The 230,686-nt window shown below is 34.6% G+C and carries 206 protein-coding genes, 3 tRNA genes, 1 riboswitch and 1 other annotated feature (2 of these 211 only partly in view); of the genes, 121 read left to right on the plus strand and 88 right to left on the minus strand.

Features of this window, described 5'->3' with window-relative positions; all coding sequences use genetic code 11:
• On the minus strand, positions 1-34 hold the 5' end (the start) of the coding sequence (locus AC2A1D_RS07215) for a hypothetical protein (RefSeq protein WP_484042958.1). 566 nt of this gene lie to the left of the window's left edge; only the first 34 of its 600 coding nucleotides appear in the window; its start codon is at positions 32-34; its stop codon lies off the left edge, out of view.
• A gap of 97 nt (positions 35-131) precedes the next feature.
• Here AC2A1D_RS07215 and AC2A1D_RS07220 point away from each other — a divergent pair, with 97 nt between their 5' ends.
• Positions 132-818 carry a porin family protein gene (locus AC2A1D_RS07220; protein ID WP_484042959.1) on the plus strand — a complete coding sequence of 229 codons (687 nt, stop codon included), beginning with the start codon at positions 132-134 and terminating at the stop codon, positions 816-818.
• A 450-nt stretch (positions 819-1,268) separates the two neighbouring features.
• Here the strand turns inward: AC2A1D_RS07220 and arsB are convergent, their stop codons facing one another.
• From arsB to AC2A1D_RS07245, 5 genes are read right to left on the minus strand one after another with little or no spacing between them, the layout of a single operon-like run.
• Complete coding sequence (gene arsB, locus AC2A1D_RS07225) at positions 1,269-2,303, minus strand: ACR3 family arsenite efflux transporter (RefSeq protein ID WP_484042960.1); 1,035 nt, start codon at positions 2,301-2,303, stop codon at positions 1,269-1,271.
• A gap of 9 nt (positions 2,304-2,312) precedes the next feature.
• Positions 2,313-2,804: an N-acetyltransferase family protein gene (locus tag AC2A1D_RS07230; protein WP_484042961.1), complete on the minus strand. Its 492-nt coding sequence runs from the start codon at positions 2,802-2,804 to the stop codon at positions 2,313-2,315.
• A gap of 4 nt (positions 2,805-2,808) precedes the next feature.
• A complete protein-coding gene (locus tag AC2A1D_RS07235) occupies positions 2,809-3,417 on the minus strand; it encodes an arsenate-mycothiol transferase ArsC (RefSeq protein WP_484042962.1) in 609 nt (202 codons plus the stop codon).
• A gap of 17 nt (positions 3,418-3,434) precedes the next feature.
• Positions 3,435-3,908 carry a DUF6428 family protein gene (locus AC2A1D_RS07240; RefSeq protein WP_484042963.1) on the minus strand — a complete coding sequence of 158 codons (474 nt, stop codon included), beginning with the start codon at positions 3,906-3,908 and terminating at the stop codon, positions 3,435-3,437.
• Between the two features lie 50 nt (positions 3,909-3,958).
• The gene (locus AC2A1D_RS07245; RefSeq protein WP_484042964.1) at positions 3,959-4,285 is read right to left on the minus strand and encodes an ArsR/SmtB family transcription factor; all 327 of its coding nucleotides are present in this window, start codon (positions 4,283-4,285) and stop codon (positions 3,959-3,961) included.
• Positions 4,286-4,643: 358 nt separating this feature from the next.
• Here AC2A1D_RS07245 and AC2A1D_RS07250 point away from each other — a divergent pair, with 358 nt between their 5' ends.
• The 21 genes from AC2A1D_RS07250 to AC2A1D_RS07350 all read left to right on the plus strand — a co-directional run bounded on the left by AC2A1D_RS07250 (position 4,644) and on the right by AC2A1D_RS07350 (position 25,150).
• Positions 4,644-4,883 carry an acyl carrier protein gene (locus AC2A1D_RS07250; RefSeq protein WP_002976354.1) on the plus strand — a complete coding sequence of 80 codons (240 nt, stop codon included), beginning with the start codon at positions 4,644-4,646 and terminating at the stop codon, positions 4,881-4,883.
• Positions 4,884-4,918: 35 nt separating this feature from the next.
• Positions 4,919-6,163: a beta-ketoacyl-ACP synthase II gene (gene fabF, locus AC2A1D_RS07255; RefSeq protein ID WP_484042965.1), complete on the plus strand. Its 1,245-nt coding sequence runs from the start codon at positions 4,919-4,921 to the stop codon at positions 6,161-6,163.
• Between the two features lie 8 nt (positions 6,164-6,171).
• Positions 6,172-6,936 (plus strand): ribonuclease III, encoded by a 765-nt coding sequence (rnc, locus tag AC2A1D_RS07260; protein ID WP_484042966.1) that lies wholly within the window; start codon positions 6,172-6,174, stop codon positions 6,934-6,936.
• Positions 6,914-7,387 carry an IPExxxVDY family protein gene (locus AC2A1D_RS07265; protein WP_484042967.1) on the plus strand — a complete coding sequence of 158 codons (474 nt, stop codon included), beginning with the start codon at positions 6,914-6,916 and terminating at the stop codon, positions 7,385-7,387. The genes rnc and AC2A1D_RS07265 overlap by 23 nt, the downstream gene beginning before the upstream one ends.
• Positions 7,380-8,825, plus strand: coding sequence for a pyruvate kinase (gene pyk / locus AC2A1D_RS07270; protein ID WP_484042968.1), 1,446 nt, complete (start codon positions 7,380-7,382; stop codon positions 8,823-8,825). Before AC2A1D_RS07265 ends, pyk begins: the two co-directional genes overlap by 8 nt.
• A 386-nt stretch (positions 8,826-9,211) precedes the next feature.
• Positions 9,212-10,417 carry an elongation factor Tu gene (gene tuf, locus AC2A1D_RS07275; protein ID WP_484042969.1) on the plus strand — a complete coding sequence of 402 codons (1,206 nt, stop codon included), beginning with the start codon at positions 9,212-9,214 and terminating at the stop codon, positions 10,415-10,417.
• Between the two features lie 58 nt (positions 10,418-10,475).
• Positions 10,476-10,546 (plus strand) — tRNA-Trp (locus AC2A1D_RS07280).
• Positions 10,547-10,558: 12 nt separating this feature from the next.
• The gene (secE, locus tag AC2A1D_RS07285; RefSeq protein ID WP_484042970.1) at positions 10,559-10,765 is read left to right on the plus strand and encodes a preprotein translocase subunit SecE; all 207 of its coding nucleotides are present in this window, start codon (positions 10,559-10,561) and stop codon (positions 10,763-10,765) included.
• Positions 10,766-10,782: 17 nt separating this feature from the next.
• On the plus strand, positions 10,783-11,325 hold the full coding sequence (gene nusG / locus AC2A1D_RS07290; protein ID WP_484042971.1) for a transcription termination/antitermination protein NusG: 543 nt from the start codon (positions 10,783-10,785) through the stop codon (positions 11,323-11,325).
• 289 nt (positions 11,326-11,614) lie between these two features.
• Positions 11,615-12,328, plus strand: coding sequence for a hypothetical protein (locus AC2A1D_RS07295; protein ID WP_484042972.1), 714 nt, complete (start codon positions 11,615-11,617; stop codon positions 12,326-12,328).
• A gap of 10 nt (positions 12,329-12,338) precedes the next feature.
• Complete coding sequence (locus AC2A1D_RS07300) at positions 12,339-13,055, plus strand: hypothetical protein (protein ID WP_484042973.1); 717 nt, start codon at positions 12,339-12,341, stop codon at positions 13,053-13,055.
• A gap of 19 nt (positions 13,056-13,074) precedes the next feature.
• Positions 13,075-13,791 carry a hypothetical protein gene (locus AC2A1D_RS07305; protein ID WP_484042974.1) on the plus strand — a complete coding sequence of 239 codons (717 nt, stop codon included), beginning with the start codon at positions 13,075-13,077 and terminating at the stop codon, positions 13,789-13,791.
• Between the two features lie 137 nt (positions 13,792-13,928).
• Positions 13,929-14,795, plus strand: a complete 867-nt coding sequence (locus AC2A1D_RS07310) for a hypothetical protein (RefSeq protein WP_484042975.1) — start codon at positions 13,929-13,931, stop codon at positions 14,793-14,795.
• Positions 14,796-14,979: 184 nt separating this feature from the next.
• Entirely contained in the window at positions 14,980-15,426 is a 447-nt protein-coding gene (gene rplK / locus AC2A1D_RS07315) for a 50S ribosomal protein L11 (protein ID WP_484042976.1), read from the plus strand.
• An 11-nt stretch (positions 15,427-15,437) separates the two neighbouring features.
• The gene (rplA, locus tag AC2A1D_RS07320) at positions 15,438-16,130 is read left to right on the plus strand and encodes a 50S ribosomal protein L1 (RefSeq protein WP_312078928.1); all 693 of its coding nucleotides are present in this window, start codon (positions 15,438-15,440) and stop codon (positions 16,128-16,130) included.
• A 17-nt stretch (positions 16,131-16,147) separates the two neighbouring features.
• Positions 16,148-16,732, plus strand: a complete 585-nt coding sequence (gene rplJ, locus AC2A1D_RS07325; RefSeq protein WP_484042978.1) for a 50S ribosomal protein L10 — start codon at positions 16,148-16,150, stop codon at positions 16,730-16,732.
• A 44-nt stretch (positions 16,733-16,776) separates the two neighbouring features.
• Positions 16,777-17,145 (plus strand): 50S ribosomal protein L7/L12, encoded by a 369-nt coding sequence (gene rplL / locus AC2A1D_RS07330; RefSeq protein ID WP_076390710.1) that lies wholly within the window; start codon positions 16,777-16,779, stop codon positions 17,143-17,145.
• Positions 17,146-17,347: 202 nt separating this feature from the next.
• Positions 17,348-17,869 carry a hypothetical protein gene (locus tag AC2A1D_RS07335; RefSeq protein ID WP_484042979.1) on the plus strand — a complete coding sequence of 174 codons (522 nt, stop codon included), beginning with the start codon at positions 17,348-17,350 and terminating at the stop codon, positions 17,867-17,869.
• Positions 17,870-18,160: 291 nt separating this feature from the next.
• On the plus strand, positions 18,161-21,424 hold the full coding sequence (locus AC2A1D_RS07340; RefSeq protein ID WP_484042980.1) for a DUF6923 family protein: 3,264 nt from the start codon (positions 18,161-18,163) through the stop codon (positions 21,422-21,424).
• A complete protein-coding gene (locus AC2A1D_RS07345) occupies positions 21,342-24,452 on the plus strand; it encodes a DUF6923 family protein (protein WP_484042981.1) in 3,111 nt (1,036 codons plus the stop codon). Before AC2A1D_RS07340 ends, AC2A1D_RS07345 begins: the two co-directional genes overlap by 83 nt.
• 113 nt (positions 24,453-24,565) lie before the next feature.
• Entirely contained in the window at positions 24,566-25,150 is a 585-nt protein-coding gene (locus tag AC2A1D_RS07350) for a hypothetical protein (protein ID WP_484042982.1), read from the plus strand.
• 78 nt (positions 25,151-25,228) lie between these two features.
• Here the strand turns inward: AC2A1D_RS07350 and AC2A1D_RS07355 are convergent, their stop codons facing one another.
• Positions 25,229-25,585: a prevent-host-death protein gene (locus tag AC2A1D_RS07355; protein WP_484042983.1), complete on the minus strand. Its 357-nt coding sequence runs from the start codon at positions 25,583-25,585 to the stop codon at positions 25,229-25,231.
• A gap of 597 nt (positions 25,586-26,182) precedes the next feature.
• On the opposite strand from AC2A1D_RS07355, the gene rpoB reads away from it, so the two are divergent.
• The 14 genes from rpoB (at position 26,183) to AC2A1D_RS07425 (ending at position 46,434) form a co-directional block, all read left to right on the plus strand.
• The gene (gene rpoB / locus AC2A1D_RS07360) at positions 26,183-30,001 is read left to right on the plus strand and encodes a DNA-directed RNA polymerase subunit beta (protein ID WP_484042984.1); all 3,819 of its coding nucleotides are present in this window, start codon (positions 26,183-26,185) and stop codon (positions 29,999-30,001) included.
• An 84-nt stretch (positions 30,002-30,085) separates the two neighbouring features.
• A complete protein-coding gene (gene rpoC, locus AC2A1D_RS07365) occupies positions 30,086-34,351 on the plus strand; it encodes a DNA-directed RNA polymerase subunit beta' (protein WP_484042985.1) in 4,266 nt (1,421 codons plus the stop codon).
• Positions 34,352-34,437: 86 nt separating this feature from the next.
• Positions 34,438-34,743, plus strand: coding sequence for a DUF3467 domain-containing protein (locus AC2A1D_RS07370; protein WP_484042987.1), 306 nt, complete (start codon positions 34,438-34,440; stop codon positions 34,741-34,743).
• Positions 34,744-34,965: 222 nt separating this feature from the next.
• Positions 34,966-37,809 carry a T9SS type A sorting domain-containing protein gene (locus AC2A1D_RS07375; protein WP_484042988.1) on the plus strand — a complete coding sequence of 948 codons (2,844 nt, stop codon included), beginning with the start codon at positions 34,966-34,968 and terminating at the stop codon, positions 37,807-37,809.
• Between the two features lie 3 nt (positions 37,810-37,812).
• Entirely contained in the window at positions 37,813-38,283 is a 471-nt protein-coding gene (locus AC2A1D_RS07380) for a hypothetical protein (protein WP_484042989.1), read from the plus strand.
• Positions 38,284-38,293: 10 nt separating this feature from the next.
• The gene (locus AC2A1D_RS07385) at positions 38,294-38,842 is read left to right on the plus strand and encodes a hypothetical protein (RefSeq protein ID WP_484042990.1); all 549 of its coding nucleotides are present in this window, start codon (positions 38,294-38,296) and stop codon (positions 38,840-38,842) included.
• A gap of 41 nt (positions 38,843-38,883) precedes the next feature.
• The gene (locus tag AC2A1D_RS07390; protein WP_484042991.1) at positions 38,884-41,034 is read left to right on the plus strand and encodes a TonB-dependent receptor; all 2,151 of its coding nucleotides are present in this window, start codon (positions 38,884-38,886) and stop codon (positions 41,032-41,034) included.
• Positions 41,035-41,194: 160 nt separating this feature from the next.
• Positions 41,195-41,827, plus strand: coding sequence for a Crp/Fnr family transcriptional regulator (locus AC2A1D_RS07395; RefSeq protein WP_484042992.1), 633 nt, complete (start codon positions 41,195-41,197; stop codon positions 41,825-41,827).
• A gap of 142 nt (positions 41,828-41,969) precedes the next feature.
• Positions 41,970-42,812: a DUF5777 family beta-barrel protein gene (locus AC2A1D_RS07400; protein WP_484042993.1), complete on the plus strand. Its 843-nt coding sequence runs from the start codon at positions 41,970-41,972 to the stop codon at positions 42,810-42,812.
• Positions 42,812-43,162: a c-type cytochrome gene (locus AC2A1D_RS07405; protein ID WP_484042994.1), complete on the plus strand. Its 351-nt coding sequence runs from the start codon at positions 42,812-42,814 to the stop codon at positions 43,160-43,162. The genes AC2A1D_RS07400 and AC2A1D_RS07405 overlap by 1 nt, the downstream gene beginning before the upstream one ends.
• Before the next feature lie 18 nt (positions 43,163-43,180).
• Complete coding sequence (locus AC2A1D_RS07410) at positions 43,181-43,723, plus strand: YceI family protein (RefSeq protein WP_484042995.1); 543 nt, start codon at positions 43,181-43,183, stop codon at positions 43,721-43,723.
• Complete coding sequence (locus AC2A1D_RS07415; RefSeq protein WP_484042996.1) at positions 43,720-44,241, plus strand: ankyrin repeat domain-containing protein; 522 nt, start codon at positions 43,720-43,722, stop codon at positions 44,239-44,241. The genes AC2A1D_RS07410 and AC2A1D_RS07415 overlap by 4 nt, the downstream gene beginning before the upstream one ends.
• Position 44,242: 1 nt before the next feature.
• Positions 44,243-45,004 (plus strand): T9SS type A sorting domain-containing protein, encoded by a 762-nt coding sequence (locus tag AC2A1D_RS07420; protein WP_484042997.1) that lies wholly within the window; start codon positions 44,243-44,245, stop codon positions 45,002-45,004.
• 152 nt (positions 45,005-45,156) lie between these two features.
• Positions 45,157-46,434 (plus strand): alkaline phosphatase family protein, encoded by a 1,278-nt coding sequence (locus AC2A1D_RS07425; protein ID WP_484042998.1) that lies wholly within the window; start codon positions 45,157-45,159, stop codon positions 46,432-46,434.
• Positions 46,435-46,555: 121 nt separating this feature from the next.
• Here AC2A1D_RS07425 and AC2A1D_RS07430 read toward each other — a convergent pair whose 3' ends face one another.
• Together AC2A1D_RS07430 and AC2A1D_RS07435 are read right to left on the minus strand one after the other, a co-directional pair.
• Positions 46,556-48,937 carry a M1 family metallopeptidase gene (locus AC2A1D_RS07430; protein ID WP_484042999.1) on the minus strand — a complete coding sequence of 794 codons (2,382 nt, stop codon included), beginning with the start codon at positions 48,935-48,937 and terminating at the stop codon, positions 46,556-46,558.
• Positions 48,938-48,999: 62 nt separating this feature from the next.
• Positions 49,000-49,578 carry a HupE/UreJ family protein gene (locus tag AC2A1D_RS07435; protein WP_484043000.1) on the minus strand — a complete coding sequence of 193 codons (579 nt, stop codon included), beginning with the start codon at positions 49,576-49,578 and terminating at the stop codon, positions 49,000-49,002.
• A 69-nt stretch (positions 49,579-49,647) separates the two neighbouring features.
• On the opposite strand from AC2A1D_RS07435, the gene AC2A1D_RS07440 reads away from it, so the two are divergent.
• From AC2A1D_RS07440 to AC2A1D_RS07450, 3 genes are read left to right on the plus strand one after another with little or no spacing between them, the layout of a single operon-like run.
• Positions 49,648-49,896 carry a hypothetical protein gene (locus AC2A1D_RS07440; protein ID WP_484043001.1) on the plus strand — a complete coding sequence of 83 codons (249 nt, stop codon included), beginning with the start codon at positions 49,648-49,650 and terminating at the stop codon, positions 49,894-49,896.
• Complete coding sequence (locus AC2A1D_RS07445) at positions 49,872-50,174, plus strand: hypothetical protein (RefSeq protein WP_484043002.1); 303 nt, start codon at positions 49,872-49,874, stop codon at positions 50,172-50,174. The genes AC2A1D_RS07440 and AC2A1D_RS07445 overlap by 25 nt, the downstream gene beginning before the upstream one ends.
• On the plus strand, positions 50,171-50,677 hold the full coding sequence (locus AC2A1D_RS07450; RefSeq protein ID WP_484043003.1) for a DUF6702 family protein: 507 nt from the start codon (positions 50,171-50,173) through the stop codon (positions 50,675-50,677). Before AC2A1D_RS07445 ends, AC2A1D_RS07450 begins: the two co-directional genes overlap by 4 nt.
• 71 nt (positions 50,678-50,748) lie before the next feature.
• On the opposite strand, the gene AC2A1D_RS07455 is transcribed toward AC2A1D_RS07450, so the two are convergent.
• The 3 genes from AC2A1D_RS07455 to truA form a co-directional block, all read right to left on the minus strand.
• Positions 50,749-50,961 (minus strand): hypothetical protein, encoded by a 213-nt coding sequence (locus AC2A1D_RS07455; protein WP_484043004.1) that lies wholly within the window; start codon positions 50,959-50,961, stop codon positions 50,749-50,751.
• Positions 50,962-51,244: 283 nt separating this feature from the next.
• Positions 51,245-53,002: an ABC transporter ATP-binding protein gene (locus AC2A1D_RS07460; RefSeq protein ID WP_484043005.1), complete on the minus strand. Its 1,758-nt coding sequence runs from the start codon at positions 53,000-53,002 to the stop codon at positions 51,245-51,247.
• A 494-nt stretch (positions 53,003-53,496) separates the two neighbouring features.
• The gene (truA, locus tag AC2A1D_RS07465; protein ID WP_484043006.1) at positions 53,497-54,228 is read right to left on the minus strand and encodes a tRNA pseudouridine(38-40) synthase TruA; all 732 of its coding nucleotides are present in this window, start codon (positions 54,226-54,228) and stop codon (positions 53,497-53,499) included.
• A gap of 107 nt (positions 54,229-54,335) precedes the next feature.
• On the opposite strand from truA, the gene lpxK reads away from it, so the two are divergent.
• From lpxK to AC2A1D_RS07485, 4 genes are all read left to right on the plus strand, one after another.
• Complete coding sequence (gene lpxK, locus AC2A1D_RS07470) at positions 54,336-55,361, plus strand: tetraacyldisaccharide 4'-kinase (RefSeq protein ID WP_484043007.1); 1,026 nt, start codon at positions 54,336-54,338, stop codon at positions 55,359-55,361.
• Between the two features lie 32 nt (positions 55,362-55,393).
• Positions 55,394-55,906, plus strand: coding sequence for a TlpA family protein disulfide reductase (locus tag AC2A1D_RS07475; RefSeq protein WP_484043326.1), 513 nt, complete (start codon positions 55,394-55,396; stop codon positions 55,904-55,906).
• Positions 55,907-55,980: 74 nt separating this feature from the next.
• Positions 55,981-57,084, plus strand: coding sequence for a DNA polymerase IV (dinB, locus tag AC2A1D_RS07480; RefSeq protein ID WP_484043008.1), 1,104 nt, complete (start codon positions 55,981-55,983; stop codon positions 57,082-57,084).
• An 84-nt stretch (positions 57,085-57,168) separates the two neighbouring features.
• Positions 57,169-58,647 (plus strand): alpha-amylase, encoded by a 1,479-nt coding sequence (locus tag AC2A1D_RS07485; RefSeq protein ID WP_484043009.1) that lies wholly within the window; start codon positions 57,169-57,171, stop codon positions 58,645-58,647.
• A 39-nt stretch (positions 58,648-58,686) separates the two neighbouring features.
• Here AC2A1D_RS07485 and AC2A1D_RS07490 read toward each other — a convergent pair whose 3' ends face one another.
• On the minus strand, positions 58,687-60,012 hold the full coding sequence (locus AC2A1D_RS07490) for a carboxylesterase family protein (protein ID WP_484043010.1): 1,326 nt from the start codon (positions 60,010-60,012) through the stop codon (positions 58,687-58,689).
• Positions 60,013-60,152: 140 nt separating this feature from the next.
• On the opposite strand from AC2A1D_RS07490, the gene AC2A1D_RS07495 reads away from it, so the two are divergent.
• From AC2A1D_RS07495 to AC2A1D_RS07525, 7 genes are all read left to right on the plus strand, one after another.
• Positions 60,153-61,208, plus strand: coding sequence for an NAD(P)-dependent alcohol dehydrogenase (locus AC2A1D_RS07495; RefSeq protein ID WP_484043011.1), 1,056 nt, complete (start codon positions 60,153-60,155; stop codon positions 61,206-61,208).
• A 130-nt stretch (positions 61,209-61,338) separates the two neighbouring features.
• Positions 61,339-62,229: a hypothetical protein gene (locus tag AC2A1D_RS07500; protein WP_484043012.1), complete on the plus strand. Its 891-nt coding sequence runs from the start codon at positions 61,339-61,341 to the stop codon at positions 62,227-62,229.
• A gap of 150 nt (positions 62,230-62,379) precedes the next feature.
• Positions 62,380-62,658: a co-chaperone GroES gene (locus tag AC2A1D_RS07505; RefSeq protein WP_122637394.1), complete on the plus strand. Its 279-nt coding sequence runs from the start codon at positions 62,380-62,382 to the stop codon at positions 62,656-62,658.
• Positions 62,659-62,690: 32 nt separating this feature from the next.
• On the plus strand, positions 62,691-63,050 hold the full coding sequence (locus AC2A1D_RS07510) for a four helix bundle protein (RefSeq protein WP_484043013.1): 360 nt from the start codon (positions 62,691-62,693) through the stop codon (positions 63,048-63,050).
• A 56-nt stretch (positions 63,051-63,106) separates the two neighbouring features.
• Entirely contained in the window at positions 63,107-64,732 is a 1,626-nt protein-coding gene (groL, locus tag AC2A1D_RS07515) for a chaperonin GroEL (protein WP_484043014.1), read from the plus strand.
• A 118-nt stretch (positions 64,733-64,850) separates the two neighbouring features.
• Entirely contained in the window at positions 64,851-65,405 is a 555-nt protein-coding gene (locus AC2A1D_RS07520; RefSeq protein ID WP_484043015.1) for a hypothetical protein, read from the plus strand.
• A 646-nt stretch (positions 65,406-66,051) separates the two neighbouring features.
• Positions 66,052-66,978, plus strand: a complete 927-nt coding sequence (locus tag AC2A1D_RS07525; RefSeq protein ID WP_484043016.1) for a Kelch repeat-containing protein — start codon at positions 66,052-66,054, stop codon at positions 66,976-66,978.
• Positions 66,979-67,161: 183 nt separating this feature from the next.
• Here the strand turns inward: AC2A1D_RS07525 and AC2A1D_RS07530 are convergent, their stop codons facing one another.
• A complete protein-coding gene (locus AC2A1D_RS07530; protein WP_484043017.1) occupies positions 67,162-67,923 on the minus strand; it encodes a hypothetical protein in 762 nt (253 codons plus the stop codon).
• 184 nt (positions 67,924-68,107) lie between these two features.
• On the opposite strand from AC2A1D_RS07530, the gene AC2A1D_RS07535 reads away from it, so the two are divergent.
• Complete coding sequence (locus AC2A1D_RS07535; RefSeq protein WP_484043018.1) at positions 68,108-68,458, plus strand: DUF2200 domain-containing protein; 351 nt, start codon at positions 68,108-68,110, stop codon at positions 68,456-68,458.
• 7 nt (positions 68,459-68,465) lie between these two features.
• On the opposite strand, the gene AC2A1D_RS07540 is transcribed toward AC2A1D_RS07535, so the two are convergent.
• The 3 genes from AC2A1D_RS07540 to radA form a co-directional block, all read right to left on the minus strand.
• On the minus strand, positions 68,466-69,056 hold the full coding sequence (locus AC2A1D_RS07540; protein ID WP_484043019.1) for an acyl carrier protein phosphodiesterase: 591 nt from the start codon (positions 69,054-69,056) through the stop codon (positions 68,466-68,468).
• Between the two features lie 71 nt (positions 69,057-69,127).
• Positions 69,128-70,612, minus strand: a complete 1,485-nt coding sequence (locus AC2A1D_RS07545; RefSeq protein WP_484043020.1) for a zinc-dependent metalloprotease — start codon at positions 70,610-70,612, stop codon at positions 69,128-69,130.
• Between the two features lie 143 nt (positions 70,613-70,755).
• Positions 70,756-72,105 carry a DNA repair protein RadA gene (gene radA / locus AC2A1D_RS07550; protein ID WP_484043021.1) on the minus strand — a complete coding sequence of 450 codons (1,350 nt, stop codon included), beginning with the start codon at positions 72,103-72,105 and terminating at the stop codon, positions 70,756-70,758.
• 46 nt (positions 72,106-72,151) lie between these two features.
• Here radA and AC2A1D_RS07555 point away from each other — a divergent pair, with 46 nt between their 5' ends.
• The 4 genes from AC2A1D_RS07555 to yidC all read left to right on the plus strand — a co-directional run bounded on the left by AC2A1D_RS07555 (position 72,152) and on the right by yidC (position 76,976).
• Entirely contained in the window at positions 72,152-72,565 is a 414-nt protein-coding gene (locus AC2A1D_RS07555) for a hypothetical protein (protein WP_484043022.1), read from the plus strand.
• Positions 72,566-72,620: 55 nt separating this feature from the next.
• Positions 72,621-73,190, plus strand: a complete 570-nt coding sequence (locus AC2A1D_RS07560; protein ID WP_484043023.1) for a YceI family protein — start codon at positions 72,621-72,623, stop codon at positions 73,188-73,190.
• A 176-nt stretch (positions 73,191-73,366) separates the two neighbouring features.
• A complete protein-coding gene (locus AC2A1D_RS07565; protein ID WP_484043024.1) occupies positions 73,367-74,971 on the plus strand; it encodes a CTP synthase in 1,605 nt (534 codons plus the stop codon).
• A gap of 211 nt (positions 74,972-75,182) precedes the next feature.
• Positions 75,183-76,976, plus strand: a complete 1,794-nt coding sequence (yidC, locus tag AC2A1D_RS07570) for a membrane protein insertase YidC (protein ID WP_484043025.1) — start codon at positions 75,183-75,185, stop codon at positions 76,974-76,976.
• A 131-nt stretch (positions 76,977-77,107) separates the two neighbouring features.
• Here the strand turns inward: yidC and AC2A1D_RS07575 are convergent, their stop codons facing one another.
• Positions 77,108-77,692 (minus strand): ribonuclease HII, encoded by a 585-nt coding sequence (locus AC2A1D_RS07575; protein WP_484043026.1) that lies wholly within the window; start codon positions 77,690-77,692, stop codon positions 77,108-77,110.
• A gap of 238 nt (positions 77,693-77,930) precedes the next feature.
• Between AC2A1D_RS07575 and AC2A1D_RS07580 the strand changes: the two genes are divergently transcribed.
• The 3 genes from AC2A1D_RS07580 (at position 77,931) to argS (ending at position 84,441) form a co-directional block, all read left to right on the plus strand.
• Positions 77,931-80,912 (plus strand): SusC/RagA family TonB-linked outer membrane protein, encoded by a 2,982-nt coding sequence (locus AC2A1D_RS07580; RefSeq protein ID WP_484043327.1) that lies wholly within the window; start codon positions 77,931-77,933, stop codon positions 80,910-80,912.
• Positions 80,913-80,924: 12 nt separating this feature from the next.
• Positions 80,925-82,601 carry a SusD/RagB family nutrient-binding outer membrane lipoprotein gene (locus AC2A1D_RS07585; RefSeq protein WP_484043027.1) on the plus strand — a complete coding sequence of 559 codons (1,677 nt, stop codon included), beginning with the start codon at positions 80,925-80,927 and terminating at the stop codon, positions 82,599-82,601.
• A 79-nt stretch (positions 82,602-82,680) separates the two neighbouring features.
• Positions 82,681-84,441 carry an arginine--tRNA ligase gene (gene argS, locus AC2A1D_RS07590; RefSeq protein ID WP_484043028.1) on the plus strand — a complete coding sequence of 587 codons (1,761 nt, stop codon included), beginning with the start codon at positions 82,681-82,683 and terminating at the stop codon, positions 84,439-84,441.
• 36 nt (positions 84,442-84,477) lie between these two features.
• Here argS and AC2A1D_RS07595 read toward each other — a convergent pair whose 3' ends face one another.
• The 5 genes from AC2A1D_RS07595 to ccoN form a co-directional block, all read right to left on the minus strand.
• A complete protein-coding gene (locus tag AC2A1D_RS07595) occupies positions 84,478-85,404 on the minus strand; it encodes a YihY/virulence factor BrkB family protein (RefSeq protein ID WP_484043029.1) in 927 nt (308 codons plus the stop codon).
• A 61-nt stretch (positions 85,405-85,465) separates the two neighbouring features.
• Entirely contained in the window at positions 85,466-87,814 is a 2,349-nt protein-coding gene (gene tamL, locus AC2A1D_RS07600) for a translocation and assembly module lipoprotein TamL (protein WP_484043030.1), read from the minus strand.
• Between the two features lie 6 nt (positions 87,815-87,820).
• A complete protein-coding gene (locus AC2A1D_RS07605) occupies positions 87,821-92,851 on the minus strand; it encodes a translocation/assembly module TamB domain-containing protein (protein ID WP_484043031.1) in 5,031 nt (1,676 codons plus the stop codon).
• Between the two features lie 283 nt (positions 92,852-93,134).
• A complete protein-coding gene (locus AC2A1D_RS07610) occupies positions 93,135-94,022 on the minus strand; it encodes a cytochrome c (protein ID WP_484043032.1) in 888 nt (295 codons plus the stop codon).
• A gap of 18 nt (positions 94,023-94,040) precedes the next feature.
• On the minus strand, positions 94,041-96,320 hold the full coding sequence (gene ccoN, locus AC2A1D_RS07615; protein WP_484043033.1) for a cytochrome-c oxidase, cbb3-type subunit I: 2,280 nt from the start codon (positions 96,318-96,320) through the stop codon (positions 94,041-94,043).
• 178 nt (positions 96,321-96,498) lie between these two features.
• Between ccoN and AC2A1D_RS07620 the strand changes: the two genes are divergently transcribed.
• Entirely contained in the window at positions 96,499-96,792 is a 294-nt protein-coding gene (locus AC2A1D_RS07620) for a helix-turn-helix domain-containing protein (protein WP_484043034.1), read from the plus strand.
• A gap of 40 nt (positions 96,793-96,832) precedes the next feature.
• Here AC2A1D_RS07620 and AC2A1D_RS07625 read toward each other — a convergent pair whose 3' ends face one another.
• A complete protein-coding gene (locus tag AC2A1D_RS07625) occupies positions 96,833-97,771 on the minus strand; it encodes a hypothetical protein (RefSeq protein ID WP_484043035.1) in 939 nt (312 codons plus the stop codon).
• A gap of 389 nt (positions 97,772-98,160) precedes the next feature.
• Here AC2A1D_RS07625 and AC2A1D_RS07630 point away from each other — a divergent pair, with 389 nt between their 5' ends.
• The 8 genes from AC2A1D_RS07630 (at position 98,161) to AC2A1D_RS07665 (ending at position 104,240) form a co-directional block, all read left to right on the plus strand.
• A complete protein-coding gene (locus tag AC2A1D_RS07630) occupies positions 98,161-98,358 on the plus strand; it encodes a hypothetical protein (protein WP_484043036.1) in 198 nt (65 codons plus the stop codon).
• A 57-nt stretch (positions 98,359-98,415) separates the two neighbouring features.
• Positions 98,416-100,056 carry an ATP-binding protein gene (locus tag AC2A1D_RS07635; protein WP_484043037.1) on the plus strand — a complete coding sequence of 547 codons (1,641 nt, stop codon included), beginning with the start codon at positions 98,416-98,418 and terminating at the stop codon, positions 100,054-100,056.
• Positions 100,049-100,711 carry a DNA-binding response regulator gene (locus AC2A1D_RS07640; RefSeq protein ID WP_484043038.1) on the plus strand — a complete coding sequence of 221 codons (663 nt, stop codon included), beginning with the start codon at positions 100,049-100,051 and terminating at the stop codon, positions 100,709-100,711. The genes AC2A1D_RS07635 and AC2A1D_RS07640 overlap by 8 nt, the downstream gene beginning before the upstream one ends.
• Positions 100,712-100,853: 142 nt before the next feature.
• Positions 100,854-101,003, plus strand: coding sequence for a hypothetical protein (locus AC2A1D_RS07645; RefSeq protein ID WP_484043039.1), 150 nt, complete (start codon positions 100,854-100,856; stop codon positions 101,001-101,003).
• Between the two features lie 11 nt (positions 101,004-101,014).
• A complete protein-coding gene (locus AC2A1D_RS07650) occupies positions 101,015-101,347 on the plus strand; it encodes a YegP family protein (protein WP_484043040.1) in 333 nt (110 codons plus the stop codon).
• Positions 101,348-101,352: 5 nt separating this feature from the next.
• Complete coding sequence (locus AC2A1D_RS07655) at positions 101,353-102,423, plus strand: type I restriction endonuclease (protein ID WP_484043041.1); 1,071 nt, start codon at positions 101,353-101,355, stop codon at positions 102,421-102,423.
• Positions 102,424-102,966, plus strand: a complete 543-nt coding sequence (locus tag AC2A1D_RS07660) for an SH3 domain-containing protein (protein ID WP_484043042.1) — start codon at positions 102,424-102,426, stop codon at positions 102,964-102,966.
• A 29-nt stretch (positions 102,967-102,995) separates the two neighbouring features.
• Positions 102,996-104,240 carry a DUF6804 family protein gene (locus AC2A1D_RS07665; protein ID WP_484043043.1) on the plus strand — a complete coding sequence of 415 codons (1,245 nt, stop codon included), beginning with the start codon at positions 102,996-102,998 and terminating at the stop codon, positions 104,238-104,240.
• A 48-nt stretch (positions 104,241-104,288) separates the two neighbouring features.
• On the opposite strand, the gene AC2A1D_RS07670 is transcribed toward AC2A1D_RS07665, so the two are convergent.
• Positions 104,289-104,359 (minus strand) — tRNA-Gln (locus AC2A1D_RS07670).
• A gap of 97 nt (positions 104,360-104,456) precedes the next feature.
• On the opposite strand from AC2A1D_RS07670, the gene AC2A1D_RS07675 reads away from it, so the two are divergent.
• From AC2A1D_RS07675 to AC2A1D_RS07710, 8 genes are all read left to right on the plus strand, one after another.
• Positions 104,457-105,524 carry an AMP-binding protein gene (locus AC2A1D_RS07675; RefSeq protein ID WP_484043044.1) on the plus strand — a complete coding sequence of 356 codons (1,068 nt, stop codon included), beginning with the start codon at positions 104,457-104,459 and terminating at the stop codon, positions 105,522-105,524.
• 33 nt (positions 105,525-105,557) lie between these two features.
• Positions 105,558-106,013 (plus strand): hypothetical protein, encoded by a 456-nt coding sequence (locus AC2A1D_RS07680; protein ID WP_484043045.1) that lies wholly within the window; start codon positions 105,558-105,560, stop codon positions 106,011-106,013.
• A 4-nt stretch (positions 106,014-106,017) separates the two neighbouring features.
• Entirely contained in the window at positions 106,018-106,410 is a 393-nt protein-coding gene (gene arfB / locus AC2A1D_RS07685) for an alternative ribosome rescue aminoacyl-tRNA hydrolase ArfB (RefSeq protein ID WP_484043046.1), read from the plus strand.
• A 60-nt stretch (positions 106,411-106,470) separates the two neighbouring features.
• The gene (locus AC2A1D_RS07690; protein ID WP_484043047.1) at positions 106,471-107,115 is read left to right on the plus strand and encodes a hypothetical protein; all 645 of its coding nucleotides are present in this window, start codon (positions 106,471-106,473) and stop codon (positions 107,113-107,115) included.
• Between the two features lie 25 nt (positions 107,116-107,140).
• Positions 107,141-108,112, plus strand: a complete 972-nt coding sequence (locus AC2A1D_RS07695; protein ID WP_484043048.1) for a deoxyhypusine synthase family protein — start codon at positions 107,141-107,143, stop codon at positions 108,110-108,112.
• Positions 108,113-108,353: 241 nt separating this feature from the next.
• Positions 108,354-109,442 carry an acyltransferase family protein gene (locus AC2A1D_RS07700; RefSeq protein ID WP_484043049.1) on the plus strand — a complete coding sequence of 363 codons (1,089 nt, stop codon included), beginning with the start codon at positions 108,354-108,356 and terminating at the stop codon, positions 109,440-109,442.
• Positions 109,443-109,777: 335 nt separating this feature from the next.
• Positions 109,778-110,074, plus strand: coding sequence for an MGMT family protein (locus AC2A1D_RS07705; RefSeq protein ID WP_484043050.1), 297 nt, complete (start codon positions 109,778-109,780; stop codon positions 110,072-110,074).
• Positions 110,075-110,202: 128 nt separating this feature from the next.
• Positions 110,203-111,000: an alpha/beta hydrolase gene (locus AC2A1D_RS07710; protein ID WP_484043051.1), complete on the plus strand. Its 798-nt coding sequence runs from the start codon at positions 110,203-110,205 to the stop codon at positions 110,998-111,000.
• Between the two features lie 106 nt (positions 111,001-111,106).
• Here the strand turns inward: AC2A1D_RS07710 and htpG are convergent, their stop codons facing one another.
• The 4 genes from htpG to AC2A1D_RS07730 form a co-directional block, all read right to left on the minus strand.
• Positions 111,107-112,993, minus strand: coding sequence for a molecular chaperone HtpG (gene htpG, locus AC2A1D_RS07715; RefSeq protein ID WP_484043052.1), 1,887 nt, complete (start codon positions 112,991-112,993; stop codon positions 111,107-111,109).
• 351 nt (positions 112,994-113,344) lie between these two features.
• Positions 113,345-114,352, minus strand: coding sequence for a recombinase RecA (gene recA / locus AC2A1D_RS07720; RefSeq protein WP_484043053.1), 1,008 nt, complete (start codon positions 114,350-114,352; stop codon positions 113,345-113,347).
• 323 nt (positions 114,353-114,675) lie between these two features.
• Positions 114,676-115,872 (minus strand): oxygenase MpaB family protein, encoded by a 1,197-nt coding sequence (locus tag AC2A1D_RS07725; protein WP_484043054.1) that lies wholly within the window; start codon positions 115,870-115,872, stop codon positions 114,676-114,678.
• Between the two features lie 115 nt (positions 115,873-115,987).
• Positions 115,988-116,761 carry a response regulator transcription factor gene (locus tag AC2A1D_RS07730; RefSeq protein WP_484043055.1) on the minus strand — a complete coding sequence of 258 codons (774 nt, stop codon included), beginning with the start codon at positions 116,759-116,761 and terminating at the stop codon, positions 115,988-115,990.
• 797 nt (positions 116,762-117,558) lie between these two features.
• On the opposite strand from AC2A1D_RS07730, the gene AC2A1D_RS07735 reads away from it, so the two are divergent.
• The 3 genes from AC2A1D_RS07735 to AC2A1D_RS07745 are packed head-to-tail and all read left to right on the plus strand — an operon-like array spanning position 117,559 to position 120,352.
• Entirely contained in the window at positions 117,559-118,707 is a 1,149-nt protein-coding gene (locus AC2A1D_RS07735) for a hypothetical protein (RefSeq protein WP_484043056.1), read from the plus strand.
• Positions 118,708-118,715: 8 nt separating this feature from the next.
• A complete protein-coding gene (locus tag AC2A1D_RS07740; RefSeq protein ID WP_484043057.1) occupies positions 118,716-119,570 on the plus strand; it encodes a hypothetical protein in 855 nt (284 codons plus the stop codon).
• Positions 119,567-120,352 carry a hypothetical protein gene (locus AC2A1D_RS07745; protein ID WP_484043058.1) on the plus strand — a complete coding sequence of 262 codons (786 nt, stop codon included), beginning with the start codon at positions 119,567-119,569 and terminating at the stop codon, positions 120,350-120,352. Before AC2A1D_RS07740 ends, AC2A1D_RS07745 begins: the two co-directional genes overlap by 4 nt.
• A 62-nt stretch (positions 120,353-120,414) precedes the next feature.
• Here AC2A1D_RS07745 and gap read toward each other — a convergent pair whose 3' ends face one another.
• From gap to AC2A1D_RS07765, 4 genes are all read right to left on the minus strand, one after another.
• Positions 120,415-121,419, minus strand: coding sequence for a type I glyceraldehyde-3-phosphate dehydrogenase (gene gap / locus AC2A1D_RS07750; protein WP_484043059.1), 1,005 nt, complete (start codon positions 121,417-121,419; stop codon positions 120,415-120,417).
• Positions 121,420-121,456: 37 nt separating this feature from the next.
• Positions 121,457-122,443, minus strand: coding sequence for a 6-phosphofructokinase (gene pfkA / locus AC2A1D_RS07755; RefSeq protein ID WP_484043060.1), 987 nt, complete (start codon positions 122,441-122,443; stop codon positions 121,457-121,459).
• A 169-nt stretch (positions 122,444-122,612) separates the two neighbouring features.
• On the minus strand, positions 122,613-123,371 hold the full coding sequence (locus tag AC2A1D_RS07760) for a TIGR03915 family putative DNA repair protein (protein ID WP_484043061.1): 759 nt from the start codon (positions 123,369-123,371) through the stop codon (positions 122,613-122,615).
• A gap of 109 nt (positions 123,372-123,480) precedes the next feature.
• Positions 123,481-124,740, minus strand: coding sequence for a putative DNA modification/repair radical SAM protein (locus AC2A1D_RS07765; RefSeq protein WP_484043062.1), 1,260 nt, complete (start codon positions 124,738-124,740; stop codon positions 123,481-123,483).
• 265 nt (positions 124,741-125,005) lie between these two features.
• Between AC2A1D_RS07765 and AC2A1D_RS07770 the strand changes: the two genes are divergently transcribed.
• Both AC2A1D_RS07770 and AC2A1D_RS07775 read left to right on the plus strand, forming a co-directional pair.
• Positions 125,006-126,334, plus strand: a complete 1,329-nt coding sequence (locus tag AC2A1D_RS07770) for a hydroxymethylglutaryl-CoA reductase, degradative (RefSeq protein ID WP_484043063.1) — start codon at positions 125,006-125,008, stop codon at positions 126,332-126,334.
• Positions 126,335-126,348: 14 nt separating this feature from the next.
• Positions 126,349-126,735: a DUF423 domain-containing protein gene (locus AC2A1D_RS07775; RefSeq protein WP_484043064.1), complete on the plus strand. Its 387-nt coding sequence runs from the start codon at positions 126,349-126,351 to the stop codon at positions 126,733-126,735.
• A 47-nt stretch (positions 126,736-126,782) separates the two neighbouring features.
• On the opposite strand, the gene AC2A1D_RS07780 is transcribed toward AC2A1D_RS07775, so the two are convergent.
• The 4 genes from AC2A1D_RS07780 to AC2A1D_RS07795 are packed head-to-tail and all read right to left on the minus strand — an operon-like array spanning position 126,783 to position 131,840.
• A complete protein-coding gene (locus AC2A1D_RS07780) occupies positions 126,783-128,186 on the minus strand; it encodes a TolC family protein (protein ID WP_484043065.1) in 1,404 nt (467 codons plus the stop codon).
• Complete coding sequence (locus AC2A1D_RS07785) at positions 128,170-129,483, minus strand: HlyD family secretion protein (protein ID WP_484043066.1); 1,314 nt, start codon at positions 129,481-129,483, stop codon at positions 128,170-128,172. The genes AC2A1D_RS07780 and AC2A1D_RS07785 overlap by 17 nt, the downstream gene beginning before the upstream one ends.
• A gap of 13 nt (positions 129,484-129,496) precedes the next feature.
• Positions 129,497-131,164 carry a peptidase domain-containing ABC transporter gene (locus AC2A1D_RS07790; RefSeq protein ID WP_484043067.1) on the minus strand — a complete coding sequence of 556 codons (1,668 nt, stop codon included), beginning with the start codon at positions 131,162-131,164 and terminating at the stop codon, positions 129,497-129,499.
• A gap of 4 nt (positions 131,165-131,168) precedes the next feature.
• Complete coding sequence (locus AC2A1D_RS07795; RefSeq protein ID WP_484043068.1) at positions 131,169-131,840, minus strand: TetR/AcrR family transcriptional regulator; 672 nt, start codon at positions 131,838-131,840, stop codon at positions 131,169-131,171.
• Positions 131,841-132,128: 288 nt separating this feature from the next.
• Between AC2A1D_RS07795 and sucC the strand changes: the two genes are divergently transcribed.
• The gene (gene sucC, locus AC2A1D_RS07800; protein ID WP_484043069.1) at positions 132,129-133,319 is read left to right on the plus strand and encodes an ADP-forming succinate--CoA ligase subunit beta; all 1,191 of its coding nucleotides are present in this window, start codon (positions 132,129-132,131) and stop codon (positions 133,317-133,319) included.
• Positions 133,320-133,417: 98 nt separating this feature from the next.
• On the opposite strand, the gene AC2A1D_RS07805 is transcribed toward sucC, so the two are convergent.
• Positions 133,418-134,317: a mechanosensitive ion channel family protein gene (locus AC2A1D_RS07805; protein ID WP_484043070.1), complete on the minus strand. Its 900-nt coding sequence runs from the start codon at positions 134,315-134,317 to the stop codon at positions 133,418-133,420.
• A gap of 94 nt (positions 134,318-134,411) precedes the next feature.
• Between AC2A1D_RS07805 and AC2A1D_RS07810 the strand changes: the two genes are divergently transcribed.
• The gene (locus tag AC2A1D_RS07810) at positions 134,412-135,047 is read left to right on the plus strand and encodes a peroxiredoxin (RefSeq protein ID WP_484043071.1); all 636 of its coding nucleotides are present in this window, start codon (positions 134,412-134,414) and stop codon (positions 135,045-135,047) included.
• Between the two features lie 105 nt (positions 135,048-135,152).
• Here the strand turns inward: AC2A1D_RS07810 and AC2A1D_RS07815 are convergent, their stop codons facing one another.
• The 3 genes from AC2A1D_RS07815 to AC2A1D_RS07825 form a co-directional block, all read right to left on the minus strand.
• Positions 135,153-135,743: an outer membrane beta-barrel protein gene (locus AC2A1D_RS07815; RefSeq protein WP_484043072.1), complete on the minus strand. Its 591-nt coding sequence runs from the start codon at positions 135,741-135,743 to the stop codon at positions 135,153-135,155.
• Positions 135,744-135,824: 81 nt separating this feature from the next.
• On the minus strand, positions 135,825-136,340 hold the full coding sequence (locus tag AC2A1D_RS07820) for a hypothetical protein (protein WP_484043073.1): 516 nt from the start codon (positions 136,338-136,340) through the stop codon (positions 135,825-135,827).
• Positions 136,341-136,429: 89 nt separating this feature from the next.
• The gene (locus AC2A1D_RS07825; RefSeq protein WP_484043074.1) at positions 136,430-138,613 is read right to left on the minus strand and encodes a TonB-dependent siderophore receptor; all 2,184 of its coding nucleotides are present in this window, start codon (positions 138,611-138,613) and stop codon (positions 136,430-136,432) included.
• 164 nt (positions 138,614-138,777) lie between these two features.
• On the opposite strand from AC2A1D_RS07825, the gene AC2A1D_RS07830 reads away from it, so the two are divergent.
• On the plus strand, positions 138,778-139,833 hold the full coding sequence (locus AC2A1D_RS07830; RefSeq protein WP_484043075.1) for a Gfo/Idh/MocA family oxidoreductase: 1,056 nt from the start codon (positions 138,778-138,780) through the stop codon (positions 139,831-139,833).
• A gap of 79 nt (positions 139,834-139,912) precedes the next feature.
• On the opposite strand, the gene AC2A1D_RS07835 is transcribed toward AC2A1D_RS07830, so the two are convergent.
• Complete coding sequence (locus AC2A1D_RS07835; RefSeq protein ID WP_484043076.1) at positions 139,913-141,832, minus strand: ABC-F family ATP-binding cassette domain-containing protein; 1,920 nt, start codon at positions 141,830-141,832, stop codon at positions 139,913-139,915.
• Between the two features lie 130 nt (positions 141,833-141,962).
• On the opposite strand from AC2A1D_RS07835, the gene AC2A1D_RS07840 reads away from it, so the two are divergent.
• From AC2A1D_RS07840 to AC2A1D_RS07855, 4 genes are all read left to right on the plus strand, one after another.
• Positions 141,963-142,481, plus strand: coding sequence for a DUF1761 domain-containing protein (locus AC2A1D_RS07840; RefSeq protein WP_484043077.1), 519 nt, complete (start codon positions 141,963-141,965; stop codon positions 142,479-142,481).
• A gap of 41 nt (positions 142,482-142,522) precedes the next feature.
• On the plus strand, positions 142,523-143,653 hold the full coding sequence (locus AC2A1D_RS07845) for an 8-amino-7-oxononanoate synthase (protein WP_484043078.1): 1,131 nt from the start codon (positions 142,523-142,525) through the stop codon (positions 143,651-143,653).
• Positions 142,585-142,639 (plus strand) — a sequence feature (sodium ion sensor (DUF1646 type); this cis-regulatory element may regulate processes involved in with the transportation of sodium ions). (Overlaps the previous gene by 55 nt.)
• Before the next feature lie 54 nt (positions 143,654-143,707).
• Positions 143,708-145,195: a glycoside hydrolase family 32 protein gene (locus AC2A1D_RS07850; protein WP_484043079.1), complete on the plus strand. Its 1,488-nt coding sequence runs from the start codon at positions 143,708-143,710 to the stop codon at positions 145,193-145,195.
• Positions 145,196-145,237: 42 nt separating this feature from the next.
• Positions 145,238-146,125 (plus strand): carbohydrate kinase family protein, encoded by an 888-nt coding sequence (locus tag AC2A1D_RS07855; protein ID WP_484043080.1) that lies wholly within the window; start codon positions 145,238-145,240, stop codon positions 146,123-146,125.
• Between the two features lie 7 nt (positions 146,126-146,132).
• Here AC2A1D_RS07855 and AC2A1D_RS07860 read toward each other — a convergent pair whose 3' ends face one another.
• Positions 146,133-146,996: a glycoside hydrolase family 25 protein gene (locus AC2A1D_RS07860; protein WP_484043081.1), complete on the minus strand. Its 864-nt coding sequence runs from the start codon at positions 146,994-146,996 to the stop codon at positions 146,133-146,135.
• A gap of 156 nt (positions 146,997-147,152) precedes the next feature.
• On the opposite strand from AC2A1D_RS07860, the gene AC2A1D_RS07865 reads away from it, so the two are divergent.
• The 5 genes from AC2A1D_RS07865 (at position 147,153) to deoC (ending at position 151,481) form a co-directional block, all read left to right on the plus strand.
• Positions 147,153-148,415 carry an NAD(P)/FAD-dependent oxidoreductase gene (locus tag AC2A1D_RS07865; RefSeq protein ID WP_484043082.1) on the plus strand — a complete coding sequence of 421 codons (1,263 nt, stop codon included), beginning with the start codon at positions 147,153-147,155 and terminating at the stop codon, positions 148,413-148,415.
• Positions 148,412-149,083, plus strand: coding sequence for a tRNA (guanosine(37)-N1)-methyltransferase TrmD (gene trmD / locus AC2A1D_RS07870; RefSeq protein ID WP_484043083.1), 672 nt, complete (start codon positions 148,412-148,414; stop codon positions 149,081-149,083). Before AC2A1D_RS07865 ends, trmD begins: the two co-directional genes overlap by 4 nt.
• Before the next feature lie 206 nt (positions 149,084-149,289).
• Positions 149,290-150,231 (plus strand): endonuclease/exonuclease/phosphatase family protein, encoded by a 942-nt coding sequence (locus AC2A1D_RS07875; protein ID WP_484043084.1) that lies wholly within the window; start codon positions 149,290-149,292, stop codon positions 150,229-150,231.
• 34 nt (positions 150,232-150,265) lie between these two features.
• Positions 150,266-150,733, plus strand: coding sequence for an Lrp/AsnC family transcriptional regulator (locus tag AC2A1D_RS07880; RefSeq protein WP_484043085.1), 468 nt, complete (start codon positions 150,266-150,268; stop codon positions 150,731-150,733).
• Positions 150,734-150,737: 4 nt separating this feature from the next.
• On the plus strand, positions 150,738-151,481 hold the full coding sequence (gene deoC, locus AC2A1D_RS07885; RefSeq protein ID WP_484043086.1) for a deoxyribose-phosphate aldolase: 744 nt from the start codon (positions 150,738-150,740) through the stop codon (positions 151,479-151,481).
• A gap of 68 nt (positions 151,482-151,549) precedes the next feature.
• Here deoC and AC2A1D_RS07890 read toward each other — a convergent pair whose 3' ends face one another.
• The 7 genes from AC2A1D_RS07890 to AC2A1D_RS07920 form a co-directional block, all read right to left on the minus strand.
• Positions 151,550-152,110, minus strand: a complete 561-nt coding sequence (locus AC2A1D_RS07890; protein ID WP_484043087.1) for a magnetosome magnetite crystal formation protein family — start codon at positions 152,108-152,110, stop codon at positions 151,550-151,552.
• 116 nt (positions 152,111-152,226) lie between these two features.
• Positions 152,227-153,225 (minus strand): tRNA dihydrouridine synthase DusB, encoded by a 999-nt coding sequence (gene dusB, locus AC2A1D_RS07895; RefSeq protein WP_484043088.1) that lies wholly within the window; start codon positions 153,223-153,225, stop codon positions 152,227-152,229.
• A gap of 61 nt (positions 153,226-153,286) precedes the next feature.
• Positions 153,287-153,553: a Trm112 family protein gene (locus AC2A1D_RS07900; protein ID WP_484043089.1), complete on the minus strand. Its 267-nt coding sequence runs from the start codon at positions 153,551-153,553 to the stop codon at positions 153,287-153,289.
• Entirely contained in the window at positions 153,543-154,184 is a 642-nt protein-coding gene (locus tag AC2A1D_RS07905) for a thiamine phosphate synthase (protein WP_484043090.1), read from the minus strand. The genes AC2A1D_RS07900 and AC2A1D_RS07905 overlap by 11 nt, the downstream gene beginning before the upstream one ends.
• Positions 154,175-155,221, minus strand: a complete 1,047-nt coding sequence (locus tag AC2A1D_RS07910; protein WP_484043091.1) for an AIR synthase family protein — start codon at positions 155,219-155,221, stop codon at positions 154,175-154,177. Before AC2A1D_RS07910 ends, AC2A1D_RS07905 begins: the two co-directional genes overlap by 10 nt.
• The gene (locus AC2A1D_RS07915) at positions 155,221-155,943 is read right to left on the minus strand and encodes a class I SAM-dependent methyltransferase (protein WP_484043092.1); all 723 of its coding nucleotides are present in this window, start codon (positions 155,941-155,943) and stop codon (positions 155,221-155,223) included. Before AC2A1D_RS07915 ends, AC2A1D_RS07910 begins: the two co-directional genes overlap by 1 nt.
• Before the next feature lie 76 nt (positions 155,944-156,019).
• Positions 156,020-156,108: riboswitch (TPP riboswitch) on the minus strand.
• Positions 156,109-156,169: 61 nt separating this feature from the next.
• Positions 156,170-159,391: a hypothetical protein gene (locus AC2A1D_RS07920; RefSeq protein WP_484043093.1), complete on the minus strand. Its 3,222-nt coding sequence runs from the start codon at positions 159,389-159,391 to the stop codon at positions 156,170-156,172.
• Positions 159,392-159,578: 187 nt separating this feature from the next.
• Here AC2A1D_RS07920 and AC2A1D_RS07925 point away from each other — a divergent pair, with 187 nt between their 5' ends.
• Positions 159,579-161,270: a T9SS type A sorting domain-containing protein gene (locus AC2A1D_RS07925; protein ID WP_484043094.1), complete on the plus strand. Its 1,692-nt coding sequence runs from the start codon at positions 159,579-159,581 to the stop codon at positions 161,268-161,270.
• Positions 161,271-161,470: 200 nt separating this feature from the next.
• On the opposite strand, the gene AC2A1D_RS07930 is transcribed toward AC2A1D_RS07925, so the two are convergent.
• The 8 genes from AC2A1D_RS07930 to AC2A1D_RS07965 form a co-directional block, all read right to left on the minus strand.
• Positions 161,471-164,290 carry an aminopeptidase gene (locus tag AC2A1D_RS07930; RefSeq protein ID WP_484043095.1) on the minus strand — a complete coding sequence of 940 codons (2,820 nt, stop codon included), beginning with the start codon at positions 164,288-164,290 and terminating at the stop codon, positions 161,471-161,473.
• Positions 164,291-164,560: 270 nt separating this feature from the next.
• Entirely contained in the window at positions 164,561-165,925 is a 1,365-nt protein-coding gene (gene pyrF, locus AC2A1D_RS07935; RefSeq protein ID WP_484043096.1) for an orotidine-5'-phosphate decarboxylase, read from the minus strand.
• A 141-nt stretch (positions 165,926-166,066) separates the two neighbouring features.
• A complete protein-coding gene (locus tag AC2A1D_RS07940) occupies positions 166,067-166,411 on the minus strand; it encodes a YkvA family protein (protein WP_484043097.1) in 345 nt (114 codons plus the stop codon).
• 149 nt (positions 166,412-166,560) lie between these two features.
• Entirely contained in the window at positions 166,561-167,100 is a 540-nt protein-coding gene (locus AC2A1D_RS07945) for a TlpA family protein disulfide reductase (protein WP_484043098.1), read from the minus strand.
• Between the two features lie 9 nt (positions 167,101-167,109).
• Positions 167,110-167,673, minus strand: coding sequence for a thioredoxin family protein (locus AC2A1D_RS07950; RefSeq protein ID WP_484043099.1), 564 nt, complete (start codon positions 167,671-167,673; stop codon positions 167,110-167,112).
• Positions 167,674-167,684: 11 nt separating this feature from the next.
• Positions 167,685-168,755 (minus strand): chorismate synthase, encoded by a 1,071-nt coding sequence (aroC, locus tag AC2A1D_RS07955; RefSeq protein ID WP_484043100.1) that lies wholly within the window; start codon positions 168,753-168,755, stop codon positions 167,685-167,687.
• Positions 168,756-168,876: 121 nt separating this feature from the next.
• Positions 168,877-170,514: an LIC_10190 family membrane protein gene (locus tag AC2A1D_RS07960; RefSeq protein WP_484043101.1), complete on the minus strand. Its 1,638-nt coding sequence runs from the start codon at positions 170,512-170,514 to the stop codon at positions 168,877-168,879.
• A gap of 73 nt (positions 170,515-170,587) precedes the next feature.
• Positions 170,588-171,130 (minus strand): YMGG-like glycine zipper-containing protein, encoded by a 543-nt coding sequence (locus AC2A1D_RS07965; protein WP_484043102.1) that lies wholly within the window; start codon positions 171,128-171,130, stop codon positions 170,588-170,590.
• Between the two features lie 157 nt (positions 171,131-171,287).
• On the opposite strand from AC2A1D_RS07965, the gene AC2A1D_RS07970 reads away from it, so the two are divergent.
• The 3 genes from AC2A1D_RS07970 (at position 171,288) to ribB (ending at position 174,119) form a co-directional block, all read left to right on the plus strand.
• Positions 171,288-171,653 carry a hypothetical protein gene (locus tag AC2A1D_RS07970; protein ID WP_484043103.1) on the plus strand — a complete coding sequence of 122 codons (366 nt, stop codon included), beginning with the start codon at positions 171,288-171,290 and terminating at the stop codon, positions 171,651-171,653.
• Between the two features lie 143 nt (positions 171,654-171,796).
• Positions 171,797-172,795: an LLM class flavin-dependent oxidoreductase gene (locus AC2A1D_RS07975; RefSeq protein WP_484043104.1), complete on the plus strand. Its 999-nt coding sequence runs from the start codon at positions 171,797-171,799 to the stop codon at positions 172,793-172,795.
• 202 nt (positions 172,796-172,997) lie between these two features.
• On the plus strand, positions 172,998-174,119 hold the full coding sequence (gene ribB / locus AC2A1D_RS07980; RefSeq protein WP_484043105.1) for a 3,4-dihydroxy-2-butanone-4-phosphate synthase: 1,122 nt from the start codon (positions 172,998-173,000) through the stop codon (positions 174,117-174,119).
• Between the two features lie 82 nt (positions 174,120-174,201).
• On the opposite strand, the gene fmt is transcribed toward ribB, so the two are convergent.
• The 5 genes from fmt to folK form a co-directional block, all read right to left on the minus strand.
• On the minus strand, positions 174,202-175,149 hold the full coding sequence (gene fmt / locus AC2A1D_RS07985) for a methionyl-tRNA formyltransferase (protein ID WP_484043106.1): 948 nt from the start codon (positions 175,147-175,149) through the stop codon (positions 174,202-174,204).
• 77 nt (positions 175,150-175,226) lie between these two features.
• The gene (locus tag AC2A1D_RS07990; protein ID WP_484043107.1) at positions 175,227-177,128 is read right to left on the minus strand and encodes a RecQ family ATP-dependent DNA helicase; all 1,902 of its coding nucleotides are present in this window, start codon (positions 177,126-177,128) and stop codon (positions 175,227-175,229) included.
• An 81-nt stretch (positions 177,129-177,209) separates the two neighbouring features.
• Complete coding sequence (locus AC2A1D_RS07995) at positions 177,210-178,667, minus strand: OmpA family protein (RefSeq protein WP_484043108.1); 1,458 nt, start codon at positions 178,665-178,667, stop codon at positions 177,210-177,212.
• A gap of 80 nt (positions 178,668-178,747) precedes the next feature.
• The gene (locus AC2A1D_RS08000; protein WP_484043109.1) at positions 178,748-179,845 is read right to left on the minus strand and encodes an OmpA family protein; all 1,098 of its coding nucleotides are present in this window, start codon (positions 179,843-179,845) and stop codon (positions 178,748-178,750) included.
• Positions 179,846-179,865: 20 nt separating this feature from the next.
• Complete coding sequence (gene folK, locus AC2A1D_RS08005; RefSeq protein WP_484043110.1) at positions 179,866-180,282, minus strand: 2-amino-4-hydroxy-6-hydroxymethyldihydropteridine diphosphokinase; 417 nt, start codon at positions 180,280-180,282, stop codon at positions 179,866-179,868.
• A 20-nt stretch (positions 180,283-180,302) separates the two neighbouring features.
• Here folK and sppA point away from each other — a divergent pair, with 20 nt between their 5' ends.
• Positions 180,303-182,057: a signal peptide peptidase SppA gene (sppA, locus tag AC2A1D_RS08010; protein WP_484043111.1), complete on the plus strand. Its 1,755-nt coding sequence runs from the start codon at positions 180,303-180,305 to the stop codon at positions 182,055-182,057.
• Between the two features lie 72 nt (positions 182,058-182,129).
• Here the strand turns inward: sppA and AC2A1D_RS08015 are convergent, their stop codons facing one another.
• The 6 genes from AC2A1D_RS08015 to lnt form a co-directional block, all read right to left on the minus strand.
• The gene (locus AC2A1D_RS08015) at positions 182,130-182,393 is read right to left on the minus strand and encodes a GlsB/YeaQ/YmgE family stress response membrane protein (protein WP_484043112.1); all 264 of its coding nucleotides are present in this window, start codon (positions 182,391-182,393) and stop codon (positions 182,130-182,132) included.
• A 65-nt stretch (positions 182,394-182,458) separates the two neighbouring features.
• The gene (gene ftsY, locus AC2A1D_RS08020; RefSeq protein ID WP_484043113.1) at positions 182,459-183,412 is read right to left on the minus strand and encodes a signal recognition particle-docking protein FtsY; all 954 of its coding nucleotides are present in this window, start codon (positions 183,410-183,412) and stop codon (positions 182,459-182,461) included.
• Positions 183,413-183,546: 134 nt separating this feature from the next.
• Positions 183,547-183,696, minus strand: a complete 150-nt coding sequence (locus tag AC2A1D_RS08025) for a DUF4295 family protein (protein WP_073065401.1) — start codon at positions 183,694-183,696, stop codon at positions 183,547-183,549.
• Positions 183,697-183,716: 20 nt separating this feature from the next.
• The gene (rpmG, locus tag AC2A1D_RS08030; RefSeq protein ID WP_039368104.1) at positions 183,717-183,899 is read right to left on the minus strand and encodes a 50S ribosomal protein L33; all 183 of its coding nucleotides are present in this window, start codon (positions 183,897-183,899) and stop codon (positions 183,717-183,719) included.
• Positions 183,900-183,906: 7 nt separating this feature from the next.
• A complete protein-coding gene (rpmB, locus tag AC2A1D_RS08035; RefSeq protein ID WP_312075525.1) occupies positions 183,907-184,146 on the minus strand; it encodes a 50S ribosomal protein L28 in 240 nt (79 codons plus the stop codon).
• Between the two features lie 123 nt (positions 184,147-184,269).
• Positions 184,270-185,910 carry an apolipoprotein N-acyltransferase gene (lnt, locus tag AC2A1D_RS08040; RefSeq protein WP_484043114.1) on the minus strand — a complete coding sequence of 547 codons (1,641 nt, stop codon included), beginning with the start codon at positions 185,908-185,910 and terminating at the stop codon, positions 184,270-184,272.
• A gap of 55 nt (positions 185,911-185,965) precedes the next feature.
• Between lnt and AC2A1D_RS08045 the strand changes: the two genes are divergently transcribed.
• Positions 185,966-186,388 (plus strand): VanZ family protein, encoded by a 423-nt coding sequence (locus tag AC2A1D_RS08045; protein ID WP_484043115.1) that lies wholly within the window; start codon positions 185,966-185,968, stop codon positions 186,386-186,388.
• Here the strand turns inward: AC2A1D_RS08045 and proC are convergent.
• The 5 genes from proC to AC2A1D_RS08070 all read right to left on the minus strand — a co-directional run bounded on the left by proC (position 186,369) and on the right by AC2A1D_RS08070 (position 190,213).
• Complete coding sequence (gene proC, locus AC2A1D_RS08050; RefSeq protein WP_484043116.1) at positions 186,369-187,172, minus strand: pyrroline-5-carboxylate reductase; 804 nt, start codon at positions 187,170-187,172, stop codon at positions 186,369-186,371. The two genes, AC2A1D_RS08045 and proC, sit on opposite strands and share 20 nt — an antisense overlap.
• A 122-nt stretch (positions 187,173-187,294) precedes the next feature.
• A complete protein-coding gene (murA, locus tag AC2A1D_RS08055) occupies positions 187,295-188,602 on the minus strand; it encodes a UDP-N-acetylglucosamine 1-carboxyvinyltransferase (protein ID WP_484043117.1) in 1,308 nt (435 codons plus the stop codon).
• Positions 188,602-189,261 carry a DUF4290 domain-containing protein gene (locus tag AC2A1D_RS08060; protein WP_484043118.1) on the minus strand — a complete coding sequence of 220 codons (660 nt, stop codon included), beginning with the start codon at positions 189,259-189,261 and terminating at the stop codon, positions 188,602-188,604. The genes murA and AC2A1D_RS08060 overlap by 1 nt, the downstream gene beginning before the upstream one ends.
• A gap of 72 nt (positions 189,262-189,333) precedes the next feature.
• Complete coding sequence (locus AC2A1D_RS08065) at positions 189,334-189,747, minus strand: thiol-disulfide oxidoreductase DCC family protein (RefSeq protein ID WP_484043119.1); 414 nt, start codon at positions 189,745-189,747, stop codon at positions 189,334-189,336.
• 1 nt (position 189,748) lies between these two features.
• Positions 189,749-190,213, minus strand: a complete 465-nt coding sequence (locus AC2A1D_RS08070) for a heme-binding domain-containing protein (protein WP_484043120.1) — start codon at positions 190,211-190,213, stop codon at positions 189,749-189,751.
• Positions 190,214-190,487: 274 nt separating this feature from the next.
• On the opposite strand from AC2A1D_RS08070, the gene katG reads away from it, so the two are divergent.
• Both katG and AC2A1D_RS08080 read left to right on the plus strand, forming a co-directional pair.
• On the plus strand, positions 190,488-192,761 hold the full coding sequence (gene katG / locus AC2A1D_RS08075) for a catalase/peroxidase HPI (protein WP_484043121.1): 2,274 nt from the start codon (positions 190,488-190,490) through the stop codon (positions 192,759-192,761).
• A gap of 269 nt (positions 192,762-193,030) precedes the next feature.
• A complete protein-coding gene (locus AC2A1D_RS08080; RefSeq protein ID WP_484043122.1) occupies positions 193,031-193,501 on the plus strand; it encodes a hypothetical protein in 471 nt (156 codons plus the stop codon).
• 28 nt (positions 193,502-193,529) lie between these two features.
• Here AC2A1D_RS08080 and AC2A1D_RS08085 read toward each other — a convergent pair whose 3' ends face one another.
• Positions 193,530-195,650 carry a helix-turn-helix domain-containing protein gene (locus tag AC2A1D_RS08085; protein WP_484043123.1) on the minus strand — a complete coding sequence of 707 codons (2,121 nt, stop codon included), beginning with the start codon at positions 195,648-195,650 and terminating at the stop codon, positions 193,530-193,532.
• A gap of 66 nt (positions 195,651-195,716) precedes the next feature.
• Between AC2A1D_RS08085 and AC2A1D_RS08090 the strand changes: the two genes are divergently transcribed.
• On the plus strand, positions 195,717-196,157 hold the full coding sequence (locus AC2A1D_RS08090) for a hypothetical protein (RefSeq protein ID WP_484043124.1): 441 nt from the start codon (positions 195,717-195,719) through the stop codon (positions 196,155-196,157).
• A 124-nt stretch (positions 196,158-196,281) separates the two neighbouring features.
• On the opposite strand, the gene AC2A1D_RS08095 is transcribed toward AC2A1D_RS08090, so the two are convergent.
• On the minus strand, positions 196,282-196,800 hold the full coding sequence (locus AC2A1D_RS08095; RefSeq protein WP_484043125.1) for a gamma carbonic anhydrase family protein: 519 nt from the start codon (positions 196,798-196,800) through the stop codon (positions 196,282-196,284).
• A 190-nt stretch (positions 196,801-196,990) separates the two neighbouring features.
• Between AC2A1D_RS08095 and AC2A1D_RS08100 the strand changes: the two genes are divergently transcribed.
• The 4 genes from AC2A1D_RS08100 to AC2A1D_RS08115 all read left to right on the plus strand — a co-directional run bounded on the left by AC2A1D_RS08100 (position 196,991) and on the right by AC2A1D_RS08115 (position 199,648).
• A complete protein-coding gene (locus tag AC2A1D_RS08100; RefSeq protein WP_484043126.1) occupies positions 196,991-197,869 on the plus strand; it encodes a NifU family protein in 879 nt (292 codons plus the stop codon).
• 86 nt (positions 197,870-197,955) lie between these two features.
• Positions 197,956-198,978, plus strand: a complete 1,023-nt coding sequence (gene hemH / locus AC2A1D_RS08105; protein WP_484043127.1) for a ferrochelatase — start codon at positions 197,956-197,958, stop codon at positions 198,976-198,978.
• A 169-nt stretch (positions 198,979-199,147) separates the two neighbouring features.
• The gene (locus tag AC2A1D_RS08110; protein ID WP_484043128.1) at positions 199,148-199,378 is read left to right on the plus strand and encodes a hypothetical protein; all 231 of its coding nucleotides are present in this window, start codon (positions 199,148-199,150) and stop codon (positions 199,376-199,378) included.
• A gap of 3 nt (positions 199,379-199,381) precedes the next feature.
• A complete protein-coding gene (locus AC2A1D_RS08115; protein WP_484043129.1) occupies positions 199,382-199,648 on the plus strand; it encodes a hypothetical protein in 267 nt (88 codons plus the stop codon).
• A 117-nt stretch (positions 199,649-199,765) separates the two neighbouring features.
• Here AC2A1D_RS08115 and AC2A1D_RS08120 read toward each other — a convergent pair whose 3' ends face one another.
• Positions 199,766-200,977 carry a type IX secretion system plug protein gene (locus AC2A1D_RS08120; RefSeq protein ID WP_484043130.1) on the minus strand — a complete coding sequence of 404 codons (1,212 nt, stop codon included), beginning with the start codon at positions 200,975-200,977 and terminating at the stop codon, positions 199,766-199,768.
• Between the two features lie 73 nt (positions 200,978-201,050).
• On the opposite strand from AC2A1D_RS08120, the gene AC2A1D_RS08125 reads away from it, so the two are divergent.
• Positions 201,051-201,692 carry an MBL fold metallo-hydrolase gene (locus AC2A1D_RS08125; RefSeq protein WP_484043131.1) on the plus strand — a complete coding sequence of 214 codons (642 nt, stop codon included), beginning with the start codon at positions 201,051-201,053 and terminating at the stop codon, positions 201,690-201,692.
• A 97-nt stretch (positions 201,693-201,789) separates the two neighbouring features.
• Here the strand turns inward: AC2A1D_RS08125 and AC2A1D_RS08130 are convergent, their stop codons facing one another.
• From AC2A1D_RS08130 to AC2A1D_RS08140, 3 genes are read right to left on the minus strand one after another with little or no spacing between them, the layout of a single operon-like run.
• The gene (locus AC2A1D_RS08130) at positions 201,790-204,228 is read right to left on the minus strand and encodes a TonB-dependent receptor (RefSeq protein WP_484043132.1); all 2,439 of its coding nucleotides are present in this window, start codon (positions 204,226-204,228) and stop codon (positions 201,790-201,792) included.
• 21 nt (positions 204,229-204,249) lie between these two features.
• Positions 204,250-205,734 (minus strand): trehalase family glycosidase, encoded by a 1,485-nt coding sequence (locus tag AC2A1D_RS08135; RefSeq protein ID WP_484043133.1) that lies wholly within the window; start codon positions 205,732-205,734, stop codon positions 204,250-204,252.
• Entirely contained in the window at positions 205,735-206,964 is a 1,230-nt protein-coding gene (locus tag AC2A1D_RS08140; RefSeq protein WP_484043134.1) for an MFS transporter, read from the minus strand.
• 123 nt (positions 206,965-207,087) lie between these two features.
• Here AC2A1D_RS08140 and AC2A1D_RS08145 point away from each other — a divergent pair, with 123 nt between their 5' ends.
• Positions 207,088-207,993, plus strand: coding sequence for an AraC family transcriptional regulator (locus AC2A1D_RS08145; RefSeq protein WP_484043135.1), 906 nt, complete (start codon positions 207,088-207,090; stop codon positions 207,991-207,993).
• Between the two features lie 159 nt (positions 207,994-208,152).
• Here AC2A1D_RS08145 and AC2A1D_RS08150 read toward each other — a convergent pair whose 3' ends face one another.
• Both AC2A1D_RS08150 and AC2A1D_RS08155 read right to left on the minus strand, forming a co-directional pair.
• Positions 208,153-208,944 carry a DUF4197 domain-containing protein gene (locus tag AC2A1D_RS08150; RefSeq protein ID WP_484043136.1) on the minus strand — a complete coding sequence of 264 codons (792 nt, stop codon included), beginning with the start codon at positions 208,942-208,944 and terminating at the stop codon, positions 208,153-208,155.
• A 165-nt stretch (positions 208,945-209,109) separates the two neighbouring features.
• Positions 209,110-209,667, minus strand: coding sequence for a thioredoxin family protein (locus tag AC2A1D_RS08155; RefSeq protein ID WP_484043328.1), 558 nt, complete (start codon positions 209,665-209,667; stop codon positions 209,110-209,112).
• A gap of 148 nt (positions 209,668-209,815) precedes the next feature.
• Here AC2A1D_RS08155 and AC2A1D_RS08160 point away from each other — a divergent pair, with 148 nt between their 5' ends.
• The 4 genes from AC2A1D_RS08160 to AC2A1D_RS08175 all read left to right on the plus strand — a co-directional run bounded on the left by AC2A1D_RS08160 (position 209,816) and on the right by AC2A1D_RS08175 (position 216,876).
• Positions 209,816-210,412: a TetR/AcrR family transcriptional regulator gene (locus AC2A1D_RS08160; protein WP_484043137.1), complete on the plus strand. Its 597-nt coding sequence runs from the start codon at positions 209,816-209,818 to the stop codon at positions 210,410-210,412.
• Between the two features lie 327 nt (positions 210,413-210,739).
• A complete protein-coding gene (locus AC2A1D_RS08165; protein ID WP_484043138.1) occupies positions 210,740-211,900 on the plus strand; it encodes an efflux RND transporter periplasmic adaptor subunit in 1,161 nt (386 codons plus the stop codon).
• Between the two features lie 123 nt (positions 211,901-212,023).
• Positions 212,024-215,206 carry an efflux RND transporter permease subunit gene (locus AC2A1D_RS08170; protein ID WP_484043139.1) on the plus strand — a complete coding sequence of 1,061 codons (3,183 nt, stop codon included), beginning with the start codon at positions 212,024-212,026 and terminating at the stop codon, positions 215,204-215,206.
• A 257-nt stretch (positions 215,207-215,463) separates the two neighbouring features.
• Positions 215,464-216,876, plus strand: coding sequence for an efflux transporter outer membrane subunit (locus AC2A1D_RS08175; protein ID WP_484043140.1), 1,413 nt, complete (start codon positions 215,464-215,466; stop codon positions 216,874-216,876).
• Positions 216,877-217,056: 180 nt separating this feature from the next.
• On the opposite strand, the gene miaA is transcribed toward AC2A1D_RS08175, so the two are convergent.
• Positions 217,057-217,977 carry a tRNA (adenosine(37)-N6)-dimethylallyltransferase MiaA gene (gene miaA / locus AC2A1D_RS08180; protein WP_484043141.1) on the minus strand — a complete coding sequence of 307 codons (921 nt, stop codon included), beginning with the start codon at positions 217,975-217,977 and terminating at the stop codon, positions 217,057-217,059.
• A 221-nt stretch (positions 217,978-218,198) separates the two neighbouring features.
• Here miaA and AC2A1D_RS08185 point away from each other — a divergent pair, with 221 nt between their 5' ends.
• The 9 genes from AC2A1D_RS08185 to AC2A1D_RS08225 all read left to right on the plus strand — a co-directional run bounded on the left by AC2A1D_RS08185 (position 218,199) and on the right by AC2A1D_RS08225 (position 224,856).
• Complete coding sequence (locus AC2A1D_RS08185; RefSeq protein WP_484043142.1) at positions 218,199-219,056, plus strand: YicC/YloC family endoribonuclease; 858 nt, start codon at positions 218,199-218,201, stop codon at positions 219,054-219,056.
• Between the two features lie 86 nt (positions 219,057-219,142).
• On the plus strand, positions 219,143-219,709 hold the full coding sequence (gmk, locus tag AC2A1D_RS08190) for a guanylate kinase (protein WP_484043143.1): 567 nt from the start codon (positions 219,143-219,145) through the stop codon (positions 219,707-219,709).
• A gap of 79 nt (positions 219,710-219,788) precedes the next feature.
• Positions 219,789-220,808, plus strand: coding sequence for a quinolinate synthase NadA (gene nadA, locus AC2A1D_RS08195; protein ID WP_484043144.1), 1,020 nt, complete (start codon positions 219,789-219,791; stop codon positions 220,806-220,808).
• Positions 220,809-220,914: 106 nt separating this feature from the next.
• Positions 220,915-221,295 carry a dihydroneopterin aldolase gene (gene folB / locus AC2A1D_RS08200; RefSeq protein WP_484043329.1) on the plus strand — a complete coding sequence of 127 codons (381 nt, stop codon included), beginning with the start codon at positions 220,915-220,917 and terminating at the stop codon, positions 221,293-221,295.
• A gap of 16 nt (positions 221,296-221,311) precedes the next feature.
• Positions 221,312-222,670 (plus strand): DUF4403 family protein, encoded by a 1,359-nt coding sequence (locus tag AC2A1D_RS08205; protein ID WP_484043145.1) that lies wholly within the window; start codon positions 221,312-221,314, stop codon positions 222,668-222,670.
• A gap of 118 nt (positions 222,671-222,788) precedes the next feature.
• Positions 222,789-222,859 (plus strand) — tRNA-Cys (locus AC2A1D_RS08210).
• Between the two features lie 155 nt (positions 222,860-223,014).
• Entirely contained in the window at positions 223,015-223,524 is a 510-nt protein-coding gene (locus AC2A1D_RS08215; protein ID WP_484043146.1) for a CinA family protein, read from the plus strand.
• Between the two features lie 26 nt (positions 223,525-223,550).
• Positions 223,551-223,805, plus strand: coding sequence for a SemiSWEET transporter (locus tag AC2A1D_RS08220; RefSeq protein ID WP_484043147.1), 255 nt, complete (start codon positions 223,551-223,553; stop codon positions 223,803-223,805).
• Between the two features lie 67 nt (positions 223,806-223,872).
• A complete protein-coding gene (locus AC2A1D_RS08225) occupies positions 223,873-224,856 on the plus strand; it encodes an SDR family oxidoreductase (RefSeq protein WP_484043148.1) in 984 nt (327 codons plus the stop codon).
• A 43-nt stretch (positions 224,857-224,899) separates the two neighbouring features.
• On the opposite strand, the gene AC2A1D_RS08230 is transcribed toward AC2A1D_RS08225, so the two are convergent.
• From AC2A1D_RS08230 to AC2A1D_RS08240, 3 genes are all read right to left on the minus strand, one after another.
• The gene (locus tag AC2A1D_RS08230; protein ID WP_484043149.1) at positions 224,900-225,229 is read right to left on the minus strand and encodes a hypothetical protein; all 330 of its coding nucleotides are present in this window, start codon (positions 225,227-225,229) and stop codon (positions 224,900-224,902) included.
• 141 nt (positions 225,230-225,370) lie between these two features.
• Positions 225,371-227,893: a fibronectin type III domain-containing protein gene (locus AC2A1D_RS08235; RefSeq protein WP_484043150.1), complete on the minus strand. Its 2,523-nt coding sequence runs from the start codon at positions 227,891-227,893 to the stop codon at positions 225,371-225,373.
• A 155-nt stretch (positions 227,894-228,048) separates the two neighbouring features.
• Positions 228,049-228,534 (minus strand): hypothetical protein, encoded by a 486-nt coding sequence (locus AC2A1D_RS08240; protein ID WP_484043151.1) that lies wholly within the window; start codon positions 228,532-228,534, stop codon positions 228,049-228,051.
• Positions 228,535-228,876: 342 nt separating this feature from the next.
• On the opposite strand from AC2A1D_RS08240, the gene pelA reads away from it, so the two are divergent.
• Complete coding sequence (pelA, locus tag AC2A1D_RS08245) at positions 228,877-229,902, plus strand: pectate lyase (protein ID WP_484043152.1); 1,026 nt, start codon at positions 228,877-228,879, stop codon at positions 229,900-229,902.
• Positions 229,903-230,002: 100 nt separating this feature from the next.
• On the opposite strand, the gene AC2A1D_RS08250 is transcribed toward pelA, so the two are convergent.
• Together AC2A1D_RS08250 and AC2A1D_RS08255 are read right to left on the minus strand one after the other, a co-directional pair.
• Positions 230,003-230,251, minus strand: coding sequence for a hypothetical protein (locus AC2A1D_RS08250; protein WP_484043153.1), 249 nt, complete (start codon positions 230,249-230,251; stop codon positions 230,003-230,005).
• A 152-nt stretch (positions 230,252-230,403) separates the two neighbouring features.
• A protein-coding gene (locus AC2A1D_RS08255; RefSeq protein ID WP_484043154.1) for a hypothetical protein crosses the window boundary here: on the minus strand, positions 230,404-230,686 show its 3' portion. The gene runs 617 nt beyond the window's last position; only the last 283 of its 900 coding nucleotides appear in the window; its start codon lies off the right edge, out of view; it ends in the stop codon at positions 230,404-230,406.

The following is a 230,686-nucleotide window of genomic DNA, read 5'->3' on the forward strand; positions in this document are numbered from 1 at the left end:
TTACCGTAGTCGGATAAGTTGCATATCTCCCCATTATGATAATTTTTCTATCATATAAAATTACCTAAATTTTTAAGGAAAACCACAATTAACAGTATGCTGGTTTGATTATATTTGCTAAAAATTAAACCATGAAAAAAATTATTCTTGCTCTTGCAATTAATTGCTCTTTATTAATTTCTGCACAAAATAAAACCGATTCTAATATTGGCAAAATTTCCTACGGTGTGAAAGGAGGTCTAAACATTTCAAACGTAACAGACCAATCATTTACTAACAGCAATAATTATTTTAATCAAAAATCAAGGGTTGGTTTTAACGCGGGTGCATTTGTTAATATTCCAATTTCAAAATCTTTCAGTATTCAACCCGAATTATTATTTAGCCAATATGGTTACAAAACAAAATATTATTTTAATGTTGAGAATGATTTAATTTACGATGGCTCTAATACCCTTAATTTAGGCTATTTAACAATCCCTGTAATGGTGCAGTATAATATTACTCCAAATTTTTACGTGGAAACGGGAATAGAGTTAGGATATAATATTACGGCTAAGGAAAAAATTAATGAAAACTTTAGCTTTGGTGGAAATACTCAAATCATTGATGAAACGAGGGATTTTAACAGAGATTATCTCAATAGTTTTAATTTTGGTGCTGGTGTTGGTGCAGGATATTATTTCTCTCAAAAAATAGGCGTTACCGCAAGATATGTATGGGGTTTTACCAATACAGAAAAAAATCCAGACAACCTACCAAACGAAACAGCTGTAAGAAATAAAGTTTTTCAAGTTGGTTTAGCATATAAGTTTTAATTTCTAACTGTAAAAACACCAAAACATATCGTAACATATTTGAACATAATTATCTTCAAATACTAAGTTTTATAAAGTCCTAAAATTGAAACTGCAACTGATTCGGGTTGTAGTTTCTTTTTTCAAACCGTTTCTGATTGTGAAAAGAATTTGTTTTTGAGTTTCTAATATTATGAGCAATATAATACATCTGTTTTTCAATCTTCTGAACTTTCATTTTCTCGGACAAATATTTTTTCTCAAGGTCTTTATATAATTCAATTTTATTTTCTCGGTAATATTTCAGACCTGCAAAACATAAATATTTACTTCCCCCCGCTGCGCAAAGTCTCCTGACTTTGAGCAATGTCAATCCTACACAAATTTTCTTTCAGTATAAAAAGAAAACCGCTTCGGGAGCAATCGCGGATTATGTAGATATATTTCAGTATGAGAATAGTAATTCAAAAATTATCTCGACTCATACCTTTTTTGCAGCCACAAACTTGCTTTTACTAATAGAATTAATACGGGCACTTCAACTAAGGGGCCGATAACTCCTACAAAGGCTTGTTGAGAATTAATACCGAAAACGGCAATTGAAACTGCGATGGCAAGTTCAAAATTATTTCCAGTCGCGGTAAATGCGATGGAAGCGTTTTTATCGTAAGGAATTCCAAAAGATTTATTCATGTAAAAACTTACGAAAAACATGATGATAAAGTAAATCACCAACGGTATTGCAACTTGTAAAACATCCATCGGTAAAGCGATTATTTTTTCGCCTTTTAAGCTAAACATTAAAACAATCGTAAAGAGAAGAGCGTACAAAGTGAATGGCGAAATCGTAGGAATATACTTTCTGTTGAACCATTCTTTTCCTTTCCATTTAATAAGGAAATGTCTGCTTAAAAAGCCTGCTAAAAAAGGAATTCCTAAATACGTTAAAACACTCATCGTAACATCTTCCATCGATACATTCACCTGGAAATTGGCTAAACCTAACTTTTCCGGAAGTACATTGATGAAAAGCCAAACCATAAAACTGTAGCTCAGCATTTGAAAAATACTGTTGAGAGCGACTAATAAAGCGCCGTATTCGCGGTTTCCTTTTGCGAGGTCATTCCAAACCAGAACCATCGCGATGCATCTTGCCAATCCGATAAGAATTAAGCCAATCATATAATCTGGCTCGTTTCGAAGGAAAATAATGGCGAGTATAAACATTAAAATAGGACCAATAATCCAATTTAAAAGTAAAGAAACGCCGATTGCTTTTTTGTCTTTAAATGCTTTCGGTAAAAGTTGATAATCTACTTTCGCTAAAGGTGGGTACATCATAATGATAAGACCAATTGCTAAAGGAATATTGGTAGTTCCTACCGATAATGAATCTGTAAATTTTGAAATATTCGGGAAGAAATACCCCAATCCAACACCTAAAAACATAGCGAGGAAAATCCATAAAGTAAGATATCTGTCTGTAAATTTTAATTTTGGTTGCATGTTATTTTTTTAATCGATTCCTACAATTTTACTTCTTCTCTCCATAATAATGTTGTCTTTCCAAACGCCGTTTAGTTTTCCTATTCTTTCGCGGTAACCAATGATGCGAAATCCTAAAGATTGATGCAAAGCGATGGTTGCTTCATTTTCGGTAAACATTCCGGATTGTAAAGTCCAAATTCCGTGGTTTTCACTGTCTTTGATGAGGTTTTCTAAGAGGAATTTTCCAACACCCTTTTTTCTATGATTCTCAGAAACGTAAACACTTAGTTCGGCAACTCCTTGGTAAACACAACGACTGCTGACTTTAGAAAGTGCAATCCAACCGAGGGTAACATTATTTTCCATTGCTAAAAATCTGCTGTGCGGCAGTTTACTTTCGTTCCAAATTTCCCAAGACGGAACAGATGTTTCGAAAGTCGCAAATCCTGTATCGATGCCTTGTTGATAAATTTCAGCAATCGCAGGAAAGTGTTCTTCAGTAATAGGAATGAGTTTCATAGTACTATTTTATTTGTGAAAAAACATAAAACATTTCAGCGCCAATTTGTAAACTTCGGTTGTAATAAACTTCCGTTTGTTGTGGTGTGTTGTCGGAAATTTTAGGGTCTTCAAACGTTACCGGAATTCTTTTTTCTGCACCAGGAATGTAAGGGCAATCTCCATCAGCTTGAGAACAAGTCATAATCGCTGCAAAATCACTATCTGGATTGAATGGATGATTGTATTTCTTTGAAAAACCAATCATTGGATTTGAATTCCCACTGAATTTGATAGCATATACTGGATTTTTACCTTCCGAAATTATGTTGATGGAAAAACCTTGCTCAGAAAGAGTTTCTGCAACTTTTGGGAATAAAGCAGTTTCTTCCGTTCCGCCAGAGTAGCAGTTTACATCCTTTATATTATAGTATGAACTCGCAAATTGTGCCCAAACTTGTGAAAGATGGCTTCTTCTGGAGTTGTGTGTACAGATAAAATTAAGGTTAATGGTTTTTCCGTCGTTTACTTTTGCTTGAATAAAATCAATTATAGTTGATAGAATTGCTTTTCTGTCATCATTAATGATGGTGTTTTTTAAAATTTCTGCGGTTTCAGATAGTTTTGCATACATGTTTTAGTGGTGTAAAATTAGCAACATCCAGAATCTGGCGAACAACAAGAATTTGATTGTGATTGAAGTTCAGAAAGTTTTAATTTTGGTTTCTGTGCAGGAATTCCACAAGCGTCTTCTGCTAAACAAGCCGTTGTCTTATTTTTTAGGATGAAAACTTTACCGTTAAATTCCAAATCAAATTTTCCAATCGTTGAGTTTTGGTATTCAACTTCAATTTCGTTGTCGGTAATTCCGAGTTTTTCTTCTGAAAGTTGAATGATATTTAATAATTTGCCAGGCTTCAGGCGGTGTTCAAAATCGTTCGCGTTCCAAAGTTGGAAGTTTACTTTTTTCTCAGTACGAATGGTTCCGCCGCAATCAATAAAATTTTTGGTAACGGTTCCAACTTCTGTTACGTGAAAGTGTTCCGGAACGAAAGTGCCGTCTTCAAGTTGAAATTCTACATTTTCTAACTGTGGCAAGATGTTTTTGATTTCAGAAAGTTTCATTTTGATATATTTTTAGAGTTATTTATTCTATATATAATGTAAGCGTATAATTAACAACACTTTTGTTTGTTTACAGTCGTGATGATTTTTGAAAAATATTCTTTTAAAATGTCGAAAGTATTTTCATCGATGCAATAGCATATCGCAGTTCCTTCGATATTTCCTTTAATTAAACCTGCGTTTTTCAGTTCTTTTAAATGTTGTGAAACAGTGGCTTGTGCAAGAGGAAGCTCGTTTACGATGTCTCCGCAAATACAAGTGTTTACTTTTAAAAGATATTCTATAATCGCAATTCTAGCGGGATGTCCTAAAGCTTTTGCAATGACGGCGATTTTGTTTTGCTCTTCTGTAAAATGATCGGTTTTGGTTGCTCCCATGTTTCATTATTATATTGCAATATTACGATTAATATTTTTGAAAACCATATTTTTTTTACGAAACAGAAAAATAGAGGTTGATATTCTTGTAATATGCCGTTACAAGCTCGTAAAATTTGATTTTCACTTTGTTTCATGAAGAAGCAGGAGTGTTTTACCGGTTGAATTGTGGTAAAAGTTAAATATTTAAAAATTATGTTAATAAAAAAAGAATTCGTAATCATCTGATTACTAAAAAACTAAAACTCATTATGATAAAATAAGAGAAGTCTACAGACAAAAAAGACTAAAAAAATGTTTTATCGTAAAGAATTTTATATATTTGCACCATCTAACAATTTAAAAAAAATAATTTACTATGTCAGACATTGCATCAAGAGTAAAAGCTATCATCGCTGATAAGCTTGACGTTGAAGAAACAGAAGTAACTCCAGAGGCTAGCTTCACTAACGATTTAGGAGCTGACTCATTAGATACTGTCGAGTTAATCATGGAATTTGAGAAAGAATTTAACATTCAAATCCCTGATGATCAGGCTGAAAAAATTACTACTGTAGGACACGCTATCGCTTATATCGAAGAAGTAGTAAATAAATAATATTCTTCAACAACAAAGAAATTTAAACAAAGTTTATGGAATTAAAAAGAGTAGTTGTAACAGGTTTTGGAGCAATAACACCTATCGGTAATAATGCGAAAGAATACTGGGAAAATCTTCTTAAAGGTGAGAGCGGAGCCGCTCCGATTACTCTTTTTGATGCCACAAACTTTAAGACAAAGTTTGCCTGCGAGGTAAAAAACTTTGATCCTCTACAGCATTTCGATAAGAAAGAAGCTAAAAAGATGGATCGAAACACACAATTCGGTATGGTTGCAGCAAAAGAAGCTGTAGCTCATTCCCGAATTATTGAAGATAATGTAGATAAAAATAGAGTAGGAGTTATCTGGGGTTCTGGTATTGGTGGTCTTGAAACTTTCGAAACTGAAGTTTTAGGATGGGCAAACACAGAGATTCCAAGATTTAACCCTTTCTTTATTCCGAAAATGATTGCGGACATTACACCGGGACATATTTCTATTGAATATGGCTTTCACGGTCCCAATTATACAACGGTTTCTGCATGTGCTTCTTCAGCTAATGCTCTTATTGATTCTAAAATGCTTATCCAATTAGGAAAAGCGGATGTAATTGTATGCGGAGGTTCCGAAGCAGCAGTTACAGCTAGTGGAGTAGGAGGATTTAATGCTATGATGGCACTTTCTACAAGAAATGATGATCCAAAAACGGCTTCTAGACCATTCGACAAAGACAGAGATGGATTTGTTTTGGGAGAAGGAGCAGGATGTATTATTCTTGAAGAATATGAACATGCTGTAAAGCGTGGCGCGACAATTTATGCAGAATTATTGGGTGGCGGTATGAGTGCAGATGCACATCACATGACAGCTCCACATCCTGAAGGTCTTGGCGCTTATTTAGTAATGAAAAATTGTCTTGAAGATGCAGGTTTAACTGCTGATGAAGTAGATCATATCAATATGCATGGTACATCTACTCCATTAGGGGATATTGCTGAATCTAACGCAATTTCTAGATTATTAGGGGAGCATGCTTACAACATTCAGATCAATTCTACAAAATCTATGACAGGTCACCTTCTAGGTGCTGCAGGAGTTATTGAAGCTATTGCGGCTTTAGGAACTATTATTCATGGTGTCGTACCACCAACGATTAATCATTTTACAGATGATGAAAAGATCGACAGCAGACTAAACTTTACATTCAACGAAGCTGCTAAAAAAGACGTGAAAGTAGCAATGAGCAATACTTTCGGTTTTGGTGGGCACAACGCTTGCGTTCTTTTTAAGAAAATCTAAATTTACTGATGGAGTTACAGAAATATTTTTCTAAATTCCTTCTCAAGCAACGAAAAAGAAAACTCACAGAGAGAGACTTTTTCCTCAGTACAGAATTAAACAAAATTTTAGGTACTGAGGTTAATAATGTCGACCTTTATCGTGAAGCTTTTTCATTAAAAAGTTCTTCGAAAAATAGTGATAGAAACTATGAAAGGCTTGAGTTTTTAGGTGATTCGGTTTTGGGAACTATTATTTCCTGCCATCTTTTTCAGACCTATCCGCAGGCGAATGAAGGATATCTTACGCAAATGAAATCTAAAATCGTTAATCGTAAGAATCTTAATAAACTTGGTGATGATCTTAAACTAACGCGCCTTTTGCAAAAGCAAACGACGGCAATGGCGTTGGGTGAAAATATTTGTGGTAATCTTTTTGAAGCCTTAATTGGCGCGGTTTATCTGGACTTTCATTATGATACTTGTAAACGTATCGTACTCGAAAGGCTATTAACACCGTCTGAAATTATTAAGCTTGAAAACAAAATTGTGAGCTACAAAGGTCTCTTGCTAGAATGGAGCCAAAAAAAGAAAATTAATATTAAGTACGAAACTTGCGAAGAAATCCAGCCTAATAAAGCTGTGGTTTTTAGATGCCATGTTTGGCTTGGAGAAGAGAAAATTGCCAACGCAACAGAAACTTCCAAAAAGAAAGCTGAAGAAAAAGCAGCGCAAAGAGCGTTTTATATTTTAAACAAAAAAGAAAATATTCTTGGAAATACAAAAGCTTTATGATTTTGATGAAATAGAATTTGAAGATATTACCATTGGTTTGGTGAGATTAGCAAAATATTTACCAGATCATGAATTTTTTTTCAAAATCAATGCCCAAGAACAACTAAATTTTTCCAGAGTTAAAGATCTCGTTTTGCACGGATCTTATTACGATTATTACTTTCCCAGATTTGAAGCTTATCACAAGACTTCAAAGACTTGTTTTACTTTCATTTCGAATCGATCATCAGAGAGTAAACAAAAAAAAATTCAGACTGAACTCTTTTCAGGAGAAGAAAATATTAAATTTTTATTAAATAATCAACCTGATGTAGAATATATTTTGCACAGTTCTGAACAGTTTGATGATTTTTCCGTAATTTCGCTCCCTGAAAATCTTGTATTTCCCATACAAGATTATATTTTGAGTTCTGATGAAGAACTTTATCAAATAATACAGTATTATGAATAAGTATTTAAAGAAGACAAAAATTATTGCAACGCTTGGACCGGCTTCTTCGTCGAAAGAAGTGATGTTAGGATTAATGAAGGCAGGTGTTGATATTTTCAGAATCAATTTTTCCCACGCAGATTACGATTTAGTTAGAAGCAATATCTCTATTATCAGAGAGCTTAATAAAGAATATGGATTTTCGGTAGGGATCTTAGGAGATTTACAAGGTCCAAAACTTAGAGTTGGAGTTGTAAAAGAAGGATCTTACCTAAATCCTGGTGATGTACTTACGTTCACCAACGAAAAAATGGAAGGAGATTCTACAAAGGTTTACATGACTTACCAACAGTTTCCACAAGATGTAAAAGTTGGTGAAAGAATTCTTATCGACGATGGTAAACTTGTGTTGGAAGTTTTAGAAACTAATAATGTAGACACAGTAAAAGCAAAAACTATTCAAGGGGGACCATTAAGTTCTAAGAAAGGGGTAAACCTTCCTAATACGAATGTTTCTCTTCCTGCTTTAACGGAGAAAGATATTCAGGATGCGAACTTTATGCTAGACCAGGAAGTAGATTGGATTGCACTTTCTTTCGTACGCCACGCACAAGATATTATCGATTTGAAAGAATTGATTTCTAAACATCCAAACGGAAAATTCAAAACTCCAATCATTGCTAAGATTGAAAAACCGGAAGGTGTTAAAAATATTGAGGAAATTCTTTTGGAATGCGATGGTTTGATGGTTGCACGTGGTGATCTTGGTGTAGAAGTTCCGATGGAAGAAGTTCCGGCAATTCAGAAAAACCTTGTAGAGAAGGCAAGATTCTATTCAAAGCCTGTTATTATCGCTACTCAGATGATGGAAACGATGATTAATAGTCTTACACCAACGAGAGCAGAAGTAAATGACGTTGCCAATTCGGTACTTGATGGAGCGGATGCTGTAATGCTTTCTGGAGAAACTTCTGTAGGAAGATATCCTGTTCAGGTTGTAGAAAATATGGCAAAAATTGTGAAGAATATCGAGATGACACATTTTTACCAACATAAAAATGAGCCAATCGAAAAAGACTACAACTGTATTGATGATAGATTTATCACCAATAGAGTTTGTCTTGCAGCGGTAAGAATTGCAAAGACTACGAATGTTTCAGCAATTGTTACTTTAACTAATTCTGGGTATACTGCGTTCCAGCTTTCAGCACACAGACCTAATTCGCACATTATTGTGTACAGCGGAAATAGAAGAGTAATCAATATGCTCAATCTTCTTTGGGGAGTTCGTGCCTATTATTATGATATGAATAAACCAACAGACGAAACAATTATTCAGGTAAATATGCTTACGCATAATTATGGATATATTGAGACAGGAGATTTCGTTATCAATATTAATGCTACACCTTCTTATGAAGGAGGTAAAACAAATACGTTGAGATTAACAACGATCTAATCGTTATTTCTTACGACATAAAAACTCTTTGGTGCGACATCAAAGAGTTTTTTATTTTTGTTCCCCATAGAAAAAAGAATTTATCTTCATTACACGTATAATTGGTGCTTTGGAAAAATATTTTTAAGTAAAAAACAGTAAGGTCTATAGGTTTTGGGAAATAATCATACGGCTTAAAAAGAGAAAATTTCGCTTAGTATTGCAAAGAGATTTTTTTAATCCAGATTTTTGTTTAAATTTGCAATTCCATATTTGAAGAGTAGCAGGTTTGCGAGTATTTATGTTTCTTTTTGAAAGTTTTTTTAATAAAAAGTTTTTGATATGTAAAAAATCGTTATATTTGCACACCGAAAATTTGAATAAACAATAAATAAATAATTTAAATCATGGCAAAGGAAACGTTTAATCGTTCAAAACCACACTTGAACATTGGTACTATTGGTCACGTTGACCATGGTAAAACTACACTTACTGCAGCTATTTCTGCTGTATTAGCTAGTAAAGGTCTTGCTGAGAAAAAAGACTTCTCTGCGATTGACTCTGCTCCAGAAGAAAAAGAAAGAGGTATCACTATCAATACAGCTCACATCGAGTACGAAACTGAAAAAAGACACTATGCTCACGTTGACTGTCCAGGTCACGCCGACTATGTTAAGAACATGGTAACTGGTGCTGCTCAAATGGATGGAGCTATCGTAGTATGTGCTGCAACTGATGGACCAATGCCTCAAACTAGAGAGCACATCCTTCTTTGCCGTCAGGTAAATGTACCAAGAATCGTTGTTTTCATGAACAAGGTTGACATGGTAGATGATGCTGAATTATTAGAGCTTGTTGAAATGGAACTTAGAGATTTATTGTCTACTTATGATTTCGACGGTGATAACTCTCCAGTTATTCAAGGTTCTGCTTTAGGTGCTCTTACTGCTGCTACAGAAGGAAATTCTGATGATAAGTGGTTTAAGAGTGTAGAAGAATTGATGGATGCTGTTGATACTTGGATCGAAGAGCCAACTAGAGATACAGATAAGCCATTCTTGATGCCAATTGAAGACGTATTCTCTATTACAGGTAGAGGTACTGTAGCAACTGGTAGAATCGAAGCTGGTATTATCAATACTGGTGACCCAGTTGATATCGTAGGTATGGGTGATGAAAAATTAACTTCTACAATTACAGGAGTTGAGATGTTCAGAAAAATCCTAGACAGAGGTGAAGCTGGTGATAACGTAGGTCTATTGTTGAGAGGTATTGAAAAAACTGACATCAAGAGAGGTATGGTAATCGCTAAGAAAGATTCTGTGAAGCCACACAAAAAATTCAAAGCATCTGTATATATCCTTTCTAAAGAAGAAGGTGGACGTCACACTCCATTCCACAACAAATATCGTCCTCAGTTCTACGTAAGAACTACTGACGTTACAGGTGAGATCTTCTTACCAGAAGGTGTAGAGATGGTGATGCCTGGTGATAACTTAGAGATCACTGTGGAATTGTTACAACCAATCGCTCTTAACGAGGGTCTTAGATTCGCGATCAGAGAAGGTGGTAGAACAGTTGGTTCAGGTCAGGTAACTGAAATCTTAGACTAATCATTTGATTACAAATAAATAAAGCTTCCGCAAGGAAACTTGCGGAGCTTTTTAATCTACGGGCATCGTCCAATGGTAGGATACCGGTCTCCAACACCGTTGATCAGGGTTCGAATCCTTGTGCCCGTGCAAATATAAATTATGAGTTCATTTGTCGATTTTATAAAAGGTTCTTATAACGAATTCAGACATAAAGTTGAATGGCCAAAATGGTCAGATCTTCAATCTTCAACGATTGTAGTGACTATAGCTACTGTGATTCTTGCATTATTTACCTTTGGAGTTGATGAGCTTTTTTCTAAAGCAATAAGCAACATCATTGGAATGCTAATCGATATGTTCAACTAAAAAAGGATTTTCCCATAATGAGTGAATTGAAATGGTATGTGCTGAAAGCCATCAGCGGACAGGAAAATAAAGTGAAAAACTATATTGAGACAGAAATCAAACGTTTAGGGTTTGAGCAGTATGTTACTCAAGTGGTTATTCCTATGGAGAAAGTTATTCTTTTGAGAAACGGTAAGAAAGTTCCAAAAGAGAAGCCTTATTATCCTGGTTACCTTATGGTAGAAGCAGATTTAATGGGAGAGATTCCGCATATTATTAAAAACATTCCTGGGGTAATTTCTTTCTTAAGCTTAACTAAAGGAGGGGATCCTGTTCCGATGAGAAAATCTGAAGTGAACAGAATGCTTGGAAGAATGGATGAGCTTTCTGAATTTGCTACAGATCTTGAAATTCCTTACGTTGTTGGAGAAAACGTAAAAGTAATTGATGGTCCTTTCAATGGCTTTAACGGAACAGTAGAGAAAATTCTTGAAGATAAGAAGAAGATTGAAGTGTCAGTTCTTATTTTTGGTAGAAAAACTCCAATGGAACTTAGCTTCGTGCAAGTTGAAAAAGTTTAATATTATAACTTTAAAATATATAAACCACTCTTTTCAGAGTGGTTTTTTTGTGTCTTTATTACTAGCTGCGATTTTTTTTGATGTGTTATGGGATTGATTTTTATGATAAGGTAAATGATTTAAGTATTTGAAATACTGTGTTTAGAAGTTTTTGGTATACGAATTAATATGTTAAATAGTATGATTTGTATTTATTAAATATAGAAAAACATTAGATTTGCGTTTGTAAAATAGAAACTAAACTACTTGAATTAATATATTTTACGAATTCCTACAAAAACACAAATTGATGGTTATAAAAAGGATGCTTTCTTTTGGAGGTTTCTTGTGTATCGTTTCTTCGAATGCTCAGGTGGGCCTAAATCAAACAATTCTAAATTCAAATACTACGCTCCAGTCTGGCTCCACAGCCAAAGTTTGGAAACTTCCGATTATTTCTGGAACAAGTTCTACCGTTGTTACTAATCCTGTAAAGGGAATGTTGGCATATACCGATGATCGAGGTGGCCTGGTTGGATACCAAAAACTTTCAAATTCTGCTTATTATTGGTCTGAATTATATTTAACAGAGACTTCACTAATTCCAGCGACGGTTACTACAGGTCCTATTACATATGCACGCACGATGCCGGGTTTTAGTTATAGTACCAATTATGAAGTTTCAGGTCTTACCAGCACATTTAATGTTTCACAAGGTGGGCAAGAATTGGTAGCACAATTGGTGTTAGATAATGTCTTTTCCACATCATGTTTTCGTGGTTCTTTTACCATTCAATTAATTAAAAATTCTACTGGAACAGTTGTAGATAGTATCAATAGGCTTTTTAACTTCGGAGGTTCATCAGGGGTTAGTTCTAGTATGCCTTTTCAGCTTGTATTGAATACGGTTGCGTTGGATGCAGGAAGTTATACGGTAAAAGTTCTTCAAAATCCTGAAAGTGCGACTTTATGTACTGTTACTGGTACTTTTACAAATATGACGCTTTCTGTTACTCATTTTTAATAAAACATTGATGAAAAACCTTTTTGTAATTTCAGTGCTATTGTTGGGCTCTTCCGCTTACGCACAGATCGTTATTTCTGATCGATTAACTTCTACGTCAGACAAACTTGATTCGCAGATTGAACTATTTATTAATAGTGATTCACAAAATAAAGGAATTGTCTTGCCTTATGTTACCAACAGTACTTCTTTGTCTTCTACAAATATGAAAGATGGAATGATGGCTTATAGTGAGGAAAAAGAATGTTTTGTGTATTATAGAGATGGTTGGATTTCGGATTGTATTGTTGATAATAAGAGAGCATATTCTCAAAATGTAAGATATGATGAAACGGGAAGAACATCACTTGCTTCCGCAACGTACAGAAGTTTAACACCAATTTCAGGCAATAGTGTAGTGGTATTAACTAAAAAGTCTTTAGTAAGGATTGCAGTTTCTGCTTCACATCAATATATTCAAAGTGCAGGTACAGGTACACAATGTGCAAAGGCTACTCTTGGGCTGTTTCAAAACGGAGGAGCTACACCTGTAAAATCTACTTATCATCAGACGATTGCAACTGCGCAGGGAAACATATTTCCTGTTTCTTTTGTTTATGTAGCTGTATTAGATCCTGGTACTTACACTTTTACTTTACAAGAGGCTGCAGATGCCACTTGTAATTCCAATTTAACGAATTGGTTTTGGACTGCAGATATGAGTATTACGTACAAACAAGTTAACTAATCTTATGAGTTGTATTTTGATGAAAACTAATTATATAATTTTTGCAGTTTTATTCTTGGGTTTGGCTGCCAAATTACAGGCGCAAGTTGGAGTGAATACTACTTCACCTAATTCAAGTTCTGTGCTCCATATTGTAGGACAAGATAAACCTGTTATGCTTCCAAAAATAAGTGATCCTACATTACTGAACGGAAATACAAAGTTAAAAGCAGGACTTTTTTTTGATAACAGAACGGGACAAAAATGTTTGAAATATATTCAAGCAGATGGAACTAGTTCTGGTTGTATTTTAACAACGGCAGATGTTTCAACTTCAAATATTCAGACCCAGTCGTCTTCCACAGTTATAAATGTTTCGGCTACTACTTTTACCAATTTATTACCGGTCGTTACATTTACGGCAAGTACAGTTCCGAGAAGAATTTTTATTTCTGCAGATATAATGAGACAGGTTACTGTTGCTACAGTAGGGAATTGTGCTTCATTGTCGCTTCAGATTGTTTTAACCAATACTACAGACGGTACTTCAACGGTAGTTTCATCAGATACAGCGCAATTTGTTCCAAGAGTTGCGGGGATTACAGATATTTATCCTGTCAATTCAAAAATGGTATATACTACCTTACAAAAAAATAAAGTGTACACTATTTCTTACCAGTATAAAAAGAATTCTGGATGTGGAACGCCTACAACAGATCAAATTATTAGTTCAAATCTTACGGCGGCCGCTTATTAAAAAATCTCCAAAGACAATACTGCAAAGCATTCCGGTTATTCGGGATGCTTTATTGTTTTGAATATTTGTCTAATAATTAAATTATGATTCTATATTTCTCTTTTAGTTGTTTACTTTTGTAGTAAACTAACTAAACTATGAGGAAAGTATTCTTTTCTTTCGCTTTTTTGTGTACAAAATTCATCGTTGCGCAAAGTCTTATTCATCATACAACAAATTATTTTGGCCCAAACGCAAACCCTGTTCCAGATTTTACCGATGCAAGAATTGCAGAATCCACTCAATTGTCGATCTATGGCGATTATTATTTTGGGCATGGAGATAAAACGATTTCCAATCTTACAAAAATTGAAATTCCATTAATAAGTGAAAAAGTTTCTGTGAAAATTTGGAAAGTTCTTTTAGAAAACTATTCGGTAACTGATGAAGTGAAGAATAGAAGAGGAATGCAAAAAAATAAAGGTATAGCTACAGGAGACGTATACATACAAACGAGGATAAAATTGCTTTCCGAAAAAGAAAAATTGCCATGCATAATTCTTAATTCAACTTTAAAAACTGCATCAGGAAGTGATTTTAAAAATCGGCGTTTTTTTAATACAGCAGGATATTATTTCGATCTTGAAATGGGAAAATCTTTTATGTTTGAAAATTCATTCATTAAAGAACTTCGCGTGGTTTCAGATCTAGGTTTTTATTCTTGGGATATCCAAACCCCGAATCTTAATGTTCAGGATGATGCCGTAATGTATGGCTTTAAAGCTGTATTAAAACATAAAAATATAATTTGGGAAAATACATTTTCAGGATATACAGGTTGGATTAAACGTGCCGTAGATTATGGAGATAAACCAATGGTCTTTGCGAGTAAAATTGGTGTTGAAACCAAAAATAAAACGGTTTGGTTTCTACAATATCAGCATGGGATACGATATTTTCCGTTTGAACAGTTTAGAATTGGAGTTCAACTTCCTTTAAAAAAACTCACTCCGCATTTTATGTAAGCTTCTATTTACTATTATAAAAAGCCTTATTTTTATTTTTTTAACTGGTTAAGTATTTGCTAATTAAAAAATATTTTATACTTTTGCAGTCCGAAAAGTAGGTTTACTTAATGTGAGAATGGGTAACCTGCTGAATAATAATGCTTCCAAACTCATTAATTATTCAAAATTTAAAAAACAAAAAATGGCTAAAAAAGTCTTTAAAATGGTAAAACTTCAGGTGAAAGGTGGCGCTGCTAACCCTTCTCCACCAGTAGGTCCAGCTTTGGGTTCTGCAGGTGTGAACATCATGGAGTTTTGTAAGCAATTTAACGGAAGAACTCAGGACAAGCCAGGTCAAGTTTTACCTGTAGTAATTACAGTGTACGAAGACAAATCATTTGAATTCGTTATTAAAACTCCACCTGCAGCAATCCAATTAATGGATGCGGCTAAGATCAAAGGAGGTTCCGGAGAACCAAACAGAAACAAAGTAGGTTCTGTATCTTGGGATCAGGTGAAGAAAATCGCTGAGGATAAAATGGCTGACCTTAACTGCTTTACTATGGATTCTGCGGTTTCTATGGTAGCAGGTACTGCTAGATCTATGGGATTAAGAGTAACTGGAACTAAACCATCTTTTAACGCTTAAAACTACGAGAAATGGCAAAATTGACAAAAAAGCAAAAAGAAGTTGCAAGCAAAGTAGAAAAAGGAAGATTCTATAATCTTGAAGAAGGTTCTGCGCTTGTAAAAGAAGTAAACACTGCAAAGTTTGATGCTTCTGTAGATATCGCTGTAAGATTGGGTGTAGATCCAAGAAAAGCTAACCAAATGGTAAGAGGGGTTGTATCTCTTCCTCACGGTACTGGTAAAGATGTTAAAGTTTTGGCTTTAGTAACTCCAGATAAAGAAGCTGAAGCTAAAGCTGCAGGTGCAGACTATGTAGGTTTGGACGAATATTTACAGAAAATTAAAGAAGGTTGGACAGACGTAGACGTAATCGTTACGATGCCAGCTGTAATGGGTAAATTAGGACCATTAGGTAGAGTATTAGGACCAAGAGGTCTTATGCCAAACCCTAAATCAGGTACTGTAACTATGGAAATTGGTAAAGCAGTAGCTGAAGTGAAAGCTGGTAAAATTGACTTCAAAGTAGATAAATACGGTATTATCCACGCAGGTATTGGTAAAGTATCTTTCGATGCTGCTAAAATCAAGGAAAATGCTCAGGAATTGATCCAAACTTTGATCAAAATGAAACCAACTGCTGCTAAAGGTACTTATGTGAAGTCTATCTATTTGTCTTCTACAATGAGTCCTGGTATTGCAATCGATACAAAATCTGTTAACTAATAATATATCCTAAGACAATGACAAAAGACCAAAAAGTTGTAGCGATACAAGAGATCAAAGATTTGCTTCAGGATGCAAAAGTAGTTTACGTAGCAGATCTAGAAGGTTTGAACGCTGCAAAATCTTCTGATTTCAGAAGACAAGCTTTCAAGCAAAATATTAAAGTAAAAGTTGTAAAAAATACGCTTTTACAAAAAGCAATGGAACAAATTGAAGGAGTAGATTACTCTGAAATGTTCCAGTCTTTCAAAGGAAACTCTGCGATTATGGTTGCTGAAACAGCTAATGCTCCAGCAAAATTAATCCAAGGTTTTAGAAAGAAAGAAGAGAAGCCGGCTTTGAAGTCTGCTTATGTTCAAGAAACTTTCTATGTTGGTGACAACAACCTAGACATGTTGGCAAACATCAAGTCTAGAGAAGAAATGATCGGTGAAATCATCGGATTACTTCAGTCTCCAATCCAAAGAGTTGTTTCTGCTCTTCAAAACAAACCTGAAACAGTAGAGGCTAAAGCTGAAGAAGCTGCACCTGCTGTTGAAGAAGCTCCAGTTGCTGATGCTCCTGAAGCTGCTGCAGAAGGAGAAGCTCCAGCTGCTGAATAATTACACTCAAAAAATAATCAATAATCAACAAAAACATTACAACAATGTCAGATTTAAAAAATTTAGCTGAAACGCTAGTAAACTTAACAGTAAAAGACGTAAACGAATTAGCTGCTATCCTTAAGGATGAGTACGGAATTGAGCCAGCTGCTGCTGCAGTAGTAGTTGCTGCAGGTGGTGCAGGTGAAGCTGCTGAAGAAAAGACTGAATTCGATGTAATTCTTAAGTCTGCAGGTGCTTCTAAATTAGCTATCGTTAAATTGGTAAAAGATTTAACAGGTGCAGGTCTTAAAGAAGCTAAAGATATCGTAGACGGTGCTCCAGCTCCATTGAAGCAAGGTGTATCTAAAGACGAAGCTGAAGCTCTTAAGAAGCAACTTGAAGAAGCTGGTGCTGAAGTAGAATTGAAATAATTTTTCGAAATTCTAATATATAAACTCCCAAACTTAGTTTGGGAGTTTTTTTTGTTTTAAAACACAATCGCCATGCATTGCATAGCGATTTTTTCCTTGCCTCTTTGAACAGTTCATCGTTTTTCAGGATTTATGTTATTATGTTAAAATTTGGTTAATTTAATTGCATTGAAATTTATTTATCTTTGCAGCGAAAATACAAATGTTGAAAAAATTGGAAAGGAATCATTTATTTAAATGTTCTTTGCATTTCGATTATATACCGTTACCCTATACCATATTCTTTGGTAAGGTTTTCTTTGTTTTTTTATTATTTACTTTTCAGTTTTCTTATTCTCAGGTAGATACTACAGCAGTGGTAAGTGCTTCTACAGATTCTTCTATCAATAATGTAGTAATTACGAACGCATCGATGATGCATGTTACTGGCGATGCTTTTATTTTTGCGAATGGTAAAGTTATCTCTAAGCGTTCAAAAATAAAAGTTCCTAAAAACAAAAGCTCAGAAATTAAAAGCACAAAACTTATTACAAAACAGGAGAAAGCCAAAGAAGATTCACAAAAGAATTACGCTCAAAAATCAAAACCGATTCTTTGGAAATATCATTCTGGTGAAGATAGTTCTCGATTGTTTACTAGCAAATCTGTTATTGTAAAATGTGCACTGTATCCCAATCATGACTTGCTTTCAGCTGTTAAATTAACGGCTATTTCATTTCTGTAAGAAAAAACTTAGAACTTCTCTATCAACAAAGAAATTATTTCTATACAACCAATTTAGGGATCCTCAATTTCTCCGAGGTCTTTTCCGTGAGACCGCCCCCGTCTTTTTCTTAAAATATTTGAACTTTTTTATGAGGATTTGATTTCTTTTTTTGAAATCTTTTTTAGCTAATCAATTACTTCTGGTTTGTTTTCTAAATGTGTTACGGTTTGGTAAATTATATTTAGAAGAATAGTTATTGGCAAATTTTCCTCGTTTACTTGCTGTTAAGTAATAGTAAGTTTTCTACAAATGAAAAATAATACACAAAACATGAACGAAAAAATAAAAATAGTATTTCTTTTTTTATTTTTCTTAAGTGGTAAATTTTTATCACAAATTACAACCTTTTCGATGGCGGTTACTACGGTAACACAAAGTTGTGAGGCTAATGGAAAAATAAATTTTAATATCAGTGGAACTCAATCTGGAGCAAGTTTCGACTTTGCCATTTACAGATCTACTGATTTGGTAAATCCTATTAGAGTAACCACCGGGATTGCTGCTACCGGAGCAACCTTAGCGCATACAGAATCTACATTACAAGATGGAACTTACTTTGTAAAGGCTACGCAAAATTTTGGAGCTCAAAGTAATCAACAAACACAAAACAATGTTGTAATTACAGATACGACTACGCCTGTTGCTTTTACACTGTCACAGACAACACTTTGTACAAATTATAATTTAACTGCTACGGTTACTTCTGGTACTGCAGTAAGTTTTACCTTGTACGATACAGCCAATAATATCGTGCGACCAGCTCAAGCTTCTAACACTTTTACTAACGTTCCTGCGGGTAATTATGTAGTAGTGGCTAAAAATGCATGTGGCGACAGCTTTCCTTTAGGATATACAGTTGTGACAGACCCTTCTGTTTATTCTGTCATTCGAACTAATTATGGTACTCAAGGGTTTAATGAAATGTACAACTGTAATTTTATTGAACACTATGATAAAATAGAGTATAATGGATATATAAATATACCAGTGTCTAAATTTCCGATGACGGTTGTTATTACAATTCAAAACCCGATAACAGGAGTACCAACAGTAATTAACCAAACTTGGACTAGTGCAGCAGATAATGGAACACAGCAAGTATTAATTCCTTATTATGAAGGTTATACTTACAACTATAATGTAAAAATTTATGATGCTTGTTCATCAACCACTCCAGTAGTTAACAAAGATGATACAGTCAATGCAAGTTTTTACTACTACGTTGGAGTGGCGGATGCAACTTGTGGTAGCAAGTTTTTTAGTATTACTGATTTTTTAAGAGAGTATGGCAATGTTAATGTAACATTCACAAGTTATCCTGCTGGATTTGATCCTGCAACTTATAATAGTAATTTTACCGCAGGAACTTATACTCATACCTTTACAGGACCAATCGATACAGCAATTCCGTTTGGAGGTGTTACGCAAGCAGTACCTCCTGGTAACTATTCGGTGCTTATAGAATCTTGTGGACGTACTTTGTCCAGAAATTTCACTATAACGAATAATTTTTCAGATGTACTTTCAGAAGTCGGCGCTTTTTCTGCATGTGAAGATGGAATGGGAACCGCAGCATTTTATATCAGAACGGTATTAAATGGAAACCAAGTAGATAATTTAGCTTCAATGCAGATTATTTCGGCTCCTGCAGCGTTTGTATCACAATATGGCGCATTACCATACAATGTAAGTGCTAATATTGCTTCTGATGGACGCTTTTATATGAACTCCTTACCATTGGGAACTTACACATTTAGAGGAACAGGAGCAAACTGTGGAGTACCATTAGATAAAACAATAACACTACAAGAAAATCGTGTTTATACAAGTAACCTCTCATTAAACTGTGGAAGCTTTAATTTTTCAGTCTCTCTTTCTTCATATTTAGGAAATGAAAGCCTTTATCTACAGAAGTATTTTCCTGCATCTGGAAAATGGGGGAGACCGTCAGATGGTGCTTTACAAAATGCAGGAGATATTATAAACTACACGAATGCATTAGATCTTGGAGGTGAATGGGGTAATCCAGGGTATAGAACCATTTCAGCTGCATTATCTAATATTGTTAATTCTGGAAACTTTAGAGTAGTTGTAAGGTCTGGTCTTTATGGTAATGGGGTGCCTAATAATGGAAATCCAACAAATATAAATTCTGGCTTTACCTATTGTGAAAGAGTTTTAGAAACTTTTTATGTACCGTCTAATGGAATGATTTTAAAAGATTATTTCGTTATTCCTTGTGCTTCTGGGAAATTAGAACTCGTGATGAATGTGATTGGTGCTGCTACACTTACGTATAAAATTATTTCGTATAATGGTAGTGCATTATTAATAGATAACGGTACAAGTCATATATTTTCACAATTGTCACCAGGTTTGTACGAAGTACAGGTTACTGATGGGTGTAATGCAACAAGAGTGTTTAAGATTTTTGTTAATGCACCTAAACTACCAGTAATTCGTCCTGAAAATCTTTGTAATGGACAGGTTGGGAAATTGTCTATCGATGGATTGTCGAATGCGACAATTGAATGGAGAAAACAAGGAAATACAACAATTTTGGCTACGGGTAATACACTTACTTTTAATACATTTAATTCTGCTACCCATCCAGGAACATATACTGCAACTATAACTTATTCTACGATTCCGGGTGCATGTATTAATACTACATTATTAAATTATGTGATTCCTAATACGGCAAGTATACCGGAAGCGGGAACAGGTCAAACAGTTAATATTGCATCACAGAACAACACAACTATTCTCAATTTATTTAATTATATAACAGGACCATATGACAATTATGGAACATGGACCGATTTATCAAATACCGGTAAGCTTGTTGGAAGTTTATTAACTTCAAGTGAATTGGCGGCAGGTACTTATCAATTCCAGTATTCAGTGAATGGAACTTGTTCCGGTACAGATACAACAGTTGTAACGGTTAAGATTTTAGCAGCTACCCCGTTTACTTGTGATGGGAAACTTTATGCTGTAAGCGGATCACCTTCGGGATTGTATACTTTAGGAACCTCTTCTAACCCTCTAACATTATCTCCTATCATTGGAAATGCTGGACCAGCAGATATTAACGGTATTGGCTTTAATACAAATGACGGTTATATTTATGGTATTAATGGTGGAGCAGGTGGTGCGATAAAATACTTGTATAAAATAGATGCTAATGGTGTGTATTATAATCTTGGAGAGCTTCCAGCCTTACTGACAAGTGGAGTAATTGTAACAGGTGATTTTGCAAGTGATGGCTTCTTTTATGTAAAACAAGGGAACTCAAATAAGTTATTTAAGATTGATGTTAATACATTGGCTGTTACAGAGATAACAATGAGTGCCACTATTAATGTTCCGGATCATGCATTTTATGGAGGTAATTTTTACGCTTTTGATGTAACTTCCAAAAAAATTAGTGTCTTACACAACTGCAGGAGTTGTAACTTATATAGGTGCTGCACAGGCTACGGCACCAGTGTATGGATCAATGTATGCTGATAGCAATGGTAATATTTTTGGAAATGTAGCTATTCCGGCTAATGGAGATTTTGTACATTTCAACACCACGACAGGTGTCGCAACGGTAATTTCAGAAACAGTATCAACATTCGGGATTGATGGAGCGCATTGTTTAACTCAGCCTATTCCATTTACAACAGATTTAAGTATTACTAAAGATGATGGTAAAACCTTATATACAGCAGGAACAACTAATACTTATACCATAAAAGTGACCAATAATGGTATTTTTGGAACGCCACTTGTTAACTTTAAAGATACATTACCAGCAGGAATTACAGCTGCAAATATTGTATCAATTGTAACTGCAAATGGTGCGAAAACATCCTTAACAGCAGGAGCAGTAACGGGTGCCGAAATTAATGATGTTATTTCTTTCGGTCCATCAACAGATAGTAATAATGATGGGATTCTAGATGTTATTTCGTCAATTACTTATACTATTTCTATAGATGTACCAAGTAATTATACTGGCGATTTTACCAACACAGCTGCGGTTACAATTCCAACAGGATCTTTCAGCGATACAGATACATCCAATAATACAGCTGTTGATACAGATGTTCATCCTTGCGCGATAACAGCTTCAAATCCTGATTCTGATGGAGATGGTATTTCTAATGCATGTGATTTGGATGATGATAACGATGGTATTTTAGATTGTAACGAAAGTTATACTGGAGCGATCGATTTTACAAGCAATGTACTTCCAACAACAGCAACAACTTTATATCCTAACAGTTTTATAAAGTATACTGCATCTTTAGGAGGAGGAAGCAGCACTGTATCTACATTCCCAAAACAAGACGCAACAGCAGCTACAACAGGTCAACTTTTGATGCAGGTAACTGCTGGGCTTAACCATTATGTTAATTATAATATGGTTATGACGAGTCCAGTTTATTTGGAAATAACTTATCCAACTGCTTGGACGGGAGGTTTTTACTTTACAAGTAATGAAACAGAGACGTTTTCTGTGCCAACTGGAAATACAATTACCTTAAATGATCCCAACCAACAGCTTCAGATTTTTAACGGAGGTTGGCAGACCATTTCTGGACCTTATACAGCCAATTCTATTACTTTTAGAATGAATCCAGGATATCCATTTGCTACATCTACTAATATAGCTCCAGGAGAAGGAACATTTAAGTTTACAACGACTACAAATGGATTTACTTGGACGCAAACTAATCTAAATGGAAGTGACAATAACGGAAATAGATTTCAATTTACTACAACTTGTTCTGATATTGATACAGACGGAGACGGAACCCCAGATCGTTTAGATCTAGATAGCGATGGTGACGGATGTTATGATGCTATCGAAGGTGCCGACAATGTAACCACTGCAATGGTAGGTACAAATGGTAGAATTGTTACCGATGCAGCAGGAACAGTAAATGTTGGTGGTATTGCAACGGTTGACGCACAAGGGGTACCTGTAGTCGTTAACTCAGGAGGTGCTGCAGAAACTGGAACAGTAGAACAAGGCCAGCCAGTCGGTACTTCCGCCAACAGATTAGCGGTAGAATGTGCTACAGCTTTTGCATGTGGAAATACTTTTTACCTAAGCCAGAGTCCAGATGTTTCTACTGCTACGACTTTGTATACGATTAATACAGTAACCAATCCTTTAACGTTCTTGGCGGTTGGAGACAACAGTCATGGTTATGTTTATAACGCATTAGGTTTTAATCCATCGGATAGTTTTATATATGCTTTGCGTTATGATGCTGCATTTGGAAATACGAGAAATAATGAATTGTTAAAAATCAGTTCCGATGGAAAAGTTTATAATTTAGGTGCAATCCCAAGTTTATCGGGTTCAGTAACGTATGATGCTGGAGCTTTTGATAGTGCTGGAAATTATTACATAAGACCTACGAACTCATCGTTAATGTACAAAATAGATGTATCCACGCGAACTTTGGTAAGCACGATAAATTTGGTGAATGCTTCAAATGCAGCAGTTACTGTAAATACAGGTGATTTAGCTTATAATACCTCAGACAGTATGTTCTACGGAGTAGATTCGATTACAAGTAAATTAGTGAAAATCAACCCAAGTACAGGTTTGGTAACGTACGGAACAGGTACTGCCAATAGCAGTCAATATGGAGCGATGTGGGGATCTGGATCGGGACACATTTATGGTTCAGCGAATGATGGGTCAGAATTTGCACAATTTAATGTAACATCAGGTACTTCCACAAAAATTTCAAACGTTCCAGCCACGACTTTAAGTGATGGAGCAACTTGTGTTGGAGTTACTGCAGTTTTAGCATTAGCAACCGATTTAGAAATCAGTAAAACAGATGGTGTATCGAACTACGTTCCAGGCGCCAATACAACGTATACGATTGTGGTAACCAATAATGGACCTTTCGGAGTTGTAGATGCCAATGTAGTAGATGCTTTACCGTCTGGAATCACCACGATGAGCTATTATGCCGTTGCATCTTCAGGATCAACAACAAATGTAACGGGAACTTCCGCTTCACCACAGACAGGAGCGCTAAACGATTTAGTTTCGCTACCGGTTGGAGGAAGCGTAACGTATACCGTAACGGTAGCAGTTCCGTCTAACTATACAGGAAACTTGGTGAATATCGCAACGGTAACCGCACCAAGTACGGCAACTGAAAACTTAACATCCAACAACAGTGCGACGGATACCGATGCAGGAGTTTGTTACAATGATGCAAGTGTGGTTGCGGCAACAGGAGTTACGAACCATGGAATCACTTTATTGCAAAGAGCCGGAGCGAACAATGGCAACTGGCCAATGAACAGAAGCTCTGCGCACACTGTTTTGGAATCTAACACGAAAGGATTTGTGATTACGAGAATGACGAGCGATCCAGCGTTGACCGCCTCCGCGAATCATTTAAATAAAATTACCGATCCTGTTGATGGGATGATGGTGTACGATTTATACAGTAAATGTTTAAAAATCTATTCGGATGGAGTTTGGAGTTGCTTCTCAACCCCTGCTTGTCCGTAAATTTATGATTAAAGTAAAGGGAAGTGTTTCAAAGAAAAGTTTAGATTTAATAAGAACTTTACGCAGAAAATCGCTTCCCCTTGCTTTTAAATTAAATCAAAAAAAATAAAGAAATGAAGAAAATCATATTAATAGCTTTTGCGCTTGTATCGGGCAATTTTTTTTCTCAGGTTATCATTGGCGATGCAGTAGGAACTGCTTCCACTAAAACCTCCGTTTTGCTTGAATTTGCGGCACAGGCATCAGGTTCCAATACCGGTAAAGGACTTATTTTGCCATACGTACGAACGCTTCCCACGGCTGCACCGACGATGGTTGAAGGCACGATTGTTTTGGATGCAAGTACGCCAACAGCAGCGAGAATAAAATACTACAACGGAAACACAACATCCGGAACGAATGGTTGGGTGGATTTGAGTGGTCAAGATGCCGATGTTTCAGCTGTATTGGCAACACAGCCGACGATAGCACAGGCGCCGGAATCTTCCGGTTCCAAAGCGATTATCGGTTCGGATACCAGTGCAGCAGATGGTGTTTTGGTTTTAGAAAGTACAACGAAAGCCATGGTTTTACCAACCGTTTCTGATGTAAAAGAAATCCCGAGTCCAAGTCCGGGAATGATGGTTTACATCAACAAAACGGGCTCCAAACGCTTAGCGGTTTACAACGGAAGCAAATGGAGCTTCTGGAAGCCGTAGAGGCGTAAACTCCTATTTTAAAGCAAAAAAAAGACTGTCTCAAAATGAGGCAGTCTTTTTTTTATTTTCAATATTATTTTACAAATTGTAATTCGCAATAACGTGCTGTAATAAAAAGTACACAAATTTTTGTTGTACTTCGCTGCGGTTAATCAATTTGTTTTTGTATTCGTAAGACCTAAACTCTCTTACTAAACTTTGATAGGTTTCAAAATCATCATTTTTAAGTTTCACTCTACCATTTCCATCTTTCTTTTGGATAAGTTGGTCGTCTAAAGTTCGCACCTTAAATTTTACTTCAAGTAATTTAGAAGCGCCTTTAATTTTTTTTCCGTGCCTTTCAATAATGTTAATCTTGAAACTATCAAATAAGATGTTATGAAAAACAATATTTGGATCTGTGGATGGTGTGTTTAGTTCCAGTCTGTACTGCATTGATATAATTTTGTTGAAGTAAAAAATATTACAAATTTAAGGTAAAATAGCTTATTTGCTCAATTCTCTAGATCTAATTTTTGATTTTTAAAATTCCCTAATTTTCAATTGGCTAATATACTTCTAAATCTTTTGTTAAAGAAACTTTCTTGAATGCTTTTGTAAATAAAGTTTAAATAAATTTTAAAAACTTTGTAATTAACTGTTTTTTAATAGTTTATTTCGTTTTGTAAATAGGTTTTTTTTTGAGGTTACAATAAATTGTTGTATATTTGCAGTCTCTTTTGGCGCAAAAAATTGATTGTAATTCTATAAAATACTAAAAATCAGCTCTTTCAAGGATTTTGAAAGAGAGTTTTCTGTTTTATAAATAGGCAGCATTTCAGCTTCAAAAGTAATTAAAAATATTTTGCATTACGCTGTGAAAAGATATACCAGCGTTGCAGTTAGAATGATTAAGAATGAGTGTAAGAGATTGAGGTTCTTATGTTAGCGCCAAAAAAACACTTTTACCTTTTTTACTTTTCCTCTGTGTCTTTAATCTTCTGATATTTTTTATAAAACAAAATATTTTTTAACCCCCTTTCTTAAAGTTTTATGAGTAAAACAACAGCATCAACTCAGGAAAAGAGAATTAATTTCTCATCAGCGAAAGGAAAAATCGTAACTCCAGACTTTTTGGATATCCAAATTGAGTCGTTTACAGAGTTTTTCCAGCTTGATACTCTTCCTGAAGACAGAAAGAATGAAGGTCTTTACAAGACTTTTCAGGAAAATTTCCCAATCACAGATTCTAGAAATCAGTTTGTTCTTGAATTTTTAGATTATCTGGTAGATTCACCACGTTACTCAATCGATGAGTGTGTGGAAAGAGGTCTTACGTATTCGGTTCCGTTAAAAGCAAGACTTAAATTGTATTGTACAGATCCGGAGCACGAAGATTTCCAAACTGTAGTTCAGGATGTGTATTTAGGGCCAGTTCCTTACATGACTCCTTCTGGATCATTCATTATCAATGGAGCAGAGCGTGTTATCGTAACTCAGTTACACAGATCTCCGGGGGTATTCTTCGGGCAGACTTACCACGCAAACGGTACTAAGCTTTATTATTCAAGAATTATTCCTTTCAAAGGATCTTGGATGGAATTTACAACAGATATCAACAGCGTAATGTACGCGTATATCGACCGTAAGAAAAAATTACCTTTAACTACATTGTTAAGAGCGATTGGTTATGAATCTGATAAAGATATTCTTCAGATTTTCGACCTTGCTGAAGAAGTGAAAGTTTCTAAAGCTGCCCTTAAAAAAGTAGAAGGAAGAACATTGGCTGCGAGAGTATTGAACACTTGGTTCGAAGATTTCGTAGATGAAGATACTGGTGAAGTTGTTTCTATCGAAAGAAACGAAATCATCTTAGATAGAGAAACTATCCTAGAGAAAGAGCATTTAGATCTTATCTTGGAAGCTGGTGTGAAATCTATTTTGATTCACAAAGAAAATTCTAACGAATTCTCTATCATCCAAAATACATTACAAAAAGACCCTACAAACTCTGAAAAAGAGGCTGTAGAATATATCTATCGTCAGTTAAGAAACGCAGATCCGCCAGATGAGGAAACGGCAAGAGGAATTATCGAAAAACTATTCTTCTCTGAACAACGTTACTCTTTAGGAGAAGTAGGTCGTTATAGATTGAACAAAAAATTAGGTCTAAACATCCCTACTACAACTGAAGTTCTTACAAAAGAAGATATCATTGCGATCGTAAGACACTTGATCGAATTGGTAAACTCTAAAGCTGAGGTAGATGATATCGATCACTTATCAAACAGAAGAATTAAAACTGTTGGTGAGCAATTAGCAGGACAATTTGGTGTAGGTCTTTCAAGAATTGCAAGAACAATTAAAGAAAGAATGAACGTTAGAGATAACGAAATCTTTACACCGCTTGATTTGGTTAATGCTAAAACATTAACATCGGTAATCAACTCATTCTTCGGAACGAACCAGCTTTCTCAGTTCATGGACCAAACCAACCCATTGTCTGAGATTACGCACAAAAGAAGATTATCTGCACTAGGACCTGGTGGTTTATCTAGAGAAAGAGCAGGTTTCGAGGTTCGAGACGTTCACCATACTCACTACGGAAGAATTTGTCCGATTGAAACTCCGGAAGGACCAAACATCGGTTTGATTTCATCTTTAGGAATTTATGCAAAAATCAACAGACTTGGTTTCATCGAAACTCCGTACAGAAAAGTAGAAAATGGTAAAATTGAGCTTACTGCTGAACCTATCTACTTAAATGCAGAAGATGAAGAATCTAAAGTAATTGCTCAGGCAAACGTTGAATTGAGCGATAACGGTGAATTTGAAACTGATAGAATTATTGCAAGATTGGATGGAGATTACCCAGTGGTAGAACCATCTCAAGTAGACCTTATCGACGTTGCACCAAACCAGATTTCTGGTATTTCAGCTTCATTAATTCCTTTCTTGGAGCATGATGATGCGAACCGTGCATTGATGGGATCTAACATGATGCGTCAAGCAGTTCCTCTATTGAAGCCACAAGCTCCAATTGTAGGTACAGGGCTTGAGCAGCAAGTTGCAAGAGATTCAAGAATTTTGATCAACGCAGAAGGTACTGGTCTTGTAGAGTACGTAGATGCAGACAAAATTGTAATTAAATATGAAAGAAGCGAAGACGAAGATTTGGTACAATTCGAGTCTGCTACTAAAACATATAACCTTACTAAATTTAGAAAAACCAACCAAAGTACTACTATTACTTTGAGACCAAACGTAAGAGTTGGAGATACAGTACAAAAAGGTCAGGTTCTTTGCGACGGTTACGCAACCGAAGACGGAGAATTGGCTTTAGGTAGAAACTTGGTAGTTGCCTTCATGCCTTGGAAAGGGTACAACTTCGAGGATGCAATTGTAATCAACGAAAAAGTTGTGCGTGAAGACTGGTTTACTTCAATTCACGTAGATGAATATTCATTAGAAGTACGTGATACTAAATTAGGTATGGAAGAATTAACTTCTGATATTCCTAACGTTTCTGAAGAAGCTACTAAAGATTTGGATGAAAACGGTATGATTAGAATCGGTGCTGAAGTGAAGCCTGGTGATATCATGATTGGTAAAATCACTCCAAAAGGTGAATCTGACCCAACTCCGGAAGAAAAACTTCTTAGAGCAATCTTTGGAGATAAAGCAGGAGATGTAAAAGATGCATCATTGAAAGCTGACTCTTCTTTAAGAGGGGTAGTGATCAACAAAAAACTATTCTCAAGAAATATTAAAGATAAAAAGAAGAGAACTGAAGAAAAACTGAAGCTTGAAGAGATTGAAAATACCTACAGAGCGAAGTTTGATGATCTTAGAAATACTTTAATCGAGAAACTAAATACACTTGTAAGTGGTAAAACTTCTCAGGGAGTTCAAAACGACCTTGAAGAAGAAGTAATCAGCAAAGGAACTAAATTCACGTTGAAACTTCTTCAATCAGTAGAAGATTACGTAAACATTAGTGGTTCTGATTGGACTGTAGATCACGATAAAAATGAATTAATTAAACAATTGATTCACAATTATAAGATCAAGTTCAACGATATCCAAGGAGTTAAGAACCGTGAGAAATTCGCAATTTCAATCGGAGACGAATTACCAGCAGGTATTATGAAGTTGGCTAAAGTTTATATCGCTAAAAAACGTAAGTTGAACGTTGGGGATAAAATGGCAGGTCGTCACGGTAACAAAGGTATCGTTTCGAGAATCGTTCGTCAAGAAGATATGCCATTCCTAGAAGACGGAACACCAGTAGATATCGTATTGAATCCACTTGGGGTACCTTCTCGTATGAACATCGGTCAGATCTACGAAACCGTATTAGGTTGGGCAGGTCAGAAGTTGGGAATGAAGTTCGCAACACCAATCTTCGACGGTGCAAGCTTAGATCAGATTACTGAATACACAGAGAAAGCAGGTCTTCCTAAATTCGGTCACACATATCTATATGATGGTGGTACAGGAGAAAGATTTACGCAGGCTGCAACTGTAGGTATCATTTACATGTTGAAACTAGGTCACATGGTTGATGATAAGATGCACGCTCGTTCTATTGGTCCTTACTCATTGATTACTCAGCAGCCGTTAGGAGGTAAAGCTCAGTTTGGAGGTCAGAGATTCGGAGAGATGGAGGTTTGGGCTCTTGAAGCATTCGGAGCATCGAATATCCTTAGAGAAATCTTGACTGTGAAGTCGGATGACGTGATTGGTAGAGCAAAAACTTATGAAGCAATTGCTAAAGGTGAAGCAATGCCTGAACCAGGTATTCCGGAATCTTTCAACGTATTACTTCACGAGTTACAAGGTCTTGGATTAGACGTAAGACTAGAGGAATAATTTTAAATTTTAAATTATAAATGTTGAATGGCAACATTCAAAAATTAATCTAAAATCTAAAATCTAAAATTTAAAATCTAACAAATGTCAAATAAAAATAAATCAAGTAGATTTAATAAAATAACCATCGGTTTAGCTTCTCCAGAATCGATTCTTCAAGAATCGAGAGGTGAGGTTTTAAAGCCGGAAACTATTAACTACAGAACACACAAGCCAGAAAGAGATGGTTTGTTCTGTGAAAAAATCTTCGGCCCTGTAAAGGATTACGAATGTGCTTGTGGTAAATACAAGAGAATTCGTTACAAAGGGATCGTTTGTGACCGTTGTGGGGTAGAAGTTACGGAGAAAAAAGTGCGTAGAGAGAGAATTGGGCATATCAATTTGGTAGTTCCAATCGCTCACATCTGGTATTTCCGTTCTTTGCCAAACAAAATCGGTTACCTTTTAGGAATTCCTTCTAAGAAATTAGACATGATCATCTACTACGAAAGATATGTAGTGATTCAGCAAGGTATTGCTAAAAAATTAGACGGTTCTGATTTCGATCATATGGAGTTCTTAACAGAAGAAGAGTACCTAGATATTATGGAAACTCTTCCAATCGAGAACCAATATCTTGATGATTCTGATCCAAACAAATTCATCGCTAAAATGGGTGCTGAAGCTGTTGAAGAATTGTTAAAAAGAATCGATCTTGATGCATTGTCTTTCGACTTGAGACACAAAGCTCACAATGAAGGTTCTAAGCAAAGAAGAACTGAAGCTCTAAAAAGATTGAACGTTGTAGAAGCATTAAGAGGTGCGAATACAAGAATGATCAACAGACCAGAGTGGATGATTATGCGTGTACTTCCAGTTATCCCACCAGAATTAAGACCATTGGTTCCGTTGGATGGAGGGCGTTTCGCAACTTCAGATTTAAATGACCTTTATAGAAGAGTTATTATCAGAAACAACCGTTTGAAGAGACTATTGGAGATTAAAGCTCCTGAAGTAATCTTGAGAAACGAGAAGCGTATGCTTCAAGAATCTGTAGATTCATTATTCGATAATACAAGAAAATCTTCTGCAGTAAAATCTGAATCAAACAGACCATTGAAATCACTTTCAGATTCATTGAAAGGTAAGCAAGGTCGTTTCCGTCAGAACTTACTTGGGAAAAGGGTAGATTACTCTGCGCGTTCGGTAATTGTTGTAGGTCCAAACTTGCAACTTCACGAATGTGGTATTCCTAAAGATATGGCTGCGGAATTGTACAAACCATTCATCATTAGAAAACTAATTGAAAGAGGGATTGTAAAAACAGTAAAATCTGCAAAGAGAATTATTGATAGAAAAGAACCAGTAGTTTATGATATTCTAGAAAACGTGATGAAAGGTCACCCAGTACTATTGAACAGGGCACCTACACTTCACAGACTAGGTATTCAGGCATTCCAACCTAAGATGATCGAAGGTAAGGCAATCCAACTACACCCGTTAGTAACAACGGCATTCAACGCCGATTTCGACGGTGACCAGATGGCGGTACACTTGCCATTAGGTCCTGAAGCAATCCTTGAAGCTCAGTTATTAATGCTAGGTTCTCAAAACATCTTGAACCCTGCAAACGGTTCTCCGATTACGGTACCTTCTCAGGACATGGTTCTTGGTCTTTATTTCATGACTAAAGAATTGAGCTCTACAGAAGAAAGAAAAGTTCTAGGAGAAGGTCTTGCATTCTATTCTCCTGAAGAAGCAGAAATTGCTTATGCTGAAGGTAGAGTATCTTTAAATGCTAAAGTAAGATGTAGACTTCCTATTAAAGAAGACGGTGAAATCGTTACAAGATTAATCGAAACTTCTGTGGGTAGAATTTTATTCAACCAAATTGTACCTAAGCAGGTAGGATATATTAATGAACTTCTTACTAAGAAATCATTAAGAAACGTAATCGGTAAAATCCTTGCTGATACAGACTTCCCTACAACTGTGAAGTTCTTGGATGCAATGAAAGATTTAGGATACTCAAACGCATTCAAAGGTGGTCTTTCATTCTCATTAGGTGATATTGTAGTTCCTGCTGAGAAAAAGAAAATGATTGCAGATTCTATTGAGACTGTAGACGAAATTAGAGCCAACTATAACATGGGTCTAATTACAGATACAGAACGTTATAACCAGGTAATCGACGTTTGGACAACAACCAACGCAAACCTTACTGAAATGATCATGGGCAGAATGAAAACCGACCAAGGTGGTTTCAACTCTGTATATATGATGCTTGATTCTGGAGCGAGGGGTTCTAAAGAACAGATCCGTCAGTTATCAGGGATGAGAGGTTTGATGGCAAAACCGCAAAAAGCTGGTTCTACTGGTGCAGAGATCATCGAAAACCCGATCCTTGCAAACTTTAAAGAAGGTCTTTCGATTCTAGAATACTTTATCTCTACCCACGGTGCTCGTAAAGGTCTTGCGGATACCGCTCTTAAGACTGCCGATGCAGGTTACTTAACGAGAAGATTGGTAGACGTTGCACAAGACGTAATCGTTACAGAAGACGATTGTGGAACATTAAGAGGTACTGAAGTTACTGCACTTAAGAAAAACGACGAGATTGTTGAAAAAATCTCTGAAAGAATCTTAGGTAGAGTTTCTTTACATAATATCTACGACCCTGAAAGTGATGAATTAATCGCAGAAGCAGATCAGGTAATCAGTGAGCCGTTGGCTAAGAGAATCGAAGAAGCTGGACTAGAAGCGGTTGAAGTACGTTCGCCACTTACTTGTGAGGCTAAAAAAGGTATCTGTGCTAAATGTTACGGTAGAAACTTGGCAACAGGTAAGATGATCCACATGGGTGAAGCAGTAGGAGTAATTGCAGCACAATCAATTGGGGAACCAGGAACTCAGCTTACGTTGAGAACCTTCCACCAAGGGGGTACTGCAGGAAACGTTTCTGAAAACCCTTCAATCGTTGCAAGAAGAGACGGTATCGTTGAAATGGATGAGGTAAGAACTATTACTTCTGAAGATGAAAACGGTAATACAGCTGAAGTTGTAGTTTCTCGTTCAACAGAATTTAGATTAGTAGCAGATAACGAAGCTAGAACTCCGTTAATGGTTGCTAACGTTCCTTATGGTTCAATCTTATCAGTAAAACCTGGTGATAAAGTAAGCAAAGGAGATACAATCTGTAGATGGGATCCGTATAACGCGGTAATTATTGCAGAAACTGCAGGTAAGGTAGAATACGAGGATATTATCCAAGGTATTTCATTCCAACTTGAAATTGATGAACAAACAGGATTCGAAGAGAAAGTAATCTCTGAATCTAGAAATAAGAAAGCCGTACCTACCTTAAAAGTAGTAGATTCTAAAGGTGTTGAACAAAAAGGTTACAACTTACCGGTAGGAGCCCACTTAATGGTAAACGATGGTGAAAAAATTAAGGCTGGTAAAGTCCTAATCAAAATCCCAAGAAAATCTGCAAAAGCAGGGGATATCACCGGAGGTCTTCCGAGAGTTACCGAATTATTCGAAGCGAGAAACCCTTCAAACCCAGCTGTTGTTACAGAAATTGATGGTGTAGTTTCTTACGGAAAAATTAAGAGAGGTAACCGAGAATTGATCGTTGAAGCAAAAACTGGAGAAAGAAAAATTTACTTAGTTAAATTATCAAACCAGATCCTTGTTCAGGAGAATGACTTCGTAAGAGCAGGAGCACCGCTTTCAGACGGTTCAATTACGCCAGACGATATCTTAAGAATTAAAGGCCCAACTGCGGTTCAGGAATATCTAGTAAATGAAATTCAGGAAGTTTACCGTCTTCAGGGTGTAAAAATCGACGATAAGCACTTCGAAATCATCGTAAGACAGATGATGACGAAAGTATCTATCGTAGACGGAGGTGATACTCAGTTCCTTGAAGGAGCTTTGGAGCACAAATACGACTTCTTAGAAGAAAACAACAGAGTATTCGGTCTTAAAGTAGTAGTTGATGCAGGTGATTCTAAAGAATTCAAACCAGGTCAAATGATTACTGCAAGAGAATTAAGAGACGAAAACTCTAAATTGAAGCGTGAAGATCAAGCTTTAGTAGAAGTAAGAGAAGCTTTACCAGCAACGGCAACACCAGTATTGCAAGGTATTACAAGAGCGGCTCTTCAAACTAAATCGTTCATGTCTGCAGCATCGTTCCAGGAAACTACTAAAGTTCTTAACGAGGCAGCTGTAGCAGGTAAGATTGATGATCTGAACGGTCTGAAAGAAAATGTAATTGTAGGTCACAGAATTCCTGCAGGTACAGGTCTTAAAGAGTATCAAAACGTGATCGTAGGTTCTAGAAAAGAATTCGAAGATCTTAACTAAAATTAATAAATTGAAATTTGAGTTTTGAATTTATTTTTATATTTTCACAATCTCAAATTTCAATTTTAAAAAATATAATTTATAAAATGGACAACAATCAAAATCCACAAGACGGAAACATCAACATCCAATTAAACGAAATGGTAGCTTCAGGAGTTTACTGTAACTTAGCTTTAGTAAACCATTCTCCATCTGAGTTTGTTGTAGACTTCATCCAGCTTATGCCAGGAGTTCAGCAAGCTAACGTAAGATCTAGAGTGATCTTGGCTCCTCTTCACGCAAAGAGAGTTTTAGCTGCACTTCAACAAAATGTTAACAACTACGAACAACAATTTGGTGAGATCAAAGAAGTTGAGCCTTTCGTATTAGGTGGTAACAACGTAAACGCTTAAGATTTTTCTTAAACATACATAAGAATGCCTCAGTGAAAACTGGGGCATTTTTTTTACTATAAATTTTAAATAGGATTAAAAAATCTATTTTAATATCATAATTAAAGAGTACTAAATTTCTAAGTATCATTATATTAAATAAAAAAGCTTTCAATGTAATAGTTTATCTTCTTGTTTTGAGGTGGTTACAATTATTTAATTATATTTGCGCAAACTGTATAAATGAAAAGATATTCTATATTAGCTATGATCTTATGCGTTGCGGGTAACCTCTATGCACAGGAAAATACGAATCTTAAAAGTGATCAAAAACGTCTACTAGAACTATATTCTAAATATAATAAAAGACTCAAAAAGCAACATAAAGAAGCGAAATTAGCAGGAACGCCACCAGATCTTTACAATGAAGAAGATTTCAAAAGAACAATGGATCCTGTTACGGGTGAAAGCAATTTCTATAAATTAGCAAAGTTAAATACTGAGATTGCTCAAGGTAGATATGCTCCTACTAAACGTATGTCTTTTATTGGAGGTTCAGAATCTTCTACAACAGGTAAAATAGTTAATGAACCTTGGATTGAAAGAGGTCCTTACAGTGTGGGTGGTAGAACGAGGGCTATCATGTATGATCCAAACGATCCTACAGGAAAAAGAGTTTTTGCAGGAGGTGTTTCTGGAGGTCTGTGGGTAAATCAAGATCCGTCAGTAAGTACAAATCAATGGACTCCGTTAAGTACTTTTTGGGCAAATACTTCAATATCATGTATTGCGTACGATCCTAATAATCCACAAGTTATTTATGTAGGAACCGGAGAGTCTTCAACATCTGACGCTATTGGATCAGGAATTTGGAAATCTACCAATGGTGGAACTACTTGGACACAAATTTTTACAATAGCTCCTACATATAACGGCAATGTAAGAAGTGGAAACTTCTATATTAATGATATTAAAGTAAGAAATAATGGAGGTGTTTCAGAGGTTTATGCCGGAGTGAGCGGTGCTTATAACTTTGGAGCTTTTCATGGTATAAGCCAAGCAGGTTTGTATAAATCTACCGACGGCGGAGCTACATTTACAAAGAATACAAGTTTATTAGCACCGACAACATCGGGAGGAACAAGTTCGATAGGATATTCTATTCAACAAATAGAAATTGGCGCGGATAATTCTGTTTGGGTTTCAACAAGAACATCATTGTATTCAACTATCGCTTCAGGAGGTAGAATTTTAAAATCTGCTGATGGAACAACTTTTACAGAAGTTTATAATGTTGGAAATAATGGGTCTAGAGTTAATTTTACTCTTTCAAGAACCAATCCTAATAAAGTTTATGCGTTAATGCAGGGTGTAAGTAGCAGTACTGAACCTGTTCGTATGGCAAAATCAACAGATGGAGGTATAACATGGGATGTTACCGATGGTATAAATTTTGCGATTACACTTCCTACTGCAACTGACACAGGTATTCCTGCTAATGATTTTACCAGAGGTCAATCTTTCTACGATCTCGTTATTGCAGCAGACCCTCTAGACGATAATACAGTATATGTTGGAGGTATTGATTTATTCAAATCTACAAATGCAGGCTCAAGTTGGACTCAGATTTCTAAATGGTCTAACAATAATAATATGGCTGCTTTGGCGGTATCTACAGTACACGCAGATCAGCACGAGATCGTTTTCAATCCGTTTAATAATTATGCGACCAACCAAATGCTGTTTGGTAATGATGGAGGAATTTATTACGCAGCAAATAAAAATACAATAGGATCTACAGGAGGTTTTTCTGCAAGAAATACGAGATACAATGTTACTCAGTTCTATAGTGCGACGCTGAACCCAACAAAGACTCCAGCAAATGAAGAACTTTTGGCAGGAGCTCAAGATAATGGCTCTTGGTGGTTGTACGGAGTTCCACAAGCGAATAACTTTTTGACTAGCCAATCTGCTACAGGAGGTGATGGTATGCAGACAGAATATGATGATGCAGACAATTACCAAATTGCAAGTTACGTGTATAATAGTCACTATTTAATTAATAGTAATATTTATTACATAATCACTACGAGTGCAAACAGAAATACCGGGCATTTTGTGAACGAAATTGCTTTAGATAGAGTTAATAATACTTTCTTTTCTTATCGTTCGGGGCTATCAGTATTTATGACAAGTGGCTTATCTGCCACATCTACCACTGCATCATTTACCAATAATGTATTAACAGTAGGAACTGCTCTTTCTGGAGAGCAAATTACTTGGATGAAAGTTTCTCCTCACACAACAGCCTCTACAACATTATTTGTTGGGACAAATTTGGGAAGAATTTTTAAAGTAACTAATGCCAATTCGGCTACAGCTTACTCATCAACCGTTCTTACAGCGCCTGCAACAGGAACGATTTCTGATATAGAATTCGGAAAGAACGAAAATGAAATCATCGTTACTTTATCAAATTATAATCTTACCAGTGTTTTCTATTCTACAAATGGAGGAACTTCTTGGCAAAACAAAGAAGGTAACCTTCCAGACATGCCTGTAAGAACAGTACTACAAAATCCTGATGATGAAAATGAAGTAATTATCGGTACAGAAATGGGAGTGTGGGGTACAACGAATTTCCTTGCAACTACACCCACTTGGGCTTCTATTACAGGAGATATAGGAAATGTAAGAATTACAAATTTAGATTACAGACCAGCAACCAGAACAGTTTTGGTTTCTACCTATGGTAGAGGAGCGTGGACTAACCAAAATACCGTAGTTTCATTAGGAACAAACGAAGTTAAATCTAAAAAAGATGAGGTAAGAATCTATCCAAACCCATCAAAAGGGATTTCTCACCTAAGATTTGATTCTTCGAAATACGATGCAGTTGATATTAGTATTTTTGATGGGGCAGGAAGATTGGTGTACAGCAAAAAGAATGTAAAATCAGACGAAGAATTCGGCCAAAGATTAACACCTGGAAATTACATATTGAAAGCAGATGCTAAAGGTACAACTGTATTTAGCGGCAACTACTTAGTAATTGGTAAAGTAACTACCAATGGTGAAGATGATTAATAAATGAATAATCAACTATTCATAATGATATTTTGGATTCTGGCGCTTTCTTGTAAAGCGCCAGTTTCCTCTTTTTCTCAAACTAAAGTTTCGCTTATTTCTGCCGAAAAAAACAATTGGTATGGCGGAAGAGAAGGCATTAAAGGAATTACGTATTCTGTAAAGCTGAAGTTGAAAAACAAGAAAGACATCATTACTATAAAATCCTTTAAGGCGGAAGGAAATATCGTAAGTTTCAGACAAGCGATTTCCGGTGATGTTGTAACAGTAATCGGAACTTTACAAACTCATCATACATCTGAAATTTTTGCTGATAAACCTTCAGTAAATGTGGAGGAAAGCTCTCCAAAACTAAGTCCTAAAGACAATAGGATAGAATTTGTGACCAACAATTCTAAAAAAACATATTCTTTAAACATTCCGGAATTTACTTCCGTAGAACCTGTGGAAGAACTTATTCCGCAGAGACAATAATTTTTTCTTTTTGTACAAAAAACTATTCTGTTTATTTCTGATAATCCCTGTAGCCGTTATATTTTTTAATGTAGCGCATACCATTATTTCTTTTGTTCAGAAAGAATTGTATGAAACAACGCAAAATCATTTAGCTAAAAACAAATTTGAGAAATCAGATACCGTTTGTTTCTCAGAAAACGATTTAAAAAACGCTGTTTGGAAAGAAGAAAGAGAATTCATATTAAAAGGTTTCTCTTACGATGTCATCAAAATTTATTCTAAAAAAGGGACAAAATATTTCTACTGTTATTTAGACAAAAAAGATATTGTTCTCAATTCTTTACTAAAAATTTCAGAAGCTTTTACAAAGAAAAACACCAACAAATGGAAGTGTTTTGATTTGCCTAAACATGCAAAAAAAATTATTAAAACATCCTATTTTTTCGTTTTTTTTGAATCTGAAGATTTTATTTTTTTCAACAATACTTGTATCAAGTCCACATCAGAATATTTTTACAGGTTAAAAATAACGGCTTGTCAGTCGATTGTAATTCCGCCTCCGGAATGGTTTTCTTAAAACCTAATCAAACTATTTACAAGACAATTAATTTTTAATCAATGAAAAAATATATATGCATTGCGGCTGTATTGGGCTTTGCAATGGCAAACGCGCAACAATCACAGGAAAATAAAATTGATGAAGTTGCAATTCAAGGACGAAAAAAAATCAAACAAGAACGTGCAGAATTCAAAAGACACGCACAATCTGTAGAAACACTTTCTGAGGAAGAATTAAACAGAAATAATCCTGCAGCGATTGAGCAAACCTTGTCTACAATGCCCGGAGTTCAGGTAGATAAAAGAACAAATTTTGGCGGACAAAGATTGGTGGTTCGTGGGTACGGAAACGACCAAAAATTCAATAACTGGGGCGTAAAAGCGTATTGGAACAATATGCCTTTAACCAACGCAGAAGGAATTACAATTTTAGACGATATCGATTTTGCTCATGTGAATAATGTTGAGGTAATTAAAGGTCCTGCCGCAACTTTATATGGAGGTGGAGTTGGCGGTGCGGTACGTTTCTACACGCGTCCCGATTTTACGAAGGGAATAACCATTTCTGAAAATGCTCTATTGGGTGCTTTTAAAACATTTCAATCTCGTACGCAGGTGAATGTTGCTGATGAAAATTACTCAATTAACGCAGCTTACGGTCACCTTGAAACCGATGGTTACAGACCGAATGGAGGAGGTTTAAAGAACTTTTTCAACGTAAACGGAACCGTTAAATTAAGCAAAAACGACCAGTTGAGCTTCTTCGCAAGTCAGGCGTATTCTTATGAACATACTTCTGGGCAAATTTCTTACGACGATTATTATGCGGGAATCGATAATGGAAACCCAGCGTATATTCGAAAAAATGCAGGAACAAAAATTAAATCTACAAGAGTTGGGATCAGTAATTCATTAAACATTCTTCCGAATCTTAAAAATTATACCACTCTATTTTATTACAATGGAAATACAGAAAGTGTTTCAGCGGGAGCTTTTGGAGTAAATAATGCACCAAATGTTGGGTTGCGTTCTACTTTTACCCTCAAAAATGAATTTAATAATTTTGAAAACAGATTAGATTTTGGTACAGAAATTCAAAACTCAATGTCTACTGTTTCGAGTTATCGTTTTACGGGTTCTATTACAAATCCTTTAGAAACTACAGGGATTTCTGGAGCATCATATTTTAAGTATAACAATAATCAAGCGACATATTTTGCTATAGATTATTTAACGTACAAACCTTGGGGACTTACTTTGTTGGCGGGGATTAGCGCGAACAAAACCAATTACGACAGAAAAGATCTGTATGCGCTTCCGGGATTAATTTCTGGTAAAAAAGATCAATCTTTTCAAAAAGAGTACGAAACCGCTTATACACCGCACATTGCTTTACAAAAAGAATGGAAAAATCAAATTTTCAATTTGAGCTATAGTGAAGGTTACAATGCTCCAACGGCAAGTTCTTCGTTCATTACATATACCAATATGGCAAATAATAACCTTCAGCCTGAACGTGCAAAAATGTTTGATTTCAGCGTGCATGGTTTGTTGCTCGATACGAAATTAGATTATCAGGTTTCGGTTTTCAGAATAGATTATGCTAATAAATTAACACAGTTAGCGATTCCCGATTCTAATAACCAAACGTATTGGGCAAATACGGGAAGCCAGAAAAATAATGGTCTGGAGCTAAGTATTGGTTACCAATATAAAAGCGAAAGTTCTTTTATCGAAAGAGTAGTGCCTTTTGTAAATATGTCTTATTACGATGCGAAATACAAAGATTTTAAAACTAAATTGTTGGGGGCAGAACAAACATACGACCACAAAACTGTAGTGGGAGTTCCAAGAAATAAATATGCAATTGGAGTAGATATTTTTACAAAACCAGGTTTTTATTGGGTAAATACGTACAATTATTTAGGAGATGTATATACTGATTTTAATAATACCAACCTCGTGAAAGGTTTTGGATTGCTAAATTCTAAATTGGGTTACAAAAAATCTTTCGGAAGATTTGATGCTGATGCTTATGTAATGGGAAATAATCTCACCAATCAAATTAATTATACGTTCCTGTTTTTAGGAAATAATATCAACGATTCTGATCAAGGAAGTGGTTATGCAAAAGGATTGGCAACCGATTTAAGTCCCGGTCCAAGCAAAGCTTACTTCTTTTACGGTGTAAATTTGAAATTCAAGCTTTAATATTTTAGCGAAGACTGTCTTAAAAGGCAGTCTTCTTTTTTTATAAAATTTATTTTTTTTCATTAATAATAAAATTACAATAAGATATAAAAAATCATAAATAAATTATCATAAGAATTATTCAGTTTTATATCTTTGTTTTTAGATAGGTATTAATAAAATGGTAAATAATCAGTTTATTTCTGATAAATTTGGATTTTTAGGTGAAGATTTTTTTGCAGAATTTGAAAAGCATGCAATTTTTACTGAGATAAAAGCAAAAACAGAAATCGTAAGAGAAGGTCAAAAAAATAAGTTTGTTCCGTTCTTAATCAAAGGTTCTATAAGGGTTTTTTCTCTTAATGATGGGCGAGAACTTATTTACTATTACGTAAGACCAAACGAAAGTTGCTTAATGACTTTTTCTTCTATTTTTTCAGATTTAATTAGCCGAATTTATGCAGTTGCCGAAGAAGATTCGGAAGTTATACTAATTCCGGTTTCTGTGGTGCATGAGTGGCTAATCAGGTTTCCACAGATCAATAGAATCTTTTACAGCGAATACGAAAAAAGATTTGTAGATGTAATGCATATGGTGAATGATGCGGTATTTCATAAACTGGATAAACGTGTGGTAAACTACATTAAACAACAAATTTCAATCAACGGACAGAACCCAATTAAGCTTACACATAAAGAAATTGCCAATAATTTGGGCACTTCAAGGGAAGTTGTGAGCCGAGTTTTGAAAAAAATTGAAAACGAAGGCGAAATCAGTCAAACCAAAGAAGGAATCAAAATGCTTGTTTTATAGATTGTTAGATGAATCTAATAAATTATGTTAAATATTTTAATTGGTTTCGATTGATAAAAACAATATAGTCGGTGACTTTTATCACCATTTTTTGTAGTCATAAGTCGATAAGTTTGCTAGACAAAACTAAACTATTTTGCGTATGACAAAAACTCTCTTTTTTTTGTCGATGTTAGCTTCAAGTCTTGCCTTTGCACAGGAAGATTTGTTGAAGGATATTGACACAATCAAAACCGATCAAGGTGTTTCACAACCCGCTTTCAAAGCTCTTCAGATTGTAACGGGGCAATCTACAAAACTTACTGCCAAAAAAGAATGGTACATCGTTGTGGCGCACAGATTTGGCGATGTAAGCAAAGGTTTTAAAGACTTTTTTGGTCTAGACGATGCTTCTACCAAGTTGGGCGTTATTTATGGGATTACAGACAATGTTTCTGTAAGTCTTTCACGCGAAACCAATTTAAAAACTTTCGAAGGTGCGGTAAAATATCGATTGGCAAAGCAAAACGAAAATTTTCCTTTCGAAATTGTAGGCTATAATGTAATGGCAACCAATACAGATCTCAGTACAGATCTCTACCCAGGATTGCGTTTTAGCGATAGGCTTTCTTATCTCACACAGGCTTTAATTTCGAGAAGATTTAGCGATAAATTTTCATTGCAGCTTACGCCATCTTTTGTGCACAAAAATCTTTACGAACCAACCATTGAAAACGAAAATCAATTTCTTGGTGGCGTAGGTGGCCGTTTGAAAATTTCTAAAAGAATGTCTCTGAATGCAGAGTATTTCGTGAATTTTGATAATCATAATTTTTATAAAAATCCGCTTTCTTTAGGATTAGATATAGAAACTGGAGGTCACATCTTTCAGTTGTTGTTTACCAATTCTCAGCTGAATTCGGATATAGGTTATCTTACCAACGCAACCGGTAAATGGGGTAAAGGACAGATTTTTTTTGGGTTTAATCTATATAGAGTATTCTAATGAGGAAGATAATATTTCTATTAAGTGTTGCAGCCATCAGTTTGGCTTGCGAAAGCAGAACGTATGAAGAAATTTCGGATCAGACACCGGCGCCAACAATTGTAAAGTATACGGCAGATGTTAAACCTATTGTAGATGCCAATTGTATAAGTTGCCACAATTCCGGAGGAGCAGCTTCGTTTTTGCCTCTTACCAATTATACGCAGCTGAAAAATAATATTGATAATGTTATTGATCGCATTCAGCGTGCCAATGGTGATGCGATGAAGATGCCACAAGGCGGCTCATTGTCTCCGTCGCAGATTACTATTTTTACAAAATGGAAAGCCGATGGTCTTCTGGAAAACTAACCTAATACATTTTTAGACATGAAAAAAAATCTTTTTTTTATCGCAGTCGTATTTCTTGGTGGTTTTACGATTGCACAGAAATACTCCTCGAAAACAGGAAAAGTTTCATTTGAAGCTTCGGTTCCTATGTTTGAAGATGTATCTGCACAAGATAATTCTAATGTGGTGATTCTAAATTCTGATAACGGAGAAATAGCTTCTGTTTCTAGCGTAAAGAACTTCAAGTTTACCAATAGTTTAATGCAAGAGCATTTTAACGAAAGCTATGCTGAAACAAATAAATATCCTAAAGCTACTTTTAAAGGAAAGGTTACTAATTTCGATAAAACTAAACTTTCTAATGCTGCAAAATATACCATTCAAGGAACGCTTAATTTTCATGGGGTAGATCATGCTGTAACCTCTTCTGCAACCATATATTCGAAAGATGGCAAAATCTATATGAAAGGAACTTTTGTTGCAAAAACGGCAGATTACAAAGTAACCATCCCAAAAATGGTTACCAAAAAAGTTGCTGAAAACGTAAATGTTGAATACGATTATACCTTGGTAAAACAATGAAAAAACTACTATTATTATTCAGTATGATGCTTGTAACGCCTTTGTTTAAAAGTCAGAAAAGCGTTTATGATATTGCGAGAACAGGTACAGTTCAAGAACTGAAAGATCTGATGTCTCATGACAAAGAAGTAATTAATACACCGAATGAGCAAGGTTTTTCACCCCTTATTTTGGCGTGCTATCGAGGGAATACCGAAGTGGCAGAATTTCTTATTAACAACGTAAAAGATATTAATTATAAAAGCAATGAGGGAACAGCTTTGGCGGGTTTATCAATTCGTTATAACAAAGATTTGGTTCTTGCTTTACTAAAGAAAAAAGCAGATCCCAATATTGCAGATGCGAACGGTACAACTCCTTTAATCTGGGCTACAAAAACAGGAAACGAAGAGTTGGTAAAATTGCTCCTAGAGTACAAAGCAGATCCGGAAAAGGCAGATAATTTAGGTTTTAAACCTTTCGAATATGCCATGAAATCTGGAAAGACAAACATCATCAACCTTCTAAAAAAGAATTAATATGAAAAGGAAAATTTTATCTATAATTACACTATTGGCAACCAATATTTTTGCGTTTGCACAATACAGTTCCGGGGCTTTATTTGCTGTTGGAAGCACAGGAGTTTCTGTTAAATTAGAAACAACTCCAACTATGGTTCGTTTAACTTTGGCAGGGCCAAGTAATTCTTATTTAGCTTTGGGAGCAGGAAGTAGTGGTATGGCATCTGGAGCAGATGGCTTTATTTATAGTTCGGCGTCTACAACAGATTATTTTTTCAATGGAGTAGGAGTAACGCCTTCTGCAGACGCAGCGCAAGACTGGACAATCAGTTCAAATACTGTTTCTGGAAGCACAAGAACAATTGTAGCAACCAGAAGTTTAAGTGGTGGTGTGGGAGATACCCCAATTCCAAATGCAGCAGGAAATATTGATGTCTTTGTTGCAAGAGGAAATGGTTCGTTGTCACTTGGTTATCATAGTGGTTTTAGAGATTATGCTACGCTTCCTATGTCTTTCAGTGCGGCATTGGCTACGGATGAAGCCGCCGTTTTAACGAAAGCTCAGATTTATCCAAATCCTTCCACCGGAATTTTCAAATTTACCAATGCGAAAGATATTAAAGCAGTTCATATCTACGAAACAAACGGCAGAAAAGTGCAAACTGTTACATTGGGAAATGTTGATAGTATTGATTTAAAAGATCAACCTTCCGGAACGTATTACCTCGAAATTCAAATGAAGAATGGAGAAGTAAAATTCGATAAGGTGATTAAAGAATAACATAATAATTTTAGGATTGTAAACCGGCTCTTATTTTTAAGTAGCCGGTTTTTTTTTTGCAATCGTGGGAAAAATAGAATTTTAAGTTTATTTAAAACATAAATTTATCCTCAAAAGCATTTAGATATTACCTTTGCTAAAATTATTTTTTGATGAAACGAATTTTTTCAGTTTTAATATTGGCTTTTTCGGTTTTTTCTTTTGCGCAGAATGCGGTTTCAGATACGGCGCAAGTTGTGGTTTCTGGAAGAAAAAATAGTGTGGAAGCTCAAACAAAACCTTATGTAATTATGATTTCCGCGGATGGTTTCCGCTATGATTACATTAAAAAATATCAAGCAAAACATCTTTCTGACTTGGGAAATCTAGGGGTTCATGCTAAAGCGATGCTTCCGAGTTATCCGAGTATTACGTTTCCTAATCATTGGAGTTTAATTACTGGTTTGTATCCTTCTCACCACGGTTTGGTTGATAATTATTTTTATGATTATCAGAAAAAACAAAGCTATGCGATGAGCAAAAAAGAAAACGCCGAAGACGGAAATTGGTACGGCGGAACGCCACTTTGGGCTTTAGCAGAAAAACAGGGAATGCTTTCTGCATCTTTGCAATGGGTAGGTTCTGCAAGTGAAGCAGGCGGAGCAACACCTACTTATTATTATCATTATCACGAAAAATTTTCGCCCGCAGAAAAAGTAGAAAAAGTGATGAATTGGCTGAAGCTTCCCGAAGAAAAAAGACCTCATTTTATTTCTTTATATTTTCCTGAAGTAGATGCAGCAGGACATCATTTTGGTCCTGATTCGAAAGAGACTGAAACAGCCGTTCATCTTGTTGATGATGCGATTGGAGAATTGGTGCAGAAAGTCAATGGTTTAGGGTTGAAAAATGTAAATTTTGTCTTTGTTTCAGATCATGGGATGATTCAAGTTGATGGAGGAAATCCGCTTGAAGTTCCTGCGCTGCTTTTAGATAAATCGAGGTTCGATTTGTATAATTCTCAAACTTTGTTAAGGGTTTATGTGAAAAATTCTGATGAGGTAAAAACCGTTTTTAAACAATTAAAACAAGAAAAAAATAGCGATTATGATGTTTATTTAGATAAAAAGCTTCCGAAATACTTGCATTTTGCGACAAGAGACGACCGTTACCACAGGATTGGGCAGATTCTTTTAGTTCCAAAAGCTCCGAAAGTTTTCTTGTTTAAAGATCAAAAAACGTCAAAAGGAAAACACGGTTACGACCCGCGAATTGTCCCTGAAATGAAAGCTACTTTCTTTGCTTGGGGAGATTCTTTCAACCATAATCAAGAAATTGATGAGTTTGAAAATGTAAATGTCTATCCGCTCATTACGGAAATTTTAGGCTTAAAAATCGACCAAAAGATTGACGGTAAATTAAAGGTTTTAAAGACTGTTTTGAGAAAATAATTTGAAAAGTTTTAAAACAGAGTAGGGTAAAACCCTATCGATATTGATGATAAAAAGTTTCGGCGAGCCTTTGGCTCGCCGAAACTATATTGTAAATTGTATGTCGTAGAAACGCTAAAAATTAATTCTTTTTTCCTGCAGCTTGCATTGGGTTTACTCTTCCGTTGCTTGCGCCTCTTGCATTTCCTTTTTGGTTTTGCTTGAATAATTGGAATTTAGAAACTTCCGCTTTTCCATTGTCTGCGCTCCAGAAATTGTTGTCTGTATCAATATCTGCAGTTTCTCTCAATGGATCCAGCTGAATAGATTTTACTTTTTTATCGAAATAGAAAGTTTTAGAAGCTTTTTGCTCATTTTGTCTCCAAATTTGCGCCGATGTTTTGTCTTTTAATGTAGAACCATCTTCAAAAGTGAATTCTAAAATAATTGGCATTACCAAACCTCCTTTGTTGGCAAAATCAATTTGATAAGCGGTAATGTTTTTCAGTCTTTCTTTATCGTTTTTGTCTAAAGCAGCAGTACCTTCAGATTTAGACGTGTATTCTTTATCTGTATTTACTTTTTCTTGTCCACGATCGTATCTGTAGTAGAAATCTTGAAGTTCCTTGTCTTTTTCTACCTCAAAAGTGATGCTTTTATCTTCGCGGTTTCTCATTTTAGAGATGTCGTCGTATTTATTTTGAATTGGTGCATCTACTTTATATTTCGTTTCCGAAGTTTCTCTTGGTTTTGTTTCAAAATCTGGCGTTGCAATCGTTACTTTTTCAATAGCAATATCTACAGGGTCTGTTCCGTAGAACCAACCTCTCCAGAACCAATCTAAATCTTCACCACTTGCATCTTCCATTGTTCTAAAGAAATCTGCAGGTTCAGGATGTTTAAACGCCCATCTTTTCGCATAGGTTTTAAAAGCTTTGTCGAAAAGCTCTCTTCCCATAATCGTTTCACGAAGAATATTAAGACCTGTTGCAGGTTTTGCGTAAGCATTCGGTCCAAACTGAATAATGTTTTCAGAATTGCTCATAATAGGCTCTAATTGGTCTTTTGGAAGCTTCATGTAATCTACAATCGTCCAAGCTGGTCCTCTTCTTGAAGGGAATTTATTGTCCCATTTTTCTTCCGTTAAATATTCTGTGAACGTATTTAAACCTTCATCCATCCAGCTCCATTGTCTTTCGTCTGAATTAATAATCATTGGGAAGAAGTTATGACCAACTTCATGGATAATTACGCCAATCATTCCGTTTTTGATGGCTTCAGAATAGGTTCCGTCTTTTTCTGTTCTTCCATAGTTGAAGCAAATCATAGGATATTCCATTCCGTTAGAAGCTTCAATAGATTGTGCTACTGGATAAGGATAGGGAACGGTAAATTCTGAATAAGTTTTAATGGTATGTGCAACGGCTTTTGTAGAGAATTTTCTGTACAATCCGTAAGCTTCTTTTGGATAAAAGCTCATCGCCATTACTTTGTTGTTGTTTTCAGGAATTGTAACTCTCATCCCGTCCCAAACAAATTTTCTTGAAGACGTCCAAGCGAAATCTCTCACGTCTTTAGCTTCAAAAACCCAAGTTTTTCTTTGTTTTGAATGATTTTTCTCTGCTTTTTTAGCTTCATCTAAAGTTACAATTTCTACAGGCTCAGAAGCGTTTTCCGCTTTTTGATATCTAGAATATTGCTCTGCCGTTAAAACCTGACTGTAATTTTTACATTCACCCGTTCCTCCCACAACGTGGTCTGCAGGAACGTTCATCGATACTTTAAAATCACCAAAAACTAAAGCAAATTCTCCTCTTCCGGTAAATTGATGATTTTGCCATCCTTGGAAATCGCTGTAAACACACATTCTAGGATACCATTGTGTGATGGTGTAAAGGTCGTTTCCTTCTTCAGGGAAGTTTTCATAACCGCCTCTTCCGCCCATTTGCATACGATTGGCAATGTTGTAATTCCAGTCTATTTTGAATACAAATTTTTCACCTTTCTTTAAAACTTTAGGCAAATCTATTCGCATCATGGTTTTGTTTACCGTGTATTTTAAAGGATTTCCAGCGGCGTCGGTTACTTTATCTAAATTTACTCCGTAACCATTATCTTTTGCTGGGATTTCAGAAACTTTTAAATTTTGCTCATTCGTTGCTTTTGGAAGGGTAGAAGAGAATTCGTAATTCGCTTTTTTGATGCTAGATTGTTGGTTTTCATCAAGTTGTAACCAGATGTAATCTAAATCGTCTGGAGAATTATTGTAATAAGTTACAGTTTCTGAACCTTTTAAATTTCTTTTGTCTTCATCCAAATAAGCAGAAATGTCGTAATCTGCTCTGTTTTGCCAGTATCCTTGTCCTGGAGCTCCAGAAGCAGTTCTGTAAATGTTTGGAGTGGGTAAAATACCACCTAATTGTTCAAATTTATTTCCGTGATTGCTTCCCGGGTTATTTTGAATATTTTGTGCAAAGGTAACCGAGTACACTAAAGCGGCAACCGCAGTTATTTTAAATTTCATAGGGTATGAATTAAGAATCGGTAAATATAATGATAAGTAAGTGTGTAATCAATAAAAATTACTTAGAAAGGCAACCTTTCAAGTGTCATTTTTAATGAAAGCGCGAAAACTCCCGATGAAACAAAGAGAATCCAGTCTTTTTTGTTGACTTTAAATAGGTTAAGAAGTATAATCAATAGAAGCAAAATACCAAAAACGATCGCAATTTGACCTAATTCCAGACCGATATTGAAACCCAAAAGGGGCAAAGCAATGCTTTGGCTTTTCGCAATCATTACTCTGGCTGTATTTGCAAACCCCATTCCGTGGATTAAACCAAAAAATAAAGCGAGATAATAATTGGTTTTGTTTTGGGACGCTTTTTTATTTTTCGTTAAAATATTTCCTAGCGAAGTAATGACAATGGTAAGCGGAATTAAAAACTCTACCCAAGCCGAAGGAACTCTCACAATATCTAAAATACTTAGCGCCAAAGTTACAGAATGCCCAATCGTAAAAGCCGTTACTAAAACTAAAATTTTCTTCCAATCGCTATAAGAATATACGGCGATTAAAGCCAAAACAAAGAGTTGATGGTCTAAAGCGTCTAGAGAAATAATGTGTTCCCAACCCAAGTTGAGATAAAATAAGAAATCCTGCATTCTGTAGTTCAATTTTTATAGGCAGCGATTATACGGAATTTATTTTAACTTTGTGTAAATTTTAGGGTTATGATTGTCAATATTGAGTTAGAAAATAAAGAAGATTTTGCTTTTATAAAACAACTTTTAGAGAAGATAAAAGGTGTAAAATCTGTTTCTGTGGAGAATGATTATCAACAAAATGATACTGTACCACAACATGTTTTGGAGGCTATTGAAAAATATGGTGAATCTCTTAAACCTGATGACATGATTTCGAAAGAAGAGTTTTTTGCTAATGCAAGAAAAAAAGTATGCGAGTCTTATTCTCGAAAGTAGCCAACGAATCATATCTTGATATTATTGAATTTCTTTCTGTAATGTGGACGGAAAGGGAAATTGAAATTTTTATCAGAGATGTTGAGCAAATCGTTGATGAATTAGAAACGAATAAATTTAAAAAGTATCAAAAATTTTCAGATAATACATATTCAGCGCTCATCGGAAAAAAGCATGTAAGAATGTTTTTTAGAAAAGAAAACGATAATTTGATAAAAGTATTATTATTTTTTGATGTAAGACAAAACCCTGAAAAAATTCTAGAACTCCTCAAATGAAATCATTATCATCTCTTTTTTTTATTTTAATTTTTAGTTTTTTTGCCTTTTCATTTACTGAAAAACATCCTTATCATGTAGGTTCTGTAGAAATTAATCATAACGGAAGCTCGAAAACTTTCGAAGTTACCGGTCGTTTTTTTATGGATGATTTGGAAAAAGCTTTAGAAAAAAAATACGGAAAAGCATATCATTTTAACGATGCTAAATACAAAAACGAACTTAATGAAGTTCTAAAAAATTACAGCGCAGAATACTTTAAGCTAAAAGCTGACGGAAAGTTTTTGAAAGTAAATTTTGTAGGTTACGAAGAAGACCATGAATCTGTTAATATTTATTTGGAATCAGAAGCTGTTGCAAAACCTAAAAAAGTAGAAGCAGCGGTAAGTTTTTTATATAATTATTTTGATGACCAAATCAATATCGTCCATTTGATTGTTGGCGGAAATAGAAAAAGTGAAAAACTTAGTTATCCGAATCGCTACACTTTCGGGATTTTTTAAATTTCTATGACATAAATAAAATACGGCGCAACCTTTGGTCGCGCCGTATTCAGTTTGTAATTTTTCTATTTTTAAGGATAAACTTCTTTAAATTTTTCAATAAGATTATCTAGATTGTGTCTTTGCACAAAAACCGTTTTCACCTCTTCATATCTTGGAGATTTGTAAAAAACTTCGTGAAAATCCATACTTCCGTTTCCTACTTTAACAATTTTTGTCACGTCGATTTTAAGTTTTTTCAATTCATCTCTAAAGATTTGAAACTCGTCTTGTATATTTTTCATTTTATATAGTGAATTAGTTAAAAAATTATCTTTATTTATCAAACACCCTACCAAAATAGGAGGTGTGCTCTTTAAATCTCGAATAAAGTTAATAAAAAAAATAAATAAAATGATATTATTTGATAATAAATTCTATTTTTTTTTAAATAGGTTTTAACGTAATGGTGAATTTGGTGTGAATTTCTGTTGTTTCTTTTTTTTGGAATATTTTTTTTTCATTAAACAAATAAAAAATCTGCCCTAAGAATAGAGCAGATTTTCAATATTTAATAAGTTGGTTGACTTAAGATTTATTAAGTTCATCCACTTCAATTTCATGTTTCAATTGAGCTTTGTACAAAGTGGCGTAATATCCGTTTTTGTCTAGCAATTCTAGATGTTTTCCTTCTTCTACGATTTTTCCGTGCTCCATCACGATAATTTTATCGGCTTTTTCGATGGTAGAAAGTCGGTGAGCGATGATAATTGAAGTTCTGTTTTTAGTAATTTTTTCTGTCGCTCTTTGGATAAGTTTCTCGCTTTCATGGTCGATAGACGAGGTGGCTTCATCGAGAATTAAAATTTTAGGATCAGATAAATAAGCTCTCAAAAATGATAAAAGCTGTCTTTGTCCTAAAGAAATGGAAGAGCCTCTTTCACTCACTACATATTCGTATCCACCGGGAAGTTGCTCGATAAATTCGTCTACTTCAATGTCTTTTGCAACGCTTTTTATCTTTTCTAGAGTGATGCTTTCATCGCCAAACGCAAGGTTTTCGAAAATACTTCCGTGGAAAAGAAAAACATCCTGTAAAACCACACCAATATGGCTTCTCAGGTTGTAAAGTTCATAGTCTTTTAGATTGACATCATCGATGAAAATTTCTCCGGAATTAATGTCGTACAATCTCGTAATTAAGCTGATAATCGTAGATTTTCCGGCTCCGGTTGCGCCAACAATGGCAACGGTTTCTCCGGGATTTACTTTAAAATCGATTCCTTTTAAAACTTCCTGCTTTTCGTCGTAAGAAAAACGAACGTCTTTGAACTCAATTTTACCATCAAAATGGTCTTTTGAAATTTTTCCGGTATTGGTCATGGCAAAATCCTCATCCATTAAACCTAAAACACGTTCTGCGCCAACGATTCCGCGCTGAATATTGTTAAATCTATCCGCAATTTGTCGCAAAGGTCGAATCAACATTGAAATATACTGTATAAATGCAATTACAACTCCCGCACTGATGGTAATGTAACCTCCGTAAAAAAGTATAAAACCAATAAAAAGTGAAGAAATAAGCTCTACAACAGGGAAAAATAAAGAGAAAATGAAAACTGTTCTTAGTAAAGCCGCTTTTAAAGTGATGTTGATGTCGTCAAATTTTTTGAATTCAGATTGTTGTCTGTTAAAAACCTGAATAATAGACATTCCCGCCAATCTTTCTTGCACGAAAGAGTTTTGGTTTGAAGTCCAGTTTCTCTCGTCTCCAAAGGCTTTTTTCAATCTTTTTTGGAAGAATCTTGTAATTAAAACCATTAATGGAAGAATTGCCAAAGAAATGTAACTTAAATGTACATCTGTCTTGAACATCATCACCAAAACGAAAATAATTCTCAAAATATCGCCAAAAACCATCAAAAAACCGTCTGTATAAACTGTTGCAATGGTTTCTACATCTCCTACAGCTCTTGTAACTAGTTGCCCGATTGGTGTTTTATCAAAAAAAGAAGTTTTAAAATAAATCAGTTTATGATACAATCTTTCTCTGATGTCTCGTATTACGTTTTGCGAAATGAAATTCGAAAAGTACACCAAAAAGAAATTCAAAATGGTTTCTGCGAAAACAAGCCCAACAAGCATGTAAACATGCTTCATCATCATGGCTTTGTCGTGAAGTTTGGTAATATCATTATCTACCACCTGCATCGTAAGATACGGTCGGTACGTAGAGACAATAGATAAAAGAACAGAAATTATAAGGGTGAATATAAACCAGGAACGAAATTTCATCCCAATAAAGAAAAGCCTCTTTACAATTCCCCAAGTATCTTGGTTTTTCATTATAAGTTTTGAACTAAAAAGAATGATTTTAAAATTCTATGCAAAAATAAGGTTTTAAAATTTTACCAACTTTAATTTAAGTTCAAATCCTTAATAGATATTATCTAATCTTACTTTTTTGCTGCACCGAATTTTTACGTAAAGGTTGTGTTTTAAAAATGAAAAAACTGAATTGGTTTCGCAAGATTTGAAAATACTACTTCATAAAATTAAATTTTGATTAAAGTTGTAAATTTTTAATAAACAGTGATTTGATGAGATTTTTCTTGCGTTGTTGTAAACTAAATGCGAATTTGTTTTAGAATTGAGTAACATTTAGTTTAATTCTCAGGTATTTATTTTAATCAATAGAGTCGTGGTTTTATCCAGAATATATTTTTAAATTTTGGCTAAAGCCAAATCAATGCATTGTCCTTAAAAAATGGGCTAAAGCCCATTCCTATTGGTTTTTTTCACTTATTCTTATTTATCGAACTCAGGTTTGCGATGGAAATTTAAAACTCATAACCCACATCAACAAGGTACAAACCATGAGCAGGAGCAGAAGTTCCTGCGGAATTTCGGTGTTTGTCTTCGATAATTTTTCTTAAATCTTCAGGTTGAATTTTCCCGGAACCAATTTCTACCATTGTTCCCACAATGGCTCTTACCATATTTCTTAAAAAACGATTCGCTGAAACTGTAAATTTTAGTTCGCTTCCGTTTTGCTCCCAAAATGCTTTGTACATTTTGCAGATATTGGTTTTATTGTCGGTTTTTAACTTGGCAAAACTTGTAAAATCTTCGTATTCGAAAAGAATTTTGCAGGCTTCATTCATTTTTTCGATGTCTAAAGATTTTTTCCAATGTTGCCATGCAGATTCCTGTGTGAAAGGATTTTTGTCTAAAGAAATATAATATTCGTACGTTCTGTAGGTTGCATCAAATCTTGCGTGGAAATCTTCCTTCACAGGAAAAATTTGTTTGATAGAAATGTCTGGCGGAAGAAAACTGTTTAATCTTCTCGGAAGATTTTCATCGATCACTTTTTCGGTGTCGAAATGGGCGTAAATTTTCTTGGCGTGTACTCCGGTGTCTGTTCGGCCAGCTCCGGTGGTTTTAATTTCTTCTCTTAATAAAGTTGAAAGAGCTTTTTCCAACTCTTCTTGCACAGAAATGGCATCCGGCTGTATTTGATACCCGAAATAGTTTTTGCCATTGTATGAAAATTCTATAAAATACCTCACGCTAAAAAATAATTCCGCAAAATTAGATTAAATTAATTAAAAATTTGTTGAAAAGTCTTCTGTAAATTAGATAAAATACCTTACAAAATTTATATTTTTGCAGGTGTATGAAAAGATGGTATCTCTATCCTTTTTCTTTGGGTTATAAAGTAGTAACCGGTACAAGGAATACTCTTTACGATCTGGGGATTTTTAAATCTACGAAGTTCAGAACACCCGTCATTAATGTCGGTAATCTTTCTGTGGGCGGAAGCGGAAAATCTCCTATGGTGATGTATCTTGCCAAAAGTTTATCTAAACAATATCGTACCGGAGTACTTTCGCGAGGTTATGGAAGATTGACGAAAGGCTATGCTGTAACCAATTACGAAAGTAATTATAAAACGGTAGGAGACGAGGCGATGCAACTTTTTGAGAGGTTCAAAAACAGATTTGTAATTGCTGTTTCTGAAAAACGAGTTCCTGGAGCTCAAAAGGTAATCGAAGATATGGATTTGGATGTTCTTATTCTTGATGATGCTTTTCAGCACAGAGCAATTAAAGCAGGTTTCAATATTTTGATGACCGATTTTAATGATCCTTATTTTAAAGATTATTTGCTTCCTGCAGGAGATTTAAGAGAATCTCGAAATGGGGCAAAACGGGCAGATATTATTATGGTAAGCAAATGTCCGGATGAATTAACAGAAGAAACCAAGCAGTATTACATCTCCAGAATTAGACCAGAGAGAGGTCAAAAAGTATTTTTCTCATCAATTGGCTATGATGAAAATATTTATGGTAGAGAAAAAATGCTTCCAGATAATAATTTAAATTATTACGATATTCTGCTTATTACTGGTATTGCGAATCCTAAACCATTATTGCAGCATTTGGCGAAATTTTCGCAACGAGTAAAGCATTTGAAGTTTAGAGATCATCATAATTTTACAGATGACGACATCAAAAAAATTATTGCGGAATACAAAAAAATGGGCGAGTATAAACTTATTCTTACCACAGAAAAAGATTATGTACGTCTTAAAACCTTTGATTATTTAAGAGATGTTGCGTATTATTGGCCAATAAATGTGGTAATCGACAGAAAAGACGAGTTCAACGAGATTATTGCAGATTATATTAGAAGAAACTAGTATAAAAAAACAAAATTTATTTACACATGAGTATGAGACAGTTTTTTAGCATCATCACCATTTCATTATTTTCTTTGGCTTGTTCTCAGAAAATGCCCGAAGTTTCTAAGACTAAATTTTCTAAAGAAGCTTTAGCGCAAAAGTTGGAAGATGAAGTTGGTAAATCTGTTACGATTCAGCAAGTTTTAAGTCAGCATAAAGGTAAAATTTTGGTAATTGATTTTTGGGCTGGTTGGTGCAGAGATTGTTTAAATGCAATGCCAAAAGCAAAAGAGCTTGAAGAAAGAAATCCAGACATCGATTTCGTGTTTTTTTCGCTAGAAAGATCAAAAGAAAGTTTTGATAGAAGCTTAGAAAAGTACAATATGAAAGACAAAGAAAACTATTGGTTTTCTTCTGGTTGGAAAAACGATTTTAATAATTATATAGAACTTAACTGGATTCCGAGATATATGGTGATCGATCAAAAATCTCACATTGCAAAATATTACGCAATTTCTCCCGAAGATCCAGAAATTCAATCTACTATTGATAAGTTGAAATAAACAAAACCTTGAGTTGAGGTGGATTGAAAATTGCTCATCTCAAATCTCAAACATCAAATTTCAAATCCAGAAATATGGATTTTCCTTTTCCTTTACGCAAAATAATTCATGTAGATATGGATGCTTTTTATGCTTCTGTAGAGCAGCATGATAATCCTGCACTGCGAGGAAAACCTATTGCTGTAGGAGGAGGTCATCGAGGCGTAGTTTCTGCGGCAAGCTACGAAGCCCGGAAATTTGGTGTTCGTTCTGCAATGCCAAGTAAAACGGCAAAAGAAAAATGTCCGCATCTTATATTTGTTCCGCCACGTTTTGCTAGATATAAAGAGATTTCAAAGAAAATCAGAGAGATTTTTTATCAATATACCGATCTTGTAGAGCCACTTTCTTTAGACGAAGCTTATCTTGACGTTACCGAAAACAAAAAAAATATTGAATCTGCCAATCAAATAGCGAGAGAAATCCGTAAAAAGATTTTTGATGAAACGGGTTTAACGGCTTCGGCGGGAATTTCAATCAACAAGTTTTTAGCAAAAGTTGCTTCAGATATTAATAAACCCAACGGACAGAAAACCATTCATCCCGAAAAAGTTGAAGATTTTTTAATGGAACTTCCCGTTGAAAAATTTTATGGCGTAGGTAAAGTTACCGCCAATAAAATGTTCAGCCTCGGAATTTACAAAGGCAAAGACATCAAAAAAAGAAGCATTGAAGATTTAACGAGAATGTTCGGGAAATCTGGTTCATATTATTATAATGTAGTTCGTGGGATTCATCTTTCTGAAGTAAAACCACACAGAATTCAGAAAAGTGTGGCTGTAGAGCGTACTTTTTTTGAAGATCTTTTTGATCAACAACAGATTGATGAAAAACTAGAAAATTTAAGCGAAGAGCTTCATCAAAGACTGCAAAAGAATTCTATTTTAGGCCGTACTTTAACCTTAAAAATTAAGTATAAAGATTTTTCGTTATTCACAAGAAGTGTAACCCAAGAAGAGTATTTTTCTTCTGCGGAAGAATATTTTAATGTTGGGAAAAAACTCTGGGAACTTCGCCCATTCGATAAAGCGGTACGATTATTGGGTCTATCTGTTTCTCATCTCAATACTGAAGAAAAAAAACAAGTTTCAGTTCAGTTGAAAATTCCTTTTGAAGAATTTAAAGACGGGTTTCGTTAAAGTAAATTTTATCTCCGAAATCTAGTTTTGAATTTTTTTATGGGTAAGGTTACAATTATAAATAGCTTATCAAATCTTTAGCGTATGAAAAACTCTACTATGATTCAATATTTCCATTGGTATTCTGAAGGCGAAGGGAAATTATGGAAAGAAGCTCAAAAAAACGCAGATTATCTCGCCGAATTAGGGATTACTTCTGTTTGGTTTCCTCCTGCTTATAAAGGAACAAATGGCGGTTATTCTGTGGGATATGATGCTTATGATTTGTATGATCTGGGCGAATTTGATCAAAAAAATACTATTCCTACCAAATACGGAAGTAAAGAAGATTATCAAAACGCTATCAAAGCTTTAAAAGAAAAAAATATTGAAATTATTGTAGATATTGTTCTTGGCCACAAAGCTGGAGGAGACGAATTAGAAACTTTTAAAGCAGTAAAAGTAGATGAAAACAATAGAGATAAAAAGATTTCAGATGTTTTTGATATTCAGTCTTATACTAAATTTACTTTTCCGGGAAGAGGCAAAAAATATTCTGATTTTGAATGGAATTTCACCTGTTTCAGCGGGGTAGATTATGCGGAAGGTTTAGATTCTCACATTTTTAAAATTCAGTCTGAATACGGCGACGATTGGGAAGAAATGATTGATGATGAAAAAGGAAATTACGATTATCTAATGTACAACGACATGGAGCACCGAAATCCTCACGTGCGTGAAGAATTGAATACATGGGCGAAATGGTATTTTGATCAAACTGATTTTGATGGAGTTCGTTTGGATGCGTTGAAGCATATTTCATTTGATTTTTATAAAGAATGGCTACAATTGCTTCGTTCGAATACGGGCAAAAATATATTTGCTGTCGGAGAATATTGGGCTCCAGGTTATTTGAATCTCTTGCAAAAGTACATCGATGTTACCGAAGGAACTATGAGTTTATTCGACAGTTCTTTGCATCATAATTTTCATACCGCCTCCAATGAAGGAGATTCTTACGATTTACGAAGAATTTTTGATGAAACTCTTACACAGGCAGATCCGCTACATTCGGTGAGTTTGGTGGATAATCACGATACACAACCGCTTCAAGACTTGGAAGCGCCTGTTGAAGAGTGGTTTAAACCTTTAGCTTATGCATTAATTTTACTTCGAAAAGATGGGTATCCGTGCATTTTTTATCCAGATTTATTCGCAGCGAGCTATAAAGATCATGGAAAAGACGGTAATGAATACGAGATTTTCCTCAATAAGGTTGATGGAATTGAAGGTCTTTTAAAAGCCAGAAAAGATTTTGCCTACGGCGAACAAAAAGACTATTTTGAAGATGCCAATTGCTTAGGTTGGACTCGTCTTGGTGATGAAGAACATTCAGGTTGTGCGGTGGTTTTAAGCAATAAAGATCAATATGAAAAACCGATGGAAATGGGCGAAAAATATATCGGAAAAACCTTTTACGATGTTCTCGGAAGATTTGAAGATAAAGTAACGATTGACGAAAATGGTTGGGGAAATTTTCTTGTTCCTGCCGGAAATGTAAGTGTTTGGATTGCGGAAGAATAATTTTCAACTAAAAAAAATTGAAAATCCTTAAATGAATTACTATTTAATCTTTTCAATTTCCAAAATTTCTGATCTTTCTTCTGGCGGAAGAATTTTTCCTGTTCTCGCAAACTCTGCCCAAGTTGCACGGATTTTTTTTCCGTTTTCAAAAATATAATTCCAAGGGACGTTTTGTAAGAGTTCAGCTTCTTTCCATGCTTTTTCATTGGCGAAAATTAAAGGTAGATCAAAACAATGCGAAGCTCCAATAAAATGATTATCTAAAGTAGATTTAATGTTGTATAAATGAATTTTTCCGCCACCTTCAGTATAATTTCTTGCGAAAACTTTTGCAGGATTTCTGTAGATAGAATCGGTGGTAACTTTTACAATTTTATCAAGAATTTTCTCATGAAGATAGGTGTAAAAACCTTCTTGTGCTGTTTTTACATAGAAAGCGGTTTCATCGTGGTTAAACCCCATTAAAACATCAATTTTTGAAGCATTTTCTTTCCATTTTGCTAACGTTTTGTTTTCTGCTGGAAGCGGGTCGTGACCATATTTTAAACAAAAAGGCATGGCTGCTTTTAAACCATATCTAAAACTCGACGGAAGAAAACTTTGGTAAGAATCTACCATTTTCAAAACATCAGTTTCGTTTTTCAAAAAATCGGTTTTTCTGAAAAGTTCAGTATACATTTTTTCTCTGTTTAAACGAAAACCAAGCGGCGCGCTTTGAATGATAACTCTTTGGAAAAGATTTTCAATTTCATCAGAAAGAAGTAGATGTGTAATGGCATCGCCACCGGAAGATTGTCCGAAAAGTGTAATGTTTTCGGGGTTTCCTCCAAAATCGTGAATGTACTTTTTAATCCATTGTAGAGCAGTTATAATATCGAACAAGCCTAAATTGGCAGGTCTTTCATCATTTCCGCCTAAAAAACCAAACAAACCCAATCGATAGGAAACAGAAACCACAATAATATTTTGTTCCTTTACCCAAACCGAAGGATCTGAAGTGGGTAAGTCTCCGCAACCTAACTCGTAAGAACCGCCATGAATCCAAACGACAACGGGAAGATGAGTTTCAGCTAAATTTTCTGGTCGTGTAATTGTAAGAAATTGGGTAGATTCTTCCGCTTGAAATTGATCAACATCTGTTTTTCCTATCAATCTTTCCAAATGCGGACTTATTTTTTGGGGACAGACCGGTGTCTTTTCTGAGGGATATATTTCTGCATGTTCTAAAATTTCCGGCTTTTTGAATCGTTCAGATTTTGCATAGCGAATGCTTTTAATTTTGAAAACACCATTTTCATTGAAACCTAAGTATTTTCCTACAGAAGTGGTAAAAGTATAACTGTGAATAGGGTGATTGGAACTCATAGCTAGATTTTCAGCCGTAATTTAATAAATAAAATCGGTAAAATTGGTAGAAGAATCTGTAAAAATGGTATGCTTTTTTCAGAAAAAAGTTACGAAATTTGGTCTGGAAAAATTTGAACATAAAAATTTAAACTAAAAATATGAATACATTTTCTGTAAAGGCTTTTGGAGCTGAATCTAAAGAAGCTGATCTAAAAGAAATGAACATCGTAAGAAGAGAAGTTACTGCAAATGATGTAGAAATTGAAATTCTTTATTGCGGTGTTTGCCACTCTGATCTTCACACGGCAAGAAACGATTGGGGCGGAACAAAGTATCCTTCAGTTCCTGGTCATGAAATTATCGGGAAAATTACAAAAGTAGGTAGCGATGTTACTAAATTTCAAATTGGTGATCTTGCTGGAGTTGGATGTATTGTAGATTCTTGCGGACATTGTGATAGCTGCAAACACGATCTTGAGCAATATTGTGAAAACGGAATGGTAGGAACGTACAACGGAAAAGATGCACATTTGGGAGGTCATACTTTTGGGGGGTATTCTCAAAAAGTGGTTGTAGATGCGGGTTATGTTTTGAAAGTTCCGGCAAATTTAGATTTGGCTGCTGTTGCACCGCTTCTTTGCGCAGGGATTACAACTTGGTCGCCTTTAAAACATTGGAATGTTGGACCGGGTTCTAAAGTTGCTGTAATTGGTTTAGGTGGTTTAGGTCACATGGCAATTAAATTGGCAAAAGGTTTAGGTGCGGAAGTTACCTTGTTTTCAAGAACACCAAGTAAATCTGAAGATGCTAAAAACTTAGGAGCAGACCATGTTGTTATTTCTACAGATGATGCTCAAATGGCTTCAGTTCAAAGAAAATTTGATTTAATTATCGATACTGTTCCTTACGATCACGACGTAAATCCTTATGTAACGACACTTACCATCAACGGAACGTTGGTTTTAGTTGGATATATCGGTAAGATGGATGAAGCGTTGTTTACCCCACCAATGATTATGGGAAGAAGATCGGTTGCAGGTTCTGTAATTGGAGGTATTGCTGAAACTCAAGAAATGCTAGATTTCTGCGGTGAACACAACATTGTTTCAGAAATTGAATTAATTAAAATGCAAGACATCAACGAAGCTTACGAAAGAATGCTGAAAAGTGATGTAAGATATCGTTTCGTGATTGATATGAAATCTTTATCTTAATAAATCTTTAAAATATTTAGGAGATTTCGGGCGCGCCTTTGGCGCGCCCGAAATCGTTTTATTCCAATACCTGTAAAAAGATTTTTATTCGTGCATTTTTTTGTTATTTTAGCAATAAATATTAATAACTGTGAAAAAAATAACACTATTTCTTGCATTTTTTGCGATTACTAATTTCTTCAATGCGCAATCTCTTCAATTTTACACGGGGAAACGAGATTTTATTCCGATTGAAATTTTAATGGAAGATGGATCCACCAAAAAAGGTTTTGCACAAGATTTTATGCTTCCAGATGTGGCAACTTTTGGCTACATCGGAAAAAGCTCTGAAAAATCTGCAAATCTTAACAGAAAAGAGGTAAAGTTTAAATCTTCTAAAACAGATCCGAACGTTCAGACCATTTCTGTAAACGATATAAAAAGTTTAATTTATACCAACGAAGACACCAATGAAAAATTTCAATTGGATAAACGTTTGGTGAAAGAAATTAATAATAATATGGAACTGGAAGAAGAGGGGAGAGTTTTAATGCTTCCGCTGATGGAGAAAGGAAAAATAAATCTTTACGGGTATAGAAGCATGTATTGTAAAGCCGATTTTGGAGATAGTTTTGCATCGGGATCTAATGGAAACGACGACAATTGCCAGTTGCAGCATGTGATGGTGTATTTAAGCAAACCCAATGAGACTTTTGCAGTAGCCCCTGTAGATTACAATAAACTTTCGCCTTTGGATTTATTAAACATGAAACCTCTTTACCAAAAGTTTTATAAAGCATACGAAATTGTAGGTGCAGACTGCCCAGAATTTTTGAAAAAAGTAGACGAAGCCAGAGAAAACGATTACTTTTCTACGAAAACCTATAAAGAAAATAAAAAAGCGATGGAGCCCGAACGAAAAGAAATGATGAAAGGCAAAAAAGGAGCAGAAGCGGCAAAGATTAATATGCACTACAAAACTGAGCTCTATACCAATATGTATAAAAAGCTTTTGAAAGATTACGAGGTTTCTTGCCAATAAATAATAAAAGTTCACTTGAGTAAGGTGAACTTTTTTTTTCTGCCAAAATTTCACACTCACTCAAAAAAATCTGCCAAAATTTTATAATCATCTTCTTGGCATACAATTAGAGAACTTTGGTGTAGAAATAATTAAAAATTTAAATATATTATGTCAGTAAACTTTAAACCATTAGCAGACAGAGTTTTGGTAGAACCAATCGCTGCAGAAACTAAAACAGCTTCAGGTATTATTATTCCAGACACAGCTAAAGAAAAGCCACAAGAAGGAACAGTAGTGGCAGTTGGTCCAGGTAAAAAAGATGAGCCAACAACTGTGAAAGTAGGTGACAAAGTTCTTTACGGAAAATATTCAGGTTCTGAATTGAAATTGGAAGGGAAAGATTACTTAATCGTAAAAGAAGGAGATTTACTTGGTGTAATTGGGTAGTGGCAGTAGGCTTTAGGCTATAAGCAATAGGCATGAGAGATTATAAAAAATATGATACTTGGAAAATTTCCCACGAGTTGGTAAAAGAAATTTATATTGTTTCTGAAAAGTTTCCAAAATCTGAACTTTTTGGTTTAACCTCTCAAATAAGAAGAGCATCTGTTTCTATACCAACTAATATTGCTGAAGGTTGTGGAAGATCAACCGATAAAGAATTTGCAAGATTTTTAGAAATTAGTATTGGTTCAACAAACGAAACTGAATATTTACTTTTTCTCTCTTGCGATTTGGGTTTCACAACTGAAGATCATTTATCTAGCCTTAATCCTAAACTGAATTTAATCCGACAAAAACTTATACAACTTAGAAAAAAGTTATTAAATAATAATTAACAGCTTTAAGGCAAAAGCCTATTGCTTACAGCCTAAAGCTTAAAGCTTAAAATAAAATGGCAAAAGAAATAAAATTCGATATTGAATCAAGAGACGCTCTAAAAAGAGGGGTTGATGCATTGGCTAATGCAGTAAAAGTAACTTTAGGTCCTAAAGGAAGAAACGTAGTAATCGAAAAATCTTTCGGTGCACCTCACGTTACTAAAGACGGGGTTTCTGTTGCAAAAGAAATCGAACTTGAAGACAGAGTAGAAAACATGGGAGCTCAAATGGTAAAAGAAGTAGCTTCTAAAACTAATGATATCGCAGGAGACGGTACTACTACCGCTACTGTTTTGGCACAAGCTATCGTAAGAGAAGGTCTTAAAAACGTAGCTGCAGGTGCAAACCCAATGGATTTGAAAAGAGGTATCGACAAAGCAGTAACTGCTGTTGTTGAAAACTTGAAATCTCAGTCTCAGGAAGTGGGTGATTCTACAGATAAAGTGAAGCAAGTTGCTTCAGTTTCTGCTAACAACGACGAAACAATCGGTGCTTTAATCGCTGAAGCGTTCGGAAAAGTGGGTAAAGAAGGGGTTATCACAGTAGAAGAAGCTAAAGGTATCGATACAACTGTAGATGTTGTAGAAGGTATGCAGTTCGACAGAGGATATCAGTCGCCATATTTCGTGACAAACCCTGAGAAAATGTTAGCTGAACTTGAAAATCCTTACATCCTTTTAGTAGAGAAAAAAATCTCTTCAATGAAAGAATTGCTTCCAGTTCTTGAACCAATCGCTCAAGGTGGTAAGTCTTTATTAATCATCTCTGAAGAAGTTGAAGGTGAAGCTTTGGCAACTTTAGTGGTAAATAAATTAAGAGGTTCTCTTAAAATTGCTGCTGTAAAAGCTCCAGGTTTCGGAGACAGAAGAAAAGCAATGTTGGAAGATATCGCTATCTTAACTGGCGGACAAGTAATCTCTGAAGAGCAAGGTTTCACTATGGAAAACATCTCTTTGGATATGCTAGGAACTGCTGAGAAAGTTACTATCGATAAAGACAACACAACTGTGGTAAACGGTGGTGGTGAAGAGAGCAAAATTAAAGGTAGAGTAAACCAAATTAAAGCTCAGATGGAAACTACTACTTCAGACTACGACAGAGAAAAATTGCAAGAAAGACTAGCTAAATTAGCGGGTGGTGTCGCAGTTCTTTACGTAGGTGCAGCTTCTGAAGTTGAAATGAAAGAGAAAAAAGACAGAGTAGATGATGCACTTCACGCGACAAGAGCAGCAGTTGAAGAAGGTATCGTTGCAGGTGGTGGTGTTGCTTTGGTAAGAGCTATCGCTTCTCTAAACGACCTTTCAGGTTCTAATGCTGATGAAAATACAGGGATTAAAATCGTAAAAAGAGCTATCGAAGAGCCGTTGAGACAAATCGTAGCAAACGCAGGTGGTGAAGGTTCTGTAATCGTAGCGAAAGTAGCAGAAGGAACTGCAGATTTCGGTTACAACGCTAAAACTGACGAGTATGTAAACATGCTTGAAGCAGGAATCATCGATCCTACAAAAGTAACAAGAGTTGCCCTTGAAAACGCAGCTTCTGTTTCTGGAATGCTTCTTACAACTGAGTGCGTAATCACTGAAGTGAAAAAAGACGAACCAGCTATGCCAATGGGTGGTGGAATGCCAGGAATGATGTAACAGCGTCATTGCGAGGTACGAAGCAATCTCATCTTAAATATATAAACCGCTCCCATCCGAGCGGTTTTTCCATTTCAAAACAAATTCTTAAGTTTATAGGTTTTCAAATAAGATAATCATGATAGATGAAATTTTAGTACAAAAGATGATTGAAGATAAAATACATCCCGATTATAAAATCTTCAAGCTATATGATACGCAACCTTATATTTTTATTTTTTGGAAACACAAAAAGTATGATAAAGATGATGAGAGAGGAATGCTAATTGGAGTTGGACCAATCGTTTATGATAAAGAGAAAAAAGATTATACAATATTAGGTTCTGGATCCAATAACGAGCATTATTACAAACATTTACCTAAGAATCTTTTTGAAGAATATAGGGTGATCAACTCTTTTGAAAGTATAAAAGCTGGAATTTTAAGAAGAAAATATGTAAATACTGATGATATTGGTAGATTATGTCAAATTATAACTAACGGTTGGGGTTATACTGATTTTGACATATACTATTCTTCTGATTATGGTATTGAAACACATTCTGTTGTAGTCTTAAAAGATAAGAATCATCAGGGAATTCTAATTGATTTTTGGAATCAAATAAACTATCAATATGAAATCATAAATGATACAGAAATATTACTTTGGAAAATAAAAAATGAAAAAACATAAAAAAGTAACCCTAATAAACATTAAACCGCTCAAATCCAGAGCGGTTTTCCATTTCAAAACAAACTTAATATTGGAAATTCACAATCTGTCACTTTTTACCTCGAATTCCAGCCTATCTCCTTGATTATTGAACCTTTGAGGTTTGAAAATCCCACTTTTAGATCCCGCTGCGCAAAGTCTCCGCTGCGCAAAGTCTCCCTCCGCTGCGCAAAGTCTCCCGACTTTGAGCAATAAAGTGCGGCGAGACGCTTGCGCCAACGAAAGGTTTTTCTTTTCAACATAGTCTTCAATTTAAAAACCACGCTTTTTGCTTAGAATTCCAACCTATTTGCTTGATTATTGAACCTTTGAGGTTAAAAAACCACCCTTTTAGGTTCAAATTTCATCCTTTTTCCTCGGAACTTCATCCTAATTGCATGTTTGTTGAACCTAAAAGGCTGAAAAATCACCCTTTTAGGTTCAATTTTCACCCTATTTGCATGAAATTGTTTTCGTTAAACCAATTTGACTGGCTACCACTGCTGCCGCACGAATGTTTTCGTGTGGCTTTAGTATAAAAACAAACTCAACCCCCAATGTCGCGGATTTACAATCCGTGACTTTTTTCATCACTTTTCCCTATCTTTAAAACCAAATCCCACATCCATTGAAAACAAAATCATTCCTTCTTTTTATTTTCGGTTTATGTTTAGCTCATGCGCAAACCTTACATTTTAAGCAGCTTTCGGATATGTCTGTAAAAAGAGGGGCGACAAGCAGTACCATTGCAGACGGTAATATCTATGTGAGTAATGGCTACAAAGATTCGGATGGTAATGCCACTTTTATTGAAAAATACAGTATTAAAGACAACCGTTGGACTGTCATCAATTCTACTTTGGTTCCTAAAAGATTTGGCAATTCGGAGACTTACGGTAATAAAGTTTATATTTTTAACGGTTGGGGAAACAGCCATCTTGAAATTATAGACCTTGAAACGCATAAAAAAACAAAGGGAGCTGTTAACCATTCCTACACTGGAAATGCAGGTTCTGCCATCTATAATGGTAAAATTTATACATTCGGAGGAAGTGGGCTCAACAATGCCGCCACTACAGTGTTTTCTGATAGATTTCAATATTATGACATTGCGACCAATACATGGCATCCATTACCGAAAATGCCAAATGCCAGAGAAGCAAGAGGAAAAATTGTGAATGATAAGCTCTATGTAATCGGAGGTTTTAACGGGACATCATCCCGATTGGTAAATGTTTTCGATCTCAAAAAAAATCTTTGGACGGAGCAATATACGATGTCTACAGAGATTTCCGGTCATTCATTAGCGGTTTTCGGAACTAAGATTTTTATTGTTGGAGGTACAAATAATCAAAATTTTCTGGCGTATTTTGACACAGAAACCAATAAATTATACAAGTTATCATCCAACATGATTCCCAGACGACACGCTGCTGCGGAAATCTATAACAATAAATTATACATCATGGGTGGAAGTACCGCATCCTCCACCAAATCATCTATTAAAAGTGTTCAAGTTGCAGATATTAGCGAAGAAATACTTTCGGCTAAATAAACCGAAGAAGATATGGTGCTAAGAACGGATTGTCTAGTAAAAAATCACTTTTTATAGTCATCAATGAGTCATCAATACTCGTTTTTAAATATTTTATTAAGCCGATGAATCTTCGATAGTAGTCTTACGCAAAATAAAAAAACCGCTTTCAAAGAGCGGTTTTACTTATTTAAAAAGAATATTTTAACTGTTACTCATTTCTGTATATTGAGCCACCAGAAAACTGAAATACCCCCATTCCACAGATTTTAAAGGATATTTTTTCATAAACTCAGGGTTGTCGCCAAAAAGAAATTCGTAGTTGTCATCAAAATCATCTTTGTGAAGCCAGATTACTTTATCTCCTTTCTTGATGTAGTAAGATTTTATAACGCCACCTCCTAATTGTGGACCCCCAAAAGAAACACCTCCTGTTTCTTTCGCTCGTGGATCGTGGTAAACAGAGATAATATCGTCGAATCCTGGGTTAATTACCTGCATTAGAAACTCCATTTCATCTTTTTTATTTTTAAGAGAAACAGATTGGTTCACAAAATGAATTCTGTCATTCGTTACGCTATTGCTTATTTTGCGAGTGCTCATGCTTCTAATATTGCTGTAATGTTTCATTACTTTCAGACCTTTGTCTAAATTAGTAGGGAAAATGTACATTTCACTCACAATCTCTGCCTTGAATTTTTCTGGTTTTTTTGTGGCGCTGTCTTTAACTGAAATTTCGTAAATCTGTCCTTTCTTCATTTCTACATCGTCGCAATATCCTTTGTGGATGCTTCCGTCTTTAAGGATTAATGTAGAGATTTTTTTTGTAGATGGCCCTGCAAAACCTTCGTTGAAGAGATATTGTTCCATCTTTTTGATTTGGTCTTTGGTGTACTTCACTTTTTCCTGTGCAAAAGCAGAAATCGTACTTAGCGAAACACACAATAGTAAAATTTTAATTTTCATTGAAATTAGGTTTATTAAAGTCGTAAAAATAACAAATAAACCAATGCGTGAATAAAATATTTTAAAAGTCCCAAATTTTCAATAAAAATGAATTTCCCTGTTTGATAAAGGGAAATTTCTAAGAAATTTTTGTGCAATGGTTATTGTTGTTTAACGAAATAAAACTATTTTGTAGAGAAAAATTATGAAAAACAACGAAAGAGTCTATCAAATGTCTTTTGCTTCGGTATATCCGCATTATATTGCGAAAGCGGAAAAGAAGGGCAGAACCAAAGAAGAAGTTCACGAGATTATTTTTTGGCTTACAGGATACGATGAAGAAAAACTTCAACAAATTCTTGAACAGAAAACCAATTTTAGAACATTCTTCGAAGAAGCCAATATTCATCCAAATGCAAAGATGATTACGGGTGTCATTTGTGGATACAGAATTGAAGAAATTGAGGAAGATTTAATGAAAAATATTCGCTACCTCGATAAGTTGATTGACGAATTGGCGAAAGGCAAAAAGATGGAAAAAATTTTACGTTCTTAATTCAAAATCAATTTTTATGAAACGAAAGATTGGTTTGCTTCGCATGTTCATATAAATCTTGAAAAAAGTTGTCATAGCATTCCTGAAGGAAATTTTTATGAGCTAAAAATGCTTCAAAAACAGGTAAATCTTTATCTAAATACCTCGCTTTGTGCAAAACATTTCTCATACTGAATTTTATGCCCCAATCTTCTCTGTAGTTGTACAGCCAATCTTCTTCCTGCATTTTGCTGAGCATTAATTTAAAATTCTCCGGAAATAAACTAAGGTTTTCGTTTAAAACTTTGTACACGTGTTGTGAGTGGTTTTTCCAACCTTCCAAAGAATGTATAGAAAGGTCGTTGGCAAGAAAATAATCCATCGCAACATCTACAAAAGCACCAGAATATAATCTCACCAAAGGACTGAAAATTTTTTTCGCCTCGTGAATAGCTGGATGAGAATCTGTAAACGTATCAATCGCTCTGTGCATGGTAATTCCGTTTTGAATTTCTTGGGCAAAAGAAAAGCGGTCTTTGTTCCGGATGTGGTCTTCCAGAAATTGTCCCACGATTTGCTCATCAGAAAAGGAAAGGAAAGAATGTGCAAGGAAATTCATACTGCAATGTAAGGTTTTTATAAAAAAAATGCTTCAAAAAAATTGAAGCATTTTAATAACTGTTTCTTGTATTATTTTTTAATAAATTTTTTAGAACCGATAAAGTTGCCTCTTTCACTGTAAATATTTAAGAAATAAACACCTGCAGAAAGACCTTTTAAACTAATGGTTTTTGTATTGGTTGTGGTTACGATTTGTCCAGGAGTATTTACCACTTTAAAGGTGTATTTGTTGTCGTTTTTAATCCAGATATTAATTTCGTCTTGTGCTGGATTAGGGAAAATGGTGAAGTCTTTAATTTCATTTTGAGAAATTTCTACAGAAGAGAGAGTTACGGTAGGTGCAAATTGAGAAACCACACACGCAAATCTAGAAAATGCAAAGGCTTCGTCTGAAGGATTGGTATTTCCGATGGCGATGCCAGTTGGAGCAGAATTATAATTTACACTCGGATTTGCCCATCTGTTGATTCTTGAACAGTTAAAACCCGCGTCTGCACATTCGTCATTATATGCCATAATTGTTCTCCATCTTTGTGAGCTCGTACTTGCTGTACCCAATGCAATTGCGGCTTGGTTACTGTATCCATGATGATGGCTGCATGGCGTAGTACTTGTGCTTACGTACCAATCGTGGTTTAGTCCCATATTGTGTCCCATTTCGTGGGCTAAAGTATAATTGGAAACCACACAAGTATAAAGTGAAACCGTAAAAGCATTATTTGCAGAATAATTGGTAGGATTGGTGTTAAGGTAGCCTAAACCACAAGTATTTGTTGGAGTGCTTGTAACCAAACCACAAAGATCTGCTCCATAAGTTGTGCGTAAAGTGTGCACGTCATCCATATACGTGTCATTATTGGTTCTTAGCCTGGACAAGTCGGTACTAATGTTTCCGGATTCTGTGTACGCAATTTCACCGGTGTAAACTAAATTTATAGTTGTATTGGTTACCCCAGAATTGATAAGTGCAGTATTGAAATTGGTAATTGCTGTGGCAATAAAAGAATTACTCTGCGAAGCACCACCCCAACCGTTTTTTGCAGCTTCAGTGTAAACTACCATAACATCTATTGTAGTTGCCGAACAAATTTCTGTAGCTTCAAGGCATACATTACTATTAATTTTTTGCTGAACAGAAGTGTTGATAAAATCAAGCTGAGAATCTCTAGTGTTAAATTGGCTTTCGTGAACTTCAGAAACCGCAAAAATACTTGTACCTGTTTGATGGAAAACATATTTTTTTCCTTCATCAGAAGTGTACATCCCTGTGATGATTTGATGGTGTTTTGAAAAAACAAGTTCTGCATTGGGGTGTCCAACAATAGTATATATTGCTGAAGAACTTCCGTTGCTGTAAGTGAATGTTTTTACATACTTTGCGGTAATCTCTGCATTATCAAACAAAGTAAACTTTAAATCGGATGCTAAATCAAACGAAAGTTGCTGAAAATATTTTGTAGAGGAGTATGTTTTAGAAAGCTCTTTATTTACTTTTTGGTTTTCGGATACATTATTTTCGTTCACTTCAAGTCCGAAAATGGTTGTTTGTGCCATGAGTAAAACATTTGTAAGCAAGGCAAGGAAAGCAAATCGAGTTTTCATGATATTTAATAGTTGGTTTATACAAATATACCCAATTATTCAGAGAATTAATAGGGTTGAAGGCTGAATCGACTTTTGAAAAGTGAAAAACACAATTAAAAAAGTCTTTCGTGGAAGTCTTCAATTTTGCTTACTTCTTCAATTTTTATCCCGAATTTTTTCTTCGGAAGTTTATTCAAATTAGAGATGAAAATTTTCTCGTAACCCAATTTTTCTGCTTCTGTAATTCGTTGTTCAGCTTGTGCAATGGGACGAATTTCTCCACTTAAACCAATTTCTCCTGTAAAACAGAAATGTTCTGAAATCGCAATGTCTTCATTCGAAGAAAGAATAGATGCAACAACAGCTAAATCCAACGCTGGATCGTCGGTTTTTATTCCGCCCGTAATGTTTAAAAAGACGTCTTTCGCACCCAACTGAAAGCCTGCTCGTTTTTCTAAAACGGCTAAAAGCATATTCAATCTTTTAGAATCGAAACCGGTACAACTTCTTTGTGGTGTTCCATAAACTGCAGAACTTACCAATGCTTGAATTTCTAACAACATTGGTCTGTTTCCTTCTAAAGTTACCGCAACAGAATTCCCGGAAAGTTCTTCAAATTTTTTAGTAATTAAAATTTCAGAAGGATTTTTAATTTCCTTTAAACCTTGCGAAATCATTTCGTAAATCCCAATCTCAGATGTAGAACCGAAACGGTTTTTATTGGCTCTTAATAAACGGAAAAGGTGGTTTCTGTCTCCATCAAAATTCAGAACGACATCTACCATGTGTTCCAAAACTTTTGGTCCTGCAATTTGTCCGTCTTTGGTAATGTGACCGACTAAAAAAACTGGAACATTGTTTTCTTTGGCATATTTAATAATCTCGTTGGAGCATTCTCTGATTTGCGAAACCGTTCCCGGTGAACTTTCAATCAATTGAGACTGTAAGGTTTGAATTGAATCAATAATCACAAAATCGGGCTCTAATTTTTTAGCTTCGTGAAGTATCTTTTCAAGGTTGGTTTCTGTAAACAAAAAACAGTTCGGATTTTGAATATCCGTTAATCTATCGGCTCTCATTTTAATCTGTGAAGCACTTTCTTCTCCAGAAACATAGAAAATTTTCTTCTTCATTTTTAAAGCCAATTGAAGAAGTAGAGTAGATTTTCCAATTCCGGGTTCTCCACCAATTAAGGTTACGGAGCCTAAAACAATACCGCCTCCTAAAACTCTGTTGAGTTCTTCGGAAGGAGTTTTTATTCTTGGTTCTTCGTTGGTTTCAACTTCAACGATGTTAATAACGTGTTGCTTTTGTTTAGAGAAAGGGGGTGTTTTGTGCGAAGTTTTTTCTACGATTTCTTCCACAAGAGTGTTCCATTCTCCGCAGTTTTTGCATTGCCCAGTCCATTGAGGATATTGCGAACCACAGTTTTGACAGAAATATGCTGTTTTGAGTTTTGCCATACTGCGAATTTGAAGATTTTTTTTGAAATTTTCTTAATTTTCACAGATGAAAAATATTTTTTTAAGCGTAATTGTTTTTGTTGTAATGTCGCTTTTACATACACAGTTTACGGAATGGTCTGTCAGGTTTTTGCATTTACCCGGTGGAGATTTTGGAATGTGCTCTACTTTAATTCTGATTTTCTGTTCTATAATTACAGCAATTGGCTTGGTAACTGTGATTATTTTTAGAAAAAGTTATCATTCAATACTGAGAATGGCAACTTTATTTGAAGCCATTTATTTACTTTTCTTAATTATTTCAGGAAATAATCCGTTTTTATATTTTTCAGATTCTACCAATGAAAATCTTTTAATGATAATGATGTATATGAGTTCGTCGGTTATTCTTATTTTTATGTACTTAGTGGATATGATTTATTCAAAATTAATTTTACCTAAAAAAAAGAACTTATCATAGGTCAATGTTTCAGATTGAAGCTGTAAGCTACATTTGCAGTATAAATTTTTAAACAATGAAAAAATTAGTATTAAGTTTTGTATTTGCTTTCGTAAGCATGTTTTCTTTTGCACAATCTACATGGTCTGTAGATCCTATGCATTCATCAGTTAATTTCAATATCAAACACATGGGGATTAGCTTCGTACAAGGTAGATTCGATAAGTTTGAAGGAATTGTGGAAACTCCGGGAGCAGGTTTTGATAATGCTAAATTTAACTTTTCTGTGTATACAGGATCTATTAATACAGCAGTAGAACCAAGAGATAATCACTTAAAAAGTGCAGATTTTTTTGATGCGGAAAAATTCCCAGCAATGAAATTCGAAAGCGCTTCTTTGGTAAAAGGAAAAAATAATACGTACACTTTAAAAGGTAAATTAACGATTAAAGATGTTACGAAAGAAGTTTCAATTCCTGTAACGTTTGGAGGGGTTGCTAAAAACCAACAAGGAAAAGAAATTTTAGGTTTCCAGGCAAAATTTACTGTAAATCGTTTAGATTATAACATTAAATATGATCCAACTGGAGCAGGTGTTGCTAAAGATGTGGAGGTGAATCTTTACTTCGAATTGGTAAAAAAATAATAAATTTCATATAATATATAATTTGGTTTGGGGAAGGCTTTCAAGAGTATTGGAAGCCTTTTTTTATGGATTATAGAATCTTTTTTTTGAAAAAAAGTCTTTCTTTTTAATATTTTAAAGTACTACAAAATTGCTTTGTGTTTCTTTTTCCCATAACTTTGCACAAACCTAATCTAATGAGTAAAAAGAATACAAAGTACATCTTTGTGACAGGAGGTGTAACTTCATCTTTGGGAAAGGGAATCGTTTCTGCTTCTCTTGGTCTACTACTAAAATCACGTGGCTTCAACGTAACTATTCAAAAACTTGATCCTTATATCAATATCGATCCAGGTACTTTGAATCCTTATGAACACGGAGAGTGCTACGTAACCGAAGATGGCGCGGAGACGGATCTGGATTTAGGGCACTATGAGCGTTATCTTGATGCTCCGACTTCTCAAAACAACAACGTTACTACAGGGAAAATCTACCAAACTGTTATCGAAAAAGAAAGAAAAGGAGATTTCCTTGGTAAAACAGTTCAGGTAATTCCTCACATCACCAACGAAATTAAACGTAGAATTAAAATTCTTTCTAAGCAAAACTACGATATCATTATTACTGAAATCGGAGGAACTGTAGGAGATATTGAATCGCTTCCTTACATTGAAACTGTTCGCCAGTTGAAGTGGGAATTGGGCGAGAAAAACTCTATGGTAATTCATTTGACTTTGTTGCCGTATTTGGCTTCAAGTGGAGAATTGAAAACTAAACCTTCACAACATTCTGTTCGCCAGTTGATGGAAAGCGGAATTATGGCTGATGTTTTGGTTTGCCGTACAGAGCATAAAATCCCGAAAGATCAAAGAGCGAAATTGGCTCAGTTCTGCAACGTTCCTTTAGATAATGTAATTGAGTGTAAAGATTTGGAAACCATTTATGAAGTTCCAATGTATCTTCAAAAACAAAACTTTGATGATGTAGTTCTTAAAGAATTAGATTTGAAAAGCGATAAAGAAGCAGATCTTAAAGAATGGAAAACATTCTTGAAAAAATTCCAAAATCCTAAAAAATCGGTAGAAATTGCTTTGGTAGGGAAGTATGTTTCTCTTCAAGATTCTTATATTTCTATTGCAGAAGCTTTCAAACATGCAGGTGCAGATTTGGAAACTGAAGTAAAAGTAAGATGGGTTTACAGTGGCGATTTAACGCCGGAAAACATTAAAGAAACTTTAGCAGGTGTAGATGGGATTCTTGTGGCTCCAGGTTTTGGAGATCGAGGAATTGAAGGTAAAATTCTTACCGCACAATATGCAAGAGAAAATAAAGTTCCAATGTTGGGAATTTGTTTAGGAATGCAGATTATGACTGTGGAATTCGCAAGAAATGTTTTAGGATATGCTAAAGCAAACTCTATGGAATTTGATACTTCTACAGAACATCCTGTAATTTCTTTAATGGAAGAACAGAAAAATGTTGTAGATAAAGGGGGTACCATGCGTCTTGGAGCATGGAAATGTTCTTTGAAAAACGGTTCTAAATTAAACGAAATCTACGGAGCTAAAAACATTACCGAAAGACATCGTCACAGATATGAATTCAACAGTGAATATATTGGTGAGTTTGAAGCAAACGGTTTCTTGGCAACAGGTACAAACCCAGAAACTGGTTTGGTTGAAGCATTAGAAATGCCAGATCATCCTTTCTACGTTGGGGTACAATATCACCCAGAATATAAGAGTACGGTATATACACCGCATCCTTTGTTCAGGGCTTTTATTAAAGCAGCTTCGAAGTAATTATTAAAATGAAACCTTTAAGGTTTACATAAAGTATTATTGATACGATAAACGTTTTTATAAACTCAGGTTGAGACTTATCATCCTGAGTTTATTATATACAAACAATTTACATCATAGGGTTTTGATAAAAAATGAGTATTTTTGTCGACTCAAAATCATAAAGCTTTGCTTTGATGATAGAAAATATAAAAATTTTAATTAAAATAAAATGCAAGAAAACAAAGGACTCGATAAGCGTCAATTGATTAGTTTTTCTGTTTTATGTTTAATTCTTTTTGGGTTTATGTTTTACTTTCAAAACAAACAACAAAAGGAAGATGCAGAAAAAGCAGCGCAGCAAAAAACTGAACAAGTAAACAATACTGCAAAGCAATCGCAGACAAACACCATCAATCCTAGTGTAACTCCGGGAGCTATTCAGACCGTAAATTTGGCGAATGATGAGCTTAAAATTGAATTTGCAAGTCTAGGAGGGCAGGTTGCTAAAGTTGAATTGGCGAAGTACAAAGCATACAACCAAAAAACGGATGTAGCAGATCTTCCGCTGTATCTAATTTCAAAAAATAATTCAAACTACGGTTTCCAGTTTAAAGATAAATCTGGAAAAACCATCAATACAAAAGATCTTGTTTTTACTCCTGTTGTAAAAGGTAACGAGATTACAATGACGGCAAATGTAAACGGAGCGCTTATCCAGTTTGTGTATACTTTGATGCCGAAATATACCTTAGATTTTAAAGTAAGAACACAGGGTTTATCTAAAATTTCTTCAGACAACAAAGCAGATTTTATCTGGGATTATCAAGTAAGAAATGTTGAAAAGGGTAGATCTCAAGAGCAATCGCATTCAGAGTTTTCTTATGCATTTAATAATTATAAAGATTATGATTATGATGCAAGAACTGACATGAGTGAAGATGAAGAAACTTTGAACTGGATTGGGGTAAAACAACAGTTTTTCTCTTCAGTAATCGAGTCTAAAACAGGTTTCACGCACAGCAAAGGTGTTCAGGAAAACATAGAAGAAGGAGAGTATCTGAAAAAACTCAACTTTGAAGGTTTTGTAAATATGAATGGAGGTGAGTTTAATCAAGACTTTACTTGGTATTTTATGCCACTCGATTTGCCATTACTAAAATCTTACGATAAAAACTTTGACGAAATTCTTCCTTTAGGATGGTCTTTCATTGGAGCAATGAATCGTTATTTCTTCATGCCAATGTACAATTTTATTGCGTCTTGGGGATTAACAGCAGGTTGGGTAATTTTCTTAATGACGATTATTGTGAAATTGATCTTATCGCCAATTATGTACAAACAGCATAAGCTAAGTGCAATGATGAGAGTAATTCGTCCGGAAATTGATGAGGTAAATGCTAAATTCAAGGATGCAGATCCTATGAAAAAGCAACAAGCAACAATGGAAGTTTATAGAAAGGCGGGTGTAAACCAAATGGCGGGTTGTCTTCCGGCGTTGGTGCAGATTCCAATCTTCTATGCACTATTCAGATTCTTCCCGAACTTTATTGATTTGAGAGGTAAAGGTTTCTGGTTTGCAAAAGATTTAACAGCGTATGATGATTTAATAAAGCTACCATTTAACATACCTATGTTGGGAGATCATTTAAGTGTTTTTGCAATTGCATGTACAGTTGTTATTTTAATATATACTGTGATGACTTCTGGAAATATGCAACAGCCACAACAGGAAGGAATGCCGAATATGAAGGTGATGATGTATATCTTCCCTGTAACATTCTTGTTCTTCCTTAATACTTCAGCTTCTGGGTTGTCTTGGTATTATTTTGTGTCGAATGCGATTAACATTTTGATTATTTTGGTAATTAAATATGTGATTTTGGATGAAAAGAAAATCCATGCGCAAATTCAGGCGAATAAAGAAAAACCTAAAACAGAAAGCAAGTTCCAAAAACGAATGAGAGAAATGATGGAGAAAGCTCAGGAACAACAAAAAGCACAGCAAGGGCAAAGAAAAAAATAGATTTATATTGATATAAATTATAAAGAGAAGCATTCAGGTGCTTCTCTTTTTTTATGTGAAAATTTATTTAAATTAATTCTAAATAACATTTTTATCTTTAGTAAATCATTAACATAAATTTAATATAACACCTAATCGTATTTAAGCCTAAAAGATTTTCTGTGATGTATCGTAGGGCCGTGTTTTATTAAAGCTTGCTGATGTTGTTTGATGGCGTATCCAAAATTTTTGTTCCAACCGTATTCCGGAAATTTTTCGTGCAAATCAATCATTAAAAGATCTCTGTAATTTTTAGCTAAAATAGAGGCGGCTGCAATTGCTAAAATTTTAGAATCTCCTTTCACAATACATTGGTGAGGGATAAAGTTGTAAGGGTGGAACTTATTGCCATCTACCAAGATAAATTCAGGACGAATTATAAGCTGGTCTAAAGCGGCGTGCATCGCATGAATACTCGCGTTCAAGATGTTGTGCTCGTCAATATAAGAAGGAGGGAGTTCTGCAATGGCGTAGCTCTTTACATTGTCTTTAATATAGCCGTCTAAATCTAACCTCGTCTTAAAATTTAACTTTTTAGAATCATTAATCAAATTTTGCTCAAAAGTATCATCAATAATTACAGCAGCAGCTACAACGGGGCCGCACAGACAGCCACGTCCCACTTCGTCACAGCCTGCTTCAATATATTCTGAGTATTTTTTGATTAATTCTGGCATAAAATAATTTTAAACTATTGCAAATATAAACTCAATACTCTTATTATGGAAATCACAAAAATCTTTAGAATATAATTTAAGTTTAATAAAATTTATTTAATTATTACTAAATCTGTGAGTTGTGTTAAATATTTTTAACAAAACGCTTGTTTAATTTAAGAAAGTTTCACATATTTGCAATTAGTAAAAAATAATCAATTTAAATATGAAGAAATTAACTACGAGTGTTTTGGCTGTAGTGCTTACTTCCTCGTTTACGATGTTAAGTGCGCAGCAAACACCTGGTGACACTATTAAAACTCAGGATATTCGTGAGGTAGTTGTAACCGGAGCTTTAGGTTTGAAGAAAAGACAGGACGCTGTTACTACAACTAACCAAGTTGTAAATAATGCGGAAATTACTCAAGCAAATAACCCTAACGCGGTTCAAGCTTTAACAGGTAAGGTTTCTGGTTTACAAATTAACACAACTAATAATTCTGTTAATTCAACAACTAGAGTTGTATTAAGAGGTCCAAGATCTATTTCTGGTAATAATCAAGCGCTAGTTGTAATTGATGGAGTTATTTCAACTTTAAGCATCTTGCAAAATATACCACCAGAGGTTATTGATAATATGAACGTTATCAAAGGTATGCAGGGAGCAGCTCTGTATGGTGAGCAAGGTAGTAACGGGGTTATTATCGTTACAACAAAAAAAGGGTCTAAAAGCGAAAAATTACAGTTTAACTTAACGAGTTCATTAGACTTTTCTTCAGTATATAAATTACCAATTTATCAAAAAGTATATGGTCAAGGTTGGCCAGGTGATGCTTTTGATTTAACTGATTATGGTGGTACAAACTGGGTTCCTTATGAAAACTCAAACTGGGGTCCTGCTTATTCTTCTTCTTTAGGTGGGCAAGAGGTTTTTGCTGGTTTACCACAGGCAAATGATCAGTTTCTAACAGGTACATTCTCTCCAAGAAAAGATCATATTAAAGATTTCTTTAAAACGGGTATTCTTTGGCAAAATGGTTTGTCAGTAAATGCGGGAAATTCTGATGCTTATGTTTTTTTATCTGTAAACCGAGCTGAAAATGATTTCGTAGTTGAAAAAGATAATCTTAAAAGAAATAACTTTTTATTAAAAGCAGGAAGAAAGTTAGGTAACTTTAGAATTGATGGAAATGTTAATTATTTAGATTTACGTACATCTCAGACTTCATCTTCATTATATGGTCAGTTAATTCAGACTCCAACTAACATTGATGTCACAAGATATAGAAATTCATTACCTGATGCGGGTGCTTCAATTTATACTACAAACCCATATTGGTTAATTGATCATAATAGATTTGATGACAAAAGTAGAGTTTTTTCTGGTACTTTAAATCTAGAGTATAAGGTTAATGATAATATTTCATTTACCTATGCGGGTACCGGAGTTTCTGGATCTGCTATTTCAGAAAGTCATTTAGATGCTTTTGCATATGATAGAATTTATGCAAATACAGGTACTTACCTTGATGGTCATTCTGCAAGTGATGGTACTTTTGGTAGAGAGCCTATAGTTTCTAGTTACTATAAGACAGTAAGCTCATCGTTCAGATACTACGGAGATTTAATGGCTAACTTTGATTATGATTTAACGGATGATATTAACATGAAGTTAAATGTTGGTCATAATATCCAAGACAGTTCTAGCTCTCAAACTCAGGTTGGAGGTAAAAATCTTCAGATTGAAGGATGGTATAATATTAGAAACGTACTACAACCAGACCAATTTTCTGCTCTTGATAACGGTAAAACTCAAAGAAGATCATTTGCTTGGTTTGCAAACTTAGATTTAGGCTATAAAGATTATTTATTCTTGAATGGAACTTTTAGATATGAAAAAAGTTCTGCATTAAGCTTAAATGCTGTTGATATTTACGGAAATGTTTCTCCTTTATCAAATCAAGGTTATCCATATTATTCAGTTGGAGGTTCATTCATTCCTACAAAAGCATTTCCTAGTATTAAAGGTAAAGTCTTAAATTATGCCAAAGTTAGTGCATCATTTAGTAGAGTGGGTAACTCTGCTACTGTTTCAACTTATGGTTTAGACAGAATTGGTGCATTCCCGACTGGATATCCTTTTGGTTCACTATCTTCGTATTTACCAACTACTTCATTGTTTTCTCAAGATGTTGAGCCAGAATTCTTAAATTCAAAAGAAGCGAATGTTCAGTTAGGTTTCTTTAGAGATAGAATTACATTTGAAGGTTCTATATTCAGAAATGATACTGATAACTTGATTTCTTCAGTTACAACATCTTCAGCTTCTGGAATTACAAGTATTGTAGATAATATTGGTGATAGCAGAAACCAAGGTTTTGAATTAGATTTAGGCGTAACAGCAATTAAGACGAAAGATTTTGAATGGAAATTCAGAGGTTCATATTCTACATATGAAACAAAAATCTTAGCTTTGGCTGATGATTCTCCTGAAACACCACTTTCTGTATATAGTGGAAATGGAACTCCTTCAGTTGGAATCTATGCTATTAAAGGACAAGATTTCCCTGTTATTAAGGGTACAAAATATCAAAGAGACCCTAACGGTAACATTATTGTAGGTGCAAATGGTAATCCTTTAACTACTTCTACTTTAGAGGTTTTAGGAAAAGTTAATCCAGATTATATCTTAGCATTTAATACATCGTTTAAATTTAAAGGTATTACTTTAAGTGCAACAGCTGATTACAGAACAGGAAATAGCTTTGTAGCATTTTCTAAAGGAACCATGGGATTCACAGGATCATTGGAAAAAACGGCTGAATTTGACAGATCTCAAGGTTATGTAGTTCCTAATTCAGTTCAGTTGATTAATGGTCAATATGTAGCAAACACAACACCAGTTGGTAATGATAGATCTTATGGTGGTGTAACAAACTACTTTGCATTTGGTAATTTCCAAACAGTGGGAGAGGAGCATGTAATAGATGGTACAGCTCTTAAAGTAAGAGAGATTGCTCTAAGTTATGATATTCCTAAGTCACTTATAAGAAATACTTTTGTTAACTCATTAACAATTGGAGTATATGCAAGAAATCCGTTCTTTATCTATGCAAAAGATAACAGAAACTTTGCTGATCCTGAAACAGCTTCAACATCAGGAAATGCTGCAGGTATTGCATTAGTTGGACAATATCCAAGTATTAGAAACTATGGATTTAATCTTAATGTATCTTTTTAATTTTAAGTGAAAATGAAAAATAATAAATTTTTAACTGCCATTTTGGCGGGAGCACTAAGTCTTTCAGTTACTTCTTGTTCCAACGAATATTTGGATGTAAACGAAAATCCAAACTCTGTTCAAGCAGAAAAAATTACACCAGATTTAATAATTCCAGGAGCAATTACGCAAGCTTACAGAACTCAAGCTGGTACAATGATGCAGTTTGGAAACTTAATGATGAATAGCTGGGCTGGAAATTCATATAGTTTTGGTGGACCATTTGCAAGAGAATTTAATCTTGCAACAGTAGATAACACTTTTTATACAGGTATTTGGGGGCTTTATCCTAGAATTGCAAATTTTGCACAAGTTGAAGCATATCCAAATGCTAATCATAAGTATGATCAATATGTTGCTATAGCTAAAATTATGAAGGCTTATTATATGCAGTATATTGTAGACTTGTATGGTGATGCACCTTTTTCTGAAGCTTTCAAAGGCCAAGAAAATTTATCTCCTAAGTATGATAATGATTCAGATATTTATAAAAGTCTTATCACAAATCTTGAGGAAGCGAATGCATTAATTGCAGCTAATCAAGGGGACGAGCCAACAACAGATGTTGTATTTGGTGGAGATATGGATTTGTGGAGAAAGTTCTCAAATACGATTAAGTTGAGAATGTTATTAAGAATGTCTAAAGTTACAGGAGATTTAGCAACTTATAGAAATGCAAAATTGCAAACTTTAAGCACTGCTGATTTTATTACTGAAATTGATGGAGATGTTACTGTTAACCCTGGTTATTCAGGAAATAACGATGATCAGATGAATCCTCTTTTAGTAAACTGGTTGATGACTTCTGCCTTAACAACTGTACAGAATTATTCAATGGTTATTGTTTCTGAGCATTTTGCTAATGCAATGCAAGGGAACTTAATTCTTAATGATCCAAATATGACTAAGTTTAATAATTTAGGGGATCCACGTAGAACTAGATTATTTACTTCAGTAAGTGGTGGAACATATTATAATGGTGCTTCTTATACAGGTTTGAAAGGTATTAGACAAGGTGCTGTTCCAGGACAACCTGGTGCTCCTGCGAATACAAATACGTCTAAGGTTTCTTTCAATAACTGGGTTGGGGTAGCTAGTTATAGTATTGGAAGTAATGCGGGTATAGTAGAAGCTGCTAATCAAAGAGGAGGCGTTTTAATGTCTTTAGCTGAAAGTAATTTTTTACAAGCTGAAGCTGCTTTAAGATATCCTACTATCTTCACTTATTCTGCCCAAGCTAAATTCACAGCAGGTATTGTGGCAAGTGGTGTTTGGTTAGGGGTATCTAATCCAGGTACTAATCCAGATCCAAATGCTAATTCTACCGCTTTAATGACTTCTTACGCAAATGCGATTGTTACTAGACCTGGTTTAGGATGGACAGGAACAGATGCTCAAAAATTAGAAGCTATTATGACGCAGAAGTGGATCTCACTTACAAACGTGAACCCTACTGAAATGTTTATTGAGTATAACAGAACAGGTTATCCGTACACACCAATGGCAACTACGGCTCAACATCCAAATAAACCTTATAGATTGGTATATCCTTTCTCAGAATACGCAGCTAACGCAGCACATGTACCAAATATTACAAGTGCCGATGTTTTTGTAAAAAATCAGTATACTCCTTTCTGGAACCAAAACTAATTTTTACAATGCTTAATTATATAAAACCGCCTTCGGGCGGTTTTTTTATTTCCGTATATTTGCATTTCAAATTAGAATAATGAATATTAAAGATAGTATAGCAGAAAAACTTTCAGAGATTATTTTGAATGTATATCAACTGAAAGATATAAAACTGGAAGTACAAGAAAATAAAACTGAATTCGAAGGCGATTTCACTATTGTTACTTTTCCATTGGTAAAACAGTTAAAACGTAATCCAGAGAGTATTGCCGTAGAACTAGGTGAAGCTTTTACAGAACAAACCAATTTGGTAAAAAGTTTTAACGTTGTAAAAGGCTTTTTAAATATTAAAATCGAAAATCAGTTTTTTACCAATCAATTGAAAGCGATTTCAGATCACTTTGATGTTGTAGAAAGTAAAAATGAAACGGTAATGGTAGAATATTCTTCGCCAAATACCAACAAACCACTTCACTTAGGGCACATTAGAAACAATTTATTAGGTTTTTCTGTGGCTCAAATTTTAAAAGAAGCAGGATATGATGTCATCAAAACTCAAATCATCAACGATAGAGGAATTCATATTTGCAAATCCATGTTGGCTTGGGAAAAGTTTGGTAAAGGAGAAACACCGTCTACCAATAATACCAAAGGTGATAAATTTGTCGGAAATTACTATGTAGAATTCGACAAACATTATAAGCAAGAAATTGCTGATTTGGTGGCTCAGGGAATTTCAGAAGAGCAAGCTAAGAAAGATGCTCCTTTGATGAAAGAAGCTCAAAAAATGCTTTTAGATTGGGAAAATGGAGATGAAAAAGTAAGAAATCTTTGGGCTGAAATGAATTCTTGGGTGTACGATGGTTTCAACCAAACGTATAAGAGATTAGGAGTAGAATTTGATCAGGTTCAATACGAAAGTAACACCTATATTTTAGGAAAAGACCTTATTCAGGAAGGTTTGGATAAAGGGGTGTTGTATCAGAAAGAAGACGGTTCGGTTTGGTGTGATCTTACTGATGAAGGTTTAGACCAAAAATTATTGCTTCGTTCAGACGGAACTTCAGTGTACATGACGCAAGATTTAGGTACTGCTGTAGAGCGTTTCAAAGAAAATAATATTCAAAAACTGATTTATACGGTAGGAAATGAGCAAGATTATCACTTCCAGGTTTTGTTTAAAATCTTAGGAAAATTAGGGTATTCTTGGGCAGATCATTTATATCATTTGTCTTACGGAATGGTAGAACTTCCAAACGGAAAAATGAAATCTCGTGAAGGAACTGTAGTTGATGCTGATGATTTGATGCAGGAAATGTTCAATATCGCTAAAGAGAAGGCTGAAGAATTAGGCAAACTTGAAAACTTTACCGAAGAAGAGAAAAATGAAAACTACGAAAGTGTAGGAATTGGAGCCTTGAAATACTTCATGTTGAAGGTAGATCCTAAAAAGAAAATGCTTTTCAATCCAGAAGAAAGTATTGATTTTAACGGAAATACAGGGCCTTTCATTCAGTATACTTTTGCGCGTATTCAATCTTTATTGGCTAAAGCAGAATTTAATTACAAAGAAATTTCAGATGTTGAGCTTAATCAATCTGAGAAAGAATTGGTGATGCAATTGGCAAATTATAAAGTGGTTGTAGAAAAGGCTGCAGAAGTTTTAAGCCCTGCTTTAGTGGCAAATTATGTGTATGATTTGGTTAAAACGTACAATTCTTTCTATCAAAGTAATCCAATTTTGAATCAGGAAGATGAAAATTTAAAGCAAATTCGTTTGAATTTGTCAGATCTTACCGCAAAAACGATAAAAAAATCTTTGGCACTTTTAGGAATAGGAACTGTCAACAGAATGTAAAAATAAATCCTCTCGATTTTCGGGAGGATTTTTATTTTAAGCTTGGTCAGTTTTCGTTTGGCTGTCTCGATACAGTTTCGCACTGTTCCATTTTGCGTGTTTAGACGGAATAATTTTGTATCCTTTTTTGTAGGTATAGACTTTGGTAAATTCAGCGCCTAAGAAAATCAGCATGCAGGTGTAATTAATCCACATCATAATTAAAATTACAGTTCCTGCTGCACCAAATGCTGATGTTGGTTTGAATTGTCCAAAATATAAACTCAGTAAAAATTTACCTAAAGTAAACAGAATGGCTGTAAGCAAAGCGCCTTTCCAAACAGATTTCCAACTGATTTCCACATCGGGAAGAACTTTAAACATTAAAGCAAATAAAAGAACTGTAATTCCAAAACCGACAGAAAAGTTGATGATTTCTACTAAAACATAGGTTTCAATCCCGAAATAATTGGTGATAAAATTATTAAAAAGACTAATTAACGAAGACAAAACCATCGTAATCATCATTAAGAACCCTAAAATAAGAATCATTCCTAATGAATTTGCTCTGTCGAGAATAAATTTTACTAATGCTTTTTTCGGAGCCGCTTCTACATCCCAAAGATTATTGAGAGACTTTTGCAATTGAAAAAATAGAGTGGTTGAACCATAAACTAGAGAGCCAATTCCAACAATTTTCATAAAAATATTTTCCCGGTCAATTAAAGCTCCTGCAATCATATCTTGGATGCTTTTTGCAACATCTTGCCCCATCATTCCGCTTATTTGGTTGGTAATTTCTCCGCGAATTGCATCTTCACCAAAGAAATATCCTGCAATCCAAATGATGATAATCAAAAGTCCCGGAATTGAAAATATCGCATAATAAGCCAAACTCGCAGAATCATTAGACGCAGAAGAATTGTTCCACTCGTTGAAGGTTTCTTTGGCAGTTTCCCAGAAAAATTGAAGTTCTTTTAGCATAGAAAATATTTTTATGAGTTTTCACTCTGAAATTTCTTGTTGCGTATTAAACAGGAATTACTTAAAATGGATATCCGATTGCGATGTTTAAAATCAGGTTGTTTTTTCTCCAGTCAGAATTTCCAAAATTGATTTTGTCGAATGTCCAGCGATCTCCTTTCTCGTAATAAGGCACTTTTAAAGGCATTGCTAAGTCTAAACGCAGAATTAAAATTGAAAAATCAAGTCTTAGACCAACTCCGCCGCCAACAGCGATTTCGCTTAAAAAATCTTTAGAAAATTTTCCTCCAGGTCTAGTATTTATGCCATTTTCATCAATTTCATCATTGATGAGCCAAATGTTTCCGGCATCTAAAAAGGCAGCGACATTCAAAAATTTAAATAAATTGGCGCGATATTCTGCATTCATTTCTAATTTTACATCTCCTGCCTGATCGTAAAGCACTCTAGAAGAAGTATTCGTTCGAGGGTCGTAGCTTCCAGGTCCTAAAGTTCTTGCTCTGAAAGCTCGAATACTGTTACTTCCTCCTACAAAAAATTGTCTTGCGAAAGGAATGTGCTCAGAATTTCCGTACGGAACGGCAACTCCCGCAATTAATCGGGTAGCTAAAGATGTTTTATCACTAAACTTATGGTAAAATCTTAGATCATTTTCAATTTTTGCATACTGACTGAAAGGAACGCCGAAGATTTTTTTCTCGTCTCCGTTTTTTGCATTGGCTCCCGTTACTAAACCTGTTATGTTTCCTGCTAAATCAATCATTCCTTTATAATAGAACGTATTTTTTTTAGGGAGCATGGTGTTTGTGTACGTATAAGAATATGTCGGTCCAAAAATAAGTTGCTCCTGAACCACTCTTTCCAAATAAGGATTTTGGTCGTATTGCTTTATATATTTTTCTGTTACGTCTGCAGGGCGAATTAATGAAACATCAAAAATATTGAGTTCGTGTTCCTTTCTCACATTTTCTTTCCATTGATAACCAAAAGATGCGCTAAATGTGTTTAAAGTATATAAAGTTGTTCGGTTTTGAAATTCGTAACCCAATTTTATATTAGTTCTCGGAACAAAAGCACTTGAAGAATGAAAGCGAAACGGCGCCACAATTCTCGGAATAGAAAGTTGTGTGTTTGCTCCGGCTCTGAAGATATTTTCTGCATCTGCAGGACCGCCAATTTGCACATCAAAAGCACCATAAACAGACGCTTTGAACTGTTCTGCACCATGAAAAAAGTTTCTTTGTGTCCAGTTAAGGTTTACCTCACTTCCTGCGTAATTGGCCGAATTGGTTCTTCCCAAAGCTTCAAGACGTAAAGATTGGAGTTCTCTTGGTGTTAAAATATAATACGCATCAAATTTATGCTGTAAAGAATCTGAAACTACAAATTCGTTTTTCACAAACTTAAAAACGCCTAAACTAATCAATCTGTTAAGAGAAAGATTATGATCTTTTCGGTTGTATAAATCTCCTTTTTCAAAATATAAAGCACGGTCAAAAACTCTAGGATTGAATTTTTTCTGAGGATCAACGACATAAATATTGTTGTATTCGTATCCTTTAAGAGAATCTGCATTCATAGGAATGCTGTATTTTCCTTTTTTTACATCACGAAGATTGTAATTAGGAAAAACCACCACTTTATCGATGCTAAACTGTTGTTTTGCTAAGTTTGGAGTGTTGTTTTTTAGTTTTACAATCAGTTCTACATCATGTTTTTTGCTTACAGTACTGTCTGCTTGTACAATAATATTATCTGGATTGAAGTAATAAAAACCTCTGTTTTTCAACTCATCATCAATTCGCTGTCTTTCTGCTTTTATGACGTCTAAATCAAAGGGATTTCCAGCTTTTAGCAAAGTTTTATCTTTCAACGCTTGAATTTCATTGTTGATGAGAGAAGAATCTGAAGGGAAATTTACATTTCGAATTAAATATCGCGATCCCGGACTTAAAGTATAAATTACCTGCGCTTTTTTGTTTTTCGAAACCGTATCATATTTCGCTTTCGCATTGAAATAGCCTTTGTTTTCAGAATAATTTACAATAATATCTTTGTTGAATTCTCTATCTACATCGCCCAACAAAACAGGTTCTTCTCCAAATTTATATTTCAACCAATATCGTAAACCTTTTTCTTTTTTAGGCTCTTTGGTAATGTTGTAAGCATATAATTTAGGTCTTAAACCTAAAAAAGAAGAGTTTGGTTTTGGCGTAAGATTTTCTTTAATTGCAGTTTCGAGGTCTGATTTTTCTTTCTTGGTTAAAGAATCGCTTTCGATTTTTATTTCTGCGCCGGTGTATAAAAGTTGTCCTTCTTTTAGAAATTTGGTGTTGCTGCAAGAAAGAATGGTCGCAGAGAATCCTGAGATTAAAAAATATTTACAAAATATGTTTAGTTTTTTATTCATGAGAGATTATTTGAATTCTACGACGTCTTGATTTTTATTTCTTTTATTCTGAATGACTTCTCTATTCCTTTTATTTCTCGATTTTCTGAAAATATCTTTGAATTGATCATAGTCTAAAGTGATTACAAAACCGAGCCCCGTTTCTACAATCTGACCCTGCAATGCTACTTGATATTCGTTTTTACGATACGCTTTCAAAGTATATCTTCCGTCTTTCGAAAGTGCGTAATCTATGGTTACATCTCCCGCAATATTGGTGGTGTTTTCGTTTTGTCTGGCTTCACCTTCAAGCCCGAAATTGGAACCTACAGAAACTTTTAATCTGTCGTTTAACAGTTTTTTGCTGATGTCTACATTCAAATCTGTTCTAGTATTTTGAGTTCCGGTAGAGTAGTCTTCTGTAGATTCAAGGTCGAAATTTAGATCAACACCTTTAATAAGATCTGCTGCAAGATTATTTATTTGCTGCGAAAGAATTTTACTCACACTTTGTCTTGCCATAGTTTCCGCCGACAAACCAGAATTGCTTTGGAAAGGGTTTTCACCAATAAATCGGTTCAGTAAAAGAAGAGCAAAAACTTGTTTGTTCATTTCGTTTTCATCTTCTCGAAGTTGTGTTAATTTTGCATCCACCGAAGAAGTTACATCCGAAGAAACGGCATTGTTTTTTTCTTCTGTGGTAATGTCAAAAGAAATTTGAGGTTTCATTAATTCCCCTTTCAAAATAAGCAAAGTACTGAAAGGTATTCTTTGTTTATACTGGTTCAGCTCGTTTTGATCTACTTGTTGTTCTACCAAATCTATAGGTGCAGCTTCGGTTTTGTAAACGGCGGTAATGTCTAGATTTGCTGTCGTTGGTTCTCCAGTCCAAGTTATGGTGCTTCCTTTTTGGATTTCAAATTTTCTTTTAAGTACGCTTACAGACATTTCGTAGCTTCCTTTTTCAACCTGATAAACGCCTACCAAAGTTGTTTTTCCTGAAGGATCAATTCCTCCGGTAAGATCTGCTTCACCTTGAAGTTTTACAAAATCTCCATTGGCTTTGTCTATAATAATCGACATTTTTGCTTCTTTATCAACTTCAATATTTACATTTACGTCCATTCCTTTCAACGGACTTTGGGTGTCGATAGAATCTGCTTTTATGGTTTGGTTTAAAGCAACTTGGTCTTGATCGATAAATTCTACAATACCGTCTCTTTCCTGTAACGATGGGCTCGATTGCGGCAAAATAAAGGTAAAATCTGTTTTTTCTGAGACGGCCAATCTTCCATCAACTTTTGGTAAATTTAAGTCGCCTCTTATTTGTAAAGCCGCATCTATAGAAAGGATTCCGTACATCAAAGCGTCGTTTGATTTTTCTGAATTTACCACTTTAAAGTCTTTAGCGTTTACATCTAAATTAAAATCGAAATCTCTGTAGGTTTGCGTTAAAACCTGACCGTTAATGCGAAGAGAATTTCCATCTTTGTCTTTTATTTTAAAGTTGTTAAACTCAATTCCGCGATTGGTAAAATCTATTTTGTCGTTAATATTTCTGAAATCACTTCCTGTTTCGGCAATCATCAACCCAACATTATTCAATTTTACATCACCTAAAATATTGGGCGCATCGGTATTTCCTGTAATTTTTAGATTTCCCGAAAGATAGCCTTCTGTGTTGGTAATAGAATTCATCGTGAAGCCTTGCAAAGTTTTCATTTGAAGCTGATTCATGTCTAAATTCATATCGAAACTGCTCGACGAAGTGCTGTAATTTCCAAAGATTTTCACATCATTGTTGTTCCCAGACAAAGCAATATCTGCTTGAAGAAGACTCGATGATTGGTTATCTACTTTAATGTCGAGGTTTCCGACAGGGTTTCCGAAGACAAACAAATCGGAGACATCAATATCCGAAGTGAACGTCATATTTTTCGTTAAATCCTTTAGTTGAGCCGTTCCGTTGATGGTTCCTTTCGCTAAAAGAGAATCTTTTTTGATGATTTCTGTGATGGTTTCAATTTTAAAATTTGTCAAATAAACATTTAGCGGACTTGCGGGTGAGTTGTTTTCTGATTGCAAAGAAATTTCCGCCCCAGAATTGGATAATCTAAATTGATCGGCAATAATCCCTTGGTTGTAAATCTGAATTTTATTGTTTTCATCAACGTTCCAGTCCATGTAATTCAGTTTTAAACCGTTGGGTTTTAAAGAGATTTCTGTGATGTCGTTCATTGTTTTTGCATTTCCTGCAATCAAAAATTGTGTTTCGTCTTTATCATCTTTTATCGTAATGTTATAATTGATGATGTTTTGAGCAATATCACCATTAATATTCACTTTATTTAAAGCAAAACTTTCACTTTTTAGAGCGGAAACGTCCAAATTATATTGCAACGCTTGGTTTTGATTTGATATTTTTAAACTTGTATTTTCTAAGGTATTTGTTCCATACAAAACCTGAGGAACTGTAGCATCCAACTCAATAATTTGTGAGTCTGCATTGTAATTTCCGTCAATATGAATGGTTTCAAAGCTCTTTAAATCCGGAACAAATTTTCTGATTAAATCATCATTTTTTAGACTTGCGTTGATGGTAAAATATTGTCCGGAATCAATTTTTTGTTTTGCATCTGGTTTTTGAAATTGATAATACTGATTAAAAGTTTGGCTTAAAGCTCCAAAAATTTGTGTCAGTTTATATTTTCCGTTAATTTCTACATCGGCAATTTGAGAATTGAGTTGTATGAAAGTAGAATCTGAACTCGCTTTTGCATTCAGTACAACTTCTTGAACTGGGTAAATTTCTTTCGTGTCTGAAATGGCAAAATGCTCTAATTTTAAATATCCATTGAGAAAATCGGGATCAAGATTGGTAAAATCACCATCAATTCCACCGGCGATAATCATGGGTGAACTGTAGAATCCAAGTTTATGAATGTCTAATTTATTGATGTTCCCGTTCAGTTTTATGGTTGGATTTTTTTCGTTGTAAACGCCAGAAGCCGCAAGATGAAGATTTGCATTTGGATCTTTTGAGTCTAAAAGAATATCGTAAACTCCACGGTTTATTTTTCCATTCAGCTTCATGTTTTGGTAGGTGTAACCTTTGTAGGTTGCAGATTTTACGTCTCCGTTCAACTTTACATTCATTATTTTAGGATCAAAACTTTGCCCTTTTGCAGAAATTTGTGCCGTTACATTTCCCAATTCTTTGTTTTGAATGATTTTTCCGATTTGTAAATTTTGAAGATTGGCTTTTACATCAAACGTTTCTCTGTTTTTTCTTCGAAGATCTGCTTTTGCGATTATTGCAGCATTTCCCAAAGTAGAAGTTAGGCGCAAATTGGTATCTATAACTTGTGTTGTCCCTTTTGCTGAACCACGAACAGTGAAGAAAGACGGCAAGGTGATGTTGCTCGGAATTGTATTTTTCGGAACTAAATTATATATCGTTTTTGAAGATGTCGCAAATTCTGTAACGTTCAAATCGTAATACAGATTTTCAGGATTCATCGCATTTTTAATTTTTCCTGAAGCGTAAACTTTTAAATCATTCAATCCGGAAACTTTCAGATTTTGAATGGCCAAATCGTTTACAGAACCTCTAACAAAAGCGTTTACTTTTAATATTGCGTTGGGATATTTATTAAAAGGCGCTGTGTTTTTTAATGATGGAACGAGATTTAGAATATCAGAAAAACCAATTTTAGAATCACGAATGTCGGCTGAAATTTTAACGGCTCCTGGATTTGCGGTAAGTTGCTCGATGGAATTATAGTTTAAAACGATTTCGTCTCGCAAAATGGTTTTTGGAGTTTTTAAATAAAGGTTTTTCAGCGAAGCGTCTTTTTCAGCGTACACAAATTCTGTGGTGAATTCTTCAATATTTAAACCTCTTTTTTCTTGGATTTCAGCAGAAATTACCTTTCCGGAAAATTGATTGTTTTCCATTTTGAAGTTTCTCAAATCCAGTTTTAATTCAGGAAAATCAAGATGATTAAAATCTGTTCCGGATGGAGTAGGAGCGATAGCTGTGTTGTTGTAAACCGCTTGAATATCGGAGAGCGTTAGTTTTCCCAAAAGAACTTTCATCTGATTTTCTTTTGAGTTATTTGAAGAACTTTCTGTCTTGGCAGAAGGTGTTTTTTGTGTTGAGGGAAGGTTTAGATTCGCATTAATTTTTGCGCCGTGAAGCTTGATTCCTGCAATGTTGTAGAAATTATTTTGAAGATCAATATCATTAATATTCGTGCTGAGTTCTTTGAAGATAACTTTTGCGAAAGTTTTTGTGTTATCATCTCCGTAATCGATATTAAAATTGGTGAATTTTACCGAATTCAGATCAATATCCATCGGTTTTTGCTGATTTAGAGAATCTACTTTTTGGTCTACATTTTTGGCGACTTCTTCAATAAGGTCTTGCTTTAATTTTAGTTTTAAACCATCAAGATCAATATTATTTACTGCATATTTATTATTTTGAAGATCAAAAGTTTTTACCGTTGTATTAAAGGATTTGAAGTAAACGTTAATATCATTTTTCGCTTGTTGATCGTCGAAAGTAACTCCAATATCTTTCAGAATTATTTTGTCTAAAGAGATAATAAACGGTTTTGAAGTACTTTCTTCTTTTTCTGAAGTGGCAAAAGCATTGATGATATAATCGAAATTGAAATCTCCTTTTGGATTTCTCACGACATTCGCTCGAACTCCCTCTAAATCTATGGAAGTAAGGTCTGCCTTAGACTTTAAAAGCTGCCACATATCGAGACTTACATCGAATTTTCTTACCGCAAGAAGCGTATCGATGTTTTGCCCTTTCAGATATAAATTTTCGATTACTAGATTGTTTGGGAAGCCTACATAAACCTTTTCTAAACTTACTTTTGTTTTAATTTTTTTCTCTAAATAAACAATGAGTTTGTCTTTGATGAAGTTTTGAACAGCCGGAAGACGCAAACTGAAAAGGAGAATGGTAAGAAGCAAAATAATCGAAATAAAAAATATTCCGATTCGTTTTAAGAGTTTTCGATAGTTGATTGTTAGTTTCAATAGAGGCTTTTTTGCAGATTCAACATTTCGAGAAAGGTCGTATTATTTCCTACTGCAATGATTAAGCCATAAAAGTGAAAAAAATCCTGCTTTGGCCGTCTAAATGGAATTTATTAATTTAGGTCAAGTGAATAGTTAGCGTCAGACAGCCAAAGTTGAGGATTTTGTTTTGTAAAAAAGGCCTCCTTTCGTTCATTTTTTTAAGTGTTGAAAAGGTTTTGTAAAAATGAAAAATTCAAATGTTAGTTCCGAAAGGAGGCTCTATTATGGAGGTTAAAAGTTTTTAATCGTTAGAAGCTTTCCATTGTGCAACTTCACCTTGTGGTGCTGCACCGCCGTTTTTCTGCGTGATTGGCGCTTTCTCTTGGTTGATGTGATAAATGTAGGCTGCAATTTTCTCGGCATCTCTTCCTGTAATGGTTCCTTCTTTAATGAAAGGTCTCATCGTAGGGTTGTTTGGAGAGCCATTTTCAAGCATCCAGAAAACGTTTTTAAATAAACTTTCCTGTTTGATGTTAATCCAGTGCGTGTCGGTTAAGTTAGGACCAATTCCTCCTTTTCCGTTGTCGCCGTGGCAAGTAACGCAATTGGTTTTGAAAAGTTCTTCGCCTTCTGTAATGTTATCGGCGGTATATTTTGCTGATTCTAAATTGATTTGAGGAGCTGTTTTTTCAAACTCTTCGATAGAAGCTAGCATTTTTTTTGTCTCTGTATTCAGTTCTGCTTCCGGATGTGCGTAATCTGTAAAGCTGAATGCAACAAGATAAATAACACAGAACGCAATTGTGAAGTAAAATAAACCAAGCCACCATTTTGGAAGAGAGTTGTCTAGCTCTGTAATTCCGTCGAAACCATGGTCAATAAGAATGTCTTTTTCTTCGTTTGCAGATTGTTTATTGAAAGCCGAATTCCAAAGTTTTTGAAAATAAGGCGTGTTTTTTTCTTTTAAATATTCTGCTTTCTGCTCTTCTGTTAGTTTGGTGAAATTTTGGTCTTCTATTAAATCTCCAATAGAATTCATGATGAGAAGAAGAATCACTACAATAATCATCAATCCCCAAAAGAATGGTGAAGATAAATAGCCAGAATCCTGTGCAAACATTTCGAACGCCATTACTGTTAAACCGACAGTAATAAGTATGTGTATAAAAATCGGGGTTCTCGTTTTCATGTTAAGTACAATTTTGCGTTATTTTATACTTGCTGTTTTTACCTGAGTTGTTTTGATATCTGTACCCAATCTTTGTAGGTAAGCAATCATAGCAACGATTTCTCTGTCTTCTAGCGGAATAAACTCGCTACCTTTTTCTTTTTTGTTTTTCTCCATTTGTTCTTTTACATCGGTAGCTTCAGAGTAAATTCTTTTTACAATTCCTTTGGCTTGATTATTTGCCCAAGAATCTGCTGAATCGATTTCTGCTTTGCTATACGGAACATCGAAGTAGTTTTTCATCAACTTCATTTTATCCACCATTTTAGCTTTGTCTAGTCTGTTGGCGATTAACCAAGGGAAACGCGGCATAATAGAACCTGCAGAGGTAAGTCTTGGGTTGTACATGTGTTTGAAGTGCCAAGAATCTGGGTTTCTGCCTCCTTCTCTATGCAAATCTGGACCTGTTCTTTTTGATCCCCAAAGGAATGGTCTGTCGTAGATAAATTCTCCAGCTTTAGAATACTGTCCGTTTTTACCTTCAAAACGTACGATCTCGTCACGGAAAGGTCTAATCATTTGCGAGTGGCAAGAGTTACAACCTTCTCTTATGTAAAGATCACGACCTTCTAATTCTAGTGGTGAATATGGTTTTACCGCTGAAATTGTTGGTACACTCTGTTTTAAAGTTAATGTTGGGATAATTTCTATCGCGCCCCCAATTGCTACAGTTATTAAGGATAGTACAGCCATTAATGTTGGAGTTCTTTCTAACCAAAGGTGAATGCCTTCTCCTGATTTTCTTGCATCAGAAATATTGGCTAATGCAGGAGCTTCTGCAGGAACATCTTTCTGGAATGAACCAGCTTTGATGGTTTTTATTACGTTTACAACCATTAAAATCGCTCCTGAGATATAGAATAAACCTCCTAAGAATCTCAACTGGAAATATGGAATAATTGCTGTAACCGTGTCAAGCCAGTTTTTCCAAAGTAAAGTTCCGTCTGGGTTGAATTGTTTCCACATCAAACCTTGTGTAAATCCTGAAATATACATAGGCACAGCGTAGAAAATAATTCCTAAAGTTCCCAACCAGAAATGCCAGTTGGCTAATTTTTTAGACCAAAGTGGCGTTCTCCACATTACAGGAATCAAGTAATATACAATTCCGAAAGCCATGAAACCGTTCCATCCTAAAGCTCCGATGTGTACGTGCCCAATAACCCAGTCTGTGTAGTGCCCAATTTTATTTAATGATTTTGTTGCTAAAAGAGGTCCTTCAAAAGTTGCCATACCATAACAAGTAACGGCTACCACGAAGAATTTTAAGATTGGGTTTTCTCTTACTTTATCCCAAGCTCCTCTTAAAGTAAGAAGCCCGTTCAGCATTCCTCCCCAAGATGGTGCAATCAGCATAATCGAGAAACCTGTTCCCACTGCTTGTGCCCAAGCTGGTAATGCGGTGTACTGCAAGTGGTGTGGTCCTGCCCAAAGATATACGAAGATTAAAGACCAGAAGTGTATGATTGATAATTTGTATGAAAATACAGGTCTGTCTGCCGCTTTTGGTAAGAAATAATACATTAAACCAAGAACCGGAGTTGTTAATACGAATGCCACTGCATTGTGACCGTACCACCACTGTACCAATGCATCTTTTGCACCTGCATAGATAGAATATGATTTCCAAGAAGTGAATGATAAAGGAACTTCAAGATTGTTGAATATGTGTAGCATTGCCACAGCAAGCCAAGTTCCCATGAAAAACCAAATGGCTACATATAAATGTCTTACTCTTCTCTTAGCGATAGTTCCGAACATATTTATTCCGAAAACTACCCAAGAAATCGTAATTAAAATATCGATTGGCCACTCGTGTTCAGCATATTCTTTAGAAGTGTTGATCCCCATAAGGAAAGTAATTACCACACTTACAATCATAATTTGCCATGTCCAGAAATGAATCCAAGATAAAGTATCGCTGTACATTCTGGTTTTTAGAAGTCTCTGCATAGAGTAGTATGCGCCGCAGAAAAATGAGTTACATACGAAAGCAAAAATTACGGCACTGGTGTGAAGCATTCTAATTCTCCCGAATCCTAAAGCTCCTTGAGTATTTATTAAACCTTGAATATTTCCCGATGCTAAACTTTTTATCGTAGTATCATCAGTTCCGAAAAGAAATTCAGGTAATTCTGGGTAGAAAAGCATTAAGGCAGCTGTTAAACCCAATAAAAATCCTACCAGTCCAAATGCAATCGTTGCATAGAGAAATGCTCTGACGATTGAATTGTCATAATTAAATTTTTGCGTCTCCATAAGTATTAAGTATTGACCAGACTGATATTTAGTAAAACAATAAAAAGTGAATATTTTAAAGTTTATACATAAATATCATGTTGAGTAATAATGTTTTGACAAAGGTATTGACTACCTTTGTTGTAAGCTATTCGGTAAACTTCTAAAATATACCGTAAACTTCTAAAAACATTACAGGATGAAAATTTGTGGACAAAGCATCAGAAAAATACGCAGAGACAAAGATTATACACAAGAATATATGGCTTTTGAGATGGGAATTTCTCAAAAAGCATATTCTGATATAGAAAATTCTAAAGTTAAAATGAATCTTGAAATTCTTACCAAAATTTCAGAAATTCTAGATATTAAACCGTCAGATATTTGCAGCATATCGCACAAATGTGGAGGAGATGATTATGAAGAAAAGTACTTAGAGCTTTTGGATTATATGAAGCAAAATAATATCGAGATTCCAAAAGAGTTTAAGTGAAAATTAAATCAATCGCATTGTAAATTAATCAAGTTGTATTTTAATCTGAATATATTTTATTAAAAATATATTTTGTCCAGATATATTTCGTTACATGTTTTAGTTCTTTCCCGTTTTCAGGATTTTCTCCGTCACTTGTGAAAAACTCTATTTTGTTGTTAGATTTAGAGTACCAAATTTTTTGAATTGATTTTTCAGTAATTGTATCAGGTGTTGTTATTTTTTTGAAATTATCGACCAATTTCAAATCCAGCGCAACCATTCTCTGTTGCGTAGAGTTGCAATTTTCGGGTATATATTTTTGCCCATCCCAAAACATACACTGGTTTTCTTGGGATTTTATTCGGATAATTTCTTTATCATTATTATTTTCTTGCGATACAAATTGAATGTTGGGTTCTAAAGTTTCTTTTTTTTCTATTCCAAAATCAGTTTTAGTTGCTTGGCTTTCAGCTAAAAGAGGCTGTGCAAGAGAATTTTCTTCTTTTTTATTAATAATATACTTATTTCCTAGAATGCCTGCTATAAACAGGGCTCCAATAATACCAATGTTGCTTTGCTTTGCGAAAAATTCTTGTAATTTGAATATAGGATTGGTTGTGATATTAATGATAAACTTAGATTCCCTTTTTTCTGAATTGCCTTTCTCATCGATGTTTACATTTACGGTTGTAAAGCCGGAGCTTTCATTAAACTCAGTAGACTTTCCATTTTCACAGAAATCGTCATAGTTTTTGTAACCGATGTATTTACTGAGCTGGTCTAAAGTGATCTCGTCGATATATCGATCAATGTTCTTTTGTACAAGATCGGTGTAATATCTTTCAAACATTTTCTCTGTTTTAGCAGAGCCAAATACATTTTCGAAATGCGCATTAAGATATTCTGCGACATAATTTTTTGATGCGTTCTCTTTTTTTAGCTCTTTTTTTGCCTGCTCAAACGCACTTTCTACTAATATTTTCTTCTTTTCATACATAAGTTTTCTTTGAAGAATTAATCCCCCTGTCTAAGTTAGACAAAACCTTGTCTAAAACATTACGGTTTTCCGTAAATAAACCATTTTAAATGTCTATTTCGTGTCTATTCTCTGTCTAGGAATTTGGACGTGTAAACTCGAAATTTGTAAAAGAAATCAATGATAAACAAAACATTATAAAAACAAATTTACAAAACTGATTTCTAAAATCACCTGATAAAACGGAAGAAAACTCTGGGTTGGGAAGCAGATGTTTCTCTTCCGTTTTTGAAGGTTACTTCCCAAAAAATTTAAGAAGCGCTTCTAATTTTTTTAACGTGTAAAACTACTTGTGATCTGCTTCGCAAGGAAGAACACGAATGCTTTAACATTTAAATTTTTTGAAAAAAATGATACAAATTATTTTATTGCTATTAGGTTTAGCATTTGGAAATCAAAACACAGCAACATCAGCAAATGATAGTAACGGACAAGTAACGACACTTACAACGGATTCCGGCGATGGAACAGATACTGGATATGAAGGAGGTGGTCCTGTTGGTGGAAACACAGGACAATTGCCGCCACCGCCGTTTTCGCAACCATAATTTTTAAAGAGTAGAGCTAATCTACTCTTTTTTTGTTATTTTGTAGAAAACTAAACTATGAAAATATTATCGCTATTAATTTTGTTTTTATTTCTGTTTTCGTGCAAGAAAAAAGAAATAGGAACACCCGATAATGATTATTATAAAAAAGCAAGAATTTATAGAGAAGCTAAAAGTAAAGATTCTGCTTTTTATTATTACAATTTAGCAAAGAATGAATATATAAAAACTAATGATTCTTTAGGAGTTGGTAATTCTTTGATTAATATGGCTTTAATTCAAAGTGATAATGGTGATTTTTATGGAAGTATTGAATCTTCACTTGAAGCAAATAAATACCTTAGAAAAGTAAAAGATAGTGTTTTTAAATGCAGACTTGCAACAAATTATAACAACTTAGCAATTTCATCTAATTACCTAAAAAATTTTAATGATGCCTATAATTTTTATTTAAAAGCGCTAAAATATGTGGATGAAAAGGAAGATAAATACGTTTGCTATAATAATATTGGTGATGTCTTAATTACTTCCGGCAAACTCAATTTAGCAATAACTTATTTAGAAAAAGCAAAATTAGCAGATAGCAGTTATAATTATTCTAGAGCTTTAAACAATTATGCCAAAGCTAAATACTTAAACAGCAAAAACTACAATCCTTTACCGGAATTATACAAAGCTTTAGAAATCAGAAAAGCTGATAATGATAAACAAGGATTAAATTCTAGCTATGAAACCTTATCAACATATTATTTAGCAAAAGACAAAAACTTATCACTGTCTTTTGCTAAAGAAATGTATAAAATAGCTACAGAAAATCGTAGTGCTCAAGATAGAATTACTGCGCTTCAGAGAATTATTTCTTTAGAACCAGAAAGTTATTATAAGAACTTTACTCTTTACAATTCCATTAATGATAGTTTACAAGATGCTAGAAACAGAGACAAAAATCAATTTGCATTAGTGAGGTTTGATGTAGAAAAAATCAATACTCAAAATGCGGAGAAAGATGTGAGAATCTTGCAAAATAAAATTATTGTAATGGTTTTGTTGTTTATTCTGCTTATTGGTCTTGTTTTATACAGGAGAAGGAAAATTCGGATGGAGCAAGAAAAACTCATCGAAGTAAAAAACACAGAGCTAAAATACTCCAAAAAAGTGCATGATGTGGTTGCGAATGGGCTGTATCATACTATGATAGAAATTCAGAATCAGCCTGATTTAGATAAAGAAAAAGTACTAAACCGAATCGAAAAAATGTACGAAGAATCAAGGGATATTGCTCAAGATGAGCTCGTAGAAAAAGATTTTTATTCTAGATTTCAGAAAATGATTAATTCATATTCCTCAGAAAATCAAAGAGTTTTGCCAGTTGAATATTATGAGGGTTTTTGGGAAAACGTGTCTGCAGAAACACAATCGGAGCTTTACTACATTGTTCGCGAGATTTTGGTGAATATGAAAAAGCACAGCCTGGCAAAATTAGCATCTCTTAAATTTGAGAAAAATCAAGATTATTTACGCATAAAATATACCGATAACGGCGTTGGTATCAAAGATTTAGAAATTAAAAAAGGAACAGGGCTTCGAAATACGGAAAACCGTATTGCTTCAATAGACGGAGATATTACTTTTGAAGAAAATCCAAAGGGTGGATTAATTATTCAAATTACAGTTCCAAAACATTCGAAATATGTTTAAAAAAATTCTAATTGCCGAAGACCATGAAATAAGAAATTTAGGCGTCATCAATACTTTAACAGAGATGCAGATTCAGGATTTTGAATTTGTAAGTTATTGCGATGAAGCCTTACAACGATTAAATAAAGCGCTGGAAGACAAAGAACCTTATGATTTATTGATCACAGATTTGTCTTTTGATGCAGATTATACAAAACAAAACCTAAATTCTGGTCAAGAATTGATTGAAAAAGCGAGAGAGCTGCAACCTCTTTTAAAAATTTTAGTTTTTTCAATTGAAAATAAACCTAAAATAATTGAAGAACTTTATAAGAAATATAATATCAATGGTTTTGTAAGTAAAGGCAGAAATGATGGTAAAGTGTTGAAAAACACCATGAAAAAGGTTTACAAAGGAGAGACAGTAATTCCGCAAGAAATCCTTAATTCTATGCGCAATTATTCTTTTGAATTTAAAGATTACGACACATCTCTACTCAAACTTCTTTCGCAAGGTTTTTCCCAAATTGAAATAGAAGCGCATTTTAAGGAAAATAAAATACAACCTTGTAGCAGAAGCTCTATTGAAAAGCGCTTGAATGAATTGCGAGATTATCTTCATGCAAAAAACAACATAGAAATGATTGTGATTTGCAAAGATCTTGGAATAATTTGATGATCATCTTTAAAAATATTTACCCTTTTAGAAATATCTGAAAGGGTTTTTTATTTTGAAATTGTGTTTTACGGTTTTCCGTAAGGAATGATTTTCAGTGTTTTATATTTTTGGAATGTTAAACAATAAAAATAATATTACTATGGCTATAGAGCATAAACCAACAGGAATTGTTCATAAAGGACAAAAAGGAGGAACAACAGGATGTGGAACAGATACAACTGTTCATTCGGATCATTGGACAAATACTAATTCTAAAATCACTTGTGAAAAGAATGGGTGTAAAAATTAAAAATAATAACTATGGGAAAATTCATCATCACGAAAAGAAAAGACGGAGAATATCAATTTAATCTAAAAGCAAGCAATGGAGAAATAATCTTAACAAGTGAAGGTTATGTTCAGAAAGCAGGTTGCAAAAACGGGATTGAATCTGTAAAAACCAATTCACAGATAGATTCTAGGTATGAAAGAAGGATTTCAACAAATGAGAAAGATTATTTTGTTCTGAAAGCTGGGAATGGCGAAATCATTGGTAAAAGCCAATTGTATTCTACAAAACAAGGAATGGAAAACGGAATTTCTTCCGTGAAAAATTACGCTCCAACTGCTGAAACTATTGACGAAACAAACTAAAAACCATGGAACTCAAACTTAAACTAGAACAGCTGCACCAGCGTGTAAATGGTCTCAAAGATCAGATACAAACAGAAGAAGCTACCAAAACCGCTTTTGTAATGCCTTTTATTCAGATTTTAGGATATGATATTTTTAATCCGACTGAAGTTATTCCCGAATTTATAGCAGATATAGGAACCAAGAAAGGTGAAAAAGTAGATTTTGTTATCAAAAAAGACGATGAGCATATTCTTATTATTGAATGTAAGAACTGGAAAGAAAATGCAGACGCCCATAATTCTCAGCTTCATCGTTATTATCATGTTTCAAAGGCTAGATTTGGTGTTCTTACCAACGGAATTACCTATAATTTTTACACAGATTTGGAGAAACCTAATATAATGGATGAGAAGCCATTTCTCACTATTAATTTAGACGATTTGAAAGACAATTCAATAAAAGTTCTGGAAAGTTTTACCAAATCTGGATATAATCTTGAGTCTATTTTAGACTCTGCAGAAGCTTTGAAATACATTAAAGCGATTAGAAAAGAATTTAAAAAGGAAATTGAAAATCCATCAGACGAATTAGTCAAAATGTTGGTAAGTCGTTTTTTTGAAAGACCTCTTATTGCAAGTAGAATGGTTGGTTTTAAAGAATACACTAAAAGAGCTTTAAATATTTCTATTTCTGAATCGATAAGCTCAAGATTAAAATCTGCATTGGTAATTAATGATAATATAGAAACGGAAAAAAACATTCCCACAACAGCAAATATTGATGACAATAATGATGCACCTAAAGTTGTAACGACTGAAGAAGAATTAGAAGCTTTTCAAATTGTGAAGGCAATATTGAGAGAAAAAATTCCGGCAGAAAGAATTGCTTACAGAGATACTCAGTCATACTTTGGAATTTTACTAGATGATAATAACAGAAAACCAATTTGTAGGTTTCATTTTGGGGCAAGTAGGAAATTAATAGAACTCTTCCACAACGGAAAAGATTCAGGCGAAAGAATTAATCTTGATTCTCTCGACGAGATTTATAACCATAGAAATGAACTTCATCAAACCATTGAAAATTATAATTAAATGAAAAATCTCATACTTCTAATTTCTGGAATAGTCTTGCTTGCATTATCGTTTTTCTCTTTTTCAAAACCAGATAAAAACGGTCATAACGGGAGATGTACAGGTTCTGCATATTGTACTGCTTGTTCTAATTGCTCAAGATGTGGCCATTGCGGTTCTGGCGGAACTTGTGGTGTGTGTAGTGGAAGTTCGTCGGGAAGAAGTTCTTCTACATACAATTATTATTCTTCTAAAAAAAGAAAAAGTACATCATCGAAATCTAAGACTTCCAATTTTAGTACTCCCACAACATTTTACTCAGCTAAAAAGAAAACGGCCGTTTATCAATATAAATCTGGTGATTTTCTTTATGATGAAAATTTACTTTATGTAGTGTATCAAACTGTAAATATTAGAAAAGGAGCAGGTAAAGAATTTCCCGTCTTAAAAAAGGTGAAAAAGAATACCAAACTGATTTTGCTTTCTGAAAAAGGAGATTGGTACAAAATAAGAGTCTATGATTCTAACGTGGAAGGCTTTGTTTATAAGGTGAGCGTGCGATGAAATGACTGCAAATTTAAAACTAAACTATCATGAAACAGCTTTTCATCTTTACAGCAATATGTTGCTTCATCGCTATTCTGCCTCTTCCATTATTGTATTATACATTTCTTAGAATTGTAATTTTTACTGTAGCTGGAATTGTTGTGTATTATTTCGCAAGGCAAAAAGAATATCATTGGGTAGCTGTTTTTGGAATTATTTGCATATTATTTAATCCTGTTTTTCCAATTCATTTCAATCTAAAAAGTATTTGGATTCCAATTGATATTATCGCTGGTTTGCTATTCCTTTTCCTAGTTTTTATCAGACAAAAGCAAAAAGAAATACCTGAAGAAACCGAACCAGAAGTCTTCACGCAAACTAAAACCTTAAGCAGAGACAGAATTATTAAACCCACATCAAGTAAAAACAATAACAATAACCATGATAAGAAGGCTGAAGAAGGTAAGAACGATGAAAAACCTGAAATTTCAGACTTATCAAGATATAGTAAAAATCTTAACGTGAGTATTATGATTGATCTTTCAGACAGAATTGATCCTGAAAAATATCCAAATCCTTCAATGGAATATTATCAAAGAGATTTAGAATATATTAAAGCGATAAAGACAGGGTTTATAAATCATTTGAAAAGTAAAAAAGTTATTCAACTTGATGATCAAATGCAGATATTTTTTAATCCTGAACCTTCAGATTCCCAAATTAATGATTTGGCAAAACAACTTAAGGTTTCGTTTGATAAAAATACTTCTAAAGAAAATATAAAAATAGTTGATGAAAAATATTCAGAGCTTCCATCAAAAATTTATCAGTCTGCGATTCAAGATAAAAATTATATAGGTTCCGATATTTGGGGATTTTTCAAAAATAAAGTTAATGATTATTGCATAAAAGATAAACATAGAAACGTCTTATTTATTTTAACAGACGGTTATATGTTTCATAAAGATTCCAAATTTTCTGAAGATCATAAGACTTCATATCTTACTCCCGAATTGGTAAAATCAATTAAATTGAACAAGTCTGATTTTAAAAATAAGATTGAACATGAAAACTTCGGTTTTATAAAAGCAAATGAAGGTTTGGATAATTTGGAAGTAATTGTTTTGGGAGTTAATCCGCAAAAGAGCAGTCCTTTTGAAGGTGATGTGATTAAGGTATATTGGGAAAATTGGTTGAAAGAAATGAATGTGAAGGAATTTCAAATTAAAGATGCAGATTTACCTACAAATCTTGAACCTATCATTAAAAATATTTTATCAAAAAAAAAGTAATTAACTTTACATAAACAAAAAACCACTCTTGCAAAAGAGTGGTTTTTGTAGACTCACAGGGATTCGAACCCCAGATGACTGAACCAAAATCAGTAGTGTTACCGCTACACCATGAGTCTGTTTGTTTAAGTGGTGCAAATTTACAGCTTTTTTAATTATTTGCAAGTAATTTTAAAGTTTTTTTTAAATTTACTTTCTCGTTTAGCAGATGAAATTATGATTATAGACTTTAAAAATCTCAATTTGAGTAACTTATTGCCCGAAAATGATTTTGAAAATAAAGTGAAAAATTTTTCAGAAGAATGGTTTTCAGATTCAAAAATGGTGAAAGTTCAAACTTCCGGTTCTACCGGAGTTCCAAAAGTTTTTGAGATTGAAAAAGAGAAAATGCTTCATTCTGCAAAAATGACCTGCGATTTTTTATCTTTAAAAACAGGAGATAAAGCACTTATTTGCTTGCCGATAGAATATATTTCCGGAAAAATGATGGTTGTTCGTTCAATTGAAAGAAATTTACAATTGATTGTTGAAAATCCGTCTTTAAAACCTCTTGAAAACGTAAATGATATAATTGATTTTTGTGCAATGACGCCTTTGCAGGTTGAAAATTCTTTAGATAAGATACATCTCATTAGAAATTTAATTATCGGTGGAGCTGCCGTTTCAGAATCTTTAAAAGTAAAAATCACACAAACTCTTAAGCATAATAACGCGCAAACTAAAATCTACGAGACTTACGGAATGTCTGAAACGCTTTCTCACATTGCCTTAAAAGAAATTTACCCCCATTCTGATGAATATTTTACGGCTTTTAAAAATGTTGAAATTTCATTGGATGAACGAGGCTGTCTTAAAATTTTCGCTCCAAAATTGAATACTGAAGTTTTACAAACGAACGATTTAGTTGAAATTACGCACTTAGACTACGCTCAGTGTAACAACAGAAAATTTAGATTTTTAGGAAGAATAGACAACGTTATTAATTCTGGAGGAGCCAAAATTTTCCCTGAACAATTGGAAGCTTTGGTGAAAAAGGAAATTACTAACGAAGTTGTTTTTTTAGGATTGAAAGATGAAGTTTTGGGAGAAAAACTGGTTTTGGTAATTGAAAATTCAAGATTTAAAATTCAAGATTTAGAAAATATTAAATATTATATATCAAATATCAAATTTGAAAAAGCGTTTCACAAGCCTAAAGAAATTATTTTTGTGAATGAAATTCCGAGAACGCCAAACGGAAAAGTAAATCGCTTGGAATTGAAAAAGATGATTGAAAACCGTTGATTCATTTGAGTTATTTATGTAAAATATCTTTATATGAAAGATTTTGTTAGGATTTTATTACTTCTCATTTTGTTTGTATTGATGGTTTATCAAATACAAAAGTGGGGAAATGAAGAATATAAAAAAGATAGTATTCTATTAAAAAATGATTTTGTATTAAAAGGTACTGTAGATTATATTGATTTCTCAAATAATCATTGTTTTTCGGTTATTCATTTAAAAGATTTTAAATGTAATATTCAAGTTTTTAATCCTAAACAAGGCGAAAAATATTTTCCATACGCTGTTAATTATGGTGATGCAGAAGTCTATGTGAATGTCTGTTCAACATTTATAGATTCTGGAGATTCTGTAATTGTAGATTCTAACAAAAGAACTGCTTTTTTTAAAACAAAATCTTCTGGAAATCATCAAGGTGATATTACTTTTGTACAGGGTGAAATTAGCTTTATACGAAAGAAATCAAAATTATTTATCGAGAATTTTTAAATTAATGAAAAACTTTACCACAGAACTGTCTTACAAAACCTCTCGTTCTACCGGAGCGGGCGGACAAAACGTGAACAAAGTTGAAACTTCGGTCACTGTACTCTGGAAAGTTGAAGATTCTCAGTTTTTAAATGAGGAAGAGAAAATTTTAATTCAAAATAAATTAAAAAACAGAATCAATTCCGAAGGAATTTTACAATTGACGGTTTCAGAAAGCAGAACTCAGTTTCAGAATAAAAAAATAGCGACTGAGAAAATTTTAGAATTGGTTAATATTTCGTTAATCATGCCTAAGAAAAGACTTAAAACAAAACCTTCAAAGGCAAAAGTTCAAAAAAGGCTAGATTCTAAGAAGAAACTTTCAGACAAAAAAGAAAACAGAAGATTCAAATATTAATCTATTGTTAATTCTCTATTTTAGGAAAAATGCTATTTTTGCAGACCTTAAATTAAAACAATGATTAGAAAATTTTTAATGTTAACTCTTTTGGGAGCCTCTACTGTCGCATTTTCCCAAAAAATTATTGTCACTCCATCTTTTGGTTTTGGATGGAGAACCGCAAAAATGCCAGACGGAATTTCGTCTCAAGAAAGAGAGTATATCCGCAACCTTAAGAGCGGGACAAATTTCGATATTTCAGCTGCTTATATTATTAAAGGAGCTATAGGACTTGGTGCGAAGTTTTCTGTTTATAGTGCATCTAGTACTACAAATTACGTAGTAAATAATGGTTTTGGCAATTCAATTTCAATGGGTTTAAGAACAAAGGATAATATTACTTATATAGGCCCAGCTTTAGTTGTTTCAAACCTAACAGAAGAAACAAGACATAAATTATTACTAAATGTGTCATTAGGATATATGTCTTACAATACTACAACAAACGGTATTGAGGGAACAGGAGGTACTCTTGGTGCAGAATTGGATGCTGCTTATCAATACCAAATTAATCAAAATCTTTTTATAGGTCCTAAACTTGGTCTTTCTGGTGGAACACTTAATAAAATGAAGTTTGATGGTGTTACCTACGAGTTTGATGATGAAGAAAAAGAAGGGTTACAGAGAGTTTCTTTAAGTGCTGCAGTAACTTTCCGTTTTTAGTTTTATCTTTGCAAAAATTATAAAAATGAGCAAACCGATTACCGAGTTTATCGAAAAATACTATTTGCACTTCAACGCAGCTGCTTTGGTAGATGCTTCTAAAGGATATGTAGCACACCTTAAAGATGGTGGTAAAATGATGATTACCCTTGCTGGAGCAATGTCTACAGCAGAATTGGGGAAAATTTTAGCTGAAATGATTCGCCAAGGAAAAGTAGATTTCATTTCTTGTACTGGTGCAAACCTTGAAGAAGATTTAATGAATCTTGTAGCACATTCTCACTACGAAAGAGTGCCTCATTACAGAGATTTGACTCCACAAGAAGAATGGGATTTGCTTGAAAGAGGTTTAAATAGAGTTACAGATACTTGTATTCCTGAAGAAGAAGCTTTCAGAAGATTGCAGAAGCACATCGTAGAAATCTGGAAAGATGCTGAAGCAAAAGGAGAAAGATATTTCCCGCACGAATATATGTACAAAATGATTCTTTCTGGAGTGTTGGAGCAGTACTACGAAATTCCAAGAGAAAATTCTTGGATGATTGCTGCTGCTGAAGCTAATTTGCCAATCGTAGTTCCAGGATGGGAAGATTCTACAATGGGGAATATTTTCGCATCTTACTGCATTAAAGGTGAGTTGAAAGCAACTACAATGAAATCGGGTATCGAATACATGACGTATTTAGCAGACTGGTACACTAAAAACTGTGGCGGAAAAGGAGTAGGATTCTTCCAAATTGGTGGAGGTATCGCAGGAGATTTCCCAATTTGTGTGGTTCCAATGCTGTATCAGGATATGGAAATGCACGACATTCCGTTCTGGTCTTATTTCTGCCAAATTTCAGATTCTACAACTTCTTACGGGTCATACTCTGGAGCAGTTCCGAACGAGAAAATTACTTGGGGTAAACTAGATATTACAACACCTAAATTTATCGTTGAAAGTGATGCTACGATTTGTGCACCATTGATGTTCTCTTACATCCTTGAAAACTAAATTTTACAATTAAAATTTAATTATATTTAAAAGGCTTATTTACTAAGCCTTTTTTTGTATTTAGTAAGTTTATTTAACCGTAAAAGGTTCAATAGAAATTATTGAAAATATAGCGCTTCAAAAGTTTGCAAAATGTGATTATTCAATTTTTTTGTTTTTGTAAACTTTTGAAGTACTTTAAACATGAGAAAATCTTTGTTTCTTTTGCTGTTAAATTAACTAAAACTTAATTATTTAATACTTGGAAACTCTTCAGAAAAATAAATTCGATGCCTTAACGGGAATGCGCGCCATTGCCGCCATTATGGTTTTTGTCTATCATAATCGAAAATATTGGCGCAACGATTTGCCTTTTGAAGTGATGAGGTTCATTAGCGAATGGCACATTGGAGTGACCATTTTCTTTGTTTTGAGCGGATTTTTGTTGGCGTATCGTTATGAAGAAAAACCGTTAGAATCAGGGAAATCTTACTTAAAATATATTCTTCTTCGTATTGCCAGAATTTTTCCGTTGTATTGGATTTTATTGACTTGTTATTTTCTCGATACAGCTTATTCAAAAGGCGTTGATACTTACTTTTTACAATATTCGCTTCTCTATTCTTTGTTTGAAAAATATTCTGTTTCTGGGATTGTTCAGGCGTGGTCATTGACAGTAGAATTTTTCTTTTACCTGCTTTCTCCGCTCTTATTTTTATTGCTCAAAAAAAGTTGGAAATATTGCATTTTATTTTTAGCAGCATTCTTCTTTTTAGGATGGGGAGTTGGTTTTGGTTTGCATGATTTTAAACTCAGTGCGAAAGGCTTTTTATATCCGCTACAATTTATGGTAGGAAGTACTTTTTTCGGGCGTAGTTTAGAATTTTTCTTCGGAATGTTGCTTGCTTTTTGGATGAAAAAGGAAAAAGGAAAACAGTTTTTAACCCAAATTAAAAAACCAACTCTTTGGGGTGGAATTGCTATTCTCATATTAATTTTTGCCATCCGATTTTTTGCAAGAAATAATTTCGTTCACGGTGTAGAAAGATGGGAAGGAAGGCTTATTCACGAGTTGTTTTTACCAATGGCAATCGTTGTTTTCTTTTGGGGATTGATGTCTGAAAAAACATGGGTGTCGAAAGTTCTATCCACTAAATTTTTCATTTTGCTCGGAAATGCATCCTTTGTTTTCTATCTGATTCATCTAAGTTATTTCAACATGAAACTGAAATCTTACGTGTATTTACCCGATAAAAACTTTATTTTGCTTTGGATTTGCTCGATTGTTATTTATCTTTTTATTGAAAAACCTTTGTATGAGTTTTGTAGGAAGTGGATTTCTAAAATTTAATGCCACTTTTTTTTAATATTAAGTTTTTAAAAATTTAAGCAAGATTCTAAATAATTTTAAAAATCAAAACATTGATTTTGTTGCAGATTATTGAGATATATTTTAAAAAATCTGTGTAAATCAGTGAAATCTGTGGGAAACCTCAATCCAAAGAATTAATCAAAACAAAATACCTATAAGCCAAAATTCCTTTTTGAAACTTTGTAAATTTCATCGGGTCTTTATCGCTTAGTTTTGGTAAAACTTTCTTATTGATTTTATTTAAAAATTTAAAAAAAGATTTTTTCATACCTTTAATTTTGTTATTACTATTCAAAAATGATGCAAAACATATTATGAACGAACTTTTTAAAAAGCAGGTGTGGGAAATTTCAAAATTAATTCCGAAAGGAAGAGTCTCTTCGTACGGAGCGATTGCAAAAGCGGTTGGTTTCCCGAATCATTCTCGACATGTTGGGAAAGCGATGGGAGGCTGTCCAAAAGATGTTCCGGCGCATCGTGTGATTTCTAGCTCTGGAACTTTGTCTGTGCCCGAATTTCAGGAAAGATTAGAAAAGGAAGGCATTGAGGTGGAAAATTTTAGAATTAAAAACTTTAAAAATCTGTTTTGGAATCCTTTGGAAGAGTTGTAGAAATTCTATTCTAAAATTGAAAGATAAAAAGTTACCATTCAGTAGTGGAAACTAACGGTTCGGTGATTTAGTTTTGATTGAAAGTCTTTTCTACAGCTATATTTGCTTCATAATTAAAAACAAATATCATGAAAGCAAATGCTCTTTTAATCTTTTTATTCATTATTTTCGGTCAGGTTTCTTATGCTCAAATGGATGATAAATTTTATCAGCCTAAAAAAGAATACAAACCCATTGATTTAAAATACGAAAGCTTCTCAATTCCCGTAGAGCAAGACACGATTACAGGAATCTTCTTACAACCAGGTACTTCAAAACCTAAAGCCACTATTTTGTTTTTTCATGGTGCGGGAGGAAATGTTTCTTCTTATGTTTTTATGGTAAAACCTTTGGTGGAAAGCGGTTTTCAAGTTACGATGATAGATTTCAGAGGTTACGGAAAATCAACAGGAAAACCAACACATCAAAATGTAGCGCAAGACGGACAAAAATTTTTGGACCTTATGTTGGAACGAAAGGAGATTAAAAACACCAAAGTTTTACTTTATGGAGCTTCTTTAGGTTCTCAAATTGCAACCCATTTAGCAAAAGATAATAAAGCGAAAATTCAAGGGTTAATTCTCGATGGTGGAATGTCGTCTTTGCCAGATATTGCGACAACTTTTGCCCCTCAATTTAAAGATTTTATTGAAAAAATGCTTTCTGGAGTGTATGCCGCAAAAGAAGATATTAAGTCTACGGAAGGTTTACCAAAACTGTTTATTTATAGTAAAAATGATAAAACTGTTCCGTTTTCGCAAGGTGAAGAGGTGTTTAAAAACGCTTCAGAACCAAAAACTTTTTTTGAATTTTCACTAGACCATTTGGAAGCGACAAAAGAAAAACCGAATGATGTTGTAAAAGCCGTTGAAGGGTTGTTGAAGTAGATTTTTAGTATCAATCATCAGCGGCGGCTTCGCCGCCGCCGCTGATGATTGGAAGAGTTTCGGGCGCGCCGAAGGCGCGCCCGAAACTCAATATAAATAAGCTGAATTATTTTTCCAATTGCTTATAACTTCTTTGGATAAAGTCTGTAAGCTCTTTTCCTTTCAACAAATTTTGAGAAAGTTTTGCTAAATCTAAAGCATATTTAATTTGAGCAGATTTTTCTTCTGCATTTTCTGTAGCTAAAATTTTTGAAGCAAAATCACTGTTCGAATTCACCACCAAATTGTACATTTCAGGGAAGCCGCCCATTCCGAACATTCCGCCACCGCCGGTTGCTTGCATATCTTTCATTCTTCTCATAAACTCTGGCTGAGTAATCGTGAATGGCGCATCAGAACTGTCTAAATCTTCCAATTGAACGGTAAATTTCGTGTCGTTAATAGATTCCTCAACGTTTTTCTTTAACGATTCTTTTTCGGTTTCATTTAATTTAGAAATGATAGGTTCGTCTTTCTTAATTAAATTGTTGATGTGGTCTGCATCTACTCTTGCAAAAGAAATTTTCTCTTTAGAAGTTTCTAATTTTTGAATTAAATGCGGAACAATCGGAGAATCAAGAATCAAAACTTCATATCCTTTATCTTTCGCAGATTGAATGTAAGAATGTTGCTCATCTGCGTTTGTTGCATAAAGAATCACCAAGTTTCCGTCTTTGTCGGTTTGGTTAGGCTTAATCTTTTCTTCCAATTCATTCCAAAGGAAATACTTGTTGTCGGTTGTTGGGTAAAGCGCAAATTTGTCAGATTTTTCGAAGAATTTTTCTTCAGAAATCATTCCGTATTCGATAACGATTTTAATGTCATTCCATTTTTTGTCGTAATCTTCACGGTTTTCGTTGATTAAAGAAACCATTTTGTCGGCAACTTTTTTCGTGATGTAAGAAGAAATTTTCTTCACAGCACCATCGGCTTGCAGATAAGAACGGGAAACGTTCAACGGAATGTCCGGAGAATCAATTACACCTCTCAACAACATCAAGAAATCTGGAACAATACCTTTTACTTCATCGGTTACAAAAACCTGGTTTTGGTACAGTTGGATTTTATCTTTTTCAATATTTAAATTGTTGCTCAGTTTTGGGAAGTATAAAATTCCTGTTAAATTGAACGGATAATCTACATTTAAGTGAATGTTAAATAACGGCTCCTCGAATTGCATTGGGTACAACTCGTGGTAAAAAGCTTTGTAATCTTCGTCTTTCAATTCGCTTGGCGCTTTCGTCCAAGCTGGAGTAGGGTTATTTACGATGTTATCAACTTCTACAGTTTCTGCAACGGCATCTTCTGCAGCGCCTTCTGGTAAAGGAAGTGTTTCCGTTTTAGTTCCGAATTTAATAGGAACCGGCATAAATTTGTTGTATTTCGTCAACAATTCGCGGATTCTTCCTTCTTCTAAAAATTCTGTTGAATCTTCTGCAATGTGAAGAATAATTTCTGTTCCTCTATCTGTTTTTTCTGCAGATTCTAAAGTGAATTCCGGACTTCCGTCGCAAATCCAATGAACGGCAGGTTCATCTTTGTAAGATTTAGAAATAATTTCAACTTTCTCTGCCACCATAAAAGCTGAATAAAAACCAAGCCCGAAATGCCCAATAATACCTGAATCTTTTGCAGAATCTTTATACTTTTCTAAAAATTCTTCAGCACCCGAAAAAGCAACTTGATTAATGTATTTTTCAACTTCTTCGGCTGTCATTCCCAAACCTTGGTCTATGATGTGAAGTTTCTTGTTTTCTTTGTCGATTTTAACCTCAATTTTCGGGTTTCCGTATTCTACTTTGGCTTCACCGATGGACGTTAAATGCTTTAATTTTAAAGTTGCATCTGTTGCATTAGAGATTAATTCTCTTAAAAATATTTCGTGATCGCTGTATAAAAATTTCTTGATTAATGGAAAGATGTTTTCTACCGATACGTTAATATTTCCTTTCATATGTATATTTTTTAGTTATTTCTAAGTCTGTTTTCTCAAAAAAAATACCGTTTAAAATAATGTGACAATTTGACATTTTTTATGGGCGATTTCATCCTATTATTACTTTTTCAGCTCATTCTTTTTTGGTTATTCGCTGCAATTCCTCCAGGCTTTTCTTTTGCGAACACTTTCTGTGTGATTTCCACTTTTATCCCTATTGTAATAGGAAAACTCCAAAAAAGGATAATAAGATTTTTTTTAGCTTGAAAGTATTCATAATTATTTACGTTTTAGATCTTAAAATTGTGTTGCTGTTAATAAAAAAAAGACAGCTCAATAAGCTGTCTTTTTATGTTTTAAGAAAAAGAATTACGCTTTCTTATTCGCAATCTCTTCTTTCACTTTGTTTTCAAGTTCTTCTGCTAGTTCTGGGTTGTCTCTCAGTACTTCTTTTACAGAATCTCTACCTTGTCCCAATTTAGAATCTTCGTAGCTAAACCAAGAACCACTTTTTTTCACGATTCCCATGTCTACCGCTGTATCCAAAATTTCGCCTACTTTAGAAACTCCTTCTCCATACATAATGTCGAATTCTGCCTGTTTGAAAGGAGGCGCAACTTTGTTTTTAACGATTTTTACTTTTACACGGCTACCAACAGCTTCGTCACCATTTTTGATTGGTGCAGATGCTTTTCTGATGTCTACTCTTACAGAAGCGTAGAATTTCAAAGCGTTACCACCGGTGGTTGTTTCTGGGTTTCCGAACATTACACCGATTTTTTCTCTCAATTGGTTGATGAAAATTACCGTACATTTTGTTCTGTTGATAGTTGCTGTAAGTTTTCTTAATGCTTGAGACATCAATCTTGCGTGTAGACCCATTTTAGAATCTCCCATTTCACCTTCAATTTCTGCTTTTGGTGTTAAAGCAGCAACAGAGTCGATTACTACAATGTCGATTGCACCCGAACGAATCAAGTTATCTGCAATTTCCAAAGCTTGTTCTCCGTTGTCAGGTTGTGAGATAATTAGGTTTTCTAAATCGATTCCTAATTTTGCAGCGTAAGTTCTGTCGAATGCGTGTTCGGCATCGATAAATGCTGCAATTCCTCCTGCTTTTTGAGCTTCTGCAATAGCGTGAAGCGTTAACGTTGTTTTACCTGAAGATTCTGGTCCGTAGATTTCGATAATTCTTCCTCTTGGGTATCCACCAACTCCTAAAGCGATGTCTAAGCCAAGAGAACCTGAAGGAATTACCTCAATCGTATGGTCTACAGAATCGTCTCCCAAAGTCATTACCGTACCTTTTCCGTAGGTTTTATCTAGCTTGTCAAGCACTAGCGCAAGTGCTTTTTTCTTATCATCTATGTTGCTCATTTCGATTAAATATAATTTCTCAAAAGTACATATTTTATATCTGAAAAGCTAATATATTTTAGTTTGAAAATTGATTTTTGAAGTTAAAATTAAACTTAATTAGTTTTGAAAATTGATTAGGTTAGAATATCAAAATTTCTTTTTGTGAATGCGGTTTTAGCCCAGATTGAACGGCATGTTTGACTACGTCGAACCACTTCGTTAGGTTTGAGCTCTTTTTGCAGGAAATGGGAAAGGTTTTGGCGCAAAAAAGCGAGTAGTGAAAGCTGGAAAAAGCTACTAAAATATGAGTAATGAGCGATAAATAATGAGTAATGGTAATTTTAGTGAAAATTTGAGTTTTGGGTGATGTTGAGATAGTCTTTTAAAACTTTCATTTGGTCTTTATTGCCTTTTTCGATTCTGGTTTTTCTGCTTACTACATTGTCGACGATTTTATTAATTATTTTTTTGATAAGCGGAAATCCTTTTCTGAAAGGAACTTCTGGGATTTGTAATCTCTTGCAAACATCTTCTCCCAAAAGAAACCAAGTGCAGCAAATGTGAAGGTATCTAAGGTTTTTTCTTTGAAATTGATACTTTAAAATTGGGTTTTCCAGAGATTCGTTCAATAAAGAATGCGCCAACAAAACGGAATCTTTATCGGATGGCGGTTGAATGGAAGTCCATAAATAAAAGTTTTCTGTCGCTTGTTTTTTGTTGTCCGGAAGCAGGTGTTCGGGAATTCCGAGAAGATAACCGACGTATTTCCAAAGGTGGAAAAGCCCTTGTTCTTCCTGTTCAGAAAATGTATTGCCCAATTTTTTTAAGCTGTGAAGAAAAACAAGGCTGAAACCAATATAAGTTGCCATCATGTCCCAAGAATTGATGGGTTCTCCCCAATTTTCTGTGTCCCAATTTTTGTAATGTTTTTTGATGGAAAGTCTTGCGTAAGAATGGATGAGACGGGGTTTTATAGCAAATTCATACCCTTTTTTGTGAATTTCTAAAGCATCGTATCTCGTAACATTTACCCAAAAGTCGAGCGTTTCGGAAAGTCTTTTTACGGCTCCTTTTTTTAAGGCTTCTGTGGCAATGAGAGGTTTGTTGAGGTTGGCGTAATCGTAACCGCCGATTAAGCAGTAATCTCTAAGCGAAATTAAAGAATCGAGGTTGCTTCTCATGCAAAGTTCTGCCCCAGATTTTATTAAATTTAAATCTAACCAATCTGGAAGTTTTTGAGTTTGTAAGAATAATTTTTTTGCAGATTCCGGAATTTTATCATGCTCAGAAACTCCGTTTCTGATGTAGTTTTCGATTTCTCGTGAAGCTTCGTGATATTTTTTTGTGAAGTAAATTTCTTTCACCACCTCATCACCCATTTCGTCTACATGATAATAGTATGGAGAAAATTTTTCAAAATCTTTAAAACTAACTTGCGCTCCCGAAAATTCTATTAATTCTTTCCCATTTCCGGTCGTCCAGAAGTCGATAAAGTGTTTCGATTCTTTATATTGAGGGTGTAACCTATGCTTTTCCATTCAGGATAAAGTTACCGATTTTTATCTGAAATTGGCGCTGAGATTTATCAGTTTTTGAAGCTTGAAGTTTGCAGATGCTGAGTTAATTATTTTTACTAATTGCTAATTGCTAATTTCAAATAATTCCCCATTCAAAAGCTTTTTTGATGAGTTCTTTACTGTTTCGTGAATTTGTTTTTCTGAGAATATTTTTTCTGTGCGATTTTATGGTATGTTCAGAAAGAATGAGTTGTTTAGAAATTTCTGGCCCAGAATATCCTTTTGCAATTAGAATTAAGATTTCGATTTCTCTTTTTGTGAGATCTGGGATTCTGCCGACGGTGTTTTCTTCAGCCATGTTTATGGTAAACTGATGAAAATCTGTGCGCGGAGAAATGCCGGTAATTAAAACCGTGTAAGGGTTTTGCTGCGTAATGTGATGGATGTTGGTGTGGATGTTTATCGATTGAAATAATTTGTGATCTTCATCTGCATAGGTGTGTATCGCTTGATGATGAAATAGTTCGTATTTTCCTTTTTTTGTTTTCATTCTAAAACAATAGCTTGGCTTTAGATGAAGTTGATGATGGGCTCCAATCTCTGTAATTTTTTCTACCACAGATTGCTCTGCCTTTAATACAAATGGAATATCTTCAGGATGTATGAGTTCGATGATTTGGCTAAGGTGAGTAGGATAGTCGGGAAGGTTATGGATTTTCAGTATGTTTTTATGATGGTGTGAAATGCTAGAATCTGCAAGATTTATAACATAATAGTAAAAGTCGCCAATGGAAAACATTTCCCCTAAAATTTTTTCAATAGACGGTTGCGAGAGGGTTTGTGTTTTGTTTTGGGAAGCAATACTTTCCCAAATTTGAGATAATAAATGTTTTTCTGTAGGGTTTTGCATCTTGTGTATTTTGGGTATGCACTAAAATATTAAAATTTTCTTAAAAATACCACTTAAGTGTTATTTTTTTGCGTGTTTTAAATTGCAAACTTTGTGAAACTACTAATCGCGAAGACTGAGCTTTTAAATGAGAAATCAAAGTTCTATTTTTCTACTTAAGGTTATTCTTCGATCTGGGAGGTAAGAGCACAGATGATGAAGAGAATTTTAACCAAACAATTTACACAACCATCTTTTTATTATAGATGGTTTTTTGTTTTACTAGAACTGTGTTTTTCTTTACATTTCGCACATTAATTTTTTTGCCTTTTACATTTAGAGGCTTTCTCCGACTAAAAAGTCATTTATAATTTTCTTTTTATTCTATTGGTTTATTTGCTAGTAAAATATTCGGAGGGACTGCTGTTTTTGTTTTTTCTGCAAAATCTTCTAATAATCCTTTATTTAAGTGAATTTAAGGGTGTGTCCGAGTGTTAACAAGGGTTTTGTTTTTCCAATTCTTTCAGCTTCTGATTTAGCTTTGTTTGCTAAATTAATTTTAGAAGTACTGATTGTTTTCTATATCAACTTTTTTTGAATCTCACATCGTATTGATGGCTTTTCTATATCATAAACTGTTGATAAAGAAAAAGATTTGTAAAGATTGAGGCGTAAATTTTTAGTACTAAATATCTAAGCATTTAAGCAAATGAAAATTTAAAGTTTAATGGAAAAATAAAGAAAAAAACAAAATGATGAAATGTGAAATTTTAAAATACATGCATAAAAAAAATAGCTTTTTATCATGTTTTCTAATCGTGAGCTGCTTATCCCTGTACGATGCGCAACAAAAAATAGTGTCGATAGGGAAGGTCTCCAATGAATCTTCGGCTATTCTGGATGTTGCGTCTTCAAATTATGATAAAACAGGAAGTGGTGCTACTGCCATCGCCACTGTGGATTCTAATGGAGTGGTAACTGCAATTGCGGTAACCAATGGCGGAAGTGGCTATGTTGCACCAGTTCAGGTGAGTATTTTCGGAACAGACGATTCTTTTGATGCGGCCCAAAGTGCAAGAGCTATGGCAACCGTTGTAAATGGTGCGATTGCCTCAATTACAGTTACCAATGGCGGAACTGGTTATGTTTCTGGTAAAACATCAGTAAGTATTAATTCTGCAAATAAAGCAGTGGTTTTGCCAAGGGTAGATCTTGTGAATATACTAAATGGAACAACTCCTATCAACAATCCTAAAGACGGACTGCATGTTTATAACAATGCAACCAATATAGATTCTGGGATCTATTTCTGGAATTCTCAGGCCACCCCAGATCCAAAGTGGGAAAGAGGAATTCCTTTTTTAGAAGTGGCTAAAGGCGGTGTAATTCATTTTAAAGGAAATGATGAACTTATTTTGGACGATGCGGCTGGAGGATCTTATGTGGTTTTAGCAAGTGACCCGGAAGGCGATATTTTTAAATATAATTTGATGTCGCGCTTAATGGGGTTTAAGTCTGTAAAACTTAATAATAATAGTTTTTACACAATAAATATTGAACCGGGAAGGTATAAATTGGAAATCACCCTTTATCTTACCGCGCCAGCTGCAGATCCTCCCTCCAAAGGAACTCCTATAAACGGAAACACAGAGTATTATTTCATGGGGTATTTATTAGATGCTTACGTATTTGAATACGATCCTTTAACAATGGTACAGACAAATCCACAACCTTCGCTTTTAGCTCCTTATACACCTTTGGGTGCAAGATTAAGAAAAGAATATGGGGTAATTTCAAAAGTAGATAAAACTCACAGAATGACGCAGATTTACGACCTAAATATTCCCGAAACTGTAGGGAAAAAATTTGCAGTGAAGCTTCAACTTGGGAGAATGTTGGGGTCGGGCTTTAACGATAAGTTTTCGTTTTCTAGGGCAGATTCTTACATCAAAGTTAATCGATATTAAATTTAAAAATGATGAAAAAAGTAATTAATTACATTGTACTTCTGCTTCCAATCATTATCTATTCGCAAAATGGAGGGGTAAGTATTGGAACCAATGCCGCAGCACATCCTTCTGCAATTTTGGAAATCGGAAATCAAGATAATAAAGGGGTTTTGTTTCCTAAAGTAGAATTATTGGATAATTTATCAGATTATACCTCACCCATCTTAAATCCTGTAAATGGTATGATGGTGTATAATATTGGAAATGCACAAATTCACGGATATTATTTTTGGGACAATAACCAATGGAAGCTTATGGGCGATTCTTATAATGTTGTTGCAGATGCTGTTTGCAGAATGACCACACCTCTTACTTCGTTTCTGGCAAATAAACCTATTGGAACAATTGTTTCAGATTATAATGGTGTAAGTCCGTCTACATGGTCTCAGTTTTCGAATAATATTTCTGGTTTTTCGAGTACCGTTAATGGTAATTTTACTGTTCCGGCAGGGAGTTATTTGGTTCATGTAAATGCCAATATTTCTATCCCCGACTTAAGCCCTACTAATGGAATTTATAATGATCTTCATTTAATAAAATTAAAAGCAGCTTTAATTTCAGATGTAATATCGCCAGTAATTCCTGTTGTATATGGTGAAGAAACTGCGGATAATGGTGTTTTGAGATCCATTGTGCATAATTATAACACCAATTTCGATTTCTCTTTTACATTAGATTCACCTAAAGTGATGAAAATTGCTTTGGCAATGGATTCCGGAGGTACGTATTCTGATGGTATAGGAGGTATTAATGCAAATAATGGAGGCATTACAATAAATAATATTTCGATTCATTTTCAACGAATAATAGCGAAGCCATGAGACAGTTATATTTAATTTTCATATTATTCTATAGTGTGCAAAGTGTAAAATCTCAGGTTGGGATTGGTACTTCTGCACCAAATTCTTCAGCAATGTTGGATATCAATTCTACAACTAAGGGTATTTTGTATCCAAGTTACCAGCTTTTGAGTTTAACGAATGCTACGACACCCGTGCTAAACCCGGCCAATGGTTTAATAATTTTTAATACAGGCGGTACCTACAGTAAAGGATTATATTATTGGTACGTAAATTCTTGGAATAAGCTATTTCTTAATAGCGATGTGCCGCACAGTATGGTATTGTCTACCTTAGCTAATGTAAATTCATTATTTATAACGCCTACTTCCACTGTTCCTAATAAGTTTTCGAATTTTGGTTTGGTGGGGAATACCATTGTGGGAGGTTCTTTCGATCAAAATACTGGAAATATTACCCTGCCTCCTGGAAAATATAAATTAGATTTCTCGGTAGATGTTGTGAGAGCTACGGCGTGGGAAACGGGAGAAACTCCACTGAATCCTTTACCGCAGAGAATTTGGTATTTGTCTTTTAATACTTACCTGTTAAAGAATGATGGTACAGCTCTAGGTGAAGCTTCCTATGATAATGAAATTATTGCTAATGGGGCTTCTTTTGCAACTTTTTACTCATGTTTTTATATTAATTTGTCGCAGGTAACTACCTTTTCCTTTTATATTGATTTCGCAGCAGACAGTCAACATTCTAGTTTTAGGCCAAGAACAAGTGCCGATCTTCAGATTTACGAACTTAAAGATTAAATATTGAACCAAAAAAACCTTCCATTTGGAAGGTTTTTTTATCATATATAACGACGTGTCGATTACAATGAAGCAGCATGGATAAGCATGTCTACCAATTTGTTTGAGTAACCCATTTCGTTGTCATACCAAGAAACAAGTTTTACAAAGTTTGGAGAAAGCATGATACCAGCATCTTTATCGAAGATAGAAGTTCTCTTATCTCCTACGAAGTCTTGAGAAACTACAGCATCTTCAGTATATCCAAGAATACCTTTCAATTCACCTTCAGAAGCTGCTTTTACTACTGCGCAAATTTCTTCGTAAGTAGCTCCTTTTTCGATTCTTACTGTTAAATCTACTACAGAAACGTCAACAGTTGGTACTCTGAAAGACATACCTGTTAATTTTCCGTTCAAAGAAGGGATTACTTTTCCTACCGCTTTAGCAGCACCTGTAGAAGAAGGGATAATATTATTAAGAGCAGCTCTACCACCTCTCCAGTCTTTCATTGAAGGACCGTCAACAGTTTTTTGAGTTGCCGTTGTAGCGTGTACAGTTGTCATCAAACCTTCAACGATCCCGAAGTTATCGTGAATTACTTTAGCTAAAGGAGCTAAACAGTTTGTTGTACAAGAAGCGTTTGATAAGATTTTTACATCATCAGTAAGTTCTGTGTGGTTTACTCCCATTACAAACATTGGAGTATCGTCTTTAGATGGAGCAGAAAGAATTACTTTTTTTGCACCTGCAGCAAGGTGTTTTGCAGCGCTATCTTTATCTAAAAATAAACCTGTAGATTCTACAACATAATCAGCACCGATTTCGTCCCACTTTAAGTTACTAGGATCTTTCTCTGCTGTTACTCTGATTTTTTTTCCGTTTACAACAAGGTCGTTTCCATCTACAGAAACTTCACCTGGGAAAATTCCGTGTACAGAATCATATTTTAGCATATAAGCCATGTACGTAGCATCGATAAGGTCATTAATTCCTACTACTTCGATGTTGTCTCTTTCAGTCATAGCTCTGAAAACAAGACGTCCAATTCTACCAAACCCGTTGATACCTACTTTGATTGTTGACATAATAGTTTGTTTTAAATTATTTAAATATTAGATGTTATTAAATTGCCAAAATTTCTGATATTAACAGAAGATCTTTATTGATTTCGTTATGTTTTTTTATGGCATCTTCGATGGGTGTGTACACCAAATCGTTAGAACGCATACCTGCCATTACGTTGGTCTGTCCTTCCATAAGACCTGTTACAGCTCCGTAACCCAGTCTGCTTGCCAAAACTCTGTCTGCACAGCTTGGCGAGCCACCTCTCTGCATGTGCCCCAAAACGGCTACTCGAATATCGTATTCAGGAAATTGTTCTTTTGTTTTTTCTGCAAGTTCGTAAACGTTGGCTAGTTTTTCGCCTTCAGCAACAACAACGATGCTTGATGCTTTTCCTGTTTTTTCAGCCGTTCTGAATTTGTTGAAAAGATCATCAATACTATCTTTTCGTTCAGGAATTAAAATATCCAAAGCGCCTGTTGCCAAACCACTGTTTAACGCGATAAAACCTGCATCACGACCCATTACTTCTACAAAGAAAACTCTGTTGTGAGAGGTTGCTGTATCACGTATTTTATCGATTGCGTCCATTGCTGTATTTAGAGCAGTATCATATCCAATTGTATTATCTGTACCGAAAATATCATTATCAATAGTTCCCGGAACACCAATTGTTCTTATGCCAAACTCTTCGTTGAAAATTTTTGCTCCTGTAAAAGTACCATCACCACCAATGCATACCAAGCCGTCGATGCCATATTTCTGGCAATTTTCGAATGCCTTTTGGCGCCCTTCTTTAGTTCTGAACTCTGCTGAACGGGCAGATTTTAGAATAGTTCCACCCTGATTAATGATATTTTTTACGGAACGAGGTCCCATTTTAAGGAAATCGTCGTTAATAAGGCCGTTGTAGCCTTCTCTTACACCGTAACATTCTATTTTATAGTAATTGGCAGTTCTTACAACTGCTCTTAATGCTGCATTCATCCCCGGAGAATCTCCTCCCGAGGTAAGAACTGCAATTTTCTTCACAGCACTCTCTTTCATCTGATAAAAATTTCGAACACAAATCTACAAAAACAAGTTCAGATATTGTAGTAAGTTGCCAAGAGATTTTGAATAAGATGTAAGAAAATCAATCAAAAGTTAACATAAAAACAATGGGAAGTGAAAAATTTAAAAGGCTTACCATGAAGAGTGATAAATGTACAAAGCCTCACATTTTTTCTGTTAAATATTTCCAATACCTTTTTGGGACATGCTGAATATGAAGTTTTAAGTTTTTTCTTTCCACAATGTTGGTTTTGGTAAAATACCTTTGCCAAAGCTTTTGGTATTGCTGTTCTTCGTCGTGAAATTTCTTTTGGTATTGGTGTAAATCTATTTTTTCATCAGGGTAAAAAAAGTCGCAAATTTCTAAATCATAAAAAATCCCATAATTTCTTCGCAAATCGTAAATCATCCATTTTTGATCTTGATATCGGTTTTTGAAATGATTTCTGATAAGAGGCAATACATTAAAATCGGGATCTATTTTAGCGAAATATACATTATCCTGCATTTTTTCGAACCGCACAAAAGCAGTCATTCTATGGCGTTCTCTACTCACGGATTTGGATATTTTCGAAATCTTCAAAATATCATGATGGGTATAATTTTGAAGGATATTTTCTTTAGGATGTTGCAGAGATTCTTGCACTGCCGAGAAAATAAGATGCTCCAAATCTTGATCTTCAGAAAGAAAAACTTTCAACAATTCATGCACACCCTTTTTTCCGATGTTGTCTTCAATTTTTTTTAAAACTCTTTCTGCTTTTTCATTTTGAGTAATTACTTCGTGAACTTCTGCAAACATATTTTCTAGCTGAAAATTTTCTCTTTTTACGATATTCACATCATGAAAACGATATTCGAAAATTTCAAATATTGCGGTTAAAAGTCCGTCGAAACTTCCATCGTACAGTAGCGTGTTCATCTTTTTGATACGAAATTACTAATTGTTTTTTTTGATATAATGAAACTGAAAAAAATGTTTAATCTCCCATTTCTTTCGTGCAGGTTAGTAAAATTTGTCTGTTTTTATTTTAAAACAACGTCAATTGTTGTGAAAACTGATTCTGAAATTTAGACTGGCTTCCACCAATCAATAATTTTCTTAAATTAATGTCTGTTAAATGCCTTAAATGGATGTTCCCCGCATTAAAGTCAATAAAATATTTTGCCCGATTTACTGCTGCACCAAGTTTCTTCAAATGATCAATATTCAAAACCTGAAAACGTCTTGCCGACAAAATTTTTTTTGCAGTTTTTACACCAATTCCAGGAATTCTAAGAATCATTTGATACTCTGCCGTCTGCAAATTTACTGGGAATTGATCTAAATGCCGCAGAGCCCAGCTCAGCTTCGGGTCTATTTCAAGGTCTAAAAAAGGCATAGAAGGATCTAAAATTTCTTCAGCCTTAAAGCCATAAAAACGCATTAGCCAATCCGATTGATACAACCTGTTTTCTCTAAGCATCGGAACTTCTGTTGTTAAAGAAGGCAATCTTTTATCTTCCAAAACAGGAACGTAACCGGAGTAATACACTCTTTTCAGACTATAGTTTTTATAGAAATGATCGGCAACTTTTATTATCTGTAAATCGTTTTCGTTGGTGGCACCTACAATCATTTGTGTAGACTGACCAGCCGGAGCAAATTTCGGAACTTTTCTGAAAATTTTCCGCTCGTCTTTATACTGAGAAATGCCGTTTTGAATGTACTTCATCGGGTTCAGCATATCTTCCCTGTTTTTTTCTGGAGCCAAAAGTTTTAATCCACTTTCTGTAGGGATTTCCAGGTTTATAGAAAGTCGGTCTGCATACAAAGCAGCTTCCTGCATCAGCTCATCACTCGCGCCAGGAATAGATTTTAAATGAATGTAACCGTTAAAGTTTTCTTCCAAACGCAGTTTCTTGGCGACGCGCACCAATCTTTCCATCGTGGTGTCTGCATTTTTGAAAATTCCTGAGCTTAAAAATAAGCCTTCAATATAGTTCCTTCGGTAGAAGTTTATAGTTAAATCTACCACCTCTTCTACTGTAAAAGCAGCTCTTTTAATGTCATTTGAACTTCGGGAAACGCAATATGCGCAATCGTAAATACAATGGTTGGTTAAAAGGATTTTTAAAAGTGAAACGCAGCGGCCGTCTTCTGTATAAGTATGGCAAATTCCGCTGGCTGAACTGTCGCCCAGTCCACCGTTTTTATTTTTTCTAGAACCACCGCTTGAAGAGCACGAAACGTCGTATTTCGCTGCATCGGCAAGTATTTCAAGCTTTTCCTTAAGGCGATCGAAATTCATGAATTTGCTTTTTTTTTGGATTAGTCTTACCGCTATTAAGTTGCTGTAAGATGATTTATTTTGAAAAAGTTTACAGTTAAAGCTTTTACTGCTTTCAAGTGTAAAGCCTTTTCAAAAATAAGTCCAAAATTGATAAATGTCAATCGATTTCTGTTGAATTTATCCACATTTTAGACTTACAAATTTATTATCTTTACACACATTAAATTTATGCGTGAAATCGTAAAATCTACCATTTCATTTACAGAAAATAAACTTATTTTATATGAATCATAAACCTGTTGAAGGTTTTTCCAAGCTTACAAAACAAGGGAAAATCGACTGGCTTGTTAACGAATATTTAGACGGAAATACCGAATACCAGAATATACTAAACCAATATTGGAACGATAATGCAGATTTGCAGAAACTTCATGACGAGTTTTCTGAAAACACCATTTCCAACTTTTATATGCCTTACGGAATTGCCCCAAATTTCTTTATTGATGGGAAATTGTTTGCGCTTCCAATGGCGGTAGAAGAGAGTTCTGTAGTGGCTGCAGCGTCTAAAGCTGCGAAGTTTTGGATTGATAAAGGAGGTTTCAAAACAACCATTATTAATACCGAAAAATTAGGTCACACACATTTTATTTTTAATGTTGAGCCACACAAATTGCTTCATTTTTTCAACTTTAGTTTAAAGAAAAAATTAATGGAAGCTACGCAAGACATTACCGCGAATATGAGAAAACGTGGTGGTGGAATTTTAGATATTAAATTGATTGATAAAACTGCAGAAATGCCGAATTATTATCAATTGAAAGCAAGTTTCGATACAGTAGATTCGATGGGTGCAAATTTCATCAACTCTTGCTTGGAGCAATTTGGTAAAACGCTGAAAGCTGAGGTGGCGGTAAGCGAAGATTTTACTCAGGAAGAGAAAAATTCGTTACAAATTGTGATGAATATTCTTTCTAATTTTACTCCAGATTGTATCGTAAGAGCCGAAGTTTCTTGTAAAATTGAAGATTTAAAAGACGATAGCGGAATTTCCAATGAAGAATTTGCGTGGAAATTTAAACAAGCCGTTACGATTGCAGAAATAGAACCTTTCCGTGCAACTACGCATAATAAAGGAATTATGAACGGAGTAGATGCTGTTGTAATTGCTACCGGAAACGATTTCCGTGCGACAGAAGCTTGCGCACACGCATATGCGGCAAGAAATGGAAAATATTCTTCTTTAACGCATTGTACTATTGATAACGGCGTTTTCAGATTTTGGATAGATTTGCCAATTTCTGTTGGAGTTGTAGGTGGTTTAACGAACCTTCATCCGTTAGTAAAATTCTCTTTGGCGCTTTTAGGAAAGCCTTCTGCGCAAGAATTGATGAGTATTTTGGCGGTTTCTGGTTTGGCGCAAAACTTTGGTGCCTTAAGGTCTTTGGTAACAACCGGAATTCAAAAAGGGCACATGAAAATGCACTTGTTTAATATTCTCAACCAATTTGGTGCAACGGAAGAAGAAAAGCAGCATTTTGTGACGTATTTTAAAGATAAAACGGTAAGTCATCACGAAGTAATTGCCGAATTAGAAAAATTGAGAAGTAAATAAACCCAAATTATAAAATGAAAACAATTACTCTCGTCTTCGGCGCTGTTTACGGAATGTTATCCGTTATTTTAGGTGCTTTCGGAGCACATGCTTTAAAGAAAATTTTGTCTGTAGAAAGGCTGGAAAGCTTTGAAACAGGCGTAAGATATCAAATGTATGCTGCGTTCTTTTTGCTGATTGCAGGTTATATTTTAAAGTTTGATACTTCTTCGCAAAAATGGATTTCTATTTTAATGATTGCAGGAACGATGCTGTTTTCTTTCAGTATTTATTTCCTGAGTATGCAAGATTATCTTGGGATGAATTTAAAATTCCTGGGTCCTATTACTCCGCTTGGAGGTCTTTGTATGATTATCAGTTGGGGATTATTAATTTTCTATTTCGCTAAGACTAAAATCTAAAAAAAATAGCAACAAAAAAGTTCAGGAAAAACCTGAACTTTTTTGTTTTACAAAGTGAAATTCTCCTTCATCCATTTCAGTTTGTTGAAGCTTTTCAAGAATTTTGTTCGGATGGAAATAAATTTTTCCTGCGCTTCAATCACTTTATTTTCTCTAGAATTAATTAAGAAAAGCGAGCTTTCACCGTTGCTGTAGCGGGTTTCTTCGGCGTAAAGAAGTTTTCTGTAATTTTGAAGATTATTTCTCGAAAGGTCAATCTGCGTGTAATAATTTAGCATTTCGTTTTTGTACGTTTCAATTTTTACATCCAACTCTCGCATTTTCATATTAGTGTCTAGTTCGTTTTGACTTAATTTCAGTTTTGCTTGTTCATAGTTTGCTCTTGCCTCTCTCTGGAAAACAGGGATTTCTAGCTTTAAACCATACTGAAAGTTGTTATCAAACAAAGGCAGAAAGTCTGTAGAATAATTTTCTTTATTGAAAAAATTATAGGTGAAATCTAATTTTGGAAGGAAACTTTGCCACTTCAAACGTCTTTCGCTTTCCAAAATATTTTGCTTTTGCTGATAATATAAAATCGATTGATGAGAACTAATTTGTCTGGCTTCCACATCATGAATTAAAAACTCAAAATCGTTGTACGCCAAGTGTTGCTCAAGATTATCCGAAGGATAAATCATCGCTGAAAGCTCATAAAATTGCTGATTATCTTTCCAGAGAAATAACTGAAGTTGCTGTGTACTTTTTACAAAATTCAAAAAAGCATCTTTTTGCTGTAATTCAAAACTTTGAAGTTGGGAAAGTGCTTCAATCGTATCGATTGCCGGTTTTTCACCAAATTCAAACGTTTTTCTAGTAAGTTTCAGCCTTTCTTTATTGTTTTCTACAATTTGAGATTTCAATTTATAGATTTCATAGTTCTGAACCCATTCCCAATACGTGTTTTCCGCTTCCAGAAGTAGTTCGTTGGTGAGAACGGCTTGTTCTGCTTCGGTCATTTTTAAGCCAAATTTAGCCTGGTCGAGCATCGCTCTTCTTTTATCATACAAAAGATTTTTCGCCAAAGGAACCGTAACTCCGAATTGATACAAACCTCCTTTCGTGTCACTGTTATTCAGCTTTTGACCGTCGAGATGATTATAACTTCCGTGAATGTCGATTCCGTACCAAGTTGGAATTCCGAGTTCCACATTTTTCTGTTCGTAATATTTGGTTCCGTCGATGTTTTTCTCGCCTAACTTTCCTGCTAAAACTGGGTCGAAACCACCTCTTGCTTTGGTAATTTCTGCTGCAGCCATTTTATTTTGCAACTGATATTTTAAAGCTAAAGGATGGTAGTTTTTAACGATATTAATAAATTCTGCAGAAGAAATCTTCAGTGAATCTTGTGCAAAATTGAAGCTGAATATCATTAGAAAAGCGAGAAATAAAAATTTATTTTGCTTTTTCATCTTTCCCTGATTTTTCTTGTGTTACTTCATAATAATCTGGTGGGAAACCATTGATGTTTCGCCACAACTCGTACCAAATTGGAACGTCATTTAAGATTGCAATTCCTTGTACGCCGGTTCCCATTTTAATTTTTGGAGGCCATCTTTTTTCGTTTTTATCTTCAATTACTAGCGCTTTAAACATGCCATTTGGGCTAATGTTGCTTTCTACAGCAATTACTTTTCCGGCAAATGTTCCGTAGCTAGAATTTGGCCATCCTGAAAAGACAATTGCAGGAAAACCATCGAAAATACACATCACGCGCTGACCTTCTTTTACCAAAGGAAGATCTACAGGTTTTATGTAAATTTCTACCGCATAATCTACTTTGGTAGGAACAATGGTTCCGATGTTTTCGCCATCTTTTAAAACTTCGCCGATTCCTGCTTTGTTCAGCTGAACAATTTGGCCATCTTGTGAGGCGATAATAAAATACAAACCCTGTCTTGCTTTGTAATTGGCTACCTGATTTTGAAGTTTTGCGATTTCGCCGTCGCTTCCTTCAATCTGTCCCATGCTTTGGAAGCGTTCTCCTTCAATTTTGCTCAGTTTTTCGTTGTAATCTTGCGTTACTGCGTTTTGTTCAATCTGAGTGTTTAGTATTTCCTGTTGGGTTTGGGCTACTTTATTTTCCGAAGCTGTTTTCTTTGCCACTGCATTTTGATAAGAAATACTTCTCTGCTGAAACTGGGTTAAAGAAACCAATCCTTCATCATACATTTTCTTTTGTCTTTTAAATTGGTCTTCAGAAAGTTGCAGTTCATTTTTTACTGCAGCAAGTTCAGCCTGTTCTCCTGCTAATTTATTATTGAGCTGAAGAATTTTTATTTTAACTTGATTTAATTTTAAATCTCTCGCGGCGTTTAAGGCTTCCAACTGGTTTTTTGCTGTCCCAGCTTTTGCTTCATAATAATCTCTTACTCCTTTTTTTGCTTCTACTTGCTGCTCCGTTCTTTGCACCAAAAGAGGATCCATATAATCTTCCTTAATCTCTGAAAGTTGTAGCAAAGTATCGCCTTTTTTTACATAATCTCCGTTTTTTACATTCCATTTAATGATTCTTCCGGGGATTGGAGAATTCAGTTGCTGTGGTCGTTGCGATTGGTAAAGTGATGTTACATCGCCTTTCACCTTAATGTTCTGCGTCCAAGGTAAAAATAAGGTGATGATCGCAGCGGCCATGAAGATGTAAAACCATACTTTAACCTTTGATTTTTTATGAATACGATATATTTTATCGAATGATTGTACTTTCATTTTGTGTGAATTTTTATGAAATAATTCTTAGAGTTCCGTCTTGCAGGTGAATGTGCTGATCTGCATTATAGATAAGATTCTCGTCTGGTGAAACAATAACGATTGTTGTACTATGTTTAATTTCTTGCAGGTATTGAAGCATTTTATGTTGGAATTGTTCAGACATTCCTGCAATTGGATTTTCGAGCAAAAGCAATCTTTTGTCGCCTAAAAGAGAACGAAGCATTAAAATTTTCTTTTTAGAGCTGAAAGTAAGTTCAGAATCTGTCTCACTAATATTTGTGCTAAAACCTTGGCTGAATGCACTTGAAATACTTTCTATACCAAGTTTATCAGAAAGATGCAGAATGCTTTCTGTATTGCTTGTTGTATTACCAAGAAGAATGTTTTCTAAAACGCTTCCTTGTATTACTTTCATATTTTCAAGATATAAACCCACGTCATTTCTGAACTGCGTTTTGTTTAGGTTGGTTAAAGGAATTTTATCAAAAAGTATCGTTCCGGAAGTAGGTTCGTAAAAACCTGCAAGCATGTTGAGAAGCAGAGATTTGCCAGTTCCCATTTTTCCTGTCACCACCGTAATACTGTTTTCTTTAATTTTAAAATTGAGATCAGACAAAATAGTAGGTGTATCGCTGAATCCAAAAGCGACTTCCTTAAACTCTATTTCAATGCCTTTATCTTTTTGCGATAACTCGATATCGCCTTCAATTTCTTCGCTTAGTTCGGTCACTTTGGTAAGTTTCGCATAAGAAGCAATAAGATCATAATAACTTTCAAGACTTACAATAAGTTTTTCAACCGCCGACATAATGGTTAATACCACAATTTCGGCAGCAATAAAAGCTCCGATGTTTAGTTGTTGATTAATCATTAAGTAGGTTCCGATTGCTAAAATCGCAAATGTGATGATTACCTTGAATGCTATAATGGTTTTGTACTGAAATACCAAAATTTTGAAGTGAGAAGTTCTGTGGTCTAGATATTCCGAAACTCTGAGATCGGTACCTTCAAGATGTGTTTCTTTTCGGGAATGCATTTTAAAGGTTTTTACCGAAGCGGCAATATCTTCGATCCAAGCGGCGGTGTCGTATTTTTTATCACTTTCCTGAATGCTAGATTTTATCCCGCTTTCCATGCTGTAAATAAAGATGAGAACCACCAAAACAATCACCAATGCACCAAAAGCCAAAAACCATGGGTGGTAAAACGAAAGCAAAAGTATCCCAAATACAATCTGTATTAAAGCTGTAGGAATTTCTAATAATATTTTCGAAATTCCTTTTTGAAGCGTTTGTACATCAAAAAATCGGTTTACCAGTTCTGGCAAATAATATTTTCTAGTATCTGAAAGATTTACTTTTGGAAGCTTTTCGGCAAAGGCAATAGAAAATTCTACAAAAATCTTCTGTTGAATTTTTTCTATTATCTGTAAAACTTTTAGCCTAAAATGTCCTACCAAAAAAGTTCCTAATACAACGAAGAATATTAGTAAATAGATGGAAGTAACCATGGTAGCTCCCATGATAAAGCTAATAATCGACTGAATTCCCAACGGGATGCTCAGTGAGACCAAACCATTTAAAATTGCGTAAAAATAGATGTTGGTTACATCTTTTTTCTCTTTTGTAATGTACTTAAAGAGTTTTTTACTGTGTTCGCTTGCTGTTATTAATGCCATTTTCTTATTTGATAAGGTTAAATGTGATATGTTTTAAATATCCGAGAACATAAGTTTTGTGCTCGGTTTTTTGGTTGTCTGTAAGGTTAGGAAGATGCTCACTGAAAAAATGTTGATCATGAGCAGTTTCTAATAAAGTACTTGCCATTGAAACTGGGTACGGAAAGTTGGGTTGTGCCTCATAAACAATATCTGCAATATATTTACATAAGCTTTCTAGTGGGTTGAAGACTAGTTCTTTACTGATTTCGTCTACTTCTTTTACGAGGTAAGATTTACTGCTTTCCGAAATAACAATCGCATGTAATTTAGAAATATCGTAATCTTCCACTTCTTCACAAGAATTATTATGATGAGTGATGATTTCCAAGATTTTTTCTAATTTTTCTAATGGTATTTTAATCTCGGAAGTTTTTAGCTCAGAAATAAACTCAATGTAAGACCAGTACCAGTTCAAAATATAGGTAAGTAGTTTGTATTTTGAAGAAAAATAACGATAGATGGTAGCTTCTGTAGAATTTATTCTTGCAGCCAGTTTTTTAAAGGTGAAATGCTCAAATCCTATCTCGAAAATCAGCTCTATAGCGTGTTTTAGTATAGATTTTCCTATTTCACTGTTCTCGGGATCTTTGAGGTATAGTTTGTCGTTTAGTTTAAATTTTAACTGAAAATTCATAGACTTTTTTGTTTGAAAAGTTTCTTACTCAAAGTTAAATAACTATTTTCAATCAAAGTATTACTATACATTAGAATAGTATTAGAATGTGATTAGAATTTCGTTCTTTTTTAACATAAATTTAAGATTTTTTCCTTCAATTTTTATGATCCTAAGAATCAAAACATATGATATTTAAACCAAAGGTGTTTTATCAGTTAAAAGTTATAGAATTTTCTTTCCACCTTTATTTCATTTTTATTAAATTTGTCAACCTTTAAATTTTAATAAAATATAATAAAAATAAATATGAATCTTCACGAGTATCAATCAAAAGAGATTTTATCAAAGTACGGAGTTGCCATTCAACGTGGTTTCGTAGCAAACAACGTAGACGAGGCGGTAGCTGCTGCTGAAAAATTAACTGCTGAAACCGGAGCTCAAGGATGGGTGGTAAAAGCACAGATTCACGCAGGTGGTCGTGGTAAAGGTGGAGGTGTTAAGTTTTCTCCAAACATGGATAAGCTTAAAGAAAACGCTCAGAACATCATCGGAATGCAGTTGATCACTCCGCAAACATCTGCGGAAGGTAAAAAAGTAAATTCTGTTTTGGTTGCAGAAGACGTTTATTACCCAGGAGAAACTGAAACTAAAGAATTTTATGTTTCTATCCTTTTAGACAGAGCTGAAGGAAAAAATACAATCGTATATTCTACTGAAGGAGGTATGGATATTGAGCACGTTGCAGAAGTAACTCCTCACTTAATCCACAACGAATTAATCGACCCAGCTTTAGGATTACAAGGTTTCCAAGCAAGAAAAATTGCTTTCAACCTAGGTCTTGAAGGAAATGCTTTCAAAGAATTCGTAAAATTCATCTCTTCTTTATATAATGCTTATGTAGGAATTGATGCTTCTTTATTCGAAATTAACCCAGTTTTAAAAACTTCTGATAACAAAATTATCGCTGTAGATGCTAAAGTAACTTTGGATGGAAACTCATTGTACCGTCACAAAGATCTTGCTGAGCTAAGAGATAAGAGAGAAGAAGATCCTTTGGATGTTGAAGCTGGTGAAGCAGGTCTTAACTTCGTAAAACTAGACGGTAACGTTGCTTGTATGGTAAACGGAGCTGGTCTTGCAATGGCAACTATGGATATCATCAAATTATCTGGTGGTAACCCAGCAAACTTCCTAGACGTAGGTGGTACTGCAGATGCACAAAGAGTACAAACTGCTTTCGGAATTATCTTAAGAGATCCTAACGTAAAAGCTATTTTGATTAACATCTTCGGAGGTATCGTAAGATGTGACAGAGTTGCTCAAGGTGTTGTAGACGCTTACAACGCAATGGGAAGTCTTCCTGTTCCATTGATCGTAAGATTGCAAGGAACTAACGCTGTTGAAGCTAAAAAATTAATTGATGATGCTGGATTGCCAATTCACTCTGCAATTACTTTAGAAGAAGCTGCAAACAAAGTAAAAGAAGTTTTAGCGTAAGCTTAAATTTTTAAAATAAACAAAAACCGTTTCATGAAAATGAAACGGTTTTTTATTTACAATATCTTCAGTTTGTTGAAGAACTTTTATAACATTAGTTAATCTTCTACTTGTTTTGAGCTAGAAGAAGTAGTGGCTTCAGAAGCCGTAGTGGTTACATTAATACTTGTAGGAGTTACGAGGCGAATTCCTTCAGAATCTAAGCGTTCCTTAATTTTTGTATAAGCTTCGCTTTTTACGGCAAGCATATTGGCTCCCGTTTCCATCCAAAATCTTACTTGTAATGTAAAAACTCCCTGTTTTAAATCTGTGTAAATTACATCTACATTTTCTGGCTTGTCTAAATGAGACAAATTTTTTACTACGTCTAAAATACTAGTTTTTGCTATATTGATATTTTCGTCTGCGGGAATCTCGAAGTTTAAAATAATTCTTCTTTGTGGCGAAGCAGTTACATTAAAAAATGGTGCATTAAAAATAATTTGATTGGGTATAAATACTTTTTTACCATCATCTGTAATCATTTTAGTCGTAAGCAGACCAATTTCTTGTACTGTTCCTGAGTAATTCGAAATCGTAATGTAATCTCCTACTTTAAAAGCTTTGTCCATCCCAATTAACAGCCCTGAAAAAATACTTGATACAAGATCTTTTAAAGCGACTCCGGCAATAACACCGGCAACTCCTAAACTTCCGATAAACTTCCACAAAAATCCTGAGAAGCCCATTATTTCTAGCGTTATAAAAGTTCCTAGAAGTAAGATCAAAAATCGGAATACACTTATTGTAGTGGTGAGAGATGTTTCTGCTTTGCTTTTTGGAAGAAATTTATGAAAAAGTTTTACAGCAATTTTGCTCAGATAGGTACTGGTTAAGATAAAAAATGAAAAAACAATAGCTCCCACAATAAGTTTTGGGGTAAGTTCTGCAAACCTTATATACCAGTTTTCTAGTACTTTGTAGATTGTATCTGCGTAGTTGTGTCCGTTAATCTCCATAATAATCTTCAAATTTAAAAAAAATATTTTTCTACAAAAATTTTGCCAAGTAAATAAAGTCTATTAAATTTGTAGACTAATAAAACAAAATATTATGTCAATAAAACTAGGAGACACCGCACCAGATTTTACCGCCGATTCTTCATTAGGAGAAATTGATTTTTATGATTTTCTTGGAGATTCTTGGGGAATTTTATTTTCGCATCCTGCAGATTTTACACCAGTTTGCACTACGGAATTAGGATTTACCTCAAAGCTTAAAGATGAATTTAAAAAGAGAAATACAAAAGTAATCGCGCTAAGTGTAGATGGAGTAGAAGACCATAAAAAATGGGTGGAAGACATCAACGAAACTCAGAAGACAGAAGTGCAGTTTCCTATAATTGCAGACAAAGATAGGCAGGTTTCAGAATTGTATGATTTTATTCATCCCAATGCTTCTGCTTCCGCTACTGTACGTTCTTTGCTGATTATTGACCCCGCAAAAAAAGTAAGGCTCATTATTACGTATCCTGCATCAACAGGAAGAAACTTTGATGAGGTGCTTCGCGTTTTAGATTCTTTACAGTTGGTTGATGAGTACACGATTGCAACACCTGCGAATTGGAAAAATGGGGAAGAAGTAATAATTCCGCCAACGATTTCTACGGAAGATGCAAAAGAATTGTATCCAAAAGGAGTGAGGGAAGTAAAACCTTATCTGCGATACACTCCACAACCGAATATTTAATAAGGTTTTTTATTTATTAGTATATAGTTTAGTTTAATTTGAAAAAAAGCGGCCTGAAAATTTTTCAGACCGCTTTTTGAATTCGTTTAAATATTGAAATGACGCTTATTTCACATCATTAATAATTTGTTTTCCTTTTGAAGTTGGCAAATAAATGCTAAATCCTAAACCGAAGTTAAGTCTTGAAGAAGATGGTGTATCTCCGAAACCTACTACAGTGTTGAATTTCAACATTCCTTCCAAACTGATGTTTGGCGTGATGAAGTAAGCATAACCAGGTCCTACTCCTAAAGTTAAACCTGTTGTAGAATCTCCACCATCAGAAATAGACTGTCCGCCAATTCCTGCAGTACCTTCTAAGAAGAATCTTCCGTGTTTCAATAGATTATCTACTCCTTTTTCTCCTGGGCTAAGATAATATCTACCTAAAGCTCCAACTCCGTAAACATAGGTTGTAGGTGCGTTTTTTTGACCAGCAAAACCGAAGTTTACATAACCCCCAATTGCTAAATTATCTTGAATGAAGTAAGCGCCTTTTGGCTCTAAAGAGATGTTGTAACCAGCACCTTTATCTAGACCGAAATCTGCATTCATGATAGTTCCGCCAACAAACCAGTTCCCTTTTTGAATTTGAGCGTTTGCGTGTGAGGCAAGTCCGGCAACAGCAAGAGCTGCTGTAAAAATTAATTTTTTCATAGTATTTGTAATTAATAGTAAAATTATTGAGGTACTAATTTAGCCAATTATTGTTAAATACCGTTAAAATTTTTTTATGTTTTAAATCAGTAAAAGGATTACAGCAGCGATAAGACCTGCGATCGTAAATTTAATTCCTCTTTTAAATGCTTTAGATTTTACATTAAACATCCAAAAACTTGAGATTACAAAGAAGAAAAGACAAATTCCAAAGAATGCATTAAGCGGAGAAAGACGGTCTTTAGACTGAGATTTGTGCAGTTTCGTCATTTTTTCGAATACAAAAGGAAGTTCTTTTTTGGTGTATTTCGCCTGTCCGGTTGCAGTATCGTAAGTTCCTTGTTTGAATTTTAGAATGCTACCTTCAGTTTTTTCAACTTCTAAATTTTTGATTCTCAGTTCTTTTCCTAATTCTTTTTCAGAAAGATTCTTTTTTACAACTTTGTCGATTTTCTTCTCATTTTTCAAGAAATCGGTGTCTCTGTAGATAAGTAAAACCCCGCTAATTGCGTAGATTGCCATAATTCCCGCCATAAAGTAACCTAAATAACGGTGGGTGATTCTCATAAAAGAACGAGTGTCTTTGATTTTGTCCATTTTTTCTAGTTTTTGTTTAAAATTTCAAAAGTGGAAACTGCAAAATTGCCGTTCCCACTTTATATTTATTTAGCGTTGTTGTTTCTAAATTATAGTTTGTACGTTAGTGTAAAATAATAATTTCTTGGTGTAATTGGGTTTACAGAATAGTTTTCGTGGATGTTATAATTAACGACATCAAAGATATTCCCTAATTTCCCTTGAACCATGAATTTTTTCCAGCCATATCCTACAGAAATATCCACAGTGGTAAAACCGTTTACATCTATCATTCTTGTTACTTGTTTTTGACCTTTTACATCGTTCCAACCAGCTTGTCTGTCTCCTGTGTAAAATGCTGTAGCTCCAATTTTAAGTCCTTTAGCAAAGCTAGTAAATGTATAAAATGCTGAAGCATTTGCTGTAACTGCAGGTGTTCTTACCAATCTTTGATTTTCTACAAAACCATTTTCTGGTGTGTTTGTGTACACAGTGTTGTTATAAGAAACTCCTCCAATTAACGAGATATTTTTGTTTGGATTTCCTGTTACATCAAGCTCAACTCCACGGCTGCGAATATTCCCTGCATAAACTCTATACAAAGCAACGTTTCCACTTGGTAAATAAGGTGCGGTATAGGTGTCTCTGTTATTGATTTGATATGCTGTAAGGTTTACTGCAATAGCATTGTTCCAAAGGTTTTTCTTTACTCCCACTTCATATTGGTCTACTGTAGACGCTTTCAAAGCAGCACCACTTTCGTCAAAACCTGTATTTGGCGAGAATGAGTTGGTGTACGTTGCAAAAACAGAAAGATTATCATTTGGGTTATAGATTAAGCCTAATTTTGGAGAAAATGCCTCATCAGAACTTCCAGAATTTTCTGTTGTTTTTTCTGTTCCTTCTAAGAAATTTTTTACTACAGTATCATCATTTTTTATGTTGGAATATCTAATTCCTGCAAGAATTTTGAAATCATGAGTTAAATTGATGAAATCCTGCACATAAACTCCATATCTTTTAGTATCGATTCTGTTTCTTGTAGAGCGAGTTGTATTTGGCATCGGTCCTTCGTTGGTATACGAAGAAGGGTTATTTAAGTATAAAACAACGGGCGTAGTAGCATCAATTTTATATGCGTACGTATCTGCTTGTCCTAAATCTCCATCTGCTCCGATGAGAATTTTGTGAACAATTTTACCTGTTTTAAATTCTCCGTTTACATTAATTTGTGCCGAAGTATAATTTTGCTCATTATAACTTCTTCCGATAGGTCTAGACCAGCTTGGGTTGAAATTATTCGCGGCAGAGTTGTATGCCCACTGAACTCTCTCAGTAGAAAAATAATCTCTTGTATAGTTTTGATATGCAATAACACTATTAATTGTCCATTTGTCGTTAAACTTATGGTTTACAATTACATCTGTAGTTGCCTGTTGTACTTCTTGATATTGCCAATTGGTTCCCAAGAAAGTTCTTCTGTCGATTTGTGTTGCTAAAGTAGAAATTCCCGTGGAGCTGTCTGTAATACTACCAATTCCAAAATCTGGGGTGAAATAGTTGTATAAATAATCTGCTTCTACAATAATTTGTGTATCATCACTAATGTTGAAAGCAAAAGAAGGATTGAAGTAATTCTTTTTAGATTGAACAAGGTCTCTGAAACTTTCAGCATATTCATAAGCTCCGTTCATACGAAAAGCTACTTTCTTTGAAAGGGGACCATAAATATCAATTGTTGGTTTGTAAGAATTCCAGCTTCCTGCACTCATTCCAACAGTTCCACCAAATTCAAATCTTGGTTTTTTAGTGACTAAATTTACAATTCCTCCAGGCCCAACATTACCATACAGCATCGCATTTGCGCCTTTTAAAACTTCCACTCTTTCAAGACCAGAAACTTCAGGGAAAACTCCGCTGTTTACTTTTGTTCCGTTTTTAAATATGTTATCACTTCCGAAAGTAAAACCTCTTCCACCAAAACTGTCTTGCGAACCTCCTCTAGACGAAGTGAGATAAATTCCATTTACGTTTTTTACTACATCGCTTAATTGCTTTGCTTGTTGCTGTTCAATAATTTCATGGGTAACTATTGCAATTGGTTGTGGCGTTTCCATGATACTAAGGTTAGACTTAGTTGTCATAGGTTTCGCTTTATTAGGATTTCCTGTTTTGTGTAAGTTGATATCTTCAATTTCTTGAATTCTTAATGTATCTGTTACCGTCTTTGTCTGTTGCGCATTTGCCGAGAAGCACGCTACAATAAGTCCTAAAGCTACCAGTTGCTTTTTCATAAGTTTAGTTATTTAGAAAGAATTTAAATAGATTGCAAAAGTAAATTATAATTTAGAATTAATAAAAATAAAAGAATGATTTTTGTCACTTTATTTTAAATTATTCTAAATATGGAAAAGCTTTGGTGCACATTTTATAAACTATATTTGTTAAAAATTAAACTATGCAATTGATAAAAGCAGGCATATGTGCCTTTGGAATGAGCGGAAAAGTATTTCATGCTCCATTTTTGAAAGAACACCCAGGTTTTTTTCTTTCAGCAATTGTTGAAAGGTCTAAGGAAGAATCAAAAGCACTTTATCCCGACGCAACCATTTATCGCTCGGTTGAAGAAATGTTGAAGGATGCAGATTTAGATTTAATTGTGGTAAATACGCCGGTTCAAACTCATTTCGAGTATGCAAAAATGGCTTTGGAAGCAGGAAAAAATGTTGTGGTTGAAAAACCTTTCACAACCAACACCCAAGAAGCAGAACAATTAGCGCAAATTGCAGCTGAAAAGAATCTGTTTGTAAGTGTTTATCAAAACAGAAGGTTTGATAGAGATTATTTACAGGTAAAAAATATTTTAAATCAAAAGATTTTAGGAAATATTCGCGAAGTTGAAATTCGTTTTGACCGCTACAGAACCGAAGCCAGTGCAAAAATTCATAAAGAAGACCCTAATCTTCCTGGTTCAGGCTCTGTTCACGATTTGGGAGCTCACCTTGTGGACCAAGCTGTAACGCTTTTTGGTTTTCCAAAGAAAGTTTTTGCAGATGTATTTTCTATGAAAGGAAAAGAGTTTGCAAACGATTATTTTGAAATTCTTCTTTTTGGAGAAAATGATTTACGTGTAAGATTAAAATCGTCTGTTTTTACTAAAGAAGACCATTATGCTTACAAAATTTTCGGAGATAAAGGTTGCTTTCTTCAGGAAAGGTCAGACAATCAGGAAAACGAATTGGTTGCCGGTGCAGTTCCGGAATTCGGGAAAGAATGGACGAATCCTCTCGCTTCTGAAGACGGAATTTTAAATTATTTTGATGAAAACGGCAAAGAAATCAGGACACTTACATCAAGCGAAGCCGGAACGTACATGAATTACTATCACGCTATTTATGAGCATGTAGTTTTCGGTTATCCAGTTCCTTCTCTAGCTGAAGAAGTAGTGCAAAATATGAAAATTATTGATGCCGCTTTAGAAAGTGCAAAAGAGGGAAGAGTGATAGGGTTTTAGAGTTTTAGCGTTGGAGAGTTTTAGTGAAAAAAGTAATTTTTACTCTCAAATACTCATACTCTCCAACGCTCAAACCCATTTAATTTTCTCCTAAAATTTCTTGCAATTCAAGCCATCTCAATTCGTGGTTTTCCAGTTTTTCAGAAATGGATTCTAATTCCGCAGAGAGTTTTGCGATTTTCTCGTAATCTGCTTCGTTGTTGAGTTGGTCGAGGATTTTATTTCTTGAAGATTCAAATTCGGGCATTTCTTTTTCTATCGTTTCAAGCTCACGTTGTTCTTTGAAAGACAGTTTTTTTCTCGGCGAAGCTGGTTGTTGGTTAGTAACAGGTTTTACAACATTTACCGGATCAGGAATGTTTTCAGATTTCTGACTGCGATCTTCAGTTTTTTTACTTTCACGATATTCAGAAAAGTTTCCGATAAAGTCTTTTATTTTTCCATCACCTTCAAAAGCCAGAACATGGTCTACAATTCTATCCATAAAATATCTGTCGTGAGACACGATAATTAAAGAACCTTGAAATTGCTGTAAAAAGTTTTCTAAAACCGTTAATGTCGGAAGGTCCAAATCATTTGTAGGCTCATCAAAAATCAAGAAATTAGGGTTTTGATATAAGATATACATCAAATGCAATCTCCTCTTTTCACCTCCAGAAAGTTTTGAAATTGGTGAATATTGCGTTTGGTCATCAAACAAGAAAAGTCTTAAAAACTGCGATGCAGAAAGGCTTTTTCCATTGGCAAGCGGATAATATTCTGCAACTTCTTTAATAAAATCTATTACTCTTTCATTCATCCTGAGCGCAGCCGAAGGGTAGTCTCCGCTAAATAAACCTTTTTGTGAAAAGTAGCCAAAAGAAATAGTTTCTCCGGTTTCGATTTCTCCAGAATCTGCTTTTTCAAAACCTTGGATAATATTCAGTAAGGTAGATTTTCCTGCACCATTTTTCCCGATAATACCTACTTTTTCGCCTCTTTGGAATTGATAACTGAAATCTTTAAATAAAACTTTCTCTCCAAAACTTTTGTTGATGTCTTTCAGTTCTAAAATTTTAGAACCGAGTCTTTTCATTTCAAAATCGAGTTCAAGGGCTTGTTTTCTTGTGTCTGTTTTCGCAGTTTTTTCGGTTTCGTAAAAGGCGTCTATTCGGCTTTTAGATTTTGTAGTTCTTGCTTTAGGTTGTCTTCGCATCCATTCCAATTCCTTTCGGTAAAGGTTGTTGGCTTTATCGATGGTTGCGTTCAGATTTTCCTCACGAATCATTTTATTTTCCAGATACGTTGCATACGCGCCATTGTGAACGTAAAGATTTTGGTCTTCCATTTCCCAGATAATATCACATACAGAATCTAGAAAATACCTGTCGTGCGTTACGAGAAGCAGGGTTATTTTTGCTTTGTTCAGATAGTTTTCAAGCCATTCCACCATTTCTACATCGAGGTGGTTGGTTGGCTCATCCATAATCAGCAATGTGTGTCTGTGTTCGGCTCTGGTTTCAGTTAAAAGTTTGGCAAGAGCAACACGTTTTATTTGTCCACCAGAAAGCGTTCCCATTTTTGCATCAAGATTGGTGATTTTCAGTTGCGAAAGAATTTGCTTCATTTCGTTTTCCAAATCCCATGCTTTATGAACTTCCATTTCTATCAAAGCTTTTTCGATAAAATCCTGGTCGGTAGAATGCAAAGATTTGTGGTAGTTTTTCAAAGCTTCAATTGGCGCAGAATCTAAGGTCATCATAAATTCGTCTATTGTAAGTTCAGGATTGTAATCAATTTCCTGGTCAAACAAAACCACTTGAATGTCTTTGCTAATCTTCACCGTTCCGCTGTCTGCAACTTCTTTACCCATTAAAATTTTCAAAAGGGTAGATTTTCCGCTTCCGTTTTTGGCAACAATGGCAATTTTATCTCCTTCATTAATGTGAAAAGTAATATTGTTGAACAAAACTTTGATGCCGTAAGATTTGGTAAGGTTTTCTGCAGATACGTAGTTCATTATAATAATGCTGAGTGATGAATGATTTATCGAAGTGCGAAAATACAAATTCAAAAGTATTTTGTAGGTATGGTTGGGTTGTATTATTTTTTAATGTAGATTTATCATACTAACTTTAAAAATACAAATTATGTTACCTATCAACTTTCTGGCAATTCTTGTAGCTGCATTTATCCCTCTTGTAATGGGTTTTATTTGGTATAATCCTAAAGTTTTAGGTAAAGCCTGGATGCGTGAAGCCGGCGTTACTGAAGACAAAATGAAGAATGCAAACATGGGTTTAATTTTCATTTTTTCGATTGTACTTTCTATTTTAATCGGAATGTTTTTGCAGTTTGTAACCATTCATCAGTTTGGCGCTCTTGGAATGATTGGAGGTAACGAAGAACTGGCAAAACCTTCTTATACAATGTTTATGAAAGACTATCAATTGGCATATCGTTCTTTTGGACACGGTGCTTTACACGCCTTTTTAACAGGTCTTTTTTTTGTTTTTCCAGTGTTCGGAATTAATGCAATGTTCGAAAGAAAATCTTGGAAGTATGTTTTCATTAATGCAGGATATTGGACAATTACTCTAATGATTATGGGCGGAATTATCTGCGGTTGGTACGCAATGGATGGTTTTAACCTTGTTACTCCAAAATAAATTTCAATTAAAAATAATGGGCTACTTTTGTAGCCTTTTTTATGGCTTTTATTTTCAAAATTTATCGTTCGGCAAAAGAACTTCCTTCGGAATGGGAAAATAAGGTTGGGCAAAATAATACTTTGCTTTCAAGACCTTATTTTTTGGTGTTGGAAGATGCAAAACCCGAAAATATGGAATGTTTCTTCATTGCTTTTTTTAGCGATGAAAACCTGATTGGTGGTGCGCTGATTCAATATTTGAGCTTTACGAAACATCAAACTTTTCAAAAAGATGAGTTGATGTGTGATGTGAAAAATTTTCTGGCAAAACGTTTCAGCAGAGATGTAATGTTTGTCGGAAATAATATGTTGACTGGGCAAAATGCTTTCTATTTTGATAAAACAAAAATTGAAATGCCCCAAGTCGCTTCTTTGCTGAATCTCGCCGTAGAGCAGCTTCAAAAGGAATTTAGAAAAACATCGCTTATTATTTATAAAGATTTTCAGAAGAAATTTGCAGACCTTTTTAAAGGTGAAGACCATCAGAAATACCTCAAATTTTCTGTGCAGCCCAATATGCAACTGAAAATTAAAAATCATTGGCAAACTTTTGACGATTATCTCGCAGATTTTTCTACGAAATATAGAAGCAGAGCCAATACAGCGCGAAAAAAAGCCAAAGACATTCAGAAAAAAGAATTGTCTGCTGAAGAGATTCAAAACTATGAGGAAAAGTTGAATGAACTTTATCAAAATGTTGCCGATAATGCGCCTTTCAATACATTTTTTCTTCCGAAAAATCATTTCTTTAGGTTAAAAGATTCAATGAAAGACCAGTTTAAGGCTTTTGGATATTTCCTCAATGATGAATTGGTAGGTTTTTATACCTTAATTTTGAATCATAAAGATGTAGATACCTATTTTTTAGGTTATGATAAAGAACAACAGAAGGAAAAACAAATTTACCTGAATATGCTTTTGGATATGGTAAATTTTGCCATTGAAGAACAGTTTTCTCGTGTTATCTTTGGTAGAACAGCATTAGAAATTAAATCTACAATTGGTGCAGAACCTGTTGAAATTTATGGTTTAATTAAGCATAATAATTTCCTCGTCAATCCTTTTATGAAAAAGATTTTTCCATCACTTTCTCCACAAACAGAGTGGATTCAAAGAAAGCCGTTTAAATAATCTATTTTCCTCGATTTTTCTTTGGAATTTAGTATTTTTATTAAAATTTCAAGGATGAAATCTAAATTTCTGACAGTTTTGTTGATAGGGCTCTCGCTAAATTTATTTTCTCAAACTACTTTGTTTAAAGAAAAATATCGCCCACAATATCATTTTACCCCCGAAAAAATGTGGATGAATGACCCAAATGGATTGGTTTATCTTAACGGAAAATATCATTTGTTTTATCAATATTATCCTGAAAAAAATATTTGGGGACCCATGCATTGGGGACATGCGGAAAGCACCGATTTAATTCATTGGAAACATTTGCCAATCGCTTTGTATCCCGACAAAAATGGTTGGATTTTTTCAGGAAGTGCAGTGATTGATAAAGAAAATACGGCTGGTTTTGGTAAAAACGCAATGGTTGCGATTTTCACGTATCACAATGACGAAATTTGGAAAGCAGGTAAGAAAAACACCGAAAGTCAGGGAATTGCTTACAGTTTGGACGAGGGAAAAACGTGGACAAAATATGCAGGAAATCCAGTTTTGAATAATTCTGGAGAGCAAGATTTTCGTGACCCGAAAGTTTTTTGGAATGATAAAATAAAACAATGGACGATGACTTTGGCGGTTCATGACCATTTGCAGATTTATTCTTCTCCGAATTTAAAAAATTGGAAGTTAGAAAGTAATTTCAAACCTGAAAACGACATTGATGTCGGTGTTTGGGAATGTCCTGATTTAATTGAATTAAAAGTCGAAAATTCTAACGAATCCAAATGGGTTCTCATCCAAAATCACGATAGAAAAGCTCCAAATGGAGGTTCTGGAACACGATATTTTGTGGGAGATTTTGATGGCAAAACATTTAAACACACCCAAAATTCTATTTGGTTAGATTCTGGAATGGATTATTATGCCGGAGTTACTTTTGGTAACGTTCCTGATGGTAAGAAAATCTTAATTTCTTGGATGAGCAATTGGTTTTATGCCCAAAAAGTTCCAACCGAAGTTTGGCGGAGCGCGATGACTTTACCTAGAGAATTATCTTTGAAAAAAATTGATGGACAATACATTTTGACTCAAAAAATTGTGAACCAATTTCAAGGAATTGAAGAAAAAGGTTTCTCTAAAAAAAGTATTAAAACACCCTTTCAAACCAAGTTTGATTTATCTCAAGCTCACATTGGTTTTGACATCAAAAGCCAAGAAAATGATTTGAAAATTGAATTTTCTAATTCAAAAAATGAAGTTTTTAAAATTGAAATTAAAGGAAATCAATTGATTACTGACCGAAAAAAATCGGGTTTGGTTGATTTTGAAAAAACGTTTGCTGAAAAACTTCAGACGATGGATTTACGAAATCAAAAAATCAGAAATATTCAACTCTATCTTGACCATTCTTCTGTTGAAATCATTCTGAATGATGGAGAATTTTCCTTTACTAATCTGTATTTTCCAACGGAAGCCTACTCTGATTTGAAAATAAATTCATCTAAGATTCAAAAACTAACTAATTTTAAAATCAACTCTATAAAAAGCATTTGGAAATAATTTTTTTTAGATGATTTTTAATAAAATTTAACCTCAAAAAAAATGAAAAAAGCGGTTTGTTTCGGTGAAGTTTTGTGGGATGTTTTTCCTGATGGTAAAAAAGCAGGTGGAGCGCCTATGAATGTCGCTTTTCGGCTACAATCTTTTGGTTACGATGTGGATATGATTTCCAAAATCGGAAGTGATGATTTAGGGGCAGAACTTTATGAAATTATTGCAAGTAAAATTCCTACTGATTTTCTTCAAAAAGATGAAACCATTCCAACCGGAATTGTTGCAGTCACTCTAGACGAACAACGAAATGCAAGTTATGAAATCGTTTTCCCTTCCGCTTGGGATTTTATTGAATGGAATCTAGAAATGGAAAAATTAGTTTCCGAATCTGATGTTTTTGTTTTCGGCTCTTTGGTGTGTAGAAATGAGGTTTCAAAAAATACGTTGCATCAACTTTTATCTAAAGCAAAATTTTCGGTTTTCGATATTAACCTTCGTAAGCCACACTATAATTTGGACGAGGTTTTGGAATTGATGAAACGTTCCACTATTGTCAAAATGAATGATGAAGAATTGGTTTCCATTTCGGAGCATCTCGATTTTGAAACCCATGATTTTCAGCAAATGATTTCCGAATTATCTAAGAAAACAGGTGTTGAAACATTTTGCATTACCTGCGGTAAAGATGGTGCCGTTTTATGGGAAAAAGGAAATTTCTACCAACATCCTGGTTTTAAAGTTACGGTCGAAGACACCGTTGGAGCGGGAGATAATTTTCTAGCGGCTTTAATTCATCAAATTTTTAATCAAGAAACGCCTGAAAAAACATTAGAATTTGCTTGTGCAGTGGGTTCTCTTGTTGCTTCTAAAAAAGGACCAACTCATGAAATTGATGATTTAGAAATTGAAAATTTTATTTTGAAAAATTTAGTTTAAAATGAATTTAATCCAAAGTCATACTTTTCAACGACCACAAACTTCCGTTATACAAATCTAAATCTACTTTGGTGTTGATGCCATGAACAATACCGTTTTCGGTGAATTGCCAAAAATCAAACCTGTCATCTGGTGAAGGAGTGGGAACGTCGTTGTAATTGGCAAGCCAAAGCGGATGGTCATCAAATTCGCCTTTCAAATAATCTTTGTAATAATGATAATAGGTGTAAATAATGGGCTTTTTGCCGTATGCTTCTTCAACAATTTTGCACCAAACTTTTAAATCTTCCACCAGTTTTTCTTTAGATTTTCTTCTGGGGATTTTTTCAATATCCAAAATAGGAGGGAGGTCGCCATTTTCCAGTTTTACGTTTTCTAGGAAGTTGTTGGCTTGTTTTACGGGGTCTTCATCGGCTCTGTAAAAATGATATGCGCCGCGCACGAGTTCATACTTTTTTGCCTGTTCCCAAAAATCATCAAAATGTTTATCTGCATTTCGATTTCCCATTGTAGCTCTCATCACAACAAATTCGAGAGGAATAGTTTTATTTCCGATGCTTAAACTATCCCATTTTATATCTTCCCGATTTTGATAATGAGAAATATCAAAACCATAGGTTTTATCAAGGTTTTCGGTAAGTATTTTTTGAATTCTTGCGGTTTCTTCTTCTGTGTTTTTTAATTTTTTATGAGAAAATTTATTGAAGTAAAGTGCGTAATAATAAGAGATTTTTTGCTTGAGATAAAATCCGGTTCCCGCCAAAGTAAAAGCTAAAACCAACAAGATAATAGAAGTACGAACATACTTTTTTCTCTGTTGCGTTTTGTGTCTTTTTACGATTTTTTTCTTGGCGTAGTTTTTTCTCTTCATTTGTTTACAAAACTAAGTTTTTGTTGCCAAATTACATAAACTTGACTCAAAAAAAGCAATTTTAAATTTAAGTTTTTTGGGCTAAAAGTTATGTAATACAGATGTTTTTTTATTATGTTAAAGCTAAACTTTAATTAAATCTGTAAATTTGTTACTATGGAAACACGCGAGAAAATTGTTATCATTGGAGGTGGTTTTGCCGGTTTGCAATTGGCAAAAAAACTTAACAACAAAAATAAAAAAGTAATCGTACTCGATAGGGTAAATCATCACATGTTTCAGCCGCTTTTTTATCAAGTGGCTTGTGGAAGGATAGAACCTTCGAATATTTCGTTTCCTTTCAGAAAGATTTTTCAAAATTCAAGAAATATACAGTTTCGATTAACAGAGGTGAAGGAGATTATTCCGTCACTCAATAAAGTGATTACGGATGAAGCGGAATTTAGCTACGACAAATTGGTCATTGCAACAGGTTGTAAAACCAATTTTTTTGGCAATAAAGATTTGGAATCTCGTGCTTTTGGGATGAAAAATACTCAGGAAGCCATCAGTATTAGAAATCATGTGTTGCTTACTTTCGAAAAATTAATTTTAGAAAAAAGCAGAAGCGACGATGGAAACTGGAATATTGTAATCGTTGGAAGCGGCCCAACTGGTGTAGAATTGGCGGGAGCTTTCGCCGAAATGAAGAAAGAAATTCTTCCCAGAGATTATCCGTACATGAATTTTGACCATCTGAAAATTATTCTCGTAAGTTCTACCGAAAAACCTTTGGCGGTGATGAGTAAAGAAGCGCAAGAACAATCTGAAAAATATCTGAAAGATTTAGGTGTAGATTTTCTCAGCGGAGAGTACGTTACCGATTATGATGGCGATAAAGTGCACATGAAAAGCGGTATGGAAATCCCTTCCAACAACGTAATTTGGGCAGCCGGAGTTACCGGAAACATCATTGATGGATTTTCGCAGGAACACATTGTGAAAAATAGATACATTGTAGACCGATTCAATAAAATTAAAGGGTTTAATAACATTTACGCCATCGGAGATATCGCCTACATGGAAACTCCAAAATATCCGCAAGGACATCCTCAAGTGGCAAATGTTGCCATTAATCAAGCGAAAAATTTAGGAAAGAATATTTTGAAGAAAAATATTTCCGAATGGGCTGAATATGAGTATGATGATAAAGGTTCTTTGGCAACAATCGGGAAACATCGTGCGGTGGTAGATCTTCCTTTTTTAAAATTTCAAGGTTTTCTGGCTTGGTATTTTTGGATGTTCCTTCACTTAATGCTAATTTTGAGCGTTAGAAATAAACTCGCCGTGTTTTTTAACTGGATGTGGAGTTATTTTAATAAAGATTCTTCTTTAAGACTCATTATTTTAAGCAATAAGAAAAACGAAACAGTACAATGAGAATTGATATCATAAGCGTACTTCCTGAGCTCATGGAAAGTCCGTTTCAAACGTCTATCCTTAAAAGAGCGATGGATAAAGGTCTTGCCGAAGTTCACTTTCATCATCTGAGAGATTGGGCAGTGAATAAGCATAGACAAATTGATGACGAACCTTACGGTGGCGGTGCAGGAATGGTGATGATGGTAGAACCTTTAGACAAATGTATTTCTGAGCTTAAATCGCAACGTGAGTATGATGAAGTAATTTATCTAACGCCCGATGGTGTTACGTTGAATCAAAAAATCGCCAATACTTTATCGATAAAAAATAACCTGATTTTTCTTTGTGGTCATTACAAAGGGATTGATCAGCGTGTGAGAGATCTTCATATTACGAAAGAAATTTCTATCGGAGATTATGTTCTTACAGGAGGCGAATTGGCGGCTTGTGTTTTGGCAGATTCTGTCATTAGACTTCTTCCAGGGGTTTTGAATGATGAGCAGAGTGCGCTTACAGACAGTTTTCAGGACAATTTATTATCACCTCCAATTTACACAAGACCTGAAGTGTATAAAGGTTTAGAAGTTCCTAAAATTTTATTAAGCGGTAATTTTAAAAAGATTGAAGATTGGCGTTACGATGAAGCGGTAAGAATTACACAAGAGAAAAGACCTGATCTTTTGTAATTTCTAACGGTAATATTTTCTAAATTTTTATTTTTTATAAATAATTTATTTTATACTTTAGTGAAAATCAATATAATATAATTATGATTGAGTCTATTGATGTTAAAAAATGAATTAAAATAATAAATCATCAAAAAAGTATTTGTATTTTTAGGCACACAAATTTTTGAAAGGCTAGAGAAATATTAATTTTTAGCAATAGATCAATGGAGATTTTTGCATTCTACAACGTTGAAAATTTGTTTTTACCAGATTCTACACCCAAACATAGGTTTGATCGCTCCAAAAGCGGACTTGTAAATTGGGACTTCCGGAAATATCAATATAAACTCAACAAAATTGCACATGCGTTTCGATTAATCGAAGAGCAAAATAAAACTTTGCCTTTTTTAATTGGTCTTGCAGAAATTTCTGGCTCTCATGTTTTAAAAGATCTTGTGCATACAGAACCGCTCAACGGAAAGTATGGCATCGTGCATTACAATTCTTTGGACGAAAGAAAAGTAGATGTTGCGCTTCTTTACGATCAATCAAAAATTGAAATTCTACATTCGGAACCTATTACTTTTTTCTTTGAAGAATCTGATCTCGACGAGAAATATTTTGATACAACACGTGATGTACTCTTTGCTAAAGTAAAATTTGAAGAAGAAATCATCAATGTTTTTGTTTTGCATCTTCCTTCCAAAAGAGAAAAAGATGTAAATAAACCGAAACGAATGTATATCGTTCAGGAATTGAAGAAAAGAATTGCTGAACTTCAACAAAACCCTTTGGAAAAAATTATTTTGTGCGGAGATTTCAATGAAAATCCCGATGATGAGGTACTAAATATTCTAACGGAAGGAAATTCACACAATACAAAACTAGAAAATCCGTTTACAAACTTGTTCTCTAGAGGAGATTACTCTACATTCCATTATAAAAGTGGCTTGCTGTTTGATCAAATCTTGCTTTCAGAGCATTTTTTTAACCAAAACAGTACTATTCAGTTTGATTCTGCTGCTGTTTTTAATCATCACCAACTTACAGTAAAAGAAAAAAAATCTTCGGGAAGACCGTTCAGAACTTTTGCAGGTACTCGTTACTTAGGAGGTTACAGCGATCATTTCCCCATATTCATAAAACTAAAACTAAAACATAATTAAAACAATTCTAAAAAACATTAAATTTAGTCAGAAAATGAAGAACAATAGCACAGACTACTATTTAGACGCTATCGACAAGCAAATCATTTACATGTTGATGGATAATTCTAAGACTTCACTTGCTCACATCTCGTCTAAAGTTGGGATTTCTACAACTGCAGTTCACCAAAGAATTAAAAAGCTAGAACATGCTAATGTAATAGAAAATTCTATTTCTTTTTTGAATCCTAAGACAATCGGCTACAAAGTAGTCTCTTATATCGGGATGTTTTTAGATCAGCCGAGCCATTATCAGGATGTTGTAAAATCGCTTCAAGATGTAAATGAGGTTGTAGAAGCGCATTATACTACGGGTAATTATACTATTTTTATTAAAGTACTTTGCAAAGACAATGATCATTTGATGCAGATTCTTAGTAAATTGCAGAAATTTAAAGGCGTTACTCGTACAGAAACTTTTATTTCTCTGGAGCAGAGTATTGCAAGACAATTAAAAGTATAACACCATGAACATTGCCGATTTTCTAGATTCAACCTATCTGAAAACTCCACAACAATCTGGGCTTTCCGAAGAAGAAACAGTACAGAAAGTTGTAGAACTAACCGAAGAAGCCATCACCAACGGAATTTTTGCCGTGATGATTAGACCAAACTATGTTGCTGCTGTAAAAAAAATGATTGCCGATAAAAACGCTCATGTAAAATTGGGGACGGTAATTGGTTTTCATGAAGGCACTTATTCTCTTCAAGAAAAATTTGCAGAAGCAGAAAAAGCAATTGCAGATGGCGCAGACGAGCTAGATTTTGTCATTAATTATCAAGAATATCTGAAAGGAAATATTGATGAGGTAAAAGAAGAATTTTTGCAATGCACAAAACTTTGCCTGATTCACCAAAAAATTGCCAAATGGATTATTGAAATTGCAGCATTATCTGATGAGCAAATTGCAGATATTACCAAGAAAATCGCAACATGGGCAGAAGAAAACTTTGAAGAAAGAGATCTTCAAAACATTTTTGTGAAATCTTCTACCGGTTTTTTTGTTACCGAAAACGGAAAACCCAACGGAGCAACTTTTGAAGGCATTAAAATTATGCTAAACAATGCCGGAAAACTTCCTGTAAAAGCAGCAGGCGGAGTAAGAACTCCAGAAGATGCCGAAAAAATGATTGCACTTGGTGTAAAAAGAATCGGAACTTCTTCAGCTTTGGCTTTACTGAAAAACCAATCTGCAGAAGAAGGTTATTAAAAAAAAACATTGATTAAAAAATAAGAAACTCCGAATTAAAGCTTCGGAGTTTTTTATGTAAAATTGATTTATATTTGGTGTAAAACCCCAATAAATTGTTTCGGGTTTTTATTTCGCTTAGCTTTAATTGCGTTAATAATTGCGAAAATAATATTACTAAAATAGAAGAAAGCCGTAATATATAAAAATATCATTCCGTCAGATTGATAAAGAATTCTTGAGAAAATGAACAAGCTAAAAAATAGATAAATCAAAACTGTAATGAGTATTTGAAAATAAATTAATGATTTTCCAATTTTATCCAGTCCTACAATTCTATTTTTGTTATTCAACCATAAAATAAGTGGAACTATGATGTTTCCAAGAGGGAGAATCATAAATGATAAAACTGATAAGTGAAAATAAAACATAAAATCACTTTTGTTTTCCTTTCCATAATCTAAAATATCTTCGACACTAATATTTAAAGTTTTACAAATTAGGTGAAGTGTATTTCCACGAGGCTCATTTTGATTTTGTTCAATTCTTTGTATTGTTCTTAAGCTTACATTAGATAAGTCTGCAAGTTCTTCTTGCGAATATCCTTTTTTAATTCTAATTTCTTTTAGTTTTGTTCCTAATTTTTCCATTGATATAATTTTTGTCAAAACTATGACAAAACATGAAATTTCCTTGCGTCAAAGTTATGTCACTTCTGTGTCAAATGTGTCTTGACGCATTTTTTACGCATTTTTGTGGTAGGATTTTATCTTTGTGTGAATTCAAATTCTTGATAAAATGCTTGTGTTTCTTTAATTAAAGCATCCATTTCTTCTAAAGTAAATACTTCCAAAAATTTCTTTCTGAAATCTTTAAAATGAGGCACACCACGGAAATAATTGCTGTAATGCTGTCTCATTTCTACCAAACCTAGTCTTTCACCTTTCCATTCTGCACTCCATTCTGCGTGTTGTCTTACGGCTAAAAGTCGGTCTTCAATAGTTGGAGCAGGTAAATGTTCTCCCGTTTTAAAGAAATGTTTAATTTCATTAAAAATCCAAGGATATCCAATGGCGGCACGACCAATCATAATACCGTCGCACGCATATTTATTTTTGTATTCTAAAGCCTTTTCAGGAGAATCAATATCACCATTTCCAAAAATAGGAATCTCGATATTTGGGTTTTGTTTAATTCTTGAAATATGTTCCCAATCTGCTTCGCCTTTGTACATTTGTGCTCTCGTTCTCGCGTGAATGGTTAAAGCTTTAATTCCAGTTTCCTGAAGACGCTCTGCAACTTCATCAATATTAATAGAGTGACTGTCCCATCCTAAACGTGTTTTTACCGTTACAGGAAGGCTTGTAGAACTTACCACAGCTTTTGTTAATCTCACCATCAAATCGATGTCTTTCAAAACTCCGGCTCCGGCTCCTTTGCAAACTACTTTTTTTACTGGGCATCCAAAATTAATGTCTACCAAATCTGGGTTTACCGTTTCTACAATTCTTGCAGACATTGCCATTGCTTCTTCGTCTCCTCCAAAAATTTGAATTCCTACAGGTCTTTCATAATCAAAAATGTCCAGCTTTTTACGGCTTTTCATTGCGTCACGAATTAGACCTTCAGAAGAAATAAATTCTGAGTACATTAAATCTGCACCATGCATTTTACATAGTTTTCTGAACGGCGGGTCGCTTACATCTTCCATGGGAGCCAGCAAAAGCGGAAACTCCGGTAATTCTATGTTACCAATTTTTACCATGGTGCAAATTTACGTATTTCTAAACTTTTTTCGGTTTTGAAAATTTCTATCGTTGTTATTATTAAGAAATAAGCCTGAAATTTTCTACTTTTTTACCATCTAAATAATTTTCCCAACGTTCCAAAATAGGTTTTTCTAAATGAAATTCGCGGTATTCATCGGGAGACATTACAGGAATGCCTCTCATAATGGGATACACACGTTTGCAGTTGTCACAGATCAGAATTCCTTCTGAAATGTTTTCATTTTCATCTTGATTAATAATTGTAAGATTTAAATCTGACTTATCGAAAGGACAGCACAGTTTTTCTATCGTTTTAGCATTCATTTTTAATTGTATTAGTAAGGTTTTGGATTGTTTTTAAAGGGTTTTCTCGGTTCATTATGCCCGAAACCATAGCAATTCCGTCGTATGGTAATGTTTGCAAGAGTTCAATGTTTTCTTCATTTATTCCGCCTGCGAGAAATATTTTTCCCTTAAATGTTTGTTTGGCTTTCAGTACCGATTCAAATTGTATCAGTTCGCAAGATTGAGCTGTAGAAGAAGGGAACATGGAACAGAAGGAAATATAATCTACCTTATTTTTTTCAGCCCATTCAATTTCATTTGAGGTATTGCTACAAGTAATTCCGGTAACGAAAGGTCTGTTGATCTGCTTTTTTATTTCGTTGAAATTTTGAGGGATTTCATCAAAATGAACTCCGTTTAAGGGTAATGTATTCAGTAGTTTCCATTGATTGTTGATGATTACAGGAATCTCTGTTTTGGAAGTTTTTTCTAAAATTTTCTTTACAATTTGTTCTCGATTATCAATTTCTGGGAAATGATCCCAGATTTGTATTGCCGATATTTTTGACGTCGCAATTATTTCCAATTTAGAAAGCAGAGCTTTTTCTTCCAGCGAAGGATCTATGATTAAATAAATTCCTGAACTAATTTGCTTTTTCTTTATTTCCATTGTAATTGAAGGGCTTTAAAAAAAGATTTCCAATAGGGATCTTCATGATAATAAATCAAGTCTTCTGTTTTTTCTTTTGTGATAATTTTGAGACCGTTTTGTTTTTCGGTAAAACGTCCTATTTCTGTACATGCAATATTTTCTTCTTTCAGTTTCGTAATAAGATGCGAAACCTGTTCTTTTTCACACGAAATAATCATCGAGCCAGCTCCAATACAGTGTTTAGGATCCAAATCAAAGATTTTACAAATTTCTTTTTGAGTTTCTCCTATTGCAATTTTGTCGTTCCATATTTCAACGCCATTTCTGGAAGCAATTGCCATTTCGTAAACCGCTCCTACAATGCCACCTTCTGTAACATCATGCATTGCTGTAACTCCTGTATTGCAGGTTTCAACAGAAATTAAAGCTTCTTTTAATGATGAGGTTTGGTAAAATGATTCGCAAGCCAGATGGTAAATTTCTTTTCCTGCTTTTTGCTGTACTGTTTCTGGGAAACTCATGGCTAAAATGGCAGAAGATGAGAGAGCGGCAGTTTTTGTCATCAGAATAGAATCTCCTGCTTTTGCCATTTTTGAAAGTTTTACTTTGTCTTTTGCAGCAATAGTGATAAAAGTACCTCCTCCTGCAATTGTAGAATTTTGATTCTCGATAAAACCGGTATGCCCTCCCGTAATTGCAACGCCAATTTTTTCGCAAAACTGATGTATGTACTCCCAATATTTCTGAAAATCTTGCTTTGTAATATAAGTGGGAAGGTTCAAGACAAATTGTGCATACATTGGTGCAAAACCAGTTGTTGCCATATCATTTGCCATAAGATGTACCGATAACCAAGCTGATTCTTCAAGTCCTAATGTTGGGATGAGAGATAAAGGATCGCTCGTTAAAGCCATTACATGGTCGTGATTAAGATGTACCAGAGAGACATCTATACCAAAACCTGGTCCTGCTAAAACTTCTTCCCGTTTTTTTCCGCATTTGTCTTTGATAAAATCTTCAAAAAGCAAATGATCTAATTTTCCGATTTTAGACATTATTCCACATCATTAAATTGAATGTATAAACCGAAAAAATCGCCCACAGGAACGTTCCATTGTTGCACAGGAAACCATTTGGGTAATCCAGTGCAAGTCCATTCTATGGTATATTTTCTACCTTCAAGAGCTTTATGAATAATTTCGCTTAGCATGTTTGGAGTATAGAATGTAGCGGTTACGTAAAAAGGATTTTTTCCAAACAATTGTTGTATTCTTCGCCTTGCAATTTTAGGCGAATTGCGGTTCATCATCCCCATTGCAATGCCGTATTTGGCAACTCTCGCTGCTTCCCGGATTACTTTTACAGGATCTTTGTAATACTCAAATGTTGTGATAAAAGCTAATGAATCAAAAGTATGGTTTTTAAAAGGCATGTGATGAGAATCTGCCATTACAAGATCTCCATCAAAAAGTTGAATTGCCTGCGAAAGCATTAAGGGAGAGATGTCTCCGCCGGTAGCTTCAATCCCGATGTTTTTCCACCAACGGGTAAAACGGGTGGTTCCGCATCCAAATTCTAAAAGTGTTTTTACTCGTTTATCTTTTGAAACGAGTTGTTCCATTATCTTTTTTTGCCAGATTTCGGCTCGTTTGTAGCGACCTTCGTACCAAAGTTCGTAGGTATCGGTGTGTTCGCGGTTAAAAAACCATTCCGGTCTGTTTTGCCAGTTTTGCTGTTGTTGGGGAATTAGTTCTCCCGAGAATTTTGTTACTTCCATTTTGTTATTTTGAATTTATTCATTCTAAAAAACTCCATGGATAATGAGTATACGAACGAATAAAGCATAAAATGAAAGCATTTTAAGCGCACATCCCTACGTTGGCATTATCCAAATCAGGTCATCGGGTGTAATCTCAGCCTTTCGGCACCCCGTGTATTTTTATTTAAAGCAAATATAGGGAAAAGTGTGTAGTAATAAGAAAAAGTTTAGAAGGAAGGCGTTTTTAGAAGCTCGCTTTTACTTGCATACTTCCTATGTGAATGGTTCTTTCCCCAGAATTTCTACCTTCATAATTTAGGTTTAATTGTAGGAAAGAATTTAATGCTTGTTGAATAAAAACGCTCCAGACTTGGTTTTTTCCGGGCTTTAAACCATCGAGCATTTGGTTTCCGACAATACTAAAGCTATTCCCGCTAAAATCGTTGTTGATGAATGAAAAGTTGGCTCTAATGGATGTTTTTCTTCTTTCCCATTGTACTGTTCCGGTAATATCGAAAGCTTTTAGAAGTTCTTCTCCGTCTGTACGTTTTTTCTCGCGGTAAGCAGAAGAAAATTCTGCCTGCACAGAATCTGTAAATTTATAGGTAGCTTTTGGCTTGGTTTCAAGATTATTTAAAGTATAATCTCTTGTAGCAAAAAGTTGTGACGAATTTTGGATTTCGTGAATAGAGTTTTCCCAGTCTATCCTGAATTCTTTGTTAAACCAATATCCTACGTTCACAAAATGAGATTTTTGCTGTCTTTCTTCGTTGCTGAAGTTGGCATTAAGCAAATTGTTGTTGGAGATAAATCTGTAGTTTCCGTTCCAGCCAGATTTTTCTGTAGGATTAAATTGTACCGAGGTTAAAATATTTTGGTTTTTTAAAATTTGATCGTCGCTTTTTTCAAAAGGATTCAATACCAAAACCTTATCTTTTTTGTAGAAAGAGTTTTGAGAATTTAATGAAACATTGAAGTTCCAACGCTTTAAAAATTTATTTTCAGAGTTAAAAATAATCGAAGGATTTACAAAAATAGCAAGCTGTAATTTGTTTTTATTGGATGGTAGATACCGCACAGAATTGGTGTAAACACGTATGTATTGTGCCAAATCTGAATATTCTGCAATTTCAAATTCGTCGAGCTGCTGTACGCCGTCTCCGTTATAATCGGTCCATTTATAAACTCCCTGTCCGTCTGTTACTTTGATGTACTGAAATTCTCTCTGTGCTTCTTGCCCATTTCCCAGTTCGTAAAAAGCTTGTAATCGAGCTCCGTTTCTAAAAAGCTGTTGATTGTAAAGGATGTTTCCAACTACAAAATCATTATTTCGGCTCATATCAGCAAGATCCGACTGATAGAAAAATTTTCGATAATGGAGTAGTGCCGTTAAGGTAGTTTTCTCTGTTTTAATAAGCTGACTTTCTGCCATGAAGCCTAAAATACGGTTCATATTCTGTAAGCTATTATCACGCACCGAATCGTTGTCTCTAATGTAAGCTTTTGTTAAAAGTCTTGTTCTTACACTGTCCCCTACTTTTTTCTGTACGAAAATTTCTCTCCAGCTGAAACTGGTTACATCCATTAATTGAGTTTCGTTGTAGTATTTTTCGTTGTGCTCCATACTTCCACCCACAGTCCAGCTTCCTTTTTTACCTGTGTATTCTGTAGAAGCTCCTCCACGTATAAACTTTGTATCTTGCTGAATAGCATTTGTATTCAGATAAGAGAAATTACCTTTGGTGAGAAATTTTTTCTCAATCCAGCTAAAATCTAGATCATTTTTCACCCCTTGATAAGAATGTCTTTCATCTAAATAATTTACTCTGTAATTTAAGGTAGATTTGTTATTCCATTTATTATTGAAGTTGAAAATAAAACGATTTTGAGTTTTGTTGCTAAATTCTTTCGCTAAGTTGAAATCACGCGAGAATTCTACATCATTAATACGATCTAAGATGCGGAATTGTTTATCGATGTATTGATACTCGAAGCTTGGCGTACTCTTCCAGTTTTTTTTGCCGAAAGTTTTAGTACCGAAAATTCTTCCTGCATACCCTAGATTTTTATCTGAATCTTTAGATGAAAACAAATTGATGTCGTAATTGCTTAAAGAAAAATCGGCTCCAATTTTTCCATCTTTCAACTGAAATTCTGAGTTTACGGTGTAAACTTGCGATTTTTCAGGAGACGGCAATTTTCTCACTGCTTTATAATCTCCCATATTCGGACCTACATACTCGAAAACACGACCGTTATTGGTGGTTTGCGTTACTTTATAATCACCCAGATTGGCTCCGAAATAGGTGAAAGAAAGCGTGTACAAAGTTTGTGTGGCATCTGTAGAAAACTGGTAATAATCTCCGGAAGGATCTTGTACCAAACGGTACAAAATTTTGTTTACATCATAAGCGGTTTCCACAGCAGAAGGAGCATACATCAAATTAGTATCGTTTCCGGCATCTGATAAAATTTTCTCGTCTTCTTTGGATAAATTTAAAGCTAATGGAGCGTTTTTGTTGTCGTTTTCCATGAACCAATTCAGTCCGATGCGCATTTTTTCGCGTTTGTGTTCCACTTTACCTGTGAAAAGATAGCGGGAATAGTTTCTGTTGGTATAGTTATACGAAATCGTGATGAAATTCTGCTGGAAAATAGGTCTAAAACTGGTGAAAGTAACTTCTCCCGTATTATAATTGATGACGTAATCTTGGTTTTCACCACGTTTCATCAAAATCCCGTCAATATAAACCTGTTCTGAACCGGAAATTAGGGTAATAAATTGCTCTCCATTTTTCCCGGTTAAACGATAAGGACCTTGGTTTCCTTCCACCCCTTGAAAACGAATTCTGTGGAATTCACTTCGTGCAACCCCCATGGAAATATCAGTAAAGGTTTTATTTTCCTTTCCAAATTCAGTCTGAAACTGAATTCCCATGCTTCTTCGTTGGTATTTGGAGAAATAGTTTTTAGAATCTACTAAATCCAAATGCCCCGCTCTAAGAATTGATTTGTCTTTGATGTTAAGCTGCATGTAGATCTTGTCAAACTCTTCCAAGGTTTGAGTGTAACCATCTGCTTGAATAGGCAGGTTGTGGTCTGAAATACTCGCAAGAATTGTCACATCTTTAGACAGTCTACCAGAAATTTGTAAATCCATGGAAGATTGTACCGATTGCCCTTGGTTGTTCCCGAAAGTAATCCCACGAATAATGGAACCTTTAGAATTAAGCTCACCAAGAAACCTTTGTTTATCATTTTTTGCGAGAACAGCTTCGTCTATAATGATTCTGTTTTTTGTCTTCACAAAATCCATGGTGTCTTTTGTAAACAAATCTCGGCTGAGACGAGTGTAAATAATGCTGTCTTTTTTGGCAGAACGTGCACTATCAGATTTAATAGAATCTTGGGGGATGTTTGGATTTTTCCATGTGAATATCTGAGCATTACCCATGAATAATCCCATAATAAACAACAGAAAAGTGAAATAAAAACTCCGCAACCCCTTTTAAAAATAAGTTGTAAAAATAGCTAAAAATTTGCTAAGAATCGGTTTTAGTACTATTAACAAAAAATTAATCTCTTTATTGTGTATTCCGAAATAATAGCATTAATTTTGTACTGTAAATTATTAATTATTAAAAAATTAGGTTATGAAGAAAATTTTTACAGTCTGTATGATGCTTGTAGCGAGTATTGTATTTTCTCAGACGGTTTATTCTGAAAGTATGGGCACGCCGAGCTCTACTACTTTAATAACAAATTATACTGGATGGCAAAACTCGACTCCTATTGCTTATAGCGGTTCTGGAGATGTTAGAACTAGTTCTGCTTCTTCAGGGTATACAGGTGCTTCAGGTGGAGGTAATGTATTTTTAACATCTACTGGTGTTAAAGATTTTATTATCAGTGGTATTAATACTTCATCTTACATGTCTTCTGGATTAACTTTATCTTTTGGATATAGTACCAATTCTGTAGCTACACAGATGACTGTTGAACAAAGTACAAACGGAACTACTTGGACTCCAATATCATTTACTCAAAATACAAACACTTCTTGGAATTTAGTTACTATCACAGGTCAATTAGCAGTTTCTTCAACTTTATCATTGAGATTTACTCAGCCTGCTACAGCTCAGATGAGAGTTGACGACGTGAAAATTGTATACGTAAATTCTGCATGCGCTTTATCTCCAGGAGCACCTTTAACAGCTTGTGCTGCGAGTACATTAGGGATTGATAACTACACAATTACAATTCCTTTTACAGGAGGAGGAACATCTACATATACTGTTGCTGCAACTACAGGAACAGTAGGGGGAGATAATCCAAGCACTACAGCAAGTGGTAATATCATTATCACGGGTACACCAGAAGGAACGGCAAACACAGTAACTATTACAGGAGGTTCTTGTAATTTTTCAATTGCAGTGGCAGCTCCAGTAGGAGGTTGTAAGCCAGTAAATACATTACCTTACTCAGAAAATTTCAATTATACAGCAGGAGCTTCATTAAACGATCAACAGAAATGGAATATTCAGAATTCGGGAGATAATATTACAGTTGTTGCAGGGAATCTTACTTACCCTGGGGTAACTTCTACAGGAAATTCTATTAGCTTCGCAGGAGCGGGTGCAGAATCTCAAACACCATTTACTTCTACTACTTCAGGAACAGTAAATGCTTCATTCATTTTTTCTGCTACTGATTATTCAAATGTAACAACAGATTTAGATAATACCTATTTTGCATTATTTACAAGTGATACAGCAGGAAGCACAAATGCTAGAGTATGGATTCGTAAAAATGGAACTCAGTATCAATTTGGTTTAGGGGCGGGATCAGCGCCAGATACTTGGTCATCTAATCTATATAATGTAGGAAGTGTACAGTACCTTACTTTGAGTTATAATTTTGCAACAAACAGATTGTCATTATTTGAGAACCAGGTTACTCCAACTACTGAAACAATTGGTGTTACTCCTACTACAGCTTATACCAATATTGGAGGGTTTATGATTAGACAAGATGCTGCTAATTTAACCCCAACCATTCAGATGGATGAGCTTATGATTAATGTAAATAATGTTGTTCTTGCCGTTTCAGATGTTAAGAAGTCAAACAACTTATTTATCAAAAATACATTAGTTAAAAACGACGAAATTACTTTCGGATCAGATGTAAAAGATATTAAAATCTATACACTTTCTGGAGCTGTTGTAAAAACAGGTTCTGTGAAGAACGGTGCTACTTTAAATGTTGCTGAATTAGCAAAAGGAAACTACATCGTAACAGGTATGGTAAACAACCAACCGGTTTCACAAAAGATTCTTAAAGACTAATTTTTTAGCTTAAATATATACGGGAAACAGTTGCAGAAATGCAGCTGTTTTTTTTGTTTCAAGTGAAAACAGTAGGAGATTCTGTCATTTTCCCCGAAAGTTCATCGCAGGGTTGCAAGGCTGTGTCGAATTTTCCCGAAAGTATGTTTCAGGGGTGCGAGAAGCTTTCCTGTAGTCGGGAAAGCGTGTTGCAGGGCTTTTTAATACCAACCTCTACGAGCGGCGTTAATAATTGTGCCTAAGTTTAGAATTAAAGTATAACGAATTCTTTTTCCGTAATCTTTAAAAGCAGGTTCAAACCCTAAACTCGATTGTACAGGAAGGTAAATTTCAAGGAAATCGGGTATTACACGTACTTTTACGCCACTGTCCCAAATGAAATGCGGATCTCTGCCTTTATTTTTATACACTCCCGCATCTGCGTACACATGAAGGATTTTCCAAACGCTCGTATCGAGATTGAAAGAAGTAATCCATTGGTTTACAGAACCTGGGATGAATGATTTAAAACCACCATCAGCCAAAACATATTGCTGAGAAAGGAGTCCGCTTGTTGCACTTTGTCCCAACAAATTATAAGAGAAAGAATAATCTGAAACTCGGGAAATTCCGTAGTTGAAGGTGTTGTTTCGCGTTTCGTTTCTTACAAAATACCCTCCGAAAAGTCTTAAACTAAGCTTTTGTTTTGGCGCAAATTCCCAACGGTAGACAGCTTCCGCCGTAATTTTGTTGAAATCTTCCATGCCTTGCGTACTGATGCTCATGCTTTTCTCGTGAATCTTCTGATTGTCGGTGTAGCCATATCCCACACTCCAAAGATTATATTTAGAATAATCTCTGTTGGCAATCATTTTTGCGCTCAAATCTCTTTCGTAATAATTGTAAGAGAGAGATAAGCCTCTGCTCACCGTACTTCGGGGGTCTTTCATAAAACTAATTCCCATTGAAGCCGAAGTTCTGCTGTACGCCAATTGATAATCATAGTGGAAATGCGAAGCAGAAACGCCCAAAGTTAACGCTCGGATAAAACTTTCAGCCGGTAAAAAAGAGTAAGAAATTGCTCCAGAACCTACCATTTGCCCCGTTCCGCTGCTGTAATACGGCGTTAAAGAATAAGACAGTTTTTGGTTGATGAGAGATTCGTTTCGGAAATTCATCCCAAACAAAAATTTATCATACGCGTTGCTGAATTTAATTCTCGGGTTCAAGTATATTTCGTTGTATTCCGGGTTTGGAATATCTTTTATCAGTTTAAACCTGATTTTTTTTGCATTCGAAAAAAGACCTTTTGTGTACAAATAATTGTCTCTGTAGCTCGGTTCTGGGAAAATATATCCATTGTTGAGGGTTATTTTATACAAATCTTCCGCAGGAACTTCAAACGTTTTCAGTTTTTGATTTTTCTCGGTTTCTACCCAATACGATTTTTTAAAACCTTCTTTGGTTTCAGTTTCTAATTTTGCTGGAATCGCTTCGCTGGAGTTTTTTATAATGCGAACATCAACCGAATCTGTATTTTTGGTTCTGAAGTTTTTAAGCTTAAAATTGTCCCTGTTTTTATGTTGAATAAAATTCGTTAAATATTCTGCAGAAGGGTCTTGCTCTGCAATTTTTTCCAGAAAATCTTCGGGATGAATAGGTTGGTCTGTGTTTTCAGCGATGTAGTTTTTTACTAAACTGTTAAACTGAGATTCGCCCATTTTATCGGCAGTGTAATTAAAAAGGCTTCCTGTTTCAAAATTAGAAATCGCCATATCATTAAAATTACTCAAATCTGAAAAAGGAGTACTGATTTTCTGATCCAGATTTTGCGCCATAATGTATTGATAGCCCAAACCGTAACGGTCGAGAAGTTTCACACGCGACGCATAAAATAATTTCAAAGGTTTTACGCCTAAAATTTTAGTTTCAGGAAGATTGCCAAGAAGTTTTTTGTCTTTGTAGAATTTTTTTAAATATTGTATTTCGAGGTAAGATTTCAGTCCGTTTTTAAACCAGTGATGGTTTTGTTTATCGGCAATTACTTTTTCGTCTAAAATTTTCTTTGAAATAATTCCGAAATAATCTTGATCTACTTTTTCGGCATCAGAAAAAAGTTTTAGGTTGTAATTCAGAAAGTTAATATCATTATTTCCGAAGAAATCCTCCTTCGCTCTGAATTTTTCTGAGATAAAAAGATGCTCCGGAATACTTCCGATTCGGTCTTCAATAAATTTCAATTGTAAAGGAAGGAAAAACTCAAGGTTTTGCTTCTCTTGTTCGCTTACATTGTAGCCTAATTTTATTTCGGTAGTAAAAGTCGCGGAATTTACCTTTAATACAGGAAATTTTTCTTGCGAAATAATAAATTCGGGATCAGAATCTAAATATCCTTCAAAAGTATTTTCGTTGGTTTTTTCTAGATTTCCTTGTGCTAAAAATTTTGCCGGAAGTTGTAGATTAAATTTCCAAAAAGTATTGTAGTTTACAGATTCTTCAATATCTAAAAAGTTTCTGTTGTGCGAATTTTCGGGGTCGAAATGATCGGGAACAATGAAGAAATATTTTAGCGAGGTATTGTTTGCAGAAGTTCCGTAACCAGTGAATTTTTTATCAGGAAGCTGAAGTTTATATTTTAAAACTAAAACCACAGATTCTCCCTTTTGAAGCGGTTTTTGAAGCGGAACGAACAGGTTTTCCTGATCTTTTTTTTCAATCACTAAAGAATGATTGTTTTGATCTATGCTTAGTTCTAAAAGTTTCCCAAGATCTTTAGCTTTGGCAAAATGAAGGTCGCTATTTCTGTCTTCAAGTTTTCTGTAAACCAAAGGTGTTTTTCGGTTTTTGTACGCTCCAATCCAATTGAGGAGTTTTATGTTTTCAAGACTTTTTTCAGTCTGATTGTGATAGACAATTCTTTGTTCTACTTCTAGAATTTTACGGTCCGAAGACAATTTGGCATCAATAGAAATACTGTCTTTTTGCGCAGAAAGATGCACAAACCCTAAAAACAAAAAAATGGCTACACTATATTTTTTCAAAATCTCCGATAAAGTATCAAATATAATTTATTTTCTATAAAATTTTGATGCTTCTTGCGAGTATATTCTAAAAAAACATCAGAATTAATGTTCGTTTCCGGAGTGATTAGTAATTTTACATAAAGCTTCTATGGCGATTTAAATAGAAAGAAATAGTGAATCATTATTGATGTCGCCCTTTCAGGGCTAGTTTTTGCTTCAAATAAAAAACACAGGGCTTTACCCTGTGCTATTTATTTCGTTCTTTCGGAACTTTATATTTTGTAAAAATTATTTCTTTAACGAAGCTTGGTATGCTTTCCAACCTTCATTTTTATAGGTAAGAGCCGCGTTTTCTGGATTTTCAGATTTGTAAATGCCTCTTCCTACGATAATGAAATCGGTGTGAAGTGTTTTGAAAACGTGTTCTGGTGTGTTGTACTGTTGTCCTTTTCCGTCGCCAGAATCAGCAAGATTTACTCCTGGAGTGAAAAGAAGCATTTCTTCCGGCAATTGGTTTTGAGAAACGCCACCAATTACATTTGGATGAGAATTCGCAACTTTCAAAGCTTCTTCACGATATGCACTCGTCGTTAAAGCACCTTTTGAAGACATTCCTACAATCGCAACAACGCCTACATTTTTAAAACAATCTAAAGATTCGTAACCGCCAATAACTTGTGATGTTACAAAATCTGCCCAATCTGTAATTTTAAAAACTCCGCTTGTGAACTGTAATTCTTGCGTGTTTCCGATATCTGCAAATTTTCTATCTTCCATTAAGAGGAATTTATGCTTTTCAGCCAAAGCTTTCAATGGAACGATTGTTTTTTCGTAATCGAAATCAGAAATAATATCGATGTGAGTTTTTAAAGCGATAATATTTGGACCAACTTTTTCTGCAAGAGCCAAAAGCTCATCGGTTGTAGTAACATCCGCAGAAGCAATAAGGTTAGATTCTTTTGCGATGGCAGTTTCCAGAAGTTTTTTAGCCACAGAATGTTGTGAAGTTTCTAGTTTTTGCTCGTAAGAAAGCCTTGTTTTTTCTTCAAACTGAACAACGTTTCCTTGTAAAAAGTCTTGAATTCTCTTTACTTCTTCATCACTCAGTTGTCCTTCTTCTTGAAGAATTTCGCAAACCTCAGAAATGTTGAATAAAGTATGAACTTTGAAACCTTTACTTTCTAGAAGCTGTTTTCCGCCTTGTTCTCTGTCTAAAACAACCACGATGTCGGCAACTTTCAAATCTTCATTTTCTACTTCAGTGATGGTTTCGATTAGAGATTTTCCAGAGGTAATAACGTCTTCTACTAAAAGACAGTTTTGTCCTTTTTCGTAAATTCCTTCAATTAATTTTTTAGTTCCGTAGCTTTTAGCTTCTTTTCTTTTGATAATTAACGGAATGTAGCTTTCTAGAGACATTGCTGTAGCCATCGGAAGTGCAGCGTAAGGTACGCCACAAATAAGGTCGAAATTATCTAAAGGAAGCATTTCCAAAAGGTAATTTGCAAGGTTTTTAAGGATTTTCGGGTCTGAAGCCAATGGTCTTAAATCTACATAAAAAGGGCTTTCGATGCCGCTTTTTAAAGTAAATCTTCCAAATTTGATAATTCCCAGCTTGTAGCACTCTAAAAAGAATTCTTTTTTACTTTCCATTATTTTTTATTAGATGGTGCAAATTTAAGGATTTGCGATTAAACTCTAATATCAATCGTAAATTTTGAGCAGGAAATGATTTTTTTAAGGTTTTCCTACCTTTTAAAAACAAAAAAAACATCTCGAAAGATGTTTTTAATTTTATTTAACGATTTCTGCGTCGATTGTTTTGGTTTCTTTACCCAACTGTTGTTCGGCTTCCCAAAGAAGAAATTTGTCTACTTCTTTAATAAGTTTTGGAATCGCAAGAGATAAAATCGCAAAATCATCCATTACACCAATCACAGGAAATACAAAATCCGGAATTAAATCTAGAGGAGACACGACATATAAAATTCCTAAAGCAGGTAAAATAATGTCGATGGAACGCATTGGATAAATTCCCTTTCTCCAAAATTTTATCATTCTGAAAATATCTGGGATTTTTTTTATAAATCCTTTGTGACGAATAGCTTCTTTTGCAAGATTAAGTTTTGAATATTTCATTTTGTGTTTGTTAATTTATTTTCTAACTTTTTTAATATTCACAAATTCTGTACCAGTAACTTATAAATATTTGTTAAGAAAATTTTCGGCATCTAAAATACACATTATTTGAAAGTTAGATTCTTTTTTTAGTTAAAGAAATACTAAAATTATTTAATGATATTATCTATAAATTGATGAACGCTTTCAGAATTCCAATCTTTAGTTGCATCTTCTTTAATAATGATTCTTCCTGTTTTATCTAAAAGAAACGTTGTAGGAAAAACTCTTGGAAGAATCTTTTCAGAAATTGGGCTTTCTGCAATATACACGGGAACGGTGTAATTGTTTTCTTTCAAAAATTTTCTTACGTCTTCTTCCTTGTCTTCCATTGCAATCAGTACAAAATCTACCTGGTTTTTTCTACCGTCATATAATTTTTGTATCGAAGGCCATTCTTTTCTACACGGAGCGCACCAAGTTCCCCAAAAATTAAGAAACAAAGGTTTGTTTTTAAAGTTTTTCAAATTCGTACTCGCTGTATTGATTCCTTTAAGTTGTACATCGTAATCTTCTGGAGCAATGTGCACTGCTTTTTCAATCGTTGCAACTGGGAACAATGTTTCCTGAACTTTATCTTTCAACCCAGGAATTAAGAAAATTGCCGCAACAATAGCGAGAACGATAATGTAAACGAAGTTTTTTTTCATGTTTAAATTTTACAGTAATTCAACAATTTCTTGCACTGCGTCTTTTCCTCTGTTTTTAGCATAATAAATCTGAAGGTCGTTGTAAAACTCTTCTCTTGGATATGCTTCTGGGTCTGCTTTGAATTTTAATAAAAGTTCGTGCCCGAATTTTGGTCTTGGTCCCCAAGAATTTTTGAGCGTGTAGTCTTCATTTAAAATTAAAACTTTCGGGATAGACTCTGTTCCGTTGGTTAGAAACTGGTTGATTAAGCTTTTGTCGCTATCTCTTAAAAAGATTTTCACATCGTTTTTACCTTCAAAAAATTTCACCAAAGCCGGAACTGTAGAACTTGCATCGCCACACCAAACTTCTGAGATAATTAAAATTTTTCCTGTGAAGTTTTTCGAAGCTAATAATTGAAGCTGTTCTTCATCTGCAACGAATTTTTTTAAAGTTCTATCGATGCGCTGAAGCCCCAATTCGTAATACTGTTTGTATTCTTTTTCTTGTTCGTTGGAAGGATTTTCTAGTCTTTGTCTTCCGATTTGCACATATTCTTCAAAAGAAATGGCATTGTCCCAGTAATCTTTCATTACTTTTTATATTAAAAATTATCTACGTTTCTTGTTTTATTAATAAGGTAAAGGTCGGCAAGTACAAAAGCCGCCAAAGCTTCTACAACAGGTACAGCTCTTGGTAAAACACAAGGATCGTGTCTTCCTTTTCCTTCTACAATTACTTTTTCTCCGTTTTTGTCTACACTTTCTTGCGGTCTTAAAATCGTTGCAATCGGTTTGAAAGCAACTCTGAAATAAATATCCATTCCATTAGAAATTCCACCTTGAATTCCGCCTGAAAGGTTAGATTTCGTCGTAAAATCTTCTTTAAAAAGGTCGTTGTGCTCTTTGCCTGTCATTTTTGCACCACAAAATCCGCTACCGTATTCAAAACCTTTACAAGCGTTGATGTTGAGCATTGCTTTAGCCAATTCTGCCTGTAGTTTAGAGAAAACAGGTTCGCCAATTCCTGCGGGAACATTTTTAATCACACAAGTAATTGTTCCGCCAATGGTGTTGCCTTCTTTTTTGATTTCCTTGATTTTTTCAATCATTTTTTCGGCAGTTTCCGCATCGGGACAACGAACATCGTTGCTTTCGGTTTTAGAAAAGTCTAAAGCTTGATAGGGTTTTTCACAGAAAATTTCTCCCACCGAAGAAACGTAGGCGTTAATTTCAAACTGAGGTACAAGTTGTTTCGCCAAAGCTCCAGCAACCACCCAATTGATGGTTTCTCTCGCCGAAGATTTCCCACCGCCACGATAATCTCTGAAACCAAATTTTTGGTCATACGTAAAATCGGCGTGGCTTGGTCTGTACGATTTCGCCAAATGGTCATAATCTTTCGATTTCTGATTTTCATTTTCTACGATAAAACCAATTGGAGTCCCGGTAGATTTTCCTTCAAAAATTCCGGAAAGAAATTTCACGGTGTCACTTTCTTTTCTTTGAGTGACGATAGAAGACTGACCTGGTTTTCTGCGGTCAAGTTCGAGCTGTATTTTTTCTGTATCAATCTCTACACCCGCCGGAAAATTGTTGATGATACCGCCGTAAGCCGCACCATGACTCTCTCCGAATGATGTAAGATTGAGAAGATTCCCTAAACTGTTAAACATAGCACAAAATTACCTAATTTAATTGTAACCGATTATGTTTTTATGATTATTTGGCTGAATTTTATTAATAGTTTTGATTTGTTGAGGCGGCTCCGGAAGAGCCGTAACTTTGTATCGAAATTTATTTGTAATTGTTTTGAATCGTCTTTATTGCTGAATTTAATTCAGTTTTTTCTTGTTTATTTAGTATTTTCCAGATGAATCCTTTTTTTATGTTTTTTGAATCTTTTAATTGAGGGAAAATTCCTAATCTTTGATAATCAAACATAAAACTTTCTGAAACCGCAGGTAAAGGAGTGTCGAAATTAAAAGGATATTTTTTTGAAACATTCACCTTTAAATTTCCTATTTTAAAACGATTATAAGATTGATATTTGTAATTTAATGGTTTGTAAAGTTGTGAAAATTCAAACTTTCTCATCGTATTTCCTAATCTAAAACTTGGAACACAGATCTTTAAAATTTCAGGATTACTCAAAAATAAAATCGCGACCAGACTTCCACCATAAAAAAATAAAGATGCTGTCTTCTTAAAATTAAAAGTAAAAAATACAGCAATGATAATCACAGGGAAAACTTCAAGGAAAAATCTGTATTGTGCTGAAAAAGAAATCACTAAAATTGATTTTAAAAACAATGAAATCCATAACAGGTAATGTAATTTCTCTTTTTTAAACCAAGCAAAAATTCCATATAAAAAAAGAAAAATAACAAGACCGATATTAAAAACAGATTTGATTCCCGGAAGAAAAAACCAATGCTGAAGCTTTTCTAATGTCGTAAAATTTCGAATTTGTTGCAAAGAATATTGCGCGTCATAAGTTTTCAAAACAGCATATTCTGAGCTCATTTTCATCATTTCAGAATTGGGTTTCCAAGGAAAATTAAAATCAAAAATCGTCAAAGGAAAAATAGGATACCCAAAAACCCAGATATTTTTAAACATAAAGAAAATCAAAACAAAAGCTCCCAAAAGAAAACTTTTTAACGATAATTTTTTCTGATCAATTAAAAGTAAAAATGTAAAAATCGGCAACCAAATAACCGTCATTTTGATAGTAAATGCAAAAATACTGAATGCAAATAATCCGTTTTGAATCTGTTTTTTAGCTAAAATTTCTTGAATGATGATGAGCGAAAAAATATACGCCGGCAAATCCGGACTTGGAGATTGTACAAAAAACAGCATCGCCGGAATAAAAAGTAAGTGAAACCAAGCTTTGTTTTCTAAAATGTAAATTAAATAGACAATCAATAAAATTGCATTGATGCGCAAAGAAGTATCAGAAAACCCAGAAAATCCAGCTTGAAAAATGTGCCAAACCGACATTTGTCCTAAAGTAAGGTCAAGGTTAGAAATTCCTTTAACCAAGCCGTATTCCGAAATCCATTGAATGGTGGGTTTATAATATCCGAAATAATCTAAAATAAAAGGAGCGAAGCTTGCCGTAAAAAGTATAAAAAAAGTTGCCGAGTAAAAAGCGAGCCCCGAATTTTTTAAAAATGTCCAAAGATTCTTATACATTTTCTCTTTACTGAAAAAAAATATCCCTGTTGCTAAAGCAAAAGTTTCTGCATAAATAGAAATTCCACCCAAAAAAGCTATGCAAGTAAAAAGAATACTTAGTGTGAAAACTCCACCAAGTAATTTTCCTGCAAGACCATCGCAAATATTTATTTTGAGAATTTTTTCAGTCAGAAATCCCCATCCCAATAAAGCAGGTACAATAAAAAGTGTTGATACAAGAAGTAATAACATAAAAAAAGATTGCTTAAAAATAAGCAATCTTAAGTTAAAAAAATATATAAAAGTGTTTGGTTGGTTTCTATATTTAGTTGCTCGGAACTCTGCCGTCTTTTCTGTCTCCGGCTCTACCGATGGTGTAACCTGTTGCACCACCTACAACACCACCAATTACAGCACCAAGACCTCTGTTTCTTTTGTTGATGATAGCTCCTGCTGCTGCTCCACCAACTGTACCAATAATCGTGCCTTTGGCGGCTTTACTCATCCCTTGTTTTTGTGTTGTAGTACCTTGGGAAGCCCCACTGTTATTTGCCACACTTCCGGATGAACCGGAATTAGACGGTGTATCTCTATAAACGGTACGAGTTTCTCTTATAACTTGCGGCTTAGCTGCAACTGCGGCTGCTGTTTTTGTTTCGGCAACTTCTGCGATGCTGTCTTCTCTCTTTTGAGCTTCATAAGCTATCCTCTCTTTTTCTATCGCCAGTTTTTGCTTCTCAATTTCTAATTGACGAGCTTGAAACTCCAGTTTTTGTTGCTCCAAAGTCTGTTCAGCAATTTTATCATCTTTTTTACAGGCTGTGAACATAAATACCGATAACAAACCTGTTATTATAATCTGTTTCATAACTCTAATTTTATTGTTTATACCTGCTTAATTTCAATTATGAAGCCAAAATAAAGTTAAAGAAATGTTAAAGTGATTTTAAGGCTATGAAAAACGTCTTGTTTATCGGCTTTTTATAATGTTGTGTTTTATATATTTGGTTCAAATCCAAATCATTATGAAAAAATTACTTTTATTCATTCCTTTATTGATGATTTCGTCAACAAAACCATCACAGTTTAATTATGATTTATTAATCGGAACTTGGTCCCAAAAATCCTTCGCCAACACAGCTTCTACCGGAGTTTTTAATTTTAAAAAAGATAGCACTGCCAATTTAGAGATGCGTAATGGCGAAACTGATGCATTAATTGGTGGAATGGTTGGAAAATACTCTATTAACAAAGCAAAAGGCGTAATTACGGTTACTATGATGGGGAAGGCAAAAGAATTTGAAATACAAGTGCTCAGTAAAGATGTTTTAATATTTCAAAACAAAAAAGAAGGGAAGGAGAAGCAAATTTTTAAGAGAATTGATGAATGATTTTTAGTTAAAGAATATCAATTTCAACTCATTTTTCAATAGTTTTTTTCACAAGTAATACATAAACGCTTTCAATTACAAAACTTTATTGGAGCCATTTATTAGTTCTACATTTGCTAGGTTTTAAACCTAAAATTTGAAATATGCAAAATTTTGAACTATCCGTTTTGGATTTGGCTCCTGTAAAACAGGGCAAAACGGTAAATGATACTTTTCAGGAAAGTTTGTCTTTAGCAAATCACGCTGAAAATTTAGATTATAAAAGATTTTGGCTTGCCGAACATCATAATATGGAAAGTATTGCGAGTTCCGCAACTTCCGTTCTTATTGGTTTTATCGCAAATGGAACTAAAAAAATTCGCGTTGGTTCCGGCGGAATTATGCTTCCCAATCACAGTTCGCTCGTTATTGCTGAGCAATTCGGGACTTTAGAATCGCTTTTTCCAGGTAGGATTGATCTTGGTTTAGGAAGAGCTCCCGGAACAGATGGTTTAACTGCACAAGCTTTAGGACGAAATCCAGCAATTATTAACGAACAGTTTCCGAGACAGATTTTAGAGCTTCAAAGATATTTTTCTAAAGAAAATTCGAATGCATTGGTTCGCGCAATTCCGGGAGAAGGTTTGGATATTCCTTTATATATTTTGGGTTCTAGTACAGACAGCGCTTGGTTGGCGGCAGAATTGGGACTTCCGTATGCTTTTGCAGGGCATTTCGCCCCAGAACAGATGGAAATGGCTTTTAAAATTTACAGAGAACATTTTGAACCATCACAATATTTAGACAAACCTTACATTGTAGCGTGTGTAAACGGAATTGCTGCTGAAACTTCCGAAGAAGCACACAAAATTTCTACGACTTTGTTTCAGGCATTTATAAATATTGTTAGAAATGATAGAAAACCTTTTGCGCCGCCTGTTGAAGATATGGACGAAGTTTGGTCGCCAATGGAAAAATCGATGGTTTTGCAGAAGTTAAGATATACTTTTATTGGAAATCAAGAAGAAATTGCAGAGAAATTGAAAAGTTTTCAGGACAAATTTAATGTAGATGAACTCATGATTACCTCGCATATTTTCGACCATCAGAAAAGATTAAAGTCTTACGAAATTATAAAGAAGGCGAAAGATTCTTTGTTTTAGCTAAATTTAAAACTCGATTTAGTCATAGTTTTTTTTAGAATAAAAAGAAAATCGAAGATTTTAAAAATAAATGTGTTCTAAAATGTTGATAAACATTTAAACTAAAACTTTCACGAAAAATTACGCATTAAATACAATGTGTAAACATAAATTGCGAGATGCATTTTTTTATGAGTATCTTTGCGAAAATCAAAAAAGTAAAATGTCAGATATTAAACTAAATACTATTCCAGAGGCAATTGAAGACCTTAAAAATGGTAAAATAATTATAGTTGTAGATGATGAAGACAGAGAAAACGAAGGCGATTTTCTTTGTGCAGCGGAACTTACAACACCTGAAATCATCAATTTCATGGCTTTTCACGGGAGAGGACTTATCTGTATGCCGCTTCCTGAAAAAAGATGTGATGAGCTTGGTCTAGACGTGATGGTAAGCAGAAGCAGCGACCCAAAAGAAACTGCTTTTACGGTTTCTGTTGACCTTTTAGGCGATGGAACTTCTACCGGGATTTCTGCGCAAGACAGAGCAAAAACGGTTTTAGCTTTGATGAACGAAAATTCTAAACCGACAGATTTTATGCGTCCAGGTCACATTTTCCCGCTTCGTGCAAGAAAAGGAGGTGTGTTGAAAAGAGCAGGTCATACCGAAGCTGCGATTGATTTGACGCATTTGGCTGGTTTAAAAGAAGGGGGAGTAATTTGTGAGATTATGAACGAAGATGGTTCAATGTCTCGTTTGCCAGAATTATATGCTTTTGCTCAAAAGCATGATATGAAAATCGTTTCTATTGAAGATTTGATTCATTATCAGCTGAAAAAAGGAAACCTTATCGAAAGATTGGAAGAAAGAAAAGTAAAAACTGCTTTTGGTGAGTTTGATTTCTTTGCTTTCAGAGAAACGTCTAACGAACAGATTCACTTTGCTTTAACAAAAGGAACTTGGACAGTGGATGAGCCGGTTTTGGTAAGAGTACAGTCTTCAGATTCGTATTTTGATGTTTTAACAAGGTTAAATAACGGTGAAAAACCACAGCTGGAAAAAGTAACTTCAATGGTGAACGAAGCCGGAAAAGGAGCTATTGTTTTCATCAACAATGTTTCGAATTCTGAAAATACATTAAGAAAATTGCAGCAGTTTTTGAATTATCAAGATGGGCAACAAACGCATCCAACTTTGGCATTCAACTACAGAGATTACGGTATCGGAACGCAGATTTTGAAAAATTTAGGAATCAATAAATTTAAAGTAATCACTCAAAATCCAAATGTAAAACCGCAAGTTGGAGGTTACGATGTTGAGGTTTGTGAGATGGTTCAGCTGTAAAATGTGAACAGTGTATTTTGCTTCGGAATAATTTTTAAACTGAAGCTTAATTAAAAAAAAATATAGAAAATGGCTTGATTTCTCAAGCCATTTTTATTTCGTCGAAATTTCTGAAACCGTTCAGAAAATCTTTAATATTCATTCTTTTCTTACCTTCCAACTGCAATTCTGAAGGGAAATACATTCCGTCTTCGGTGAAAATTTTAAATTCATTTTTAGAAATTTCAAGACTTCCAACTGGTTTTCCGTGGGTTGATAATTCAAATTTTCCAGCGAAAATCTTTAAACCTTTTTCTTCTTCACCAATTTTTAACGTGGTAAAAGCTGCAGGATAAGGCGACATTCCTAAGATAAATTGATGCACTGTTTTTGAAGGTTGCACCCAATTGATTCTCGTGTCTTCTTTAAAAATTTTAAAAGCATTCTTAGGATGCTCCACATCGGGTTGAGGTTTTTCTATGATTGAGTTTTCTGCCAAACCGTCCAATGTTTTTACAACTAATTTTGCACCCATTTCCATCAATCTGTCGTGAAGACTTCCTGCATTTTCATCAGGTAAAATCTGCATTTCTTCCTGAAGCAAAATATTTCCTTCGTCAATTTTTTCGTTGATGAAAAAAGTAGTTGCGCCAGATTTTTCTTCACCATTAATTACAGCGTAATTGATGGGAGCTGCACCTCTATAATCAGGTAAAAGTGAAGCGTGAAGATTAAAAGTTCCCATTTCAGGCATTTCAAATAAAACTTTTGGCATCATTCTGAAAGCAACGACTACAAAAACATCGGCTCCAAGTGCTTTTAATTGCGCTAAAAACTCTGGATTTCTTAATTTTTCAGGCTGAAAGACGGGAATATTATTTTCTACGGCATACATTTTTACCGGAGATTGGTTTATTTTTTGTCCGCGACCGCTTGCTTTATCGGCAACAGTTACTACGCCTACAACTTCGTGATGAGATTGATGAATAGCCTCCAAAGAAGTTTTTGCAAACTCGGGAGTGCCTAAAAATACAACTTTTAAAGATTTCATGGTGCAAAGATAAACTATGTAAATCTAAAAAATAAGCAAACATCAACAAACATTACCCACTACCAATTACTCATTATTTATGCCAATGTGTATGTTCTAAAATTCAACATTTTTACTTTTCCAGAATCTAAAAGATAAATTAAGTTTTCTAAAATTTTATCTTTAGATTGAAACTGTAACTGAACAGAAATTTCTTCGATAGTTGATGGTTTTTTAGCCAAAACGTGAATGATTTCGTCTGAAATATCTTTTCCGAACAGAGACTGTTTATTTTTTTCGCAAACAGAACACATTCCGCAATTTTTGGTATTTTTTTCTCCAAAATACGAGAGAATTAGCTTCATTTTGCAGTAAGAATCGTCTTCAATGAAGAATTTCATTTCTTCCCACTTCGTGATTTTTGTCTTCTGAATTTGTTCAAAAAGTTTCCAATAAATTCCAGACATCATTCTTTCGTCGCGAGGTTTCAAGAATTTTATACTTGCCAAAGCGCCATCGATGTATTCTAAATAATTTTTTTTCTGAAGTTCTTTAATCCTTTCTTTGATTAATTGAACGCTAATCCCCAATTTATCGCTTACTTTTTGTTCGCTAAACATCACTTTATGGGTTGTAATACCTGAAAGCGTTCTCAGCAAAAGTTCTATAAAATAAGCATCTTTTGAAGGAAGTTGTTCAAGTTCATCTGCTTTTACAGAAAGTTTTAGTGAAGAAAGGCTTTTATTGGCATTATAAAAAACAATTTCTTGGTTGTGTAAAAACTGAAGGACATTTTTTATTTTCGCATTCGATAATTTTGTGAAATTCTGAATTCCTGTAATATTTAATTGGAACTGATTTTCAGGCATTTCGTATTCAGCCACTTGAAATTTCGAGTAGATGTAATCTGTAATTTTCAGAAATTCAGTCTTATTAGGAATTTGATTTTTCAGAATATCATCAAAATTAATAAGTTCTTGCTTGTTCCATAGTAAAAAAGCATAGCTTTTCCCGCCGTCTCGACCCGCTCTACCAATTTCTTGATAATAATTTTCAATTGAAGGAGCGGGAGAGTAGTGGATAATGAATTTTACATTGTCTTTATCGATTCCCATCCCGAAAGCGTTGGTAGAAATAAGAACGTTGTTGTCGCTCTTATTCCAAAAACTTTGGCGAATATTTTTTTCTTTTGTGGTTAAACCTGCATGAAAATAATCAACATTGGTAATTTTATTTCTGTGTAAAAATTCGGTTAAAAGTTCGGCTTCTTTTCTTGTTCTTACATAAATAATACCGGATTTGTTTGTGTATTTTAAGATATTGAATATTCGCTGAAATTTATCAGAAACTTCTTCAATATGTATTTTTATATTATTTCTCTTAAAACTTTTCTGAAAGATATTTGGTTTTTTAAAGCCTAATTTTAATATAATTTCATCTAAAACTTTTGGTGTAGCGGTTGCAGTAAGTGCAAGACAATGGATTTCAGGATTTCTTTGTCGGAATTCTTTTATGTTTTGATAACTTGGTCTGAAATCTTGTCCCCATTCTGAAATACAATGCGCTTCATCTACAGCAATAAAAGAAAGTTTTATTTCTTCCATGTTTTGTAAGAACTGTGGGTTGGTTAATCTTTCGGGAGAAACGTACAAGAGTTTTGTAAGACCGTCTTTGCATCGGTTATAAATTACTTCAGAATCATAATCGTCTAGTTCTGATGAAAGATATTCTGCCTCAATTTGTCTAGATTTCAGTTGGTTTACTTGGTCTTTCATTAAGGCTAAAAGCGGAGATATTACAAGACAAACTCCTTCTTGTATAATCGCTGGAAGTTGATAACATAAAGATTTCCCGGCACCAGTTGGAAGAAGTGCGACGGTGTCTTTGCCTGTTAGTACAGAATCTATGATGTTTTCTTGAGAATCTCTAAAAGAATCGTGTCCCCAAAAGAATTGTAGGGATTGGAGTTTTAGGTCGTGGATATCTTGATGCAAAGTCATGGGTAAAAATAAAAAAAGGAGGGCACAAAAACAAAAAAGTCACGTAATAACGTGACTTTTAATTTTATGATTGAAGTTGAATTATTTAGCTTCAAAATAAACTCTTCTGTTTGCTCTGTTTTTCCATTCAGGGCATTTTTCAGCAGGGTCGCATTCAGGATATTTAAGGTCTTTTTCACCTCTACCCACAGCGTTTAGCTTAGAAGCTTCAACACCATTTTTAATTAGATATTCTTTTACGCTGTTTGCTCTTCTTTGAGATAATTTTTGGTTGTACTCATCAGAAGCTCTTGTATCTGTAGCTCCAATTACAGTGTAAGTTCCGTTAGAAGAGTTGATATAATTTACAGCATTGTTAAGAATTGGCGTATTTGAAGGTAAGATTCTGTCAGAATTTAAGTCAAATTCAATACCATCTAATTTTGTTTCTTCTTCTTTTACAGTTCCCGCGTCTACTATCGTTGTAGGGCAACCATTATTTTCAACTGGTCCTGGAACTGTTACACACTGATCGTTAAGATCAATAACACCATCAAGGTCTGTATCTAGTGCAACACCAGCACCATCTACTCTTGCTCCTGCAGGAGTATCAAGTTGTCTGTCCCAATCGTCGCAAACACCATCGTTATCTAAGTCTCCTTTTTTACAAACTTCGATATCTTGGTTTTTCTCGGCTAAAACATCCAGTTTCCAATAGATTTCTTGCAATGGGTCATGCCACATTAAGTGAGATTCATGTTTTCCAAGTTTTAAGGAAACACCTAAAGTAGCGTTAAAGAAGTTATCTGAAATCTGATCTTCTCTTTTGTTGATCGCGCTATATTGCTCGCCACCACCATCAAATTCATCATCACCAGTATAAACGTACATTAAACGTCCTTCTACGTCAAACCTTCTGCTAATTTTATATTTTAAACCAGCACCTGCTTGTCCGAACATAGAAGTACCTTTAAATAATTTTACTTCAGTAGCCAGTCTTTGCCCTGCTTCATCTTCTTGGTAAGCTCTGTATCCCATTATACCGATACCTGCATAACCATGTAAAGCCCATCTGTAAGGAGATTTGTTGTCTACTCTTCTTAAAAGGTTAGAAATATTAAGGTCTCCTAATAAAGAGATAGCGTCATATTGAGTTCTTGCGCCCACCCTTTGGTACACAGAAGTATCCATAGGAGCTTTATCTTTTGTATTAAACCAACCTTGTCTAGTTTCTCCTTTGTCGTACTGTAAGTTTAAACCAAATGCGTGAGTAATTGCTTTATCGATACTTACGTACATCGAGTATCCAAAAAGGTTTTTACCGTTTGCATTTTTTATAGAGGTTAAGTCTCCAGACTGGATTAGTGGCACACCTGCTCCTGCAGAAATTGCCCAATCATTAAATCTTTTAGACTTTTGGGTGAATTTAGAAACATTTGCAGAACCAGACGAAAATGTATTAGGATACTTTTGGTCAGAAGAAACTGCTGTCGAGTCTTGTGCAAAGTTTAGTGTCGGAATCGCTAAAGCAAATGCAACAATTGCTAAACTTAATTTCATAGTGTATTTTTTTATTTTGTTATTAAATGTTTTCAAATAGAGTCGGTTGTTTGTCTAGTAAATAAACCACAGGTTTATGTTTACTTAGGACAGCCGTTGTTTTCTTGTGGACCGGCCACAGTAACACACTTGTCATATAGATCAATAACTCCGTCAAGATCCATATCCAAAGAAACACCTGCGCCATCTACTCTTGCACCGGCTGGTGTATCTAGTTGTCTGTCCCAATCATCACATACGCCATCATTATCAATATCTCCTTTTTCACAAACGACTAATTGAACATTTTTATTTTCCAGTACGTATGTACGTGCGTAAATTTCCTGCAAAGGATCGTGCCAAGCAAGATGCGTTTGATGTTTTCCAAGTTTGAAAGACATTCCTAAAGCAAAGCTCATTGCCGCATCTGAATAGGTGTCATTAATTAAGTTGTAATTAATTCTGTCTCCGGCAGGAGTATCTAATGATCTTCCTTCTCCACCACCATCAAATTCCTCATCCATACTGTTAATATAGATTACTCTTGCTTCAACATCGATAAGTTTTGATACATTGTACTTTAAACCCAGCGCAGCTTGCCAGAAGAAAGATGCTATTTGAAGTTTTTGATCATTTCTAATAGGAATTCTAGGAGGATTTGTGCTCCATCTTGAGGTGTCGTTGTCGATCAACTCTGTTTTAAATGCCATAAGACCTCCACCAAGGTAGCCATGTAATGCCCATCTGTACGGAGATTTGTTATCAACCCTTCTTAATAGATTAGAAAAGTTAATATCTCCTAATACTGATACTTGTTGGTACTTAGTCCATGCATTTGCGATTCCAGCTGCAGGATTGGTTGCCAATTCTGCTTGCTGTTTAGTTTCTCCCATTTGGTATTGTAAATCGATACCAAAGGTGTGATTAATCTGCTTATCAATACTTGCATAAGCATTCCATCCCCATTTTACTTTTCCTCCGTGGAACGAAGTTACATCAGAAAATGTCATAAACGCAGGACCTCCTCCTACAGAAACTGCCCAGTCTCTAAACTTTCGGCTTGAGTTGGTAAATTGTTCTACGTTTGCTGATCCCGAAGAAAAAGTGTTAGGATATTCGCTGGAGTGACTTATTGCAATACTATCCTGTGCATAAGTTGCGATAGGTAATGCAGCCAACAATAATAAACCTAATTTCATACAAAATGTTTTATGTTTTTTTATTTTAAACTTTCTAACAGTATTTGCGAAAATTCTCTTTCATAAAGATGTCTGGAGTGAGGGATTTCCAATCTTTTTGAAGAAAATGCTATATTGTTATAAGTTATTATATCTATATCTATAGATCGGTCAGTATACTCGCGAGTGCCGCCCGAATCTACAGTTCTTCCCATTTTTCTTTCAATATTTTTCAGAAAGTTAAGAAGCTGAATTGGAGATAGATCTACTTCAATTCGTACTGCAATATTACAAAAAATATTAGAACTAACAAACTCAACGGGTTCCGAATACAAAAATTCACTTTCAGAAATGATGCGAATATTATTTTTTGTAAGCTCCTGTAATGCAATCTCTAGATTTTTTTTTTGATCTCCAATGTTACTTCCGAGTAACAAAACGGCATAGTTGTACGACATATTCGTAAAAGTTATTATTTATGAAGAGTTTCTTTAAAAATGTCTTAGCAAATATAGTGGCTATAGTAATTATTTTTGCTCTGTTTTTTTTCTTTTTTATTATAATGATTGTGGTTGGCTCTGCCAGTGATAATGCAAAAGTAGAAGTGAAGAAAAATTCTGTACTTACCATTAATTTAAAAACTGATATTATTGATAGTCCTACAGAAATTCAGGCAGATTTTTTTGCATTTAATAAAAAAAGCAAAGAAGTTTTAATCTATGATGCTGTTGAAGCTATTAAAAAAGCTAAAGATGATGACAATATTAAAGGCATCAGTATTGAAGCAGACGAAATTAACGCAGGAATTACGCAGATTGATGATTTAAGAAATGCAATTTCAGATTTTAAAAAGAGTGGCAAATTTGTGTATGCTTACGGAAATACAGTGTCTCAATCGTCTTATTACTTAGGTTCGGTGGCGGATCAATACTTTCTTAATCCGTCTGGAGGAATAGAATTGAAAGGTTTGGCAACTGAAGTTACTTTCTTTAAAGATTTCGCTGATAAATACGGAATTGGCATTGAAGTCATTCGCCACGGGAAATTTAAATCTGCGGTAGAACCATTTATTACCAATCAAATTTCGCCAGAAAATAAAGAGCAGTTAAGTACTTTACTGAATGATATCTGGAATAGTACTTCTGCTAAAATCGCAGTTTCTAGAAAAATTGAATTACCTCAATTCAAGACGGTTGTAGATAGTCTTTACGGAATGATCCCAGAAGAAACCGTGAAGTTTAAATTGGCAGACAAGCTTATGCAAAAAACTGAGTACGATCAAATGCTGAGAACTAAGTTGAAATTGGACGAAAAAGATAAACTGTATAAAATTTCTCTAAATAAATATGTAGATTCTTTTAATGATGATGAAAAAGAGAGTGAAAGAATCGCGGTATTGTATGCTTCAGGCTCCATTAATAGTGGTGATGAGTATAATGATATTTCTTCTGAAAAATATTTAGAATACATTAAAGATCTTCAGGAAGATAAAAAAGTAAAAGCGGTAGTACTTCGTATTAACTCTCCAGGAGGAAGCGCAAATGCTTCTGACGAAATTCTTTTTGAATTACAACAGTTGAAAAAGAAAAAGCCACTTATCGTATCTTTTGGTGATTACGCAGCTTCTGGCGGTTATTATATCGCAATGGCTGCAGATAAGATTTATTCTCAGCCAAATACCTTAACCGGATCTATTGGAGTTTTTGGTGTAATGCCTTACTTTAAAGATCTAGCAGCAAAAAATGGGGTACGTTCTGATGTTGTCGCTACCAATGCAAACTCAAATTATTTTTCTGGGCTTAATGGTCTTTCTCCTCATGGTAGAATAATGATGACTAAAAGCGTGGAAGGTACTTACAAAAGATTTGTACATTTTGTAACGCAAAACAGAAAAAAATCTTTCGAGCAGATTGATGCTGTTGGTGGCGGTAGAGTTTGGAGCGGTGTTCGTGCTAAGGAAATTGGTTTGGTAGACGAATTAGGTTCTTTACAAGACGCTGTGAAATTTGCAGCAACCAAAGCCAATGTGAAAAGTTATAGCGTAAAATCTTATCCGCAAGAAAAAACCGCTTTTGAACAGATTTTTGAAGATATGAATGAAGACGATATCTCTGCAAAAGTTTTAAAGAATAAAATCGGGAAAACTAATTACGAAATTCTGATGCAGCTTTCTGATAGAAAACTTCAATCTGAAGTGAAGATGGAAATGCCCTTTCAGATTAAAATAGACTAATTTATATTGTTTCATAAAAATCCCGCAACTGAATTTCAGTTGCGGGATTTTGTTTTTTAAATCGAAAATAAATTAAGCTTGTTTTTTGGTAAGCATTTCGTAAATCCAAATTACGATTAATGCGCCTCCAATGGCAAGTGCCCAACTTCTGAAATTCCAGAAAGAACCAATGTCTCCCCAATGTAATACGTAAACTCCTATTAATCCTCCCACAAAAGCACCTACGATGCCTAAAATGATTGTAATTAACCAGCCTCCGCCTTGTTTTCCAGGCATAATTGCTTTAGCGATTGCTCCCGCTAATAGACCAAAAATGATCCAAGTGATAAATCCCATAGTTTAAATTTTTTAAAAATTAGTGTTGTTGTTACGTTAGCTAATTTATAAAAAAATCATACCATTTATCGTTTTTTGAAAAAAGAATCTACAAATTCGCTTCCATTAAACAATTGAAGATCGTGCATTTTTTCTCCTACACCAATATATTTTACGGGGATTTGGAACTGGTCTGAAATTCCGATTACAACACCGCCTTTTGCTGTTCCGTCAAGTTTTGTAACGGCTAAAGCATTCACTTCTGTAGCTGCGGTAAACTGTTTTGCCTGCTCGAAAGCGTTTTGCCCTGTAGAACCATCTAAAACCAATAGAATTTCGTGTGGCGCATCAGGAATTACCTTTTGCATCACTCTTTTAATTTTAGAAAGTTCATTCATCAAATTAATTTTATTGTGAAGTCTTCCAGCGGTATCAATAATGACCACATCTGCATTTTGAGCAACCGCACTTTGTACCGTGTCGAAGGCTACAGAAGCAGGATCAGAACCCATTTCCTGTTTTACGATAGGAACACCCACTCTTTCGCTCCAAATTACCAATTGGTCTACTGCTGCGGCTCTAAAGGTATCTGCAGCTCCAAGAACTACTTTTTTGCCTTCAGATTTAAATTGATGAGCCAATTTCCCGATCGTTGTGGTTTTACCAACACCATTTACTCCAACAACCATAATTACATACGGTTTTTTTGAAACATCAATATTTCCTGTTCCGCGGTGCGGATTTTCAAGAAGTAAACCAGAGATTTCTTCACGAAGGATTTTATCGAGTTCACCAACCCCAACATATTTATCCCTTGCAACGCGTTCTTCAATTCTTCCGATAATTTTGATGGTGGTAGACGCGCCGACGTCGGATGCTATGAGGATCTCTTCTAAGTCGTCTAGTACCTCATCATCTACTTTAGATTTGCCGACAACGGCTTTTGTCATTTTTTCGAAAAAGCCTTGACTCGATTTTTCTAAACCTTTATCAAGCGTTTCTTTTTCTTCTTTTTTAAAAATGTTTTTAAACCAACTCATTCTTTTGTATCAATGATTAATGATAATGGATAAATAATTTTACATTTTTTTAAACGTAAAATTTCGAGGAACAAATATAACAAAAAAACTACCCGAAAGCCGGATAGTTTTTGTATTTCGATAGTACGAAGTAATTATTTTTTCAAATAACCTTCTACTTCGTCTGCGTTCATTACTTTTTCTTCGAAAACGTAAGCTCCTGATTTAGAAGACTTCACCATTTTCACTACTTTGGTCATTTTTTTAGACCCAGTTTGTAGGGTTGCTACTACTTTCTTTGCCATGGTAAATTATATTTTATAAATTACTTGATTTCTTTGTGTACGGTAACTTTTTTAAGAACTGGATTGTACTTCTTAAGCTCCAATCTTTCTGTAGTGTTCTTTTTGTTTTTAGTAGTAATGTATCTAGACATTCCAGCTACTCCGCTTTCTTTATGCTCTGTGCATTCAAGAATTACTTGAACTCTGTTTCCTTTTTTTGCCATGATTTAATTATTTTTTAATAAATCCGTTTCTAGCTGCTCTCTCAAGAGCTTCCTCGATTCCAATCTTGTTAATCACTCTCAATCCATGAGCTGAAACTTTTAAAGTAACGTGCTTTTCTTGCTCTGGAAGGTAAAATTTCTTCTCCAATAAGTTAATTTCAAAACGACGCTTCGTTTTGTTATTAGCGTGAGAAACGTTGTTACCAACCATTGCACGCTTTCCTGTTATCTGGCAAATTCTTGACATATCTCGATGTTCTTATTTGTATAAATATTTGAGGTTGCAAAATAACGAATAATATTTTTAATAGACAAGTGCTTTGCAAAATTATTTATTAAAATTTTATCCGCATTATTTTGAAAATGAAACTTAAGCCTTGCTACGGTTCATTTTTTTCTTGGCCACATCTACGATGAGGTAGAAGATTAAAAACCCAAAAGCAAAAAGACAAATTCTTGAAATAAAGTCGCCGGTTCTGGTGTAGAAAGTTTCGGTTTCGTACAGCTTTATTTTTGCAAATAATGCAGTTTTATCACCATATAAAGTGTCTTCTTCAATTTCTCCAAGCGCATTGATATGAGCAGAAATTCCGCTGTTTGCAGCTCTTGCAATTTCTCTTCTGGTTTCTATAGAACGTAATTTTGCATAAGAAAGCAATTGTCTGTGTCCTTCAGAAACGCCCCACCAAGAATCGTTGGTCATGATGGCTAAAAAGTTTGCGCCTTTTTTTACGTAATCGGTTACAAATTCTCCGTAAATACTTTCGTAGCAAATAATCGGAGCGATTTTAGCTTTATTGAAAGGATTCTTAAAAGCCACTCTTTCTTTGTCGATTCCCAATGAAGCAACAGTTCCTCCTAAATTAAGCATTGCGTCTCCTAAAATAGGCTTTAAATAGCTCATGTAAGGGAAGATTTCAACGCCAGGAACCAATTTTCCTTTGTGATACACTTCTACTTTTTGATTAGGAACAATTTGTATGGCTGAGTTGTAGCTTTCAATCCAAATTCCTGAATTAATTTGATAGGCTTCCTTCGGAAGTGTTTCACCACTTCTATAATATCTGTGTGAAGAAATTCCTGTCGCAAAAGTAGAACCAGGATGTTTTGCTAAAAATTCTTTTACACGGTTTAAGATACTGCTTTTTTCAAACCCCGTTTCTGAGAATGAACCTCTTCCGGGAAGAGCGGTTTCTGGCGCAAGATAGTAGTCAATTTTTGTGGTCGAATTTCTTTCTGCTAAACTTAAAAGGTCGTTGGTAATCGTTAAACTGTCCTGCGTATATTTTTCAGCGTATGGATCTAAATTAGGTTGAAGCATCAAAACATTCACTTCACCGATGGGTTTTTCATTAAAACTATTGTATTTCGCAATAGAAATAAGCATCGGAACGGCAATTAATGCAGTAATAATAGAAGAATTGATGATTAAATCTTTTCTTTTTCGAGCAGCTTGCCAAATTCTAACAGTGTAAAAAATAAATACATTAATAATTAGAATCCAGAAGCTTCCGCCAGTTGCGCCTAATGTGTCGTACCATTGAATTAATTTTGGATATTCAGAAAAAGAATTTCCTAAATTCAACCAAGGCCAAGTGAATTCCCAATTGAGGTGGAATTTCTCGAAACACATCCAAAAACTAATGAAAAAAGCCAGTCCCCAATACGTTCCCATCGCTTTTTTAAACCAATGATAACATTGGAAAACAAGTGAATAGAGTAGGGAATTAACCAAAACTGGAAATAAAACAGCTAAAAGTGAATGGCTTCCGTCCGGATTTTTTGCTCCGTAAAGCCAACCTGTTGTTACCGTATTCCAAATGATAAAACAGAGGTAAGAAAGCCCGAAAACGACCCAGCTTTTTCTTTTGTAATTTGAAAATTTCGCGATATCATGTTCCATCATTAAAAGTGGAACGAGTGCAATAAATATGAAGAACGGCACGCCGTAAGTAGGCCATGAAACCGAAAGCAACATCGCTGCAATGAGCGTGAGTAATAGATGTTTCATTAAATATCTTTAACGCACAAATTTAGTGTTTTTGAAATGAATATCTTTGCTTCTGATGTTAAAGAAGTTTTATCAATTTGTCATTTTTCCGTACACGGTATTTTTGCTCTACCTTATGTTTTTAGGAATGGGTAGATTTCAGTTTGAGGAAAACGTTGTTCGGGTAGAACCGTTGTTTTCTACCTTAAAATTTATTCAAAACACCATTTCTTGGTGGGATATTGTGCGTATTGTTGTTGGGAATGTCGTTATGTTTATTCCGTTTGGATTTTTGGGTTGGGTTTTTCCTAAACTTAAAAATTTACGCGATTTACTTTTTACTTTTGTAGCATCCATCGTAATCGTAGAAGGATTGCAATATTTTACCCGCCTCGGAATTTTCGAGGTTGATGATGTTATTCTCAATACTTTCGGAGTTTTTCTTGGCTACCAAATTTGCGTGTTTTTAGAAAAGAAATTTAGCCGTTTAGTTCTTTAGCACGTTTTTCAGCATTTAGAATTCCGGATTTTAAAATTTCTTTTAAATCTTTTTCATTGAAAGTTTTTAAAGCGGCTTCAGTTGTTCCTCCTTTCGAAGCAACATCTTTGATAAGGTCTTCCAGATTTTTTTCAGAATTATTAATCAAATGATACGCTCCCAACATCGTTTGTTTTACAAATAATTTTGAAAGATTTTCATCGATTCCCATCTCGGTTCCGGCTTTAATCATCGCATCAACAATGTAATAAAAATAAGCAGGGCCGCTTCCGGAAAGCGCTGTTACACCATCCAAAAGTTCTTCGTTTTCTAAATAAACCGACCTTCCTGTAGAGTTTAAAAGTCTTTCAATATTAATGAGCTGACTAAAAGAAATGCCTTCTGCAGCGGTGTAGCCAGTAATTCCCATCCCTAAAAGAGTAGGCGAATTGGGCATTGCTCTTACGACTAATTTGTGTTGAAGAATATTTTGAATTTTCTCAATTTTAATTCCGGCCATTATCGACAGAATCATTTGATTTTCCTTTAATTTAAACTTAAAATTCTCTGCCGCTTTTTGAAAATCCTGAGGTTTTACTGCGACGATTATTAAATCTGCATCTATTTCTGAAACTTCATTAAAAATTGAGACTTCCGATTTTGGAAATTCATTTTTAATTTTTGTGATTTTGCTTTCGTTTCTTGTGATAAGATGAAGGTTTTCTGGCTTTATCAATTCATATTTTAAAAATGATTTTGAAAAAGATAAACCCATGTTTCCGGCTCCAATGATGGCGATTTTCATAATGTGTCTTTTTGATGTTAAAAATTAAAACGCTCAGAAACTCTGAGCGTTTTTTATAAGTAATGAGTAATCGGTAATGAGTAAGTTAGTTTTAAACTTCCATCTTCTCATCTCTGACTCTGTTAAATTCTTTCGATATCGGCACCGATGGCTTTTAATCTGCCGTCGATGTTTTCGTAACCTCTGTCGATTTGCTCAATGTTGTGAATGATCGATTTTCCTTCTGCAGATAATGCAGCAATTAATAGTGCGTTTCCGGCTCTAATGTCGGGAGAAACCATTGTTGTTCCTCTTAATGGTGTTTCTTGGTTTAAACCAATTACTGTTGCTCTGTGCGGGTCGCAAAGGATAATTTGTGCACCCATGTCGATTAATTTATCTACGAAGAATAGTCTAGATTCAAACATTTTTTGATGTACCAAAAGACTTCCTTTTGCTTGTGTTGCCACTACTAAAATAATAGAAAGCAAATCGGGTGTGAATCCCGGCCAAGGCGCATCTGAAACCGTAAGAATAGACCCGTCGATAAATTTTTGGATTTTATAATGTTCCTGTGACGGAATAAAAATATCGTCTCCGCTTTGTTCAAGCTGAATTCCCAGTTTTCTGAAAGTGTTTGGAATAACGCCTAATTGGTTCCAGTTTACATTTTTAATGGTGATTTCAGATTTTGTCATGGCTGCAAGACCAATCCAAGAACCGATTTCTACCATGTCTGGAAGCATTGTGTGTTCAGTTCCATGAAGGTTTGTTACGCCTTCAATTGTTAACAAGTTTGAACCAATTCCAGAAATATTTGCGCCCATTCTGTTCAACATTTTGCAAAGTTGTTGAAGGTAAGGTTCGCAAGCTGCGTTGTAAATTCTAGTTTTACCTTTTGCTAAAACAGCCGCCATCACGATGTTTGCTGTTCCAGTAACAGAAGCTTCTTCTAAAAGAATGAATTTCCCGTTCAATTCTTTAGCTTTTAAAGAATAGAAAAATTCTTCTTCGTCATAATGAAACTCTGCGCCAAGTTCTACAAGTCCCTGAAAGTGAGTGTCTAATCTTCTTCTTCCAATTTTGTCTCCTCCCGGAGTTGGCATGTATGCTTCACCATAACGAGCCAACATTGGCCCCATCAACATGATAGAGCCTCTTAATTTTGCTCCATCTTTTTTAAATTCAGAAGATTTAATATAATCAAAATTTACAGCATCTGCTTTGAAGGTGAAGTCTCCGTGACCGTTTTTAGTCACTTTTACTCCAAAATCTCCTAGAATTTCAATCAATCTATTAACGTCGTGGATATCCGGAATGTTTTTGATTCTAACTTCTTCATCAGTCATCAATACAGCACATAAAATTTGTAGTGCCTCGTTTTTTGCACCTTGTGGAGTAATTTCTCCATGCAATCTTTTTCCTCCTCTTATCTGAAATGTTCCACTCATTATCTTCTGTTCTTATGATTGTTGTTATTGTTATTGAATCTTCTTTTTGCTTGTTGGTTTTTGTTGTTATTGGCGTTTTTGTTATTGTTGTTTCTGTTGTTATTATTCGCGTAGTAGATTTTACTTTTTTCTAAACTGTCGATACCGGTAAGATCTAGTCTGTTTTCAGAAAGTTCTTTCAAATGTCTGAAGATTACATCGTCTGTAACGTGCTCTTTGTTGTAGACATTATAAGACTTCTTCATGTTGTTGGCAATTACTTCAATTAGGGCTTCTTTTTCGTCACCAGCTTCTAGCTCTATGGCTTTTTCTATCAATTGAAGAATACTTTTGCCATAAAATTTGAAATCCCCTTGAAGTTTAGGGTACTCCATTTTTTTAGGCTTTTCAGCAAGTTCTTCTGGTGTAGGAAAAGGGTAGGGAGATTCTACATCGAGCTCATAATTGGCAAGAATGTATAAATGGTCCCAAAGTTTATGTTTATAATTTTCTTCGTCTCTAAGGTGAGGGTTTCTTTGTCCCATAAAATCGATGATAGCCATTGCCATTTCGCTTCTTTCCTCTCTTGTAGGAAGCTCTTTGCAACGCTCAACCAACTGTTGTATAATTCTGCCATATTCTGGCATGTTAAGCTGTGTTTTTTGGGTATTGTATTCCATAATGTGCAAATATATGGATTAAAAGAAAAATCAGTCAGAAAATATTTAAAGTTTAAAAATATTTAACCATAGTTAGACATCAATAAACTTCTTCCTTTCTTCTTGAGTGGGTAAAAAACATTTTTGATTGCTAAGTTTCATTCTGTTTCTGGAAATAGCATCGTAAAGTTGGTCTGCTAAGAGTTTGGGAATAATTTTTCCTGTAAAACCTCCAATTTGATAGATTCCTCCTAGAAGATTTAAAACCTGAAGAACTGCGCCAGATTTCACCAAATAATAAGAGTTTTCCTTCCAAAGATAAAGGGTGTTGAATTCTTTTTGGTTTAAATTTCTGTCACGTAAAAATTTCTGTCCAAAATCGGATTGTAGGGAAGCGAATAGAAACTGGTTTTTGTGGTCTCTTTCTAAAATCCATTGAACCCAAAAGTTGCAAACTCCACATTCTCCGTCGAAGAAAATAATATGTTTTTGGTCTTTGTTTTCCACTTTATTGACCTGATTTTATTTGGGTGTCCTTAATCTGAAGTTTAAAATAATCTACCAATTTTTTTCTGTCTGCATCAGAAAGTTTTGCGTCTTGATGACCGATGTAATAAGATTCTAGAGGCATTTCTTTTTTCTCGATCATCTCTACAGTTTCTTCCATTTTATGGATTTGTCTTTTGGTTTCGTAAGTTGCAAAAGTTGAAAAATTGAGTTCTCTACGACCTTCATCGATATGATGTTTCAAAAACCAAGAAGAAGGTGCGATACTTGCGTACCAAGGATATTTTGTTTCGTTGCTATGGCAATCGTAGCAAGATGTTTTAATAAGTTTGGCAACATCGGGTGGCGTATTTTTAATGTTGATAAAATCCATACCCGGTTCCAATGGAGGGTTTGTTTTGTCGATTGGGAAAAACTGTATGATTACAAAAGCTACCAATACTATAACTATAATCTTTTTTACCATAATGTATTTTTTTAATGTTTTTAAAATTGCTACAATCTTCTTACCAAAATAAAAAAGTTAAGATAGTGATTATGTCGATTAGAAACAATCTAAATTTTATCAACCAAAATAATCTTCGGCATTATTGGTTTTTAAATTTAAAAATTGACTAAATTTAATGAGAATCAGAATATTTTATAGTTTTTATAAATCGTAAAAATTTTATCAATAGATTGTGTTTATCATAAGTCTGATTTACATTTGCATCAAATTAAACATTTAAAAAATTCATAATATGGAAAACGCAAAAGGAGACATCAGCAAATGCCCATTTCATAACGGGCAACTTAACCAAACGGTTGCAGGTGGTGGTACAGATAACCGCGATTGGTGGCCAAAGCAGCTTAGAGTAGATATTTTACGTCAGCATTCAAAACTTTCAGACCCAATGGATGAAAATTTTGATTACGCTGAAGCATTTAAATCTTTAGATTATGAAGGTTTAAAAAAAGATTTACATGCATTAATGACTGATTCTCAAGATTGGTGGCCTGCAGATTTTGGTCATTACGGTCCTTTGTTCATCAGAATGGCGTGGCACAGTGCAGGAACGTATAGAGTTTTTGATGGAAGAGGTGGTGGAGGAAGAGGTCAGCAAAGATTTGCTCCATTAAACAGCTGGCCGGATAATGTGAGTTTAGATAAAGCAAGAAGACTTTTGTGGCCAATCAAACAGAAATATGGAAATAAAATTTCTTGGGCAGATTTAATGATTCTTACTGGGAATGTTGCCTTAGAATCTATGGGTTTCAAAACATTTGGTTTTGCAGGTGGTAGAGAAGATGTTTGGGAAGCGGATCAAGATATTTATTGGGGTTCAGAGCATACTTGGTTGGGTAATGAGGAGCGTTATTCTGCCGGTGAAGCAGGTGTAAGTGGGCATGGAGTTGTTTCTTCTGATGAAAATGCGGATGGAGTAATGCATAGTAAAGATTTAGAAAAGCCTTTAGCAGCTTCGCATATGGGATTAATTTACGTAAATCCAGAAGGTCCAAACGGTAATCCGGACCCAATTGCAGCAGCGAAAGATATTCGTGATACGTTCGGAAGAATGGCAATGAACGATGAAGAAACGGTTGCTTTAATTGCGGGCGGTCATACTTTTGGGAAAACTCACGGAGCAGGTCCTGCAGATCATGTTGGTAAAGAACCTGAAGCGGCAGATTTGGCTTCTCAAGGTTTCGGCTGGGAAAGCTCTTATGGAACTGGTGTTGGTAAAGATGCTATTACAAGTGGTTTGGAAGTTACTTGGACGGAAACACCAACACAATGGAGTAATTATTTCTTTAAAAACTTATTTGAAAACGAGTGGGAGCTTACAAAAAGTCCTGCTGGAGCTCATCAATGGGTAGCAAAGGGAGGTGAAGAAATTATTCCTGATGCTTTTGATTCTTCTAAAAAACATAAACCAACCATGTTAACGACTGATTTATCGTTAAGATTAGACCCTGTTTATGAAAAAATATCAAGACGTTTTTACGAAAATCCTGACGAGTTTGCAGATGCTTTTGCAAGAGCTTGGTTTAAGCTTACGCATAGAGATATGGGGCCAAAAGCAAGATATTTAGGTGTAGAAGTTCCTACGGAAGAATTAATTTGGCAAGACCCACTTCCTGCTGCAGATTATGAATTGATTGATGAAAATGATGCACAAAATTTAAAAGCAGAAATTTTAAATTCAGGATTAAGTATTGCAGAATTGGTTTCTACAGCTTGGGCATCGGCTTCAACTTTTAGAGGAAGCGACAAGCGTGGTGGTGCAAATGGCGCAAGAATTCGTTTGGCTCCGCAAAAATATTGGGCAGTAAATAATCCTTCACAATTACAGAACGTTTTAGATAAATTAGAGTCTATTCAAAATAATTTTAATGCTTCACAAAGCGGAAATAAGAAAGTTTCTTTAGCAGATATTATTGTTTTGGCAGGAAATGCGGCGGTAGAAAAAGCGGCTTCTAATGGCGGTTTCAATGTTTCAGTTCCTTTTAATGTAGGAAGAACGGATGCTTCTCAAGCGCAAACAGATGTAGAATCTGTAGGCTATTTAGAGCCTGTTGCAGATGGTTTTAGAAATTACAGAAAAGGAAATAGAAATGTTTCTACAGAATCTCTTTTAATTGATAAAGCAAATCTTTTGACGTTGACAGCTCCTGAAATGGCAGTTCTTTTGGGAGGAATGAGAGTTTTAGACACCAATTATGATGGTTCTAAACATGGAGTTTTCACACAGAATTCTGAAGTGTTGAGCAATGATTTCTTCGTAAATCTTCTTGATATGAATACGCAATGGAAAGCAACTTCGAAAGATAGAGAGCTTTATGAAGGTGTTGATAGAAATTCTGGCGATTGGAAATGGTCTGCAACAAGAGCGGATTTAGTTTTTGGCTCAAATGCTGAACTGAGAGCGATTGCAGAAGTGTATGCTTCGGCAGATGCAAAAGAGAAATTTGTAAAAGATTTCGTAAAAGCTTGGACTAAAGTAATGAATTTGGATCGTTTTGATCTGAAGTAGTTTTTTAATTAAACCTATACAAAAGAAGCCACCGAAATTTATTTGGTGGCTTTTTGGTTAATCATAATTAAAAATTTTTGTTTGTAAATATTTGAAACTTCGACTAATAAGAAATCTTTGTGTGCTTGGCTAAGTGAAATATCAAAAAGTAGTTGTAAAAAGAACTTTGTGTTAAAATAAAAAGGAAGAAATGTAAACTGGAAAATATTAAAAACAAGTTCTTTTAAAAGAAATTACCAATTAATACGTTTAATTCTTAAATTTGGCTAATGCAAAAAACTGTTTATTTCTTCGTGATATTATTTTCTTTGGCGAGTTGCTACACGTACAAGGTGAAAAAACCGGTGGAAATTCCTGTTGAAAACGGACAAGATTCTAAAAATTTAAAATCAAACGTCTCTTCAGTTACACAATCGCAATCGCAATCGCAAATGCAACAACCTACAGCTGTTCCTGCACCTGTTGCAATTCCTGTGAATGTTCAAGAAAAACTAGAACCGAACAAAAAATATCAAATTGAAGTGGGCGATAAAAGTTATAAAATACTTGTAGACCGATGGGAAAGAGATAGTTTGGTGGCGCATCCCGTAAGCAAACCGAAGGAAGTTATCAAGTTTCACAAAAATCAAATTAATCCCGATCAAATTGGCGAAAGACGTTTTTCTCAGCCAGTCGCAGATATTTTAACGGTTCTTGCGTATGCGAGTATTGGTTTTGGGATTTATCTTTTGGTTCGCTAGCTTTTATTGTTTTCTATTGAGGGGATTTTCATTTCCCATTCTTAAAATTATAATGATTGATCAAAATTCTGATTTCATTAAATTCAAAATCTGATGGCAAAGCATTTTTCCATTCGGTAAGGGTTTCGTGTTTTTGGGTGTAAAATTCTTCCTCAAATTTTTTAATTTTATCTGAAGTAATAATTCTAGAAATATCCAAAAGGCCCTGTTCTGCGTATTTTGCGAGATGCCCGATGATGGTTTCTTTTACCAAGCCTCTTTCTAGTGCGACTTCCGCGATGGTTTTTCCTTGCTCAAAAAGTTGAAACGTTAAAACCTGAGAAGGAACTTTTGCAATTTTCAAATTCACTTCTTTATCGTTTTTCTCGTCAAGCAATCTGGTTTCCAATAAATGAATTTCCTTTAAGCTATTCAAATATTCTTCGATGTCTTCAAGGAAGTTTTTTAAATCTTCATTGTATTGTTTTAAACCTTTTGCGCCTTTTATTTCGGCGTAAAATTCTTTTAAAGGATTGAAAATTTTGTCTCTTGTTTCTGTAAAAAAGAAATTTACGGCACCTTTCGATTTACTTTCAATATCTGTCCATTCTTCAGTTTTTTGGATGAAACCTGCGATTTTTTGGTTCAGAATTCTCTCCAGTTTGGTGAAGATTTTTACAAGATTTACCGATTCGTGTTTTAGTTCTTGATAAAGTTTCTTCGCTTTTTCGCGGTCGATACTTTTCGTTACCAAAGAGCGGTTATTGTATTCTTCAACTTCTTTTAAAAACCAATTGCAGTCTAAAGTTCTCAACACTTTTTTGATGCTGTAATCGTATTTTTCTTGATGAATAATATTTTCAACCTGATTATTTGCGTGAGTTTCTCCCTGGAATTTCAAAATACGGTTGTCTTTGAAAATTACTTCCGGGGTGATTTTCGATTTTAAAACAATTCCTTCTAAAGTTCGGCAACGGGAAAGCGCGACATACACTTGTCCTGCCGTGAAACTTTTTCCGGCATCAATAATTACTTTATCGAAGGTTAAACCTTGGCTTTTATGAATCGTAACCGCCCAAGCTAATTTTATCGGAAACTGCTCAAAGCTTCCCAAAACTTCTTCTTTGATGTTTTTTTCGCCATCTAAAAAGTATTTTTTCTGTTCCCAAACTTCTCTTTTTACGGTAATTTCTCTTTCGCTTCCTTCGAGCACGACTTTAATTTCGTTATCAGATAAAGCTGAAATTTCTCCTAATTTTCCGTTGTAATATTTTTTTTCTCCCGAAATGTCGTTTCGGATAAACATGACTTGCGCGCCAATTTTTAAATCTAAAAACTGCTCATTCGGAAACTGGTTTTCTTTAAAATCACCAAAAAGTTTCGCTTCATACGTAGAAGAGGTCAGTTTTATTTCTTCCAGTTTTTCCTGGTTGATATCGTCTGCCATTTTGTTGTGAGAGCAGAGGTAAACATAAGGTTGTTCCCCAGAATCGAAGGTGGGGTCGTATCTTTTGTTTAATTCATCAAAATTGATATTGGCAATATCGCCGTCACGAATAGCGTTCAAAATTTCTAGAAATTCTTCATCGGTTTGTCTGTAAACCTTCGTGAGTTCAATGGTTAATAAAGAAAGTTGTTTTATTGCTAAACTATCAAAAAAGAAAGGCGAGTTGTAAAACATTTTTAAGACATGTTCATCTCTCACCACCGGCGGAAGCTGATAAAGGTCGCCAATAAAAAGCATTTGAACACCACCGAAAGGTTGGATGTTTCTTCTGATAAAACGCAAAGAATGATCCATCATGTCCAAAACATCGGCTCTCAACATCGAAACTTCATCGATAATAATAACTTCTACTTCGCGCAAAAGTTTTAATTTATCTTTTCTATATTTGAAATGTTGTTGAAGGTCGAAAATATTGTTCGCAATATTGGTGTCGATTCTATCGGTAGTTGGCAAAAATGTTCGCAACGGAAGTCCAAACATCGAATGCACGGTTACGCCACCTGCGTTAATGGCGGCAATTCCGGTGGGAGCAACTACGATGTGTTTTTTGCGGGTACGCTTTACAAAGTCGTTCAGGAAAGTGGTTTTTCCTGTTCCTGCTTTTCCGGTTAAAAATACGCTTCGGTTGGTATGTTCAATTAATTCAAAAAAATGATCCTTCATCGAGGTCAAAATTACAAAAAATGTTATGAAGGCATACGCTTTGATTTCTTTTAAAAAAATGATATAATGAAAAATAGTTTTGTGAAATTTCTTTCAATTTTTGCTTTTGTTTTAATGTTGTTTTCGTGTAAAACTGCAGCTCCGGACCCAGAAACTCTGCCAAAAGATATTTCGGAAAGACCTGTAGATGAAGATAGTAGAAAGTACGATCAAGCTCAGTTGGATCTTTTAAGGTCGATTATCGATAATGAAATTGCAAAAGAAAAATGTACAGATGGGAAGCAATGGAGTTTTGCACCTATTGGAGCAAAAGCTTGTGGAGGTCCGATTTCTTACATTGCTTATCCTAAAAGTAGAGAAGCTTCGATTTTGGCTAAATTGGATGATTTTAAAAATAAAATGATTGCTTATAATAAAAAATACAGCATTACTTCAGATTGTATGCTTCCTTCAGAGCCTGTTTCGGTAAGATGTCAAGCGGGAAAAGCGGTTTTGGTTTATCCTTGATGAAAAATTAGGTAAAGAGAACGGCTAATTTGTGAGAAAAAATTAAACTTTGTAATTTTAAAAAAAAAGACTTTGAAAAGTGATTCAAAGTCTTTTTTTTAATTGCGCCAAGGAAAAAGGTGCGTTAATCTTCTTTATACCAAGACGAGTATTTTACATAATTATCTGCAATTCTGTTTACCTCTCCTTCTAAAAGTTGAGAATTGATGTCTTTCAGTTTTCTTGCGGGAACGCCGCCCCAAACTTCACCAGATTTAATGTGAGTTCCCTGTGTAACCACAGAACCAGCGCCAACAATTGAGTTTTCTTCAACAACACAGTCGTCCATTACAATAGAACCCATTCCGATAAGAACATTATCTTTAATAGTACAGCCGTGAACAATAGCGTTATGACCGATAGATACGTTGTTTCCAATGTTTAAAGGATGTTTTTGATAGGTGCAGTGAAGCATTACATTGTCTTGAATATTTACTTTGTCGCCCATTTTTATATAATGAACATCCCCTCTAATCACCGCATTGTACCAAATGCTGCAATCTCTTCCCATAGTAACATCTCCGATGATGGTTGCTGTTTCCGCTAAAAAAGTATTTTCCCCAATTTGAGGTTTTTTTCCTAAAAGTTCTTTTATTAAAGCCATATTTTAATTTGATCGTTTTCAAAGTCTTAGCGGATATATTTTGAAGGCTGCATTTTCTTGACTCTTTTCTTTCAAACCAAAAGAATTTTAAGTCTAAATTTTGATAATCATCATAGCAAAAATCTAATTCGTGATTCCCTTGTCTCCATTCTAAAATCCGTACTTTTGTACACTCAAATTTAAATAAAAAATGCGTACCATACTTATAGAACCAACCGAAAACCCAAAAGTGATGAAATTTGTAGCAGATTACAACTTGATTCCGGGTTCTTTGGAGTTGGATAGAAGTTCTGATGTTTCAGAAATTCCTTTAGCTCAGGAGCTTTTCAACTATCCTTTTGTGGAGAAAATTTTTATCACGGCTAATTTTGTTGCTGTTGCAAAACAAGATACAATAGAGTGGGAACATGTTGCGGAAAGTCTTAAAAATGTAATTGAAGACGAGTTGTTGGCAAATCCTAGAATTTATCTTCAAAAAAAGAAAGAAATGTACCAAGTATATGCAGAGATGACTCCGAATCCGAATGTGATGAAATTCGTAGCGAGCCAGATGCTTTTGGATGGTTTTGTGGAAGTGAAATCTCGTGATGAAGCAGCTGGAGTTCCTTTGGCTCAAGCACTTTTCGATGAGTTTGATTTTGCTCAGGAAGTTTTTATTTCGGATAATTTTGTGGCGGTAACTAAAAATTCTTCTGTTGAATGGCATGAAGTAATGGTTGCTGTACGTGCAAAAGTGGCCGAATATTTACAAAACGGTGGTGAAATTTCTAATATTGAAGCTCAAAAGCATGAAAGTCCTGTTGAAAAAATCATCAACAGAGAATATACAGATGATGAGCAAAAAATTTCTGATATCTTAAACGAATATGTTGCACCTGCTGTAGAAAATGATGGGGGTAAAATTTCGTTGATGGAATACGATAAAGAAAATAAAACAGCAAAAATGCTTTTACAGGGAGCTTGTTCAGGTTGTCCAAGTTCTACCGCTACTTTAAAAGGAGGAATTGAAAATATCTTAAAGCAATTCGTGCCAGATTTAGTAGAAAAAGTAGAAGCTGTAAACGGATAAAAAATATTAGTAATGAGTAATGGTTGATAAATAATTTGCTTGCGGATTGTTTATTGTGCATTACTTATTACCCATTACTTATATATATGAAAGGAATTTTATTAGTAAATCTTGGGTCGCCAAAATCTACCTCCGTTCCGGATGTGAAAGAATATCTTGATGAATTTCTAATGGATGAGCGCGTAATCGACTATCGTTGGTTTTTTCGTGCACTTTTGGTGAAGGGGATTATTCTTAAAACAAGACCAGCAAAATCTGCGGAAGCGTATAAAACGGTTTGGACTGATGAAGGTTCGCCGCTTATCGTAATTACAGAAAAAATTAAGAGAAAACTTCAGAAATTGGTAGATGTTCCTGTAGAAATCGGGATGCGTTATGCAGAACCAAGCATTGAAAACGGAATAAGAAAACTTACCGAGCAAGGTGTTACTGAAATTGTGCTTTTCCCTTTGTATCCTCAATATGCGATGAGTACTACCGAAACGGTTGTCGAAAAAGCAGAAGAGGTAAGAAAAAAACATTTTCCAGGAATTAAGATTAATTATATTCAGCCTTTTTATAATAGAGATATTTATATAGAATGTCTTGCTGAAAGTATTCGTGAAAAATTGCCGGAAAATTTCGATGCTTTACAATTTTCTTATCACGGTGTTCCAGAAAGACATATTTTCAAAACAGACCCTACTAAAACTTGTAATTTAAACGATTGTTGCTCTAGAGACCAAAACCCGAGTCATCAATTTTGTTACAGACATCAGTGTTTTCAGACAACGCAGTTAGTGATTGCTAAATTAGGTTTGCCTAAAGAGAAAACTATTGTTTCTTTCCAGTCTAGATTGGGAAAAGATAAATGGATTGAACCTTATACAGACGAAACTTTAGAAACTTTGGCTTCAAAGGGTGTTAAAAACTTGGCAATTGTTTGTCCCGCTTTCGTTTCAGATTGCTTGGAAACTTTAGAAGAGATTTCTGTTGAGGGAAAAGAGCAGTTTTTACATGGTGGAGGTGAAAATTTCCATTATATTCCTTGTTTGAATGATGAAGATAGATGGGTGGAAGTTGTAAAAATACTTTGTGAAGAAAAATTGAACGATTTTTATAGGGTGTAAACTCTAAAATTATTATTTTTTTTAATTTACCCCTATTTTTTTAAGTTAAAATAGTTTTAAAAATAAAAATATTTACAAATACCCCTAAAAATTTTAGGGGTATTTGTTGTTGTTTAATATTTTTTTTCTTACCTTTATCTCATCAAAACAACAACTAAAAATTTATAAAATGATGGAGGCTACAATTGAAAATTTAAAAAATAAGCTCGATAGTTTTAGTCCAGATTTGCTAGAAGCGTTGTCTAAAATTTTCGACAAAGTAGAAACTCAAGTTGTTTCAGATGTTCCGCAATTTCAAATGGATGAGGTGTCTTACAGGATTCAGTTTCATGCCGAAAACCCAAAGACAAAACTTGATTTTTTTGAAAACATAAACGAGCTTGAACAGATTTGCGCTTAAGTCATGAAAGTACTTTTGTCTTCGATTGCAAAGAACGACATTCGCATGTTGATGCGCGTCTTCAATGCAGAAACCGAGAAAAAAGATAAATTTTTTCTTGATGTTTTGAAAAATTCAGTAGAGCAAATTGTAGAAAAATCAGTACAAATGGATATTAAAAGCACGGAAATGCAGGTGTATAAAACCGAAAATTTACCCATTAATATTCATTATGTTTTCGAAGATAATGATAATCTGCTGATTACTGCGGTCTTTAAAGAAAATAATTAAAGGCCCTTTTAAAAAGAACCTTTGTTTGTTGACATATTATATTTTATTTTTCTGTGAGTCTTTAAAAAGACAGTTGATCCTCAAAAACCTTATAGCTTGCTGTAGGGTTTTTGTTTTTTACCTCACAGGAGTTCTGTATTCTCCGTAGCCAATAAGTCCGTCGTAATTTCTTCCAAAAGGTCTGTAATAAAGAAAAGCCTGATAAAGATTTTCCGTTTGCCAAAAATTACCGTTAATTTCTCCGAAATTTAAAGTGCCATTTGCTTCTTTTGTGGCAAGAATATAGTTGTAGAAACCTTGTTTCATAAAGATTTTTGCAATATATTTTTTCTGTTCTTGGTCGTAAATCATTTGGTATTCTTTCGAAGCTTTAAAATCATTAAAACCGCCCAAAACATAAATTTCTTTGTCCATTGGTTCAGAATCTAAAGAAAAATGAACAACGGCGTAATCTGCTTCACGCTCTGCATTTCTTTCGTTGCCAATGTCGTATCTACGATAGTACCAAGCTCCGTTTACGTCTGGTTGATATTGATAATCTAAAGGATATGCCCAAACTGCATGAAGATAAGTTTGATTAACGCCATCAATAATATCGGTGGCTCTCACCATATCTGCAGGCATTTTTATGTTTTTATTATCGAAATAATAAAACTCATTATTCCCCGGAAAACTTAAATTCATTTGTTGGAAAAGCAATTGATTTCCCATTGTAGAACTCGGTCTTTGGTTGAAAACAACAACATTTGGGTTGTTATTTTGCATCACATTCAGCGACATCGAATTTACGTTGGAAGAAATATCGCCTCCTGTTGCAGTGGCTTGTACTTCAACTCTTTGTTTTACTTCAGGTTTTCTCGGGTCTGAAATACGGCTTACATTTAAAGCTAAAGCGACTCCGTTTTCATAAATGCTAAATCTTTTCTTGAATAAAGGCTGGTCTGCAGAATCTTTGTACACAATAATTTCAAAATTTCCTGAAATTTTTGGCTGTATTTTATCGTTCGGAAACGTCAGTTTATAATGCGTATAAGGCTGAAGTGTATTGAAAGAATAATCAAACTGGTTTAATAATCCGTTCATATTTCCGGTAGCAATTTCGGTAAAGAAAAGATTGTCGTCTTGCCAATTTCTGTCGTAATGTTTTAAAGTGTAACGGTAAATTGTACTTCCGTTGCTAAGGTCGTCAAAACTCAAAACCAACTGCTCGTTCATTGTAATAACGGGCGTTTCGTCGTTGGTTTGTGGGTTGAAGAGCTGTATACTCTGTATTTTCTGACCAAAAGCAAGACTGCTTAAGCTGAATATAAAAATCTTTAACGTTTTCATTATGACGAAGATAAAGAAAAATAGCTATTTAGCCGTAATATTGTATTTTTGAATGACAAAAAATCTTAAAAATATGATGCAGATTCAGGGTTTCGTATTCAATTTTGCGAGCGAAAATACTTACATTCTCTATAATGATGAAACTAAAAAAGCATGGCTTTTCGACCCTGGAAATGGGGCAAAACAAGAAACCGATACTATTGAAAAATTTATCACAGAGAATAATTTAATCATCGAAAATATTTTGCTTACGCATGCGCATATCGACCATGTGATGGGTTTGCAATGGGCTTTTGATACCTTTAAAGTTCCTGTGAAAATGCATAAAGAAGACCAGGAGATTTTAGACCAATTTCCTGCGAGTGGTTTAAGGTTTGGAATGAATCTTAACCCAATAAAAGTAGAGGTAGAATATGTGGAAGAAGGTGATGAATTAGATTTTTATGGCGAAAAATTTAAAATTTATCATGTTCCGGGACATTCTCCGGGAAGTGTGGTGTATCACAATGAGAATCATAAATTTATTATTTCTGGAGATGTACTTTTTGAAGGAAGTATCGGTAGAACAGATTTATATAAAGGCAATTACGAACAATTAATCGAAGGTATTAAAACTAAACTTTTTGTATTGGATGATGAAACGCAAGTTTTTTCCGGCCATGGAAACCCAACTCAAATTGGTTTTGAAAAACAATACAATCCTTTCTTTAAATAAATCAAAAACCTTTGATTGTAAATAATTTAAAAATAAAAACCGTCGGAAAATTTCCCGACGGTTTTCTTAAATATGAATGTGTGGTTGAGTGTTAAAATTAAAAATCTAAGGTAATCGAAGCTCTTGCAGCAGCACCCATAATTGGTCTTGCCATAATAATTCCGTCTCCAGAAGGAGAACCCGCTCTTGGATCACCTTCTGTAATTCCGATGGTGTTGAAGATGTTGGTTCCGTCTACCGCAAAACGAATTTTTCCTAGTTGATAAGAAGTTCCTGCTCCAACTTCAGAGAAAGAAGGTAAAGTTTGTGCATTTTTCTCGTCTTGGAAACGTTTTCCGTAGTAATTCATGCTAACGTACATTCTCCATTCTTTGGTAATATTTACGGCAGGAGAGATGTTGAAGTACAGTTTTGGCATTCTTCTCACGGTATTTCCATCATAATCAAATGTAGTTCCGTCCGAATTTCTTCCTGTGAAATCTTTGTATTTAGGACTCTGCACTGTTCCGTTGAAAGTTATTTCCAATAGATTGTTGAAAAGTCTTGCGTATCCTTCCAATTCAACTCCTAAGTTGCGCGTGTTTGCAAATTTGTTTTCTGATGTTCCATCGCTGTAAACATCTGTAAATGAAAGGTTTTGAAGCGTAGAGTAGAACGGAATCACCGTTAAATCAAATGCTTTTGAATAGTATTTATATCCTATTTCTAACTGGTTAGTTGTAACAGGTTTAATCGCCGAAAGATTATTCATATTGTTGTAATACGATTCTTCATTTGGAGATCTGAAACCGTTTGAAAATCTTGCGTACACCGCATTTTGTCTGTTGAATTTATAATTTAAAGCGGTTGTAAAAGATACTCTGCTTACGTCATAATTCCAATATGTGTATTTGTTCCCTAAAACCGACATGTTATCGTCTGCAGTTGTGGTAGAGAAATCATGGGTTCCGTCTGTTGTTAAGCCAGAATTGTTAAGATTTGAAGTGGTTGTATTTACTCCGTAACCTTTATAAAAATCTCTGCTGTAGCGAATTCCTCCGTTGAAATTCAATTTTTCGGTGATGTTATAATCTAAATTTAAATAAAGGTCGTTCAAACTACCTTGAACCTGAGAATCTCTCAGTAAAAACGACATATTGGTAACTCCGTTGTAAGTTTTAGAATAACCTGTATCTGTAGAAGCAAGAGAAGTATCAACCAAATTAAGAAGCTCCGGATGGTCTGTTGCGGTTGTTAAAATATTACTCCAGTTCCAGTATTGATGCGACCTCCAGTTCGATTTATAAAAACCAGCCGTCATATTTCCTTTGTCGAATTTATAATTGAACTGCAAATCATTCACAAAGTTATTCATCTGCTTATCAATCGCCCAAAAACCTAACTTTTGAACATATGCAGGATTTACAACTGCACCATTACTTACCAAAGAATATTGATAATTACTTCCTGTTATCCCGTTTGCAGTAGCAAAATCAGCAGCTGTTTGTGGTCCTCCTGCAGGGAAAATTCCCGTGTAATTCATGTCGATATTGGTGTATCTCGTTTTGTTTAAAACAGAGAAATTATTACCAAGGTCGTATTTAAATTCAGCGCCCATTACATCAACTTTTGGATGAATTCCATCTTCAAGATTTCTGCTGAAAAAACCACCTCCAGCTTGCGGAATATTCAACTGACTGATATTTCTGTAACTGTATGTTCCATAATTGGCATCAAAATTTTGGAATTCTTTTAAATCGTTTCCGTTTTGAACCAAAGGAATCGGCAAGAAGAATGTATTTCTGTCGTTCAGTTTTTTATAATATACTTTCGCATAACCTTTGTCGAAAACATATTTCAGATTCATTCGGATTTGTCCGCCGTTATTGGCTTTGAAACCTGTGTTTCTAATTCCGTCGTCTGTTCTGTAAAATCCACCCACATTGAAGAACAATTTATCCTGAATTAAAGCGCCACCAACGTTTAAATCCGTACGCATTAATCCGTAAGTACTGGTTTCTAGCTTTGCTGTTCCTTTAAAATTGTTGCTTCCTTCTTTGGTAATAAAGTTAATTAAACCTCCTGGAGAATTGTTGGCGAAGATAGAGCCAGAACCTCCTCTTAAAGCTTCAAGTCTGTTTACTGTATTGTCTACACGAAAGAAATTATCGGCATTTGCAAATTGCAAAGCACCGTCTTCAAACACAGGAAGGCCGTCTTCTTGTACCTGTACAAATTCGTACGCACCCGCAGAAGGAATACCTCTTGCAAAAAGGTTGTTCCCAACTTCACCACCAGAAGTTTCCACCGCAAAACCAGGAACGCGTTGTAGCAAAGCTGCCGCACTTATTGGGTTTTGTTTCTGGATTTCCTTTGCACCAAATGTTGTGATGGCGGTTGCAGATTCTATTTTCTTTTTAGGATTTGAGTTACCCGTAATAACCACTTGCTCAAGATTGTTAGATTTAATGGAATCTTTTACAGTTTCCTGTGCAAAAGTTTGGTTGAAGTAAAAAGTCGCTACACCTGTGAGTAGCAAAAGCGATTTTCTTTTCATAGTCAGTTGATTTTTATAATATTAATTTTTCTGTTTTTTTAATTTTAAATAAACGCCATTCGTCCATCCAAAACCGTCTTGATTGGGGTATTCTCCGCCTCCTGCGATACTTTCTGTGTCTAAAGCATTGTATTTTTCCATGAGTTTGGAAGTGTTTTTGTACACTCTTTCAACGTTGTGACACCAGTTTTTTTTAATTTTTTCAGCAAGGTCATCAAAACCGTAATTTTTCATGGCTTTGTAACCTAACCATTGGTAAGGCGCCCATGCATTCGGGAAATCCCATTGTTGACCAGAGTTTTTGGTCGTGGTAACCAAGCCTCCTTTGTAAAGAAATTTTTCTTCAATAATCTTGGCAACAGATTTTGCCTGTTCATCATCCGAAAGATTCAGAAATAAAGGATAAAGGGCAGCAACATGCTCAGAATATGTTTTTGTGTTTTTAAGAGTGTGATAATCTTTGTAAGTTCCTGCTTTTTCGTCCCAGAAATAATTGTTAATTATCTTTCTTCGCTTTGCTGCCCTTTCTTGGTATGTATTTTCTTTTTCTGTAAAATTTAATAATGATGCGGTTTTTGCTAAAGTTTTTTCTAAATGCCAAAGAAGACAGTTTAAATCTACTTGCGCTAAATGTAAAGTTTCAATGGTTTTGATATTATCTCCGTCTGCAAACCATCTGCTCGAAAAATCCCAGCCAGATTCACAGGCGCTTCTTATATTTCGGTAAAATTCTTCCCCTGCTCCTTCAGAATCTTCAATGTCGATTAAATAACTTTCTGGGCGAGGTGTATTTTCAGTATCGTAATATCGGTTTAAAATATCACCAGTTTGCGTTTTTATAACTCTTTTAGAATGAGTATTTATGTCTAAATTTTCAGCATCTTTCATCCAAAAAGCGTATTCTTTTTCTAGGGTGTCGAAATATTGTGTGTAAATGTTTTCGTTTTGAGTGGTTTCAAAAAGCAAATCCAGCATCAACGAAAAATAAGGTGGTTGAGAACGGCTTAAAAAGTAGGTTCTACTTGCATTCGGCACAAAACCAAAAGTTTGGATGAGGTAAGAACAGTTTTCAATAATGTTTTCCATCATTTCTATTCTGTTCGAAGCTTGAAGTCCTAACATGATATAGTAGCTGTCCCAATAGAAAAATTCGTTGAAACGGCCTCCAGGAACAATGTAGGGCTTCGGAAGTTTAATTAAAGTTCCTTTTTCTTCGGTTGCAGTTCTTGTTAATTCATCCCAAAGTTTTTCGATATGGTCTTCAATCGGAAGTTGTTCCGGTCGATTAATTACAGTTTTTGTTCCCAAAAAATCAAAATTTGAGAGCACGAAAGATTTTAGATCAAAATGTTCTTCTTTTTTTTGCTGATGGTATTTTGAGTTTATTTCCGCGATATCAAAAAGCGGCAATGCATCAGTCATCGTTTTTTGGTCATCAAAAATTTTTGACCTTTGAATGTCGTCAAATAAAACCTGAATATCTTGAATGTAGAGTTGTGTTTTCATTTATTTAGATGGGTTTATTTTTAATTTATTCATGATAATTGCCGAAGCAATCAGTAAAAAAAGTGGTATTAGTGAAAGGTAAAACGCTTCTTGCCCACTGAATTCCTGAAATACAAAACCTGTAATCATCGAACCGATTGTTCCGCCGATGGCAGAAAAAACGACGATAAGTCCGCTCATGGAGCTGTGTAAATATTTAGGAATTGATGCTAAAATTACCGAGTTGATACTTGGGTAAATTGGAGCGAGTAAAACGCCCATTAAAGGAAATAAATACACGGGTAAAGGCGCATTGAACCAATTTGTGTTTTCGTCGATATGAATGTTATGCGTTAACGGAAGAACTAAAATAATGCTAAGTGCAAAACCAATTACACAGAAGGAAACGACATAAATCCAGCTGAATTTTTTCGAGAAAAAGCCCGATAAAAATCTTCCCAATGCAAAAGCTCTTGCCAAAACTGCCGCCGCTTGAATGCTCATAGAAGTGGGAACGTTTAGAATTTCTTTATAAAATGTTGGAGTCCAAGTCTGGAAACTTTGTTCTACCAAAACAAACAGAAAAGCACACAGTAAAAAGAACAATACTTTTTTATAGCTGAACAAGCTTACACTGTTTTTGATATCGCCAATTAAATTTGTTTTTTCGTTTTTAGACTCGTGTTCGTCTAGTTTTGTGAAGAATAATAAGATGAATGAAAGGCTAGAAAGTGCTCCTAAAACCCAGTAAACATTTAGCCATTCTGTAGATTTTGGGTTTTTATCATCAATAAAAAGACTGAATAAAACATTCCCCATAAGAACGCCCACCATGAAAAAACCTTCCAAAAAACCCATAAAACTTGAATGTTCATTATCTGTTTTGGTAACCAAACCAATTGAAGTGAACACAGAAATTTTTATTAATGCAAAAGAAACTCCCACCACGCAAAAAAGCAGTTTGAAAAACCAAAAAGCATTGGCAAAAGGCATCACAAAACATACACAACTTACCATAAAAAGAGCAATAAGCATCGATTTTTTAATACCGATTCTTGGTAAAAATGAAGCCAAAAGAAATGAGCAAATGGCGATAGGCAAATCTTTAAAACCTTCCAAAATACTTGCGCCAGATTTCGAAATCCCAAAGTTTTGCTGTACTTGTAAAATTACCGTTCCTACCGAATTCAAAAGAATGGCAAAAACAAAATAATTTAAAAATAAAACGCCCCTAATGTTGAAATTTTTCATGGTTATCATTTCTTGGGGGCTAAGATATATGCATTTGGCTTAACGTTAATTTAACATTATAAATCAATATTTGAACTATATTAATATATTTACTATTTTAGTGTAAATATTTTGATTAAATAAATGAAAGTTACTTTTGAAAGCGTAAAACCCGATGAAAGAAGTTCTTTTTGTACTATTCATAATAATCGACCGATTTCAGAATTCAAATGGGAGTATCATTATCATCCCGAAATAGAGTTGGTTTGTGTGGTTTCTGGGAGTGGAACTCGCCATGTTGGGTATCATAAAAGCAATTATACCAACGGAGATTTGGTGTTGATTGGTTCTAATATTCCGCATTCTGGTTTTGGCTTGAACTCCATAGACCCACATGAAGAGATTGTTTTGCAGTTTAGGGAAGAAATTTTGCAGTTTCCGCTTCGTGAAGTGGATGCTATTTCCATTAAAAAACTATTGGAATTGTCTAAATATGGAATTCTTTTCACCGAAGAAATAAAAAATAAAATTCTTCCAAAACTCAGGCAAATGCTCGAATCCGAAGGTTACAGAAGGTATATTTTGTTGCTTGAAATTCTCTTTGAGCTTTCCGCTTGTGAAGATTTTACACTTTTAAATAACGAAGTAATGCCTTACACGATTATTTCTAAAAATACAACGAGGCTCGAGAATATTTTTACGTATGTAGAACAACATTATGATAAAGAGATCGAGATTGAAGAGGTAGCGAAATTGGCAAATCTTACGCTTCCTGCGTTTTGTAATTTCTTTAAAAAAGCAACACACATTACTTTTACAGAGTTTGTAAATCGTTTCAGAATCAATAAAGCGTGTCTCTTGATGGCGCAAGACAAAAGTATTTCAGAATGCAGCTACAGTTGTGGTTTTAATAATGTAACGTACTTCAACCGAATGTTTAAAAAATATACCGACAAAACACCGTCTGAGTTTATGAAAAATTTTAGCCATAATAAAGTACAAGTAGACCTTAAAGTAGAAAAAGAAGTCGAAATTCGTGAGGGTTTTTGATGAGAATGGTTTTAAAGAATGTCGTCGTGAAAGCTTAAAAGAAGAAACTTTTTATTTCGAGGTTCTTATAACGAAAACTTAAAAATATAATTTTAGAAATAAAAAAAATAGCACCTTTCTCAAAGCGCTATTTAATTTATATATATGTTTCTCGTTAAATTATTTACTGTCCAAAACCCCAAAAACTTTTTGTAGAGAACTGGTTGTTCTCATTACAGAATTATTTCGGATTCCGCTTTCTTTTTCTGCCACCATTTTGAAAACACCATTAATGGTTTCGTTGGTTACATATTCATTCAAATCTGTAGTGATGTTTTGCCCTGTTACAAGATTGTATTTAGAAATTAAACTTTTCCAAACCGTATCTGCTCCCACTTTTGCCAAAGAAGCCTTCACTTTTGGCTGAAAAGCTGTAAACAACTGACTTTGAGTTTTAGTTTGTAAATACGTTGTCGCTGCATTGTTGCTTCCCAACAAGATATTCTTTGCATCTGCAAAAGACATCGAAGTAATGGCACTGGTAAAAATTGGAGTAGCTTCTTGCACCGCATCTTCCGCTGCACGATTGAGAAGTACAACGCCTTGGTCTGCTAATTTTCCCATTCCTATTGCACGAAGTTTGGTATCGATGATTTTCAGTTTCTCAGGCATTAGGATTTTCACCATTTCATTTTTGTAAAAACCGTCTTGTACACCCAATTTTGTAATTCCTTCTTTTACTCCAAGATTTAAAGCTTCCTTTAATCCTGATGAAATTTGTGTGGAAGTAAGATCTCCAAGATTCACGCTTGAAGAAGAGCTGGAAGTGGTTGTTGCTGTCGTTGGTTTTGTGGTTACTTTGGTAACGTCTACACCGGTTTTGTCTTTTACAGTATTCAGAATGTTGGTGAGCTGCGCTTGTGTAGATATTGCAAAAGCAAATGTGGATAGTAAAATAATCGATTTTTTCATTTGTTGAATTTGATTTTAGATAATAATGATGTAGATAAGTTAAGTACATCTTCAATAAAAATTAAAGAGGTAAATTATTATTTGCTCTTTGCTATTTTTAAAGAAGCTTTGAAGAAACAAAAAAACTGCCCAAAAAGAGCAGTTTCATTTATATTGTTCTGAAAATTACTTCCATTTAATATTACAACCTAAACTAGGTCTTTGAATTTCTTCTTGCGGTTCTCCAGCCAAAAGATTTTCGAAGGCGATAATTAAATCTTCACCGGTAAGGTCTTTGTTGTTTCCTGGTCTAGAATCGTCCATTTGCCCTCTGTAAACAAGGTCTAGCTTGTCATCAAAGAAAAAGAAATCTGGCGTACAAGCAGCGTTGTAAGCTTTTGCGATCGCTTGGCTTTCATCAAAAAGATAAGGAAAATCAAACTTTCTGTCGATTTGAAATTCAATCATTTTTTCTGGTGAATCTGCAGGATATTTTTCGATATCGTTCGCATTAATTGCGATAAACTCTATTCCTCTTTCATTGTAATCTTCATACAGTTCGGTCAATTTATCAATAATATGAAGCACAAAAGGGCAGTGGTTGCACATGAAGATAATTAAGGTTCCCTTTTCGCCTTTTAGTTCTTCAAGAGACTGTATTTCGTTGGTTGCAGACGGATTAGGAAGTTCAAAAAACGGTGCTTTAGTTCCTAATGCAAGCATATTTGAGGGAGTATCCATAATTTTTTTATTTGTTGGCAAAGATAAAAATTTCTTTTATTAATCATGATTTTAAGATGTTGTAAAAAATTGTTTTCAGGTAAATTTAAAATTTTATTTGGAGGATATGCGTAAAAGTTTGTAGTTTTGCTAACGCTGTTAAGTAAGAATCATGGGAGTACATGAACGTCGTCAAAGGGAGAAAGAATCTATCCGTGCAAGTATTTTGGACGCGGCTTTCACTTTGGCTAAAACCGAAGGTTGGGCGTCTCTTTCCATTAGAAAAATTGCGGATGCGATAGAATACAGTGCGCCTGTTGTGTACGATTATTTCGAAAACAAAGAAGCGATTTTGTACGAAATTTCAGTTAACGGTTTCCATTGTCTGCATATCGATTTGCTGAAAGCACAAAGCAAGTTCAGCAATCCGGAAGATCAGTTAAAAGCAATTGTAGACGCTTATTGGAACTTTGCTTTTAAGAATAAAGAATACTATCAATTAATGTTTGGTCTTGGAATGCAATGCAGCGGTAAAGGTTTAATGAAAGAAGAATTTTCTTCGTTTCAAGATTTACTTTTTGATTGTACGTTTGAAATTATCTTGAAGAAAGGAACCAATTCTGATAACGCTTGTCACTCTGCTCACGCATTGTTTTCTGCGGTACATGGTTTAATTTCGATTATGATGATGCGAAATGACGATATCCCAAGTACGATGAATAAGACTACTTTGGATGAAACTGTTTCAGCTTATATTAAAGCTTTGTAACTTATTTTTTAAATCATAATTAACACTGTTAGATTTTTTAACACAACAATTATTTTGTAACTACATTTGCACAAATAAAAAATGAAATATTTTTTTTAATAAGCAATTAACAGTGTTAGATTGTATAACACAATTCACCATATCTAACTATAAAATTAAAATAACACTTTAAAACATTGATTATCATGAATACAACTTTCTAATCGTGCCTAAAACAATTTCGATTTTTTTTGGCTATTTTTTTAACACTGTTAGGAAATATAACGGAATTCAAAATAAAAACAACATTATTTAAATTAACACATAATTAAACATTTAAAAATCAAAATGAAAATATTGGGGAAAACAAGGTTTATTGTACTTATTGCAAGTATTATCCTTTTACAAAATTGTACCAAAGCTACAGAAAGTTCTAATGCAGCACCACCTGCTCCTGCATTGCCGGTTTATACTGTAATTACAGCTCCTGCAACAGTTTATCAGGAATTTCCAACTGCTTTGGAAGGGAAAAATAATGTGGAAATCAGATCTCAGGTTGACGGATATTTAGATAAAATTTATGTAGAAGAAGGAGCATATGTAAGAGCGGGACAGCCTTTATTTAAAATAGATTCTAGAAGTTACGGAGAGCAAATGAATATGGCTTCTGCCAATCTTCAAGTCGCCAATGCAAACATTCAAAAAGCCAAAGTTGAGGTAGACAGATTAGAGCCTCTCGTTGCAGCAAAAGTAGTTTCTGAGGTACAGCTGAGAACCGCAAAAGCAAATTATGCAGCAGCAGTTGCCGCAGCTTCACAAGCAAAAGCATCTGTAGGAAGCGCAAGAATTAACGTAGGATTTACAACCATTACAGCGCCTGTAAGCGGTTACATCGGACGAATTCCGTACAAAAAAGGAAGTTTAATTTCAAGATCAGATGTTAATCCTCTGACTTTATTGTCTGATATCAGCGAAATTTATGCGTATTTCTCTTTGAGTGAGCTAGATTTTATTGCTTTCCAAAAGAAATATCCAGGAGCAACGCTGAACGAAAAGCTTAAAAATATGCCCATGTTAGATCTTGTGATTGCAGACAACAGTATTTATCCTGAAAAAGGAAAAATGAGTATTGTAGACGGACAGTTTGATAAAACTACTGGTGCAATAAGTGTTCGTGCAGTGTTCCCGAATGCCAATGGAATTTTAAGAACAGGAAATACAGGACGAGTTCGTATGCCTCAGTTATTCGATAAAACGTTGGTGATTCCACAAGAGTCTACGTTTGAAATTCAGGATAAAACTTATGTTTATATCGTAGGAAAAGATCAAAAAGTGACAGGAAAACCAGTGACGATTTCTGGCAAAACCGAAAGCTATTATTTTATTTCTGAAGGACTTTCTGTGGGAGATAAAATTGTCTTTACTGGTATTGGTGCTTTGAGAGACGGAGTTGCAATTCAACCTAAAACTATTTCTTCAGATAGCTTGCTTAAAGCGAAACCTTTGTAAAACAGCATCTGGCTTCTAGCTTTTTGCTTTCAATACAGTATTAAAAAGATATTATTTCTGAAGCATCTTTTTTAGCAATTGCCAAAGGCTAATCACTATAAGCCACTTAAAAATAAACTTCTTATGTTAAAACAATTTATAGAAAGACCGGTACTTTCAACGGTCATCTCCATAATACTTTTGTTATTGGGGGCGCTGTCTCTCTTTAACTTACCAATTGCTCTCTTTCCGGATATTGCGCCGCCAAGTGTTCAGGTGACGGCTTTTTATCCGGGTGCGAATGCGGAAGTTGTAGCCCGTTCAGTGGCAACCCCGATTGAAGAAGCGGTAAATGGTGTGGAAAACATGACGTACATGACATCCAACTCCAGTAACGACGGAACGATGACTTTGAGCGTATTTTTCAAGCAAGGATCTGATCCTGATAATGCCGCTGTAAACGTTCAAAACCGTGTGTCGAAAGCGATGAGCCAACTTCCACAAGAAGTTGTTCAGGCGGGAATTTCAACGCAGAAAGTTCAGAACAGTATGATTATGTTTATGGGATTAACAAGTAATGATCCTAAACAATATGACGAACTTTTCTTACAAAACTATTTGAAAATTAACATTATTCCTCAAATTCAACGTATTCCAGGAGTTGCACAAGCTCAGGTTTTCGGAACGAGAGATTACTCAATGAGACTTTGGCTAAAGCCCGATCGATTAGCCGCAAACAGTCTTTCTCCTCAGGAAGTTTTGAATGCCGTTCGAGATCATAATTTAGAAGCTGCTCCAGGTCGTTTAGGACAGGGAAGTAAAGAAACCTACGAATATATTTTAAAGTATAAAGGAAAATTAAATAAGAACGAAGACTACGAAAATATCGTTATTAAAGCCAACAGCGACGGTTCTTTTTTAAGATTGAAAGATGTAGCAAGAGTAGAATTCGGTTCTTATACTTATACAGCGGCGAATAGAGTAGATGGAAAGCCTGTTTCAGGGTTTGCGATTATGCAGACTGCAGGTTCTAATGCCAACGAAATTTTAACGGAAATCGAAAAGCAAGTAGATCAGTTTAAAACTACGCTTCCGAAAGGTGTGGAACCAATTATAATGTACAATTCTAAAGACTTTTTGGATGCCTCAATTCATCAGGTTGTTGAGACATTAGTGATTGCATTTATCTTGGTATTTATTGTAGTATATATTTTCCTTCAGGATTTCAGATCTACATTAATCCCGGCAATTGCAGTTCCTGTGGCAATTATTGGTACTTTCTTTTTCTTGAATTTATTCGGATTCAGTATTAATATGTTGACGCTATTCGCATTGGTTCTCGCCATTGGTATTGTGGTAGATGACGCCATTGTTGTGGTAGAAGCCGTTCACTCTAAAATGGAACATACAGGAATGCCGGTAGAACACGCGACAATGAGTTCAATGAGTGAAATTTCGGGTGCGATTATTTCCATTACATTGGTGATGTGTGCGGTGTTTATTCCGGTTGGGTTCATGCAAGGTCCTGCAGGAGTTTTCTACAGACAATTTGCCTTTACTTTGGCAATTGCTATTATGATTTCTGCGATTAATGCATTGACATTAAGTCCGGCTTTATGTGCGATGTTCTTAAATGATCCTCAAGGTGAGCACGGAGAACACGGTAAAAAAACTGGTTTTGGAGCAAGATTTTTCAATGCTTTCAATGCAAGTTTTAATAATATGACTAAAAAATACATTTACAGTCTTAAGTTTTTAATTAAAAATAAATTTGTTGCTGTTGGCGGTTTGGTCTTAATTACTGCGGCAAGTGTTTTCTTAATTAAAAAAGCACCATCAGGATTTATTCCTACGGAAGATCAAGGCTTTATTTTATATGCAGTAAATACTCCTCCGGGAAGTTCATTAGACAGAACACACAGAGCAACAGAGCAAATTGATAAAATTATTAATGGTGAAAAAGCTAAAAATCACCTTTGGGTTGCAGATGGTTTGAATTTTATTAGCAACGCCAATGCATCTCCATATTCTGCTGGGTTTATTAAATTAAAAGATCACGATCAAAGAGGTGAAATTACCGATCCAGATCAAATTGCGGCAGGTTTAACAGGAAAAGTTTCACAAGTAAAAGATGCAAACGCTTTCTTCTTCAACTTCCCTACTGTTCAGGGATTTGGTAATGTTTCCGGTTTTGAATTTATGCTTCAGGATAAAACAAACGGATCTTTGGAAAATTTAGGAACGACCACTCAAGCATTTATTGGTGAATTGATGAAACGTCCTGAAATTGCATTTGCGTTTACAACATACGCTGCCGGAAACCCACAATTTACCATTGAAGTTGATAATGATAAAGCCAACCAACTTGGTGTTTCTATCACAGAATTGATGCAAACCATGCAGATTTATTACGGAAGTAGTTTCGTTTCAGATTTTAACAGATTCGGAAAATACTACAGAGTTATGGCACAAGCGGACATTCCTTACAGAACAGATGCGAATTCTTTGGAAGGTATTTTTGTGAAAAATAAACTAGGCGAAATGGTTCCTGTAAAAACATTAGTGACTCTGAAAAGAGCTTTCGGACCAGAAACAGTAACGAGAAATAACTTGTTCAACGCAGTTACAATCAACGGAACACCAAAACCTGGTTATAGTACCGGAGATGCCATTAAAGCAGTAGAAGAAGTTGCTGCGAAATCGCTTCCAAGAGGTTTCGGATATGAGTGGACAGGAATTACTCGTGAAGAGATCAAAACTAGCGGACAAACAGCATTTATTTTTGCATTGAGTATTTTGTTTGTGTATTTCCTTTTAGCTGCGCAGTACGAAAGTTATATTCTTCCGTTTGCCGTTATTTTAACGATTCCTACAGGGATTTTCGGAGTATTTGCGTTCACAGGATTGGCTGGAATTGATAATAATATTTACGTTCAGGTGGGTTTAATTATGCTCGTCGGATTATTAGCGAAAAACGCGATTCTGATTGTAGAATTTGCAGTTCAGAGAAGAAATGCAGGAAGAACATTATTAGAATCGGCGCTTCAGGCTTCCAGATTACGTTTAAGACCAATTTTAATGACATCATTTGCGTTTATTGTTGGGATGTTACCGCTTGTATTTACACAAGGAGCTTCTGCAAAAGGAAATCATTCCATTGGATACAGTACAGTTGGAGGAATGTTAACAGGTGTGGTTTTCGGGATTTTCATCATTCCTGTAATGTTTGTAATCTTCCAGTATTTACATGAAAAAATGCCAAGTAGAAAAAAGAAAAGACTTCAAAAACAAAAATTAGAGGCTGAACTTTTGGCTACCAATCACTAATTAAAATAGAATGTAAAAACTTTGAGAGCTTAAATTAGATTCATTAAAAATAAAAAATGATGAGGTTGAAGAAAGATTTTAAATCGATTTGATTTTTCTTCATCACAAATGAAACGGACGATTTTTAATGGTTTAATTTAAAAAACTGACTATTTAAACTTTATTATTCGGTGCAAAATATTTTCTCCTACTAAAGATTTTTTTGCATCGTGCTCCCTCTCAAAGTTTTGCATTCCATGAACAATAATTTAAAAATTATGAAGAGAATAAAAAATAGCATCATTGCTTTCGGGTTGGCTTTTGTGGCAGTCTCTTGTGTATCGAAACTTACATACAAAGAGCCAGAAGTAAACCTTCCGGAAACCTTCAATTATACAGCAACTGCAGATACGGCAAGTGTTGCCAATCTGGAATGGAGACAGTTTTTTAACGATCCTATGTTGCAAAATTTAATAGAAAAAGGGATTAAAAATAATTATGACCTTCAAATTGCATTAAAGCAAGTAGCATCATCACAAGAAAAGCTGAAACAAGCAAAATATCTTCAATTTCCTGATATTGGTTTTGGGGTTTCTTCGCAGATTTCAAAACCTTCAAAAAACAGCATGAATGGTCAGAGTTTAAACTTGTTTTTAGGGAAAAACTATGTTGAAGATTACAATGCAGCGTTCAATCTTTCTTGGGAAGCAGATATTTGGGGTAAAATTAAAAATCAGCAGGAAGTTTCAAGAATGCAGTATTTGCAAACGTATGAAGCGACTAAAGCGATTCAGACGCAAGTCGTTTCTTCTATTGCGCAAGGATATTACAATCTTTTGATGTTGGATAAACAATTAGAGATTGCAAACTCAAATTTAGAATTAAGCACAAATACTCTTTCTTTAACAGAGAAATTGTGGAAAAGTGGCGATACAACTTCTTTGGGGGTACAACAGGCAACTGCACAAAAACAATCAACAGAACTTTTGATCACTCAATTAGAACAAAATATTGCTATACAAGAAAATGCGTTGAGTATTTTGGTGGGTGAAAATCCCGGGAAAATCAGCAGAACCATTGAAATGTCTGAAACTTCTTTACCTCAGGAAATTTCCGCAGGACTTCCGGCTGCAATGGTAAGTCGTCGTCCTGATGTTCGCCAACAGGAGCTGATTTTATTAGAATCAAATTCAAGAGTAGGAATTGCACAGGCAAATATGTATCCTTCATTGAAAATTACAGCGAATGGTGGTATAAATTCTTTCAGAATTGATAACTGGTTTCAAATTCCGGCTTCCTTATTTGGTTCTGTTTTAGGGGGGTTAACGCAGCCTGTTTTTCAGAAAAAACAATTGACAACAGATTTGAATGTAGCAAAAATTCAGCGTGAGAAAAATGTTTTGGCATTTCGCCAAGCCGTTTTAAATGCAGTCGGAGAGGTTTCTGATGCTTTGGTTTCCAACGAAAGTTTAAAAGTTCAGGAACAAAAAGCAACCGAACAAGTAACTACGTTAAAAAACGGAATAAAAAGCGCCGAAATGCTTTACAAAGGCGGAATGGCAAATTATCTTGAAGTAATTACCGCGCAAGGAAATTCTTTACAGGCAGAGCTTAATTTGGCGTCGGTGAAAAGACAGAGATTAAGCAGTATTGTAGATTTGTACAGAGCTTTAGGTGGCGGTTGGAAATAGTAATTATTGATTATATTGTTAAGAGAATGCAGTCTTTCGGGGCTGCATTTTTTGTTTTTAAATTAAACTTATCATCCAGTTTGTCAATCAGAGCGAAACGCAGTGTAGCGTGGAAGCTAAGCAATATATTTTAAAATTTCTGCCGAGATTCCTACGGAATGACAAAGTGTACGTAATACTTTACTTTTGAAATTGTTCATTAATATAGGTAATCAAACCACGAAAATCTTCCTGCGAATATCCCAGTTTCAAGTAATGGATGTCATCCGCTTTTCGATACCAAGTCAGTTGGCGTTTTGCGTATCTTCGGCTGTTTTTTTTGATTTCAGAGATCGCAAATTTCAAATCCCATTCCTCATCAAAATATTTGAATAATTCTGCGTAACCAACCGTGTTTAAAGCAGTCAAATGTTTATATTTTTCTAAACCTTTCACTTCTTCAAGCAAGCCTTTTTCCAGCATAATGTCGACTCTTCTGTTAATTCTGTCGTACAATTCTTCACGTGGAGCTTCAATCCCAATTCGGATGGTTTTAAAATCTCTAGAATCTTGAGAAACTGCAATCTGCTCGGAGTATTTTTTATTGGTTTGCCAAATGACATCAATCGCTCGTAAAAGCCTTCTGTGATTATGAAAATCTACCACAGCAAAGTATTCTGGGTCTAATTCTTTTAAAATTTCCTGAAGTTTTTCAATCCCTTCATTGTCTAAAATTTCCTGAAGTTTTTTTTGATTTTCTTCATTGGCTTCCGGTAAATCATTTAAACCTTCAATTACCGCTTTTTCATACATCATACTTCCGCCAACCAAAATTACAGTGTCGTGTTTTTCAAAAAGTTCGTCGAGTTTCTGTAAAGCATCACCTTCATATTGACCGATAGAATAATAATCTTCTACCGAAAGATTTCCGATAAAATGATGAGGTGCTTCTGCTAATTCTTCGTTGGATGGAGCTGCCGTTCCAATTTTCATTTCTTTAAAAAACTGGCGAGAATCACAAGAAACAATTTCGGTGTTAAAATATTTTGCCAAATCAATTGCCAATCTCGTTTTTCCAATTCCGGTGGGACCTACAACAGAAATTAAGTTTTTATTTTTCACTGCGCTAATTTACGAAAATGAGTTTATTTTAAAGGTAACCACAAAAGGCACAAAAGAAAGCGGCTTCATGTCTAATTTTTAAAAGTTCAAAAAATATTACATCCTACTTTTTTAAACTTTTGAGTCTCTAAAACTGAAAAAAATTTTGTGACTTTTGTCCTTAAGTTAATTTAGCCAAAACATACGCTTAAATGTTTATCTTTGTACAACAATAGAAAACTATGATTTTATCGATGACCGGCTTTGGTAGAGCCGAAGATGTTTTTGAAGGAAAGAAAATCTCTATAGATATCAAGTCGCTTAATTCCAAAAGCTTTGATTTGAATATCAAAATACCTTTACGTTACAAAGAAAAAGAGTTTGAAATTAGAAAAATTTTAAACGACAGAATCATTCGTGGGAAGGTAGATTGCTACATTAATTTGGAGAATCTAGAAGAAAGCAATGATGTAAAAATCAACAAAAGTCTTATCGATTCTTACATTGGTGAGCTTAAAAATATCGCTTCAGACGGCCCAGATTTTGAGTATTTGAAAATGGCGGTGAGACTTCCTGATGCAATTTCTTCAAGACCAGACGAATTGTCTGAAGGAGAATGGGAAGCTTTAGCTAAAATTGTAAATGCTGCGGTAGACCGTTTCATGGAATTCAGAAAAACGGAAGGCAAAATTTTGCATGAAGAATTGGAAAGAAACATCCAAAATATCGATAAATATTTAGGTGAAGTAATTCCTTTTGAAGAAGAACGTATTGTTTCGGTAAGAGAGCGCTATCAAAAAACTTTAAAAGAGTTTGAAAACGTAGACGAAACTCGTTTCTACCAGGAAATGGCTTATTTTACTGAAAAATTGGATATTTCTGAAGAAAAAGTAAGATTGGGACAACATTTGAAGTACTACAAAGAAGTAATGGATAATGAAGATTTCAACGGAAAAAAACTAGGGTTTATTTCTCAAGAAATCGGTCGTGAAATCAATACTTTAGGTTCTAAAGCCAACCATGCAGAAATTCAGAAATTGGTGGTGATGATGAAAGATGATTTGGAGAAAATTAAAGAACAAACTTTAAACGTACTTTAAATTCAAGGTTCAAGGTTGAAAATTCAAGGTTGAAAAACATTGGATTTTACAGCTTGAAAGGAATTTTAAATTTTAAATTATAAATTTTGAATCAAAAAGTTATCATATTTTCAGCGCCGTCGGGAAGTGGAAAAACCACTTTGGTAAAACATGCTTTGGAAGTAGTTTCAGAGCTTGAATTTTCGATTTCTTGTACTACAAGACAGCCGAGAGGTACTGAAGTTCACGGTGTAGATTATCATTTTTTAAGTCCGGACGAATTTCGTGCAAAAATTGCAGAAGATGCCTTTGTAGAGTACGAAGAAGTATACACCGATAAATATTACGGAACTTTAAAATCCGAAGTAGAAAAAATCTGGACTAAAGGAAAAGTAGTTATATTTGATGTAGATGTGAAAGGAGGTATTTCTTTAAAGAAATATTTCGGCGAAAAAGCTTTGTCGATTTTTATTGAACCACCTTCAATTGCAGAGTTGGAGCGTAGATTAATTTCTAGAGCAACAGACGATGCAGAAACCATCAAAACACGCGTAGCAAAAGCCGAAGAAGAGCTTTCATACGCCAATCAATTCGATGTAATCGTGATTAACGAAAACCTCGATGAAGCAAAAGAAAAAGTAGAAAGTTTAATAAAAGAATTTATTAAAGGCTAGATGTCGGAGGTTGGAAGTTTGATGCTTTATCAACTTACAACTCTGTTCTTGTTTTAATAAACCCAAAAACAGGTTACAAATGAGTACCGAAACATTAGAAAAAGCAAAAGCAGCGATTCCTGTAAAAGGTTTCTTGCAGATTAAAGATATTTTAATTCCTGAAGGAGAAGAGCTTGTAAAGGCAATTTTACAACTTAAAGAAGAAAAAAATGCCGTTATTTTAGCACATTATTATCAACCGGGAGAGATTCAGGATATTGCAGATTTCTTGGGAGATTCTCTTCAATTGGCAAGACAGGCAAAGGAAACCGATGCCGATATGATTGTGTTCTGCGGAGTACATTTCATGGCTGAAGCTGCAAAAATTCTTAACCCTACGAAAAAAGTGGTTCTTCCAGATACAATGGCGGGATGCTCTTTGGCAGACGGTTGTTCTGGTGAAGGTTTAAGAAAAATGCGTGAGCAACATCCGAATGCTTTGGTTGCCACTTACATCAACTGTAATGCAGAAACGAAGGCTGAAAGTGATATTATCGTTACAAGTTCTAACGCAGAAACCGTAATTGAAGCTTTGCCAAAAGACAGACCTATTATTTTTGCACCAGATAAAAATTTAGGAAGATATCTTTCTCAAAAAACCGGTCGCGACATGATTCTTTGGGACGGAAGCTGCATCGTTCACGAAGCTTTCTCTATGGAAAGAATTGCGAAACAATTGGCAGACAATCCAGATGCGAAACTTATTGCACACCCAGAAAGTGAAGAATCTGTATTGAAATTGGCTCATTTTATTGGTTCTACTTCTGCGTTGCTGAATTATGTTGAGAAAGACGATTGCCAAAAATTCATTATCGCTACAGAAGAAGGAATTCTTCACGAAATGAAAAAACGTGCGCCTCATAAAGAGTTGATTCCTGCATTGGTTTTTGATGAAACATGTAACTGTTCAGAATGTTTTTACATGAAGAGAAATACCATGGAAAAGCTTTATCTATGCATGAAATATGAACTTCCGGAAATTATTATTGAAGAAGAATTAAGGTTAAAAGCATTAAAGCCAATCGAGGCGATGCTTGATCTTTCTAAAAGCATCAAATAAATTATAAAGCGGGTTTTTACTCGCTTTTTTTGAATAATAAAATACCACAAATACACGCTTTTTTTTAAAATTAATAATCAGTGTATTTATGGCAAAAAATAAAGCAATAATGAGCAAAATATACCTCGAAGATGTTAAAATCTACGCTTATCATGGTGTTTTACCCGAAGAAAATATTATAGGAACGTATTATATTTTAAACTTAGAAATCCATACAGACCTTTGGAAAGCCGCAGAATCTGATGATTTGAACGACACGATTAGCTATGCCGACATCAATGATATTCTTCATCAGGAAATGCAGATAAAATCTAAGCTTTTAGAACATGTTGCGGGAAGAATCATCAATAAAATCAACGAAAAATTTTCGGATGTTTCTTACGTGAAATTAAAACTTACCAAAACTGCTCCACCAATGAAAGGCGAAATGAAAGGCGCAAGTATCGAGCTTGAAAAAAGCTTTCTATTAGGAGGTTCTGCAGATTAATTTTAAATTTTAAAAATTGAGAAATTTTTTAGTTTTCATTCTGGCTTTCATAAATATCGCAACTTTTGCTCAGGAAAATCAACCAGTTTATACTTTTCCTAAAATAAAATCGAGCATCGTAATGCCCGTAAGAATTCCTTTGGCAGAAGTAAGTAAAATGATTAATTCTTCGGTAAAAGATTTGATTTTTGAAGATAATTCATACGAAGACAATAACAACGACCAGTTTAAGGTAAAAGTCTGGAAAACCAAGCCTATACGTTTGGTTGGCGATGTGAATAACAAGATTTTTATTGAAGTTCCGCTTAAAATCTGGGCTGAAAAAGGCCTTGGAACTTTGGGCGTTTATACATATCAGGAAACGACTTTTGAAACTGTGATGTATTTTGTGACTTCCATGGAGTTTAAAAATAACTGGACTGTCGCAACAAAAACGAGTGCAAATGGCTTTAGATGGGTTGTAAAACCTGTTTTAGATTTTGGGAAAATTAAAATTCCTATCACAGGACTTGTAGAAAAAAGCCTTAAACAACAACAGACAGAGTTTTGTAAAACCATTGATGAACAAATGGCGCAGCAACTCAATTTTCAGAAATATGCGGTTATGGCTTGGAATTCTTTTTCGCAACCCTTTAAAATCTCAGACGAATACAATACTTGGTTAAAGGTAACTCCGGCGAATGTAAATGTGAGTCCGTTAAAATTTTATGGCGATGCGATTGATACAACTTTAGGAATTGATGTTTTCTCTGAAACTTTTACCGGAATAAAGCCTGAAGCTTCGCAACCTATTCGTACAGCGATGAATTTTAATTTTGTTCCGCTTCTCAATGATGGTTTTCTTTTGCAAACCACTTCAAACATTCCGTTTTCTGAAGCTACAGATATTGCTAAAAAAACTTTTCTTGATAAAGAATTTGATGTGCGAGATTCTAAAGTGAAAATTACTGATATAAAAGTGTATCATAACGAAGGAAAAGTAATGATTGAGGCACAAACCGAGGGTTACGTGAAAGGGAAGTCTTTCATTTCCGGAGTTCCTGTTTACGATTCTCAAAAAAGAAAAATTGTGCTTTCACAAACAAAGTTTAAGTTGAAAACTACCAATATTCTTCAAAAAGCAGCTTCTGTGATGTTTCAAGGAAAAATTATTAAAATGATTGAAGAAGAATACGGAATTCCAACGCAAGAATTGGAAGATTCTTCCAAAAAAAGTGTTGAAGAAGCTTTTAACAAAGATTATGTAAAAGGCTTGAAGATAAACGGGAAGGTATTTAAATTAGAGCCTTCGCAGGTACTCGTAAACGATTATGGTATTACTGCAATAATAGATATTAGTGCGAATATTCGTTTGCTTATGATGAGTTTTATATAAGTTTTTTTGAAATTTAATGCGCTGAATTACTTTAGTTTCGGTGATTTTAATATAAAAATTAAGTTTTAAATTTGCTTTTAGACTAAAAAAATATATATATTTGCACACCTTAAAAAATGGTGCTTTGGCCGAGCGGCTAGGCAGTGGTCTGCAACACCATCTACAGCGGTTCGAATCCGCTAGGCACCTCGTAATAAACCCTAATTCATTTATAATGTTTTAGGGTTTTTTTATGGATTGTAAATTTTAGCAAACTACTAAAATAAGTACCACATTACAATAACTTAGATTTTAAGGCATTCTTTTTGATTCTTATCCATTACCAAATCACAAAATAATATATTATGGAACTTCAAAAAAGCCTTCTACAGAATATTGGGCAATGTCTCTCGGATGCCAATGAGACAATTGCTGTGGCTGAAAGCGTAACTGCAGGATTTTTGCAGTTTTCTTTGTCTCAAATTCATGATGCTTCGAAAGTTTTTAAAGGTGGCCTTACGGTATATGATAAAGAGCAAAAGAAAAGTCTTTTAAAAGTTGAACAGCAATCTGAAAATAGTGATGAACTGGTTTCTGAGCATTTCTCACAGGAAATGGCTCTCAAAATTGCAGAAATCTTCAATACAGATTGGGGGATTGGTATTACCGGATTTTCTCGACCTTCAGAATTTTCAAATTATAGAACTTTTGCTTATTTCAGTTTTGTGTACAAAGGTGAAATTATTCTTAGTAAAATTTTAGAACTTCACCCACGTACAGAACCTGTAAATGCACAACTGTATTACGCCGAATTTGTCTTGGGATGCTTAAAGTGTGAGCTCAATAAGATTTTTATGCAGCACCATGCAAGTTAAGTTTATTATGATAAAACGTTTCTGTTATGGATGAAAATACACTGGGCTTAATTGCGGGAGCGCTTACAAGCATTGCATCGGTTCCGCAGGTTATAAAGGTTTTTAAGACTAAAAATACCGATGATCTTTCTGCGTTAATGCTTGTAATTTTAATTTCAGGACTAAGTCTTTGGGTTTGGTATGGCTTGAAGAAAGAAGAATTACCAATCATTATTTCAAATGCATTTGCAGTTTTACTTAATGTTATCTTGCTTTTCTGCAAGCTGACTTTCAAAAAATAAAATATTAGGTATTTATCATTGTTATAAATATTTATAATATTAAACACAAACATCTTAAATTTTTATTATGGAAAATATAGTATTAAACGATAAAAGTTTAAAAGGAAAAACAGTTGTTATTACCGGCGGAACGAGTGGAGTAGGTCGTGCAGCAGCTGAAGCTTTTGCATTGGAAGGTTGTAACGTAGTAATTGGTGCAAGAGGAGAAAAGGGTTTGGAAGAAACTGTGGCTTTGTTGCGCGATTTAGGAGTTATTGCTTTAGCGGTAAAAACTGATGTTTCAAATGCTGATGAAGTGAAAAATCTTGCAGAACAGGCGCTGCAATTTAATGGCAGAATTGATGTCTGGGTAAATAATGCAGGAGTAATGGCGACTGGAAAATTTGAAGATATGTCTCCGGAAGCTGTAGATCAAGTAATTAAAACTAATTTACTGGGTTATCTTCATGGAGCGCACGTTGTTTTGCCAATATTTAAAAAGCAAAGCGATGGAATTCTTATCAACAATATTTCAATTGGAGGTTGGGTTCCTACACCTTACGGAACGGCATATTCTGCGTCTAAATACGGAATTCGTGGTATGGTAGATGCTTTACAAGGCGAAATTAGAGAGTTTCCAAATATTCATGTGTGTGCTTTGTATCCTGGAATGCAAAGATCGACAGGGAATTCTCATTCTGCAAAGTACTCAGGACTCGATTTTAAAGTTCCTCCAGGCGCATCAGATCCAAGAGATTTAGCGGAATTAATGGTGAAAACTGCTAAAAATCCTAAAACACATACTTTACCAGATTTTTCCTCAATGGTAATGAAAAATTTCTATAAATTTTTGCCAAAAATTTTCACAAACTTAAGTTTTGGAGTTGTTAGAATGATGATGAAGCCTTCGGATAATAAAGACACAAATGGTAATCTCTTTGTTCCTTCTTCCGGTCCGATGAAAATTTATGGACCCACTTCTTTACCTGAAGTAAGTAAGAAAACAAAAGTTGCTGCATTTGCTGTATTAGCAATTGGAGCGACGTTTCTGTTGCTGAATAGGAAGAATTAGTATTTTCTTCTTAGTATTTTAAAATGATTTTTTGCAGTAGATTCTATGCGAGTTGACCTCTGTTAGAATATGCTTCGCAAACAAGACAGAACAAATCTTCACGCAAAACACGATTGATTCTATAATCTAAAATGGCTTTAATTTCACGATCAATATCTGTTTGAGATAAGTTGTTTTTACTCTCATATTTTAGAGTTAAAGAAGGTTTTTCTTTATTTTCTGCTTGAGAATTAGTACCGTTTATTTTAGTAAGGATTTCATCGTGACGAGCTTCGTGTATTGTATTGTTGCTTAGCTTTTCTAACTTTTGTTCTTGTGCTAAAATATAGGTGCTCGAAAAAATGAGCAATGATATGGTAAATAGGAATTTCATCGATTACAGTTTTATGTCACTAAGATAAGCAAAATCACATTCTCTTTCTTGTGATTTTATAGAAATTTTTCCTTTTTAAAATCGATAAAAAAGGGTTGCCAAAAAGATGGCAACCCTCAATCCTAATTATATGATTTAAAACTATTTTTTGATTACTTTAATCACTTTGTTTTGTCCATCCGAATATTTAAGTGAAATTAAATAACTTCCAGCCGAAAGTTCAGAAAGATTAATCTGTTGTGAAGGTTTTACAAAAGTTTTCACGGCTCTTCCAGTAATATCCACTACTGTTGCTGTTTCAAGATTTTTTACATCAGAAATATTTAAAATATCATGGAACGGATTAGGGTATACTTTAACTTCTTTAGAATTCGCTTTTGTTTCTGCAGTTGCAAGGAAACTACTATCAATATTGATGTTATCAACATATAGATAAAATTGATCAGCTGCTGAATGTACATTGAATCCGAAATAATACACTCCCGTTGTTGCAGGTGTAAATGTGTAACTACCATGAGTAAGTGCTCCTGTGTTAATTCCTGTAATGTCTGTAATAACGTTAGTCATTGCCGCAACTGTTGCAGATGCACCATAAGCAACTTTTAGGTTTTCAGAGTAACTATCATTTAGGTTGTCTCCGTAATCAAATTGAATAGTATACTGAGTTCCTCCTGTAAGTTGAACTCCTTGTGTGAAAAACCATGAGTTGGCAGCGTTCGAGCTGTTGTAGTCATATCTTAGAACTTTAGAAGTGAATCCATAACCTGGGTTGTTGGCAGTATACCAGTTGTTTCCAGATCCTGCATTGATAACTGCTGTACAACCAGGAAGAGAAGGTACCGTAGCGTTTTCAAAATCTAGAGTATATGGAGTGGTGGTTGCATTACATGAAGTTGTAGATAAAGCTGGTCCCACCCATGCACTTTGGGATCCACCACAATTAGATCTTACCCAAAAGTAGTATGTTGTGTTGGAGCTAAGTGAAGGAACAGTTGCAGTAGTTCCTGAAATTCCCGTTACTTGTGGTGTGCTAGTTGCTGTTGGGGCATTAGCTGCACTGGTAGAATAATAAATTTCATAAGATGAAGGAGCTGTAGAAGGTGCAGTCCATGTTAAAGAGGCTGTAGCAGAAGTTACTGCTGTTCCTTGTGGATTATATGGTTCTACGCAAGCTGGAGCTGTTTCCCAAGTAATATCATCCCAATAAAAACCACCTGTTTTAGTTCCCGTATTTTTTACAGCAAGTCTAGCGGTTGCAGGTACGGTGTTTGGAATAATGAAAGATCTTAATGAAGACAGATCTGTATACGTTGTATTAGTTACATCGAAAGAATATAAACTTACAAATGTTGAAGCATCTGCGATATTGGTTACATATCCGACCTGAATTGCAGCTCCGGTGGTATTGCTACTTCTTGATTTAAACTTTAACCAGTTGGTTCCAGCATTTACATTGCTGAATTCTGGCAATACAATAACAGTAGAATTTGCTGTTGATGAGCTAACTTGATATAGATGCCTGTTTCCTGAAGCAACAGGTGTTGTAGAACTAATGGAAGCGGTTCCACTACCAGAAACTAGTCTTACGAAACAATCCGGAACAATAGCTCCTGTTGCATACGAATCTACATTTTCCATCATTGAAGTTACAGGACCACATAAGGTTTTAAATGTTCCTGAAAAACCGTAAGGTCCCGGTACACCTCCACAGACAGATCTCACCCAAACATAATGAGTTGTGTTAGATGGAAGTCCTGAAAGAGGAGTCGACGTTCCTGTAATATTAGTGATATTTGCAGGGGTAATGTCAGTGGGAGGAATATTCGTTGTATTGTAATATAATTGATAACCATCTGATGGAGCTGGTGAAGGAGCTGTCCAAGATACGATTGCGCCAGTCGATGTTATTGTTGCAGTTGGGGCGGTAATAGCGGTAGGAGCGGGACATGTGGTGTATTTGTTCACCGACAGAGCAAAAATGTTAGGTAATCCTGTTCCTGCTGTCTTCGTGAAAGTGACACTTTGAATAAGTTTTGTTTGGTTTGCAGCGTCAATGTTCACTGCTATTTGATAAAGACGAGGATTGGTGCCTCCACCGTCCTCAAGATTATTATTTGTACGGTTAATTCTACCAATACCCTGAAGTGCAAAGCCAGTATTGTTATACCAATCAGCCAAAGATAATCCTGTTGCAGTCTGGCTGGATCCGTCGCTGAAGTTAATTTGAGCGCTAACTGTAGATGAGCCACTTCCGCTTGTTGCAAGGATGTAAAGATTGTATGCTGCAACTGGAGTTGTTAAGGTTAATGTTCCTGTATCGTTGTTAGCAGCTAATCTCAATACATTGTTGGCAGAGTATGAAGCAAATTCATAACTTAAATTTGGGGTTGCGGTAACAGCTGATGTAAATAATCCAGATGTTGGTAAGCCGTACAGAAGGGGAGTGCTTGTAGCTGTTTGAAGATAGTCTTTAGCCACAAATGCAAAGTTGACACCATCAACATCATTATTTGTAACTGTACTCGCTGTACCTGTTCCATTGGCGATTACATCAAAGTTGAAACCGTTAGAAATTGGTGCTCGACTGTAATACTGTGCTTTCGCATGGGTATAACCCAAACTGATGCATGCAGCACTGCATACAGATAATAGAATTCTTTTCATATTCACTAATTTTAATAATTTGCCGAAATTAGTAAAAATATCAAAACAAAATATCTTATTTATTATAAATATTTAAATAATATTGTGAATATGTGATTTGTTTGTTAATTTATGTTTTGAATTTGTGAAAATTTCCGATGATACAATTTATATTCCTAGTTCTTTTGGTTCAGTTTTACTAAAAACGTTCTTATTTCTTCAGATTTTTGTGTTCCAATTAATAATTTTTTACGATTTGTAAATACAATTTGTAAACCTATATTTCCAGAGGTATTGTAGGCTTTGCCTTTCCCAAACAAGCCCTGTCGAAGCCCCCATCCTCCATATTCAGTAATAGGAGAATATTCTCTAATATAGGCCTGTTCAATAGTTTTCCAGGGGTAATATTTAAATTGAAGATGAAAAGGAAATAATCGAACACGAATACCAAGCTCATCAATTTTTGTTTCTAGTTTTATCAAAAAAAACAATAGAAAAATAAGAAGACAAATTACCGAGGAAATTGCTAATTCTGAGGTTGCAAATTCTTCGCTGTTTTCGAAATAGTTGAAAATGGTAATACCAATTAAGAAAATAATAATTAGCCAAAGCCACCATTGTCTGAAGCTTTGTTTTTCATAAAATACAGGATTGGGTTTCATGGTATGTTTTTAATATAAAATTAAATATTTTTAATATATACAACGAGATTTTTCGACAGTTAAAATTTTCTTCTGGATAAGATTTTGTAGATTATACATTTTTTAATGTAGTTTTAAGGAATAAAAAGCAATTTGTATTAAGAATATTTTTACTTTTGAGAAATTTACAGTTTGAAATAAAAAAAAAGTAAAAATTTGTTATAATTGTGCAATCGTTTGCATTCTCAATTATGCAACCATTAAAAATCAATAAATCGCAGGATTGTGAATAGGGTTAATCTAAAAACGAATTTTTAGTTGTAGCTAATTCCTTAACGCGTAAAAAAAATAATTTTTTTGAAAATGAATACATTAAAACTTGGTCTAGCTGTCTTTTCGCTGTCTTTTACAGGGATTACGGCTCAGGTGAAAAAGGATACTTTAGCTGAAAAAATACTTGTGTATCAACTTCCAAACGGAGGTTGGGGAAAACAGTTGGATGATAAAAGTACGGTAGACTACAAGTTGCCTTTAACAAAGGAGTTGATTAGCAAAGTTAAAGCAACAGGCAATGATCACGCAACAATCGACAATAGTGCAACAACTAGAGAAATTAATGCACTTATTACAGCTTTTAAAACCACCCAAAACCCGGAGTATCTTAAAGCAGCAGAATGCGGAATTAAATATCTTTTGTTGATGCAATACGACAATGGAGGTTTTCCGCAATATTATCCTAATTCTGCGATTTACAGAAAGCAAGTAACCTACAATGATAATGCGATGATTAATGCTCTTACCGTTTTGAACAACGTTGCAGAAGGTACAGAAGGTTTTGACGTCGTGAATTCTAAATTAAAAGAAAAGTCTAAAGTTGCTGTTCAAAAAGGAATTCAATGTATTTTGAAAACTCAGGTTGTACAAAACGGAAAACTTTCAATCTGGGCAGACCAATACAACGAAATTTCCCTTAAACCAGACAAAGCAAGAGCTTTTGAACCAATTTCTTTGGCTTCTGGAGAATCGATTGGGATTTTAAAATTTTTGATGATGCAACCTGTAACACCGGAAATTGAAAAATCTGTGAGAGCCGCTGTAAAATGGTTCGATGAGAGTAGAATTAAAGGTTATGCCTATGAAGTTTCAAAGGAAAATGGAAAAGCTGTTCGTACATTAAGCAAGAAAGAAGGCTCTTCAATTTGGGCAAGATTTTACGATATTCCGACCAATAAACCGATTTTTGGCGACCGAGACGGAAGCGTGAAATTTAATTATGATGAGGTTTCTGAAGAACGTAGAAATGGATACAGTTGGTTTAATGAAGGAGGTAATAAATTGATTGAAAAAGAATTTCCAAAATGGTTAAAGAAAAATAATTTAACACCTTAATTATAGAACCCAATTGTAAGTTCAATAAAAAATTAAATCCTGAAGTTTTTATGCTTCAGGATTTTTTATGTTGAAAAATCGGAAAAATTTTTAAATATTTTTAATCTTTTCTTGAAAATGCAAAATAGATTACGTACAACCAACCAAAAATTGCATGAATGATTGCCCAAAGAATAGACCTGTTTCTGTCCCAAGAAGCGACCACGGCAATTACAGAACCTAGACCAATTCCTGTCTGAGTAACAGTATTGGTAATTTTGGTTGCAGATTCTAAATCTGTATTACTCTGCGCACTAATTATGCTGAAAGTAAATAACAAAAGTGTGAATGAAAATAATTTTTTATTCATTGATGTTACTTTTTTAATAGAGTAAAAATACAAAAAAGAATGAATTTCCTTGATTTTATTTCACCTCAAAACGATAATTTTAAACTCCCGTTCTCCTTGTTTTAATTTGGGTTTGTACAATTTATTTTTTAAGTGTGTGCAAGTCTTTTCATTTAAAATTTTATATGATTCCCAAAAGTATAAGTTGCAGCAATTGTAGAGCCTTTGTAGCCCCATTCTAGAGATCCGTTTAAAAATCTGCGCTGTACATGTACATCTACATCCAGACCAGAATATCCTGCCATAATGCTAAAATTTCGGTAAGCATTGAAAAGTAAAGAAACATTGTAGCTTAAGATGCTTCCATCTATATTGTCAATTTTAGCAGAGAGGTAGTTAATGTTTCCGTATAACCCAAATCTTTTACCTAACACCCAAGAACCCCAAATTCCGACG

Source organism: Chryseobacterium sp. HNCC26DJ239, from assembly GCF_057180445.1.

What these genes read in the sequence shown, in the direction of transcription:
- tuf (WP_484042969.1), top strand. Translation starts at nt 9,212, where the DNA reads ATGGCAAAGGAAACGTTTAATCGTTCAAAACCACACTTGAACATTGGT.
- AC2A1D_RS08185 (WP_484043142.1), top strand. Translation starts at nt 218,199, where the DNA reads ATGATTTTATCGATGACCGGCTTTGGTAGAGCCGAAGATGTTTTTGAA.
- AC2A1D_RS07510 (WP_484043013.1), top strand. Translation starts at nt 62,691, where the DNA reads ATGAGAGATTATAAAAAATATGATACTTGGAAAATTTCCCACGAGTTG.
- AC2A1D_RS07705 (WP_484043050.1), top strand. Translation starts at nt 109,778, where the DNA reads ATGAACGAACTTTTTAAAAAGCAGGTGTGGGAAATTTCAAAATTAATT.
- AC2A1D_RS07815 (WP_484043072.1), bottom strand. Translation starts at nt 135,743, where the DNA reads ATGAAAAAATTAATTTTTACAGCAGCTCTTGCTGTTGCCGGACTTGCC.
- AC2A1D_RS07295 (WP_484042972.1), top strand. Translation starts at nt 11,615, where the DNA reads ATGGTTATAAAAAGGATGCTTTCTTTTGGAGGTTTCTTGTGTATCGTT.
- AC2A1D_RS08250 (WP_484043153.1), bottom strand. Translation starts at nt 230,251, where the DNA reads ATGAATAAAAAATTATTTTCATTCACACTTTTGTTATTTACTTTCAGC.
- AC2A1D_RS07495 (WP_484043011.1), top strand. Translation starts at nt 60,153, where the DNA reads ATGAATACATTTTCTGTAAAGGCTTTTGGAGCTGAATCTAAAGAAGCT.
- AC2A1D_RS07835 (WP_484043076.1), bottom strand. Translation starts at nt 141,832, where the DNA reads ATGAACTACGTATCTGCAGAAAACCTTACCAAATCTTACGGCATCAAA.
- AC2A1D_RS08125 (WP_484043131.1), top strand. Translation starts at nt 201,051, where the DNA reads ATGATGCAGATTCAGGGTTTCGTATTCAATTTTGCGAGCGAAAATACT.
- AC2A1D_RS08170 (WP_484043139.1), top strand. Translation starts at nt 212,024, where the DNA reads ATGTTAAAACAATTTATAGAAAGACCGGTACTTTCAACGGTCATCTCC.
- AC2A1D_RS07350 (WP_484042982.1), top strand. Translation starts at nt 24,566, where the DNA reads ATGAAGAAAATCATATTAATAGCTTTTGCGCTTGTATCGGGCAATTTT.
- AC2A1D_RS07340 (WP_484042980.1), top strand. Translation starts at nt 18,161, where the DNA reads ATGAAAAATAATACACAAAACATGAACGAAAAAATAAAAATAGTATTT.
- fabF (WP_484042965.1), top strand. Translation starts at nt 4,919, where the DNA reads ATGGAATTAAAAAGAGTAGTTGTAACAGGTTTTGGAGCAATAACACCT.
- AC2A1D_RS07840 (WP_484043077.1), top strand. Translation starts at nt 141,963, where the DNA reads ATGTTACCTATCAACTTTCTGGCAATTCTTGTAGCTGCATTTATCCCT.
- rpoB (WP_484042984.1), top strand. Translation starts at nt 26,183, where the DNA reads ATGAGTAAAACAACAGCATCAACTCAGGAAAAGAGAATTAATTTCTCA.
- AC2A1D_RS07310 (WP_484042975.1), top strand. Translation starts at nt 13,929, where the DNA reads ATGAGGAAAGTATTCTTTTCTTTCGCTTTTTTGTGTACAAAATTCATC.
- AC2A1D_RS07825 (WP_484043074.1), bottom strand. Translation starts at nt 138,613, where the DNA reads ATGAAAAAGCAACTGGTAGCTTTAGGACTTATTGTAGCGTGCTTCTCG.
- AC2A1D_RS07880 (WP_484043085.1), top strand. Translation starts at nt 150,266, where the DNA reads ATGAAGAACAATAGCACAGACTACTATTTAGACGCTATCGACAAGCAA.
- AC2A1D_RS08045 (WP_484043115.1), top strand. Translation starts at nt 185,966, where the DNA reads ATGTTAAAGAAGTTTTATCAATTTGTCATTTTTCCGTACACGGTATTT.
- htpG (WP_484043052.1), bottom strand. Translation starts at nt 112,993, where the DNA reads ATGAAAGGAAATATTAACGTATCGGTAGAAAACATCTTTCCATTAATC.
- rplJ (WP_484042978.1), top strand. Translation starts at nt 16,148, where the DNA reads ATGACAAAAGACCAAAAAGTTGTAGCGATACAAGAGATCAAAGATTTG.
- AC2A1D_RS07760 (WP_484043061.1), bottom strand. Translation starts at nt 123,371, where the DNA reads ATGAACACGCTACTGTACGATGGAAGTTTCGACGGACTTTTAACCGCA.
- AC2A1D_RS07960 (WP_484043101.1), bottom strand. Translation starts at nt 170,514, where the DNA reads ATGTTATTACTTCTTGTATCAACACTTTTTATTGTACCTGCTTTATTG.
- AC2A1D_RS07990 (WP_484043107.1), bottom strand. Translation starts at nt 177,128, where the DNA reads ATGACTTTGCATCAAGATATCCACGACCTAAAACTCCAATCCCTACAA.
- AC2A1D_RS07660 (WP_484043042.1), top strand. Translation starts at nt 102,424, where the DNA reads ATGAAAAATCTCATACTTCTAATTTCTGGAATAGTCTTGCTTGCATTA.
- rnc (WP_484042966.1), top strand. Translation starts at nt 6,172, where the DNA reads ATGGAGTTACAGAAATATTTTTCTAAATTCCTTCTCAAGCAACGAAAA.
- AC2A1D_RS07725 (WP_484043054.1), bottom strand. Translation starts at nt 115,872, where the DNA reads ATGGAAAAGCATAGGTTACACCCTCAATATAAAGAATCGAAACACTTT.
- AC2A1D_RS07305 (WP_484042974.1), top strand. Translation starts at nt 13,075, where the DNA reads ATGAAAACTAATTATATAATTTTTGCAGTTTTATTCTTGGGTTTGGCT.
- AC2A1D_RS07635 (WP_484043037.1), top strand. Translation starts at nt 98,416, where the DNA reads ATGAAAATATTATCGCTATTAATTTTGTTTTTATTTCTGTTTTCGTGC.
- AC2A1D_RS07430 (WP_484042999.1), bottom strand. Translation starts at nt 48,937, where the DNA reads ATGAAATTTAAAATAACTGCGGTTGCCGCTTTAGTGTACTCGGTTACC.
- AC2A1D_RS08090 (WP_484043124.1), top strand. Translation starts at nt 195,717, where the DNA reads ATGAAAAATAGTTTTGTGAAATTTCTTTCAATTTTTGCTTTTGTTTTA.
- AC2A1D_RS07485 (WP_484043009.1), top strand. Translation starts at nt 57,169, where the DNA reads ATGAAAAACTCTACTATGATTCAATATTTCCATTGGTATTCTGAAGGC.
- AC2A1D_RS07690 (WP_484043047.1), top strand. Translation starts at nt 106,471, where the DNA reads ATGATTAGAAAATTTTTAATGTTAACTCTTTTGGGAGCCTCTACTGTC.
- AC2A1D_RS07435 (WP_484043000.1), bottom strand. Translation starts at nt 49,578, where the DNA reads ATGCAGGATTTCTTATTTTATCTCAACTTGGGTTGGGAACACATTATT.
- argS (WP_484043028.1), top strand. Translation starts at nt 82,681, where the DNA reads ATGAATATTAAAGATAGTATAGCAGAAAAACTTTCAGAGATTATTTTG.
- AC2A1D_RS07905 (WP_484043090.1), bottom strand. Translation starts at nt 154,184, where the DNA reads ATGGAAATAAAGAAAAAGCAAATTAGTTCAGGAATTTATTTAATCATA.
- AC2A1D_RS08215 (WP_484043146.1), top strand. Translation starts at nt 223,015, where the DNA reads ATGGAACTTCAAAAAAGCCTTCTACAGAATATTGGGCAATGTCTCTCG.
- rpmB (WP_312075525.1), bottom strand. Translation starts at nt 184,146, where the DNA reads ATGTCAAGAATTTGCCAGATAACAGGAAAGCGTGCAATGGTTGGTAAC.
- AC2A1D_RS07410 (WP_484042995.1), top strand. Translation starts at nt 43,181, where the DNA reads ATGAAAAAAAATCTTTTTTTTATCGCAGTCGTATTTCTTGGTGGTTTT.
- recA (WP_484043053.1), bottom strand. Translation starts at nt 114,352, where the DNA reads ATGAGCAACATAGATGATAAGAAAAAAGCACTTGCGCTAGTGCTTGAC.
- AC2A1D_RS08140 (WP_484043134.1), bottom strand. Translation starts at nt 206,964, where the DNA reads ATGAAAAATTTCAACATTAGGGGCGTTTTATTTTTAAATTATTTTGTT.
- AC2A1D_RS07395 (WP_484042992.1), top strand. Translation starts at nt 41,195, where the DNA reads ATGGTAAATAATCAGTTTATTTCTGATAAATTTGGATTTTTAGGTGAA.
- AC2A1D_RS08220 (WP_484043147.1), top strand. Translation starts at nt 223,551, where the DNA reads ATGGATGAAAATACACTGGGCTTAATTGCGGGAGCGCTTACAAGCATT.
- AC2A1D_RS07855 (WP_484043080.1), top strand. Translation starts at nt 145,238, where the DNA reads ATGAAAAAAGCGGTTTGTTTCGGTGAAGTTTTGTGGGATGTTTTTCCT.
- fmt (WP_484043106.1), bottom strand. Translation starts at nt 175,149, where the DNA reads ATGAAATCTTTAAAAGTTGTATTTTTAGGCACTCCCGAGTTTGCAAAA.
- AC2A1D_RS08120 (WP_484043130.1), bottom strand. Translation starts at nt 200,977, where the DNA reads ATGAAAACGTTAAAGATTTTTATATTCAGCTTAAGCAGTCTTGCTTTT.
- secE (WP_484042970.1), top strand. Translation starts at nt 10,559, where the DNA reads ATGAGTTCATTTGTCGATTTTATAAAAGGTTCTTATAACGAATTCAGA.
- rpmG (WP_039368104.1), bottom strand. Translation starts at nt 183,899, where the DNA reads ATGGCAAAAAAAGGAAACAGAGTTCAAGTAATTCTTGAATGCACAGAG.
- AC2A1D_RS07460 (WP_484043005.1), bottom strand. Translation starts at nt 53,002, where the DNA reads ATGAAAAACCAAGATACTTGGGGAATTGTAAAGAGGCTTTTCTTTATT.
- AC2A1D_RS08080 (WP_484043122.1), top strand. Translation starts at nt 193,031, where the DNA reads ATGCAAAAAACTGTTTATTTCTTCGTGATATTATTTTCTTTGGCGAGT.
- proC (WP_484043116.1), bottom strand. Translation starts at nt 187,172, where the DNA reads ATGAAAATCGCCATCATTGGAGCCGGAAACATGGGTTTATCTTTTTCA.
- AC2A1D_RS07745 (WP_484043058.1), top strand. Translation starts at nt 119,567, where the DNA reads ATGAGACAGTTATATTTAATTTTCATATTATTCTATAGTGTGCAAAGT.
- nusG (WP_484042971.1), top strand. Translation starts at nt 10,783, where the DNA reads ATGAGTGAATTGAAATGGTATGTGCTGAAAGCCATCAGCGGACAGGAA.
- AC2A1D_RS07970 (WP_484043103.1), top strand. Translation starts at nt 171,288, where the DNA reads ATGAAAAAATTACTTTTATTCATTCCTTTATTGATGATTTCGTCAACA.
- AC2A1D_RS08165 (WP_484043138.1), top strand. Translation starts at nt 210,740, where the DNA reads ATGAAAATATTGGGGAAAACAAGGTTTATTGTACTTATTGCAAGTATT.
- AC2A1D_RS07925 (WP_484043094.1), top strand. Translation starts at nt 159,579, where the DNA reads ATGAAGAAAATTTTTACAGTCTGTATGATGCTTGTAGCGAGTATTGTA.
- AC2A1D_RS07640 (WP_484043038.1), top strand. Translation starts at nt 100,049, where the DNA reads ATGTTTAAAAAAATTCTAATTGCCGAAGACCATGAAATAAGAAATTTA.
- AC2A1D_RS08115 (WP_484043129.1), top strand. Translation starts at nt 199,382, where the DNA reads ATGAAAGTACTTTTGTCTTCGATTGCAAAGAACGACATTCGCATGTTG.
- aroC (WP_484043100.1), bottom strand. Translation starts at nt 168,755, where the DNA reads ATGTTTAACAGTTTAGGGAATCTTCTCAATCTTACATCATTCGGAGAG.
- AC2A1D_RS07415 (WP_484042996.1), top strand. Translation starts at nt 43,720, where the DNA reads ATGAAAAAACTACTATTATTATTCAGTATGATGCTTGTAACGCCTTTG.
- AC2A1D_RS07860 (WP_484043081.1), bottom strand. Translation starts at nt 146,996, where the DNA reads ATGAAGAGAAAAAACTACGCCAAGAAAAAAATCGTAAAAAGACACAAA.
- AC2A1D_RS07875 (WP_484043084.1), top strand. Translation starts at nt 149,290, where the DNA reads ATGGAGATTTTTGCATTCTACAACGTTGAAAATTTGTTTTTACCAGAT.
- AC2A1D_RS07790 (WP_484043067.1), bottom strand. Translation starts at nt 131,164, where the DNA reads ATGGCATTAATAACAGCAAGCGAACACAGTAAAAAACTCTTTAAGTAC.
- AC2A1D_RS07820 (WP_484043073.1), bottom strand. Translation starts at nt 136,340, where the DNA reads ATGGACAAAATCAAAGACACTCGTTCTTTTATGAGAATCACCCACCGT.
- AC2A1D_RS07595 (WP_484043029.1), bottom strand. Translation starts at nt 85,404, where the DNA reads ATGCTAAAAGAACTTCAATTTTTCTGGGAAACTGCCAAAGAAACCTTC.
- AC2A1D_RS07355 (WP_484042983.1), bottom strand. Translation starts at nt 25,585, where the DNA reads ATGCAGTACAGACTGGAACTAAACACACCATCCACAGATCCAAATATT.
- pyk (WP_484042968.1), top strand. Translation starts at nt 7,380, where the DNA reads ATGAATAAGTATTTAAAGAAGACAAAAATTATTGCAACGCTTGGACCG.
- yidC (WP_484043025.1), top strand. Translation starts at nt 75,183, where the DNA reads ATGCAAGAAAACAAAGGACTCGATAAGCGTCAATTGATTAGTTTTTCT.
- AC2A1D_RS07730 (WP_484043055.1), bottom strand. Translation starts at nt 116,761, where the DNA reads ATGCAAAACCCTACAGAAAAACATTTATTATCTCAAATTTGGGAAAGT.
- AC2A1D_RS08175 (WP_484043140.1), top strand. Translation starts at nt 215,464, where the DNA reads ATGAAGAGAATAAAAAATAGCATCATTGCTTTCGGGTTGGCTTTTGTG.
- lpxK (WP_484043007.1), top strand. Translation starts at nt 54,336, where the DNA reads ATGAAAAGATGGTATCTCTATCCTTTTTCTTTGGGTTATAAAGTAGTA.
- arsB (WP_484042960.1), bottom strand. Translation starts at nt 2,303, where the DNA reads ATGCAACCAAAATTAAAATTTACAGACAGATATCTTACTTTATGGATT.
- arfB (WP_484043046.1), top strand. Translation starts at nt 106,018, where the DNA reads ATGAAAAACTTTACCACAGAACTGTCTTACAAAACCTCTCGTTCTACC.
- AC2A1D_RS07740 (WP_484043057.1), top strand. Translation starts at nt 118,716, where the DNA reads ATGATGAAAAAAGTAATTAATTACATTGTACTTCTGCTTCCAATCATT.
- AC2A1D_RS07575 (WP_484043026.1), bottom strand. Translation starts at nt 77,692, where the DNA reads ATGCCAGAATTAATCAAAAAATACTCAGAATATATTGAAGCAGGCTGT.
- AC2A1D_RS07425 (WP_484042998.1), top strand. Translation starts at nt 45,157, where the DNA reads ATGAAACGAATTTTTTCAGTTTTAATATTGGCTTTTTCGGTTTTTTCT.
- AC2A1D_RS07505 (WP_122637394.1), top strand. Translation starts at nt 62,380, where the DNA reads ATGTCAGTAAACTTTAAACCATTAGCAGACAGAGTTTTGGTAGAACCA.
- AC2A1D_RS07995 (WP_484043108.1), bottom strand. Translation starts at nt 178,667, where the DNA reads ATGAAATTAAGTTTAGCAATTGTTGCATTTGCTTTAGCGATTCCGACA.
- AC2A1D_RS07535 (WP_484043018.1), top strand. Translation starts at nt 68,108, where the DNA reads ATGAAAAACAACGAAAGAGTCTATCAAATGTCTTTTGCTTCGGTATAT.
- AC2A1D_RS07910 (WP_484043091.1), bottom strand. Translation starts at nt 155,221, where the DNA reads ATGTCTAAAATCGGAAAATTAGATCATTTGCTTTTTGAAGATTTTATC.
- AC2A1D_RS07440 (WP_484043001.1), top strand. Translation starts at nt 49,648, where the DNA reads ATGATTGTCAATATTGAGTTAGAAAATAAAGAAGATTTTGCTTTTATA.
- AC2A1D_RS07850 (WP_484043079.1), top strand. Translation starts at nt 143,708, where the DNA reads ATGAAATCTAAATTTCTGACAGTTTTGTTGATAGGGCTCTCGCTAAAT.
- AC2A1D_RS07830 (WP_484043075.1), top strand. Translation starts at nt 138,778, where the DNA reads ATGCAATTGATAAAAGCAGGCATATGTGCCTTTGGAATGAGCGGAAAA.
- AC2A1D_RS07560 (WP_484043023.1), top strand. Translation starts at nt 72,621, where the DNA reads ATGAAAAAATTAGTATTAAGTTTTGTATTTGCTTTCGTAAGCATGTTT.
- AC2A1D_RS08015 (WP_484043112.1), bottom strand. Translation starts at nt 182,393, where the DNA reads ATGGGATTTATCACTTGGATCATTTTTGGTCTATTAGCGGGAGCAATC.
- trmD (WP_484043083.1), top strand. Translation starts at nt 148,412, where the DNA reads ATGAGAATTGATATCATAAGCGTACTTCCTGAGCTCATGGAAAGTCCG.
- AC2A1D_RS07375 (WP_484042988.1), top strand. Translation starts at nt 34,966, where the DNA reads ATGAAAAGATATTCTATATTAGCTATGATCTTATGCGTTGCGGGTAAC.
- AC2A1D_RS07475 (WP_484043326.1), top strand. Translation starts at nt 55,394, where the DNA reads ATGAGACAGTTTTTTAGCATCATCACCATTTCATTATTTTCTTTGGCT.
- AC2A1D_RS08110 (WP_484043128.1), top strand. Translation starts at nt 199,148, where the DNA reads ATGATGGAGGCTACAATTGAAAATTTAAAAAATAAGCTCGATAGTTTT.
- AC2A1D_RS07655 (WP_484043041.1), top strand. Translation starts at nt 101,353, where the DNA reads ATGGAACTCAAACTTAAACTAGAACAGCTGCACCAGCGTGTAAATGGT.
- pelA (WP_484043152.1), top strand. Translation starts at nt 228,877, where the DNA reads ATGAATACATTAAAACTTGGTCTAGCTGTCTTTTCGCTGTCTTTTACA.
- AC2A1D_RS07795 (WP_484043068.1), bottom strand. Translation starts at nt 131,840, where the DNA reads ATGAATTTTCAGTTAAAATTTAAACTAAACGACAAACTATACCTCAAA.
- AC2A1D_RS07220 (WP_484042959.1), top strand. Translation starts at nt 132, where the DNA reads ATGAAAAAAATTATTCTTGCTCTTGCAATTAATTGCTCTTTATTAATT.
- AC2A1D_RS07530 (WP_484043017.1), bottom strand. Translation starts at nt 67,923, where the DNA reads ATGAAAATTAAAATTTTACTATTGTGTGTTTCGCTAAGTACGATTTCT.
- AC2A1D_RS08025 (WP_073065401.1), bottom strand. Translation starts at nt 183,696, where the DNA reads ATGGCAAAGAAAGTAGTAGCAACCCTACAAACTGGGTCTAAAAAAATG.
- AC2A1D_RS08230 (WP_484043149.1), bottom strand. Translation starts at nt 225,229, where the DNA reads ATGAAATTCCTATTTACCATATCATTGCTCATTTTTTCGAGCACCTAT.
- hemH (WP_484043127.1), top strand. Translation starts at nt 197,956, where the DNA reads ATGAAAGGAATTTTATTAGTAAATCTTGGGTCGCCAAAATCTACCTCC.
- AC2A1D_RS08100 (WP_484043126.1), top strand. Translation starts at nt 196,991, where the DNA reads ATGCGTACCATACTTATAGAACCAACCGAAAACCCAAAAGTGATGAAA.
- AC2A1D_RS07845 (WP_484043078.1), top strand. Translation starts at nt 142,523, where the DNA reads ATGGCTTTTATTTTCAAAATTTATCGTTCGGCAAAAGAACTTCCTTCG.
- AC2A1D_RS07235 (WP_484042962.1), bottom strand. Translation starts at nt 3,417, where the DNA reads ATGTATGCAAAACTATCTGAAACCGCAGAAATTTTAAAAAACACCATC.
- AC2A1D_RS07455 (WP_484043004.1), bottom strand. Translation starts at nt 50,961, where the DNA reads ATGAAAAATATACAAGACGAGTTTCAAATCTTTAGAGATGAATTGAAA.
- AC2A1D_RS07245 (WP_484042964.1), bottom strand. Translation starts at nt 4,285, where the DNA reads ATGGGAGCAACCAAAACCGATCATTTTACAGAAGAGCAAAACAAAATC.
- gap (WP_484043059.1), bottom strand. Translation starts at nt 121,419, where the DNA reads ATGTCAACAATCAAAGTAGGTATCAACGGGTTTGGTAGAATTGGACGT.
- AC2A1D_RS07950 (WP_484043099.1), bottom strand. Translation starts at nt 167,673, where the DNA reads ATGAAAGATTACTGGGACAATGCCATTTCTTTTGAAGAATATGTGCAA.
- AC2A1D_RS07665 (WP_484043043.1), top strand. Translation starts at nt 102,996, where the DNA reads ATGAAACAGCTTTTCATCTTTACAGCAATATGTTGCTTCATCGCTATT.
- rplA (WP_312078928.1), top strand. Translation starts at nt 15,438, where the DNA reads ATGGCAAAATTGACAAAAAAGCAAAAAGAAGTTGCAAGCAAAGTAGAA.
- AC2A1D_RS07675 (WP_484043044.1), top strand. Translation starts at nt 104,457, where the DNA reads ATGATTATAGACTTTAAAAATCTCAATTTGAGTAACTTATTGCCCGAA.
- AC2A1D_RS07420 (WP_484042997.1), top strand. Translation starts at nt 44,243, where the DNA reads ATGAAAAGGAAAATTTTATCTATAATTACACTATTGGCAACCAATATT.
- AC2A1D_RS07520 (WP_484043015.1), top strand. Translation starts at nt 64,851, where the DNA reads ATGATAGATGAAATTTTAGTACAAAAGATGATTGAAGATAAAATACAT.
- AC2A1D_RS07920 (WP_484043093.1), bottom strand. Translation starts at nt 159,391, where the DNA reads ATGGGATTATTCATGGGTAATGCTCAGATATTCACATGGAAAAATCCA.
- dinB (WP_484043008.1), top strand. Translation starts at nt 55,981, where the DNA reads ATGGATTTTCCTTTTCCTTTACGCAAAATAATTCATGTAGATATGGAT.
- AC2A1D_RS07565 (WP_484043024.1), top strand. Translation starts at nt 73,367, where the DNA reads ATGAGTAAAAAGAATACAAAGTACATCTTTGTGACAGGAGGTGTAACT.
- AC2A1D_RS08000 (WP_484043109.1), bottom strand. Translation starts at nt 179,845, where the DNA reads ATGAAATTAGGTTTATTATTGTTGGCTGCATTACCTATCGCAACTTAT.
- ccoN (WP_484043033.1), bottom strand. Translation starts at nt 96,320, where the DNA reads ATGGAGACGCAAAAATTTAATTATGACAATTCAATCGTCAGAGCATTT.
- AC2A1D_RS07785 (WP_484043066.1), bottom strand. Translation starts at nt 129,483, where the DNA reads ATGAAAGTACAATCATTCGATAAAATATATCGTATTCATAAAAAATCA.
- AC2A1D_RS08150 (WP_484043136.1), bottom strand. Translation starts at nt 208,944, where the DNA reads ATGAAAAAATCGATTATTTTACTATCCACATTTGCTTTTGCAATATCT.
- AC2A1D_RS07370 (WP_484042987.1), top strand. Translation starts at nt 34,438, where the DNA reads ATGGACAACAATCAAAATCCACAAGACGGAAACATCAACATCCAATTA.
- ribB (WP_484043105.1), top strand. Translation starts at nt 172,998, where the DNA reads ATGTCAGATATTAAACTAAATACTATTCCAGAGGCAATTGAAGACCTT.
- AC2A1D_RS07545 (WP_484043020.1), bottom strand. Translation starts at nt 70,612, where the DNA reads ATGGCACAAACAACCATTTTCGGACTTGAAGTGAACGAAAATAATGTA.
- AC2A1D_RS07645 (WP_484043039.1), top strand. Translation starts at nt 100,854, where the DNA reads ATGGCTATAGAGCATAAACCAACAGGAATTGTTCATAAAGGACAAAAA.
- AC2A1D_RS07890 (WP_484043087.1), bottom strand. Translation starts at nt 152,110, where the DNA reads ATGGAAAAATTAGGAACAAAACTAAAAGAAATTAGAATTAAAAAAGGA.
- AC2A1D_RS07450 (WP_484043003.1), top strand. Translation starts at nt 50,171, where the DNA reads ATGAAATCATTATCATCTCTTTTTTTTATTTTAATTTTTAGTTTTTTT.
- folK (WP_484043110.1), bottom strand. Translation starts at nt 180,282, where the DNA reads ATGTCGTACAACTATGCCGTTTTGTTACTCGGAAGTAACATTGGAGAT.
- AC2A1D_RS07610 (WP_484043032.1), bottom strand. Translation starts at nt 94,022, where the DNA reads ATGAAAACGAGAACCCCGATTTTTATACACATACTTATTACTGTCGGT.
- AC2A1D_RS08235 (WP_484043150.1), bottom strand. Translation starts at nt 227,893, where the DNA reads ATGAAAAGAATTCTATTATCTGTATGCAGTGCTGCATGCATCAGTTTG.
- AC2A1D_RS08240 (WP_484043151.1), bottom strand. Translation starts at nt 228,534, where the DNA reads ATGAAACCCAATCCTGTATTTTATGAAAAACAAAGCTTCAGACAATGG.
- AC2A1D_RS07625 (WP_484043035.1), bottom strand. Translation starts at nt 97,771, where the DNA reads ATGTATGAAAAGAAGAAAATATTAGTAGAAAGTGCGTTTGAGCAGGCA.
- AC2A1D_RS08160 (WP_484043137.1), top strand. Translation starts at nt 209,816, where the DNA reads ATGGGAGTACATGAACGTCGTCAAAGGGAGAAAGAATCTATCCGTGCA.
- ftsY (WP_484043113.1), bottom strand. Translation starts at nt 183,412, where the DNA reads ATGAGTTGGTTTAAAAACATTTTTAAAAAAGAAGAAAAAGAAACGCTT.
- AC2A1D_RS07940 (WP_484043097.1), bottom strand. Translation starts at nt 166,411, where the DNA reads ATGAAATATTCAAAACTTAATCTTGCAAAAGAAGCTATTCGTCACAAA.
- AC2A1D_RS07965 (WP_484043102.1), bottom strand. Translation starts at nt 171,130, where the DNA reads ATGAAACAGATTATAATAACAGGTTTGTTATCGGTATTTATGTTCACA.
- pyrF (WP_484043096.1), bottom strand. Translation starts at nt 165,925, where the DNA reads ATGGAAAGTAAAAAAGAATTCTTTTTAGAGTGCTACAAGCTGGGAATT.
- AC2A1D_RS08130 (WP_484043132.1), bottom strand. Translation starts at nt 204,228, where the DNA reads ATGAAAAGAAAATCGCTTTTGCTACTCACAGGTGTAGCGACTTTTTAC.
- AC2A1D_RS07390 (WP_484042991.1), top strand. Translation starts at nt 38,884, where the DNA reads ATGAAAAAATATATATGCATTGCGGCTGTATTGGGCTTTGCAATGGCA.
- AC2A1D_RS07945 (WP_484043098.1), bottom strand. Translation starts at nt 167,100, where the DNA reads ATGAAAAAAAACTTCGTTTACATTATCGTTCTCGCTATTGTTGCGGCA.
- lnt (WP_484043114.1), bottom strand. Translation starts at nt 185,910, where the DNA reads ATGAAACATCTATTACTCACGCTCATTGCAGCGATGTTGCTTTCGGTT.
- AC2A1D_RS07400 (WP_484042993.1), top strand. Translation starts at nt 41,970, where the DNA reads ATGACAAAAACTCTCTTTTTTTTGTCGATGTTAGCTTCAAGTCTTGCC.
- AC2A1D_RS08225 (WP_484043148.1), top strand. Translation starts at nt 223,873, where the DNA reads ATGGAAAATATAGTATTAAACGATAAAAGTTTAAAAGGAAAAACAGTT.
- tamL (WP_484043030.1), bottom strand. Translation starts at nt 87,814, where the DNA reads ATGAATAAAAAACTAAACATATTTTGTAAATATTTTTTAATCTCAGGA.
- AC2A1D_RS07695 (WP_484043048.1), top strand. Translation starts at nt 107,141, where the DNA reads ATGAGCAAACCGATTACCGAGTTTATCGAAAAATACTATTTGCACTTC.
- AC2A1D_RS08060 (WP_484043118.1), bottom strand. Translation starts at nt 189,261, where the DNA reads ATGGAATACAATACCCAAAAAACACAGCTTAACATGCCAGAATATGGC.
- AC2A1D_RS07780 (WP_484043065.1), bottom strand. Translation starts at nt 128,186, where the DNA reads ATGAAAAAGCAAAATAAATTTTTATTTCTCGCTTTTCTAATGATATTC.
- AC2A1D_RS07630 (WP_484043036.1), top strand. Translation starts at nt 98,161, where the DNA reads ATGATACAAATTATTTTATTGCTATTAGGTTTAGCATTTGGAAATCAA.
- AC2A1D_RS07405 (WP_484042994.1), top strand. Translation starts at nt 42,812, where the DNA reads ATGAGGAAGATAATATTTCTATTAAGTGTTGCAGCCATCAGTTTGGCT.
- AC2A1D_RS08135 (WP_484043133.1), bottom strand. Translation starts at nt 205,734, where the DNA reads ATGAAAACACAACTCTACATTCAAGATATTCAGGTTTTATTTGACGAC.
- AC2A1D_RS08085 (WP_484043123.1), bottom strand. Translation starts at nt 195,650, where the DNA reads ATGAAGGATCATTTTTTTGAATTAATTGAACATACCAACCGAAGCGTA.
- AC2A1D_RS07490 (WP_484043010.1), bottom strand. Translation starts at nt 60,012, where the DNA reads ATGAGTTCCAATCACCCTATTCACAGTTATACTTTTACCACTTCTGTA.
- groL (WP_484043014.1), top strand. Translation starts at nt 63,107, where the DNA reads ATGGCAAAAGAAATAAAATTCGATATTGAATCAAGAGACGCTCTAAAA.
- AC2A1D_RS08145 (WP_484043135.1), top strand. Translation starts at nt 207,088, where the DNA reads ATGAAAGTTACTTTTGAAAGCGTAAAACCCGATGAAAGAAGTTCTTTT.
- rplL (WP_076390710.1), top strand. Translation starts at nt 16,777, where the DNA reads ATGTCAGATTTAAAAAATTTAGCTGAAACGCTAGTAAACTTAACAGTA.
- AC2A1D_RS07230 (WP_484042961.1), bottom strand. Translation starts at nt 2,804, where the DNA reads ATGAAACTCATTCCTATTACTGAAGAACACTTTCCTGCGATTGCTGAA.
- AC2A1D_RS07765 (WP_484043062.1), bottom strand. Translation starts at nt 124,740, where the DNA reads ATGAATTTCGATCGCCTTAAGGAAAAGCTTGAAATACTTGCCGATGCA.
- deoC (WP_484043086.1), top strand. Translation starts at nt 150,738, where the DNA reads ATGAACATTGCCGATTTTCTAGATTCAACCTATCTGAAAACTCCACAA.
- katG (WP_484043121.1), top strand. Translation starts at nt 190,488, where the DNA reads ATGGAAAACGCAAAAGGAGACATCAGCAAATGCCCATTTCATAACGGG.
- AC2A1D_RS08095 (WP_484043125.1), bottom strand. Translation starts at nt 196,800, where the DNA reads ATGGCTTTAATAAAAGAACTTTTAGGAAAAAAACCTCAAATTGGGGAA.
- AC2A1D_RS07770 (WP_484043063.1), top strand. Translation starts at nt 125,006, where the DNA reads ATGAATCATAAACCTGTTGAAGGTTTTTCCAAGCTTACAAAACAAGGG.
- AC2A1D_RS07710 (WP_484043051.1), top strand. Translation starts at nt 110,203, where the DNA reads ATGAAAGCAAATGCTCTTTTAATCTTTTTATTCATTATTTTCGGTCAG.
- murA (WP_484043117.1), bottom strand. Translation starts at nt 188,602, where the DNA reads ATGAGTGGAACATTTCAGATAAGAGGAGGAAAAAGATTGCATGGAGAA.
- sucC (WP_484043069.1), top strand. Translation starts at nt 132,129, where the DNA reads ATGAATCTTCACGAGTATCAATCAAAAGAGATTTTATCAAAGTACGGA.
- AC2A1D_RS07445 (WP_484043002.1), top strand. Translation starts at nt 49,872, where the DNA reads ATGCGAGTCTTATTCTCGAAAGTAGCCAACGAATCATATCTTGATATT.
- rplK (WP_484042976.1), top strand. Translation starts at nt 14,980, where the DNA reads ATGGCTAAAAAAGTCTTTAAAATGGTAAAACTTCAGGTGAAAGGTGGC.
- rpoC (WP_484042985.1), top strand. Translation starts at nt 30,086, where the DNA reads ATGTCAAATAAAAATAAATCAAGTAGATTTAATAAAATAACCATCGGT.
- dusB (WP_484043088.1), bottom strand. Translation starts at nt 153,225, where the DNA reads ATGGTAAAAATTGGTAACATAGAATTACCGGAGTTTCCGCTTTTGCTG.
- AC2A1D_RS07250 (WP_002976354.1), top strand. Translation starts at nt 4,644, where the DNA reads ATGTCAGACATTGCATCAAGAGTAAAAGCTATCATCGCTGATAAGCTT.
- AC2A1D_RS07620 (WP_484043034.1), top strand. Translation starts at nt 96,499, where the DNA reads ATGAAAATTTGTGGACAAAGCATCAGAAAAATACGCAGAGACAAAGAT.
- AC2A1D_RS07300 (WP_484042973.1), top strand. Translation starts at nt 12,339, where the DNA reads ATGAAAAACCTTTTTGTAATTTCAGTGCTATTGTTGGGCTCTTCCGCT.
- AC2A1D_RS07915 (WP_484043092.1), bottom strand. Translation starts at nt 155,943, where the DNA reads ATGGAAGTAACAAAATTCTCGGGAGAACTAATTCCCCAACAACAGCAA.
- AC2A1D_RS07240 (WP_484042963.1), bottom strand. Translation starts at nt 3,908, where the DNA reads ATGAAACTTTCTGAAATCAAAAACATCTTGCCACAGTTAGAAAATGTA.
- AC2A1D_RS07555 (WP_484043022.1), top strand. Translation starts at nt 72,152, where the DNA reads ATGAAAAATATTTTTTTAAGCGTAATTGTTTTTGTTGTAATGTCGCTT.
- AC2A1D_RS07650 (WP_484043040.1), top strand. Translation starts at nt 101,015, where the DNA reads ATGGGAAAATTCATCATCACGAAAAGAAAAGACGGAGAATATCAATTT.
- AC2A1D_RS08070 (WP_484043120.1), bottom strand. Translation starts at nt 190,213, where the DNA reads ATGGTAAAAAAGATTATAGTTATAGTATTGGTAGCTTTTGTAATCATA.
- AC2A1D_RS07540 (WP_484043019.1), bottom strand. Translation starts at nt 69,056, where the DNA reads ATGAATTTCCTTGCACATTCTTTCCTTTCCTTTTCTGATGAGCAAATC.
- AC2A1D_RS07810 (WP_484043071.1), top strand. Translation starts at nt 134,412, where the DNA reads ATGTCAATAAAACTAGGAGACACCGCACCAGATTTTACCGCCGATTCT.
- sppA (WP_484043111.1), top strand. Translation starts at nt 180,303, where the DNA reads ATGAAGAGTTTCTTTAAAAATGTCTTAGCAAATATAGTGGCTATAGTA.
- AC2A1D_RS07335 (WP_484042979.1), top strand. Translation starts at nt 17,348, where the DNA reads ATGTTGAAAAAATTGGAAAGGAATCATTTATTTAAATGTTCTTTGCAT.
- AC2A1D_RS07975 (WP_484043104.1), top strand. Translation starts at nt 171,797, where the DNA reads ATGCAAAATTTTGAACTATCCGTTTTGGATTTGGCTCCTGTAAAACAG.
- pfkA (WP_484043060.1), bottom strand. Translation starts at nt 122,443, where the DNA reads ATGAAAGAGAGTGCTGTGAAGAAAATTGCAGTTCTTACCTCGGGAGGA.
- AC2A1D_RS07805 (WP_484043070.1), bottom strand. Translation starts at nt 134,317, where the DNA reads ATGGAGATTAACGGACACAACTACGCAGATACAATCTACAAAGTACTA.
- AC2A1D_RS07900 (WP_484043089.1), bottom strand. Translation starts at nt 153,553, where the DNA reads ATGAATGCTAAAACGATAGAAAAACTGTGCTGTCCTTTCGATAAGTCA.
- AC2A1D_RS07775 (WP_484043064.1), top strand. Translation starts at nt 126,349, where the DNA reads ATGAAAACAATTACTCTCGTCTTCGGCGCTGTTTACGGAATGTTATCC.
- nadA (WP_484043144.1), top strand. Translation starts at nt 219,789, where the DNA reads ATGAGTACCGAAACATTAGAAAAAGCAAAAGCAGCGATTCCTGTAAAA.
- AC2A1D_RS07865 (WP_484043082.1), top strand. Translation starts at nt 147,153, where the DNA reads ATGGAAACACGCGAGAAAATTGTTATCATTGGAGGTGGTTTTGCCGGT.
- radA (WP_484043021.1), bottom strand. Translation starts at nt 72,105, where the DNA reads ATGGCAAAACTCAAAACAGCATATTTCTGTCAAAACTGTGGTTCGCAA.
- AC2A1D_RS07680 (WP_484043045.1), top strand. Translation starts at nt 105,558, where the DNA reads ATGAAAGATTTTGTTAGGATTTTATTACTTCTCATTTTGTTTGTATTG.
- AC2A1D_RS07585 (WP_484043027.1), top strand. Translation starts at nt 80,925, where the DNA reads ATGAAAAATAATAAATTTTTAACTGCCATTTTGGCGGGAGCACTAAGT.
- AC2A1D_RS07380 (WP_484042989.1), top strand. Translation starts at nt 37,813, where the DNA reads ATGAATAATCAACTATTCATAATGATATTTTGGATTCTGGCGCTTTCT.